Here is a 182,826-nt window from a genome sequence, read left to right as displayed (position 1 = left end):
AAATTCTATAGACCAGATCAGGTTTTTGTTAGTAGCGTCGGAGGGAGTAATAGTGGCTGTCAATTGACTGGTACTTCCTATTTCTAACGTCAGTGACTCCTCCTCTAGTGATACTCCGGTCACCGGTACATTATCAGCAATGACTGTGACTTCGATAGTGGCTGATTTATTGGTGTTAGTTTCCGTAGCTTCTACTGTTGCTTGTCCTACGCCTTCAGCTGTGAGCGTGACTCCACTTACTGATACTACGTCTTCATCGTCTGAAGAAAAAACAATTTCAGCCTGATCGGCATCTTCTCCTTCGACCACGATGTAGTCTTCCAGATTGACCGTGGTGCCTTCTACTACTTCTACCGAAGCGGCATCAAAAGAGAAACTTGTGATTTTGATTTGTGGTTCGTCTTCACTGCAACGTGGCAATAGCACACTTATCATCAGGGCGATGACAAGCAGAGTTTTTCGATTGTTCATGAGAAAAGGTGGATTGCTTCTTGAACAATTTAATGATTATTTGTGATTTAAAGAAGTCTGATTCTCTAAAATGACGCTAGCCGACTTCAAGCGTCTACTATTTGGGAAGGTGGTCCAGAAGGGTTGAGATTTTCTCCAAGAAATAAAAATTCTCATGTTTGATGTCTCTATCTACATGCTCATGAGCCCAGGTCACATGATAAGGAATATGAAAACCAGTGCCTCCCAGTTCCAATACAGGAAGGATATCAGACTTTAGTGAGTTCCCAACCATAATGAATTCTTCTGCTTTGATATCGAGTCTATTGAGCAATCTCTGATAGTCTCTTTCTTTTTTCTCAGACATGATTTCAATGTGATGAAAATATTTACCAAGTCCTGATTTTGTCAACTTTCTGTGTTGGTCGAGCAAGTCTCCCTTGGTGGCCAGCACCAATCGATACCTAGTGGATAGTGACTGCAAAACCTGTTCCACGTCGTCTATGAGTTCTACCGGCATTTCTAGTAGCTCCTTGCCATATGAGACGATTTTCTCTATGTCCTCCAGCTTGATTGTACGGTTAGAGATTTCCATCGCACTTTCTATCATCGATAGCGTAAAGGCTTTGATGCCGTATCCATAAAGCTCAAGGTTTTGCATTTCTATCCGAAAGAGCTCCTTAGCTAGTGCATGCTCCGGCATATAAGCTTCCAGCAGGGCATAAAACTTCTTTTCGGTATCACGAAAGTAAGACTCATTGTGCCACAAGGTATCGTCAGCGTCAAAGGCAATTATCTTTGGATTCATAATCGAAAATTAATGCTTTATTATAAACAAAAGAAGCCGAATGATTCGGCTTCTTTTTATTCTATTTTGTTGTAGGGATATGGAATTCTTAATTCCTTAATTTGATTGTTAGATTCAAATTAACATCCATTATAGCTAATCACTACGTTGATCACGTCGGTTACTCCCGAGCCATCATTGGCTGTGACGGTGACTTTTACAGTAGTATTGGTAGGGGTCGGCAAGCTCCCCTTGAGGCTAAGCTTACCAGTACTATCTACTGTTAGCACGTCTGTATTGTCCGAAGTCCATGTGACAGATTGGTCAGAAGCTCCTTCTGGAGTCACCGAAACACTCAACTGATAGGTAGAGCAATCGGGCATATCTATTGAGCTACCTGCATCTTGAAAATCATTGTCAAGAATGGCTAACCCTGTCACTTTTGTTCTTATTTCAAATTCCGATACAGCAGGATCATTGAGGTCTTCTACATAGGCGTACACCGCCAACATATCACACTCACCATTGTACTCCATATGTGCAGATAATAGTCCTTCGTTATCAATCGTGGCGTAGTCATCTATGGTAGGAGCTGCAGCAAGTATTCTACCAGCTGGATCTCCACATTGTCCATTATCTACTTTTACGACCTCCCAAGTCACAGTTTGATCTGTAGCATCAGATGGACTAATGGTATATTCCATCTGTTGTGTTCCTCCTTCAAAAATTTCAAAAGTACTCTTTGGACTTAGTACAATGCTGGTGACAGGAATGTAGGTGATGGTCACATCTACCGTGCTTTCTGCGCCATTGTCATTGGATGTAGCAGTGGCGGTAAACGAACAATCATCGCATCGTTGTTTGGCAGTCAACAGACCGTCTTCAGATATTTCCAAATAGTCATCTACAGTAGGGGATGCCACCGAAACACGTTCGGCAGACTCTTCAGTCATATCGACACTCCAGGTCACAATTTGGTCTGTGGCATTTTCTGGCTCAATGGTCGCTGTCAGTTGTACCGATTCATTGACTTCTACTTCTACCGGGTCCGGAGAAATGCTAATTGCTGTAACAATGACATTGCTGACCGTCAGATCCAGGCTGGCGGTGAAGGATCCATCGTTGGTTTCGGCGGTAATGACTACTTCTCCAGCAGATACCCCGGTGACAAGTCCGTCCTCGTCTACAGTGGCAATGTCTTCAGGAGAGGATTCATTACTTTTTCCTTCAGAAGGAAATGCTACAGACCAGGTGATACTTTCGTCGGTAGCGTCAGTGGGCGACACTGTTGCTGTTAGCTGCAACGTTTCTCCGATTTCTATGCCTGCTGTTTCTTGATCTAATGTAATACCGGTGACCATAATGCCAGATACGATGACGTCGGCGCTGGCCGAAAACTCCCCATCTTCAGAAGTCACATTTACGACTACTTCTCCTGGAGATACCGCAGTTACCAACCCTTCCTCACTGACTGTAGCAATGGCAGTAGGATCATCTTCAGACTTTTTGCCTTCTGAAGGAAACTCAACAGACCAGGTTAGGTTCTTATTCGTGGCATCCTCTGGGGTGATAGAAGCTGTGAGTTGTTGTGTGCCTCCGATTTCCAGATCGATGGATTCTGTATCCAAAGAAACCGCTGTTACGGCTATATTATCTGCGATGACAGTGACTTCTATGGTAGCTGTTTTGTTGGTATTGGTTTCGGTGGCTTCGACCGTAGCCTCACCTACGCCTACTGCTGAGAGTGTGGTCCCATCTACGGATACTACTTCGTCGTTGTCCGATGAAAAGACGATGTTAGCTTGATCGGCGTCTTCTCCTTCGACTACAATGTAGTCTTCGAGATTTACCGTTGTGCCTTCTACTACTTCTACTGAGGCAGCGTCGAAGGAGAAACTTGTAATTTTGATTTCAGGGTCATCTTCGTTGCACCCAACGAAGAAGGTGCTGATCATCAAAGCGATGATGGTAAGTGATTTAAATTTGTTCATGAGAAATAAGGTTTTATAATTATTGAACAATTTAAAGTTTAATTAGAAATATTTAGACATTAATCGATGGTATTTTCTTTCTATTCGATCATTCTGACATTTCTATCGACGATTGATTTTAGCTCGTTTTAAAGCAACAAGGTCGAGAGGTGTGGACTCTTGCTTCACCTATTCATACTTGCGGTTAAGTTTTGTGGTGTAAAAGAAGGATTTGGCTGCTGCTTGAATGCAGAAAATGTCCTTGCTAAATAATGAAGTTTGAATGATCTGAAAGTTCTATCTTCTACAAGAAAATAAATGCAATCTCGAATCGTGCTTTATGGTAATTTTGATTTATTTGCTCTTGAAGCGTATCTCTAAAGATGAAAAATACAATTACCAGAATTGAGACCCCCAATCTAATCCTCAGACTGTTTGTACCGGAGGAAGCACAACTCCTGAAAGAGAGACTGGACGACAATCTCGAAATCATGATGCCCTGGATACCCTGGGCTAAGGACGAGCCGGAACCAGTGGACAAAAAACGAGAAAGAATTAGAAGCTGGATAGGAGATTTTTTTTCCAACAAGGAATATGCATATGGGGTGTTTGAAAAAGAATCTGGCGACTTTGTCGGTAGTAGCAATCTATTTGGCCGACGAGGAAAAGGCACCACCGAGATCGGTTACTGGATGGACCACTTGCAGACAGGCAAGGGATATGCCACCGAAGTAACTTATGCGCTCACGAAGCTTTCATTTGAGCATATGGGCATAGAGAAAGTACTGCTGTATATCGATGAGCGAAATGCTGCCAGTCAGCGCATCCCAGCCAAATTGGGTTTTACTCATGAATACACCTATCGCGAACTAGCCAAAGACGAAAATGGTGATAGATTAAAATTTCAAGTTTGGGTGATGTTTGCAGAAGAGTTTAAAAAAGTAGATAAATTCGAGTCCGTCAATTTTAAAACAACTGGAATTTGGAACTAATAGAACAAGAAAATTTGATCTTCAAAGCTGGCGACACAGGTATTTTTCTAGGAAAAGTAAGTGAAAATGAAACACATCAGCACTATGCTTTGCAGTTGACAGTCTCTCTCTATGATACTTTCGAGATTCAGAGTGAGGGGGAGGTCTATAGATCTGAGGCAGCTATTGTTCAGCCTCAAGTACCACATCATTTGGACAGTCAGGGACATCCAGTACTTATATTCCTTTTTAATCCGGCCAGTGCTATTGGACATTTTATCGGTAAACATCTGACCAATCAACCAGTTGAAGATTTTCATGAAATCTGGATTGACTATCTGAAGATGTTTGCGAAAGACCTATTCAAAAATGAAATCAATGAAAAAACCTTCCTTAGTGCATGTATCAACTCAATGGCAGAGTTTAATGATCGTTGTCTGCTGGCAAAACACAAGGTAGACAAGCGTGTGCTTGCTTCTCTGCAATATCTGGACCGTCATAGGAGAGAAGTTATTTCGCTGAGCGAGATTTCAGAGGAGATGTGTTTGTCCGAAAGTAGATTTCAACACCTGTTCAAGGAGCATACAGGTATATCTTATAGAAGAATGCAACTATGGAAACGACTGATCAGCTCCTTTGATTTGTACACCTCGTCAAAAAACCTGACGGAACTGGCACATAAATCCGGTTTTGCCGATAGTGCCCATTATACCAAAACCTTCAAAGAATCATTTGGGTTGACACCATCAGAATTGTTTGGTGCCAGTCATCTGGTCGTAGAGTGATTCCTTACTTTATGTATTTTTTGGGCAGAGGATTTTCTTCAGTTTCTGCTGCCCAATACAGGTTAATGATCCACCATCTCTCGCCATCATACATCAGCTGAATGCTATTGATCCCCCTGGAGAAAGGTTCTCCATCGGGTGTCCATTTAGACTGAAAGGTGCTCCATACATGAGTGATAGACCCGAAGGACTCTGAGCGCCTGGAAACTTCATCTTCGAAAAATCCATGAGCCACAAGCCACTCGTCTCCCTGAAGGATAAATTCGTCAAGGGTGAGATAGCAAGGCACACGTTTGGTTTCGCTAGCAGGCCTCGTAGGTATCAGTTTAGCGCCTGGTGCCATGAGATACCGTAAGCGATCCCACGCTCTTGGCTCCCCTTTAGCCCCAGAGATGCATTCGTACATGGCTTGGATAATGGCATCTTCGCTGATGACATCTTCGGCATAGGATTCCTGGCCGTAAGTAAAACTCGACCATATCATGGTCATGACAAGGAATAAACAGTGCTTCATATTGCAAAGGTAAGGTTACCAGAGATAAAAAATCCAGTAGTTAGGAACAAAGGGCTCATTTAACTGCAAGGGGGTCAATCCGTGTTTGTATGGATTAGATCTACAAGAAAAACAATCGAGTGAAGAACGGTCCCTCCGAAGGCCAGAAAAATTCCTAACGTGGTAAAAATTCGTGCGATATCTCCTGCAGTGGCCTCGGTGTAAAACCCATATAAGAATAGTGGTGGAGACATGAGTAGCAGCACTGAACCTATGTATTGAATATATCTTTTCCACAGTATAGGAGAAAGCTGCAGTTGCACACCTATGGATAAGTTGAGTAGGCTGCTAAACAAAAAATAAATATGTCCCGCACGATAGATCATTCTTTGAGAGTCGTGTAGTTCTCCCACTTGTATGGTGGACATATGCCATCCGGTTTGAAGAAAGATCACGAAGGCTAATAAACCCATTACAGCATGAATCAGAGATATTTTTACAGGAGTTTTCATGGTATAAAGTGAAATTAATACACAGGTAAAATTATATTTTATTCAAATCTCAAAGCGCATTATCGTTATATTTACTGCATCAAATGAATCCAAAAAATGAATTTAAATTTAGAAGGCAAGTCAGCAATGGTGTGCGGTAGCACCCAAGGAATAGGCAGAGCGATCGCGGAAGAGTTGGCCAATATGGGCGCCAGTATTACTTTGGTAGCCAGAGATATTTCAAAATTGAGAGAAGTAAAAGGTGGGCTGTCTACCGATAAAAAACAAACACACCAATTTATCTCGGTTGATTTCTCGAATCCTATTGAGTTGAGAAGCAAAATCAATGAGTACTTAACTGAGAACCCTTCGCCTCAGATACTAGTGAATAATACCGGTGGGCCAGCTGGAGGAGCCATTATTGATGAACCCTATATCAAGTTTATGGATACCATGACCGCACACCTGGAATGCAATCATTTGTTGGCGCAAGCCTTGGTGCCGGGTATGAAAGCAGCCAAGTTTGGAAGGATCATCAATATAATTTCGACTTCTGTCTATGTCCCGATTCCTGGACTAGGCGTATCCAATACAGTCAGAGGAGCCGTGGCCAGCTGGGCAAAAACTCTCTCGTTGGAGCTGGGCTCATTTGGAATCACCGTCAACAATGTACTGCCGGGATTTACAGATACCGCCCGCCTGGAAGGCATAATCAAAGCCAAGGCACAAAAGACCGGAAAGAGCGAAGAGGAGGTCATCGCTGCCATGAAGAAAGAAACTCCGGCACAACGATTTGGTGAAGCAACAGAAACTGCGGCCGCAGCAGCTTTTTTGGCTTCTCCTGCAGCTGGATACATCAACGGTGTGAGCCTTCCGGTAGACGGCGGCAGAACAGGCTGTATCTGATACTAGTACTAACTTCTAAAATTGATTAATGCTTAAAATTGAAAATTATATCAATGGCGAACTCGTTGCCCCGATCGATCAACAGTACCTTGATAATATCAACCCAGCTACCGGACAGGTCTATTCACTCATTCCGGATAGTAATGCTGGTGATGTAGAAAAAGCGGTAAAGGCAGCAAAGGATGCATTTCCAGACTGGTCTACCTGTGGGATAGATACTCGTGCGAAACTCCTGAATAAAATAGCTGATCTCATCGATCAAAATCTGGAGGAATTGGCACTGGCGGAGTCCATTGACAATGGTAAGCCGCTGTCATTGGCTAAATCTGTAGACATACCCAGGGCTTCATCCAATTTTCGGTTTTATGCCAGTGGAATCCAGCATTTTGCCTCGGAGGCTCATTTTATGGAAGGCACGGCCATCAACTATACAAAAAGATCGGCTGTAGGAGTAGCGGGTTGCATTTCACCATGGAATCTGCCGTTATACCTTTTTAGTTGGAAAATTGCTCCGGCACTGGCTGCTGGCAATACCGTAGTGGCAAAGCCCACGGAAGTCACCCCGATGACGGCATATTTGCTATCAAAAATCTGTATTGAGGCGGGTTTGCCCAATGGCGTACTCAACATCGTCCATGGCCTGGGACACAAAGCAGGACAAGCAATTGTGGAGCACAAAGATGTTCCTTTGATTTCTTTTACCGGAGGTACCGAGACCGGGAAGAAACTAGCAGCCACGGCGGCTCCAATGTTTAAGAAGCTATCCCTTGAACTCGGTGGAAAAAATCCTAATATCATATTTGCGGATTGTGACTTTGATGATATGCTCAAAACAACCATCCGTTCGTCATTCGCAAATCAAGGTCAAATTTGCCTCTGTGGATCTCGGATTTTTATAGAGCGACCCATCTATGAAAAATTCAAAAAGGCATTTGTAGAAAAAGTTGAGAAAATGCATGTGGGAGATCCATTGGATGCAAATACAAAAATGGGAGCGGTAGTTTCAGAGCCACATATGAATAAAGTTCTTGGTTATATAAAACTGGCTCAAGAGGAGGGAGGCACGATACTCTGTGGAGGAAATCAAGTCAGTCTTCAGGGCGATTGTGCTGGTGGCTTCTTTATAGCTCCTACCGTCATCGAAGGGCTGGATTATCAGTGTAGAACCAATCAGGAAGAAATTTTTGGACCAGTAGTGACTCTTACTCCTTTTGATTCTGAAGAAGAGGTGTTGACGATGGCAAACGCTACGGCCTACGGTCTGGCGGCCACCATATGGACACAAGATTTGAAGCGAGCTCATCGAGTAGCACATCAGGTAAAAAGCGGGATTGTCTGGGTCAATTGCTGGTTGCTCAGGGACCTTAGAACTCCTTTTGGAGGGATGAAACAGTCAGGCGTCGGGCGTGAAGGAGGATTCGAAGCACTGAGGTTTTTTACCGAGCCACAAAATGTGTGTATTAAGCTTTGATTTAAAAGTGGCCGGAATTTTGATAAGATCGGCTAGTTTAGCATGAAAGCTAAGATTCGTATTTACTACAATAACCAATTATGAAAAATACTTTACTTGTCTCCTTGTCTCTGATTGTACTTGGTCTATGCATCAATGGCTGCAACTCGAGTAAAAAAATGCTTCAGAGGGGTAATTACTATCAAGCAGTAATGTCCTCTATTGAAAAGTTGCGAACAAGCCCAAATAATGATAAGGCCAGAAATACACTATCACAGGCCTATCCACTCGCCGTGGGTACCCTGATGGACAAAATCGATAGTGAAAAAGCATCCAGATCTGATTTTCAGTTCACGCAGATGGTCTACATTTTTCAGGATTTGAATGCCATGTATGAAAGCATACAGCGTGCGCCAGCTGCTAAAGAAGTGGTTCCTAATGCAAAAAAATATTATTCACAATTGGCAAATATTAAGCCCAAAGCGGCTCAGGAGCAATATTTGGCCGGTACAGCTCAGCTTAATTTGGGTACAAGGGAGAGCGCTAAACAGGCGTACTTTTCATTTCTGGAGGCGGACAAATTTGTGCCCGGATTCAAAGATGTGAACAAAAAGATCGAGAAAGCTTACAATCTCGCCATACTCAAAGTAGTGGCCCGTTTGAAACCTATAAAATCAAGGAGATATAACCTCAGTGCAAACATTTTTTACGACGAAGTACGAAAGGTGCTTCGTGAGATAGAAAAGGACGAATTCATTCGTTTTTTAACTCCAAAACAAGCCAAGAAAAGAAAGTTGAATAAGCCAGATCAATATCTTGTAATCAATTTTGAGGATTTTATCGTTGGAGAAACCCACACTCAGGAGCGCATCGAAAAGTTGGAAAAAGACAGCGTACTGCTTAGTACGATTACGCTTGATGATGGAAAGAAAAGAGACGTGCTTGGTACTGTAAAAGCCGAATTGAACGTGAAGAGGATGGAGGTAATTTCCAAAGGAATCATCAATCTGACTATAACACATGGAGGGTTTGATAAGCGTGTATTGATGAAACAAGATTTTGGTGGACAGTATGTTTGGTACAATGAATGGGGGCATTTCAATGGAGATGAAAGAGCATTGAATGATGAGCAATTGGCTATTTGCAATGCGCAGCGAATAGCTCCATTACCGCCGCAGCAAATGTTTATCGAATTTACCCGACCCATCCACGCAAAGTTGCGCAATAGACTCATTAGATTCTACAAGAGGTATTAGTTTTCGGACTCCTGGACAGCAAGGAAATGCTCAGGGATGTATTTTTGGATTAGAAAAGCCATCAAAAACGAGGCAATAGCCGCTAGCGTGGCATTACCGATAAATCCTATGTCCGTATAGATAAATCCGGCAAGACCTGAGCCCAAAGCCATTCCGAGCTGACCGATGGAAATCGTCATGCTCATCATTCTCCCACGCTGATTGTCTTGGATGATCTCCGAAGCCAATGCTTGAAACGGTACCATTCTGGCCACGATTAGGAGCATGATGATAAAAAATACCACATAATACATCTCGTAGTTCATGTTGAGGAAAAAGACACACATGGGCATGATGATAACCAGCAACAAGTTTGAGAAAATGATGATTTGCTTGCGACCTGTTTTGTCAGAAATGATGCCTGATATGGGTCCGGTAAATACAGTAGCTAGTCCACCGATGAGAAACAATATGGCAATATCATAACTGTTGGCCCGAAACGAATTTTCCAACCAGGTAGGGAAGTAGACGATAAAGGAGGATATACTCAAAAACATTAACAGGTAGCCCATCGCAATGGTTTTTACAGAAGGCACTTGCAATATTTCCCAGTATTTTTTTATCGAGTGTTTCAGATTAAGCGGGCAGTCAGAGCTATCCACATTGGGCTGGGGAACCTTCCATAGGATCAATAAAAAAGCGAAAACCATGACAAACCCGAAGAATTGAAATGGAGCAAAAAAGCCAATCTCTCCGGCTAGAATGGTACCAGCTGGGATACCGAGAATTTGCCCGGCAGCACTTCCGGTAGCCACGACTCCATTGGCCCAGCCACGCTTCTCCGGTGGGAAATAGTCCCCAATATATGCCACACAAGATCCTGTAAGGATACCTCCCGCAAGCCCGGCGAGAATTCTCAGGCCGAGTATACTCCAGTAGTCATAGGCTAGCTGATGCATGAGCAGGGAGATAGCCATGGCTCCGGCACCTATCAATAATATTTTTCTTCTTCCGACACGATCTGATATGGGACCAGTGATCAAGGCTACAATACCCAAGGTCACAGCATACGCAGTAATTAGAGTGCCTCTGAGAGCTTCGGAAATATTGAGTTGTTCGCCTATCTGTGATAGAATAGGTGACATAATAAAGAATTGACTACTGGCGGCAAACATCAATAGCCATAAAGAGAAGAGAATAATTCGAGCGTTGAGTTGACCTTTGTTCATACTTTGTGTTGTTGGCAGAGCAAACGAACGGATCGATTAGGAGTTGGATTTTTGTGACGAAGTGCAATTATTGAGGGTTAGACGGTTAGCTGTGCCCGATCGAACATTTCCCACTGGCTATTGGTACAAATCACCCTGTAATCGTTTATCTGGAATAGCCTCCATTCATAAAATAAAATCGGTTTATTGAAACAAAAAAGCCATTTTTGCGATAGAAACCTGATAATTATCTAAATACTCAATGAACAATCAAACCACTCCTAAAATCATCTCTCTTATTGGTGTGATATTAATTATGGCGGCTACCTATTTTGGTTTTGTTGCGCTCTCAAGCCAAAAGGAAGCTCCCAATCAACGACCCAAACCAGTTGCGAAAAATTATGTCATGGCAGAGGCGTTTCAGCCTACTACTGTGGAGACAGTCGTGGAAGCCTTTGGAAGAGTGGGGTCGGCCGAGCAGATCAATGTGATCGCAGAGGTAGGCGGAAAGCTCCTTCAGGGAAATGTAAAATTGAAGAAAGGGCAACGGTTTAGCAAAGGGCAACTGCTCTGCAAGATCAGTGATGCGGAAGAGAAACTTGATTTGCAGGCACGTAAAAGTAGTTTTTTGAATACGTTGGCATCAAATCTACCAGACATTCGAATTGATTTTCCAGCGAGTTTTAAAACCTGGCAAAACTATTTTGACAAGATTGAATTGGATGAAAATATTCCTACACTGCCCGAACCTACTTCCTCTAAGGAAAAGACTTTTCTCGCTGCAAAAAATATTCTGAGCGAGTACTACGCTATTAAAAGTGCAGAAGAAAATCTTAGGAAATTTTATATTTATGCCCCATTCAATGGGAGCATCGTCAGTATCAATTATCAGGTGGGATCAGTGGTGAATCCTGGAGCCGACATCGGCAATATCATCAGTACGGACGAGCTAGAATTGGAAGTGCCTGTTGAGCAGCGAGATATTGATTTTGTGCAAAACGGAAAGACAGTCACGATAGTAGATGAGTCCGGTCTTGAGCAAAATTGGATAGGTACGGTCACCAGGATTGCAGATTTTATCGATCCAAACTCTCAAAGTGTCAGCGTATTTGTCAAAATTCAAAAACGATCCAAATATGAGGCACTAGATGGCTTATTTCTTAAAGTTCGAATCCCGGGCAAGTCCGTCAAGGAGGCTGCCAAAGTGCCAAGGAGGATACTCAAAAACAAGAATGAAATATTTGTAGTTCAGGACAGTGTACTTGTTACCCGAAAGGTACGAGTCCACAAAGTATCTGAAAATGACGCGATAATCAGCGGTTTGAAAACCGGAGAAATGATGGTCACCGACCGACCGTCCAATGCCTCCGAGAATATGAAAGTAGAAATAGTAAAGCCTAAGTCTTAAACTATGAGAAAGCTTGTAGAATTTTTTGTAAAATTCCCAATTTGGGCAAATGCCATCATTCTGATCGGCGTATTTGGAGGATTGGGTACTTATTATTTCAATCTAAAAAAATCATTTTTCCCCGAAAGGGATGCCAGATATGTGAGCATAAATGTGACCTATCCGGGCGCCTCACCTGTCGAAATGGAGGAAGGGGTCACGATTAAAATCGAAGAATCCCTCAAGGGGCTCGAAGGTATAGAAGAGGTGACTTCGACCTCTTCGGAAAATTCCGCTTCTATTAGCATCCGCTCAAAAGATGGCTATGATCTGGATGAGCTCACCACAGAAGTGAAAAATGCTGTAGACCGGATCAATGCTTTTCCTGTCTCCGCTGAGAAACCCGTTGTGGCCAAACAGAAGTCTACCAGTATGGCTGCATTTATGGGGATCAGAGGCTCAGTTTCACTTTTGGAGCTAAAGAAGGCCGCCGAACAGGTAGAAGATGATTTTCTAAAATCCGGAAATATCTCTCAGGTGAGATTGTCCGGCTACTCAGATCTGGAAATTTCGATAGAAGTCAGAGAGCAGGATTTGAGGCGATACGGACTCACTTTTGCACAGGTGGCCAGCGCCATTAGATTGAATAATCGCGATATTTCAGGAGGGTCGATCAAGACTGTAGATGAAGAGATCAGGATTCGAGCCAATTCAAAAGAATTTGACCCAAGCGCACTAGACGAAATCATTGTCAGGGCCAATCCGGATGGCACTAAGCTGCAGCTGGGAAAAATTGCCGATGTCAAATTGCAATTCGCCGATGTGCCTAATAAGTACTTTTCTAATGGCAAACGTGCGATTAACATCGCTGTACAGAAATTGCCAGAAGAAGACATTGAGAAAATTTCAGAATTTCTTGACAACTATGTCAAAGAGTTTAATGCCAAACAAACCAATATTGAGCTCTCAATGGGGTTTGATTTCAACTCTATGCTGGAAGATCGACTCGAATTGCTGATCAGAAATTTCGGTACCGGACTAATACTCGTATTGCTGACCTTAGGTTTCTTCCTTTCGCTCCGATTGTCTTTTTGGGTGGCCATGGGTATTCCTATATCTTTTTGTGCGATGTTTATCATCGGGGATATAGCAGGAATTACGGTGAATATGCTGACCCTTACAGGAATGCTTTTGGTGGTAGGTATTCTGGTAGACGACGGTATAGTCATAGCAGAGAATATCTATACACATTTCGAAAGAGGGAAAAAACCACATGAGGCGGCCATCGATGGTACCATGGAAATGTTACCTTCTGTATTCACCTCCGTGATGACCACAATTGTGGCCTTTATGCCTTTGATTTTCTTGGACAACAACGGATTTACCAAGGAGATGGCCATTGTGGTGATTGCCTGTCTTGCCTTTTCGCTGATCGAAGCATTTTTTGTCCTGCCGGCTCACCTTTCTCACAAGTGGGTGCTGGAAGGCAGAAAGACAAAAGGCCTATATTATAAGTTTCGTCAGTCGATGGAAAAATTCATTGATCATGTTCGGTACGATATGTACTCGCCTTTCATCAATAGACTACTTAAGTATCGTTGGATTTCGTTCATGATGCCTTTCGTGTTTATTATTATGGTCATGGGCATGTTTGCAGGAGGTATTATCAAATTTACCCCGTTTAGCCGTCCACCGATCGATGATATCAACGTAGATCTTGTTTTAAAACCTGGTACACGCGAAACGGTGACAGAGGATTACCTGTGGAGCTTCGAAAAATCAATCTGGGCAGTGCATCAGCGAATGTTGGACGAGGGTAGGATCAAGGATACTATCATGACGGATGTAGATGTGCAATTGGGCTCTACTTCAGATAGAAAAAACACCGGCTCTCACACGGGCGCGGTACGCATAGATTTCCATAAGCTAGATGAAAACAACATCTCCGGCTATGAGGTGGCCTCAATGGTGCGGGAAGAAATAGGATTGGTCCCTGAGGCAGAGAAATTTAGTGTGGGTGCAGCCAACTATTGGGGTAAGCCGGTAGCCATTTCACTAAAAAGTAAAAACATAGCTGATCTGGACAAGGCAAAAGAGGAGGTAAAAGACGCCTTGCTCAAAATGACTGACCTGATAGATGTAGGAGACGATGCCGCTGCCGGACAGCGAGAGATGGAGCTCACCCTGAAGCCACTGGCTTATCATTTAGGCTTGACGCAAAGTGATATTACACAACAGATTCGTCAGGGATTTTTCGGTGAGGAGGTACAAAGATTGCAGGTCAATACCGATGAGATTCGAGTATGGGTGAGATATCCTAAAGAAGACCGACTAAGTATTACTCAATTGGAATCGATGAAAATCAAGCGAGATGGTGCAGAATATCCGCTGTCCGAACTCGCAGATTATACGATCGGTAGAGGGATCACCAGTATCAATCATTTCAATGGAAAACGAGCGGTTCAGGTTTTTGCTGAGCTGGCCGACTCTAAAACTACGCTACCACCTATTTTGGAAAAGGTATCTAAAGAGATCATGCCGCCTATTGTAAACAAGTATGCGGGATTGGAATACAGCTTTGAAGGGCAGTCCAGAGGCAGTCAGCGGCAGACAGATTCATTCTTTGCCATATTGGTGCCTGTGATTTTGCTCATGCTGCTGTTTATCACACTCAATTTCAGGTCCCTATATCAGACTTTTTTGATTCTTACACTACTACCGTTAGGATGGGCTTGCGCGATCTTTGGACATTTCTTCCATGATGCCGTGGTTTCGTTTGTAAGTATCTATGGTATGCTTGCGTTGTCGGGTGTAATTGTCAACGATGCCGTAGTGATGCTCGATCAATACAACAGAAATTTGAAAGAAGGAATGAGTGTGATGGATGCTATCAATAAGGCGGGTACGGCTCGATTCAGGGCTATTTTGCTCACCTCATTGACTACCGTCGCTGGACTATTTCCTTTGATCATGGAGACCAGTTGGCAAGCACAATTTATTATCCCAATGGCGATATCACTTGCCTACGGTGTACTGTTTGGAACCCTGTTCATTCTGTTTTTCTTCCCGGTCATGATCTTGTGTTTCAATGACATAAAAGTCTATATCACATGGTTGTTCCGTGGGTTCTTCCAGTCATTGAAATCGCTACTCTATGGAGGGCATTTGGAAATATTGAAACCAACCAAAGAAGAGGTGGAGCCGGCAATAATTGAAGGAAAAAAATTAGCAGAATTCTAGTATAGGTTTAAATAACGAGGGTTTGCATAGAAGCAATTGGATACGAATATTGGTCTATGCAATACCGGCCTTGATCAAAAGTTAAGGCTGGATCCATCAAAGATGAAAGTGAATAACTAAATGAACAATCAAACCAGGAAGGCGCTATTGGCATTAGTCATTATTAGCCTGTTTTTTGGAAATAGAAGTCAAGCTCAAGAAGCCTTGTCATTGTCTCAAGCTATAGAAATGGGTTTGAAAAACAATTTTTCCATTCAGATCGAAAGAAACAAGCAGCTGCAAGCTGCTAATCTCAACACCTGGGGGCAGGCAGGGATGTTTCCCAATATTACGCTCAACGCTGCGCCTTCACTGTCCTATCAGGATACCGAAACTGACAACCCGTTTAGATTTGGAGGCTCAAACACAAGCACTGATTTGACACCATCGCTGAATGCCAACTGGACCCTTTTTGATGGATTCAACGTGCAAATGTCAAAGCAGAAGCTAGAACTACTCCAGGGACAGTCGGATGGCAATGCTCAAATAATTGTAGAAAACTCAGTACAATCCATCATACTGGCCTATTACACGGTGCTGCTGGAAAAAGAGCGAACAGAAGTGTTTTCCAAGACCTTGAACCTATCGAGAGATAGATATGAGTATATGAAGCTAAAAGGAGAGCTAGGGAGCGCAGTGACTTTTGATATCTTGATTGACAAAAATGCTTACCTCACGGATTCGTCCAACTATCTGACTCAGGTGTTGAATCATAAAAATGCAATCCGTAATCTGAATCTGCTGCTGGCAAGACCGGTAGATAATAATTATCAATTTTCCGATAGTCTTGCTGTACAAGAAACAGAATTTAATCTTGACGAATTGGCTGCTGCCATGAAAGGGACCAACAGCAACCTGAAAAATCAATACATCAATCTTGAAATCCTACAGCGAGATATAGGTATCGCCAGATCAGCGTTGTATCCGAAGCTGGCGTTGAATGTCACAGGAAGTAATGGCTGGAACCATGTCGAATTAGGTACCCCGATTGGGGATGCTTCTAATCCGGTGTCAGGCATTAATACCACTACCTTGACACTATCCGCTAATCTGACGCTGTCATTTACACTGTTCAACGGAGGCAAGGTCAAGAATCAAATCGAAAATGCAAGAATTCAGGAGCAGATTGGACAGCTAGAAATCAAGGATCTTGAGCTGACACTCGACAACTCTCTGCTCAGCACCTTTGATCGCTACAACCTAAGACTCAGGCTCAACGCTATCGCTGCTGAGAATCTGGAGACAGCCAACTTGAATTTGGACCTTGGAGAAGAGCGCTATAAAAATGGCAGTATCAACTCCTTCAACTATCGGGATCTGCAAATCACTTATTTGCAGACCGCATTAAGCTATTACCAGTCGATCTACAATCTGATAGAATCCAAAACAGAACTGCTCAGGCTGACTGGTGGAATCTTGAGTGAACAAACGAAATAGACGCTGCGTAGAGTGACATCCTGGCGGATTCACACCCTTTCTTTCTGGAAGTCGGGAGGGGTGATTCCCAGCACTCTTAGGTAGACATAAGCCTGGCCTCTATGATGGATCTCATTGTCAATCATATATTGTATGACCTGATAGAGCGGCCCCTCGAATCGCTCAAAAGCCACCTCAGACTCCTGAAATCGTCTAGGTGGAATTTGCCGCCAGAGGATCTCAATGGCGCCCGTGGTGTCATCCCAGAGCTGAAGGAGGTCTTGTTTTGTCTTTACATATTCATCCTCAGATTTTTCTGTAGAGATCGGTTCCCATTCGCCGCTGATTAATCCGTTGAGCGTTGGGACCACCCAATCGACCATCTCTGTGGCGAGACGCGACATGGGCCGTAGCCTACCGATGGAGAAGGTGAGGAGTTCTAGCTCAGGAAAAGCTTCTATGGTTTTTCGGGTCAGTCGACGCTGGCCGAGCCAGGATTCCAGGAGTTGCTCAGAGCTGATGGCTATTTCTCCGATCTGCTCGTCATTAGATATAGTGTATAGTTCTTGCATAGGTTTTAAGTTTGATTGGATCAAATAAAACCTCAATCACTGACAGCCCTATGTCAGTGGAATTTGAAAAGTGTATTTTTTTGTGTTTAGTAGCGCTCGTAGATCAGGCGCATGACTTTCTCCATTTCTAATTTTATGGGGCGAGATCCTGTAGGGTAGTTGTTGTTCATAAAGCTGAAATAGAGATCTTTTCCAGACTGTGTACGGATGATTCCAGTCAGACTATGATTGTTGCTCAAAGTACCTGTTTTGGCAAACACATAATGCGATTCCCCCTCTCTTGGCTTGTACCAATCTTTGAGCGTGCCATCCTGACCGCCTATTGATAATACTTCTTTCATTTGCTCGATAGAGATTTCGGTAGAGATATGATTGAGTACCTTGATCATTCCCCTCGGTGTCATCAGGTTGTATCTGGATAATCCGCTACCATCCTTCCAGACTGGCGGAGCAGATGAGATTCGTAGATTATTTTCTTGGGTGAAGTTCAAGACCCCTGCTGCATTTAGCGGCATCTTCGTCTGACTTGCACATAGGTATAGGATGTGCTCTGCGGTCAGGTTATCACTTCTTTTGAGCATAAATGCAAACAACTCCATGGCAGGGCGGCTATAGAGCAAACTAGAGCTGTCGAAGGAGAAGTTTTCGACCCAGTTGATTTTACGCTTTAGTGTGTCCGTCAGCAGTGCAAGGGTGAGCTCATTAGAGGTCTTGTATGGAATACTGTTTTTATAAGGACTTCTTGCAGTATCCGGTGCAAAACTGAAGATATTGGTGTTTTTAAGTCGATTTGGTACCAGTTTTTCATCATCTATCTCCCTGATTTCTGCAAAGTCCGAAAAGAAAGTTGGCTCCACTCGGAAGGTATTATTGATAGAGTCATACACATACCAAATCGTATTGCCATACATGGGTAGAGCTGACCTTTCGGGTTGGAAATAATATTCATAGTCCTCCCAAGACCAGCCAGGTGCAAATTCGGCATCTTCAAAGACAGGCTTTACATAATGAAGGCTATAGCTGGTATCTTTTAAAAAATGCAACACCGGCTGATCCTTGAATTCTGGGTGAAGGAATGTGGGATCACCAGTCCCGGTAAAATACAAAGAATCGTTTCTGAGCTCATATTTGAGTGCAGGTACAGAGTCGTTCATCAGGGTGAGTCCAGCATAGAAGGTTAGCAGCTTTGTGTTTGATGCGGGCGTATAATACTTGTCACCATTCCATTCATAAAGTATGGAGCTGTCCTGCGGGTCGTACAATACAAATCCGGTATGATGACTACTAAACAGAGGAGAGCCTATCAGGCTTTTGTTGAGCAGATCACGATGATATTTTCCTTTGAGGGTAGCGCAAGAGGATAGGACGACTAGCGAACCAATCAGAAAGTAAACGACAAAATTGAGCCTCATAGGATGTACTTGCATTAAAAGCTGAAAATTAATGGCTCAGGAAATAATTTTACTATTAAAGTCTCTTTATTTTCGCTAGTACCACACTTTGATTCGATCGCTCTTGAAAAAGACTGTTATACTTTTGCTACTGGTAGCCACCACTCTTGGGATTTCATCCTATCGCTGGGGTTTCTATGCACATCGAAGAATCAATCGATTGGCTGTATTTACTATTCCGCCAGAGCTCATGGGTTTTTATAAAAAACACATCGTATACCTGACGGAAAATGCCATCAACCCAGATCAACGCAGATATGCAGTGGAGTTTGAAGCCCCAAGGCACTATATCGATTTGGATATCTATGGGGATAGTGCGTTGCATGTGGTGCCACACAATTGGTTTGATGCCGTAGAGAAGTATACAGAAGACACGCTCCAGGCCTACGGTATAGTCCCATGGCATATTACTTTGATGACTTACCAACTGACCAGCGCTTTTGAAGAGCGTAACCTGGACAAGATTCTTCGCTATTCTGCGGATATCGGACACTACATCGCAGATTCTAACGTACCGCTGCACACGACCGAAAATTACAATGGCCAGCTCACCGGACAATATGGAATTCATGGTTTTTGGGAGTCGCGCATACCAGAACTTTACTCTGATGATTACGATTATTTTGTTGGGAAGGCAGAATATGTGGAGGACATAGAAGAGCGTGCGTGGGCTGCTGTGACGGCGGCTCATCTCGCCATGGACTCGGTACTGACATTTGAGAAGCAGCTATCGACACGGTTTTCCGAAAGTAAGAAATACTCCTACGAGCAGAGAGGCAGTACGACTGTCAAAGTCTACTCTCAAAAGTACTCACATGCCTACAATCAGTTGCTAGATGGTATGGTAGAACGGAGGATGCGCGCCAGTATAAAAATGGTGGGCGACATCTGGTTTACCTGCTGGGTCAATGCGGGGCAGCCTGATGTAGAAGAGCTGATCGCGCTGGAAATAGAGGAAATCAGCAAAAAGAAACTTGCCGAAGAGAAGAAGAAGTGGGAGCAGAGAACGGTCAAAAGCAGGGAACATAACTAGTAAACTGCTGTTTGGTGGGCACAATTTGCCATGTGGCGTCTTATTCTTGAAATGCTACAATTTCAATTATACCTTAGAATCAAAAAGCGTCATGAAACATCTAACCCATTTATTGCTATTGGGCTTGCTGGCCAGTTGCATGCCAAAACCAAATCTGGAATCTGCCCGTGAGGAAATCATGGAGATTCACCTCAAACAGCGCAAGTTTCATGTAGAAGAAATGCCCGCTGACTTTGTAGGTCTGATGAGCGACGATTTTATTTCTGTAAACAGGGGGGTGATTTCAACTCCTTCCAGAGAGGATTCTCAGGAGCGATTTACGCGGTATTTTGATCTGGTAGAATTCGAAAAATGGGACGATCTCAGTGAGCCGGAGATCAGATTTTCTGACGACGGATCGATGGCCTATACTATCGTTCATAAAGAGGTAGTGGTCAAATATCAAAATGACTCGAGTCAATGGATTCGTGGCAGGACAGAGTTTTCCTGGTTGGCGGTATACAAAAAAACTGATCAGGGCTGGAAGGTAGATGCAGTGGCATCTACCAATCTACCAGATGAAGAGACTGTGATCTCCGACTGATTACTTACCCTTGGTCAAGGTGACGATATCAACCAATGCTTTGATTAGATTTCTTGACTCTTCTACATTGTTAGCATGAATAGAAAATTCATCCTCATAGTTTTGAATCTCACCATCTTTGTAATACTTGATGATTTTTTCTTTGAAGTTTGTTTCTAGCTTCACAGAAATAGATCGACTAGACACTTCGAAATCAATGTTTCGCTCATTTAAATCAGCGAAATTCATTTCATAGACCAATTCTGTGCTGCCTTTTTCGTCGATCTCTATTTTTGTAAATTTGAATTTATCGTATTTGCCAGCATTGACAAGCTCCAGGCTTTGGCTAAATGTATCTCCACCTTCTCTTACGTCTTTGACAGACTCGGTGAGCCATTTTACTTTTGCCTCCAGGCCATCATTTGGTACTAGCGGCATGTAGTTGGCACGACACAGCTCTATAGATTTTTTGATTGCATATTTTAGGCGCCTTGCATTTTCAGCGTCTTCGCAGTAGAGTTTGAATGATTCGTCGTATGGATCCAATTCGCCATTATCGAGAACCTTCATCAATTTTTGCTTTTTATTCGTGATCAACTCGATGAACATTTTCGAACCGCTGATGTCATAGTCAATGACCTTGTCGTTGATGTCTATCCAGTTGAAATTATGTTGCTTTTTCTCAGATTTGCTTTCAGAAATCTCGGTTATTACATATTCTGCGAGACAGTCGGCGTTGAACGACTGCTCATAAGTATCGCCACCATAGGTCAGTGCTAGTGTGCCACTGCTCACTGCGCTTAAAGCATCTTCAGCCGTGCTAAATTCGGGAAACGATAACTCTACTTGCTTTTCGGCCTCAGGAATAATAAGCGTCAAAACCGTCTGTAAATCTCTAGCTTCTTCTACATTGTTGGTTTTGATTACTATATCATTTATAAATGGCTTGGATACACCGTCTTGACTGTATTTGATCAGGTTGTGCTTTCTTTTGGTTTCAAACTCAAGGCCAAATTCTGATCCGCTAATATCGAATCTGACTGTATTAATATTGATATCAGCCAGATTGAAGGAGTACTCCAATTGCTTAGATGATTTACCTGTCTCTACTACAGTCAGTTTGACCTTTCCTGCATATTTTGCATCCTGTTGCAAAGATTGAGCATATGCTTCATCTGAATAGTTGGCGTCTTTTACGTTGGATTCCAACCAGGAGAGCATTTCCTCATAGTTGTTCAAGCTGAGCTTGTTGAGCATGAGCTCTTCAGCGATAGGAATAGCCTGCTCCAATATTTCTCTGATTTTTCTAGCGTTGTCAATGTTGGCCGCTACTATTTGCAATTCTTCGGTATAGGATTTGACCTCCTGATCCTGAAAAGTTTTGATCAGCTTTTGACTGTTCTTGATTTTGACATTGACTACAATCAGGTCGCGTTCGGTACTTTCCCTAACTGTATATGGATCTATGTCGGCAATGTTTAGCTCGTAAGCATAGGTGTTTGCACTGCCCTTGGTCGACGTTTTTGTATAACTGTATTGAATCACACTGTTATTCACAAAGAGCAATTCGGATTCATACTTATACTTGCTGGTCTCTACATCTCCTATCGCCACGTCTAACGCATCGAAGAGGTTGTTGAACTCTTGCTGTTGTGCATGCAGGTTTGAAAATATGAGACAAAAAATAAAGGATAGAGTGCTGATTATTGATTGTTTGGCTCGATACATAGTTGACAGGTTTATTCTACCACAATATAGAAACTAGCCATTTGTATGCAAAATTCGGATCGCAGTTTGCACTCAATTTCAAACTAAATACCTGAAAATGGGTATTCAATTTGGACGAGCAAATGTCAAACTTGTCCAAATTGGGCTTACCCAGCCGGTAATTTTTTCGGATTAAAAGGCCACGGCATAGAGGCTCTTGATTCTTTTCTTATCACCTTCTTTCAGTGCATTCACTACTTTTTCTATGACCTGATCAGTCCAGAGCATTTTGTAATGTCCGGTTTTTTCGAGCAACTGAATTTCTGATTTTGGCCATTGATTGTAAATGGCGATAGAGTTGGATTTGGGCAGTATTTTATCGTAAGAGTCATGTATGAGAAGCAGGTGATTGTACCTGATTTTATCGCTGAGCTGATCCACTCTCACACCTTCCAGTGGCTCATGGAGAATATTTTCAGCACGCTGGCATAGTTGCTGATGGGCCCTTTTGTTCAATCCTACATAATTAGAGAAGTCTTGAAATATTTGAGTGATCTTGTTTGGACTGGTCAAAAATATCAATTGGTCTACCTGATGACTGGTTTTAGACAAAGCGTAGGCTGTGACCGCCGACCCAAACGAATGAGAAACCACCGAGAATGGCTGCTTTGGATTCAGGTGATTGATGACTTCAAGAAATACCTCCTTACACATTTTGATATTGGCCTTTTTCAATTTGGAAAAACCGTGTGCTGGTAAGTTGAAAAGTATCACATGGTGTCCTTCCTCAGCTAATTTTAATCCAATGGCAGACATACTCGCTGCGTTGGATTCCCAGCCATGCACGAGTAGCACCATTGGCCCTGAAGGATTGCCCAATTCAAAACATTGGATATCCTCTAGATAATGTTTGATTTTGAATGATTTTGCCACTTTGTAAAAGGAAAGCTCCTTGGATCTGACCTTCTTGTTCAAAGGGCGTTGGAACAATTCGAATGCTTGGTTTCCTGCTAGCTTTGGGGCTATTGAGGATACCGTTCTGAAGTAAGTTTGGATTAGTTTTATCATAGTAGTAATTATACCAATCGGTATATTTTAGTTAAAATTTTTTTAAGCTCTCATTTCGGTTTCTATCATGCGATCCACGTGATTCATCAATTCTGAGAGATGGTTTTCATCGTTGAGCATGCTGGTTATAAATATTCCACCCTGTATTTGCGCATAGATTTGATTGGCGTATTTCAAGGAATCAATACTTGATTTGATAGTACCTTCTGTCTTAGCCTGATCTATTATATCTGCGATTTTTTGGATGAGTTTGTTCATCACTTCTACCACTCTCAGATATAGCGTATGATTGTGATTCAGTGAGTCGATACCTACGTTGATCATAGGGCATCCACCGTGTAATTTTTCATCGGCATAGTACTTTCTGAAAAATCTGGTGATTTCTTTCAATTTTGTGAGTCCATCAGCTTCCATGTTCATGCGATCTCGCAATTTGCTCATGGCGCGTCTGATATTATAGTTGAATGCCTGTAGTGCCAGATCCTCCTTGTCTTTGAAATTGCCGTAGATGGCTCCTTTGGTGAGGCCTGTAGCCTGAGTAATGGCCGATAGACTCGTGCCAGTATAGCCGTGCTTATTGAAATAGGGTCCTACCTTTTCAAGAATAAACTGGGTCGTTTTTTCAGCTTTGGTCAACATAGCAAGGCAATACTAAACAAAAATATTTAAAAAATATACCAAGTGGTATATTTTTTAAATATTAGCTATCAAATTGTTGCATATACTTTTCGAACATTTCAGCGAAAGCTGTACTGCGCTCTGACCACTCATTTTGATAATAAATAACCGCCAGTTCACGCAGAGTATAGAGCTCTTTTCGAATTTGCTGAGGATCGGCAGCTTCGTTGGCCAGTGCGTAATCGAGAAAATCGACGGACTGGGCAGCCAGGGTATCCGAAATATGATCTGCTGTTGATATTTCATTGAGCTGTAGCAGTAAGTCTGTGGTTTCCAAATGGGTCATATCATAAGGAGCCAGTCTTTCCGGGAAGACCTTTAGTGCAAACTGCAACGTTTCTCTAGCCTTGCCGCTTTGTCCGGTATCCAGCAGTACCTTGGCGAGCTCGTTGTATTGCTGGCGCTGTCCCATCAGCATTCCCTTATAATAGGGAGAATAATAGGGTGACTCGCTTTTATGATCTCGCCATGCCTCTTCTCTGACCAATCGGTCATACATTTTCGTCTCGTCGATCAGCACCGAATCATCCGCAGGATTGTTGACAGGTAGGAGCTGATAGGCGCTACCTTCCTGAATCACATGATTGCGCAATTCAAAATTGACACTATTGAGCGAGGTATAGTTAAAGTAAATGGGTCGTTTCCATTCGTTGGAATCAATCAGATCCAGAATCACCAAATCCTTTTTTTCCAATCCTCGCCCTTTAAGTTTGAATTCTAATTTTTCAGTCATCTTTGGGTGGTGGCGTTCGGGTACTTTTTCCTTTACCTCAGCGAGATTGGTTTTCACGTAGAAGCTATCCGATGGTGTAGTATTGAGACTAGACCATCCGGCGGAGGCTTGTAGTGCCTTACTTTCTTTTTTAATTAATCCGAGGTATTGACGCGCACTGATAGCTCCATTGATTTTTGGATTTTTAACCAGTGGTAAATAATCATTTAGTCCGCCTTGCTTATAGCTTTCTGGCGATAGTGCCAGGGGCAGAGGGGCAGATTGATTTATCTTTTGATAAAACTGATTGACATACCAGTCTGCATTTGCATAGCTCATGACTATGACTCGCACGTCTGTTCTGAATTCTTCTACTTCCTGCACATACCATAGCGGATAGGTGTCATTGTCTCCTCCGGTGAATAGAATAGCATCCTGATCGCAAGAGGCTAGCATCATCCTGGCTTGATCCACGCTTAGGTATCTATTGCTACGATCGTGATCATCATAATTCTGAAAAAGCAGGATACCTGGCACGGCGAACGAAAATATTCCAGTGGCAATTGTCGCACGATGAAATGTGATTTTCGGGATTGATTTCAATAGATTGAAAATACTCAACACTCCCAGACCTATCCAGATACAGAAGGCGTAGTAGGAGCCTACATAGATGTAGTCTCGCTCTCTAGGCTCTACAGGAGGGGCGTTGATATAGATGACAATGGCCACACCTGTCATGATAAAAAGCATCCCAGTGACATAAAGCAATTTTTTATCGCGTCTGAGTAGTAGCAGCAGGCCGGCCAAACCCAGGAGTAGGGGCAGCATGTAATAGTTATTTCTTGCTTTATCGTTGGCTAGCGAGGCAGGAAGCGGCTCCATATCACCTGACGGTCCCAGCCATGAAGCACCCTCTTGACCACCAGACTTTCCTACAAAGTTCCAAAGAAAGTACCTGAAATACATATGGCCCAGCTGCTGCGAAAACATAAAGCTCATATTATCTGCAAAATCAGGTCTCTCGTCATTTTTCAAACCTGCTAGTCTCCGATAGGCTGCGGCATGATGAGGCATGCTATTGCTATGCATTCGGGGGAGGAGCATCTGATCTTCGTCTCTGTATACGTACTCCATTCTATGATCTTTCACCACGTATTTGTCTTCTCCCACTTCATAGTAGGGTTTTCCCTTTCGCTGATCTACTACCGGAGCACCAAAGTATTTGCCATAGAGAAGAGGGCGTGTTCCATATTGCTCCATGTTTAGATAATAGATCAGACCCAGGATATTATCCGGATTGTTTTGATTGATGGGAGGGTTGTTGTTTGCCCGTACCAAAATCATAGTGTAGGAGGAATATCCAATCGCCACAAAACCCAGTGCCAAGACAAACGTATTTGCCGTGGCTAAAATTCTCTTTTGTGTATAATTCAGTGCATATATCCAGCCTCCCAGTAATACGATAAGCAGTATAGCTACCCCTGAGCCAAAAGGCAGATTAAAACTGTTGACAAATAATATCTCAAGGCTTTTGGCGAAGTCTGCACCTGTCACCAGTCCATACAAGATTCCCACAAGGATAAGTACGGATACGCCTAAAGCGAATAAGCCACCCAACCAGGTCGGCTTCTCGTATTTTTTGAAATAATAGACCAATCCGATCGCCGGAATAGCAAGCAGATTGAGCAGGTGTACACCGACCGAAAGCCCCATCAGGTAGGCAATCAGAATCAACCATTTGTTTTGATCAGATTGATGCTCTTGGCGTTCCCATTTGAGAATAGCCCAAAATACCAATGCGGTTACAAACATCGAAAAGGCGTACACTTCGGTTTCGGTGGCTGAGGTCCAAAACGAATCTGAAAATGCAAAGGAGAGGGCGCCTACTACTCCACTTATGATCAGAAGAATGGGAGCAGGTTTTGCTTCCATTTTTTCGGTCACTTTCGCCGCAAGCATTACAATACTCCAGTATAAAAACATCACAGCCAGCCCACTAGTCACAGCACTGAGTGCATTTACTGCCATAGCTACCCATTCACTTTGTCCAAAGGACAGCATACTCCACAGTCGTCCGATCAGTAAAAACAGAGGAGCACCAGGTGGATGGGGAATTTCCAACTTATGACTGGCTGCTATAAACTCTCCACTGTCCCAAAACGAGGCCGTAGATTCCATGGTGAATAGATAGAGTGCTGCACTGGTAATGAATAACAGCCAGCCGACAAGATTATTGGTTTTAGTGAAGTTCATAATAGATTGGATGAATGGAATTGGAAAGGACTAACTCATTTTTGCATGAGCATTTCGTGAATAGAGGCCAAATGATGATCATCGTGCTCGGCCACGAAATACGCCAGATCGACGAGCTTCATTGGCGTTCCTAGTCGCGGATGTTTGGCCTGATGATCCAGTTCGGCACCGGTACATGCTCGTAGTTCGGAGATCAATTTTTTGCGTTGCTCAGTGAAGTCTGCGATTAAGTCTTTGATTCGTCTAGAGTCGTGTTCGGCATCTTCTGTTTTTTTATTGGTGAGATCAGCAGCGACTAAATCAGCTTCGCCAGCACGAATTTGTTGGACTCGTCTCAGCCATAGAGGCTCAAGATCAGCCAGATGCCCAACCTGTTTTTTAATGGACCATTTATAGTTGGCCGTTGATTGTAGATAAGCACTTCCGCTGTTGTGAAGTTTGTGCTCTATGCGCAGGCCTGTGCCTTCTAGTCGTTCGACTATGTCTATGAGCAATGAGCTGTCGTCAATGGTTGCGAATTTTCTATCAAACCATTTGGTTCTTTTAATCATAAGTTTGCAGTTGTTATGCACTCATAATCGTAAGAACTCCAACTCTGGTTTCAATAATTCAAGTTTAATATGAACTTTTGGATTTTTGTCAATCAAAAAATGATTCGATCTACACTACCATTGATAAGTTTATAAGTATCAAAAATCGAGAAAAGAGTGAGGCCAGCGAATGGATATTTGCTCATCGCTTTGATCCGTAATCTTTAGTTAGACTTCTTTTCTTTTATCAAGTCTTCCAGCTTTGGGATGTTTGTCTTCTTTTCTTCTTTGTTAATCACCTGTTCTATAGGCGGCTTCTCAAAGTTGCTGGGATGCATAAATATGGCTGATCTTGTAGTATCAGGATTACTTCCCTTTACAATCATGAACCCTAATATCGACAGTCCAAGTATCGTTAGAACAACGGCAAATGTTTTCATATCTGTGGAATTTTACCTCCAAACAGCAATTTCTTTGCCAAGCCAAAAGCTGGTGACATGCTGTCAGCGTAGCACATTTCCTGATAAATCTCCAATACTTAGGTATTGAACGTTTCATCTAGGTAATTCCAATTCCCTGTCAATTCAAAGATTGGACTAGACCAGATAAGAATGATAGCGGCAACAAGAACTCCTATTGCCACTATCAATTGTTTGCTCCTCATCTTTAGAAAGTCAGGGAATAACCAATACTTACATTAACGATCCAAGGAGTATTTGCAAGTCCAACTTCCAAGGCATCATGGGTCTCCGTTTGTCCGGTGATCTGGCTGTCATAATCTAATGACCCATCGATTGTATCACTGACCTTTGGCCAGTATCTCAGACTAGGCGCAATCGTAATTCCTCTAAGTAGATTCTCCTTGTTTTTGAATGGTAGCCAGGTCACATATGCACCCAGACCTAATGTAAAAGTTCTGTAGGAAGCGATTTGATTCGTACTATTCTGAGTCTCTCCGTCATAGTAAAGCTCGAACTTGTGCCACTTTGGTTCGGCTCTTAGATTTAGCCATTCGTTGATTCTGTATCCCACACCAAATCCGGTGGTATACGGAAGGTGTACTGCCAGACCTTGATCTTTGGCTGCTCCAGAGAGCAGGTTGTTGTCAAGGTTTAGAGATACGCCATGCGAGTAGTCGAAAGCCAATCGTTTGAAGAAGATATTGCCTTCTATATTGAAGCCATCGACCATCAACTGATTGGTTCCAAAAAGTAGAGCTACACGATTTTCGAAAGTCTTGTCTGTTTGTGCAAATGAACTATTGCATAAGATAGACGCTGCGATAATTAGGAATGTTTTTTTCATGGTTTTAGTAATTGTTTTGATGCAAATCACATAAAACTCATATAAGCAAACGCTTCATCCGCTGATTTGAGACCTATTAATAAGAATATGAGACCTTTTAGGAGGCCATGGTACTTTGCTGGTATTCTCTGGGGGTGAGGCCAAGTTGCTGCTTGAAGACACGATTGAGTGAAGCCTTGGAGTTGAATCCACTTTCCATACCTAAAGCCAGGATGGTAAATCGTCTTTTCTCCGGGTCTGCCAGTAGCTCCTTAAAATAATCGAGTCTGTAAGAATTCACGAATTCATAAAAGGTCTTTTCTGCCTTTTGGTTGAGCACCTGAGAGATATTATGATTGGTCACTGCCAATTTTTCTGCGATATCTTGCACTTTTAATTCAGGATTGTGAAAGATATTTTCATTTTTGAAAAGCTGTTGGATTCTATCAAAGAGCTCATCGGCAGCTTGATCACTGAGTGAAGAGGTAGTATATTTTTCATTTTCAATCTCAGTGTTGGTTGTACCCACCTCGGCAAAGTTGGCCTGAGCATATTGCTTGATACCTTTGTAGATCAGCCCAAATAGCGATATTACCATCAGTACACTGATCAAAAGATATGGAATCTTGATGTCTGAAATCAGGCCAATATTAAGCAGCAGAAAAGTGATGAGTGAGGTGCTATAAATTATGATATATATCCATGCAAAATATTTGATCCAGTCAAGTTTTACATCTTCCACGTTTGAGTAGAAATCTTTGATTTTTCTTTGGTAATGTCTGAGGCGAAACAAAAACCAAATCATGGCGCCTATGATATAAAGATGTAGCCCTTTATAGAAAAAATGGTACATCCATGGCGGATCAAGGTAAGTTCGACGAATGTCCTCATTTGAGTAGTCGTTGAGAATAAATATATCCAGAACGGCAAATACTGCAAAGGCCACATGAAATAGTGTGAACCACAACCATGATTTTTTAATACGCGACCGACCAGTGATCAAAAGCATGGCATAAAAGAAGAAGGGCAGAAACATCAGGTAGCTCGTGAGGTTGTGGAAGGCAAAACTCCATCGGTTGAGCGCCAGGTTGACCCAGATATCTGAAACTAAATAGGCAGTAAAAGTGAAAATGATCAACATCAAGTAAATGTCAGCAATAGCCCTACGTTTGGTGATCCACAAGGCAATGGCAAACACCAGGAGTAAAGTGATGGCAGTGATGTTGGCAATGAGCATGACTTTATTAATCTATAGGGCTGGACTAAACTGATGGATATAGTCCAAGATACGAATTATTGCTAAATATTGGAGTTACCATGGGCAGTAGTCAGTAGCCTTATTTTATATGATAGGTAGAGCTGCACAGGATTCAGAAGTAATTAAAGAGGAACTACTTTTTGCTTTTTTTTCGCTCGATGTATTCATCCATTCTTGACAGCAGGCGCCACCACTCCTCTTTCCCGCGATAAATCCGAATCGCACCAGCACGCACCAGGATTTTTCTTAGCTCGTTCTCTTCAAAGCCGCCCAGATGCTTTTGTAAGATCTCAAAAGAGCGATCGATATGAGTCTTATGGCTGAGAAAATGCTTGGCCGTCTCTTCTGCCATAAAATCGGTCTTGTATGTCTCTTTCAATATCTGTAAATCTGCCTTTTGGGTTTCTTTGAGGGTATGTAGCTCCGCTTTGTGAGTCTCTTGTAGGACTTGAAAATCGTGACGTTGCTGCTGGCGTTGTGTGAGGTAAGTGATCAGTCCACCGAAGGCTGTGCCTATCAGTGCGGCTAAGGTGGGAATGAGTATTTCAGTCATGGCAGGTGAGTGGTATGGTTACACTTGTAGTGACATCAACTTTTTATAGTCCTCCATGCTTTTCAGAATAATTTCTTTCGCTGTGGCTGCATCCTGAAACTCCTCAACCTCAACGGTCTTATTTTCTAACTTCTTGTAGTCTTCGAAGAAGTTTTTCAGCTCCTTGATGAAGTGAGGTGGTAGTTCAGCGATATCGTTCATATAGTTGACACTCATATCGTTTTCTGCGACAGCGATGATTTTATCATCCGCTTCGCCGCCATCCAGCATGCGCATGACACCGATTACCTTGGCGGAAACGATGCACAACGGTACAATATCGATCTGAGAAAGCACAACGATATCCAAAGGATCCTTATCGTCACAGTAGGTCTGAGGTATAAAACCATAGTTGGCAGGATAGTACATGGCTGAGTATAGCACTCGATCCATCATAAGCAAGCCAGACTCTTTGTCCAACTCATATTTGGCACGTGTATTCTGAGGTATTTCAATGATGCCATTTACAATATCAGGATTGTGATCTCCGACGGCTACTTTGTGCCACGGGTTACTTGGATATATCTTCATGATTAGACTGTTCTTATTTAAATATAAAGGTAAGGGCTGATAGCTAAAACTTCGATTTTTGTAGAAAATAGTTGCTGGTAGGAGATTAGTCCTGACTCTTTGCAGATCGACGACTCTCAATAAAATCAAAGATCCAACGCTGAATATCGGCCTTCTGCGTGTCGTCAGCCCCGATAAACGCATGATTGGTGCCTTCTAGTATATGAATCTCGTTTTCTATACCCAGGCTATCTAGTCGTGACTTCAACGAAATAGACTGATCCAACGGCACCACCTGATCTGCATCACCATGAATCATAAGTACTGGTGGTATTTTATCGTTGAGGTAGGTTACAGGAGAATATTGATCGGCAAACGATTTTGTTTTTTCCTGATCCACTTCAGGATCGAAACCGAATACCCGGTGAGCCAAATTCAAATGCTGATTGATCGGTTTGGGGAGCTCTTTGATCATGGTCATGATACTATCTAAAGATTCGGATCGATATAGTCGGTATAAGTCACTTGGGCCGTAGATATCAATCATATAATCCATCGCCAGCTTAGGATGTGATAACCCAAAATCTGCAGGATTAGTGATTGTATTCATCATAGCAATATGCGCTCCGGCTGATTCTCCCATGATACCAAAGTTGTCCATGTCTAGGTTTAGACTATCAGCATGGCTGGAGATCCATTGAATGGCATCAAAACCATCAACTATACACGCCGGAAAGGGTGTTTTTTTGTCTCTAGCCAAAGTATATTCTATGCTAATGATCGTATAGCCATGATCTCTCAATTTATTGATCGCACCATTCACGCGATTGACATTCATAGATTCTTTTCTGCCAGCAATCCAGGCCCCGCCATGCACGAAAAGTACGAGCGGTGATTTGTCATAGAGGATATTAGTTGGGTGATAGATGTCCAGTGATAGGTTATTCTTATAGGTTACGTTATAAGAGATTTTGCCTTTGGTAATCGGCGCTTCGTTCGCATAGAAAAAGTAGGTCAATCCGACAGTAGTGCTGACTACCAAAATCACAAGTATTACAAATAAATATTTAATTGTTTTTCGAGTCATATCGATTTTATCAATTTGCTTAGAACAATCACCTTATACATTGAATCGGCAAATATATTATCTGGTTCAATAAACACCGTACTTAGAATGAGGGTTAAATTTCAGAAAGCTTGATAATATCCTTAGGTCGAAGAATATTTTTTTCAGCACCTTCAATAGTCGCATGGATCATGGCCAGACCAATCTGGGTTGTATTGACCACAGCGTTGGGAGCCAGCCATTTGATCAATTTGATCAACCACATAAAATAGTCATAGCCAAACTGATAGGCTTTGGTTTTAGACTTAATCCCACGGAGAGGAATAATAGCGCCTGGTCTAAACATGAAGGCTTTTTTGAAACCTACTGCTAGTAGATCATTTTCAGTTTTTCCCTTCACTCTAGCCCACATCGACCTGCCGCTTTCCGTCGAATCCGTTCCTTCTCCTGATACGTAGGTGCAAGTCATACCTGGATTTAGTTTGTAGAGAACCTTGGCAAGTGCCAAAGTATAACCATAGGTTAGCTCGTAGTATTTCTCATCAGATAGACCGCTAGCACTGACACCCATGCATAGATAGCATGCATCATAGCCGGTAAGATCAGCTTCAAGATTACTGTAGTCTGAGAAATCTTTGTGAATTAATTCAGATAGTTTCGGATGAGACATATCCAGTTCGGTTCGACCAATTGTCAATACTTTTTCTATACCCGGATGATCCAGACACTCCAAAAGCACACCTTTTCCGACCATTCCGGTGGCACCTGTAATGATTACTTTTAAACTCATCGCACGCAAACTCATTTAGTGATGCAATCCAAAGATACCTATGATTAACTATTATAAAAATAGGTGAAGTACCTTAGAGTAGGGCATGCTATGAGTTATTCGCTTTATGGCTATGAGAGAATGTTTGATTCAATTACTCTCAATAATAATACTCCCCAGGAAATTATGAAAAGGCTACTTATTATCAGCATATTATTGATTACAAGTAAGATCAATGCACAAACCTTCGAGGCTCACGGGCCAAAAACGTTTTCAGAAATTTTAGAGGCTACATACAATGAGCCCTGCCCATCTCAAAGAAGATGATACTGGATGATTTGCAGGAGCAAGCTATGATGAAATCGACGATTCGGGTGTCACCCTCGATGTGAATGGCAAGTTCGAAGAATTCATTAGCGTGTATCCAAATCCAACATCTAGCCTATTGACAGTTGAGTCAGCTGAAGATGATAATTTGGTTTTATACGACGTTTATGGGCGATTGGTCTTATCACAAAAAACGGTTGACGGAAAAGCTGAATTTTATCTAAACAACTTAGAAAAAGGCATGTACCTGATTAAAAGTGAATCTACCAGGTATTCTTTTGTTCAAAGAATAATTATTCAGTAATGGGTAGAATTATTAATTGGCCTATCGAATATTTTGTAAACGCAGCCTATTTAGTTCATCGTCCAATGGAATATCTCGTAGCGGTAGTGTTTTTAACCTGACGAACGAATCTATGGATTTACACATTTGCTGAAACTCCGTTGGGGTCAATGTACACTTTTCATCAGTATAATTCACGTTACTTTTAACAACGTCAGTTTGATCCAGAGCTAGATGTCTTTCAATATAGCTGACTCCTAAAATGGCCGCAAATATAGAAGGCTCTATCCCAGATTCATGGCCTGAATAACCAACTTTACAGGCGTAAGTTTGCTTGAGGTATTTTATTCGATTGATATTACTCTCATCATTGCTGTGGGGGTACTTGGAGACGCAATGAACCAATGTGAGTTTACTTGATATTTGATTTTCATCCATTAAATCATGAATCAACTGAATTTGCTCAAGTGTTAAACCACCAGTGGAAATTACATACTCCACTTGGTCCTCAAAGATTTTGATAACTGATGCTATAAAATCCAGACTGTGAGCTTCTCTGGAGGCTATTTTCACTTTTTTAGGTTTGAATTTAGCTATTGCGTTAGCAGAGGAGATATCTCGGACGCTGCAAAACCACCCCAAACCAAACTTCTTGCAAATCTCAATGAGAAGGTCAATTTGTTCATCTGATAATTCAAACAATTGTTTATTTGACTTAAACTCTGTATAACTCTCTTTTGCCCGCTTTTCGAATTTAATGTGAGTCGCTCCAGCTTCACTGGCTTTACCAATTAGTGTCTTCAAAATTTCATCATCACCGTGGTGGTTATAGCTTAACTCAGCAACTTTTAGTATCATACAAATAATTTTCACCTAGTCCTTTCAATAATGCCTCAGCCAGATTCCAGTCGTCTTTCACATTGATATCAATCGCATTAATTTTGTCCAATACAAATAGTTGGGGGTTTTGCCCAATATGATACTTATGATGCTTAGCTGTAATGGTGTTGATTAGATAAGCTCCAGCCAGGAGCTCATAAAAATAATCCAGATCTTCAGAATTTTTATGAGCTCTTCCAAATTGGAAGTTAAGTGGAGTGCCATCTGACTTTAGAAGGTGAGTTTGGATTTTTGAAACTGCCAGACAGCTATCATTTGACTCCAACTTATTTAAATAAACTTTAATCATTTCACTGTATATAATTGGCGTAATGAATGGAGTGGTAACAAAACTGAGAAGTATATGCTCATCAGTATAAGGTTTGATTAGATAATCAAACACATCACTCCATAATGAATTTGTCATACTCAGATCATCTGGGCGCGTCTGAAAAGATACACCCTCTGCTTTTGCTATATTGATGATATCTTGATCGTCGCTATCAACTATTATTTCATTAATTTGACGAACTTTCTTAAGTTGTTTTATTTTAATCTGAACCAAATTGGTGAAACAAAAATCCCGTTTATTTTTTTTGGGGACCCTAGTACTTTTTCCCTTGGCTGGGATGATTGCCACGATATTACTCATAAGGTACACTTTCAGATTTTTATTAATTATAAGGTGAATATATCCATTGCACTCTTCTTAGAAGGTATCAACCTCGAAAACATTTAGCGACTACTTATTCTGAATTTAACTTGGAAAAAGTTTTTTGATGGTCGTAATAAAAGATTAAGTAGAATTCAATATTATTATTTCTTTGATTAAACGGAAGTATCAGTAGGTCGGCAGACTTATGTTTTTCCATGTTCATTAATTAGCTCAATATAATGACCTCATGAGTTAATTGCTATTATCAAAGTTCTTATCAACGTTCTCAAGTTCAAAGCAAGGAATCTTTGATTGGTAAAAGCAGCCAGATAAAAAAATCACCTGATTCTACAACCAATTGGGCGCTGATAATCGGCGACAGCGATCTGGGTGGAGAGGAAGTTATTCAAAGCTACCTGCACGTAGTTCTTCCTTACTAATGTCTCAGACTGTGGGCTGTCATCGATGGCTCCTTGATAGATTTTTCTGTAGTTCTTGCCCGAAGGAATGAGAATGACAACCTCTGGGTTTTTTTCTGCTTTCATAGCATTTTTGATCAGCTGCTTTCGATCAGCAAAATATAAGATATTGTCAAGTGTCTGGGCTTCTGCTTTCATGTGAGCCAGAGTTTCCTTGTTGGCAGGATCGGCAGCGTTCGAGTTGATCAGCACAAATCGTACATTTTGATCTTCGTATTTCATGGACAATGCAGAGATGCGATCCTTATACAGTTTTGAGTATGGACAATGGATACTGGTGAACACTAATACTACAGCGGTGTGGGAGGAAAAAGATTCAATCGTAATTTCTTTCTCAGTGACTACATTGTACAAGGGTAAATCTTTACTGACCAAACCTTGAGCATAGCCATAAAAGTTGACAGCCAGGGCCATTGAAATGAGGGAGAGTCTACGGTTCATACTTGGTGTTTTGAGGCTGCTTGGATAAAGTTATAAACTTTATTGATTTTTCATCATGAAGCGCAAGAATCAAACGCTATAAACCAGAGAATATTCCAAAAAATACTCATTTTTAAGTATGTAATTCTCAGTATGCGTATCCAGGATGATCTGAGATTTGATCTCTTTGGAGGTGATTGATAGAACCGCTAGTTCTTTGGTAAAAATCAATTTTTTGCGTCCATGAATCTTATAAAGTGTCTCTTTGGCAGCCCAATGCAAGCAGAGCTTGCTCAAATCATCACCGCAGACAGCCAATTCCTGAGGGTTTAAGAATTTGTGTTTGATTTTTAATAGTTGCGGCCTTGCAGATTCAATATCTATCCCACAAGAACGACTCGGGTGAATTGCACAAGCTACCATTGGATAACTATGAGAGATGGAAATATGATAGGAGGAGTCGATAAGGTGTGGTTTGCCAAAATCATCTTTCCGGATTCCTTGATAAGGTATGTCGAGTTGCTCACACATGGTTTTGAGCAAAGCTCGCGAGGCTAAGAATTCTTTACGTTTTTTAGGATGAAGCGCATCCAACTCTGGGCTAGATTCCAATAGTGATTCGTCCTGTTCCTCTATTTCGGCAAGACCTATACTTGTACTATCGGGGTTGGATTTGATCCAGTGAATCTGCATGTCTTCAGTCTTCCTTATTTTCCTTTCGGCATTTTACGATATCCAGTGCTGCGAATATGGCTGTGCGCATAGAGCCTTCATCAGCCTGGTTTTTGCCAGCAATTGCGTAAGCAGTGCCATGATCTGGAGAAGTCCGTACGAATGGAAGTCCGGCAGTGAAATTAACTCCTGTAGAAAAAGTCAAACTCTTGAATGGAATCAATCCCTGATCATGGTACATAGCCAGTATCGCGTCAAACTTACTATGATCTCCTGCACCAAAAAATCCATCTGCAGGATACGGCCCCATTACAATTTGACCTTTGGATTTGAACTCGTCGATGGCCGGCCTGATGATTTCCTTTTCCTCGCTGCCTAAAAGCCCCTCTTCACCGGCATGAGGATTGAGGCCAAGTACAGCTATTTTCGGTTTGGTGATGCCAAAATCCTGTTTGAGAGATTTTGTCATCATCTTTAGTTTTTTGACAAGCGCCTCTTTGGTTATTGCAGCGGGTACATCTTTGAGAGGGATGTGGCCGGTAAGCACGCCTACTCTCATCGTGTCTGAAATCATAAACATCAAGCTTTCGCTTTGACCCGCCTTTTCTGCCAGGTATTCTGTATGTCCAGCAAATTTGAAAGTGTCGCTCTGGATATTCAGTTTGTTGATCGGAGCGGTCACAAGCGCACTGATATGCCCGCCTTTTAGATCATTGGTGGCAGCCTCCAGAGACTTGAGTGCGTATTTTCCGCCTATGGCATTGTCCTGGCCTGGGTTTATCTCTACCTGCTCTTCCCAGCAATTGACCACATTTACTTTTCTATGATAAGGCTTAGATATGTCATTCAGCGGCGAAAAATTAAAATTATCGAGATTCAATTGCTTTCGATAGAAAGAAAGAACTTTTGTAGATCCATAGATGATCGGTGTCATATGCTGGGTGATTCGACTATTTTCAAGTGCTTTAATTATCACCTCCGGCCCGATACCATTGATGTCACCCATGGTGATTCCGATGAGTGGTTTTTCTTTATGGCTTTTAGATTCTTTATCCATGTCAAATATCAAAATTTAATGAGCTGATTTCCTAACTTTGGAATTAGGATCACCTACATTTAAATATGTATTGTTTTTAAAATTGGTTGCAATTTACTCGGAATCCCTGAGATAAGGTAGATAAAAATTTGACAACCGTTTTTCTCAATCGATTAGAGAATCAAACACGATTCAGCACTATTTATAAATCAAATTATTGCATCTACAATGGCCGGAGTAAGACCGAAAAAGAAGTTAGGACAGCATTTTCTCAAAGATCAAAACATAGCTTCAAATATTGTCAAGGGACTTTTTGATGTGACCAATCCAGACCATGTGATTGAAGTTGGCCCAGGTACCGGCGTGTTATCCGATCTCATGGTAGACAATGCCGACATCAAAAAATTGGTGCTGATGGATTTGGATCAGGAGTCCATTGCATACCTCAACCATAGATATATTGGCAAAGAGGTAGAAATCTTGCACGCTGATTTTCTCAAAACTGATTTTAAAGCCATGTTTGGAGAAACCCCGGTTAGCATTATTGGCAATTTTCCATATAATATCTCCTCTCAGATTTTTTTTAAAGTATTGGAGCACAGAGATCAAGTGGATCATGTAGTTGGTATGATCCAAAAGGAGGTGGCTGAACGAATTGCCTCCAAGGAAGGCAATAAGACATACGGCATACTCAGTGTTTTGCTTCAAGCCTATTATGACATAGAGTACTTGTTTACTGTTCCGCCTCATGTATTCGATCCTCCACCCAAAGTAAACTCCGGTGTAATTCGCCTAAAAAGGAACAAGGTGACACATCTGGACTGCGACGAAACCTTGTTTAAACGAGTAGTAAAGGAAGGTTTTCAAAAGCGACGGAAAACCTTGCGCAACGCCTTAAAAGGCCTAAATTTGCCCGAATCGATGAATGATTTGGAGGTGTTGAATAAAAGGGCCGAACAGCTCTCCGTTCAAGATTTTATCGAATTGACTAAACTGATAGAAGGTCATGACTAATTACATGGAATTTGAACTATCAAAAGATTATCTCGATCGATTTACTGAAGCGGTCGAGACCTCTGATGTAGATTTTATCAAATCTACACTGGAAGGAGTCAATCCCGCTGATATTTCCGAATTGATTCGTGAGCTAGATGCAGAGCACACCAAATTTGTCATTGATCTCCTTAATGTAGAGATCGGTGCTGAAATCATAGTCAACCTAGAAGAAGACAGGCAATCCAGATTTCTGGAGAACTTCACATCAGAAGAACTGGCCGGATTCGTAGATCAAATGGATTCGGATGACGGTGTAGATGTCATCAATGAGCTGCCGATCGAAAAGAGAGAAGAAGTGATAGCCTCCGTGGAAAATGAGGAGAAGGCAGGCTATATACTCGATCTGCTGCGCTATGAAGAAGATGTGGCTGGCGGATTGATGGCCAAGGAAATGATCTGCGCCAATCTGAACTGGACCATTCAGCAGTGTATAGAAGAAATCCGTAAACAGGCAGAAAATGTAGAGAAAATCTACTCCGTATATGTAGTAGACAACGAAGGTAGACTGCTAGGTCGCGTCTCGCTAAAAAAAATCATTCTCTCAGAACCAGACGCACTGGTAGCAGATATCTACGAAGACGATATAGTTTCGGTAGGTACTCATGCGGATGAAGAAGAGGTGGCATTGACTATGCAAAAGTATGACCTGGAAGCCCTTCCTGTGGTCAATGTGAAAGGAAAGCTGGTAGGCAGGATTACCATCGATGATGCCATGGATGTAATCACCGAGCAAGCTGAAGAAGAACGCCAGATGATGGCCGGTATCTCTGGCGATGTCGAAGAGGATGATACCGTATGGGTCTTGTCCAAAGCACGACTGCCCTGGTTAGTGATCGGATTGGTGGGAGGATTGCTTGGCGCAAAATTTATTAGTCTCTTTGAAAGGGACATTGCTTTGATTCCAGCCATGGCCTTTTTTATTCCGCTGATTACAGCGACTGGAGGCAACGTGGGGATACAGTCGTCATCCATTGTAGTACAAGGATTGGCTAGCTACAACGCCTTCGAAGACTCTATGATGCAAAAAATGGTAAAGGTACTCTTTGTAGCCATCGTAAATGGACTGATTTTGGCGCTGATTGTCTTTGGTATTGTTATTTTCTCTACCTCCGATCAAGCGATGGCCGGCACAGTTTCTATTGCGCTATTTAGTGTTGTACTTCTGGCCTCATTTATGGGCACCATTACACCATTGATACTGGACAAAGTAGGGATCAATCCGGCAATGGCCTCCGGTCCATTTATCACTACAGCGAATGACCTATTGGGATTGACGGTGTATTTTTTAGTCGCTCATTTTCTCTACGGTTTTTAAGACATGTCCAACAAGCGAGTACTTATTATAGATGAAATGCACAAGAGCATTTCCCCATTGCTAACAAAGCTTGGCTTTGAGCCAGACTACTGTCCGAATATTTCGCGCGAAGAAATAATCAACCTGCCACAACAGTATGTTGGAATGGTGGTCAGAAGTAAAACAGCCATAGACAAAGTACTACTAAGTGGCCAGAAAGAGCTGAAGTTTATCGCTCGTGCTGGCGCGGGGATAGATCAATTGGATGTGGCGTATCTGGAGTCCAGAAATATAGAAATAATAAATGCCCCGGAAGGGAATCGTGACGCTCTGGGTGAGCATGTGCTCGGGATGTTGCTTAGCCTGGCCAACAATCTGCGACATGCTGACATGGAAGTGCGCAATAGGGTATGGGATCGTGAAGGCAATAGAGGGTTTGAGATCGGAGGTAAGACCGTAGGCTTGTTAGGTTATGGTAATATGGGTAGTGCTGTAGCAGAGAAACTTTCTGGCTTTGGTTGCCGAGTTATTGCATATGACAAGTACAAAAAGAAATACGGCGACCTATATGCTGAAGAGGCTTCGATGGAGGATATATTCGAACAAGCTGATATTTTTAGTATTCATGTGCCGTTGACAAATGAAACGAAAAACCTGGTGGATCTGAGCTATTTACAACAGTTCAAAAAGCCAATTGTACTGATCAATGCAGCACGAGGAGAGATTATCCCAATTGGAGATCTATTGCAGGCTATCGATCATGGGACGGTAAGGCTCGCCGCATTGGATGTACTGGAGAATGAGAAGTTGAGCTTTCTCACCGATGAGCAAGCAGTCAGTTTCAACAAGCTCATCAGAGAAGATAGAGTGCTGTTGACACCGCATGTTGGAGGATGGTCGTTTGAGTCATATCAAAAAATAAACGAAGTGCTGGTGGAGAAAATCAAACATTTGGATCTATAGACATGGGAAATAAAAGTGCATGGATTGGTAAACTTCTGATGGAATTTGCTTCAGTCGTATTTGCAGTATTGCTAGCATTGGGTTTGAATCATTGGCGTGAAGCTGAGGCAGAACAGCGGGTAGCAGAGAAGGCCCTCCTTAATGTGTTTTTGGAGATTCATGTCAATCAGTTAGATGTAGCTGATGAGATCACTACCTATCAGGAGCGTATGGCTGAAATTAAAGTTTTCAAAGACTCATTCGATAAGGGTGAAGCCATGCCTTATTCATTAGGTTTCAACATACCCCTGCTGAGTAATTCGGCCTGGAACGTGGCTAATAGCACTGGAGCCATCAAAGATTTTGACTTGAAGTTGCTGCTCGAGCTGTCCGATATATATGCCTTTCAGGAAATGTATCAGAGCAACGGGGTCGCCTACTTACAATCGATGAATAGTGTGGAGTTTAAAATGGATGAGCATGCCAAAGCCATTGTCAATTCCAATTATGGCCAACTCCGTACCTTTGAGAAATGGAGTAGGCAATTGTCAAAATTGTATCTGGATTTTATTCAGGAGCATGGTCCTAACTATCAAGAAATTTTGCCTGATAGTATCTTGGTGAGCAAGTGATATTTTCAATTTCCGATCATTGATTGCCCCGAAAGAATTTAGAGTAGAGGATGCTAATCATTAATTCAGCATATACTATAGCTTTTGTAAGTTGTCCCTGGTTAAGTCTGAAGGCTTATTTTCTCCTGTGTTGATCGTAGACGCAGGCTCAAACATCATTACCCATGCCTCTTCATCTGCACTGGGCTTGTGCAATACTCCTCGCGGTACCACGATCATTTCACCCTCGTTCAATGAAACCGTTTCATTCTCAAATTCGATTTTGATATTGCCCTGAATGACCTGAAAAAGTTCATCCTCATGGTCATGCTTGTGCATCTCAAATTCACCCTTAAACTTCGCTATTTTCACCAACTGACCATTCAACTCACCGATGATCCTTGGATTCCAATAATCATCAAAAAGTCTGAATTTTTCTTTTATATCAATGCTGTTCATATGCTGTGGTCTTTATGGGAATTAATCGAGTTATTCGTTTATTTGTTGCAAATAATATAAGCTATTGGAACACGCCAAGGGGATATTAAAAAAATATTGGGGATACGACACCTTCAGACCTTTGCAGGATGAGATCATACAGTCTGTCCTGGAAGATAAGGATACCCTGGCGCTTCTTCCTACCGGTGGAGGTAAATCTATATGCTTTCAAGTGCCTGGCTTGATGCTAGAGGGGATTTGTCTGGTGATATCTCCGCTCATTGCATTGATGACGGATCAAGTCCAGCAGTTGAAAAAACGAGGCATTTCGACTGCGGCGATTACTTCGGGTATGCCCAAGCGAGAAATTGATATCCTGCTAGACAATTGCGTGTTTGGCAAGGTTAAATTTCTTTATGTTTCACCAGAGCGCCTCCATTCAGACCTGTTTATTGAGCGCCTCAAGAAAATGAATGTGAGCTTACTTGCGATAGACGAAGCGCATTGCATTTCACAATGGGGCTACGATTTTCGTCCATCGTATATTGAGATCGCTAAGATATATCCCTGCCTGGAGAACGTAAAAAAAATTGCTCTTACTGCCACCGCTACGGCTGATGTCGCCACTGATATATGTGAAAAACTAGAATTTGAGGAGCCGGCTGTATTTCTAAAGAGTTTTGCTCGAGACAATCTGTCCTATTCGGCTTTCGAATTGGAAAACAAAGGCCCTAAGATGCTTGAGATTCTCAACAATGTAAAAGGCTCTGCCATCGTGTATGTCAAGAGCCGTGTAGAGACACAGAACATTGCAAAGTATCTTTATCAAAACGGCATCTCATCGGACTTTTATCATGCCGGATTGGACCCTGCAAGTCGCAACAAAAAGCAGGAGGAGTGGATCAAAAATATTCGTCGGGTGATGGTCGCTACCAATGCCTTCGGAATGGGTATCGACAAGCCTGATGTGCGGGTCGTCATTCATTTGGATTTACCGGATTCGTTGGAAGCTTATTATCAGGAGGCAGGAAGAGCTGGTCGAGATGAGAAAAAGGCCTTTGCCGTACTACTGTACAATTCTTCTGATATATTCCGCTTGGGCGATAATGAAAAACTGAGAAACCCTTCGCTCGAGTATGTACAACGAGTATATCAGGCCATAGCCAACTATTTCAAGCTAGCTACTGGCAGCAGCCAATGGCAAAGCTATGATTTTGACCTCAAGCAGTTTTGCTCCACCTATCAGCTTCATACTCGAGAAGCCCATTTTTGCATTCAAAAACTTGAGGAAATGGGGCTCATTTTGGTAAGCGAGAATCTAAACAAATCGAGTGTAGTAAAGCTACTTCTTGATAGTAATGAGATGTATAAGTTTACGATTTCCAATGCCGCTTATGACTTGATGATCAAATCTATGCTGCGCTTATATGGTGGCGGATTATATACTGATTTTGTCAATATTTCTGAATTTGAGATTGCAAAGCTTAGCAAGCTGGCAAAAAGTGAGGTGATCAAAAAACTCAAACTCCTGGAGCAACAAAGTGTGGTGGTGTACGATCCGATGAAAACATTGCCCCAGCTCACTTATCTCACCCCCAGACTAGAAGTATCTGCGTTGAAAAAGTACTACCGGGAAGTGGCTCCGAGACACGGAGTAATAAAAAAGAAGGTAGAAGCCATGCAGGCCTATGCCACCAATAAAGAAGGGTGTCGTACGCGAATCTTTCAAGAATACTTCAATGAAAAAGCGTATCTCAACTGTGGCGTTTGCGATGTTTGCATCAATGCCAAAAAACAAGAGAAGCTCCTGTCAGCGTTAGGTGAGGCTCAGGAAGAAATATATGATCTGGTAGCCTCAGGCAAAGTATATATCGATGAAATAAAGGATATTTCAGACGTCAAGAGTGATTTTGTATTCACAGAAGCGATCCGGATACTGGTAGATCAAGGCAAACTCGTCATGGAGGGTTATGATCAACTGAAGATCAGTTCATAATCCACTATTCCAACCATTTTTTTAATCGTGGTGTCCTCGTCATGTAGTTTCTGATTTATGATCCGACCTACATGAAACAAAACATATTGAGATGAAGAACATATTTATACTATTAATCAGCCTTCTAATTCTAGGTTCATGCGACCCAGAGGATTCAACGTCAAGAGAGAATACGAAAGAAATAATTGACGAATTGCTCATCAAGTCTTCGGAAGAGATCAACATTGACGGCCAAAAGTTATTTTTGCGCGCTGCTCTATGGCGGGATTTTATGCCAATAAGTCCACCTTCCGGTAAAGGTCTGATTGCTGTCAACTATTTGGTACACAGGGATTCCGCCAAAATACCATCCTACATCAAGCTATCCAAACAGTACGTAATCAATGGAGATTCTTTGTGGATGTCAGAGTACGCAGATGAAACCAGAGAGACACCAGATTACTTAATAGAGCGAGTCTCTAGAAATGGGCCGAAATGGGGACCAGATATTACTGTTACCGTCATTGCGGAGGTGAAAAGTCTTAAAGACGACAATACGTACTATCTAAGGTTAGATGAAGAGTCTATTTGGCGGACTGATTGATAGTTTTATTTATAGATTTATAACTCGATTTGAGATTAAATCTTTCTACCTAAAGAAAATGATATCAATAGGTAGACTCCGACCGTAGTTACTATATGAGCAATAATTGTCCAACTTACCCCTCTGAAAACCTCTCTGCTATAATTAGTTGGAATTTTACGCAGGCGTTTTTCAATAACAGATACTTTTCAGGTCTACTATTTTTATCGTTACTATCCTCTTGTATTGAACAGTTCAAATTTGAGAGTAGAAATGAGCGACCTGTGGTGATTATAGAAGGTCAAATATCCGATATTTCTTCTAATGAATTTGAAGATCTTTATGGTGAGGAGAGGTTTTTCTACACGAAAGTGAAATACGCAGGAGCTGTCAATAACTCCCTAGATGATTATATATCTGGAGCAGAAGTAGAGTTAATGAGTGATCAAAATGAGTTTTGGGACTATACAGAAGACCCTGACGACCCCGGAACGTATTATCTGTACTATCCAGACTTTGCCAGTCAGCCCAATGTACAATACAGAGTTAATGTACGATTGCCCAATGGGGAAGAATATCAATCCGCTTATGATCAAATGCCCGCAGACAACGTCAGAGGAGATTTAATTGCCGACGAAATCTCCAAGCCTAATTTTGAACCCCACACTGGAGATTTAACCATAAAAACGATTAGAGGATTGGATGTAAGTATTCAATTGCCAACAAGTTCTAATGAAGATTTTAATTATTACCGATGGGATTTTCATACAGTTTGGTATCTGGTTGCAGAACTTTCACCACGTAGCCATCCACATGGCCAGTGTTGGGTAGATGAGACTTATTATTTGGACGAAAATATTTTGCAACAATATAAGAATTCTCCCGTGAAAACTAAATTATTCTTTCTTCAGACCTCTGGAAATCAGTACACCAAATTTGGTTTCTCCGTGCGAATTCGCCAACAGGGTATTTCAAAAGAGCATCATCAGTTTTGGACAGACCTACATAATCAACAGGCACAATCAGAACTCTTTGCACCCCCGCCATACAATATCTATACTAACATCGAAGCGGTTGGTCAGGAGAGAGAGGTTTATGGTTTTTTTGGCGTGGTCAATGAAGAGTACTATACCTGGTTTTTTGACAAAAGCGCCTTGTCCTATTCACCCTATTACATAGAAGAGTGTTTTGTGATTTTCCCAACTGAACCCGCAGAATGGTGCTGGGAATGTGTAAAGAAAGATGGCATCAAAAAAGGCGATCGTATTACTCCTATCAAACCAGAATGGTGGGTCTACTGATCGCATTGGATCGCAAATAAATCGGTAAGAGTTCTGCTCGGTCCTGTGCTAGTATAGACTTATAGTCTTCAAGACGACACCGCTTGGTTTAAATGATGGATCAATGGTCTATTTGGTAGACGGGTTCATGATATTATTGATAGTTTTAGGCTGGAGACTTAAGCACGATCTTGCTACAAGATGGTTATCGTCATTAGCAAGTATCACAGAATAGTAACTATATGATCATCAGCTATCTAACTTACATTTTGCAGAGCCCCCGTGCCAGAAATCTCTGTGACATGGCTTACAGGACCATGAGCGATAGACTATTTCTAAGTTTACTCTTGTTTTCGCTGCTATCATCCTGTATTGAACAATTCGAATTTGAAAGTAGCGGTGAGCGTCCAGTCGTAATTATCGAAGGACACATATCTGATATTTCTACTAACGAATTTGACGAACTCTTTGGTGAGACTAGATACTTTTATACAAAGGTGAAGTATGCTGGTGTTGTCAAGAATAACATCGATGAAGTGATTTCTGGAGCTGAAGTAGAGTTGATTAGTGATCAAAATGAATTTTGGGATTATACAGAAGACCCCGAAGAACCTGGTACGTATTATTTGTACTATTCTGACTTTGCCAGTCAACCCAATGTAGAATATAAAATAAACGTCAGGTTGCCTAATGGAGAAGAGTATGAGTCAGCTTATGACCAGATGCCTACCGAAAATGCCAGAGGGGAGATCAGCGCCGATGAGATATCCAAGTTTAATTTTGAACCTCATAGTGGCGACTTTGTGATTAGAACTATCGACGGCTTGGATGTGAGTGTCCAGTTGCCTCCGACAGAAGACAATGATTTCAAGTACTACAGGTGGGATTTTCATACGGTCTGGTTGCTGGTAGCTGAACTTGCACCTCGAACTCATCCAGCTGGCCAATGCTGGCTTTATGATATCTACTATTTGGATGAAAATAAACTATTAAGACCAAAAGGCTCTCCGGCCAAAACGAAATTGTTTTTTATTCAAACTTCAGGAAATCAACAAACCAAATTTGGTTTTTCTGTGCGTATTCGCCAGCAGGGTATTTCAAAGGAGCATCATCAGTTTTGGGCAGACCTACACAATCAAGAAGAGCAATCAGAATTATTTGCTCCTCCGCCATACAATATCTATTCTAATATCCGTGCCGTAGGCCAGGAGAAAGAAGTCTATGGTTTTTTTGGAGTAGTCAATGAGGAGTACTACACCTGGTTTTTAGACAAGGAAGCCTTATCCTACGCCCCAAGCTATATAGAACAATGTCTTGTGCAGCCACCAGTTGCTCCAGCCGAGTGGTGCAGAAACTGTTTGAATAAAGATGGTATTAAAAAAGGCGAACGCAATACCAATATCAGACCAATATGGTGGGTCTATTGATTGTTATGATTAGCCTGTAAGCTCGTTAGAGACTTTGATATTATTGAGCTCCAGAATACCACTAGCGACCTTAAATTTCTTTTTCAAATATCAAATCAACTGCCTAATTCATCAAACAAGAAGCGGCTAGTTTTAGCTAAATGACTGCTTTGGGCTACCTTGTAGATAGCTGGGATTAACAAAAATCAATATATAGTGCATCCCACCTTGGCAGTCTCTCAAACTAACAGCACATGAAGGAGCAAGAAGATATAAAAAACAAATTTACCCGAACACAGAAAGCATTGACCCTAAAGCCATCATTGGGACACGGTTCTGGGATTTCTAAAACTAGAATTATTAATGGGCTTTCTTGTGAGTCGCGAGAAGGGGATTGGGTGTTTAAAACGGATATGCCTTCTCAAGTAGGCGGTACTGATTCTGCTTCTAGTCCAGGTGCACTTGGTAGGGCTGCCCTCGGTAGCTGTTTGGCCATAGGTTATATGTTTTGGGCCTCAAAATATGAGGTCGCTATAGATCAGTTGGAGGTTGAAATAGAAGCCGATTACGACGACGGAGGCCTTTTTGATACCTCTAATTCACCTCCTGGATATTTGGAAGTCAGGTATTTGGTACGAATCAAAAGCTCGGCTTCCATCGAAGACTTAGAGAGAGTATTAAACCAAGGAGATAAGCATAGTCCTTATTTGGATGTATTTTCAAGAGCACAGTCCTGCATTAGGCATGTGGAATATTTAAAATAAATAGAGTAGCAATGAAACCAGATTTGCAAAGAAGAGTCCAACGGTATGGATGGGACAAGGCAGCCGAATATTATGAGCATGCATGGAAAGTGCAGCTCAGACCCGCACATGATGTCATGATGGAGGCTGCAAAACCGGCTGAGGGAGAAATTGTGCTTGACATTGCAGCAGGTACTGGTTTGTTGACCTTCAGAATGGCTGATATGATTGGACCTTCTGGCAATATCCTTGCCACAGATATTTCAGACGAAATGGTAAAAGCAGGGTCACTATTGGCAAGTACGAAAAGCTTCTATCAAGTGAAGTTTGAACGAATGGATGCGGAAAATTTATCTTGTGAGGAGGCTACTTTTGACCTGGTTACCTGCGCACTAGGTCTTATGTATTTCCCAGAACCAGATATTGCCATGAAGGAAATGTATAGAGTATTGAAGCAAGACGGACGAGCCGTAGTGGGAGTATGGGGATCACGTAAAAAATGTGGCTGGGCAGAAATATTTCCTATTGTGGACAAGAGGGTGAGCACTGATGTCTGTCCCATGTTTTTTAACCTCGGCGAGCAGGAGGTATTAAAAATTCCATTTATTGAAGCTGGTTTTAAAGAAATCGCACTTTCAAAAATCGAAACTACCTTGACTTATTCCAGTGCCGAAGAAGCCTGTCAAGCCTCATTTTTGGGTGGGCCTGTAGCCATGGCATATGCAAGATTTGATGCAGAAGCAAAAGCAGAAGCTGAGCAAGACTATATGGCATCTATAGCAGAATATAAGACCAGTGGAGGGTACGAAATTCCTGGTGAATTTGTGATAGCAACTGGAGTGAAATAATCGCCTAATTAATTGAGTTTCGCAACTTACAGTTAAGACTACCAATTCAATACAGACTATATTAGCCTCATGTCGTTCAGGCCTTGCTTTTCCATTGTACGTCTCGTGCAAATTGGCTAGCTTGGTATTTCAACTCAGGTATGAATTCTGTCCCCAATCAATAACAGTTCTTAAATGACCAAACATATGAAAGCAAGGAAAATTCTTTTAGCAGCGCTTATTATTAATGTACCCCTTTTTGCTGGGACATCAAATAACCCAACCAACAGCAATTCAAAAACTGAAAATTCTCAAGAATCAAAAGAAGTTAAAATTGCGGAATTACCCCCGCAGAATAAGTTGCCAGTAAAGAAACTAGGCTTGAATTGGCTGTCAGGTGATCAACCAAAATTATTGACAGCCATGGCCAACTCAGAAACCACCAGAGAGAGCCTTGACGGAAGTAGCCGAAACCTAAAGACCATAGTGGGAGGGTGGCACGCCCAAGCCATTGGGCAATACAAAAATTTTATCTATGTAGGTTTTAGCGATGGCAAGCTAACCTCAGACAAGGTGCCTGCAGCGAACAAAAACCCGAAAGACTTTGCCGCAAAACTGTGGATTTACAATACAAAAACTAAGGAAGGTAAGCTGATAGAATTGGAGAAGGGCTATCCTCATCCTTGTTCTATACAGGTATCGGGCAAGTATTTGACAATAGCTATAGAGGCAGAATATGGTATCAGCCAGGCAGCACTAGGATCCAAAAGACAAGAGCGATCTATGGCACTGATTTTTGATCTAAACAAAGACCCCAATTGTGGCGTCGAAGTCAGCAGAGTTGTACAAGATGGGATGAATAGCGGTGGAGCCGGCCTTACTTACAGTCCTAAAATGAAATGCTGGTACATGTTGATGGATCAGGACAAGTCTACCAAAGGCAGAGTAGCCATATACAAAACCAAAAACAAAAATATTAATTCTTGGGAAAAAGAGCCAATTGCGCGATACAAACGTTTTGGAGCAGGGGCTGGTCTAAACTTGGTGACAGCATCTGACAATTCTATCTGGGGCTTATGGTATGACAGTTCACATGAAAACCTACCTACCTTTTCCAAATTTCAAATGGCTGGGGATCAAGTCAAACTATTCAAATTGATTCAGCCAGACGGCAAACCTGTGAAAAACCGCGAAGTTTTCACTCAGATAGTCAATATCGAATCACCTAAGCTAGAGCAAGTCGGGGAGTTGTTGGCAGATCGTCCGGGTATGAGGTTTGGAGCGGGGCTGCGATACGAAAATGGTAAACTCGAATTACTCACTTGCCAGCGAAATATGAATGAAAAATTCAATATCAACCGGACAAAAATTACACTTGGCAAGCGCACACAAGTGATGTTCGTGAACCTGTCCAGAAGTAGAGCTGAAATCAATTGCTCTTCCTTGACGAACAAATCTGAAAGCTACAATGAGAAAAAAATCCAGTCTCAATCTTGGAATAAAACACTTCAATCTCCTATAAAAGCTGATGTAAACTATCAGTCCGCCAGTAGTATTTCATCAGGGTTTGGGAGTTTGTCCAGCATAGGAAAATGGACGGATGCTATAGAGAAGCAGTCCAGCGCACCATTGGTTTTGTTCTACCTCGAAGGTACAAGCGATATCAAAGGAGGCATGATTGAGTTTAAGGCAAAGAAGGAGATAGATCAGAAAAAATAATTAGACGTTAGCATATGCATCAGATCGTGAAGAAGAGACTATTTCACGATCTGAGCGTATTTCTCAATACTTTATAGGTACCAATGAATTTAATCAAACACCTCACAATCGCACTAGCCATCCTTGTACTGCCCATTCTGGTCATGGCACAAGAGAATGATGATTTTTTTACAATCTATCTGGTGAGACATGCGGAAAAAGAACAATCCAAAGGAAATGATCCGGATTTGACTTTATGTGGTCAGCAACGAGCAGAATTGCTGGCTGATTTTTTTGAGGCCGTGAAAATTGATGCGTTGTATAGTTCAGACTATCTACGAACGAAAAATACTCTTCTCCCAACAGCTCAAGCCAAGCAGATGGATTATGTAATATATGACCCATCAAAACTGGAAATATTCGCCGCACAGTTGAAAGATAGAAAACAAGATGCGTTGGTTATAGGTCATAGCAATACCACGGGTGTATTGGCTGGGTTGCTAATCGGAGAAGAAATCGGCGCCTTTGATGAGCGTATTTACAACCGGATATATCAAGTAGTGGTGAGCAAAAAAACTGGCCGTTTACATATATTTCATACTTCATTTTCATGTGAGAATTGATGTTTCTCCAATGACCATCTTCTGATCAATTCCTTAAATCGGTTATATTAGATGATTGAAAAACCATGACCCTGATGATCAAATCCTTTATTTTCCTTTCAGTAGTTGCTCTACTTGCTTTTGTTCCCGCTTGCCAGACCAACGACAAGATATCGCAGACTCAAAATCCAGAAAAGGATTATTCTGACCTGGCAGCATTATTTAAAACCTGGCGTGCCTTCGAAATACCTCCTCAGCGTAACGGCGCCCCAGATTATACCGCTGAGACTTTTGAAAAAAGATGGCCGGAATTCAAGCAATTACAATCCAGATTGATTGCTATTGATACCACTGGATGGCCAGTACCTGAGCAAGTGGATTGGTGTATTGTTTGGGCTGAGATGAATGGATATGACTTCAATCACCGCATATTAAAACCCTGGGCTCGAGACCCAACTTTTTATTTCAGTGTATGGAATGCGCGCAGCGATGTACCCGCTCACGAGGGCCCAACCCATCATGGAATCACAGAAGTTTGGACTTACGATTTTCCTCTTTCGTCTGGCGATAAAGCCAAATTTATTGATGATCTCAAGGTCATTCCACCGCTCAACGAACAAGCCAAACTGAATTTGACAGGTAACGCTAAAGAGCTATGGGTGGCTGGTATAGGGATGATTCAATATCAAAGTATGATCATTGAAGGCCTTTTGGAATTGCCCGGAGTGAATGCTGATCAAGAGCTTGTCGGAGTAATACAAGAAGCATTAGATTCTACCAATGATTTTGTAAACTGGCTCGAAAGTCAGGCCGATTCGAAAACCGGGTCATCAGGAATAGGTAAAGACAATTACACCTGGTATTTGCAAAATGTGCATCTCGTGCCCATGAGCTGGGAGCAAGAAGTGATGCTGCTCAAGCGTGAACTAGCTCGTGCCTGGTCGGCACTCAAACTAGAGGAGCACAGAAATCGAAACTTGCCCGATCTGGTAGACGCAGATTCTCCTGAAGCCTACAACCAGATGGCTGATGCAGCTGCCAAAAGCCTTATTAGCTTCCTGAATGAGCAAGACATCGTCACAGTCAAGGACTATTTTGATCCTGCACTTAGAGAGCATTTAGGAGAATTTGTTCCGAAAGAGAAACGGAATTTTTTTGTGATCGGAGAACACTATGACCCACGGCCGCTATATTCTCACTTCTATCATTGGTTCGAACTAGCCAGAATGGATACTGAGCCTCACGAAAGTGAGATTAGAAGAGGTACTCTACTCTATAATATCTTTGATAGTAGAAACGAAGGTACAGCAACGGCGGTGGAGGAGATGTTTATGCAAGCTGGTCTGTACGACGACGCCCCAAGGGTAAAAGAGATCGTATATATTATGATTGCTCAGCGAGCGGCAAGAGGGCTGGGTTCGCTATATGCTCATGCCAATGACATGACTATGGAAGAGGCCGGCACCATACATTCGGAGTATACTCCGCGAGGCTGGATGAAAACAGAGAAGGAACTTCTGATATTCGAGCAGCATTTGTACTTGCGACAGCCTGGTTATGGGACCAGCTACATCACTGGCAAGTACCTACTCGAAGATGCCATGGCAGATTTCGCTAAGATGAAGGAAGATAAAGGAGAAACCTTCCGCCTGAAAGAATTTTTTGATCAACTCAACGCAATCGGTAATATCCCCATCGCTTTGGGCAACTGGCAGATGACTGGTGACGGAAGCGAAATTCGGAGTATAGGCCGATAATTATGGCAGCTCCTGTTATCCATAGAGCATCCGGAGCCGAGTATGATACGCTCCATAAATTGGGAAGACAGACTTTTTTGGAAGCTTTCGCCGACCAGAATACACCCGAGGATATCCACCACTATGTAGATCGAGCTTTTGCAAAAGACCAAATCAAAGAAGAGCTTACCAACCCTGAATCCGAATTCTATCTGGCTCGTTCAGAGAACCAAAACATTGGGTATTTAAAGGTGAATTATGGGCAGGCTCAAACCGAACATCATGATATGCTTGCAGTTGAGATAGAGAGCATCTATGTGCTGGAAGCATATTATGGCAAGAGGGTAGGGAAGCTACTTTTTAACCAAGCGTTTGAAGTTGCAACTACCAGAAAGGCCACATGCCTCTGGCTTGGCGTGTGGGAAAAAAATTTACGTGCCATTCAGTTTTATAACAAACTCGGATTCATGGCATTTGGGAAGCATAGCTTTCTACTTGGCAGCGATCTGCAAACTGACATCCTTATGAGGCTGGAAATGACCCCATTTTCATTCATACATTAAAAAAAATTATGGACACGAATAAAAGAACAAACAGGAGGGCTTTTTTGAAAGGCACAACTTTGCTTACCGCTGGATTGGCTGCTACTCCGCTCACAGGTTGGGCAAGTCAACATGAACTCCAACAAGAGGAAAAGGGCTGAGTATTGTAAACTCAGCACCATTTTCGTCTTATTTCTCTAAAGGACAATATTTGCACTTTAGGGAAAGGTTACCATCCAAAAATAGGCTTTACTATCGGTCCAGAATAATCTGAAAATCGAATCCCACCTACTAATAGATCTTTAGGATTGATGTTTGAAGTATTAATTTTTCCTTTATTGGGGTCGTAGAACCATGTACTATGAGAATTATTATTTTCCTCATTACAATCCACATAACCATATATTCCTCCGGCAGCACCACCTAATGTAGCTCCTAATAATGCTCCGCCTTCCCATCCAGACATACCACCCATTACTGATCCTGCACCAGGATTAACGAAAGTGCCGATAATAAATCCTGCAGCACCTCCTAGCATAGCACCAAAAAATGTGCTTTGAGCAATAAGATATGCACACGTATAAGCCCTTAACCTTCCCTCCGAATCCTCAAATACCATCTCTAGGTCAGGGTTGTTTAAAAAGAAATTAACCAATTCTTTTATCGAAAGTATGTATTTTAATGCGACTGTATTGGTGCCGAGATAAAATTGTGCGTTCGCTCCATTTAATTCATTATCTATCATTGCGATAATATCTTCTGGCGGTAATATGTATGCATCATGTGCGATTTTAACCATAAATTCTTGAGCTTCTGTAGCAATATCATGAGCGGTCAAATCGACGATTAGATTTTCTATTTCTTCGCCGGATGTTCTTGCAGCGATTTGGACTTTATATCGATCCAAACCAAAAGTATATGCCTCTTTGAAAGAATCATTGTCTGATCCTAATTGCTTAGCTACATCTGCACCTATGTGGTAATTTTTTTCAGCGTTTCCAAATATTACCTTCTCGGTTTTCATTTGAATAGCTAATTGATCAAAGGCATTTGCAACCGATGCGCTATATTCTTCAATTTTAATAGCTTGTTCTGGTGCAGATTTAGTTTTTTCTTCGCACCCAAACGGGATTAAAAAAAGGCATAGGATACCTGTCAAGGTTACATTGGTTTTCATAATAATATATTTAGTTGAAATTAAATGTCTTTGAGATAGTCGAATTTTCTAAGTCCATGCTTAGAATTCCTTTTGGCTTGAATTAATCTCACGTAGACGAAAAAAGGAGGATATAGTAGAATAAAAGCGGCTGACCAACCTGATCCCATGATAGCAGAATGAGATAAAGGCATGACTTCTAAAATCCAAGTCAAAACTGTAATCAGAAGTAATATTAAGATAAGGAATGCGAGTATAACTTTGGGCATAATTATTCTTTTGTACAACAACATTATTGCCTTATTATAGCTTGATATATTGATTGGAATGAGAGGTGCAGCTAAATATTCCTTTCTTAATTTTTCTCTTTCTTCTTTTGTCATGGTGGTTTGGCTGATTTTTCAAGAAAAGCAAAAATAGTTAAATTGAAACAAGGCAACCTAACAAACTCGGATTCATGGCATTTGGGAAGCATAGCTTTCTACTTGGCAGCGATCTGCAAACGGACATCCTTATGAGGCTGGAAATGACCCCATTTTCATCCATACTTTAAAAGAAAATTATGAACACGAATAAAAGAACAAACAGGAGGGCTTTTTTGAAAGGCACAACTTTGCTTACCGCCGGATTGGCTGCTACTCCGCTCACAGGTTGGGCAGGTCAACATGAGCTCCAACAAGAGGAAAGTATGTATCTGATCGGCCCCAGAAAGGGCTACTCACCGCACATCGGAACCTTACTCTCAACCATGACTATGATGAGATCATGGGTCATAGATACGGTCAAAGATTTGACCACTGAGCAATTGGATTATCAGATAGATGAAGAATCAAATTCTATTGGTGCCATGCTATATCATCTGGCTGCCACCGAGAAATATTACCAACTCAATACCTTCGATGATATCCCATGGGGCGAATGGAGCGACGAGGTAAATGCTGAGTGGGAAGTTCCAATGGGGTTAGGAAAGGAGGCCAGAGACAAAGTATTAGGCAATACTGTTGATTTTTATTTAACTAAGCTGGCAGAAGTAAGAAAGGTGACCGAAGCCGAATTTGCTAAAAGAGACGACGCGTGGATTATGAAATCAGAGCCTTTTTTCGGCAACCAACCGACTAACAACTACTGCAAATGGTTTCATGTCTGCGAACATGAGTCGAATCACAGAGGGCAAATGAAATTTGTGATTAAGCGACTGCCATCATAGTCTCAGGTCGAACGTTTTGTACTGAACATCAAAGATCATTGTTCTCCTCTAAATAATACTTCTGAAGCCGGTAGAAGGCCTTTTTATATTTGCCTTGTTCGGATATCAGACCCTTGCGATTGAAATCGTTTTGTATTTTGCGAAGATGCCTGCGGGCCGACCTGAAGTCCATCAGAATCCACGGAGAGACCCCCGATAGAAACTCAATGTTTCTCATCATCTCTATGTTGTTTTTGAAAACATCATCTTGATATTCTTCTGTCCATCGCTGACCGATATCTCCATGTAATCCCTGAAGGGCACCAGCCCCAACCTCGCTCATTATCATGGGTTTGTTGTAGAGGTTTTTCCATTTCACTCCAGCGCAAGCACCAGGTTTGGCGTAGTACCAACCACAGTAATTATTGATACCGATGACATCTATGGCCTCCCCTAATGGGTCGTCTATTATATTTTCTCCCTCATCACCAGAATGTACCTCCAATGCGGCCGTGATCAGACGACTGTCGTCTAAGGACTTAGCCTTGGCAGCCAGCTTGGAGAGAAAAGAGTTTCTGTCGTCACCCACCGGAGTTTCGTTGGCAATAGACCACAAAATCACAGCTGCCCGATTTTTGTCACGACTGATCATAGAAGTGAGCTGCTGCTCCGCGTTGGCATAGGTGTCAGGATTGCCAAACTGTACAGTCCAGTAGACGGGGATTTCAGACCAGACGAGTAGACCAAGCTTTTCGGCTTCTCTCACCATCAGCTCACTATGCGGATAGTGAGCCAATCGGACAAAATTGCAACCAAGCTCTTTTGCCCAGCCCAGCAAAGTCTGGCACTCTTGCTTTGTGGTAACTCTTCCCGTTTTGAATGGGGCTTCTTCATGAATGCTAATTCCTTTTAAGAATATCTTCTGTCCGTTGAGCAGGAGGTCGTTTCCTTTAGCAGTAATAGTTCTAAACCCAATCTGATCAACCACCTGCTCGGTTGACGTGCTCAGCTGTATTTTATATAATTTTGGACTCTTTGTAGACCATCGATCCGGATTAGCCGTCATACTAAATGTTGCGAAGCCATAATCGTCAGCTTTTACAACTACTTCGTTCTTTAGCTCTGGCACCGCAATTGTCACGGATTCTCCTGGTTTTGCATTGCGCAATTTCACCCAACCTTCAATCAAGTTGGGAGTGTTTTTCGAGAGCCCAACCGAGTAATCAAAAATATGAGTTAGTGGCACGTTTATGAGCCTTACCGATCTGGTAATTCCACCATAGTTCCACCAGTCAGTGTTTACGGTAGGTATCGCTTCTTTCATTCTTTTGTTGTCCACTTTCACCACGAGGTAATTATCCTTTTCCTTCAGTTTGCCAGTTACATCATACTGAAAAGGTGTATAACCTCCTACATGTGATCCCAGCAGTTCGCCATTGAGATAAACCTTAGCTTCATAGTTGATGGCACCGAAATATAAATAGGTAGCCTTCGTGTTTGTGGGTTTAAAACCAAAGGATTTTTTATACCATACCGTTCCTTCGTAGTAGTACAATTTTTCCATTTGAGTGTTCCAGTCACCTGGTACTTGTAGTTCCACATCAGTGTCGAAGTCATACTCGATCAGATCGTCTGGTTTTTGTGGTTTAGCGTTTTTAAAATAACCATCGCCACGAGGTTCATATCGATAATTGTAATAGCCGTTTTCCAATGGATCTACAATTATTTTCCATGACCCATCTAAAGAGATAGTTTCTCTGGCCGAGGTATTTTGAAGAATAGGGTAGACTTCTTGCTGAGCAAATAGCGGGTGAACAAGTAGTAGCAGGAGGGCTGTGGTCAGTAGATTTTTCATACCAAATAAAGGTAAATACTCTAATTCGAAGACCAATACTGCAATAAAAGGGGTCTTGCATCAAAATACGAGGGTAGATGTTTCAATGCGCTGCAATAGTGTTAGCAGACTTAAGGAAACCTAGGGTTCTATGGCTCAAGCTTTGTAAGCGCTCGAATATCCAAAATAAGATCTACTTCGTTCTTTCGATGGTGAACTGCACCAGTTGCTCTAGTGATTGGCGTGCTGGTGAATCGGGAAAAGTCTTGAGCATATTGATGGCGTCGCTATGGTATTGGTTCATAACCTCTGTAGCATAGTCCAATCCATGTTTTTGGTTTACAAAATCGATCACCTCATTTACCTTCTTGGTATTTTCACTGTGCTTCTTAATGATGCGTTTGATATTGCTTCTTTCAGAGCTGGTCGCTTGATTCAAGGCATGAATCAGCGGTAAGGTCATTTTCTTTTCTCGGATATCTATGCCCAGCGGTTTACCGATTTCCTGAGTGCCGTAGTCAAATAGGTCATCCTTGATTTGAAAGGCCATTCCTACCTTTTCTCCAAACTCGCCCATAGTTTGTACAGTGAGAGGATCGGCGCCGGTAGAAGCTGCACCTACGGCACAACAGGCCTTGATCAAGCTGGCCGTTTTTTGACGGATCACTTCGTAGTAAACCTCCTCTGTGATATCTAATCTTTTTGCTTTCTCCATTTGAAGCAATTCGCCTTCACTCATTTCACGAATGGCTTCGGATACCAGTTTCAAAAGGTCAAAATCTTCATTGTCAATAGAAAGTAACATACCGCGAGAAAGCAAAAAATCGCCCACGAGTACTGCGATTTTGTTTTTCCACAAGGCATTGACAGAGAAAAATCCTCTTCTATAGGTAGAGTCATCTACCACATCATCGTGCACTAGAGTGGCAGTGTGTAATAACTCGATCAGAGAGGCGCCCCGATAGGAGGCTTCAGAAACTTTTCCTGTGGTGGTCGCACTCAAGAAAACAAAAAGCGGACGCATTTGCTTGCCTTTTCGTTTGACGATATAAGCCATGATTTTGTCGAGTAGCATGACATTGCTTTTCATGGACTGCCTGAATTTTTTTTCAAATTCAGCCATTTCATGAGCTACAGGGGCTTGGATGTCTTTTATCTTGAGGGCCATTATTTGGGCGCAAATTAATACAACGCAGCATTAGACCGAAAATAAATGGAAGGTTCTTGTTATTTATTTCAATAATGAGCTCAGGATGTTGATATTTGATTTTAATCGAATGCATATCCATGGTTAAAAAGGAAATAGTACTTACTTCCAGGCAGCATCAAAGATCAATTGGTGTGGATTTTAGATTTATTGCGGACGGCAGGCCAAAGCCGGTTGTATTATTTGTACATGGCTTCAAAGGATTCAAAGACGCCATGCATTTCAATGCATTGGCTGACACCATAGCTACAGCCGGATCTGTATATGTGAAAATGAATTTGTCGCATAATGGAGTCACCCCTGAGCATCCTTTGGACTTCGTAGATCTTGAGGCATTTGCCAATAATAACTTTTCTATAGAAATGGATGATATCGATGTCGTGTTAGATTACATCCAGAATCAAGGCTTGGATATTCCCAGGCATGAGATAAATATTGATGAGATATACCTGATAGGTCACAGCAGGGGCGGCGCTGTGAGCATACTCAAGGCATGTGAAGACCCAAGAATAAAAAAATTGGTCACTTGGGCCGCGGTTCCAGATTTAGGGGCTTTTTGGACAAAGGACTTTTTGGCTTCCTGGAAGCAAAATCGGGTGGTATACATAAAGAATGCCCGTACACTTCAAGATATGCCACTCAATTATCAAATAGTAGAAGACTTTGAGGCCAACTCCGAAAGGTTCAATATTGGTAGCCAATTGACTAAGCTGAATATTCCTTTTATGGCTATCCATGGTTCCGAAGATGAAACCGTCGCCGTAGAATCTTTACTCATGTTCAAAAGTTTTTACCCGGAAGTCATTCGAAAAAAAATTGAAGGAGCTGGGCACACCTTTGGTGGCAAACATCCTTGGACTGAACCCTCATTGCCAGACCATTCTCAACAGCTAGCAGAGCAGACTATTGATTTTTTAATAGCCAAAGAATGAAACCAGTGTTGCTAAAATGCTTTCTCGGTAAGAGTGGGGATACAAAAAATATGCTGATACTTTATGACCAGCTACTGGTGGTTATATGTAAAGGCCAACGCATGGATTTTCCATTATCCTCAATCAAAGCTTTGGTAGTCAAAAGGAAAAAACTCATCATTCCACTGGTGGTAGGAGGGATTGGGACTTGCCTATCATGGCTCGCCCTACACCTTGGTTGGTATGATTACTACCTCAATCTTATGATTGTTTTTTTGTTTTTTGGCTGGATGTATTATGGGCTAATGGGGAGGGATGCACTAGAACTCATTGAAGGCAAAATCCAACACATTTTCTTGATTACGGCCAATCAATTTGTACTTAATACCTTTCTAAAATTCACAAAAGAGAGACAATTTCTTATGCAATCTGCAAGAGGCACTTTGTCATTTCATCTATCTACCAAGGCTTCCTGGGAAGCGCAGGAGCAGAGCACTCTCTATTCGCACCCTTCATTGGAGACTGAGGGATTTATCCACACCTCTTATTTTTCAGAGCTACAGCATACTTATAATCGATATTTTCAACCGTTTGATCAATTGATATTGATTGGGATTGACCTTAGCAAGGTGGAAGCTCCGGTAAAGGTCAAGGAAGTTACCTCCAGAAATGCACAGTTTCCACACCTCTATGGTAAGTTGAATAAGTCTGCCATTGTTTTTCTTCGTGCTGTCCAAGGACCTGAGGACTTACAGATGGATTCAAATATCTCGCTTATTTCACCACATTAGATTTCTCCTGATGTCGAAATGACGGAGCCAATCTTAAAGAGCTTGCATGCAATCGCCCAATGGGACCAATCAAAAAACATGTGTGGTCAAAACTAATCAATCGTTTTGTCGTAATATTACGATTATGGGATTGACGAAAACAGAAAAGTTCACAGTACAACAAAACGAAATGGCAGTTATGTCCAAGGCTTTGGGTCATCCGGCGCGCATAGCCATTTTAGAATACCTGCTTAAAGCAAACGGTTGTATTTGTGGCGACATAGTTGGAGAGTTGCAGCTCGCTCAAGCCACCGTGTCTCAACACCTCAAGGAGCTAAAGAATTTGGGAATTATCAAAGGGAATATAGAAGGCACAAGTACATGCTATTGTATTGATGATGAGAAATGGGAAGCAATCTCAGAGACTTTTGCTAATTTTTTTTCACGACGGGCGGAGTGTGCTGATGGCTGCTGTTAGCCTATTCTGTTTCGGGCATCTTACCTTCCAATAGCTTTAGCGAGGCATGTGCCTTGTTGTCAATTCCGGCTTTATAGGAATGTTTTTTATAGGACATCGCTTTTTCATAGTAGAATTCAGCTTTTTCATAGTCTTGCCGAAATTCGTAAATATATCCCGTATAGAGACAGGCAGAAGGTGCAAAGTACCAATTTTCCTTCCCTGCTTTTTTTATCGCATTTAGATAATTAAAAATGGCATCCTGGTCGTGCTCCATTTTGTCATACAAGCGTCCATATCGATAAAAGTATTCTGATTCCTCCTTTTTGTTGGCCAACGATCCCTGCTGGATTTCTTTTAGGGCTTGAATCGCCAGGTCGAAATAGCCTCCATCTGTTGCCAATCGGGCTTTCATCAGCAGCGGATTTGGATAACTGCTTTCGTCCATGATACTGTTGGCATTTCTATCAGCTGAGGCAAAGGTACGGCCAGAATCCTTGGCCTTGTTCCAATGGATTTCGGCCATTTTTGTATTGCCTTCCAGCCAGTAGCTGAGAAAAATTTTGAACCATGTGTCTTTTACATAATTCTTGCCTTTGTGCTGATTTAGAAACTTGGATAGATGATATCTCGCCAAAGCATATTGTTGTTTTTGCATATAAATGTCCCCGAGTTTATAGTAGACATTGATTATCTGATGATACTCTTCATTGGCGAATAGCAGTTTGCGAAGATTGGGCAGTGCTTGTTCGCTTTTGGCGTACTTTATCAGTGCAGTATTGTAGAGGTAGTTGACGATCAGGTTATCCTTATGTTTTATACGAAGATCATCTAGTAGCTCCAGCGTCTGTTTCTCCTTGTTGAGAATGTTGATTGCGATCAGTGATTTAATCAATCCTGTTTCCAGCCAATATGGATTGTCTGGCTGAATCTTGTTCAACTCGTCCCATCCAAGGATGGAATTGCCTTTAATCCCGAAGATTTTCAGTATCCAGTGGTAGCTTTCGGGTACTACGGCAAAGAGTACATGCAGCGAACCATATGATTTGTAATTGGAAGTGAAGTCAGGATGCTTTTCGATGTTTCGTTCGATATAATTATAAGCAGTCTTTAACGACATGCCTGCTTTCATATCTTCATCAAACATGATTTTGACGATCGCCCACTGAATTCGGATTTCAGCATTATAGAATCGTCTATGCGGATCGCTTTCATCCATCTCTCTCAAGCCATCAAGATTTTCATCTTCGCTGTCTTCGTATTTTTTGTAGAGGGCGGGGTCTTCAGTGATTAGTATTTCAATCACGTCTGCAAGACTTTTTACGAAATGGTAGTGACCTAGCTCTGCCTGGTTGGGGATCACTTGATTGAGTCGGGCTCTTCCGCTTTCAAGCTTGAGCTTGAGGACATCATGATAGGCCTGAAATATTTCAGGATGGTCTTCTATACTTTGGCTCTGTGAAATAGTAGGGCAAATCAAAAAAAGCGACAAAAAAAGGTGAGTCATGCCCACCTTTAAATTATTTATATGCTTTTGAAATGCCTTCAAGTGATGCTTATTTCGTTGCAGCTTTTCTTCTTGTTCTTGTTGGCTTCTTCTCTTCTTCTATAACCTCTTCAATATCTGCCAACACTCTACCGCAGTGCTCACACACTATCAGTTTCTTCTTTTCTCTTATTTCTGCTTGCTTTTGCGGAGGTACAATATTAAAACATCCACCACATGCATCTCTTTTCACTGGTACTACGGCCAGTCCATTTCTTACGTTGCCACGGATTCTATTGTATGAGAGTAGTAGACGCTCTTCTATACTCTTAGCGGCTTTTTCTCTTCCCTTTAGCAACTTATTTTCTTCTTCCTGACTTTCAGTAGTGATATTGTCAAGTTCTGATTTTTTGGTATCAAGATCTTTCTTTCTTTCCTCCAATATATTCTTAGTCTCAGCTATGCCTTCGTTTTTAGCCTCGATGTTGGCATAAGCCTCCTTAATTCTTTTTTCGAGAATCTGAATTTCCAACTGCTGCAGCTCTACTTCTTTTGTGATGGCGTCATACTCTCTGTTATTTCTAACATTCATCTGCTGCTCCTCATACTTTTGGATAAGCTTTTCAGAGTCTTTGATTGCAGTTTTATTGTTGGATATACCTAGTTCGAGTTCCTCGATCTGACTATTGTGATTGTTTACCCTAGTCTCGTATCCCACGATCTCATCTTCGAGATCCATCACTTCCTCAGGTAAAGCCCCTCTGACTTTTATAAGTTCATCTAATTGCGAATCGATTGACTGTAATTTTGTAAGAGCTTCGAGCTTTTGCGCTACCGTACTTTCCATGTATTTTAAAAGTATTTTATAGGATTTGTATCCACCTCGGATAAATTGAGTGCAATATTAGCGAATTTTTCTTTTAAAAAATTGCAAATCAATTCTTTTGTAAACACCTCACTTTCATAATGTCCAATATCTGCGATGATTATCTTTTGCTCAGCATCAAAAAACTCGTGATACTTAAAATCACCGGTGATGAACACATCTGCTCCAACCCCTCTGGCAGCTCCTAGTAAGAAACTTCCAGCACCACCGCAGACGGCTACCTTTTTAATCTTATCTGTATGAAAATTTGTGTGTCGGATGACCGAAAGGTTAAACTGTTTTTTGACCATCGTAAAAAAGTCTTGCGTAGACATGGGTTCGCTTAGTTGACCTACCATTCCTGCTCCAACCTCCTGATTTTCGTTCTCAAGTGCTGTGAGGTAGTACGCCACTTCTTCATAAGGGTGACTTTTTTTTAATGTCCCGACGATTTTAGACTTTCGGTGAGTTGGGAATATACCTTCAATCCGTACTTCTTCCACAGACTCTTTTACCCGAGCCTGTCCCAACGTAGGGTTGGCTTTATCATTTGGTCGGAAGGTGCCAGTCCCCATGATTTGAAAACTACATTGATCATAGTTGCCGATTTTACCCATGCCTGATTGGTATAGGCTGTCAAGCACAGCTTCTGCACGGTCAGTCGGCACAAATGTCACCAGCTTCGAGAGCACTTCAGATTTTGGTGCCAGAATACGACAATTGTCTAATCCAAGCTTGCTGCAAATCATACTATTGACCCCAGTCAAAACATGGTCCAGATTAGTATGGATACTAAATATCGCAATGTCATTTTTAATAGCCTTGATGACTGTCCGCTCTACGTAATTTTTTCCTGTAAACGACTTCAACCCCTTAAATACGATCGGATGATGAGCCACTATCAGATTGGCTTTGAGGTCTATGGCTTCTTGTACTACTTCTTCTGTGCAATCCAGAGTAACCAGCACGCCAGTCAAAGTCTCATTTGGGTCGCCGGTAATTAATCTGGCATTGTCATATGATTCTTGATAAGCGGACGGTGCCCATTCGTTCAATACACCTATTATTTCATTAATATTCATAGCACATTAAATATAAGGAATGTCAAGATTGTTCTGGCTAAATTAATATGGTTCTGTACAGAGAATTGGTACTACACCTAATTAATTTTACTGCAATGATTTCAGTATTCAAATACTTATTGTGGCCATTGGCCTGGTGCAACGGCTTGCGTATACTCCTTCGCAACCGTTTGTTTGACCTCCAGATTTGGAAATCCGTTGAGTTTGAGATCCCAGTCATTTTCGTTGGGTCTTTTTCTCCACAGCCGACTTTAGGTATCACCCGGTACATGAGCGAGCTACTAGGTGCCACTGTGCATATCAAGCAAAGGAGTCTTTCTGGATATCGCATGAAGACAGTCAAAGGGGAGGCCTTTTATTATGATCTAGTGGATCATGGTACAATATTTATTGCTAAACACAAGATATTAGGTCTGTCAGAGTGGATCCAACTTCACCCTGAGACGCCTGCAATTGTAATGGATCAGGAATTTTCCAGAATAGAGATCAGACCATCGATCAGTATATATATATCTGATTTTAATAACCCCTTTTATAAAGACAATCTCTGGCCGGTCGGCACCCGAAATGGGTTAATCAGAGAAGTATTGGACGCAGATGTCGTAATTATTTTTGGCACTCCGCCAAAATCAAACTTGGATGATATAGTAGCTGAGCATAGACTTTATCTAGCCCCACAGACTAAAGTTTATTTCATTTCTAATACAAGAGAGCAGCTTCAGGCAGATAATTTGGGAGATAAAATAGAATTTATAACGGATCGTGATAACTTTGCCCCCCTAATCAAGAACCTCTTGCTAAACGCAAATCCTGATAGTGAATAAAGTACTCGTATTCGTAATTCTGCTGTTTTCGACTCAAGCCTGGTCCCAGATACTGGATGATTCTACCAAGCTTGTGTATGGCCCGACTACGTCGAGATACATGTATGAAAGGGATTTGATGCACAGCGATACCTTATATCAAGCCATTGATACATCGCTTCATATGATGGAGTATTTTGAGTTTAAGAACAGAGCGCCGAGAATCTATCAGGACCTTGGTAACAACGGTACTGCCTTGAATCCAGTCTACTACCGCTCGCCAGAAATGATTGGAAGATACAGCGGGTTTGAGGCCTACACACCCTATGTAAAATCCGCTGATGACTTCAAATACTATGATACTAAGTCCCCATTTTTGGAGCTCAATATAGGATTTGGCGGCAAGGGAAGGAACTTAGTGGATTTTTCGGCCTCGCGTAATATCAATGCGCAATGGAATGTGGGATTCGATATACAGAAGATCGTCTCCAATAAGCTGATCGGTTCGTCTTCCCTTCGGGAGACACAAATATCAGGAACCACCGTAGATCTCTACACTTTTCATAGTTCGAAAAACGCCAAGTATCACCTTATGTTTCATGCGCTTAAATTTGAGCACAATGCAACGGAGACTGGCGGGATCGTGGTAGCAGATGACGCCGAAGAAAGAGATTTTTTCCAATATCAAGATGCAGATATCAACCTTAGAAATGCAGTGAGCTACGATGATAGGACCAGACTACACCTCTATCAGGAATATTCGGTAGCTGAGTTTTTTGAGATTTATGCGGTTGCAGAACGCAATATTATTGAAAACAAATATGAGGACTTCCCTTTGTCGTCCACACCAGACTATTATGATCAATTTCTAATCAGAACCGATTCTACTCTGGATGCGTCTTCGTTTAGTGAGTTGAAAGTGAAGGCCGGACTTAAAGGAAGAGTAGGAAAACGTGTTTTTTATAATGGCTATATCAAACGTAGAGATATAGATTTCAACTATCGATATCTGGATACCTTCGGACATACTGTGGAAAATTATTTGGGTGGAGATATCCAACTTTACGCTACCAGTACGAATGTCCTTAGTGGTAAAGCTGAAGTCATGGACGGAGGGCAATATTACTTCTCTGGTAGCTTTAAAAACAACTTTTTGAGAGCCTCATATACGACTACAAAGCATTTGCCCTCATTTATGTCAGAGCAGTATTTTGGCAACCACTATGAATGGTCCAATGACTTCAGCGATGTGTTGTCCAACACTATTACAGGTTCCGTTTTCTATGAGTTCCCACTGGTGAGACTCGAGCCCAAAGTGGAGATTTCTGCTATAGACAATTACGTTTATTTTGGAACGGATAGTCTTCCCGCTCAAAATTCGGCGGTGGTTTTAGTCAATAATTATTCCCTGGATGCAGATATTAAACTTGGCCAACATTTTATTCTTGAAAACAAGGTCATATTCAATAATATCGCAGGCGATGGAGGCGATGCCATGAGATCACCAGACTGGAACTATTTTGGGCGATGGTACTATCAAAATATTGTTTTTAATAACTATATGGAGATGCAGCTTGGTGTAGACGTGCGTTGGCAATCCGCCTATTTCGCAAATGCATATGATCCTATCACTCAGCAATTTTATATTCAGGACGACTTTGAAATTCCTTCCTACTGGACCAGTGATTTGTTCTTTATAATGAAAGCACAAAAATTGAGCCTTTGGATCAAGCTGAAATACCTCAATCAGAAGAAGGAGCAGGGCTATTTTGACACCCCTTATTATCCAGCCACACGACGTATGGTAGATGTCGGACTGAGATGGCATTTTTATGATTAACTGAGATGGACAACAACAAAACAACCTTGGGACTTAACCTGCCTACAGACCCACGATGGGTAAATATCGCAGAAAAATCTATCGACGAAATCTTGATAGATCATGCCTACTGCGAGCAAAAGGCAGCCTCCTCAGGTATCTCTTTGATCGTACAATATCCCGAACATGAAGAGCTGGTAGAAATGCTCACCGATTTAGTGGCCGAAGAGTGGGGACACTTTGAGCGCGTCCTTGCGATGATGAAAAAGAGGGGCATCAAGCTGGATAGGAAACGCAAGGATGCCTATGTAGTAGCGATCAACGAAATAATGAAAAGAGGAGGGAGCAGAGAAGAGCAGCTGGTCGAGAGGTTGCTACTCAATGCGCTCATTGAGGCACGCAGCTGTGAACGCTTCAAACTACTCCATGAGCACATTCAAGATGAGGAATTGAGTAAGTTTTATTACGAACTTATGGTCTCAGAAGCAGGTCATTACCACAGCTTTCTTGATATGGCCAAACGCTTTATGTCAGAAGAATTGGTAATGAAACGGTGGTCCGAATTTTTGACTGCCGAGGCAGAAATCCTCAAAACCCTGGAAGTCCGGCCAGATAGAATGCATTGATTAATAAATATGAAAAAACCGAAAACTTATGCTGAAACCCTTCGATTACAGTCCTGAGTTGACAAAAGTCAACTTTGATTTTTTCAAATTAACTAGTAACAACCAAAAATGAAATTTATTAAATTATCAATACTGCTAACTACTATCGCTTTTCTGCAAAGCGAGTATGCAATAGGCCAGAGTGACTATCGTGTAGGACATGTGATTACCAACACGGGCGATACACTACATGGTAGAATTCTTATCGACAATGGGTTGAATAAGCCTACTCCTCTCAGTGTTACATTTAAGGAATCATGGACTGCCGAAGCTCAAGTATTTGCCGCTTCAGATCTTTCCTTTTTTTATGTTGAAAACAGAAGATTTACTTCTGCATATGTTGAGATCGAAATTAGCTCAGACAAGTTGGAAAAGCTCAGTGAGACACCCAATTTTGAACTAAGAAAGAACAACTTGTTTCTTGAAGAAATCATCGTAGGCGAAAAAAGCCTTTTTAGATATATAGATAAAGATGGCAAGTCTCTGTTCTATTTTAAAGACGGAAATGAGGTGAAGTTATACTACTACAAAAAGTACGTCGATGGTAAAATGACGGTAAAGAATGTAATGTATAACAATGCTTTTGTTCAACAGTTGGTCGGATATCTGGGAATAGCTTCCAGCTCAACTGACCATGATTTGAAAACATTCATAAACAGTTACGAGCAATACTATCGGCAGAATAGTCTAACGCCTTCTTATACAAAATCCAGTACACCCAAAGTGGAACCGTCTACAACAGGTGGGGCGTTAGAGCTCCTGAGCTTGAATCCTAACTACCAGCTAGGATATATTATCCTACTCAGCGGAGACACAGTTCGTGGGGCCGTTGATTATCAGGATTGGGAAAGAAACCCTGAATTCATCAGATTTCAAGATTCCTGGCATTCAGACAAAGTAAAAGTATTTAGCCATCAGGAAATTGCCGGATTTGGAACCGCAGATGTGCACTATAGAAGTGCCATTGTTGACCGTGAAACAAGCTCACAAAGTTTAAGTTCACTTTCTAGAGACCCTAAATTCACTACGGTGAAAGATTCTGTATTTCTGGAAGTTTTAGTAGCTGGTCGCAAAGAATTACTTCATTTAAGAGACAGGTTAGGATTGAACCACTTTTATATCACAATGAATGATGAATACAAGTGGCTGAGGCATAAAATGTATTTATCACTTCCGAATACCGATAATGACAACTCTAGAGATTCGGATAAGGCATACATGAAGGTAAATGCTAAGTTTCGTGGCGAGCTGAGTTATTACCTGAATGATTGCGAAGGCATAAGTGATAAAATTGGAAAGTTAGAGTACAACGAAAATGACCTAACCGAACTCTTTGCTAAGTATTACGCTTGTGCCAATTTCAAAGATGATGGTTCCTCGAATGAGGGAGGCAATACGAGAAACAGTCAAATCTTCGTCAAAGAAGAGGAGAAAATCAAACCTGGAATGGGTCTTCTTGCTGGTTATATTGCGGTCACTCAGCAGTCAGGAAGTGGATTTCTGCTCGGTGGATATTACGAAGTGTTCTTTCCAAAGAACAGAGGAAAATTTTCATTAAACAATGAATTGACGTATTACGCTATAGATTATAAAGTTTCAAGAAGTGAAATTTCAAGTCCTCTAATTTATACGCATACACAAAGCCAATATGATTTGAGCTTCATTAAATTGTCCTCAAATTTGCGATATGCCCTTGCGAAAGGTGGAGAAATAGAACCGTTTCTTGGTCTGGGAGTCTCATTCGATTACAATCTGGTCGATAAGAGCATCCATGCCGAAGAAACAAGGTTCAATACAATATTCCGAAACTCTATTAGAGAAGTGTCTTCTGGAGGTGGATTTGTTTTCCGTTCAAATATCTCAGGAGGTTTTAGAATGGGTAGAGTGATATTTGATACTAAATATGACTTATTCGATAAGTTCGCCTACATCAGCTTGGCTGTCAGAGTCAACTAAGTAGTACTCGTTCCGTCCCAACATGAGTTGACGGTTTAAAAAAAATAATGAAAGCCTGTGGAGTATTCTTCACAGGCTTTTTCATTATTTTATCTCAAATACTTCAAATCCTGGACTAGAATTTCATTGATAAAAGATTCCAACTCGATGAGGAAATGCCTCCAGTGGTTGAATATCCTGATACCCCATCCAACGCATGGGTGCCTAGCTACATTTTCTTTCTGACTTGCAACAAGGCAAGGTTTAGAAGATCTAAATGAAGAAGATGAGTAAAGTATTAATTCCAGTCCTTCTTGTGGTTGGATTTGCGTGTATGCAGGAAGACCCCGAAATCGGATCCGATTTTTTTGATGAAGTCTCATTTGAAATTCTCACCTGGGATACCCTTACAGTCAATCTGTCGACAGTTCGCTACGACAGTGTCAGCACGAGCACTCCGGCGAGGCTGCTGGTCGGGCAAGCTGATCACCCTTCACTCAATGCAATCAAATGTGAGGCCTATTTTCAGGTTTTCACGGATTTGGAATACAGCGTAGAAGATTTGAATGACGCAGACTTTCAAGACGCATTCCTTACCCTGTATTATGATGGATATTATTTCGGAGACACCACTCAGCTGATGGTAATGGAGGCCTACGAGGTCTCCGAAGAGATGGAACTAGATGACGAGTCTTTGCTCTACAATTATTCCTCATACGAGGTAAAATCAGACGCGGATGGTAATCCCATCAGTATCGGATCGGTGAGTTTTGGCCCCAGACCCTACATGCAGGATTCAGTAGAGATTCCTTTGGATGATACCTTTGCAAGGTCGCTTTTTGATCTACTTCAGAATGATCAACTCACCTCAGCAGATCTATTGGATGAATTGCATGGGCTGAAATTAAAATCATCTGGTATTGGCGCCGTGGTAGGTTTTATGCCAGACTTGGTTTTCAAAATCAACTATTTGGATAGGTCAGAATCACCGGCAGTAGAGCGCACCTTACATCTTTCATCCACCACCGGTGCCATCCAGTTCAATCATGTTGAAATGGATGCACTGGACGACCTATTTCCCTCCACAGAGGAACATGGGGTTTCATCTTCTGAACTGAACAACATCGCCTACATACAATCTGGCCTCGGGCTCGCAATACGAGTGGACCTGCCCTATGTGAGACAGCTACTCTCGGCTGATGAAGTCCCGGTCATCGATGAAGTAAACCTAGAGCTTGTCTTCGAAAATCCGGTACCGGAGGAAGTGTATATGCTGAGTTCGGGATTGATCGTGATGAAGGTGGATAGCAAAAATAATATCCTGGGAGTTTATGACGAGAGCCCGGAGTTGGAGTTGGATATAGAATTCGATGAGGAAAAAAAGTTTGTTGTGGATATCACAGATTTTGTAGTCGAGCAATTATCCATCAATACAGAGGAAAACGAAGATGCCATTTTGATTCAGTTTGCCGATGAGTACGGCTCACATTCACTCAATTATCTGGCAGTATCCGATCAGGAGAAAAGCATTGAAAGCAGTAAAATCATTTTGAACGTGTTAAATATTAAATAGTAATGAAAGGATTAAGAAAATTTATTTGGCCCATGCTGTCACTACTCGTACTTTGCTCCTCATGCAGCGATGACGAAGAAGATGTGGTGGAAGATGGAAATTGGATCCGCCGATCTTCCTTTGAAGGGGTCGGACGGTCAGGCGCCGTGGCTTTCACCTCATCAGACAAAGCATTTGTAGGATTAGGGTTTGATGGAGACGACTATCTTACAGATTTTTGGTCCTACGATCCGGATCAGAACTATTGGGTAAGGGTCGCTGATTTTCCTGGCGTGGGTCGATCCGGCGCCGTGGCATTCGCTATAGATGGAGTAGGCTACGTGGGTACCGGCTATGATGGTGACGAAGAGCTACAGGACTTTTGGTCTTACAATACTGCCAGCGACACCTGGACGCAAGTCACTGACTTTGGAGGGTCAGCCAGATATCAAGCCGTAGCATTTGCTACCGACGGAGCTGGATATGTCGGCACAGGATATGATGGCAACTATCTGAAAGACTTTTGGGAGTATGATCCCGACAAGGAAGATTGGCAGCAAATTGTCAGTCTCAAAGGAGAGAAAAGGAAATATGCAACCTGCTTTGTAATCGACGGGAGCGCTTTTGTTGGTACAGGTACAAACAATGGATTGCATGAAACGGATTTCTGGGAATTTGATGCTGAGCTTACCGATTGGTACCAGCAGATAGACCTCAATGACGAGGATGAAGAATATGAGATACAAAGAGAAGGTGCCGTAGGATTTGAGCTCAATGGAAAAGGCTACGTCACCATAGGTGCCTATGGATCCAACATCAATACCACCTGGGAATATAACCCCTCCAGTGGCTATTGGAAAGAGAAAACCGCTTTCGAAGGTGCAGGTAGGACCGGTTCAGTTTCATTTACAATCAACAGCCGCTCATTTGTAGCCTTGGGGCAAAGTGGGTCCAGTCGATTTGATGATGTATGGGAGTTCGAACCAGACCATGTACTGGACGAAGACGACTGATGTATAAAATGGTAACTGTACGTATGGTAAGAAGAATCCAATATCCAGCCCTGCTCTCTCTGTGCCTCCTGTTCTCAATCCAGGGAATGGCACAAAACGGAGCAGGGTCTGTTTACTCTATCTTCGGATTGGGAGAGATGACCCGAACCAATTCTACTGCATCTCAGGGCATGGGATTTACATCCATAGGCTGGTCGAGTCCATATAGTGTCAATTTGGTGAACCCTGCAGCTAATAGCCAGACAGGAGCTTATTTCAACCATGTATTTGATGTAGGCTTTTATTATGCCAATACTACCTATGAGACTCAGTCGGCCACAGAAAATGGTAGTTATGGTGGGTTATCCAATCTAAGTTTTTGGTTTAAGTACAACGATAGATGGAATGGAACTATAGGCCTATCAAATTATAGTAATGTAGGTTACAACATTTATAAGAGTAATGTGAATTCCTTTCAGACTGGAGATTATGACATCGCCTATGAAGGGAGTGGAGGGCTCAATGAATTGTTTTTTTCTAATAGTTATTCGATATTCAAAAACTTCTCAGTAGGCCTGAAACTAGCACTTATCTTTGGCAATATATCTCGAACAGAAGATGTGACCAGCGAACAATCACTCAAAAGGTATCTTTCAGAAAACAGCACAGTGATTGCCAAGATGGATGCGGAGTACAGTCTTCACTATCGCCTTCAGCGTGAAAGCTATGCGCTAAATTTTGGACTCGTGTATAAGAACCCAACGAATATGAATGGAGGTACATCTACTTCCATTTCAGAGTGGGACTATAGTAATGGTGTCGACGTTGATGGTAATAGCCTTTATTTTGAAGAGGAATCAGAATCAGAATATACACTACCGCGTAGAATTGGATTTGGGATATCCCTGGACACTGAAAAGTTCCTGCTGGCAGGAGACATTGAATTCAATCAATGGAGTCAGGCCAAAATCCATGGGTATACAGATGATTTGAGAGACTCGTGGAGATATGCGATAGGGTTAGAACTTACGCCGGATCGATACGGGCAGCAAGCACTCGGTCGGATCAGCTATAGAGTCGGAGGGTATCTGCAAAATTCATATCTGGTGGTAGAGAATCAGTTGTCGAATACCTATGGGCTGACTTCTGGGCTAGGCGTGCCGCTAAAATCAGGTAGTGCCATGAATGTCTCCTATCATCGCAAGTACAACGGCACGACCTCCAACGACATGATTTTGGAAAGTACGCATGAAGTAACACTTAACTTTAGTATTCGCAGCCGCTGGTTTCAGAGGCGAAAATATGACTAGAATAGAGGAAGGTTCAACACATCTTTTGAACCTTCCTTTTAATGTTAATTGAGGTAAGAACAGCTTATCAAGCCTTAAGAATTTCTAATTTTGCCGGTGCGCTGTCATTATTAGCTTCCAAGTCGAGGACTCTATTGTAAAATTTGATCGCCTCTTCTTTTCGACCCGCCGCAGGGTTCTGTTCTCGACCCTGTTAAGATTTTCCTAAAAGATTGTTAATGAGTTGTTTAACCTGGATTATGCATTAAGAATAGTGATGAAAGCATAAAGCGCAAAGAAAGGGGCACTTATATTGAATCACCATAGCACCGCTATGGTGATTCAATAAATATATGTTAAGTGTCTATTTCAAAGTGCTTTATGATTGGAATAGATTATCTAATGCATATTTCAGGTTTAAAAAAAAGAGGAGCCTCTCAGCTCCTCTCCACTTACCCAAAACTAATTTTGCTAAAAATCTATTAATTGACTAATCTAAAATCAGTCATTAACGTTTTTTGGGAATTGCCACCTATCATCACTGCAAACTTCCCTGGCTCAGAGCCGTATGAGAGGTCCGCTCGATAGTAGGAGAGTGTCTCATTTGAGATCGTAAATTTGACCACTCTTTCTTCCCCGGGATTGAGCGTTATCTTCTCAAACCCTTTCAACTCTTTCACTGGTCTAGTGACACTACCTACATAGTCTCTGATATACATCTGTACAGTTTCCTGTCCAGCTACTGATCCCGTGTTTTTCACTCGAATACTTGCAGATAACTCACCGGTGTCATTCATTTCGGTGGATGAAATCGCTAAGTCTGAATATTCAAATGTGGTATAGCTCAGTCCATATCCAAAAGGATACAAAGGCGAATTCGGAGCGTCCGTATAATGTGACCAGAAGACCATACCCGCATCATTCGGGTTCGTGGTAGGGCGTCCACCATTTTTATGATTGTAGTAGATAGGACACTGCCCTACATTTCTAGGGAAACTCACAGGAAGCTTACCCGATGGGTTGTAATCGCCAAATAATACATCTGCGATGGCATTGCCGGCCTCAGAGCCTAAATGCCATACCTCAAGTATCGCAGGGATATTTTCATCCAGCTCAGAGATGGCAAGCGAACGACCATTCATCAGCGTGACTACAATATTTTTATTGACCTCCAACAATTTATACATCAATGCGAGCTGGTCGCCTTTCAATCCTATGTCTGTCTGACTGCGACCTTCGCCAGATTGAAAACAATCTTCACCCAAAGCCAGTACCACTACATCGGAGCGTTTGGCAAGAGCTATCGCTTGATCAAAATTCGAATAATCGCCTTCCACAAACGTGAGCTCCCTCACAAATTCTCTATTTCCTGAGGTAAGCGTATAGCCCTGTGAAAATTTCACAGCAGACTTATTGTCGACAGCGTTTTGGATGCCTTCTAACAATGATACCGCACCATCGGTGACAGCTTGGGCTCTCCAGCTACCAAGCGGGACATCCTTGCTGCTTGCCAGAGAGCCAATGACTGCTATTTTTTGCCCCTTCTTCTTCAAAGGGAGTAAGTTCTGGTCGTTTTTAAGCAACACAATTGACTTTCGCCCTGCTTCCCGGGCAATCGCTAGATTTTCTGACGAACCCAATTCCTTTTTCTCTCTTTCCGCATCACAATATTTGTATGGATCATCGAACAATCCCAAATCAAATTTGATAGTCAATACACGTCTGACCGCATCATCCAAAATCTCCAAATTCAATTGGCCGGTTGAGATCAGTGTCTCAAGCGAATTTTCATATACGCGAGCCTCCATGTCCATGTCGCTGCCAGCTACAATGGCTTTATAGCCAGCTTCCAGCGTATCAGCTGCATATCCATGGGTGATCATTTCTCCAATCGATCCCCAGTCCGATACCACGAAGCCTTGATAGTCCCAGTCTCCTTTGAGTAGTGTTCGTTGAAGTAGAGAACTACCATTGGCAGGTACACCACCGATCTCATTGAATGAGTTCATAAAAGAGGCTACACCGGCTTCGCTGGCTGTTTTAAATGGAGGCAGTACAACATTGTACAAGGTCTGCATACTGATATCTACCGTATTGTAATCTCTACCCGCTTCTGCAAATCCATAGGCAGCGAAGTGTTTAGCGCATGCAGCAATAGACGTTGGATTGGATAAATCATCGCCTTGAAATCCATCGACCCACGCTTTGGAGAAATAGGATGCCAGGTACGGATCTTCTCCGGGGCTTTCCATCATACGTCCCCATCGAGCATCTCTCACAATGTCAATCATCGGAGCGAAAGTCCAGTTGACCCCTGAAGCCGAAGCTTCACGCGCTGCTACCTGAGCTCCACTTCTAGCCACCTCTGCATCCCAGCTAGCCGCCTGACCGAGCGGAATGGGCAGCATTGTTTGATAGCCGTGAATCACATCATAGCCGATGAGTAACGGTATACCCAACCTGCTGTTTTCTACAGCGAGTTTTTGTGCCTCTCTCGTTCCATCAGCAGTGAGTACGTTGAGCATAGCTCCAACGCCACCGCTTTTAATCATATCATATTTTTTCTGATTTCCCGTATCTTCAGGCACGGGACCTGTAAACTCCCAGCCGCCGGCATAGAGGTTGAGCTGACCTACTTTTTCGGCCACCGTCATCAATGCCATCAGGCTATCGACCCTTTCACCAGTCCTATCAGTTTTTGTTTCTGTTGGACTGCTGTCAATGCAGCCAGACACAATCAACGCGCCTATCAGTACAGATAAAATTTGTTTCATACCGTTCATTTTCTTTATACCGAAGCAAATAAAGAAATAATGCGGATATCCAGGCAATGGCATATGTATCATATACCCTCGGGATATTTGTCAAACACTCATATTATCTTTGGATTCAATCCTTAAACCCACTTAAGTCTATGGAAGAAGTGCTTTTTTTTGAAACCGCCGTTGATTTTAATATTTGGCTTGAAACCAATCACGACAAATTCACCGAACAATGGATAGGCTACTATAAGGTCAGCAGTGGAAAACCATCCATGACTTGGCCCGAGTCGGTGGATCAGGCACTTTGCTATGGCTGGATTGATGGGCTTCGCCATACCATTGACTCAGAAAGTTATAAGATACGGTTTACACCTCGAAAACCTAAGAGCCACTGGAGCACGGTGAATTTAAAAAAAATGAAAGTGCTGCTCGCCGAGGGTCTTGTACGACCTGCAGGAATAGCGATCTATGAAATCAGAGACAAGAGATATTCTGAAAATGCTTCTTATGAGCAAAAAAATGTCAAATTGAAAAAGGATTATGAAGACCAAATCAGAGCGCAGGAAGCGGCTTGGGTATTTTTTAATTCACTGAGTCCGTCAAAGAAAAAGCCAACTATATGGTGGGTGATGAGCGCAAAGCAGGAAAGCACCAGACAAAGAAGGCTGAACACTTTGATCGAATGCGCTGACCGAGGTGAACTGATTCCCCCACTCAAGTGGACTAAAAAGAAATGATGAGGAAAACGATCAAAGAAGCATGTGTAGAAAGCCTGAGTCAAGCGATACGTGCACAAAGCATAGGGGCTGACCAAATAGAACTCTGTGACAGACTGGATCTGGACGGTACTACTCCATCTTATGATCTGGTGGAGAGCGTACTGGCAGCGCTGACAATTCCGGTAAAGGTGATGGTTCGGCCGAGAGGTGGAGACTATATTTACTCGACTGGCGAAATGGATCTAATAATGGACACCATTCATCAACTAAAAGAGCTAGGTGTGGAGGAGATAGTTTTCGGAGCACTCACCGAAGAGAAAACGCTAGATTTGAAATGTATTGAGCAAGTTTGCTTAGCAGCACTTCCCATGAAGGTCACAATACATAAAGCAATCGATGAGCTCGAAAATCCGGTAGTAGGGATTCGTTTATTGAAAAATATCCCTGGAGTAAGTGGCGTACTGACGTCTGGAGGAGCATCTACAGCGAAGGAGGGTGCAGCGATGATTAGGGACATGATGGGCGAGGTAGCTGGTCAACTTCAAGTGATCGCAGCAGGAAAAATCACCAATCTAAATTGTACAAAATTAGATGAATTACTTGGCGCGGATGCTTATCACGGCAAATTGATTGTCGGAGCCCTAAATTAAAAAAGGCCGCTCCTGATGGAATGGCCTTTAGATACTAAATCAAACAATTGTTTTTTTGCGCTCCATATGAACGTCATCGCGAATAATCAGATCACGATGACGTCATAGGCAATTTTGGGTTGCTTAATCAAAGAGCGTATTGATTTTTAGCGATCAAGTGATCGGCAACTTCTCTACGGAGCTGCTTGATGTTTACAGGATTCAACTTCGTGAATCTTTTCAGTCCCATCAACATTACTTTTTGCTCGTCTCCAGTGGTGAAGGATGCGATGGCATCTTTACCCGCTTTATTTATTTTTTCTACGGCCTCATAGAGATACACTTTGGCAGCATTGACTTGCATTTTAGTGGCTTCTTCTCCATTCATGCTGATCAATTTCTCTGCTCTCAATAGTGCTGATTCAGCCGCGTAGATTTCGATCATCATGTCCGCCGCGTTCATCATTATTTCTTGCTCTTCTTCCAGCTTAGGGCCAAATGTCTGTGCAGCCTTGCCAGCTACCATGAGTACCGCTTTCTTCAATTTCTTCAGTACATCCTTTTCTTCAGCGAAAGGTTTAGAAAAATCTGGCACCTCGAATGATGGCACGGATACCAATTCCTTGGCCACAGCCATGGCAGGTTCCATGATGTTCAATTCACCTTTCATGGCTCTCTTCATGATCATTCCCACCATCAACATTCTGTTGATCTCGTTTGTGCCCTCATAGATTCTCGTGATTCGTGCGTCGCGGTAGGCTCTAGCCATAGGTGCCTCTTCTGAAAATCCCATGCCGCCGTATACTTGTACACCTTGATCTACCACATAATCCAGAACTTCTGATCCGTGGATCTTGATGATGGCACATTCAATTGCAAACTGCTCAAAGCTTTTCAATTTGGCTTCAGCCGGCTCTGTACCTCTCCCGATCAGGTCACTGATTTTGTCATCTATATTCTGACCTGCTCTGTAAGCTGCTGACTCCGTAACCCAGGTTTGAATCGCCATTTCTGCTAATTTGTGCTTGATTGCACCAAAGCTGGAAATAGGTGTGTTGAATTGTTTTCTCTCGTTGGCGTAGTTCGTAGATTGTGAAATGACTTCTTTGCATCCACCAATCACACCGGCGCCCAACTTGATTCTTCCAATATTTAGAATGTTTACTGCTATTTTGAAACCGTTTTCACGATCAGAAAGCATATTTTCAACAGGCACCTTACAGTCGTTGAAGAAGATTTGACGTGTGGATGAACCTTTGATTCCAAGCTTCACCTCTTCATCGTTCATCGTGATTCCACCATAAGTTTTTTCTACCAAAAAGGCAGTCAGTTTTTTATCATCGTCGATTTTAGCAAAGACGATCAGCAAATCAGCAAATCCGCCATTGGAGATCCACATTTTTTGTCCGGTGATCAAATAGTGTTTGCCATCTTCGGTCAGTACAGCCTTAGTTTTTCCAGAATTGGCATCAGAGCCCGCATCTGGTTCTGTCAGGCAGTAACATGACTTCCATTCACCACTTGCTAATTTCGGTAAGTATGTTTTTTTCTGATCCTCATTGCCATAGTAAAGAATTGGCAAAGTACCGATGCCCGTGTGGGCACCGTAAGCAGTAGAAAACGAACCAGTAGCACCGATCTCATCAGCGATCAGCATAGAGGTGTTGAAGTTCATCCCCAATCCGCCATATTCTTCTGGAATAGATACACCTAAAAGACCCAGTTCGCCAGCTTTTTCCATCATAGATGGCATTAGACCTTCTTCCTGCTTCTCAATTTTTTCAATGTTAGGATTGATTTCTTTTTGAATGAAATCCTGAGTGGCCTCAGCCATCATTTTTTGCTCTTCCGAGAATTCTTCGCGAATGAAGATATCCTCAGGCTGTGATTCTTTGATTAGGAACTCTCCTCCTCGAATCGATCGTTTTTCTGCTGTGGTTTCCATATTCTTGGTCTCTTTGTCTTTACGTAAGTCACTATTATTTTGTTATGCATGCATAACAAATTCAAATATATTAAAAAATGTTATGCACGCATAATAAAATTCGAATATGTTTTTGATTTTAGCTCTCAAATACAGCTTTTTTATTCTTTAAACTCAGATTCCAACCAAAATGCTCATCAACAGTGTCTAATAGTAAGAAGATTTCGAACTATAAGCCTGCTACCATGATCTATATTAAAGGATTATCAATGCTGATTGCGGTTATTCTATTACTCACTAATTGTAATGATGAGCAATCGATCGATCAAGACTTGACTGGCAGCTGGCTATTCAAAGAATCCTCAGGTAGCTTGCTTGGATATGTAGATGCTGATCCGGAACATCCAGAGCATTTGATTTTTACCCAAGACGGAAAAGTGCAAAAACTTCGGGATGGGGTAGTGTATTTTGAATACTTCTATCAGCTTATACCTGCAGGTGCCGAACTAGAGGTACAGTACAGGTACGACGAGAAAGATGATTTCATGCCGTTTCACAAAGCGACCATATCTCTGGATCAATTGATATTGACACCTTATTTGGGAGAAAATACCCATTGTGCGGATTGCCCGACTGAGGTCTATTCAAGAGTGATTTCGACAGAGTGATCGGAGTAAAATGGTGTGGTTACCATCCTGAAATGCCTCCATTTGTAATCCTATTTTATCCTTTGCTATAATTTCGAGTGGATACTAATCATCAATTGTGTTTCTTGATTGAACATTAAGATGTTTTACCAAAGGACCTCGCCATGATTAAGAACTATCTCAAAATAGCATTTCGAAATTTATTAAAACACAAGACCTTCAGCCTTATCAATATAATAGGACTAGCTGGAGGACTAACTTGTTGTCTCTTGATCTTTGTATTTGTCAGCGACGAATTGAACTATGATCGTTTTCAATCCAAAAAGGACAGGATCTATCGATTGCAGTACTTCATCAGCAATTTTAATATTGCGAGTGTCCCTCCGGTCTTTGCAGAGAATCTCAACGATTTTTTTCCCGAGGTAGAAAAAGCGACCCGATTATTTACCAGAAATGTAAGCGTCCAAATCGATGATCCCTCTGGCGAATTAAAGAAATTTGAGGAAGAGAATATTTTCTTTACGGACTCGTCTACTTTCGATATTTTCGATTTTGAATTTCTCGAGGGCTCTTCTCAAACTCCGCTACATGAACCATTCACCGCCATCATCACTGAGGAGCTAGGTCAAAAGTATTTTGGTAATGTATCGCCAGTTGGACAGGTGATCAAGATGGAAGGTAAGCCTTTCCGGATTTCTGCTGTTGTAAAATCTTATCCCAACCATTCTCATTTCCACTTTAGTATGTTGGTCCCATATACCAATATGTTCGATCTGGAGCCAGAGCCCCTGGGTACGGCCTTGCGGCAAAACTTCAAACTCAACTGGATGGTATCTCACTCTTACACCTATGTACTGCTAAAACAAGGAGCAGATCCTGAATCAGTGAACAGCAGATTTCCAGATTTTGTGGCAAAGAAAATTCCAGAGAACATGCAGAAGGGGCAGTCTTTCAAAATCCAACCGCTTTTGGATATTCATTTGGACGATGAGGTGGCAGCACAAGTAGAACCGCCCGGGAGTCGGGTATTTTTGTTTGTATTCATGGCGATCGGGGCACTTACGTTGCTCATCGCCTGTATCAATTTTGTGAATCTATCTACTGCTCGATCCTTGCAGCGTACTAAAGAAATAGGTATGCGAAAAGTGATGGGGGCCTGGCGATCCAGTCTTATCGCTCAGTTTCTTGGAGAGTCGTTCGTCACCGCCGGTGTGGCCGCTCTGGTTGCCTTCGTCGCTTCGATATTGCTTTTGCCCCTGCTCAATGAGGTGACGGGCAAACAGCTCGAATATGCGGCATTATTTGATCCTTTGATTTTGATGGGCTATGCCGGATTGTTTATAGTGACAAGCTTGCTTGCCGGACTATATCCTGCATTTTTTGCAACGCGCATTTCTCCCATCTATAGCCTAAAGGGGCTCAGTGGTGAAAACGTACGAGGAGGGCTATCGTTTAGAAAAGGACTAATCGTTATTCAGTTTGCCATCTCCATATTGTTGATTTCCGGGACGCTGATTGTATATGATCAGTTGAGCTACTTACAGAACAAACCACTTGGACTTAATAAGGACTATATGGTGACGGTCCCTGTATTGAGTCAAAATTTCAATAATGTATTTGGAGCAGTCAATCAGGAGAAACGCAAAGCAATGGATGCTTTTGAGGTCGAACTGGAGCGATTGCCTGGCATCCAGGCCAGCACACTCTCTGCCGGAATCCCAGGCAGCGGAGCCGCACATCGTAATGTGATTCCAGAGGGATTTACCATAGAGGATCATCTGCTGGCACCAGTCCTATCTGTGGATTATGACTTTATCGAAACGTATGGCATTGAACTGCTTACGGGGAGAGATTTTTCAAAGGAGTATGAAACTGATCCTCAGGCTGCTTTTGTCATCAACAAAACTGCGGTAGAGACTTATAATTTCGGGTCTCCACAAGAGGCTCTTGGGAAAACAATCAATATGGAAGGCAAAATTGGAAAAGTAATTGGAGTGACCAAGGACTTTAATTTTATGTCTCTGTCTCAGGAAATGGGCCCCATGATATTGGATATTCGTGTGCCAGCATTTACTCATTTCTCTTTCAAAATCAACAATCAAAATATTTCTCAGACCTTAGCCTCATTGGAAGAGATTTGGAACAAGCATTTTCCAACGGAAACTTTTGATGCACAATTTTTGGATGAACTCATGGCACAGAATTATGGTGAGCAGGAGCAGCTGGGCAAGCTAATTTCAAACTTCTCCATTTTGGCCATATTGATTTCTTGTTTGGGCTCTTATGGAATGATCCTATTCCTGGCAAGCCAGAAAATGAAAGAGGTGGGTATTCGAAAGGTGCTCGGCGCATCGGTTTCTGGGCTGGTTTTACTGCTGTCTCAGCGATTTGTACTGCTCGCACTAGTTGCGATGGTGATGGCAATCCCAGCCGCACATTATTTAGCTACTTCATGGTTGGATGAGTTTGCCTACCGAGTAGAAATATCTTATTGGAACTTTGCCATCGCCAGCTTGGTCACTCTGGCGCTGGTGCTGATCACGATCAGCTTTCAGTCCATCAAGACGGCTACAGCCAATCCTGTAAAGTCATTACGCCAAGAGTAGTCATTACCTATGTTTTTAGAAAGCCCCTGTTTTGGTTTATACGTCAAAGCAGGGGCTTTTTATTGGTAGTTGGAAAGGACTTGATTAGTGTCAAACCGTTGTTCATCATCTATCTACCTGAAAACAGGTAGTTTAATATCAGGTTTTTAGGGGTTTTATGAAGGATTAATTCTAAGGAGATTTGAGTAAACCTAAACACTAGTCATGTCCAGATATCCATTTGAAGAGAAGGCATTCGATAAAATCCAATTCGATCTACCCGCCAATCTACTGGAGCTCAACAGTCGACTCAACACTAGCGCAAGAGATTTGGGGCAAAGTAACATTGACTATAAGATTACTTCGTTGCTCACGGTTTTTTGTGGTAATATCGAGTGGTATGTCAATCGCATTAGGAAGGAGAAATATTGGCTCAGAACTTATAATTTTACGACTATTGCCCTCATTGTATTATTACCGTTTCTTATTTTATATTTTACTCATTTCATTGAAGCTATTGGAGAAAAAATAGAATGGGAGTCCTTGACTAAGGCGAGTAAGCAGCGGGATTCTTTAGAATACTATTCCGCGCTCATCATTGCCATATTCACTTCACTACTTGGGCTGCACAAGGTATTTACCTCATGGTTGTCCAAGCGACAATTATTGAGCATTTTTCATGAAGCGTCTTCAGAGCTAAAGTCCAAATTTTACGCCTTTGAAGATGAGTGGAACAGCAAGGATTTGTATACTGATGCGGTCGGAAATACGGTGCTGCCAGATTTCGACGAAGCAGTCGAAAAAGCGATCACCGAAGGTCGGGCGATCGCAAATGCAGAAAGGCTAAAGTATTATGAAGCAATACAAAACCCTGGCATGGACTTGTCTAGCATCTTATCCAATTCTTTTACTCAGGCTTCGGCTTTGATGAAAAACTTCCAAAGCAAACGATTTGTGAGAATGTTGGAAGACACGGAGTCACATCAAAAAAACCTTGCTGAAATCAAGGCACTTGAGGCAAAACTTAATTTACTTAGAGAATGGATGACTATGGTAGATGCCGATTTGGTTCGCATACCTGGTGACCGGGTGCTCACTCAACGCAAAGACGATTTAAGAAAACAAATGGATGCAGTAGAGCTAGCATTGATCCAAAAAAAGGTGGTAAATAATTAAAAAAAAGACCAATTGACAAACCAATTATTAACTAAACACTAAAGACTATGGCAAAAGTTACGATCAGATTAGAGTCATCAGCTGATTTCAATATCGTAAGAATCGATGATGTAGAGGTGATGAGGGCTCCCGGTACAAGAGATGTAGAACTCGAACCAGGAAATCATGTACTCACTTGGCAGATTAAAGGTCAACAGGGAGATAAGTATACGCTGGAGATCACTGCTCCAGAATCTGCCGAATTTACTCGTAAGGCAACTTTGGACAGTTTCGCTATTGATTTTGGATTTCACTCATTTGAGCTATGAAAAAGACACTAATAATATTTAGCATGTGCCTCTTATCATCTTTTGGATATGCACAAGAAAAGTTACTTATCACACAGACTGGAGAGACACTTACTGTAGAAGACTTAGACGAAGTGGCTTTTGTTCCGTCAGGTGTCTCGCAAGTTTCTAACCCTGTATCGAAAATCAATTTGACCTCAACTATTGGTGAAACTTTGGCTGCTGCCAACATTGGGTTTCAATTTGGAAAGCTCGGACTCTGGTCTGGCAATGTTGAGATTGCTAGCCCAACGGCCTCTTCTGGAAATACCAACCCAATTGGATTAGATGGATTGGCGAGTGATGGTAAGATTACTCTTGGTCTTCAGTTCAAAAACTGGAAGGCTTTGACCACCAATGAAATCATTGGTGCGCTTACCGGGTATAAAGATAAAGATGGAAAACAGGTCACCTCATTTGTAGAAATAGCGAGTGATGATGATAAAAGAAAGATATTGAATAAACTCAAACAAGAAGGAAAGTTAAAAAGTCCTTGGTTCGTAGGAGGTACGTTTACTATCAATCAACAGGATTTTAAATACGCTACGGATAACACATTATCTACAATCATGTCGGAAGATGAGATCACAGTTAACTTCTCATTATACGGAGGTTTTTATGTTGGAAAGAACATAAACTCTCTAATGCGGGCTATTGTACTACGAAAAAACTCGTTTAATGCAAATCCCACAAACGATTATTTCACCCCATTTAATGGAGGCCCAACTTTGATTAAGCAAAGCCTATCTATAGGAGCGCCTAGTGAATCAGAGGAGACAGAAATAAGCGTCGAAAATGTAACTGCATGGGAGGGGGTAGGTATTAATCCAAGCGTAACCTACCTGGTGAACGCGGAGACCTGGTCTTTCAATCTACCCATTTATTTAATGACAGGTAAAAAAGGAGAGAAGGCTCTTGGCTTGAATGCAGGAGTTTATCTGAATTATCTCACGGATGCAGATGATCACTTTACCGCAGGACTATTTATTGGATCTAGCCTCTCAGATATTCTAAGACCTAAAAATTAACACCATGAAAAATCAAGACAAAAAAACAATCGCTAATCGCTTGAAAGGGATGCCTGAAAGTGATCTGGATGGCGTAATCGCCGAGACCTCCAAGCTGATCGAGAAAGGTTTTCTACCTCAAGATGTATTTCCAAAAGGCATCATCAATCCTGATACCGCAAAGATCAAATTTGTATTGGAGCCAGCTAAGCACAAAGAGCTGATCGACTATATCAATGAAAACCAGAACAATCCTTTTTACAGAGAATTTAGGGTGTTCCCGCTCGGTATCATCGTTCGAGATTTATACGAAACTCATATTACACTGGAAAGAGGAGGCTGGGCGTCAGGCGGGTAATATGAATTGCAATAGCCGAAAGATATTTCAGATCCATCCCACAGTGTACTGCAATTATACCTGCAGCCATTGTTACTCCTCCTCTTCGCCGGCGACTAAGGGTTCATTGGATGTAGGACTGGTACTTCAGGCTATGTCCGATGCGGTTGATCTCGGTTATACCACACTTTCGGTCTCTGGCGGTGAGCCTATGTTATACCCGGACTTGCAAGAGATACTTCTTGAAGCCAAGGCACTTGGAATGAGCACCTCTGTCATTACCAATGGTTCGTTTCCCGAATCCGCATATGCGAAGTTGGAAGGGCTGGTGGATGTCATCGGGGTGAGCCTGGACGGAAACAAAGACTTGCACAACCGCATCCGTCAAAACATAACCGCTTTTGACAAGGTGGATCGGTTTTTAGATTTCTCATCCAAATATTTTTCGGCGACTGGTATCGCCTATTCTTTGTCTGATCCATCTTGGGAAGATTTGCCTGAGATGCTTGATTATGCAGATTCGAAAAAGGTAACTCTATTTCAGGTTCAACCGATAGAAAGCTTCGGACGTGCGCGAGACAAGGGGTGCGTAGCATTGGCTTCAGCCAATTTGAAGCGAGCATTTATTTTCGTTAATACCGTTAGATGTGAATACCCATTTTCCATTCAAATGAATGTGTTCGACAAGGCATCAGCCATTCAAACACTGGTGCGCACGGATACCACTGAACCGGCCGCTGATTGTATCGACTTACTCGTCATGGATGAGAAGGGTCGAATCTTGCCCTACAACTATGGATTTGATGAGCGGTGGATGGTAGCCGACTTACGAAAAATCAGCTTGAAAGAAGGCTGGGAAAGATTTAGATTGGATAAACTGCCCGCATTTGGGAGCTGGTGCAAAGATTCAGTAGATTTTACGAGTGGAATGATTTTTACTCCGAGTGAACCTTTTTTCAACAGGAGTCAGAAAAAACTTTCACTCGTCGAAGATTGAAATGTCTAAAACAAAGAAGAAGACAAAGAAGATGAGATGGTTTAATCGTATTTGCGTGATCTTCAATAAATTATTAAGACGATCACCAAAAATCAATTGCATGCCGGACAACCAAAACAATATCGCTTTTTTGCCAGGGTACGACGTCTTATCTGTCCATGAGGACCTGGCAAGTTTTAATAATGATGAGTTTGAGAATTTTGATTTTGCTTCCAATCAAAGAATCGATTGGGGTTTGCAAAGACATCTGATTCCGGAGCTTTGGGGTATTACGAAAGGTGAAGGCATCAAAGTGGCAGTATTAGATACTGGTGTGGCACCGCATGAGGATTTAGGCAATGATATCGTACAGAAGGATTTTACAGGTGAAGAAGGAATCAAAGATGGCCATGGCACCTTGGTGGCTGGCATAATCGGAGCCCGAGACAACGAAATAGGAATTGTAGGAGTAGCTCCAAAATGTGAGCTTTATAGCGCCAAGGTGTTGAAAAACAATGGAGATGATAAGGTAGAGCCAATTATAAAAGGGTTGAAATGGGCTATAGATGAAGTGGGAGTTGATATCATATCTATGAGTTTGCACATAGCCGGATATAGCCAGGAAATGCATGATTTGATCAAGAGAGCTAACGATGAAGGTAAATTTGTTATTTGTGCGGCAGGCAATAAAGGGTCCGCACTTAATGCGTTGAACTACCCTGCCAAGTATGATGAGACCATTGCTGTAGGTTCGATTGCCAACAATTTTCAAATGGCTTATAGCTCTTCTGAGGGAGTAGAACTAGATGTGGTGGCACCTGGTATTGATATTTGTTCCACTGACCTGGATCAAAACTATTCATTAGTGCAGGGGACTTCTTTTGCTACTCCTTTTGTAAGTGGAGTGGTCGCACTGATGCTTGCCAAGCATAGAATGTATGAAAGCCATTCAGATGTCACCAATGCCCAACAATTGAAGGAACATTTGAGAAGAACTTCAATCGATGTTGGGCCATGCGGTTTTGATCGTAGATCTGGTTTTGGTTTGATCAATCCTAAGTCACTCGTCATGAGAACTATGTTAAGAGACTAACTTAAAAATAATAATCAATCAATAAACAAAATGACCATGGAAATACACAAAGCCTACGTACATGTGCATCGTGCAGCCGGGGGCAAACTTAAATTGAGCTTCTTGATTGGGTTAAATTCCAATGAAACCGTTTCTCTCTTGGCAGCGACAGGAGAATACCCAACGCAGCCACCTGGTGCCGGACAAAAACTGAGAACACGCTATTTTATACTTAAAATAGAGGAGAATGGAGGAGGATCCAATGACCACCCGGTACATCTGGAGTCAAGCTGGTTTAATCCAGAGGACACGGAGAAATTTTATGAAGTGGTAGTACAAAAACCGACCGGACCAGACCCGGATGGTGGAGGATCGGGTAGCTACAATAATCCACCTTGATATCACAATGCTGCTGAAAGGTATTCTTTTGTACATATTTTGTATCTTTTCAAAATATGTACAAATTTCTTCTGACCGTATTATTGGTACTGCCTTTTAGTGCATTTTGCTTATTTCAGCATGAGGTCAATGAGGCTGAACTGATCAACGACAAAAGTTCGCTAGACAGTGCAGAATTGAGTCGACGGTATGCTCTGCTTGACTCCTTACTGGAGGTGGGTGATGAGCAAGCAATTCTGACGGGTGTGCTTGAGGTCTCGTATTTTTTTCGAGACCATCAGGAGAATACTGCGAGGATTACATTTCTAATCCATCGGATAGACCGTCTGAAAAGTGAATTGTCAGAAACAAGCCTATCCTTGATTTATGATGAGTTGGGTGAGGCTCATAGAATAAAGGGAGATCATGCGCTGGCACTGGATTGGTTGCTAAAAAGTCTTAAGATGAGGGAGAAAAACCGTTCAGACTCGCTGCTGACTGCTTCCTACCGCAGAATCGGTGTGTTGTACGGCTTTCAGAAAAATGATTCTCTCTCTCGAGTGTATTTTCAAAAACAGTTTTCAAAAGCCAGGGAACTAGGACAACAGAAAGAAATCCACTCAGCACTGATTAATCTGGGCGTTGCGAGTACGAGCCTCGGGGAGAATGAAAAGGCATTGGAATACTTATATGAAGCGCTGAAATTGAATCTGGCCTATAAGTATGAAGAGTATAGCCTTGCCGACATATTCCACAACATAGGCTGGGCCTATGACAAAGCAGGTCAGTTGGATTCTTCTATATTCTTTTATAGAAAGTCTTTGGACATTAAGAATGAGATAAAGGCGAAAAATAGAGCGATTACGCATAACAATCTGGGATATGTATACTATCAACAGTCGGCATTGGATAGTGCACTTTCAGAACTGATACTTGCGGAGCAATTGGCAATGAAGAATGCAGAGCGAAAATTGCTCCATCAGGTATATGCTAACATTACGAATACTTATGAAAAGATGGAAAAGTATAAACCAGCTTTTACCTACTTCAATAAGTATGATACTTTAGGATTGAAACTATTCAACGAAGCTAAATCTAGACAAATCACAGAATTACAAACGAAATACGAAACAGAAAAAAAAGACAAAGAACTCCAGCTCAGGCAATCTAAAATTGATTTAACGACAGCAGAAAGAGATACACTTATGTATACATTATTGGTAGGACTTGTTTTGACACTGGTAATTATTGTTATTTATAACCAACGCCAGAGAATCAACCGACGACTCAGAAGAAAAGAACAACAATTGCACGAACAGGAAGTGAATAAACTGATGCAGAGCCAGGAACTCAAATCAATCAACGCCATGCTTGAGGGCGAAGAAAAAGAACGCAAGCGGATTGCTGAAGACTTACACGATCGGGTAGGGAGTATGCTATCTGCCATGAAGCTACAAGTAGATACTGCGGATCAGAAGATGACTAACCTATTGGATGAAACAGCCGATGAGGTAAGAAGAATATCACACAACCTTGAAACCCGAGTGCTCAATCGATTTGGCCTGATTGCAGCTTTGGATGACTTATCAGAAAAAATATCGAGTTCCAAACGGGTGAGCTTTGAGCTGCAACATTTGGACTTGGATGAGCGTCTGGACAGTAAAATAGAAATCAATGCCTATCGCATTGTTCAGGAGTTGATCAGTAATGCACTCAAGCATTCACAGGCGACAGAAATAACCGCTCAGGTGAATCGAGTGGACAGCCTGTTAATCATTATGGTGGAAGACAACGGGGTAGGTTTTGATAGCCAACTGGCAAAACAAACGGATGGAATGGGCTTAAAGAATGTCAAATCACGGGTAAACGAGCTGGATGGAAATTTTAATATAGACTCAGGTAGAAGACAAGGAACAATCGTAACTGTAGAATTACCATTATGACGCATCAAATACTAATAGTAGAGGATCACCAAGTGGTCAAAGAAGGTTTGAAATTGATACTCGAAGCAGAGGAGCCACTGGAAGTAGCTGGCGCTTTGCATGATGGCAATGAGGTCATGACGTTTCTCGAAGATCATCCGGTAGATCTGGTACTTTTGGACATCAATTTGCCAAACATAGATGGCATCACGTTGACTACTCAAATCAAAGATAGATTTCCAAAAATTAAGGTACTCATCCTGACATTTTATAAAAAGGCCGCATTTATACAAGAGGTAGCACAGTCAGGAGCGGAGGGCTATGTACTCAAAAACTCACCTAAAGAGGAGGTGATCTCTGCGATTTACAAAGTACTCGACGGGGGAAGTTATTTCTCGAAAGAGGTGACTAACGTCTTGCTGAGCAGTATGCGCAAGCAAGGAACAGAGCACGTCACCAAGTTGACCAAGCGAGAGATCGAGGTGATGATCTTACTCGCAACGGCCTATACGGTAAATGAGGTCGCCGAAAAGCTTTTCATCAGTGCCCATACGGCTGAGACTCACAGGAAAAACATAATGGCCAAGCTTCGTTTCAAAAATAAAGCAGAGCTGACGCTATATGCTAAAGAAAATGGCTATCTGGACCTTCCTGGTAGGGCATTCTAATTTCTGCGGATGATTAATTGCCTTCCGGTATTGTGCAGGAGTAGTGCCAGCTACTTTTTTGAAAGCCGAGTAAGCCACAGATGGAGATTGAAATCCCGATTCTTCCATGAGTACATACAGCTTATAGTTGGCGGCTTGAGGTGATTTTAATTTTTCCATTAAGGCCTCCACTCGATACCTGTTTACAAAATCGAAGAAATTTTGATCCATCGCTTGATTCAAGGTTTGCGATACCACCCTGCCAGAGAGTTTGGCTTGATCGGCTAAATCAGAGAGAGTTAGTTTAGGATTTAGATATAAACATTGTTCGACCATGACCTGTTCGATTTTTTTCTTGTGTCCCTGCAGATCCTCATTGGATAAGTTGGAAGAAGAATAGCTTGGTAGCTGAATGAAAATTTCTGGGTGTCTGAAGATTTTGAATCCAAGATAGCAAGTGATTATGGCAAACATCAAGGTGAGGTTTAGGCTGATAATGTCCTCAACTTCCTGTATGGAAACGGAATAAACATAAAACGCCATTCTAAGTGCAAGTGTGATAAGTAGGAGCATCAAGACTATTTTTACCCACCCGATTCCGTGCTTCTCAAGATTGGAAAAATTCTCTTTGGTACTGCGCTCATAAGAAGTCACCGCAGAGTATGAAACAGAAATATACACTAACCACTGAGTCACGAAGGTCAGGAACGCCACGTTGTTTACCAACTCAACACCATTGATTTCTGGAAACAGGTAATATAAAATCTGCAGAGTCAGATAAACACCAAAAGGGAGATAATGAATGGCAATTCTTGAATTTGAAAGGGTAGAGGTTCTGAGCTTAATAAACAAGTATATGGACGGCCCCATAGTCAGCAATACCGAGTTGGAGATATCCTGGAAAAAATTAAGCTTATCGATATAATGTGACAGTCGGATAAGAGTATTGAATGTGGTAATGGAAAATGCCAACAGAAGAATGACAAGAATTCTATTGGAAAGCTTGTAGATCGTATTCTGAAACCACAGAATGAGACTGATAAAAACACTCAAACCAAAGAAGATGGCATTGAGCAAAAGGGTCAGATCATGAATAACTACCATACTACAATATCCCTGTTTTTATTTTCTCCGAATACATGTATTCAAATATCTCCGATTGCAATTTGCTATACATTTTTTAGTTATGCCCGTTGATTTGGGACAACATCAAAAATTCTATATTATGAAAGGTAAAATTTTAATTGGTCTTGTGGTACAAATCTTCTTTGTATGGTCATGCAGCGAAGACAACGAGAGTCAGACCAGCGTAATTACTGGAGCAGGAAATGAAATCTCAATGGATGGGATTTGGGAATCTGAATGCCTTGATTTCACTGACTTCAGACTTCGGGAGGATTTCGATTTCGATGGAGATAATCTGGTAATTACCATAGATAGGTCTTCTGCGGAGACCTGTGATCAGATAGATGACACCGAAAAGGTAACCATCACCTTTCGGGTCGTGGGCACTATTGAGGTCCAACTCGACGGCGCCACAGTACTAGCTAACAAAATCTCGGGTACTCAAAAATCTGATGGCGATGGCTCTTCAAGCGAGTTCAAACAATCTTTCTACATAGACGAATCAGACGATACCTTGATATTGTATCACGGAGTGTTTGAAGATGACGGTGGCATGGTTTCCTCTGATGGCTATCCGTTGGAATTGCATCCATTTGCCATCAGCAAGCGATAGCTCATTTTTTCAGTTTGTCTGCAAATACGGTTCTAAATTTTTCAACCTTTGGGCGGATCACAAAATTGCAATATGGTTGTGATCCGTTTAAGTTGAAATATTCCTGATGATAGTTTTCAGCAGGGTAGAAGGTGACTGCTTCGGTGATTTCTGTTACAATTGGATCACTCCAGGGACCTGACTCGTCCAGCTTTTTTTTATAGTCCGTTGCTATTTCCTTTTGTTCATCACTATGATAGAAAACCGCCGATCGATACTGAGTACCCACGTCGTTGCCTTGTCTATTTAGTGTGGTGGGATCATGTGTCTTCCAGAATACTTCCAGTAGCTCCTCGAAAGTAATTTTACTTGGATTATAGCTGATCTGGAGCACCTCTGCATGACCTGTAGTACCTGTGCAAATTTCCTTATAGGTTGGATTTTCAACTTCTCCACCCATATAGCCGGATACTGCTTTTGACACACCCTTTAATTCTTGAAAAATGGCCTCTGTACACCAGAAGCAGCCGTTACCGAAAGTTGCGATTTCCATGTTCTAATCTTGTGTAATTCTTCCTGGAGCAAATATTAGAAATTTATTGAATAATAGAATACGTCTCTACGATTTGATAGTTGGAGAATTTGAAACTAAACAGGCCTAATCAGAAATAAGTTTGATGGCTAACGATAGCTGGCATGAAAATTTTTACCTATCCAACCACTCCTTGAATAGAGTCACTCGTTCGCGGGAGACGATCAAATCGTCAGCATTAAAGTGATTGAGTTCAAGCTTAAGTCTGCTATTGGAATACGTGATAATGTCCTTGATGCTATCTATATGGACAATATGCTTTCTATTGACTCTGAAGAATATTTTCGGATCGATTGAACTTTCCACTTGATCAAGGGTGAAGTCTATGATAAATTTTTTGCCGTCGTTGGCGAGTATATAAGTAGCCTTGTCTTGACTTAAAAACAGCTCAACATTTGTAGTCATCACCGATTTTAGGTGTTCACCAACCTTGATTACAAATCTTTCCTTGTAGGACACGTTCTGCTGTTGCAGCATATTGATCAGTGCCTTCGTATCCAGGCTTGATTCTTTCTGAGACTGATTCTTGAATTTATCTAATGCCTGTTGCAGATCCTCTTTCACCATGGGCTTGAGTAAATAATCCACACTATTTACTTTGAAAGCCTGAATCGCATATTGGTCATATGCAGTGGTGAATATAATAGGGCACTTTACATCCGCCTGATCAAATATTTCAAAACTGAGTCCATCAGCCAATTGAATATCAAAAAAGGCTAAATCTGGAGCAGCGTGATTTTCAAACCACTGTACTGTGGATTTGACAGAGTCAAGATGTTGGACTATTTGGATATTCGAATCCAGCTCGCCCAACAACTGAACTAAGCGATCTGCGGCGATGCCTTCGTCTTCTACTATGAGTACGTTCATGATTCGAAGGTAAGAATGGGAACAGATACGATAAAGGTAGAAGGGGACTCCGTGACTTCTACTTTTTTGGCAGACAACATATCATATCTGGCTATGATATTGTTGAGGCCAAGACCACTGGAGTCTTGTTTGGCTGTCTTGATAGGGTTGATATTGTTTTGTACGACAATGGTATCATCAATTCGCTCTATTTCAATCCTCAGATTATTTTGCATCGAAATCTCGTTGTGCTTGATACAGTTTTCAATGAGCATCTGTAGTGTCACCGGTGGAATGCTTTCCTCGGGACTAAAAGTATCCAACTCTCGGTAGATTACTTCCAGGTTGTCTCCAAAGCGAATCTTGTTGAGAAAGACAAACGATTTTAGAAACTCTACTTCTTCTTTGAGTGAGACTACCTCATCGTTTTGATGGTCCAGCACATATCTATACACCTCAGATAGTTTTTGAATAAACTGTACGGCCTTTCCCTGATCAGCATACACCAGAGAAGTCAGCGCATTCAGGCTGTTGAACAAAAAATGAGGGTTGACCTGACTTTTCAACGACTCGAATTTTGATCTTAAATTTTCGTTTTTCAGCCTTTCTATATCTATGGCGGCCTGTCGCCACTCCAGAAAAAAACCACGACCATGTCCCCAAAGGGAAATAATGACGGTAATGCCCATGGGTACGGCAATCAGACTCAATACGCCTCTATTCTCTAGTACGACTCCAAAGTCTATCCCCAGGACAAACTCTACATAGCAGAAGATCACCAGCAGCGAAGCCAGTGGTGAGTAGATCAGCATTCCAGCGGTTCCGATTACAGCTCTTTTGATAGGGTGCTCAAGCCAGGCCCATCGTCTGTCGATCAGATATATTATGATATTGTTGCCATTGGCAAGTAGCGTCCAAAACGAAAAAGAGACCATTAAGCTCTGAAAAAACTTTAGATACTCACCAGCCACCAATTCATCAAAGTCATAGATCAAAGAGATCAGCAACCCTCCTAAAAAAGGAATTGTGATCCAACTGTTTATTATCTCCTTGGGTCGATTTGAAATGCTACTGCAGTGTGTTGAGCTTGCCATGATTATTGTTGAATGTTGCAAAATAAAAGGATCGCTTGTCAATACAAACGATCCTCAATATTCTATTCTTCTGTTTCAGCTTTTGCAAGAGCAGCTTTGCACTGCTTCTGATACTGCTGAGCACTTGGCTGTCCCCAGCTAGGTGCAATACCCGTTTTAGATGATTCTGCGTCGAATAGAGCCGCAGATTTGTCTACCATCGCGCAGGCATCCTCTACACCAGTGCCAAAAAACTGAGCAGTGCCAAATAGCATTTGTGCCATGAATAGATTGGCTCTTGGGTTTTCTGGCTCCAGTTTCAGTGCCTTGCTAAAGTCCGCCATTATTTTTGGCGAGAGCGTCTGACCTCTGGTGCCCGGATCTACACCGATTTTTATCATATTGATGAATCCCTGTAGCGCAATGATTTCTGCATTGTTATCAGACTGCGCGGCCCCTTTGGCCAATGCGGTCAATGCCTGATCGAGTACCGCATCCTTAGCAGGCAGATCCGTGATTCTAAACGCTTTGAATACGTACGCCAAAGAGGCGTAGTAGTACGGTTCCCATTGGTCGACCTCGGCCTGACCTATGCGATCAAATTTATTGGCGATAGGGTCGAGGTCTGATGTAGATTCTGCCTGGAAGATACCCGGAATACTGCTTTCCATGGTTTGCAGATATTTTTTGTCCTGACCTTTTGCTATGCTTATGACAAATGCCAGTAGGATAAGAATGTTGATTGATTTCATGTTTTTTTGGTTATGATTATTTCACGTTGATTTCGATTTTCTTATTGCCTTTCAGGTCAAACTTGCTGTCTTCAAATTCGGCCGGTCCGAACATGCCCCTGGCGTCATTTGAAAACCCATAGGCCTCTGTCGGAATCCCGAAGGTACCAGTATCCATGTCTTCATTTCCATTCTCGTCATGGATTACAGCTACTCCGTAGGTGCCGTCGGCCAGGCCTGTGAACGTCACCGTCACAGCCTCCAGATTGTCGATGCTCACGACCTGGATATCTCCATTAGTTAGCCAGTTAGATTCTGAGTCAAACAAGGTGACTCGAAGAGTGCCTTCTGTGCTTTTCATATTTTTAATCACAACGGTTAGATCATTTTTCCCGTCAGCAGCTAGCATGGTCAATGTTGCGGCCACGATTCCCAAGCATGTTAAAATTGACTTTTTCATATCTCTTTATTTTGATTGATTATGGTTTTATAAATTTTCAAGATTGTTTTTGTTCTTGTCTTTAGTCAGCGTGATGAATATACCCACGAAGTAAAATCGCTTAGCAGGCTGCCCGACCGCCTGTGATCTATATAGACCATCAGCGTTGGGTTCGTCAGCATATTCATAGCTAAATACATTGTCTCTTCCCAGCAGATTGGATGCAGAGGCATACAGGATTATATTCGGTCTGTATAGGAAGGCAAAGTTGAAACTCAGGTCTGAGTAATGTTTTGTTTTACTTCCATTAAATTCTTCTTCGTTGGGATTGTTGTATGGACGGCCATTGTTGTAGCTAAATGAGGCGCCAACCTGCGTGCGGATATCTGAAATAAAATGCTTGTATACCACTGAGAAGTTGTGCCCCGCGGCAAACGATGGATTCGCCTGATAGGGATAGTCCCGAAAGTCCCTTTCCGTATCGATATAAGAATACGAAATCCAGTAGTCTACATTCTTGAAAGTCTTGCTGTCTCTCCAGAATAGATCTATCCCTCTGGCGTAGCCGTGGCCACTGTTATTGAAGAGAGTAGGATTGTAGGGATCATTGCCATCGAATTTGACCAAGCCATCATAGTTTTTGTAGTAGACCTCCGAGCGAAAAGTTCTGCCGTTGCTGATCCGCTGATAGCTCATCATATAGTGATCCGCCTGCTCAAAACTCATTTGCTGTGAGCGGAGCAAGAGATCACGTGTAGGCAACTGATGAAACTTTCCGTAAGCCCATGATAGTTGAGAATTGATTCCAGTCTTTAGCGCCATAGACAGACGAGGAGAGAGGGCGCTTTCGCTAAATATCGAATAGTGCGAGAGTCTCAGTCCAGCTCTGATCGTCAAGCTATTGGTGAGATAGTAGTCCGCCTCTGCAAAGCCTGCAGAAAGGTGGTTTGTATAGTCAGGTCTGAATTCTTCTGTGTCCTCAACCGCGGTGATTTCTTCATGTTTGGTACTGATCATCTCACCGCCGACCTTTACCGATACATTGTTGATATCCGAAGTAAAATATCCCTTGGTATGCGTGCTATTTTGTGTATCCTTCACATGAGCCTCATTAAAAATGATGTCACTAAAAGTGCGACCATAAGACGTGCCCAAATAGGCAGTACTATTTTTACCAATCGCTTTTTTGTAGCTAGCGTTGAGATAGAAATTATTATTTCCCAGATCCAAGTGGTCATCATCAGGCTGATTTACGCTAGGCTGGTTTACTACAAAGGCGCTATGGTCATAGTTGGCATATACCTTGAGCATATCGTTTTTGCTGAATTTCTGACGAAGCATAAAAGTGCCGCTTTGTGAAGTATAACCATCTTCCCAGTCATAAGTCTGCTCTATCAAGTTCATATACGGGTCAAGATTGGTGTATTGAAGTTGCCCATAGACAGAGCCATTCTCCCATTTTTGAGTATGAGACACATCCGTACCCACCGTCATCAATGAAATATCTGTTCTGGTCTCGTCAGCGATATCATTTGAGTTCAGCGACAATACAGACGACAACGCCTGCCCATATTCGGCCGAATATCCTCCAGTGCTGAAAAAAGTACCCTTAAATAGGAAAGGTGAGAATCGACTTCTGGAAGGTACGTTGTTTGGCGACGGTGTATAAAAGCTATGTACCAGCACACCATCAATAAAAGCCTGGGTCTCGAATTCAGTACCTCCACGGACAAAAAGACGACCAGTCTCCCCATTAGAAGTGGTGCCAGGTAGTTTGCTAAGTGCACCCGGTATATCTGCCAACGCTCCTGCAGTCATGGCAATATCCAACGGTTTGAGTACCACAGATTTTTTCTCGTCACTCGCCTCAAAGCTGCCAGCAGTGATTGTCACACCTGACAGCCTACTCACCTCTTCTTTGAGAGAGATGGTGAGCGTAAGAGAAGTGGACAGATTGACTTCAGTTTCATGCTTTTTGTATCCCACAAAACTGGCTACTAATACTTGTGAACCTTTTTCAGAAGTATCAAAAGAAAAATATCCGTTGATATCCGTTGTAGCTCCATCATAGGTGTCTTTTATAAAAACATTCACCCCTGGGAGCCCCTCCCCAGTGTGGTCCGTCACCCGGCCTTTGAGCGTAGTCGCCTCAGTCATTAGGCTGGCAGTGAGTAGTAGTGCGGTTAAAATTGACTTGATCATCTGAGTTTTTATTTTTTTGATAAATCAAAGCTCATAATTGATGACCTGATTAGGAATAATAAATCGGTAAGCCGGGGGATTAGGTAGATGAACTGTCGAATACAGGAGATGACTCGGTCAGGTCATTTGATTTGGTATCGGTAAAACCGGAATCAGGATAGGTATAGACATGCTCACTTCTGTCTTGCGTCTCATCTAAGCCAGAATTTATTTTCATTGAGGCATTTCCTCTCTTCGTTGTCCCAATAGGAGAGATATTTGACCTATCCTCTTTTTTGTCTTCCGTGACAGCTTCTGTTTCTATATCCAAAGATTTTGTCCGATTACTACCACTCATACGTCCCATTTGTTGACTTTCATGACTGATCTAGTGGATTTGACCATCGTAGTTTTACTTCAATAGATTTTTGGACCTTTTATTATATCATCATGAAAACTGAAAGATTAATTATCAAAATAATATACTATGTTAGATACATCCTTCTATTTACGGCATTGCTAATGATCCCATTCTTGGGCAAGTCGGAAGCTTCTTCTGAATTTATCAATTGGTTCAAAAGAAACCAGGTAAGACCTTCGCCTTCTAAAGTTTTCTACTTGTTGCATTTCCGCAGACTAAATAATAGAAAAATATCACGTAGGAAATATCCTAACACTTTTAGGTTGATCTCACACTACTGTCTTAGCTGTCTGACTTTTTCCAATTTGAAATATTATAAAACAATAGCCTAAAGAGATATACTCCAATCTACCTGCAACTTTAAGAGTACCACTTGCTGCCTGACTAGTCTATAAGGCCTAAGATTTTATCATACTATAAACGATAATGAAATGATTTTTGACAACCACTTTTTTCGAAGATCAAATACGAAAAAAACTAATTATCAAATTACAAAGGCTCCACTTGCATCACAGATTATTAAACTCAAGACCTCAGTTTATCTATTGTGTTGTCTTGGATTGTTTTTGTTAATTACTATATCCGAATCGGTGATGGGTCAGGCTCCTGGCAATGTCTCTAGTGGTCTACAAGTCTGGTTTAAGGCGGATAGTGGAGTAACTGGTACGAGTGAGGTCACAGCTTGGGCAGACCAAAGTGGAAACGGCTACCACGCCGTCCTGGATAGTCAGGGGCCAGAATTGCTATCGGGAGGTTTAAATGGGAATCCAGTACTGGATTTTGACCATCTCAACGAGGAGGCGATGAAGGTCATAGGCGGTATTACAGGTACGTCAATTTCAGATTATTGGATATATGTCGTCTCAGCAGCCAATACAACAACAGGTCAAACGCCAATAATTAATGAGGAGAGTACTAGTACACGGGGTTTGGAAATTTTTCTTCCATATGCATCTCTGATACAGATGTTTAATGGAGGTGGTTCACATACTTTAGTGTCGGTGGTAGAGGAAGAGGAATATTTCCTATGGACTACTGGGTCGAGCAACAGCACGAGTACTCCTTCAGGAACCAATTGGGCCACTTATCAAAATGGTAAAATACTGGGAACCCAGAATCAGGCTTTTGCTTCAGCAGGGATAAACGCAGATCTTTTTATTGGAAGAAGATTTTTAGTGGATAACCCTAATCATGCTGATGTATCCATCGCTGAGATGATCATCTACACAACGCCCCCTACGCAATCTGAGCAAGACAAAATACACAGCTATCTGGCCATCAAATACGGAATCACTATAGATGATTTTGATGGTGGTACAGCTGGAGATTATCATTCATCAAACGGTACTACTTTTTGGGATGCTTCAGTCAATACTACTTTTCACAATGATGTCGCAGTAATCGGACGAGATGACGATTCTGGATTGGATCAGAGAGCGTCACAGAGTGCAAATTCAACGAGTACATTATCAATGACCACTGGCGGACCCTTAGCTTCTGATCAAAGTTTCTTGGCCTGGGGCCACAACAACAGCTCAGGAACTTCTACCTCAGTACCTATTGGCTACGATACTCGCCTCAGCAAGGTATGGAAAACTGTGGTTTCAGGCACTGCTGAGGTGGTATCAGTCACGGTGGATTTAAATGGTACTGGACTTTCAACTACAGATGATGAAACACTCTATGGTTTACTTCTAGATGACGACGGAGATTTTTCCAATGGAGGTACCTCTATACATACCTTAGGTGGTTCCAGATCAGGCACGGAAGTAACCTTTACGGACGTTACTTTTACCAACAATCAATATTTTACTTTTGCGACCAGATCTTCTGTTCCAGGTGGAGTGAGTGCTGGTCTGGAGTTGTGGGTTAAGGCAGATGAAGGAGTTACAGGTACCACTTCAGTGAGCCATTGGGCTGACCAGAGCGGCAATAGTAATCATGCGAGTACAGCCGATTCTGATCCCGAATTGACAGAGGATCAAATCAATTTCAACAAAGCCATAGTATTTGATGGAGATGATGCCTTGAGTGGAGACTGGACTTTCAACGCCTCAACCCTCAGTGTAATCATGGTGGGAGAGATAAACGCCTCGGCAGGAAGTTGGGGTAGGCTTTTTTCGGCAAGTAAATCTGGCGTGAATGATATAAATGTTTCTTCCTTTGTAATTGAGAGAAACTCGTCTAACGATTATATATCCAATTATAGTGGAGATCCAGTGGTCGACCCGGCTATTACAATTGATGGGTCACCTCATATCTATACTGTACAAACTGACATAGGATCTTCTCTTTGGCAGGCTGCCAGTGATGGTAGGAGTTTTACGTCAGTAAGCAGGTCGGGCGCATTTGACATTGAGGGATTTTCGATTGGAAAAAGGGCCTATACAACCGGCAGTTTTTTCGAAGGAGAAATTGGAGAAATAGTCGTTTTCAAGTCTGAATTGTCGATCACAGACCGAACTAAAATCGAGAGCTACCTGGCGATCAAATATGGCCTTACCCTTGACGCTTCAGGAGGAGGAACACAAGGGGATTATGTGGCCTCTGATGGTACCGACATTTGGGATGCCTCAGTCAATGCTACTTATCACAATGATCTAGCGGTGATCGGCCGTGATGACCTATCAAGTCTAAGCCAACAAAAAACAAGAAGTATCAATTCTGCCAGCAGTCTCACAATAGATAAGGGAGAGGCGTTTGGATCAGATTTGAATTTTATAGCCACTGGTCACAACAATAGTACAGGCATTAGTAGATCAGTTCCATCCGGCATTGGTCAAAGAATGAATAAGCTTTGGAAGGCTGCTGTACTAGGCTCTCCAGGGACGGTTTCTATCACTATTGATATTGCAGGAACGGGTCTTCCAGAAAATTTAGGTTCGTCGCTATATGTTTTATTGGTAGATTCAGACGCAGACTTGTCCAATGCCACCGTACATACCACCGGCGTGTCTCGATCGGGCACTGAGGTTACATTCACCGGAGTGAGCTTATCAAATGATAATGTATTCACCGTGGCGACCAAGCCCATCCCAGGAGGAGTAGATAATTTGGAATTTTGGTTTAAGGCCGATGCCGGGGTGACCGGTACCACATCAGTCAGCAGCTGGGCAGACCAAAGCGGAAATGGAAATGATGCGAACGTGGCTACATCTGATCCTGAGCTTGCTATACATCCATTGAATTACAACTACAATATTGTATTCGATGGAGACGATGCTTTGAGTGGCACATGGAATTATGCAAATTCTACACTTACAGTAATTGTGGTAGGAGAAATGCTTAGCACCACTGCTGATTGGGGAAGATTGTTTTCAGCAACTAAGCCTGGGGGCAATGATGCCGATCTATCATCCTTTGTGATTGAGAGAGATTTGAATAATGATAATATAGCCAACTTCAGTGGAAATCCTGTAAAGGATCCTGAAAATACAATTGATGGATCGCCGCATATCTATACGGTACAAACCAACGCTGGATCTTCACTATGGCAGGCTGCAAGTGATGGGCGGAATTTTACTACGGCCTCCAGATCTGGTGCATTTGATATAGAAGGTTTTTCTATTGGAAAACGAGCGTTTGCATCAAATTTTCTTAAAGGCTCGATATACGAAATTATTGGATACAGTCAAGAATTATCAGGTGACCAACGGAAAAAAATTGAATCTTATCTTTCAATTAAATATGGAATTGCCCTGGACGCAGGGGATGGAAGTCAAGGAGATATTCAACTGTCGAATGGAAGTCTGATTTGGGACGCCTCAGCTAACTCTTCTTATAACAACGATGTGGTATCGATTGGCTATGATATGATGACTGGGTTGTCACAAAAGCAATCGACGGCAGCTAATGACAGTCTCAAAATCTTTGTAGGCACACTTGCTGCGACAAATCAGGCTAATGCTGGTGTGATTACCAATGATTTATCGGGAATCGCACTGGGTCATGATGGAGAGATATTGCAAGGGGATAGAGAGGTGGAAGCACCAGCAGGTATTCATAAGCGATTTGGAAGAGTTTGGAAAATTCAGAACGAGAACTTTAGTGATGAATATAGTCTTGAGTTTGAATGGGATGTGATAGGTGCTTTTGACATCAATCATATGAGATTGTTAGTGGATGATGACGGTGATTTTACCGACGCTGCAATATATGGTGCTCCTGACGTCATTTTTTCTAATGGTTCCATCATAGTATCGGGTATTGGGCCAGATGAAATCCCAATGGATGAGTCTTCCTATATCACATTGGCCTCTGTTGACAATGATACGCCATTACCAATAACCTATAGAAGTTTCAAAGCTGGTGCTACAGCTGACTATACCGTAGAGTTGAATTGGCAAACCGCCACTGAAATTAATAATGATTTTTTTACCATTGAACGATCAGAGGATGCACTAGACTGGTCAGCAATGCAAAACATTGACGGTGCGGGCAGTACTACTCAGGTCATCTCATACCAGGCTGAAGACTTGGAGCCAATCCAGGGAATTTCATACTACAGGATAAAACAGACCGACTTTGATGGGCAATATTCTCATTCTGAAATTAAGAAAGTAATAATTGAACACGAGCATGAAAAGCAGGTTAATATTCATCCAAATCCTGCTGAAGATTTAATTACGATTGACGGTGACATACAAGACATGAATTCGCTTAGGCTAATTGGCCTGATAGGTCAGGATTTGACCAGACACTGTCATGCGACTAAGATACATGATCAACGAATCGAAATAGATATTTCTGACTTGCCTGAAGGCATATATATGTTGAAAACAGAGTACAAGACATTCAGAATCATAAAATTCTAGCTAGTCGAGCCTGCTAAGGAATTGCGCTTTCCTGACTGAATTGATTATCAACTAGAGAATAATTTATTATGAGACTTTATACTTGTTGTATTGACTGTAGAAGAGATATATCTTTCTATGAAAACGCTAAGGATCGCTATGCCCTGGCAATAATACGTGGTCAAAGCTTTGAACTGATTTGTGAAAATTGTGATAAACTAAGTTACTACCATGTAAACCAGATTAGAATGGACCAAAACAAAGCCATTACGCTAGGTATTTTATCCTTATTAATTGGTTGTGCAATGGGGCTTATTTATTACTTCTGGCCACAATTGACCCGGGCTCCAATTGTTTTGGTGATTTGGGGATTGATTGGAATGCTGGGTGTACTTTTTCTAATTTATCAAGAGATCACAACAAAGCACAAAAGCCAGGTTGTTTATTTCAATCGTAGAATTTATAGATAGAGCTCAGGATACATATTTTGCTATTTTCTTGTCCGTTACGCGACGTTTTGTAAATTTAATCATTGGTTCCGGGATTGAGCCCGGGTACTGGATCGATTAGCACGAAGCCAGCACTGCCAGTGGGAGAATAGGATAATGGATGATAAAAAAACCACTCGCCTATGGAATTCTAAATTTCATATAGGGTATGTGTTCGTATTGTTTGCGTTGGTAGTAGTTTTTTTCTTCCGATTCAAAATTGCACATAACGAGATGGACGTCATCCCTTTCGCCAGAGCCGCTTTCAATCAAGGTTGGCTAGAGAATGATTGGTACCTGAGCCTCAAAATCCCCTATAGATTTCTTTTTAACTATCCGGTTGGACTGCTTGCCGAATCTGTTGGCTTTACTTGTGCTATTTTCATCGGAAGAGTCATTTCCTATTTGTTTCTATCGTTTGCACTCTTGACGCTTATACGCACGCTCAGTGAAACGACTCCCGCTCTACTTTACATTGTCGCAATTGTGCTTTTTTTTAAGTTCTTCCCTTATGGTATGGGAGCAGGAGAGTGGATGGTTGGTGGCTTGGAAACCAAAGTATTTGCCTATGGCTTTGCCATATTATCACTGGCCTGTTTCCTCCGAAAACGCCACAAAGAAGGATTGCTTTTTGCTGGGCTTTCCCTTTCTTTTCATATGCTCATTGGGCTGTACCACCTCATCTGTTTGATCCCAATCATCATTTATTATCAGGATGTTCAGCGAGAATACGTTCCAACCCTATTTAAATCACTGCCCCTATTCTTGATAGCTGGAGCTGCTGGGATCTATGGAGTTTTCCATCAGATGTTTTTAGTAGAGCAAGATATAGGCAATCAGGGCTGGTACACCTATGTCAATCTTAGCGTGCCTCATCATGTACTTCCTCCGTCATTTTCGAATCGAATCTGGATCTTATTTCCGCTCTTTTTTATTATCCAGCTAAGCCTGCTGAATTGGGGCAGCAAACTTGCTAAACTCGTCTCGGCCTATGCGATAACCTCTGGTGTTGTTTTTATAATTGGCCTTGTCATTTTCGTTTTTTTTGGTCAGCATCCGATGCTCAGATTTTACTTCTTTCGATATGCGGATATCATGCTGCCAATGCTTACTTTGTTGAATTTGGTCACATTTGGATATGAGAAATTGTCTTCATTCTCAATGAAGAATCAACTCAAAATGAACGTAATATTGATAGCCACCATCCTGGCCTTGACAGTGCCACGAATACGGTTTATTCTTACTGAAACCACAATTGATCTACAAACAATAAAATCGAGAACCTCTAAAGATTTGGAAATGGAGAATTGGGTACAACGCCACACACCTACTGACAAAGTCTTCGTGGTGTCTCCCGATGATATATTTTTCTACATCAATGCCCAAAGGCCTATGTTCGCATCCTTGCGACACTCTCCGCAAAATGCTGATGACCTAGTAGATTGGCATCAAAGGATGAAAGCACTGAATGCAGGGAAAGATTTTGACAATAAGCATGTGATAGCAAACAACTACAAGCGACTGACAGAGAATGACATAAAATCACTGGCGAGCCTAGATCCAAACATTGGATTTCTCCTAATGCCAAGCACTAATTTGCTGGACTTTTCTATTGTGCATAGGACGGACCAATCCATATTGTATGCCATAGATCATCTGACACAACTATAGGATAATTCGCTGAATTTAGCCGATAGAATATAAATTTCTAAAGCATTTGCCTCACCAATTTGCCAAGAATAAGTTAGCTTAACTTTATTATGATGGAAATAATCAATACAACACTCTGGTTTTCTTTTCTTGGTACGGTACTGATCATCGGGGTCACACCCGGACCTAGCGTATTGCTGGCATCGGCCAATAGTATGAGCTACGGAGCCAAAAGAACTGTAGGGACGATATTGGGTGACCTTTCTGCAAATGCAATCCAAATTGCTCTTTCAGCACTTGGACTGGCTTCGATTGTAGTGACGTCTGGGGAAATTTTTGGCTTGATCAAATGGGCAGGAGTGGCCTACTTGATATACATGGGAGTCACTAAAATAATGATGAAACCCAAGGTCGGGATGTTTAACAAAACTATATCCGATAAGAGTTTTCTAAAACTCTACAGCGAGGGTTTTCTAATGTCCGCTTCCAATCCAAAGGCGATTGTTTTTTTTGCCGCACTTTTTCCCTTGTTCATTGATCAAAATTATTCATTTCTGCCCCAGGTAGTCATTCTCGGATTGTCGTACCTCATGATAGACGGAATTTGTCTACTGATATATGTCAAATTTGCCTCCAGGCTCAAGGTATATTTGGAAGACAAGGAGAAAATACATTTTCAGAATAGAATAATTGGGGCCTTATTAATCTTAAGTGGGCTCATGTTGTCCACAGTTCGGCGAACTACAAATTAATTACCCAAAGTAGCTACTCTTCCTCAAAGTGTGATTTCTTCAAACAATGTTGCACCTAAAAGCAAAACCTACCCCTTGATTGGATGATAGCAGCATCCGCAAGAAGTAGGTTTATCATTTTGAGTTATTGACCTATAGAATTTTTGTTAGACGTAGTACCAACTACTCGTCTTTCAGTACATCTACAGGGTTTAGCCTGGCGGCGTTGATCACCCTGTAACTCACCGTGAGGAAAGTAAAAAGCATAACAACTAAACCGGCTATAAGAAAAACTACTACTGAAATATTTTCTTTGTATGTAAACAGACTCGACCATTCGCTCGCAAAGTAATAGGCAAACGGAGTAGCGACTACAAATGCAATGAGTACCTGTTTACCATATGATTTAAATAATAGAGCGACCAGTTGCAGGCCTGAAGAACCTAATACTTTTCTGACACCAATCTCTTTTTTTCGTCTATCGATCATGTAGGACGTAATCCCAAATAATCCGAATCCAGCGATAGTCAGCATGATGATAGCACCTATACCAAAGAGTTCACCTATGCGCTGGTCATTCACGTAGAAGTTGTTGAGCTGACTGTCGAGAAAGTGCCACTCTATAGCTGTTTCACTGTCAAATTTGTCGTGTACCGCGGTGAGGCCAGTGAGAGTCTCGTTGAAATTCGAGGTCGACAGTCTAAAAGAAAAGTAGTCAATGGCGGTCACCTGATTCGCCCAATAGCCCAAGGCCAGTGGAGCGATATCGCTATGGAGTGATTGAAAGTGGAAGTCTTTCACAACGCCAATAACTTGTACGGGTCCAGAATTTCTAGATGATAAGTATATAGTTTGACCCAATGGATTCTCAAGATTTAACGCTTTTACAGCAGCCTCATTTAGAATTACTTTGGTGGAGTCGCTGATTTTATTCCCACTAAAATTGGAGCCATCCAATAGTTCGAACTGATAGGTTTCTATCATGTCTCTATCCCAGCACATATAGTAGCTTTCCAGTGAATCGGTAGATGCCTGATGAGACTTGAAATTTACTCTTCTGATATTTTTCCATTCACCAGGGACACGGGAGGAAGCAGCCACGCTGGCCACGCCAGGCACCTGGCTAAATTCTGTTTTCATCGCTTTGAAATTTCTCCTCACATTACCGGAGTTGATATCCACGACCAGCAGATTTTCTTCGTTGAACCCAAGAGCTTTGTTTTCTATGTATTGCATCTGTTGGTAGATGACCAGCGATCCCACCAGCATGACCATACTGATGGCAAATTGTATAATGACCAAGCTACTACGCACGCTCATCGAATTAGACTTCACTTCTCCCTTTAGACTTGCTACCGGTTTCAAATTGGACAGAACCAATGCAGGATAAAGCCCGGAAAGTGTACCCAAAAGCAACGTGATAGAGAAGATAATCAGTGATATATGGAAGATATTCTCACTATCCAGGGCAAATTGCTTTCCAGCAACAACATTGAAGTAAGGCAGCAATATTTCAATCAGGAATACAGATAGACCAAAAGAGAAGACAGCTAGTACGATTGATTCTATTAGAAACTGCGTCATCAGCTGAGTTTTGCTGGCGCCACTTACTTTTCTAAGTCCTATTTCTTTGGCTCGTTGAGTAGATTTTGCGGTCGAAAGATTGATATAGTTGATGCATACCACAATCATGATGAATAAGGCAATCCCGATAAAAAGATTGATATAGAAAATATTGCCGTTGGCTTCACTAATACCATATTGGATATCCGCCGATTTGAGGTATATATCATCCAAATTCTGCAGATCAAATTTTCTAACCTCAGGCGTATTTTCTTTATCGTATTTACTGATCAGTGCAGGAAACTGTGCTTTGATCTCCTTTACATTGGAACTCTTGTCAAGCAGTATGTAAGAATAGGCACCATATCTTTCCCATGATTTTAAGTATTCAGGCCATCCGCCTTCGTCCAGAATAGAGTTGTAAGAGAACATCACGTCAAACTGGAGGTGGGAATTTTGAGGAAGATCTTTTAATACTGCTGTTACCTTGCAGTCATTCATTTCTATCCATTTCATCGTTTGACCGATAGGGTTTTGATTTCCAAAAAACCGCTTGGCTGCAGTCTCGCTCAATACTATGGAGTTGACCTCTCTCATGGCGTCTGACTTGCTGCCAGCTACAAATTCGAAATCAAAGAAATCGAAAAAGTTGGCTTCACCGAAAATGTAGTTTCGTTCTTGTATTTTTTCTCCTTCCCAGTTGATATCCATGTGTCCGCCGGGCTGAAATACCCTTGTATTGGCCGCAACCCCAGGTATGTCGTTGGTCATGGCTATGGCAACGCCTGGAGAAGTTTGACCATACTGATCAACTTTATCTGGATTACTATGATCAGATTCGATGATTCTGTATATCTGCTCGTGTTGGCTATGGAATTGATCATAGGTCAATTCATCCCCTACATAAAAAAGAATAAGAGACGCACAGGTAATTCCAATCGAGAGGCCAAGAATGTTGATCAAAGCATAGGTCTTATTTTTGATCAAGGTTCTAAATGCAATTTTGAAGTAGTTTTTAAGCATAGTTGTGGTTTTTTACCTTGGTTTTCAAATAACGTGCCGATTGTCTTAACTATCAGATAATCAGATTGATACATGGATTTTATACTCTCCCGTTTTGTTCGTTTTCGTTCATATGGTGTTCGAAACCCTCTGATTCTCTCAATCCTGTAATTGATCGTGCCTATTGTGCTGTCTGTCGGGAGTTGGCTTTTTTTACTTTTCGTTTAGGGTATCTTCAATTAAAATATAATGCTATGTCAAAACTCAAATTAGGTGGTATACTGCTTTTGCTATTGTGGTGTGGTGCCTGTAGTCCCTACACTGCAGAACAGACTGCAGAGCTGACTCGTGGCAAGGAAGTATATATTGCTCATTGTCTGAGCTGTCACGGTGCTAATGGTAAAGGTCTGGGCGGAATCTACCCTGGCCTTATTCGAGAATCGATCACCCCAGACTATTCTGCCAGAGCACGATACCTTATCGAAAATGGCTCACCAGCTACGGGAGGCATGCTTCCCGTTCCGATTACTCAGAAAGAAATCACAGAAGTGATCAACTATATCCAGAATGCCTGGGGCAATGAGGCAGAATTTCTATCCAATCCATCTTCAACTCAAATCTCCAAAAATTAAATGGCTAATTATCTACTTACAATCAACGGACAGCAGACGAGTGTCGAAGCGGATGCAGACACTCCGCTACTTTGGGTGATCAGAGACACCCTGAAATTATACGGTACAAAATACGGATGCGGTATTGCTCAGTGTGGCGCTTGCACAGTCCATATCGATGGGACTCCGGTGCGCTCTTGTGTGGTTCCTATTTCCCGAATGGAAGGTAAAAAGATCATTACAATAGAGGGCTTGTCAAAAACAGGTGACCATCCAGTACAGGAAGCCTGGAAGTCTATAGACGTGCCACAGTGTGGATATTGTCAGAGTGGACAGATCATGTCTGCGGTGGCCTTGCTCGATCGTATTCCAGTCCCTTCAGAAGAGGACATACAGCGCGCTATGAAAGGAAATATTTGCCGATGTGGCACCTATCCAAGAATCGTCAAAGCTATACAGCAGGCAGCTAAACCTCAGGACTCATGAAAGCAACAAGAAGAAATTTTTTGAAAGTTACCTCCCTGGCTGGAGGTGGATTGATGCTTGCAGGGGCCATTCCCGGAATGGGCAAAATATTGACTCAGGATGAAGAGTCAGTCTTGTCATCCTTCAATCATTTTATAAGTATCGATTTGGAAGGAAACGTAGTGTTCCAACTGACCGCCCATGAAATGGGGCAGGGATCTGGCACTGGTCTGCCAATGATCATGGCAGAGGAGTTGGGAGCCGATTGGTCAACGGTGACCATTGAAAGAGCCGATTATGACAAAAAATATGAAGGGCTGATTCGAGAAACTACAGGTGGTAGCGGCACCATTTCTTTTTATTGGGATAGCCTGCGCAATATGGGAGCGACCGTCAGGGAGCTTCTAAAAGCTGCTGCTGCCAATCGATGGCAAGTATCTACCGAGGGACTAAGTGTGTCCAATGGATTTGTAATCGATTCAGGATCGGATAGAAAATTATCCTTTGGTGAGCTGGCAGCTGAGGCCGCAACATTAGAAGTGCCTAAAGAGGTCGAATTAAAGTCGCCTGCCGATTTCAATCTGATTGGCAAGCCGGTAAAAAACCTTATCACCGATAAGGTCGCCATGGGTCAGGGCAACTATGGGATCAATATGGATTTACCCGACATGCTATATGCCTCTATTGAAAAATGTCCGGTATACAAGGGCAAGTTGATCAAGTTTGATGCAGCAGAGACTTTGAAGGTCAATGGGGTGATCGATGTGATCAGCGTTCCTACACTGGAGTCAACCGAGGATGAAATTCATGTTCAGGAAGGCGTAGCGGTGATCGCTACTTCGACATGGGCTGCTTTTAAAGGACGCAAATCTCTGAAGTGTGATTGGGATCTGGGTGATAATGAAAACAACGACAATGAAAGGCTCAATGCAGCAGTAGAAACTGCAGGTAAGAAGTGGGAAAAGCCGGTCTACTCTGTAGGCAAATATGACGAACTCAAAGATCTCGAAGACTATCGGGAGATAAAAGCTACCTATATCAATCCTCATCAAGCGCATGCCCTCATGGAACCCATGAATGCTACTGCGCATTACAACGGCCAAACATGCGAAATATGGGTAGGTACTCAGAATGCGACTAAGGTGGTTGTAAATGTGGCCAAGGCAGTAGATATTCCAGCGGATAAGATAAAAGTACATGTTCAGAATTCGGGCGGATCTTTCGGGCGTAGATACTATCCTGATACTTCGATAGAAGCGGCCTATCTATCTAAGCAACTCAAGAAACCGATCAAGCTGACCTGGACCAGAGAGGATGGAATCAGACATGACTATTTTCATCCCTACCAAGTGTCCCATTTTAGTGGATTGATCAAGGAAGATGAAGTCATTGGTATGCAGTTGAAAATGGTGAAAACCGCAAGTTATGCCTCAGGAGATAATCTATGGGAACAGCCGTATGACTTGGGCCATCTCGATACTTTTATCAATCCTATTGATAATTTAGTACATCAAGGGGCATGGCGAAGTGTACAGGTTCACTCCAGCTCACTGGGCAAAGAGTGCTTTATTGACGAGCTCGCTATAGAACTGAAAAAGGATCCGCTGGAATTGCGCAACGTGCTATACTCAAAGCCGATCGAATACGTGGCCTTTGATCGGCCCACACCACCAGGGGAACAGGATTTTGGTGAATTGGTGATGGATTTCAGAACTGATCTTAGGAGAAGGAATCGCAGCGTGATGGAGTATATCAGTGCGAATAAGCTTTGGGATAGAGCGAAGTCTGCGGGCAAAGGTCGGGGCTTCGCCATCGATGATTTCTTTGGAAGGACCGTCTGTGCTCATATCGTAGAGGTGGAAAAAGACAATTCGGATTGGGGCATAAAGATTACCAAGATTACCAGCGTACTTGATTGTGGCATTGTAGTCAATCCACATTTTGGGCGAGGCCAGGTAGAAGGGAGCATCATATATGCACTCTCTGCTTTGAAATATGGATCTATCGATCTAAAAAATGGAAAGGTCCAACAGAGCAATTTTCATAACAATAAGCTGCTTCGAATAGATGAGGTGCCGGAGATAGAAGTTCATTTTGTGCCGAGTGAAGAAACTCCTCGAGGGCTAGGTGAGCCAGCTACGCCGCCATTGGCTCCGGCAGTGCTCAATGCCATATTTGACGCCACGGGTAAGAGAATTCGCAAAGTACCGGTATACAAAGAAGATCTCTTAGCATAGCATTGGCAAGGCAGCCAAAAACTAATATTGACTAGGCCCTCGGGCTCGTATTCTTTTGCTAACCCTTAATTTTTTGCTTCTCTTTGTTCTTTATTGGCACCGATAAGGTAAATGTCGTACCCTTTCTTTGACTGCTCTCCATGTGGATATCGGCACCAAGTAGTTTGCAGTTTTCTTTGACAATGAATAGCCCAAGACCAGAAGAATGTTCGCTAGCTGTAGGTTTGGCTGATAGCTTTTGAAACCGTCTGAATAGCTTTTTTTGATCTTCAGCGTTGATTCCAGGTCCCTGATCTCTAACCCGATAGTGCAGCTGCTCATTCTCTTGAAATACACTAATCTCTACGGTGGATTTTAGTGGTGAAAATTTAATAGCATTAGAGACCAAATTGTTCAGCGCTCTACAAAGCAATTTCATATCTGATTCGATTGTGATCAATTCTTTCGCCGCAAGCAAAACAAGGTTGATTTCCTTAGCTTGTGCTTGATTGATAAACTGACTGATGATAATCTCAGCGATCTCTACTCCATTAAGTTGAATAGGTTTAAACTTTGTAAGTCCCTGCTCTAGTTGATTGATTTCCTGTAAGTCTGTTACAAGATTGAAAGCTACATTTAACGAATTTTTCATCATATCTGAGATTACGTGATCATCGGTCATAGACTCAGATAGATCCAGCAGACCGCTAAGGTTATTGAGTGGAGATTTTAAATCATGAATCAAAATAGAACTTAGTTTTTCGCGCTCATCCAATAGTTCCTGCAACTGCTTGTTTTTTTCGTCTAATTGTTCCTCATATTCCAATCGAGAAATGTGCTGTCCTACCCATTGGCCTAGGTAAAGTACAAAATCACGATCAAACTGATTAAACGGAACTTTTCTCGGTATGCTTGATGAGAAATTGAGCGTGCCATAGCGTTTTCCTGATACCAGTATAGGCACCCCAATGTAGGCTTCTAACTGTGTGGCAGTATAACATGGGTGACCGACAAACTCGGAGGTTCCGATATGATCCAGATCCACAATATTGTTGCTTGCATAGGTCAGACTACAATAGGTCTCTTGGAGTGCAAATTCCTGCCCCTTGACCAGACTTGTATTGGCTTCAGTATAAATGTCTTTTATCTCATAAGCATCGCCTTCGATTTGGCTAATGATACCTATTTCCATATCAACCAACTTTAGGGCTAGTTTCAATACCTTTTCAAAGTGAAAGGAATGATCTCCAGACAGCTCAGTAAAAAGCTTGAAAACCTGATTCATTCTTTTCTTCGCACGTTGCTCAGAACTTAAGGGTTCGGTCATAATTTTTCAATTACTCATTTTGATACACAATCTGAGATATTGAGATGGATGGGTATGTGAATCTAGGTGTTAGACAAAAGAGTGACGATCCTTTTCGATGAGTGAACCGTTTTGCTCGTTTACTGCTTTATATTTGCTAAAAATACTTAAACAACTGAAAATGAAACTTGGAATAGTTATATACTCAGATCACGCAGAAACGGTGTGGAATGGTTTTAGATTAGCGAATTTTGCCTTGAAAAAGAGAGATGAAGTGAAGGTTTTCCTCTTGGCCAATGGGGTGGAAGCTGAGTCGCTTTCTAATGACAAATTCAATGTAAAAGAGCAGATGGAGCAGTTTGTGGCTGATCATGGTGAAATATTGGCTTGTGGTACTTGCCTGAAGATAAGGAATTCGGAAGGCACAGAATTATGCCCGCTGTCTACCATGGCTGATCTCTATGATTTGATAGACCAATCAGATAAAGTACTAAGCTTATAAGAATCGTATTATAACAAAGTCACGGAATCGCCAATTTTGATTTCTCCGTCTTCTTTTACCCTGGCGGTAATCCCACCATGTCCACGCATTGCACTGTATCCGCCTGGACCCAGATTTTCTTCCATTCGATTGCAGGGTGCACAGATGCCTGAAGTTTCGAAAACGGCCTCACCAATTTTGAATTTTTGTGATTTTAATGAAAGCAGGTTAATACCAGATACCACGATGTTTCTTCTAGTGAGTGCCGGATCGATAGACTCTCTTCCTAATATAGCAGATACAGCATCGAGATGTTCTTTTTGTATCAAGGTGACCTGCCGTTTGCCTGAGATACTGCCTTTAAAATGATCGCCTTTCAATCCTGTCTTAAGCTCTGCCACGACCGCTGGTACGGCCATGGGAAATGCTTTGCGTTCCTCTCGGATACCGATCCACTCCACCTTTCCTACCTGTGGAATACTCCTTAGCAATTGTTTCATTACAGGTTCATCGTATGACATATCCAGCTTGTTTTTGACAAATATAATTGAATAAAAAAACGACCACCCTATGGGTGGTCGCTCGAATATAACCATTAATCAAAAATCTTAAATCATTCGTCTCTGAGGCATTCCGCAGGGTTGATATGAGCTGCTTTTAGTGCCTGAGAGCCTACGGTAATCCAGGCGATGAGTAGAGATACAAAGCCAGCTCCTATAAAAAACCAGGCCTCAAGGCCGATTCTAAAGGCAAACTGATCAAGCCAGTCATCGACGAAATAGTAGCTAATAGGTAAGGCAAGAACTATTGCCAATCCGACAAGTTTTGTAAAATCAGATGAGAGCAGATATACAATATTCAACACACTAGATCCTAGCACCTTTCGGATGCCAATTTCCTTCTGCCTTCTTTCGGCCGTAAAACTGGCTAGTCCAAACAGACCAAGACAGGAAATAATGATGGCCATACCTGCAAAATATCTCGATAGGGTAGATACCCGCTGTTCTGCCTTGTAGAGTGATTCGTACCTCTTATCCATAAATTCATATTCCAAAGTAAAGCCAGGATTAAAGTTCGTATAGAATTCTTCAAGAGCCGCTAGGGTGTTTTTCTCAGCGCCAGCCTGTATTCTAGCCATGATGTACCACGTATTCTCTGGCGAAAGGATAAAAAACAATGGTTTGACCTCGTTGTGCAGGGATTGAAAATGAAAGTCCTTTACCACCCCTACAATTTCCAATTTATTCTCTCCCCACAGGGTAATAGATTGCCCAATCGGATCTTCGAGTCCCATCACCTTGATGGCGGCCTCGTTGAAAATGATTTTTGAGCTGTCGGTGCTAAAGTCTCTGGAGAATGGGCGACCCTCTTTGAATTTTATATCCAGAGTCTTAAACACGTCGTAGTTGCATCTCACATTTTCGAATAGAATGTTAGCTTCAGGATCTTTCCCTTCCCATTCCAACCCGGAGGTGTTATTGTTGCTGTACAACAGGATATGTCCGGTACTGGTAGCAGATACTATTCCTGGTATGGATTTCATTTGATCCAGAAAGGTGTCTACGTTTTTTTCCACCTTACCCTCTTGAGAGAAGTAGATCATGTTGTCGTTGTCATAACCGAGGCTTTTGGTTTGCACGTATTCGATTTGCTTGTAAATCACCATCACAGACACGATCAATATTATGGAGAGGGTAAACTGGAATACTACCAGGCCTTTTCGCGCCCAGAGCTCAGCGATCGAGCCTCTGATTTCACCTTTCAATACTTTCACTATAGTGAAACCTGACAAATAAATGGCTGGATAACTTCCTGAAAGTATACCAGTAAGTAGCGTGAGGCCAAAAAATGAGAGCACCACCATGAGATCAAAAGAAGACGAAATTTGCTTGTCTGTGATGTCGTTGAACTGCGGTAGAAATAGAAACACGACGGTCACCGAGACCGCAAATGAAATCATGGTCAGTAGCAGAGATTCTGTCATGTACTGCGCTATGATGGTGGACTTAGGCGCACCCACAGCTTTTTTGATGCCAACCTCTTTTGCTCGACGTGAAGCCCTGGCCGTCGATAGATTCATAAAGTTGATACAGGCGATCATCAGGATAAAAACCGCGATAATGGAGAACAAACGAACATATTCAATCCTTCCGCCAGCTTCTACTCCGTTTTCATATCGACCGTATAAGTATCTGTCCGAATACTTCTTGAGAAACAGCGTCACATTTGAGTCCTCATTTTTGATTTTCACAAAACCTGCGATTTTTTCTACGACTTCATCCGCGGAGACCCCGTCTTGTAGCACAACATAGGTTTTCGGACCATTGTTGCCCCAATTGCTAATCCAGCTATTCTCGTCTACAAATTTTTGAAACGGAATGACGAAATCGAAGATAAAACTTGAATTGTTCGGAGGTTTTTTAAATACACCAGAGATCAAGTACGATTCATTTTGATTCAGCTTCAAAGACTTTCCAACGACCTCGTCAGCTGATCCAAATATTCGAGCCGCCAACTCATCAGATATCACAATAGTTTGCTTATCCATCAGCACTTGGTCGGCTTGACCAGCGATGAGCTCATAGGAGAATATTTTGAAAAAATCGACTCCCACATGATATCCATCGGCCTTCAAATTTTTGTCCTTATGAGTCAGGGTAAACTTATTGATCCAGGTCGTCGTCGCCGAGTATTTAATATCGGGAAATTCTTCTTTGAGCGCATTAGCCAGCGGACCCGGAGTGGAGTTGGTCGTCATGATGTCAGCAGCGTACTGCTGGTGCTCCATGACCTGATAGAGATTGGTATCGTTGGCATGAAATTTATCCATGCTCATCTCATCTACTACCCACAAATAAATGAACATGGTACAAGCCAGTCCGGTAGATAGTCCAAAAAGATTGATGAAGAATGAGCTCTTGAAACGCTTGAAATTGCGAATCGAAAGTATGAGGTTGTGTTTAAACATGAGTTGAGTTTTTGGTTATATCTAATCTATTGATATAATCTAAACCCAAATAGTTGCAATCCCACCAAAAAAAATTACATCATTTCGAAATCGGCGGGCTTGTCAATCATGTTGAGAGAAAGGTATTGCGCTTCGGCCTTGCTTACTTTCTTCATTCCAAAGATTCCTCCGGAGGCTTCAGCTACAACCTTAGCCAGGTCCAATAAAAACTGATGGACTTGCTTAGCTATTTCTGGTTCTACCTTTGGCAGAATTCCGTTGAGCTGTCTTAAATACGAAGTGATGGTATGCTGACGTGTATCCAGATCAGGGGATAGATCTTCTATGTAGTTTTTGAAAATGTCTTCAAATTTGTTGGCGACTTCTTCGAAATATTCTCCCAGCTTGTCGTATCGATGCTTGGCTGTGGTGGCGTAATGGATGGCCTCAGCAATTTCGTCCTTATCGATGTCGTCGTCTGCACCAGCAATAAGTACGGCTACCATGCCTGGAGCATTCAATACTATTTCCATTTCATCGTCACGAAGCGTTCTGAATACGTTAATCATAGCAGTTATTATTTTTTTCAAAAATCTTAAAATGATAAAAAAGTGCAATTTTTATCACATAAGAACTAAGGCATCAATTTAGGTTGAATGCATGAGTATCATTAAGTATTATTTAATGAATCACGCAGTAGAGTAAAATTAGTAATATTTAGGAATGAATTGGATTCAGAAGAGATTTTCGATAAAAGTTCAATTATACTTAAAACTTCATCTTGAAATAATCATATTTAGAATAAGTAATTAAAGAAATTTTTTATATTTTTTTGATGTCGTTCTATATATTTCCTTCCTATCAGAGATATACTTTTCTGTTTTGAATCACGAGTTGCTTTTCCTTTTCCATTTTTTTTATCGAGCGAATCACAGTTTCCACCCTTAGACCCGTCATGTCGGCTATCTGTTGTCGGGTGAGGTCTACGGGATGCAAATCATTCGTATTCGGATGAATTTCATTTTTTAAGTAAGTCAGCAAAGTGAGAATTCGGTGTTCTGGATGGTTGCTGGATATTTCTGATGCCATCGTGGCCTTATAATGCAGTCTTTTGGCCAGGCTTTTCCCTACCTCCAAGCTGATTTTTGGGTTGGCTAATAATATGTTGAGAAACTTGTCTTTATTGAGTTTGTAGACACGACAATCAGTAGAGGCAATTGCACTTGCGGGATAGGTCAAGTCGGTAAGTAACGGCGGCTCGCCAAAGCTCTGACCTGCAGCGAATAAGCCCTGAACAAATTCTTGTCCTTGCGCACTAAAATTGCTCATTTTGACCTGTCCTTCGACTATTTGAAAATAGTATCGGGCCTGACCTCCTTGTCTAAAGATCCATTCGCCTTTTCTGAAGGAAACTTCAACAGCGCCAGCCTCCAAAAGTATGGGTGATGCTATCATTTTATATGGATATGATTGAGATCATAAAAAGGGTCGTTGTGCTCGGTTACTTTTGATCAAAAATACAACAAACCATGAAAATCAGAGAAGAAGAAACTATTGCCAATATCGTGAAAAAGGATTTTAGAACCGCTCAAATCTTTAATTCTCACGGCCTTGATTTTTGTTGTGGGGGCAAAAAAGAGTTGGCCGAGGCTTGCGAGGAGCAAGGAGTAGATACCCAACTCGTGATGTCTCAATTGATGCTGGCGATGACTGATAAAAATGATGAAATCACCTACGAAACGATGTCCAATACTGAGCTCATCGCACACATCGTGGAAGTGCATCACAAGTATATCGAAGAGAGTGTACCCTATCTATCACAACTGCTAAGGAAAATTGCGGAGGTTCATGGTGAGCGACACCAGGAATTAGAAACAGTCAGAGATATTTTTGATGAAGCCACAGATGCGCTTTATGACCACATGAAAAAAGAAGAGTTGATACTCTTTCCTGCTATAGTGGATATGGAGAAAGCTAAAAGTCAAGACAAACCGCTACCGCAATTGGCGTTTGGAAGCATCAGTAATCCGATACAAGCCATGGAAGGTGAACATGACTTTGAAGGCGAGTCATTCAAAAGTATCGCTCGGCTTACTGACAATTTTACTCCTCCAGACGATGCGTGTAGCACTTATCAAGTGGCGTTTGCCAAATTGAAAGAGTTTGTCGATGATCTACATCGCCATATCCACCTTGAAAACAATATTCTTTTTGAAAATGCCGTGGCGATCGAGTTGGAAATAAAAAGCAGCTAAATGCGATGAGTAGGTTATCTTCGCACGCAAATGGTGACCCTCTTTTCGTATGAACTTTCTTATTTGGCGCTGACCAGCTTCATGCTATGTGGTATCCTTATTGGCATGGCCAAGACTGGAGTGCATGGGATGGGAATGATTGCTGTGCCACTTCTGGCTGCCACTTTTGGAGGCAAAGAATCAAGTGGGTTGATGCTACCGATGCTCATCATGGCTGATGTTTTCGGTGTTGCCTACTATCATAGACATACCGAGTGGAAGCACCTGATCAAACTTTTCCCCTGGGCGATACTTGGTGTTTTGTTGGGTACTTGGATTGGAAATCATATCGACGATCAGCTTTTCAGATCAATCATGGGTATCATTATCTTCCTGAGCCTCGGAATCATGATCTGGCTAGAAAAAGTCAACAAAGACAAAATTCCAGATTATTGGTGGTTTGCGATGATATTAGGAATTACTGCAGGTTTTACCACCATGGTTGGCAATCTGGCTGGCAGCGCAATGGCCTTGTACCTGCTATCGATGCGTCTGCCCAAAAATGAATTTATTGGGACAGCGGCTTGGTTTTTTATGCTGGTTAATTGGTTCAAAGTACCATTTCATATTTGGAGTTGGCAAACCATCTCTGCCAACTCGGTCCTGTTGGACTTGACCGTACTGCCTATGATCGCTATAGGTGCATACCTTGGAATAAAGGTAATCAAGAAAATATCTGATCAGGGATTCAGATGGTTTATCATGATTATGACAGCCGTAGCCGCCGTTTTTATGGTGTTTTAACCATTGGTATAAAATTGCTATGGGTAGGTTATCTTCTTCATAACTTCGCCATCAAAACCATTAACCATTTATATGAGAAAGATACTAATAGGCATGCTAATGCTGTCTTCTATGGCCACACAGGCTCAAAAGTCTGAAAAAGCTATAAAATATGCGAACACGATTACTACTGAAGACCTATTTGATTATTTGGGGATTCTCGCCTCCGATGCGTTGGAAGGAAGAGAAACAGGCGAAAGAGGCCAGCGTATGGCAGCTGCATTGATCAGTCACCATTTCCAAAGTCTGGGACTCACTGCACCCGTGAAAAATGGAGATCAAATGAGTTACTATCAAAATGTGCCATTGATTTCAACGAAAGTGAAAAGTGCTCACCTCAGGATAGGCAAGAGCAAGTATGACAACTTCAATAAAGTAGTATTTGTAGGCGATGGAGTCACAAATGGAGAAGTCTCAACTGATGTCGTTTTTGTTGGGGACGGAAGTGCCGAGATGTATGAAGGATTAGATGTTGTCGGCAAGGCAGTTTTGATGATTACCCCAAATAGCTACCGTACTGCAGTGAAAGCTTCGAGGCTAGCCGCAGAGAAAGGAGCCAATCTTGTGTTGGTCGTCAGGACATCTACAGATGAGCAGCTAGAGACCTTGGTGAATACGTACCGAGGATATTTGGAAGCAGGCAGAATGACTGTAGATACGGGTAGCAAAGAAAGCGACTTTGTAGGAATGTACTATACCTCTCCAAGTTTGCTCAAGGAACTCACAGGTAAGACCCATGAGAAGTTGAAGGAGGCAATAGACGCAGGTGATCTCAAAGCGATCAGAAAAGTGAAGGTTTCAAAAATAGGATACAGCTCAGAAAAGGAAGTTAAAAAACTCAGCTCAGAAAATGTGCTGGGATACCTGGAAGGCTCCGATTTGAAAAATGAATTGGTGGTGATTACTTCTCACTATGATCATTTGGGTCGGAAAGGAGACAAGATATACAACGGCGCTGATGATGATGGCTCAGGTACGGCTGGTGTGATGGATATGGCGCAGGCCTTTTCTGTCGCCAAAGCGGAAGGCAACGGTCCACGCAGAAGCATGCTTTTCATAGCTTTTACAGGTGAGGAGAAGGGACTCTTAGGATCAGAATATTACGCAGATAATCCTGTATTCCCACTAGAAAATACGGTCACCAACCTCAACATGGACATGATCGGAAGATATGACGAAGAAAACCACAAGGGTAAAGACTATGTATGTCTGGTGGGCTCGGACAAACTTTCTGATGAGCTTCATCAGATCAGTGAGCAGGCGAACGCTACCTACACAAATCTTGAATTGAACTACGTGTATAATGATGAAAATCACCCTGAGCAGATCTACTATAGATCAGATCACTGGAATTTTGCCAAAAATGGTATTCCAGTAATCTTTTATACCACAGGATCTCATGACGACTATCATCAGGAATCAGATACCATAGAGAAGATAGAAAAAGAGGTTTACCTGAAGAGAACCAGACTGGTATTCTATACCGCATGGGAGTTGGTCAATCGCGACAAAAGACCAAGTCTGAAGTAGAATTCTCGAGAAGAATATTCATAGAACGAGGCTGTCTATAATGATGATTTTATCAAAAAACATTGTTGGAGGCAGCCTCATTTTGTCTAGTCCCTCGCTGACCAATACTACTAATCTTCGTATATTGTCCATCAAATTTATAGCCTAAACTTATAGCTTATGAAATATGTATTGACCCTTTTGATACTGGTGTGTTTTCAATTTAGTAGTGCACAAGTAGGCGATGTTTTTCCTCTGATGGAAGGAGAGAGTCTGCTTTATGATACGGTAAACATACCTGCCGATCTCAACGGAAAATACAGTCTGATCGCACTAGCATTTTCGAAAAAATCAGAAGAAGATCTGGGTTCATGGTTCAACCCTATGTACAACCAGTTTCTAACAGAACCTGACCCAAATGCCTTTTTCAAGTTTGAATACGATATGCACCTCTATATCGTGCCCATGTTCACCGGAGCCAAAAGAGCGGCATATAAAAGCACTATGAAAAAGGTTCAAAAAACTGTGTCACCGGAGATACAGCCTTATGTGTTGTTCTACAAAGGCACTTTGAAACATTATAAGCAATCTTTGAATTTCGATGGCAACGACGTGCCCTATTTCTATGTTCTGGATCCAGAAGGAAAAATTGTATACAATACCTCTGGTAAATACACCAGAAACAAAATGCAGGAAATAATAGATGCGTTAGACCCTTCGATGAAGAAATAGTTTCATTGCGCCATCGTCATAGATTATCCGCAAGAGGTTCTTTTTTTATACCTGTTCTGAAGATCATATCCGGTGTAATTGATCGGTATTCTTTTTCATCAGATTTTCGAATTTTCACATCCACAGTATTCCAGTCAGAGGCCCAGCCACGATAGACATTGTTGAGGTAGATTACCTTTAGCTTGTGCAGTCCTTTGGCAAGCGCTTTTGCCCCATCGTTTTGAGAAAACCGTTTCACGCCGCCATCATTATTGATGACCAGAACATCGTCAATCCATACCTGATCTTGATTGCTGGAGAAATAATATACTCCATCTTCGGGCACCTCAAGATGTCCCTCGATGACTACTGCTCTGAATCGAGATTCGTCGATGACAAATCCCCAGTGCAAGGTGGTATTGGCTTGAGCCAATGAATCTAGCGTACTTGAACTCCATTCTTCTATTTCTTTGAGATCAGCCGTACTCAAAAAATTGCCATACGAGGATTTTGTAGACAACCCAGGCTCAGGTTCGATGTTCGTCACAGCAGGTGCCAGCACTTGCTTCTCCACACGGATAATTCTAGTGCGACTCATTTTCCCATGCGGCAATACCGATGCAATCTTTAATGTTGTACTTTCCTTCAGCACAAGTGGAGATATGTAAATTGACGAGCTATTGGAAGGCTGAGAGCCGTCAAGTGTAAATACCATTTTGCCGACAGGTCGTGGAGTAGAAAATTCTAAAACTGCGCTGTCCAAGAAGACAACATGCGAAGCGGGGCCTTCCGGGAGTGGGATGTAGTATTTGATATCGTGTGCATCCATTCTGACCATCTGATGGTCGAGGCGACGTTCAAAATCAGCATAGTCCTTGTTGGCAGCAGATGTCCAGGTCAACTCGGCCAATGCCAGAGCTCTGGGGTACATTCGATACTCAGAAAGTTCCTCTTGATAGATATATTCCGACCACAGAGCGGTCTGCGCACCGAGTACATGATGAGCTTTGGTAGGGTCTATCCCTTCCGGAATGGGTTCGTAACTGTAGACTTTGGATAAAGGTAGCAGACCTCCGATGGTCACTGGATCTATTTTATAATCACCTTCATATTTATCTAAGTAGAGCCATGCACCGGGCACCATTATTACGTCATTGCCTGCATTGGCAGCTGCGATGCCCCCTTCTTCACCACGCCATGACATGACGTTGGCAGTATCAGAAATACCACCTTCTAGAATTTCATCCCATCCAATCATTTTTTTGCCATGTTTTTGAAGAACCTTTTCCATGCGCGCCATAAAGTATCCCTGAAGTGCATGTTCGTCCTCCAGGCCTTCCTGCGAAATCCTTGCCTGGCAATGTGGACAGGATTCCCATCTTTCTTTTGGCGACTCATCACCACCAAGATGGTAATACTCATAGGGGAAAAGCGGAATGATTTCCTCTATTACATCTTCTAAAAAAGCAAAGACGTCCTCCTTGCCTGCACAGAAAACATCTGTCTCTACCCCCCAGATGATCCTTGGAGTAAAACTACCACCTCGGCATGACAATTCTGGATAGGCAGACAGGGCAGCCAGTGAGTGACCTGGCATCTCGATTTCCGGAATGACATCTATGTATCTATCGGCGGCATATTGTACCACTTCCTTGATTTGCTCCTGGGTATAAAACCCACCATGAGTGGACCCGTCAGCCTCTATACGAGTACCGCCGATCGTAGTCAGTTCAGGATATTTTTTGATCTCAATCCTCCATCCCTGATCCTCCGTCAAATGCCAATGAAACTTGTTGATCTTAAAGACGGACAGCATATCAAGATGCTTTTTTACCTCATCTATAGATATAAAATGGCGGCAGACATCCAGATGGAAACCACGCCATGAAAATCTGGGTTCATCCTGAATAGTAACTGCCGGTACTACCCATTTTACATGATCAATGATTGATGAAGATTCGATTTCTGCAGGCAGCAGTTGCATTAGCGTATTTAGTCCATAGTACAAGCCTTTTGGATGGGTTGATGATATATTCACAGACGCTGGATCAGATTGAAGAGTATACCCTTCTTGATTTACGCTAAGTGCTGAGTCCAGAGAAAGGGAAATAAAATTATTGGCTGGTTCAGTATATGCAACACTAAGGTTGTACCCTGTGGCTCGATTTATTTTTGAAAGGTAGAAGGCAGCAATAGAAGAAATTTCTTCCTGCTTGTTGATCACCAAGGTGGTGCTGCTATTTAGGATAAATTCGCCTTCATTCACCTGAAGTTGCTGAGGCTTTGGTGTGACGTTGATGCCTTCATTGTAAGAGGCTGGGATTTGCGACTCCTGACATGAGAAGAGCATCATCCCTAGCCATCCCATTATTAATATGTATTTGGTATTCATCCTTTGGTCATTTATTGATCATATAAGACTAGTTAGATTGCGGAATACATTGAATTTATTTAGCTGAATGGGGGCGAATAGGAGCTAAGAAGGAGCTGTAAATGATGGTGATATAAATAAACTAGACGAGGTAGGCTTCGCTTTAGCATAATTTCAATAATCTTGTAATCATTAAATTAAGGACATCGAAAAATGGTGAAAACAGCTGTTATAGGTTGTGGAAACATTGGCAAACGCCATATTGCAGTTTTTGACAACAATACAAATACCGAACTGGCAGGGGTATACGACTCATCCTCTCAGGCAGCCCAGGCGCAGGTAGATACTTATCAGAATAGATTCGAGCGGTTTGACTCCATGGAGAGTGTTTTGAAAAACTCTTCCCTCGATTTAATTAGTATTTGCACTCCCCATCACTTGCACAAAGAACAAACAATAGCTGCCCTGGAAGCTGGCAAGCATGTGCTAGTAGAAAAACCTATGGCGCTCAAGACAAGTGATGCGAAGAAGATGATCGAGGTAGCTAAGGCTGAAAACAGGCGATTGTATGTGATGAAGCAAAACCGCTTCAATGTACCCATCGAACTGACCAGGGATGCTTTGAATTCGGGCAAACTGGGGAAAATATATATGGTCGAGTGCAATGTCTATTGGAACAGGAACCCTGAGTACTATTCTAACTCGGACTGGAGAGGCCATCGTCAAAGTGAAGGAGGAGCACTCTTTACTCAAGCAAGTCACTTTATAGATTTACTCGTATGGTGGTTTGGTGATATGACTGAGGCCAGAGCTCTTGTGGATACTAAGATGCAAAACATAGAAATCGAAGACTGTGGCAACGCTGCCATAGCTTTTGAGAGTGGTGTGCAAGGAAATTTGACTTGGACTACCTGTGTATACAACAAAAATTATGAAGGCAGTATCACCATCATTGGTGAGAAAGGTACTGTCAAAATCGGTGGACCGTATCTGAATCAAATCGATTATTGGGATGTTCAATCCTATCCATTGCCTACGAATATCAATTTTGCTGATTTGCCTAATAACTACGGCAAGTATCAGGGCACCAGCTCCAATCATCACAAAGTGGTGGCAGAAATCGTGAAAGATCTCAACGGTGAAAAATGCGATATCGTGGAAGGCACAGAAGGAATTCGCTCCATTGATGCAATTGAAAAAATCTATAATTCGGCAGGTTATAAATATTAATTATGGAGCCTAAAAAACACTCTGTAGGAATTCATGATGTGAACTTTGGCGCTAATGTGACCCTCGTAGAACCGGTCAATTTGTACGGATGCACCATAGGTGAAGGCTCATTTATCGGACCTTTTGTAGAAATTCAAAATGGCGCAACTATTGGAGCACGCACAAAAATACAATCACACAGCTTTGTTTGTGATTTGGTGACCATTGGCAATGACTGCTTTATTGGTCACGGGGTAATGTTTGTCAATGATAAGTTTTCAACCGGTGGACCGGCCAGAGGAGATGTTTCTCTTTGGCAACCAACAGCTGTAGGAAATCATGTTTCCATTGGGTCTAATGCTACTATTCTACCGGTTACTATTTGTGATGAGGTGGTCATCGGAGCAGGGGCTGTGGTGACCAGGGATATCGCCGAATCAGGAACATATGCCGGCAATCCAGCCAAAAAAATCAAGTAGATAATGAAAATACCTTTCGTCGATTTAAAAGCACAATATCAATCCATCAAAGTGGAGATAGATGCTGCTATCGAAAATATTCTGACCAACACCTCATTCATAGGAGGACCTGTGGTCAAGGAATTTGAATCCAATTTCGCCAATTATATGCACGCAGCGCATTGTATTGGCTGTGGCAATGGAACTGACGCCATAGAAATAGCGCTTGAAGCGCTGGATCTTGCACCTGATAGTGAGGTAATTGTGCCAGCCATGTCTTGGATATCTACTGCGGAGTGTGTGACCACCGCTGGAGCAATTCCAGTGTTTGCAGATATATTGCCGGGTAAGCACACTATCGATCCTGTGGATATAGAACGAAAAATCACGAACAAGACCAGGGCATTGATACCAGTACATTTTTATGGCCGCTCTGCAGAAATGGATGAAATTATGGCCATAGCCAAAAAACATAACTTGAAAGTGCTGGAAGATGCCGCACAGGCTCATGGTACGGAGTACAAGGGCCAGCGTGTGGGTACGTTCGGCGATATCTCGACATTCAGCTTCTATCCAGGTAAAAATTTAGGTGCGTATGGTGATGCGGGTGCCATTACTACCAACGATGATATGCTTGCTGAGCGCTGCAGAGTAATATCTAATCATGGTCAGGTGAAAAAACATCATCACATTCGAGAAGGAAGAAATAGTAGACTGGATACGCTGCAGGCAGCGATTTTGGATGTGAAACTGAAGCATATCGAGTCATGGACCGAGTCAAGAATAGAGCATGCTAAATATTACAACGAACAACTAGCCGATCTACCAATTGAACTCCCGCAGTTTGACGCAGACCATCGGCTGGTATTTCATGTGTATGCGATCCTGGTGGAGGACAGAGAAGGAGTGAAAAAGAAATTGGAAGAGCGAGGAATTAGTACTCAAATTCATTACCCTAAATCTCTACCCGAGTTGATTCCGTATCAAGATCGATTTGATGCTGATGACTATCCAGTGGCCAAAAAGCTGGGAGCATGCGGTTTGTCACTTCCTATGTACGCAGAGCTAACTCGTGAGCAGCAGGACTATGTCATTGAGATGCTGAAAGAGGTACTGGTTTAGGCAATTGTATCGTGCCGAATGGCTCCACCAATCCATCCAGTTCATCAGACCAAACATTTGTAGGTTGCCTTGTCAAAAGGTATCTTAGAGAAATAAATGGAAAGCAAATCCTATATTGGATTGACAGAATCTTAGGCATAACCGACTAATAAAAAACAATGGAAGATAATAGTATAATTGATGCTGCTGGTGGCAGTGGCGAACTAAAAATATCAAGCAGAGATATTTCCTTTTTGAATGAAACCAGAAAGTGGGCCGGATTTCTCGCCATTCTTGGATTTGTAATGACTGGATTGATCGTCTTGGCTGCCTTATTTGCAGGAAGCCTGATTTCGTATCTGGGTCAAGTTCAAGGTCAAGCGCAAGCGGGCAATCTACCTGATGGATTTGGAGGAGTCTTATCCTTTGTGTATGTGGCAGGGGCGCTATTATATTTTTTCCCGACTCTGTATTTGTATCGATTTTCACGCCAATTGAAAATTGCTCTGGAGAACAAAGACTCTGAGGCACTTACCACCGCATTTAGCAATCAGAAGTCCATGTTCAAATTCATCGGAATTTTTACTGCGATCACTCTTGGTATTTACGCGTTGGCCTTCATATTTGGGTTATTGGCCGGAATGCTAGCCTAGTCGCTTTCGCTAAAAACGACCTTGACAACCGCGGAAGTAGTTGTGGGGAATAATAGAAAGGCGTGCAGCAACCATAGCAGCCTTTAATAGGTCAAGCTGATGGACATACATAACCAATTTGCAGCACAGATTAATGCGTGACCGTTACAAGTACACCTTAGTATTCAGCTTTATATTTCAAGTATAGCCTGGGAACTTCGGTGAATTTTTCATAACTGATTCGCTTTTGACCCACACTGCCACGATTCCGAAATAAAAAATAGCAGTGCAGGGTTGGGTAGAATATCCATAAGCGAAGCGAAAGTGAAGGATTGGTCCAGTGTCTTCAAATACCAGACTAAACCAGTTCTTTTACAGGTACAAATTCGATATTCAGATTACAATCAATCTTTGCATCTAGCTCATCCTTGTTGATCTGATCCGTTAAGGATTTTAGATTTTCGATTTCCTCAGTCAATTGCATTATACGCTTGTCTAAATGAGTACCTTCTTCTCCAAATCTTATGGTGTTGCTGAATTTTTTTGCACCCAAAAATCTAATTTTGTCATTGAGCAAAGAAAGGATCACCTCTTTGGCGTCATCAATAGAATACGTGCTGTCGATTACTTTTATACTGTGTGTTTTCATGATTTTTTTTAAGGCAAAACTGCACATAAAAATCATAAATAATCATTTATATTTGTTATCATAACAATTAGTATAATTTATGAACTATACATTGCATCAACTTAAAGTCTTTCTGAAAGTTGCTGAAAAAATGAGCATTACAAAGGCTTCAGAAGAATTACATCTAACTCAGCCGGCTGTATCAATACAGCTCAAAAACTTTCAAGATCAGTTTGAAATACCACTAATAGAAGTCATAGGTAAGCAGGTTTACGTCACGGATTTTGGGAAAGAGATCGTAGATTCTAGTAAGAAGATTATTGAAGAAGTCGCCGAGATCAAAAACAAAACGCTGGCTTTTAAGGGGTTTCTGACTGGGCAGCTTAAGCTATCAATCGTATCTACAGGCAAGTATGTAATGCCATTTTTCCTCACGGATTTTGTGCACAAGCATAGAGGCGTGTCATTGGCCATGGATGTAACCAATAAGGCTACAGTGATTAAGGATTTGGAAACTAATAAAATCGACTTTGCACTTGTGTCCGTTCTTCCAGAAAATCTTCAAGTCAAGAGGATTGAGTTGATGGAGAATAAGCTATACATGGTAAGGAAGTATAATGAGGCTACCAAAAGCAAATTGATGCATACTAAGACCATGGAAAAAACCCCATTTATTTTCCGAGAGAAGGGGTCCGCCACTCATCAGGCCATGGAACTCTTTATTAAGAGTCACAAAATACCCATCAACAAAACCATTCAGCTGACATCAAACGAAGCTGTAAAACAAGCATTACTGGCTGATTTGGGGTACTCCATCATGCCCTTAATTGGTCTCAAAAATGAATTAAATAATAATCAGCTAGAAATAGTATCTGTAAAGGGGCTACCTATCAAAACTCATTGGAACCTGGTATGGCTAAAGGAGAAGCGGCTGTCGCCAATAGCGGAAGCCTATCTTGCTTTTCTTCAAGAGAACAAATCAGCAATTATTGAGAATCATTTTGATTGGTACAACAGGACGGAGTGAGGGGGGAATGAATCGCTGAGATATTTTTTGACTACTTACCGCTAGCCAGTGGTTCAGTTCTTTGTCTGATTGGGTTGATTAGAGAATGAATGCCATTTTTGCAATATTTAAATCAGCAAAGGTTTCCAAGCTCTAACTATCCAAAAAGAAGTTATGCTCAGAGATTTCCTTCTTAAGTACTTCAATATCTACGATTCCAATTTTTTTCGCTTCAGCACGTAGGAGGTTTTCCTTTTTGAGCGCAGATATTACGCGAATGACCTGCTCATCAGTCGTACCGGCAAAATCAGCTATTTCCTTTCTCGATAGTTTGATATTTAGGTATTTTTCTGTCTGACCAAACTTTCTGTAGATATACAAAATGGCATCTATGACCTTCTCTCTGACAGTCATTTGGGCAAATTTTTTGACTTTAGTCTCACTGCGGTTCAGCTCATCGGCATAAAACATCATGAAGTCGTAGGTGAGATTTGGGGCGTGCTTTAGCATTTCCTTCATCAGTTCGTTGGGGAAGTTGCACAAAATGGTGTCCTCCAAAGCTACGGCGTTGATTTGATACGATTCCCCCGATCCAAATCCGCGATGACCAATGATCTCTCCATCTTTGGCCAGGCGCACAATTTGCTCTCTTCCCTGATAGCCGGTCTTAGCGATTTTTATTTTTCCTTTATTCACAAAGTAAAGGCCGTGTACAGGGGCACCTTCCAGGATAAACTGCTGTCCTTTTTTGCATTGAATGGTGTGTTTTCGCTGCAGATATACTTCTACCTGGGTGTCATGACTGTTCCTTTTGATGATACAGTCTTCATTTATACAACTTGTGCAAATAGTGCTACTCATAATATAATTACGTATTACTACGTAAAATTATACGTAAAATACGTAAGATCAAACCGAAAGTTCATGTATTTAAGTACTTAGCACGGAAAGGTCTGGTAATGACTTGAGGGTACTTTTATGTAATTCTTATTTACCGTCCACTTTTATGATATTTACGGGACAGCTAGCGGCGGCACGTTTGTTTTCTTCCAGTTCAAATTCATGGATATCTACATGATAGATGCCCTTTGTGGGTTTTCCACCTACAAGTGTACATCGTCCATCTTTTTTGGATATTCTCCAGCGGTCCGGAGCTATTTCAACGCAAGCGTTGCAGCCTATACAGCGATCACGATATTGAGTGACCTTGTGCATTTATGCTGGGACTACTTTGTACAACTTATCAGATGGTCGGATCATTTCATCGATTTTGATTGAAAAGCTATCTCCTTTTTTGACCTTCTCCACCGATTGGTCAGCCACTCTCATCTCTTCGATTGTTGCTTTTACGATTCCGGTGGTAGGTCCGGTTATCATGACTTCATCACCTTTTTCCAGTGCATGAGTTTCCATGATAAATTCTCCAACTCCCAGTTTGTTGAAGTATTTGACTCCTTTGCCAAGAAATATTTTTTTTGTGGTAGCTTTTGAGCCATGGACCTCACTCCATTCGCCCATTTTTCTTCCCAGATAGTAGCCATCCCAAAAACCACGATTGTATACACGCTCGAGATCGATCTTCCAAGCGTCAAATTTTTCTGGACCGTAGGTGCCATCATTTATAGCATCGCCAGCATCTCTGTAGCATTTTGTGGTCGTGTAAACGTAGTCTGCTGCACGGCCACGGCCTTCTATTTTAAAAACTGATACACCAGCTTCTACGACCTTGTCCATGAAGTCGATGGTACACAGATCTGCTGCACTCATGATGTACTCGTTATCGATCTTTAGCTCATTACCGCGATCGTCTTTTACGGTATATTCTCTACGGCAATTTTGCACACAGGCACCTCTATTGGCAGATGCAAAATCTGAATGCAGACTAAGGTAGCACTTGCCTGATACTGCCATACATAGTGCTCCATGAGCAAATACCTCGATTCGTACGAGTTCACCGGCTGGTCCGGTTATTTGTCTTTTTTTGATTTCACGGGTGATATCAGCGACCTGCATCAGACTTAACTCCCTGGCCATCACCATCACATCGGCATACATGGCATAGAATTCTACAGTTTCTATATTGCTGATATTGGCCTGAGTGGAAATGTGGACGGGAAAGCCAATTTTCTTAGCATAGTTCATTACAGAATGATCTGCCGCGATGATGGCTGAAATACCACTTTCTTTGGCGGCATCTACAATAGAACGCATCAGGTTCATATCATGATCATACATCACCGTATTGAGTGTGATGTAAGATTTCATATTGTTTTCACTGCATATCTCCGCTATTTTTTTTAGATCTTCCAGTGTGAAATTATTTGAAGACCTTGCTCTCATATTGAGCTGCTCTACACCAAAGTAGATAGAGTTGGCGCCGCCCTTTATGGCTGCATGCAGGCTTTCGTAAGAACCTGCTGGGGCCATTATTTCAATATCATGTTTTATAGCTTCCATTCCTATTTCTCTTATTTTCCTTCGTATACAGCACCGGATGTCGGCGTCTCGTTCAGTTCCAATTTACTCAATAACGGCAGTTTGGGTTGTATTTGTTCCCATATCCATACCACTATTCGTTCGGCTGTAGGATTTTCCAAGCCATCAATGTTGTTTAGCAGCTGATGATCTATTCGTTCTATGACGGGTTTTACCACATCTTTAAGCTCCTTAAAATCCATGACCCACTGAAGTTCAGTATCCAAATCTCCTTCCAGAAATACGGTGAGGTTGTAGGTATGACCGTGCATGTTTTTGCACTTGTGCCCCTCCGGTACGTTCGGAAGAAAATGGGCCGAGTCGAATGCGAATTTTTTATAGATAACCATACTTATCAGCTGTTTAATCCGCGAAGTTAGGCGATTTTCTATTCATTGCTGAAAAGAGATGCATAAAAACATTTGGAACCGTGATCCAAGGTGCTATGGCTCCAAGACCCCGAAGGGGCATAATGATGTATTCATACCTTTTTCTGACCTTTATACCTTAGAAGTTTCAGAATCTTATCTGTCATCTCAGGATGAGTTTTTTTCTTGTTAGCTATGAGTGATAGGCTTCGATGTGTGACCTCTTTTAGTTCACAGACTTTTAAGGTTCCAGCTTTTGCAAATGGCTCAACGGTGCTATCAAATGCTACGGACAACCCTGAACCAAGTGTCTGTTGAAATAGCACTTCATACTCATTGGGTACTATATAATTCGGTACAATAGCTGGTCTTTTCTTATCAAAAACATTTAACCAGAAGATTTTAATGAAATTCGAATTGTTGTCATGCGCATACCACTTATGTTCTGCGAGCCAATGCTGAGCAGCCTCCTTATTTTTTTGATACAATTTTTTCAGTGGATTGAAATCTACATCAGGTGTGCCTACCAGGACAATTTTTTGATGAGTGAGGTGATGACTAAAGGTATCGAAGGTATTGAGCTCTCCTGGCACAATTGCATAGAGCAAATTACCCTCTTCGACTTCACGAATGAGTGCTTGTGTTTTGTCAAATTTAATATGCACGTATTCTCCCAATTGAAGAACCTTAGCACACAACGAGGTTTTATAGGTATGAGGAGAAATACCAATGGTGAGGATGTTTTTGAGATCTGAATCATTTTTTATGATGTTGTGCTCTACACCCTCCAGGGCTTCTATCGATCCCGAAACCATTGTGTTGAGCATACGACCGACATCTGTTTCCACCACTCCCTTGGATTTACGATCAAATAACTTTTTGCCCATTCTGGACTCAAGTGCTGATATCTGCTGACTGACGGTGGGTTGACTGACCATGAGCATTTCTGCTGCTTTACTCAGCGATTTAGTTTTGTATACGGCTCTGAAGGTTCTTAGCCACTCTAGATTTATCATGCTATAAAAATATTAATATCACTAATACAATTTTACAATAAAAATTTATAGCTATAACATTTTTATCTCCGTTTCCTGCCTTACAACTTTAAATTAAGAACCTTAAAAAAACTAAAGATGTCAGATGTAAAAATTAACCCCGAAGGAAAAGTGGCCCTTGTGAGTGGAGGAAACAGAGGAATTGGAAAAGCCATTGTAATTGAATTGTTGGAAAGAGGAGCAAGCAAGGTTTATGCTGGAGCCAGAAATCCAGATACGCTAAGTGTATTAAAAGACAAATATGGTGATCGATTGATCCCGTTAAAGTTGGATGTGACGGATAGTCAATCTATAGCTGAGGTGGTAAAAGTAGCTGGTGACGTAGAGATTTTGATAAACAATGCCGGAGTATTGAAATTTGACAGCCTGATTGCTGAGGATGCTGCGGAGAATTTTGCCTATCACCTATCTGTGAATGTAAATGGGCTTATTGGTTTGACCAATGCTTTTATAGCGCAGCTCAAGGCTAAACCCAATACTGCTATTGTCAACGTGTCTTCATTGGCCGGTTTGGCTAATATGCCATCGATCGGCACTTATTCTGTGACCAAGGCAGCAGTACATAGCATTACACAAGGATATCGTGCAGAATTAGTCAATGACGATGTACTAGTGACTGGTGTATATCCTGGGCCAATTGATACAGATATGGCCAAAGATTTACAGATGGATAAGGATTCTCCCGAGAATGTGGCCAAAGCAATCGTAGATGGCTTGGAGTCAGGGTCTGAGGATGTGTTTCCCGACGCGATGTCTAGTCAGGTAGGAGTTGCTTATGCTACCAATCCTAAGGCTATTGAAAAAGAATTTGCCACGTATGTAGGCTAAGATTGTAAGTGGAGTTGGTTTGAATCCCGACGGCTAAGCCGCCGGGATTTTTTTATTCTGCAGCTCTTTTGGCTATCACCACTTCTTCTTTAAACCAGCAATCAACAATCATTGACTGCCCCAGTTCATAGTTATTGAAGTGTATTTCTTCCATGGTTGGAAATTGTGCGGCGGCCAGGGCCATGTTCTTCGCATCATTGGCCATTCTAAACTTGTCATATGCGGCTATAAAAACGGCACGTCTGGCGACTATATCCTTCTCACCTATACACTCTGTAAAGCTAGACATGTACAGATTGCCGATTAGCTTATACGCTTCTTTACTGTTGCATTTTGCGATAGCTTTTTTGGCATATTTGTGTGCTTCCTGTTTTTTCTGATCCAATGTCATCGTCTTCGCCAGCTCAAGGTAAGCATTGCCTTCTTCGGTCTGGTTTTCAGCTTGCTGTAAAGCAATACCTAGAAATTTTTGAGCATCTGTGAGGCGATTATCTATGATTGATTTTTTGGCTGCATACATAGCCAGCTTATACTCTGGCTGATTGTCCAATACAATTCCTAGCGCCTCTTCGGCTTTGCCATTTACATCACAGCTCATCTTAAACACCATATTGAGATATCGTTTGGCATTGTCCAGTTCGGAGACGTCCTGTCCATAAATCTCATCTATTTTGTTGCAGTTGAGATCTACTGATTCTAAAAGCATCTGCTCTATTTTCTCCATGTATCCTTTTTCATCCCCATCAGCATTGATCTTCTTAGAAATGTTGTCATAATTGGAAAGAATCTGATCTTCTTCGATAGGACGTTCGTATCTTTTGGCTCTTCTGGCCAGGTCAAAATAGGCCAACATATTCGAGTGAGATACCTCGCTTAGATTTTCATCAAATCTTATCTGAAATAGTTTTGAAAGGCTGTCGTATCTAGCAGGTTGATTGATCCAATAACGGTAGATGGATGACAAAAATTGATTCTGCACCTGTGCAGAGTTGCCGTAGATAGATATTCGCTGTTGATAGAGGGACAGCGCCTTTTGCTGATAGCCCATGATTTGATCTTTGTCTTCTATGGACTTTATCAAATTCTCGTAGACTTTAACTCCCTTGATGTAGTATTTCTCATCTTCCTCAGGACTATTTTCTAAAACGAACTCCAGATTGGTTTGGGCTTTTTCCCAATCCTTCAAGTAGTAATAATCTTGAAACATCAACTTGCAATCTTCAAGTGAGGGTTGATGATCTTGCGTCCAACCGGTAGAAGAAGCCAATAGTATTACTGAGAGGGTTGCAATATATTTAATCATGCGAGGTTTTTTTTGTTTATGGCTCAAAAGCAATAATTGTGCTAAAACTATAAAGTTGCGATTACGCCATTGTTAAGGCAATGATATATAATAGATGTGCGCTTTTGTTACAACCAACTCATCTCATCTGTTCAATCGTGTACAAGTCTGAAACCAACAAAGAATGCATTTTTTGCTGGCTCCCCAGAGGATCGATCCGCTGATCTGGTGTGCCTGATTCGGCCTGTATATTGTCCACCTCTTTCCACTTTTCTGGTGCCAGATGCTGGACCTTTGGGGTCTAGATTATCATTGCTAATGTCGTCTTTGTACCAGTCCATGCACATTTCAGAAACGTTTCCATGCATGTCGTGTAGACCCCAGGCATTGGGTATTTTCGTACCTACTGGGTGAGTCGATCTACCAGAATTGCCAAAGTGCCACGTCATTTGATCACGTACCCCTGCATGTGCAGTAGAGGTGCCAGCACGACAAGCATATTCCCATTCGGCTTCATATGGTAGTCTGAAACTGGCTCCGTTAGTGTTAATTTTAGAAATGAATTTCAGAGCCTCATTCCAGCTGACTTGCTCTACCGGATGATTCGCTGCTATTATTTTACTTGGGTTATTACCCATCACAGCTTCCCACTGTTGCTGTGTCACTTCAGTTTTGGCAATCCAAAACCCCTTGCTCAACGTGACATTATGCTGCTGCTCATTTAAGGCGTTTCTCTCCGGCTCAGAGGTAGGGCTGCCCATTAGGTATTCGCCAGGATTAACCCATATCATGTCGATGGTGAGATCATCGCCCAAGTCAAATTTTCGAACTTCGCCAAGCGACTGTGCATTACCAATGGAGACAGTGATTACTTTACCTCCAACCAGGAAAAGAATAAATAGTATCGTTTTCATTTTTTAGGACAAGGATCGTAACCAAAATTTTATATTTTAAAATCTAAGTGATAAGAGGTGAAAAATGTGACTAGTGTCCCAATGTGACGGTTTTTGCCAACTCCAATACTTCGATTATGTTTTCTATATCTAAATCACTAACTGGATTTATGGTCATGGTCTTCATTCTGGCTCTGTTGCCTTTCTCAAGGCTGGGGTGATCTATTTTATTCCCTTCCACGACCAAAATGTACGGGTGGTCCGACTTTTTATCTGTCCAGAGATAGCAAAAAGGCTTTTTTTCATATAGGAAGCACGGCATACCATATTTCTTAGCCTCACGGATGGAAGGATCAAATTTCAAAATAATGTCACGTAGGGCATAAAGGCAACCTTTTGCAGGCTCGGATTTTTCGAGGTAGAAGGCAGATAGGTTAGGGTCCATTTAGGTAAGTTGATGTTGGAAATGCAATTTGAATGTGGTACCCATATTCGCTTCACTGTCCACCTCGATTCTTCCACCTAGAGCTTCCATTTGTCTTTTGGTCATAAAAAGGCCAAGTCCTTGTCCATCAGAGGTATCGTGAAGCCTGGTGCCCAGTTGAAACATCTTCTCGCCATATTTACTCAGATCGATTCCCAAACCACCATCTTTGATAAATACCGTGGTGAAGGAAGCCTCACGACGTGCCGTAATATTTAAGATTTTTGATTGTTCAGTGATGCCATACTTTAGCGCATTGGTTATCACATTATGAAAGATACTGTCCAGATAGGCAGGAAAGGCTTTGATTGTGAATGATTCATTTATATCGATGGTCAAATTCACCTGCTTTTGTTTAATGATTTGATTGGTAAGTTTGAGCACACGCTGAAGGGCTTCTGACAAGCTGCAATCGACTTTTTCGAGCACGTCTTCATTCTCAAAATTGATCAATTCATTGATATTGGTAATAGAATTGTCAAGTTTTTGGGTGGTGGTTTTTAGCATATTGAGATATTCAGTACTGCTCTCTTTTACTTCAATCATTTGGGAAAGACCGATCATATTTGCCACAGAAGCACGCATGTTGTGCGAAGTGATATACGAAAATTCTTTCAGCCTTTTATTTTGATCTTTTGTTGTATAGAGTAGCTTTTCAAGCTCTTTCTGCTTTTCAGTTCGGAGTTGAATATTCACGAGCATGTCTGAAAAAAGCCTCAGAATGGAGATTTCCTTAGTCGAATAGTTCTTTATTTTTTTGACTGAATCAAACCCTACAAATCCACGGCAATTTTTCTCATGCATCAGAGGTACAGCCAGCAAGCTTTTTATATTCTGATTCAAAAGCATAGTCTTGGATGGTCCTTCTGCCATATTTTCCGTGTCCGAAATATATAGTGCATCGCCTCTGAAATAGGGCTCTAGTAGATCATTGAAATCTATCATCGACAGGTTTTGTGAGCTGTCTATTACGGAAATTATTCCATCAGCACACCATTCGAAGGTATTGCTGATGGTATGATGGACGTAGTCAAATTCAAAAAGATATGAGCGGTCAGCCTTGACAAAAATTCCGATTTCTTGTAACGAGTCATGTATGACCTGATTCACTTCAGATAGGGGAGTATTGATATACTTAGAAGAAATTTTCATGAGTATGTTTTGCAATTCCGCTTGGGTATTCAATTCATTTTCTGCCTCTTTTTCTTTGGTGACATCGCGGACTGTGGCTTGCAAGAATTTACGCTGACTAAAGTTGACTCTGGTCAATAGCACTGTGGCGGGGAAACTTTCACCTGTTCTGCGCATATGTGTCCATTCGAAGAAATGAGCTCCCTTGTCCATTGCGATTTGGATCATTTCCTTGGCTTTTTTAGATGAAAGCTGTCCATCCGGTTGGTACTCAGGGGAGACATCCCATGGACCTATACTTAGCCACTCGGCCATATCCTTGACTTTAAACATGTCTAAGATCTTGTGATTGCCGGTGGTAAATTTCCAAATGGGAGGCTCCAAAGTCATAATTGCATCTGTAGAGGTATAAAATAGCCTCCTGTACATTTCATTTGCTTCTAGCCTTTCTTCTTCATGCTTTTGTCTTTCTGTGATGTCTGATACCAGTGCGGAGAATCCAATAATCTCCTCGCCGTCTTTCATAGGGGCATACAGAATATTGAAATATCGAAAATCCTTGTCAAATTCGAATGGACGAATGATCGTAAAACTTTCGCCTGCGAGTGCTCGGTCAAAATGCTCTTTGGCCAATGACCGGGAATGGCCTTCTTGAAAAAAGTCCAACAAACATTCTCCGGGTTGGGCAGCCTTACCATACATACGTTTGAGTAGTTCGTCGCCACTTTTATTGGCAGTCAGAATCCTATAATCCTTGTCTAGAGAAAAGGCGACGAGTGTATCATAGCTATTTAGTATTAGCTCATGGTAGTTCATTGATTCCGGTTGCAAAGTAGAAAATGAGTTTAGATTAGGTCTATATAAATATATACCATGTAGGGATCAGCTACAAATAGAGTTAGCCCACTTCTATCGAATACTATTACATTTTCTCATCCGGCTGATTAATAAGATTCATCCTGTAGTTTTGCTTAGCTTGCGCGAATTGATGAATATTGACAATGAATAAAAATTTCTGGCTCTTTGTAATTCCTGCTTTGATCTGGGGTTCTACCTGGTTTACTATCAAATTTCAGCTGGGCAATGTAGACCCATTGGTGTCGGTTGTTTACCGTTATTTACTGGCGGGTACTATCATGATCGGATTCTGTTTGTTGCTAAACAAAAAGATGAAATTTTCATTGAAAGATCATGGTTTCATGGCGCTACAAGGATTTCTACTTTTTGGGGTGAATTATTGGCTGGTTTATGAAGCGGAAGTCTATTTAGCCAGCGGACTGATTGCTGTCGCCTATTCTACACTTGTATTCTTGAATTCGGGCTTTGGAGCTATCTTTCTCAAGCGAGCCATCAATAAGCAAGTATTGCTCGCAGCACTTTTTGGTCTCTCAGGTACGATATTGATCTTCGGCAATGAATTTTTAGGGTTGAGTTTCAACCAGGAAACTATCGTAGGTACCGTGATTACCGCCCTCTCTGTGGTGATCGCTTCATTAGGCAATATCACTTCTGCGCGCAATTCGGCTAACGCTATTCCGGTTATTCAAGCGAATGCCTACGGAATGTTGTACGGAGGGATCTGGATGTTTTTGCTGGCTTTGATTCTGGACAGACCTTTTAGCTTTGATACTTCGCCGGCCTACGTTATCTCTTTGGCGTATCTCACTGTTTTTGGGTCAATCATAGCCTTTGGTACCTATTTGACATTGATCAGCAGAGTGGGTGCAGACAAAGCTGCATATGCTTTGGTTGTCATTCCGGTGATCGCCATAGTGATATCCACTATTTTCGAAAACTATCAAATCACAGTCTATGCCGGATTAGGAGTGTTACTGATCCTGATAGGCAATGTGCTCGCCATCAGAAAGAGAAAAGATGTTTCTCTGGCGAAGGAGTAAACTCCACATATTTCTCGTTTATTGCTATTGCTCAATTGATCTCTATAGCATCGCAGGTGCCTACAAATGGTACACCAGTAAACCAAAATGCGTAGGTGATCAAGCCTACATATACCTCTTCACCAAAGGTGGGAGCCTCTCCGGGCAACTCACCTGTGCCATTATAGAGCGTCCAGTTGTCAGCATCTGATGTGAGATTTGGGCGCTGCCAGTATACTGTGATCGTTTGATCCTCGTTGCCCACGATTCTGATATCTGCACGGCCGTCAGGAACTGTGTTTGCTCCGATATCATTTACGCTGGAGCTGCCTTCGTTAGTGTTTTTGCCTTCTATAGTAAAACTTGTGGACCCTCGGTGGCCTACTACTACGTGACTTGAGCTTGGTGTAGACAAATCCTCGACATGTACCTGTACCCCACAGAAATTAAATGGATCGTTGGCTGACGTAGGAGCTGTTTGAGAGTCCTCTTGTGTGCCGATTCCAATATTGCGAGCTATAAACTCAAAAGGGAAATTTAATTTTTTGGCGTCGAGCCGTCCCTGATCCTCATGGAAATGTAAGGTCACATTATCATCATTGTTGATAAGATTGGCGTGATATCGACCGTCTTTTTGGGTGACATCGGGAAGTGCTGAGGCATTGTTGGTGATATAATCTAGTAGCTCTCCATCTCCAGCGAAGTCATCAGAAAATTCACCTGTGACTTCATTGCCAGAATCATTGTCGGAATCATCGCTGCCACATGCATATAGAGATAGAATAAGGCTTAGGGCTAAAAGTTTGGTCATTTTTTTCATATCAAATTAACGGAGTATAGGATAAAATCTTATGCTTGTTGATAAATTTTAGCGTTCAATATTAATACTAACTGGTAAAATATTTGTTTCTCAATTGTCTTAAACCACCGTTGATTTCAGCTGAAATATTTAGGAAATAAACAGCAGTGGAGTAGACCAGCGCGATCACAGCAGATCGAATGATTAGATCCAAAAATGTATTGTCTAGCTGAGGTATTACAAATCCAAGAAATGCTGACCCAAGCCCGATAATTACAAGTAGAACATGTTTGATGGTAAAGGGAAATAGGTCAAGTTTTATCTTAATAAAAATCAATTTTGTCAATCCAAAAATAAATATTGCTAAAAGTGAAGCAAAGGCCGCTCCCGAAATCCCGTAGGTAGGGATTAGAACCAAATTGAGACCAACCATAAGTACTGCAAGAATAGCGATTGTCACTACATTGAATTTGTAGTATTTGGACATGGATATAATAGGGCTGCTGTTGCCAAAAGACATATCTACGACTTTGGATAGCCCGATGAAGTAGACGACATAGCGGCCTTGCATGAATTGGTCACCCTTTGCCATCAGCGCAAATAAATTGTCCAGATTGCAAATCAGGCCGATAAAAAACAGCCCTCCCACGACCATTTGATTAATGGAAGTTTGCTTATATATTTTTTCGACGGCAGCCAAGTCTTGATTTTCAAGCGAATCTGATACCAGCGGTGTCGTGATCTGTACAATTACCCGGCGGGAGAGCTCGATCATCACAGCAAAGTAAAACACGGTAGAATAAATGCCATTGGCGCTTAGCCCAAGCGTCGATGAAATCATGATTTGATCGATATTTAAGACAATATTATTGCTGCCGGCACCGATCAGTACAAATAGCGCATAGGTGCCAATTCTCTTTAGCAAAGGGCGATCAATCAGATTTAGTCTTGTACTAAATTTTAGTTCCTTTTGACTGTAGATGTAGATCAGCAGGGCGCAAAACATGGCACCGTAGATTAGGATCAACCCATAGGCCAATTGATGAAATGAAATCACCTGAAGGTAAAAGAGGGTTACCCCAGTGGTCATCATCAGTCTGAGAAACACTTCTTTGATGATGTTCTGTGCTATTATTTTTAGAAAGAGACGTCCAAACACTTCAAAAAGACTGTGCAGCGATAGTATGAGAATTAGCACCACTACCACTAGAAAGTAGTCAGCAAATAGAGCTGAATTGGTGCTGAAGTAGTCTGTAATCGGCAGTCTAAATAGATAAAGAAGGCCAGTGGTAATAATAAACCCTCCAAAGACAGTGATCACGCAAAAAGTAAGCAGTTGAGCGAGTCCACCAGGTTTTTTTTTAAGCTCGGGTGCAAATTTCATCAGCGCCGGACCGATACCCATCTGTGCGAACGACATGATCAAAAAAGCTGTGGACGGAATCACCCTTAATAGGCCAATCTGCTCGGTGGACATAAAGGCAGGGAAAAGTATGATCGTATTCACAAACCCTATCGCGGCACCCAGATAGGTGAAAAAGGCAGAAATACTACTTTGTTTGATTACTACTCCCAAGAGTTGATTTGAGCTTTGATTTGTCGCAATGATAACTTATAAACAGTAATTTGGTATTTAATTCTAATTCAATTTGTAAGTTTATATCTCAATTCTAAAATAGGTAATAGTGATAAACGCTGAAATTAAAACCAAGCTCAAACTGGCATCCAAACTCATGGAACTCCATGGAGACAATCCGTTCAAAATACGAAGTTATCAAACTGCGGCAGATACGATAAGTAGCTTGGATAGCGAGTTGAGTACCCTTACCACTGAGGAAATCCCTCAAATCGAAGGGATAGGCAAGGGTATGGCAGCGAATATCTTTCAGCTTTTGGAAAGAGGATCGTTTGACGGCATGGACCAATTGATGGAGGATACTCCCGAAGGAGTGGTGGAGATGTTTAAGATTTCAGGATTTGGCCCTAAAAAAATTGCTGTACTATGGAAAGATGGCGGTGCCGAATCTCTTGATGATCTGTTGCAGTTGTGTCGAGCGGGAGCTGTAGCCAAACTCAAAGGGTTTGCCGAGAAATCTCAGGAATCACTGACCAAGGCCGTAGAATTTGCATTAGCCTCGAGGGGACACGAAAGATATGCGAATGTAGAAACCACAATGAAGACCATTTTGGAGATTTTCGATAAGCAACCGTCATTTGATCTGTTTTCCGAAACTGGTGACTTACGAAGAAGATTAGAGGTGATCAACCTTATGGAGTTTTTAGTCGCAACAGATGACTTTGAGGCTACCAGGAAGACGATCAATGGAATAGAAGGATTCGAAGAGTCAGAAAAAAAATCAGGCCCTTTTGCCTGGCACGGCATTTATTCCTCATGTCCTGTCCCTGTAAAAATTCGATTTTGCGAACGTAACAAATATTATAATACATTGTTGGAGACTACTGCCCACCCAAAACATTTGTACTACCCTCTGGACGGAGACCGAAGCTTAAGTGCCATACTAAAAACAGAGCAATTCGAATCTGAGGAGTCTGCATATAAAGCAGTCGGGCTGGCAATGATGGAACCGGAACTACGGGAAGGCGATTTTGAAATGGAGCAGGCAAAGAACAATAAGCTGCCCCGGTTGATTGAAATGAAAGATATGAAAGGAGTGCTACACAATCACTCCACCTATAGTGACGGACGTCATACGCTGCGCCAGATGGCTGAGCACTGTAGGGATCTCGGGTATGAGTACCTCGGTATCTCCGATCACAGTCAGACAGCCGTATATGCCAACGGTCTGCAGGATTTTAGAGTAAAAGAACAGCAGAAGGAAATCAAACTGCTCAATGAGGAATTGGCTCCATTTAAGATATTCTCGGGAATAGAATCTGATATTTTGGCGGATGGGTCTCTGGATTACAGCGATGAGATATTGGCCAGCTTCGATTTTATAGTCTCATCCATTCATTCTGGCTTGTCCATGGATATCACAAAAGCTACTAATCGCCTACTGACGGCTGTACACAATCCATATACAACGATATTGGGACATATGACAGGACGGCTGATTTTAGAACGTGAAGGATACCCGGTCGACCACAAGGCGGTGATAGATGCCTGTGCCGAAAGGGGAGTAGTGATAGAAATTAATGCGAGTCCCTATCGACTCGATATCGACTGGCGATGGGTACATTATGCTCTGGAGAAAGGAGTGGTACTCAGCATTAATCCGGATGCACACAAAATGGAAGGCTACAATGATATGTACTATGGATGTCTTGCAGGTCGCAAAGGTGGCCTTACCAAGGAGATGTGCCTCAACGCGATGAGTCTGAACGATATCACAAAATATTTCGAAGGGCGAAAAAAGTAGCATTCATTCTAAAAGTGACCAAAAAATACAACTCAGAGGAAAATACCATAACCGAATGATCCGATGAAAACACTCTATTTAGTACGGCATGCTAAGTCTAGCTGGAAGAATCCTGCTTTGGGAGATAGAGATCGGCCGCTTAACGCCAGAGGAAAACGCGATGCACCAGTAATGGCGGAATACGTAAAACAGAAAATTGAAAAACCGGATATATTCGTTAGCAGTCCGTCTCGAAGGACTCAGGATACAGCAGTACTTTTTATGAATGCGTTTGGTAGATCTATGGAGCAATTGATTTTGGAAGAGTCATTTTATCATGGATATGAAAACGATATGGAATCTGTAATAAGCCATCTTGACCCAACCCACCACTCAGCTATGCTATTCGTGCACAACCCAGGTATCACGGACTATGTAAACCAGCTTACCGGCGAACAGATCTTCAATATTCCTACTTGTGGGATAGCGGCTGTTCAATTAGAAACAAAAAATTGGGCTGAAATAAACCAATGTCAGGCAAAATTGCTTTTTTATTATTATCCGAAAGGCCTAGATTTACAATAGTAACCGAGAGAGATCTCAACCCATTCCCAAAACTAAAACAGACATCTGATTGACTTCAATCTAAGAAAGTGAATCCTGTTGTCTTCCGGAAGAATTATCCTTTTATCAAAAAAAAACGGATACTTCTGATTGTTACAGAATTAAGGTTTAAAACAAAAAAAATAACACTTATGGCTTACGAACCATCATCGGAAAGGTATCAAACTATGAAGTACCGTAGATGCGGAAAATCCGGTCTACTCTTACCTGCCATTTCTCTTGGACTGTGGCACAATTTCGGTCACGTAGATCTTTATGAAAACGGTAGGCGCATGGTACGCTACGCATTTGATCAAGGAATTACACACTTTGATTTGGCTAATAATTATGGTCCTCCTCCAGGCTCTGCCGAAGAGAACTTTGGAAAAATAATGAATCAGGATCTACGGCCGTACCGAGATGAATTGATTATTTCTACTAAAGCAGGTTATCACATGTGGGAAGGCCCATATGGCGAGTGGGGGAGTCGAAAGTACATTTTATCGAGCTTGGATCAGTCACTGAAACGAATGGATCTGGACTATGTGGATATTTTCTATCATCACAGACCAGACCCAAATACACCAATCGAAGAATCGGCGTTGGCACTGGATCATGCGGTAAAGCAAGGCAAAGCCCTATATGTAGGGATTTCTAACTATCAACCTAAGCAAACTGAGGAAATAACTAAAATCTTCAAAGAGCTGCGAACTCCATTTATTATCCATCAACCAAGATACTCTATGTTTGATCGATGGGTAGAAGACGGATTGCTGGATACGCTGGAAAATAACGGTATCGGCAGTATCGTATTTTCACCGCTAGCTCAGGGTTTGCTTACAGATAAATATCTAAAAGGCATACCGGAGGGCTCTAGAGCAGCTAAATCTTCTGGTTTTCTTCAGTCAGATCAGGTAACTGAGGAAAAAATCAACAAAGTGCTAGCACTCCGAAAAATAGCCGAATCCAGAGAGCAGAGCGTTTCGCAGCTGGCCATTGCATGGCTGCTGAGGTCCGATGTGGTAACATCTGTGCTTATAGGTGCCAGCAGCGTAGACCAGCTCCAGCAGAATCTGAATAGCATTGATAATATTGAGTTTACCGATCAAGAATTGTCAGGGATCGAAGAGATATTGAAGAGCTAAAAAAAAAGACTGTCGGAGTAGCTCAATTGGTAGCTGTTCCGACAGTCTTTTTATTGTTGGAGTCGTTTTAGGATTTTGGCTGAGAAGGCTCACCTTCCGGACCCTCCGCAGTATTATCCTTCTTTATCTTTTTGGCGGTGCTTTTGGCCTTCTTAGATTCTATGATGGCCTGTACTTCTTCTGGCGACTTACCTTTTAGATATTCGGGGAGCTCCATGCCGGCCATGTTAAACATTTCCTGAAGCGGTGGTACGGATTTATATAGCCCGGAAATAAAGTTGGCGGTAGAGTTCTTGTCCGACCCGTTATTACCACCATCCCAAACAGTGATTTTATCTATTTTGATATTTTTGATAGCCTCAGCTTGAGTTTTCACCAATTCTGGCAGCTTGTCTGCTACTAGTAATAGTACGGCATCCTTAGAGTTGTCACCTGCAGCACTTACTATTTGTTTTAGACCTTCGGCCTGCTTAGTCAATACTTCATACAGTCCTTGTGCTTCGGCCTGTTTTTTGAATAGTATGGCATCAGCTTCACCCTTAGCTTTTCTTCTGATCATTTCGGCTTCGGCTTCAGCAGCGATTTCTACTTTCTCCTTATCGATTTGAGCAGGAATTACAATATCCGCAGTCTGGGCGGCTTTGTCTCTGGTGGCTCTGGCTTTCTCAGCCGACTGCTCAGCTGCATAGGCTTCTTCTAGTGCTTTGGCATGTTGTACTTTTTCAGCCGCAGTAGATATTTTCAGTGCTTCAGCTTCCTTTTCTACTCTAAGTGCATCAGACTGGGCTACTTTTATTTTTGCCGTGTTTTCTCCTTCTACCGCACGCGCATTGGCATCAGATACCTGCACGCGTTGATCCTGATGAGCATTGGCTTCACCAATAGCCCCATCTCTGTCTTTTTCAGCCACTGATTTCTTAGCATCGTTGATCGCTTTTGCAGCAGCCTCCTTGCCCAGTGCTTCTATATAGCCTGACTCATCCTTGATATCAGTTACGTTTACGTTGATCAGCTTAAGACCAATTTTCTTGAGTTCCTGACCAACATTGGAAGCGACATTTTCAAGAAATTTATCTCTGTTGCTGTTGATTTCTTCGATATCCATGGTAGCTACCACCAATCTCAATTGTCCAAAGATGATATCTTTAGCCAAATCATGGATGTTATCTTGTGATAGGCCCAAAAGCCTTTCTGCGGCGTTGTTCATTATACCCAATTCTGTAGATATACCGACTGTAAACCTAGAAGGTACATCCACACGGATGTTTTGTCTACTTAGGGCATTGGTCAGCATGACCTCAATCGAAATTGGCGTAAGATCGAGAAACTCATAATCTTGAAATACCGGCCATACAAATGCAGCACCACCATGAATACACTTGGCTGAGCCGTCTCCGACCTTTCCATATACGACCAATATTCTGTCTGAAGGACAACGTTTGTACCTTCTGAAAAAAGTAACAAGCACCACAAATACAAATAGTGCTGCGAGTGCTAAGGCTGGTAATGCGAAAATGCTCATTATGATTGGCTTTTAGTAACGATTAATATATTGTTAGTAGCGATTTCTTTGACAGTGATGACTGCGCCAGGACGAAGCGTATCTTCATCATCCGTGATGGCCTCCAGAGTGCGCAAGGTACCTTGCACTTGTATCTGGACCTGCCCGATGTTGTCTCTCGATCCTCGGATCTCCATGTAGACTTCACCCACAGCACCTATGGCATTTTTCATCTTAATGGTACCGCTGGTATTTGCCTTTCCGAGTAAGTAAAATATACCACCCATGACCGCCATCATGATAATACCAGACACCATCGATATGATAATGGAGAGATTGTTTGATAGCCCCGAATCAAGACAGGCAATGCCTGTCCATGAGAAAATAGTAAAGAAGGCTACCAGGTTTTTCAAAGTAAAAAACTGAAAACCAATGCCGTGATCTGATTCTACATCTACATCCGCACTTGCGTCGTCAGGTATATCACCAAAAAAGAACGTAACTATGATTTGAAGCAGGAAAAATATGGTGAATGGAATAGCGATTCCCCAGTATATTCTAAGTAGCGTGTCCAGAGATTCCCACCATTCGGTAAAGTTAAATACCATGTCTTTTAGCTAATTTTGCAACTGAAATTAGGTGAATTAGTTGAGAGATAAAAATCTACTCTTGCGAAGCAGAGAAAAACAGTAGTACGCACTTATTCTTCTATTCGCATTTCGTCAGAAAGCTCATTATCTGGTTTGATAATATTATTAAACCCGTTGCTCAGTAGCAATTCCTCGCATCTTTGTATGGCATCAGCAATGCCTTTAGCAGGAGTATTATTTTTTAGACCTTGAATAACCAGTCCGAGTACCTCATCCCAGTCCTCTTGCTGAATTTTTGCATTGATTCCAGAGTCACCTAGAATCTGTACTTGATGCTCTAACTCACTGATATAAATAAGGATTCCGATTCTATCGTTGGTGTCAAAAACTTGTTCTTGCAGAAAAATGTCTCTCGCCTTTGTCAATACTCTTTGGAATACCGTTTCGTCAGGAGTAAAACTTACACGTAGACTTGTGATAAAATACGGAATAGCAAAACCGACGATAAGCGTAGCTATACCGAGCAGGCAAATGGTCAGAATACTAATGGACTCAGGTAGGAGCCACAGATAGGATAAAGAAGCTATTACACCTAAAAAAATAGCTACAAACAAACTTGCCATTTTCCAACATGCTTGAAAGTAACCATCGCTATCTCGGGCAAAATACACCACTAATTCACCGGATGTTTTTTGTTCCAAATGCTGTACAGCTTCTTTGACCGTTTGCTTATCAGCATCAGAAAATTGAATTTTATTTCTCATTGTATATTTTGTTAGCCCGCATTTCAGTAGCAATAGGCTACTCTAAAATTAGTATCAATTTTTGTATTACCATCCGCCTGAAGCGCCACCTCCACCGAAGCCGCCTCCACCACCAGAGAATCCTCCGAAACCGCCACCACCACTGGAAAATCCTCCTCCTGATCCACCGTAGTAGCCACCACCAATATATCCGCCGCCGCCTCGGCCAGAAGAATTGTTGAATAGCACGACAAGTGCAAATATCATTGAGAAGATACCCATCACGATGTTTGCGAAGAGCAAACCAATCAGAACGGCTACAACTAAGGCCAGTACAAATTTTATAACCTTGTTTTTTATTATTGACTTAAGAACGCTAAGAGCAATCAGCCCAAAAATGATCAATCCTACGGAAAGCTTTTTCCCCGAGCTTTTTAAGCGATTATTGGTTTGGGTCACCTCAGGCAAATCTTCTCCCTCAATCAGTCCGATCAGAGCATCTACACCTTTGTTGATTCCTGTGGCAAACTGGCTATGTCTAAATTCAGGTGTGATTAGGTTTTCTATGATCCTTTTGGCATAGATATCAGGAATAGCGCCTTCTAGCCCGTAGCCCACCTCGATCCTCATCTTTCGGTCATTCATCGCCACCAGAAGCAGCACACCGTCATCTATCCCACTACGGCCAACTTTAGCTTTTTCAGCCAGTCTGATACCATACTGTTCAATAGCCTCAGGTTTGGTAGTGGGCAGAATTACAACTACGATTTGACTTCCCTTTTGCTGCTCAAAACGAGCCAATTTGTCTTCCAAATATTCGAGATCTGCCTTAGAAATACTGTTCGTTAGGTCTGTGACACGCTGTTCTAGATCGGGTATTGAAGCATGATCCTGAGCAAAAGAAAAATTACTCAGTAAAATGAAACCAATTAGCACAAAAAGAGTTTTACTATTCTTAATTTTCATTAAGGCTAAAATAGTAGATTTGTTGTTTAACCAAGATAATCATGAATAAAAAGACATTAATAATTCTAGGCGTACTGGTGATTTTGATATTTATATCAGTAGGAAGGTACAATTCTATGGTCGGCGCGGATGAGACTGTAATAGCTCAATGGGCCAATGTAGAGACTCAGTACCAACGCAGAGCGGATCTGATTCCAAATTTGGTCAGTACTGTCAAAGGTTATGCCGCGCACGAAAAGGAAACATTGGAAGGCGTAGTTCAAGCCAGAGCTAAGGCTACTAGTGTATCTATAGACCCGAGCAATCTAAATGCACAGTCGATGCAGCAGTATCAGGCAGCTCAGAATGGGTTGTCTTCGGCACTGTCCAGACTTCTGGTCACCGTAGAAAAGTATCCTGATCTGAAAGCCAATCAAAATTTCCTTGAGTTGCAAGCGCAATTGGAGGGAACTGAAAACAGAATCGCTGTCGAAAGAAGAAGATTCAATGAGGTGGTAAGAGCCTACAATACCTACATTAGAAGTTTTCCAAACAACATGCTTGCCGGCGCTTTTGGTTTTGAAAAGAAAGAAGCTTTTGCCTCGCAAGAGGGTACGGAAAATGCACCAAAAGTAGAATTCTAGAATTTAGAATTCTTATTGAAATTTAAGAATAGAATTGCTTTAGAAAGACGAACTCGGAGAGTTCGTCTGCTGTTAGATAGATATGGCAACATTCACTGATATAATAAACGCTGATCAACCTGTGCTTGTCGACTTCTATGCCGACTGGTGCGGGCCCTGTCAGCAGATGGCTCCCGTACTCAGTGAGCTCAAAGGAGAACTCGACGGTAAAGCTCAGGTAATAAAAGTAGACGTCGATAAAAACCAGAAAGCATCACAGGTTTATCAAATTAGAAGTATACCGACCATGATCCTATTCAAAAAGGGTAAGATTCTCTGGCGGCACTCAGGTACCTCCACCAAGGAGCAGCTCAAATCTGTCATTCAGTCACACTTATGAAACGCCTCGTATACATTACGATACTGATATGTAGCGTTCAAGCGTCGTTGATAGCGCAAAAATCTCCTGCTCAAAAGCAGCAGCAGCGTTACTATCGGATGGTAGACGACTTACTCAGTCATACAGTAGATGAAATCAGTGTGAATGATAGCATTGCATCAGATGTCATATTTCTGGATTCTCGATCAGAGAAGGAATACAAAATAAGTCATATCGAGAATGCTCGGTATGTGGGATACGACGACTTTGATTTATCTTCAATAGAAGATATAGATAAGACCACCGAGCTCATTGTATATTGTTCTGTTGGCTATCGAAGTGAAAAAGTGGCTCAAAAATTAAAAAAAGCAGGCTATAGCAATGTCAAAAATTTGATTGGTGGAGTGTTTGACTGGACCAACCAAGACAAGACGGTCGTGGATAGTCTCGGCAATCCTACTGAGGCAGTACATGGATATAACCCCTCATGGGGCAAATGGCTAACTAAAGCGAAGGCAGTATACTAGGTGTATAAGGTAATATGGCGATATCAGGTAAAACCAGAGTGTGTACGAGACTTTTTGAAGATATACGACTCTAGCGGAGAGTGGGCACAGCTATTTTCCAAATCAACCGACTATATCAAAACAGAGCTTTTTTACGAAACCAATGCCATCCAATTTTTTCTGACCATTGATTATTGGAAATCAAAAAAAGCCTTCGAGGAATTCTACAAAACCAACAAAAAGGAAGTAGCCTTGATCGACGCAATGGGTGATAAACTTACAGTACTAGAAGAAAAATTAGGAGAATTTATTACCAAATAAAGATGTATGCCTGGAGTGTTGAGCGATACCGATAAAATCAATAGTTTTGAGTAACGTATGATTCTGGCCTCGTAGTTCAATGGATAGAATAGAAGTTTCCTAAACTTTAGATGCAAGTTCGATTCTTGCCGAGGCTACAATAACAACATCTAACAAATACAAACAAAAGCTAAAACCTTGATAATGAGCAAATTGTTTAGGTTTTTGAAATTTGTGCAATTGTTTATTGTTGCTTGCTTTTGTCATTTGTTTGCGTATTTGTTTTCACATTTTTTTGTCATAGGTTTGAATAAACCATGAAAAAAATGGGATTTTCAGTTACACCATTAATCAACCGGAACAATCGCAAAACAAAGTCAGGATTACACCAGATCCAGGTAAGGGTTACAATCAATCGAAAATCCAAGTATTACAGTTTAGATCAAAGAATCAACCCTAAATTTTGGAGTGGTAAACCGGATAAGTGGATTAAAGAATCTCATCAAAATAGTTTTGAAATAAATAAGCTTATCCAGGTTCAGGTAGCTGCGATTAATTCGCATATATACCGTCTTAAAGCTTTTGGACACTCTATTCATCTTTCTTCTCCTCGAAGACCTTCAACTACAATACGGATCTTTTCTTCATCTGAGAACTTTCTGCGAGTCTTTCTTTTGACTCCTCGAATGAATGATTCTGTGGATTTTTTAGTACTCATAATTCTAAAATTTAAGTTACAAGTACTCTCTTAATTTAATACCTTAACTGTCCACTTTTTGCTGACGGCCTACAGTTCACAGATTTTCATTATATTAGTAGTTCAGCATCTTGGGGTTAACCTTTAGAACCTTCGCCTATGAGATATTTTCAGTCCTTTTTGATCTTGATTGTTGGCATTAACCTAATGTAATGTGAATCCACTGACAAGAAGATCATTGCTTTTTAACAAGGCAAGCTGAACCTCAACAACTTTATCGCCTGCATCATCTTATCAAGCAATTGTTGATCTCTCAGCTCTGAGAGTAGTCAAAAACGATTAGGTGCTATTCTTGATACGCTGGTTGTTGAATACTATAAATCTGGAAGAGCAGACCTCGTCTTTTTTTATGAATGTTTTTCACTTCTTCGCTCCCAAAATAGTATCACCAGGATTTTAGTTAAAAAGTACAACGAGCTTAGTGAAGGGAATTTTATTGACAGAAACCTATTGCTGTCTTTTGTTGGGGAAATGCAACTCAATAGCCTGTCCACATTTTATAAAAGGATTCGATAGTATTAATAAACCACTTAAAACCAACCAAAAATGAGAAGAAGTACGAACATAAAATTTACTGGCTTGATTATTCTCCTTGTTGTCACTTCGGGAGCAGCAGCACAAAATCTCCTTCAAAAAGACACATCAAATTACAGATATTACAGAGAGCAGAGGGGTTTAGAAGATATATTGCACAGTGATGAAAATGGGCTTGTCCGACCTGATCTTTACAGAAGATCAGTAGAAGAATTTAAGCAAATTCGATCAGGCCAGTCGGCTTATCTGGGTGCCACAGTTCAGTGGAACCAAATAGGCCCAGCTCCTGCTACGGTTAATACTTACCTTGCCAAAAATGGACAATTGCCAGGGCCTAATGCAGGCGCCGTGATTGATATTGTGATTGATCCAAGTGGAAGTCAGGATATGATAGCTTATGCCATTGCCAATTCTGGTGGAGTTTGGAAAACTACCGATGGTGGCAACCTCTGGCTACCTAAAACAGACACTTTGGCAACCTTGTCATTCGGAGCCCTGGCTCTTGATCCGTCCAATCCACAAATTGTATATGCTGGAACAGGCAATCCATTCAACAATGGATATTACAGTGCGATCGGCATTTATGTGTCAAATGATGCAGGGGAAAGTTGGACAAAAACCCTGGGTGATAGTGTGTTGAATGGCATTCAAATAAACAAAATGATAGTTCCGGTAACCGGCACCATTTTGGTGGCCAGCAAGAAAGGATTGTTCCGGTCGACAGATTCAGGAACTTCTTATGCCAGGGTAATGATCAATGAAGATACCACCGGTTACATCACTGATCTCGACATGCTAGAAGGTGGAACCACAATCTGGGCATCGGTATATGGTCAAGGTATTTACATGTCGATAGACAGTGGAGCTTCGTTTGGCACAAATCTTTGGGGACCGGGGAATGGTGATGTTCCAAAAATCCCTTACGAATTTGTTTCCTTGGGAGTCTCTTCCGATGGGAACACCATGTATGCAAATGCGGAGCTGGATACTCCACAAAATGTTGGTGTTTGGAAATCAATTGACGGAGGAGATTGGTGGGAGGATATCAGTGAGAATGCAGTTAAGACAGTACCTGGATTACCCAAATGGAGACAAGTTAGTGAATGTCAATGTGGCTATGATCAAACCCTTGGCGTTGACCCGGCAGATGCTAATCGTGTTTATATGGGATTTCAGGATATGTGGCTTTCAGAGGATGGCGGTAACGCCTGGAAAGACGTTTCGTGGAGTTATGAAGCCGGAGTGGACCCTTTTACGGTTGAGCTAATGCATGTAGATCACCATGCATTGAGATTTAGCCCATCTTCTCATAGAACTGCCGGCCAGACAACACGTGTTTGGGTGGGCAATGATGGCGGAATATGGTCAAGTCAAAATGCCGGCGTCAATTGGAAAAATCACAACGTCGACACAACAGCAAATCCAGATGCAAGCTTCGCCACCAACCTCTTTAGAGGTATCGATACAGGAAGAGGAGCGAACAATAACAACTATACCTATGGTGGGATGCAAGACACAGGTACAGCAGCTGGTAGTGTACTTTACACGAATGGAAACCCACAGCCATGGAACGAGTGGCTCGGAGGAGATGGTTACCAGACAGCAGTTGATTGGACAGATCCCAAAAATGCCTATGGTATGTGGTTGATTAGGGGGAGATGGTCAATTGGATATACGAATGACGGAGGTGGGACATACAGTTGGTCTGTAGTTTCATGCTGGCCATCTGGCGATCCCAATAGCTTCTCAGAACTTGAGACGGGACCAACCAACCAATATGTGTACCTCGCCGGGGCATGTAACACTATGCCAACTCTTTTTTTTAGCACAGATTCTGCCAAAAACTTTGCCCCTTACTATCAATTTAGCAGTCTGACTGGCAGCGTTCGCTCAATAGGTGTTACTCCTGCCAATTCGGATACGGTATATGTTAGTCTTTCAACGGGGTCCATGATAAAATTGACTAATTCCAATGGACGAGTAGATACTACAGACATAAGTATTTCAAACGGAATGAAGAATCAGGTACCCCAGCTGGCTATAAATCAAAAGAAAGCTGATATGCTTGTTGCTGTGTTTCCGGGTTATTCTCAGCAAAAACTTCCTGCACCTTCCAAACATGTGTACTTGTCAATAGATGCAGGTGAAACCTTTAAGGATATCAGCGGAACCATCGGGACCGCTTGCATACCTGATATCCCTATATATGCTGCAGTATTTGACCCCAACACAACGCCCAATTCAATCCTTGTAGCTTCAGACTTGGGTGTTTTTCGAACGTACGACTTTGGTCTCACGTGGCATGTGGCCGGAACAGATTTACCCTTTGTACACACCACCGATTTAGAAATAGATGCAACAGTAAATCCTTCGCTAATTAAAGCTGGAACGTACGGGAGAAGTACCTGGAACTCCACTTTACCTGTTAACGATGAAGTATTTGGACAAATTTTACCCAATGTTCCAAGTGTCAAAAGCATGTTCTGGCAAAATACTTCGAATGAAGTGCTTGACATCAGCTGGGTCGCCCAAAATGGTTCGCAGACTCCATATGGTAATATTCCTGCAGATGGTAGCCTGACCCATTCAGCTCCTATGTATTATACTGGGGTAACCGTTGTTCGAGATTCATTAAACAACGTTGTTTTAGCTTATGTGGTCAATGGCAATGCAAATCAGAATGTGCTAATCTCCCAGGAAGCAGTTAATGCAGCCAAGACCTCTGCCCTTAAGGGTTTCCCTGGGCTTCGATCGTCTCCTAACCAGACTAATTATACTTCCAACTTTACAGCAAAAAATAACTCAAGTCAAGCTTTAAATATCAATACGGTTTCGACGGAAGGAATATCACAATTTTTGGTACAATTAGGTCCTGGCGATTCGACGACTGTTACGGATGTTTATTTTGGAGGTGCGTACACTTTTAGTACAGTGCAAGAAAAAGTGGTGGGTATTTATATAGCTACAGATGCACCCAACCAAGAAATGAGCACTACTGATCAATTTATTGAATACTGGAAATAGAAAGCGTGGATCATTCCCCCTTTGAGTCGATTCGCCGATTCAAGGTGAGGAGTGGGTTACTTCAAAGGGTCATCTATAGACGTAGTTTTTTGGTTTAAAGAAGCTCACTAACTTCCTATAGTGCGCGTTTGAGTGCAACGGAATCGTGTGCGAGTACTAACTTCAGTATTGTCATATTTGGTTAATTTTAGTGAAGGATAAAGTCTCACGAAACGAATATTTTAGAATATGCTGTAGAATTATATGAAGAAGTTTATTTTTCCACAGCCCAAGAATATGAACATGAAGATCGAGATGGTGAGACGAGGTATTTAAGTCATGAAGGTGCGGCCCTTGCAAATAGTTGTATTAAGAAGGGGGTAATGAAACGCGAATGGCTATTTAATCCATTTGTGTAAGAAGATGACCCCATTTACAAACAAATTGAGGACTAGCCTCAAAAAAATGAGTAATTCTTACCGGTTTGTTTTCCTGCTTGTTTGCGTACATTCTGTAAATCCTTAATTATTAAACCTTTACGGATTCTTGCCGAGGCCACTATAGTTATCAACTTTGAACGGATGTAGGTACCTGCTGATACCGAGACCTTACTATTTAGCCTATCTTTTGGGATAAAGTTTTTGAAAAGTGAACTAATTCCTTTTTCCATTTAGATTAATTCAAATTGAACTTCTTATTATTTCTTGAGAAACGAAAGAGGCAAAGGGTTGAATGTCTTGATTGACGCTAGCTTTCTCTAGAGCACTCATGTATTCATTTCTTTTTTCAACAGGAATGATAGTCCAGGGATAACCTCCTGAAGCTAGCATAGTATTCATTAAAAATCTCCCAATTCTACCATTTCCGTCCATATATGGATGAATGAAGGTGAATATAAAATGCCCCAAAATAGCTCGGACCGAGGGTTCGGTTTCATTTGTTAATAACTCGAACAATAATGGCATACAGTCACGAACTGCGTCTCTATTTAAGGGTACATGTTTAGAGTTTTTAATATAGACGGCATCATTTCTATAGCCAGCTAGATCGGATGGTTTTATTATACCCACAGCAACACTCGGTTGAAAAAGGGCTCTATACCAATCTCCATGATCAATATCGACGATTTGACCTGGATTCTGATCGTCAAGTATTTTTTTAATACTACCTTTTACCTCTTGAAAGGCATGCCAGTAGCCCCTTGCTGCCAATGCATTTTTTTGTTCCTGGTCTCGAGATTTTTTATCCGGATTCCAATTTCCAGCTCTAACACTTTCAATGAGCTCTGTCGTGACTTGATATCCCTCAATTGATAAGGAATGATAAGCATCTGCAGTATAAATTTCGTCAACGGATTTTAAGTAATCTTTGCTATTTATGGGTTTTCCAGGTGCCTTGGGAAAGATTTGGATGATAGGTTCTCTCATCTGCTGCCATAACAACCTTATGCGTTGAATGTAGGGTGACGATTCTCTGATATTTATTGAGTTTGGCAGTTTGTGTTCAAACGGGTCTGTTTCTCTGATATTATAGTCAGCAGATTTCATTGTTTTCACTATATCGTTTGCTATACGGTCATACCCTATATTTCTAAAAGCTCCAGCTAATCGTCCGGCAATAGTGGTATGGCCTCCATCGAGAAGCAACGTTAAAATATCAGAGGAATCTTTAATTAGACTTAATGCGGTTCTACTATCTATTGGATGTTGTCTAAAGAAACTCTCAGAACATGCAATTAACCCTGAAGAGACGGTATAAAGTTTTAATCTATCAACCTCTGTAAGTGAATTTTGGTTTGGTAATGCAAGCTTTGTGTCAAAAATTGAGGTTGCATATAGAAGTGAGGTTTGGTTGTTTTGACCCTTTGGAGATTTGATGAGAAGTTGGCTTGGAACGGTCCAATTACCACTGTGTAGCAGGAGCGATTGATCAGGGTAGAGACACCAATCATCTCCAAATCTGTCATTAAGATAATCGGAACAAAAGTTCCAAAATGAAGTGTACCAACTTGTACTGTCTCCCGGTACTTCGTCAGGCCTTGAGGAAATATACCATCCTTTTATGACTTCTTTGATAAAGCCGTGTTTTAGAAGTCTTTCTCTATGGGTTCTGGTAAGGTATCGAGCCTTGATTGTATTCGACTTACTGTTTTGAATCTGTTTCAGAACTTCGAGAGATTGTGCTAATTTTTCGGATGGTGACGCCATTGTGTAGGATATAGTATATTGAGCTGTGTCAAATATAGTATATTATGCGGTATAATAATTAGTATATTATGTTGTATTTGAATTAGTTTTTCATGATGTTTATATCTTAATCACTACATATCATAACAAATGATTTACGATTAGTTTACATATTTTGGGATAACTATCACCTTTCTGATAGCTACAGATTCTTGCCGAGGCCACTTTGCTTTTTTCAAATAGGGTGGAAGTCCATCAATTGAATAATAGCAGGATCCTAATAAGCTGATGTTAATTTCTATTACTTTTCGGATTCCATAGTAAATTGCACTCTCAATCGATTTTTTGTTCTTACAATCATTCGTATTCCTAATAAAAGTACAGCACTAAATGCCTAAAATATTTCCACTTAAGGGACAAATACAAAATTATGCCTGGGGCGGCCAGCAGTTTATTCCTGATCTTCTGGGTTTGACCAGTGAGGATGGTCCATATGCTGAATACTGGTTGGGTGCGCATGCCAATTCACCATCAAGAGTGATACATAACAGTGAAGAGGTAAATCTGGACCAATTTATTAATGAAAATATAGAAAAGACCCTGGGGGAGAGAGTTGCCAGCGAGTTTGGCAGATTACCTTTTCTATTTAAAGTTCTGGATGTCAAAGATATGTTATCCATACAGGTGCACCCTTCAAAGAAAGAAGCTGAAAAAGGGTTTGCCAGAGAGAATGATGAAGGAATTGCATTGGATGCTGCCAATAGGAACTATAAAGACGATAACCACAAGCCGGAAATAATGGTGGCTTTGAGTGAGTTTTGGCTTTTGCATGGTTTCCTTCCTCGGGAGCAAATGACGGAAATACTGACGACGACCCCCGAATTAAATTTCCTCATTGATATCTTTCAACAAGAAGGGTATTTTGGGTTGTATAAAAGTGTAATGTTACAATCGGACGAGGAGCGATCGAAACGGTTGCAACCTTTACTCTCTCGAATTCTTCCCTTGTATCATGCAGGTAAATTGGATAAATCATCTCCAGATTATTGGGCAGCTAAAGCAGCCATCACATTTGAAAACGAGGTGCCGGATAGAGGAATTTATTCTATCTATTTTTCAAATATTGTACGCCTTGAAACTGGACAGGCCATCTTTCAGGATGCTGGTGTTCCTCATGCCTATCTCGAAGGGCAAAACATGGAACTGATGGCCAATTCAGACAATGTGCTCAGAGGTGGGCTTACACCAAAGCACGTGGATGTGGATGAATTACTCAAACACGTAATATTTAAGGAGACTTATCCGGAGATTATGAGTGGAGAAGTTCAGCCAGATCGTTTGGAAAAAATCTATAAAAGCCCGGCACCAGACTTTGAACTGAGCAAGATCGACCTGAATTCTCAGGATGTATATCAGGCGAATTCGTCTACCGTAGCCATAATTATGGTACTGAGTGGTGAAGTGTTGTTAAAAGAAGGAATAGAAAAAATCGGATTGACCAGAGGAGAGGCTGCATTCATTGTCGCAAACTCTGATTATAAAATAGAATGCATAGATCCAACCACTATTTTCAAAGCTGCAGTTCCTTAGTTTTGCTGTACTTGCTGTGACTGGTAAGATCGCATCACTTTGCCTAGTGTGAATCCTTGATAGAGTACCGAGCAGACCACCACCACATAGGTCATGGTCACTATGATCTCTTGACCAGGAAACCCAGACAGCGATAGTGATACTGCCACAGGCAGACCACCACGCAGAGCACCCCAGGAAAGTACAGATATGGTGCCTTTGTCAAATTCATGATGGCTGGACATCAACTTTATAGGAAGAAATACGCTAATCCACCTTCCAAAAAGAACAATGTTAAGTGCAAAAAATCCTGCAGCGAAGTAATCAAGTCTAAGCGGGATTACTAACATTTCAAAACCAATCAATACGAATAGCATCGCAGCAAGTGACTCTTCCATCAGTTTCCAAAACTTAAATACATAATATCCTACCGCGCTCTCTTCCTCAGAAGAAGCGTCAAAGTTGCGAATGACAAGCCCTGAAGTCACCGCTACGAGCATAGAGGAGACTGATAAGTAATGAGCTGCAAACGAGCCTACCATCACAAGCGCCATGGTAATTAATACCTCAACCTGAGCTTCATCATTATCAATAAACTTCAAAGCCTGATAGCCTATCCAACCAAATAGAAGACCCAAAATAAGTCCGCCGCCCAAGTCTTTTGTCACTACCCATGCTGATCCTCCAAAAGACAATCCACCAGCAATGGCGCCCTCTCTGGATAAGTTGACTAGAACTAACGCTAGAACGATCGCTATACCACCGTTCAATAAGGCCTCTCCAGCGATCTTATTTTCGAGCTCGCTAGACAGTCGATGTCTTTGGATCATTTTGGTAATAGCCACAGGATCTGTGGATGAAATGAGCGCTCCAAAGACTAAACAACCGATAAAGTCAAGCTCAATATTCAGAAAATCGAGCGTAAAGTAAATCAGTGTACCAATTACACCGGTGGAAATCATGACACCAAAAAATGCAAGGACAAGCACGGGAATCAACTGATTACCCAACTTAGAGAAATCAATGTTCAAGGCACCAGCGAACAACATGACACTTAGAACAAATCGAACCAATATCTCTTCCATATCAAAAGCTTTTACGTGCTCAGCCAGATGATATTCAGGATAAATTAACCCAAATACCAATACCAGTAATGAGAGCAGTAATGCCAAAATACTTAGACCGATAGAAGAAGGCAACTTGAGGTAAAAGGTATTCAGAAAGATGAATAATCCTGAGAAGAATATTAATACGGCAATGATGTCGAATATTTGCATGCTTCAATCTTTGGTTGAAATTAGTTATATAATGCCTTATTTCAAGACCCAAAAGTAATTTTTTAATCTTAATGTCTGTATAAACTTTTTTATAATAGGTATAAAAAATGCTTATTTGATTTGTATTGATGTGCCTGGATAAACCAATTGATTGTGGATAAAATGAAACTAAAATTGATGGACTTTTATATCTTTCCGAATAAATAGACCAATTTTCAATGCCATGACGCAAGCATCAGACACGATTCTGGAGGCTAAATTCAGCCCTAATATTAAGCTTTATACGCTATTATATGTGTCTTTTTTTATGACTCTCTCAGTAGTTGGGATTGGCATACTTCCCTTTTGGTTTTTAGGCCTGGGGCAATACATTAGCCGGCGCTACTTCGAAGGCCTGTCTTGTCGATTGACCCCTCATCATCTTCAATTCAGTAAGGGAGTACTTTTCAAGGTCGAAAAAACCATTCCCCTCGAAAATATCCAGGATTTGACCTTTATTGAGAACCCACTATTGAATATGCTTCAACTGAAAATTCTTAAAATAGAAACCGCTGGCCAAAGCAACCCGATGAAAAACGATATGCAATTGGTGGGAATCATAGATGCAAATGATTTTAAAGAAGCTGTGCTCATTCAGAGAGAACAGCTGAGCAAAAACAAAAACTCAAATCCGACCGGAGAGGAATCCAATACCGAAACCGTAAGCCTACTCCGTGAAATCAAAGACCTTCTGATCGATATCAAAAATAAACCATAACATAAAGTCAAGGTTGGATTGACGTTCTTGAAAGAAATTATACAAATTTATTGCGTAACCGAATGATTACATTTATAATTGTAACCAAACGGTTACATTAATTATGAGAAGGGATGTTTTTCAAGCAATAGCTGACCCAGTGAGGAGAGATATTATCGAGCTACTGGCAGAAGATACTATGAGTGTCAATGCAGTGGCAGATAAGTTCGATGTGAGTCGTCCGGCCATTTCAAAGCATCTTAAAATTTTAGATGAGTGTGGTATCATCACTATCAGTCAGCATGGAAGGGAGCGCCTTTGCCAGATAAAACCTGCGAATCTTATTCCGGCATTTATGTGGATAGACCAATACCGCCGACTCTGGGAGGATAGATTGGATTCGTTCGAAAATTATTTAGATAAACTACAAACAAAAAATAAAAAAGATGAGTAACACCAATGACTTAAACAAAAGAACATTGACCCTCGAAAGGGTATTTAATGCACCTATCAAGCTAGTATGGGAGGCATGGACTCAGCCCGACCACATTGCTAAATGGTGGGGTCCAAAAGGTATGGAGGTCAGTATTGTCGAACATTCCTTCAAGGTAGGCGGAGCTTGGAAGTTTGCCATGGTCATGCCGGACGGCAAGGAATTTATCACAGAAGGAATATATTCTGAAATAGTACCTGAAAAGAAAATTATTTCATCGGCAGACTTTAAGCCTATGACCGAAGGAGTCGAAATACAAGCTCATTTTGAAGGCTTGGGAGACAAAACAAAATTTGTTTTCAAAGTGGTACACGAGACAGAAGAATATTGCAAACAGCAGGAAGAGATGGGATTCTATAACGGATGGGGTTCAGTATTTGAAAACCTTAATGAATTTCTAAACGCCAAGGTGGCTGAGTCCTGACCACCAATACCCAATCCATCAGGCAAGAGACTGGTTACAGACACTAAGGTGAAAAGTTTGAGATGGTTAGCAGCGAACAATACACAGAAATCAAATAAGCGTGTATTGTTCGCTTTTTTTATTCTGCATCTCAAAGACCATCAGGAACACTGGCTTTCTTTCAACTTTTTGCAAATAATTCGCTAAATTATTCAGTTGAGAATTAAATGAAGCTATGGAATATGATTAGGAGATGTCTGCTTGCTCTACCGTTTATTTTAGTCACACCCTTTTTGTTTGGACAAATTCCAGAGCTGGATAGCTTGGAAAAAACCCTGCAAAACTACCCGGCACAAGATACGATTCGTGTCAATCTGCTAAATGAGATTGCCCTCAAGGTCAATCGATACGATCTGGAGAAAACCTACAGGTATAGTCGACAGGCTAGTGTTCTTGCGGATAGCCTCGGATATAGCAAAGGCAAGGCGGATGGCCTTAGACTCTTAGGGGAGTACTACATGCGAAAAGCAATCCCGGTGGTGGATACGGCCAAATTTCATCTGTCAGAAGCTTTAGAATTATTTGAATCCATAGATGACAAACAGGGTATGGGGCTTACTTTTCGAAGTTTGGGCACTTGTTATTTTTATCTCAACGATTTCTATCAATCTCTACAGTATTCACATCAGTCTCTGAGGATTTTTGAAGAACTGGACGAAAAAGAAGAAATAGCCAATATTCTCACTAATATCGGGTCGCTGCATTCCATTATTTATAATTCTGCGGAAGCGTTGGACTATTATTCCAGGGCTCTCACCATATTCGAAGAGCTTGGGATCAAGTTTAAGCTCGCAGTCTGTCTTTTCAATATCGCAGATTTGCATATCAAAATGGGCAACTATCAAGATGCACAGACAAATCTGGAGGGAAGTATGGTGATTCTTGAGGAACTCAATTTAAAGACGATGATTCCCGGTGCATTGAATAATCTTGGCAATATTAAGAAGCTTCAAAAGGACTATGCAGCGGCACTAGGCCATTACAACAACTCTCTCAAACAAAGTGAAATACTTGGTCTTTCCGGCAATATTTGTGACAATATGATCGGGCTGGCAGAAGTGCATTATGAGCTCAAGAACTATGAACCGGCAAAGGAATTTGCAATGAAGGGATTGGCCATAGCCAATGAATCGGGCATTTTGGAAAGACAAAAACTGGCCAATGCGATACTTCCTAAAATTTATGAAGCACAGGGAGATTACCAAAAAGCTTATCAATATCACAAACGATTCAAATTGCTGAGCGATAGCTTGCTAGATGAAGAGAGCATAAAAAAGCTGGCAGGAGTTGAATACCAGTATAAGTTCGATCAGGAAACCCAGGCGCTAAAACTGGCTCAGCATAGAAAGAATGTCAAGCAAGCTCAGCAGTTTAGAAAACAGGAGGCAGTGAGGAAAACTCTGATTTTTGGTTTCATCATGGTGATATTATTAGTGGCCGTGGTGATGTATAGTTTGATCCAAAAGCGGAAAGCCAACCGTATCCTGACTGAGCAAAAAGAGGCAATCGATGCACAGGCTGAAGAACTTAAACTGAATAATCAGAAACTCACTGCATTAAACAAATCAAAAGATGATATATTCTCCATAATAGCTCACGATCTTAGAAGCCCTGTTGGAAATATTAAGGCCTTTATTGAGCTCATTTTATCCAATCAGAAAAATTACAATCAGAAAGAGATAATGAGTATTTTGACCCGGTTGGGTGAGCAAAGTGCATCCGTATTTAATATCTTAGAGAATCTCTTTGCCTGGGCCAATAGCCAGCGGCAGAATATAGTACTCAACAAAGCTTCCCAGCCCATTAGCGCCGCTATTGTACCCACTATCACCCTTCTTAATGATAGCGCTAAGTCCAAGAAAATCACGATTATCAATAAGACAGATTCATCCATCAGCGCCAGCTATGATTTGACGCTGATATCTACTGTGGTCAGAAATCTGCTCGCAAACGCCATCAAATTCACCAATGAAAACGGTAAAATCATAATCGATGTGGTGGCTGAGGAAGGCCAGATAATAACCTCGATTGAAGACGACGGAGTAGGTATAGACCCTGATAAAGCACAATCGCTTTTTGATGCGGATACCTTTGAAACCAGCTTAGGAACCAATTCTGAAAGGGGCTCAGGCCTAGGACTAAAACTTTGCTATGAGTTTGTGACAAAACACAACGGACGCATTTGGGTGGAAAGCAAAGAAGGAGAGGGCAGTACATTTATTTTCACACTCCCCATAGACTAGTCAGCCAATATCCATTTCACTAAGAGCCTCAAAGGGCTAATGATCCGTGCAGCTATAAGAATTTACCTGCTATTTCCTCTCATTTTACAAAACTGAGAAAGACTCACAGGTCTAATCCCCATTTCAAAATTTTGCGCCAAGTATACTTACAGCAAAAACTTTGATTATGAATATGCTTAGACCATTATATCTATTATTAATCATTTGTGCGACCGGTAGCTGTAGCAGTGAAAATACCGAACCTGTACCGGACGATGTTGTCGTTTTTGATGCTTGTGACAACCCTACCACAGAAGGTGTCAATGATAAGCGCTGCCTTTATACAGTGTCCACCCTGACCGAAAGCTTCAACGGGAGTGGAGGATTGACCGTCGATGAAAATGACTTTATATATGTCGCCGACTTTGGTAGTGTGATCAACAACGCCGACGGAGAAATCGTATCCAAAATTGATCCGGAAACAGGAGAAGTAACCGAATTCGCTATAGGGTTAAAGGGTCCATCCGGTAATGCGTTTGCAAAAAATGGAAACCTGATTCAAGCCAACATTCAAGGTAACTTTGTAAGCGAAATAACGCCGGAAGGAGTAGTGTCCACCATTTCTGATGAAGGTTTGATCAGCCCTGTAGGCGTAGTTTTAGACGAAGATCAAAATATATATGTGTGTAACTGCGGAGGCAATTCCATACAAAAAATCAATCAGAATGGAGCTTCCACTGTGTTTGTATCTGATCCTGCTCTCAACTGCCCCAATGGAGCGACCATCGACACCGATGGCAATATTTATGTTGCCAATTTCAATAACTCCAGTATCATCAAAATTGCTCCTGATGCCAGCCTTGAGGTCTTTGCCACCTTGCCAGGAAACAATAATTCACATCTGGTATTTGGCAACGGCGTGATTTATGCACTCAGCCGTGGCAACGATAGATTATACGAGGTCACCCTTGACGGTGAAATATCAGTAATTGCTGGCAATGACGAAATAGGGAACGTGGACGGAAGTGGAGAAGAAGCCACCTTCTTTATACCCAATGGAATAGGAATCAGCAACGATGGGAGCAAAATATATGTAGTATCTAGATTAGTGGGCGTTGGTACTCCGCTGAATCCGGTCGTAGTACGAGTGATTGAAAAAAAATAGTGAATGGATGCTGTACCAGGCCAGCACCTCTTCTATATTTTTCTGAAGAGGTCCGGTCAGGTTGGAATTACCACTTTTTAGGACTGAATGAATGATTTGGGTGTAGTTCCTTCCATTCTTCTGAATACGCGATAGAAAGTGGCCAGACTCCCGAAACCGGCGTCGTACGCAATCGATTCAATCGTATACTGTCGACTCTGAGAGCTGTTCAGTCTTACCTTGGCCTCTTCCACTCTGTGCTGATTCATCAAGTCCCTGAAACTTAACCCGGAATGTGCCTTAATCATCTTGTTCAACTGGTTTTTTGAATAGCCCAGCTCTTTGGCCAAGGACTGAATATCATATTCCGGGTCTCTGTATGGCTTGTTGTCTGAAATAAATCCAAGCAGTTCTTCATAGGCCGCTGTCACCTTATTCGTAGCTCTATGGGCGTGCTTTGCCAAATTTGTATTTCGTAGAAAGTAAAGTTCTTTTGGAGAACGAATGCTTTTCAAGAAGAAAGCCAGTAATAAGCCAGAAACCCAAAATTCATATAAGTATTCCGACCAGGGAATTAGATGCATCCCTGCATTCAAAGAAAAGACCGAAAATAGACTCATTATGATAATAAAGCCTTGCCCGAAAATTAATTGTTTCATCCATACGTGCATCGGCCTGTTGCCATGTGCTGCTCTTGATTGATTCAACAATACCCAAGAGCTGATCATATAGAAAACAGACTGCACACTAAAAATGATCATATTGATATTATGAATCGGATGAGTGTATCCTCCATCCATCAAGTTGAGATAATGAAGCTTGTAATAACCTGGCTGAATGTAAAACTCCATGGTACTCAAAACCATCCATAGGATAGGAATAGCGTGCCAAGAGTCTCTCCAAGTCACGTGCTGGTTGGTACAATGCAGTCTGATGTAAAAAAACAGGATAGGACCAAAAAAGTACCAAACAGAATCCAAAGCAAAAATCATATGAGGAAAAGTCTCGTAGCCCACCGTTTCTTTGAGCAACTCCTCTGTCAGAGAAATTGCACATAGCAGAGAAGTCACCGCCAGCAACGCTCTAGCCTGTTTGGACCCTTTGGTCTGCGTAGGAAAAATGATAAACAGTAGATAGCCTTGAATAGTAGAGTAAGCGACAATGCTTATCCATGCAATCGAGAGGACATCTGAGGACATAGGAGTATGTTTGATTGATTATGATAGACTAGTAACAATTGACTTGGTTGATTAACGTATCTTCTAGTCTATAAAAATTTTAATACTCACAATTCTCATTTCTTCTTTTTCTTCTTAAAGATATCCCAAAAGCGCTTTTTCTTCTTTTCAGGAACAGCCGTAGAATCCTCATCTTCCGAGTATTCCAGGCCGCTGTTACGGTTTTTCTTAGTTTTCTTTTTAAATACTTTTACCAAAAAATTATCCTCTCGATGCAGCTCACAGTCAGCCAGATCATTGTCGAAGTCAAAATCAGTTCTTAGCTTTTTGGCTAGCTCCTGATCCACTTTTACCTTCTGATAAAATTTAGCCCAAATCGGCAAAGCCATATTTGCCCCCTGACCATCTTTGATTGAGCTGAAATGCAACCCCGGATTATCAGCGCCCACCCAGACCACACCCAGCCATTCTGGGGTATAGCCTACAAACCAGCCGTCAGCATGATTCTGAGTAGTCCCAGTCTTGGCGGCTATGGGGTCATTGACGCCATACCAGCTTCGCAGTCTACGTGCAGTACCCTTATCAGCCACCGATCGCATCATATTGGTGATCTGATGGGAGACTTTGGCAGTCAAAACTCTCTTTGACTCATCAAACTTGTTTATGTATATTTCCTTGCCCTCAGCATCTTCAATTCTGGTGATCACCACCTGCTGATGTTGCCAGCCCTCATTTGCGAATGGTGTGTAAATTCTGCTGATCTCCTCGACTGACATATTAGCAACCCCTAGTGCAAGCGAAGGCACCTTCGGCAATCCTTCACCAGCCCCCAACTGCTCCGCAAATGCAATCACATCCTCGATACCAGACTCCATCAGGAGTTTTACACTTACCGTATTGGTAGAATGTGTTAAGCCACCGATCAGAGACGAGCTCCCATCATAATTTCCATTACTATTCTGAGGTGTCCAGTCGTCGTATTGGGTATACCTCACCTGCTGATTCGAAACAAAATCGCAAGGCTCATATCCATCATTTAGAGCCTTGGCGTAGACAATAGGCTTAAAAACCGAACCCACCTGTCGTTCGGATACGATATGGTCATACTGTGAAGATTGGTAATCACGCCCTCCCACCCAAGCCAGCACATGTCCATTATGAGGATTAGTCACTAGAAAACCAGATTGCAGAGTAGCATCTATCTCCTCCGAAAGCTTGCCTTGCTGCCTTAGATCCGTATTAAACGTTCGTTGCAATTGATCCAAGTGAGCCACTACTGCTTGCTGGGCATACTGCTGCATACGAGAATCTATAGTGGTGTAGATTTGAACGCCATCCGTCTCCAATGCAATTTCTTTGTCAGCTGCTGTATTGTACTCCGCCAGAATAGCTTCCACCTGCTTTCGCAAATGCTGTGTCAAATGCAGTGCCGATGAGGCCTCAGAAGAATTTCTGCTATAATTCAAGGTGAGTGGTAGCGCCTGGAGACGCTGAGTTTCCTCACTGCTCAAATATTCCTGCTTTTGCATTTGAGACAGGACTACATTTCTACGTGATTCGGATTTTTCCGGATGCAATCGTGGGTTGTAGGCAGTTGGTGATTTGAGCATCCCAATCAGCACAGCAGCCTCTTCTGTTTTGATATCGGCTGGAGATACAGAAAAGAATCGTTCGCAGGCTGTTTTTATACCATAGGTGTCCTCGCCTAATGAGACTGTATTCAGATAGAGTTCAAGGATCTCTTCCTTGCTGTACACTTGATTTAGCTTGTTGGCTATGATTATTTCTCTTGCTTTGACAGCAGGCATCGTGAGCCAGCCATGATTCTGACGGCCAAATACATTTTTAGCCAATTGCTGACTAATCGTACTTCCACCACCAGCATTTTGACCTAGTAGGATGGACTTTACTATCACTCGAATCAAACTTTGATGATCCACGCCCTGGTGCTCAAAGAAGCGAGAGTCTTCTGTAGCGACGAGCGCCTGAATGATGATCGGTGAAATGTCCTCAATAGCTACTTCAGATCGATTTTCAAGAAAGTATCTTCCGATCACCTTACCATCATGGGTGTATACTTCGGAAGCTTGGGCATTGATCAGATTTCTTAACTCCTCGTGATCCGGAACAGGACCGAAGACCCCTACATATACGGCTCCAAAAAAGCCGATAAACAATATCAGAATGAATATGGCCAGCCTCAAAGCCCATTGAATCAACCGAACAGTTAGACTGGGTTTGTCTGCTTTCGTACTTTTTTTACTCTTTCGTTTCTTGGTAGTCATAGCTAGCTAGTGGAACGCAATATTCTCTAAATATTTTGTGAAATAGTAGCTTCTACTCGATATCTTATTTGGCTTTGCCAAAACAAGGAAACCTGAGATATTGAAAGGCTAAAAGTCTATATTTATTATAAAAAGTGCGTGATATTCAGACGATGATTAAGCCTCGGCCAGTTGCTTATGCTTTCCTTTGCTCTTGCGAATCCTTACCGAGACCACCTTGTACTCTGGACACATCGCCTCCGAACAATGTTCGTCAGAGGTAATGATATTCAGCATCACCTCAGGAAAATGAAAAGTGGAGCTTAGTATTCCAGGTTTCATCTCATCCGTGATTTCCGCTTTGATATCCACTTTGCCTCTCGCACTTTCAACACATACAAAGTCCCCGTTGGCGATGCCCTCTTTTTTAGCGTCGTCTGGATGAATCATCAATACATCCTCAGTCAGGATTTCAACATTGCCAGTTCGACGAGTCATCGCTCCGCAGTTGTAGTGCTCCAGCTCGCGGTTAGTGGTGATGATATATGGAAAATCTTTCTCGTTGCGCTCTACCTCTCTGGATTTTTGATAGTCGTAGTATTGAAATTTGCCTTTTCCGCGTTTAAATTCTTCGATGTGAAGCATCTGAGTATCTGTTCCATCTTCCAGGACAGGCCACTGCTTTCCATTGTCGCCAAGCTCCTCCCATTTCACACCTTTGAAAAACGGAACAATTTGAGAAATCTCTTCCAACATCCCTTTGGCAGTATAGTCCGGCTGATCATAGCCCATACGGTTCATTACATCCACTATGATCTGACCGTCAGGTTTGCACCCTTCCAGCGGTTCGACTACTTTATTCACTCTCTGTATTCTTCTTTCACCATTGGTAAAGGTTCCTTCCTTCTCCAGAAATGAAGCTCCCGGCAAAATAACGGTAGCACGCATGGCAGTTTCTGTCATAAAAAGCTCCTGCACTACGAGTAGTTCCAGGCTTTCCATGGCCTCTATCACTTTGTTTGTATTCGGATCAGTTTGCACCACATCCTCTCCAATAATCCAAAGTGCTTTCAAATCTCCTGCAATAGCAGCATCAAACATTTCTGGAATCTTAAAACCTATATGACTAGGTACATCCGATCGATAAAAAGCGTTGTATCTGCTATTCATTTCAGGATCTGTCACGTCTAAGTATCCTGCACCTTGATGTGGTTGGGCACCCATATCTGCAGCACCTTGCACATTGTTCTGACCCCGCAGAGGATTCACTCCGGCTCCCTTTTTACCGATATTACCAGAGATCATGGCGAGATCAGCTATCAGCTGAACAGTAAAAGTGCCCTGCAAATGCTCTGTGACTCCAAGTCCATGAAATTCCATGGCAGCAGGTGAGGCGGCATACGCTAAAGCAGCTTCCTTCACCAAATTCTTATCCACGCCAGTGACCTCAGCCATTTCATCCATGTCCAGCTTGAGAATCTCAGCTTTCATTTCTTCATAACCCTCGGTGCGGGAGCTAATGAATTCCTGATCCTCAGCACCCTCAGATATGATATAATACAACATCATATTGAGTAAGGCCACGTTAGTGCCAGGCTTCAACTGAAGGTGATAAGTAGCATATTTTGCCAATTCGATTCTCCTTGGGTCAATGACGATACTTGGCACTCCCTTCATCATTCTTTGTTTGATCTTCGCGCCAGTTACCGGATGAGCATCCGTTGGGTTGGCACCAATCACCAGAATAAATTTGGCGTAGTCCAGGTCTTCAATAGAGTTGGTGGCCGCTCCCGTCCCAAAAGATCGCTGCATACCTAGTGCGGTAGGGCTGTGGCATACACGAGCACAGCAGTCGATATTGTTGGTGCCGACTACTGCCCGAATAAATTTTTGCATGAGATAGTTTTCCTCATTAGGCGTACGTGCAGAGGAGATTCCAGCGATTGCATCAGGGCCATTGCTGGCCTTGATTCTTTTGAATTCGTTCACAATATGATCGTATGCCTCATCCCAGCTGACCTTTTCAAAGGTGCCATTTCTCTTGATCATCGGACTGGTCAGTCGCTCGGGATGGTTATAAAACTTGAAGGCATATCTGCCTTTCAAGCAAGTATGTCCACCATTTGCGGCAGCATCATATGGCGCCTGTATGCTCAATATCTCACCGCTGGCCGTAGAGACTTCCAGATTGCAGCCCACACCACAATAGGTGCAGATAGTCCTGGTCTTTTCTGTAGCTTCAATAGCCTTGGACTGGAATACGTCTGAGATCGCAGAAGTGGGACAAGCCTGTGAGCAGGCGCCACAGCTGACACAATCTGATTCCATAAAGGACTGATCCTGACCCTTGACAATCACAGAATCAAACCCTCTGCCAGCCATACTCAGTACCATTTGCCCCTGCACCTCGTCGCAGGCACGTACACATCGATAGCAATTAATACATTTTGATAAGTCTGAAGTCATATAGGGATGACTCAGATCTTTCTCTCTGTTCAGATGATTTTCACCTTCCGGGTATCTCACCTCTCTGATTCCCACCTGTGCAGCCACAGTCTGTAGTTCACAATTGCCGTTGACTTCACAAGTCAAACAATCCAGGGGATGATCGGTAAGTACCAGCTCAATGATATTTTTTCTTAGTGATTTAATAGAGGGTGAATCTGGGTAAATGTATTGCCCCTCCATCACCGGAGTATGGCAGGAAGCCATAGTTTTTGATGCTCCATTTTCTTCCAGAGCCACGTCCACACTACATACACGACAGGACCCAAATGGATCCAGATTCGGCGCATCGCACAAGGTAGGTACGGCCTGGTCTCCCTTATGCCGTTTGATAAAAGAAAGTACCGTTTCACCTTCTTTGATCTCTAGTTTCTGGTTGTTAATGTATGCGTATTTCATCTGTCTATAAAGTCAATATTAGTTGAAGTACTGCTTCAGTTCATTTTCAAAGTACTGCAGGGCATTTCTGACCGGCAGCGGTATTCCTCCACCGTGGGCACATAGTGAGCCTTGCTCCAGCGTAGTCAGTAGGTCATCAAAGAGTGCCTGATCTATTTTATAATCAGACTCCAAGGCTTTGGTTGCAAGCTCCTGTCCCCGTTTAGTTCCCAGACGGCAAGGAAAACATTTGCCACAGCTTTCATATGAAGCAAAATCGAACAAGTGTTCTATAAATTTTAGCATGGGAAAATCTTCTGGGACACAGACAATAGAGGCATGACCAAGCAGAAAACCTTGAGAAGCGAAAGACTCAAAATCTATAGTCAAGTCATCGATTTTCGATATTGGCACCAAGCCACCCAGAGGACCACCGACCTGCATCGCCTTCACTGGCCTTTTAAAGCCTCCACCCAACTTATTTACCACTTCTGAGAGCGGTGTTCCCATATCCACTTCATAAATACCGGGACGATTAAACAGGCTATCAAGGCTGATAAGTTTAGTGCCCGAGGATTTTTCGGTACCAATAGCCTTCCATGCTGCACCTCCGTGCTCCATTACAAAATGCATAGCGGCAAGAGTCTCAACATTATTAACTACTGTGGGCTTATTAAACAGGCCTTTTTGTGCGGGGTAGGGCGGACGTACACGTACTTCAGGTCGCTGACCCTCTATGGAGTTGATGAGGGCAGTCTCTTCGCCACAGATGTAAGAACCCTGAGCTCGTATGATTTTAAAGTCAAAATTAAATCCATTGCCGTCAATATCGTTACCGATTAGACCCTTGGTACGCAAATCATCAATGGCAGACTGCATGATTGTAGCTGAAGCTGGGTACTCAGCTCTGATGTACACTATGCCATGGCTAGCACCCGTTACAAATCCTGAAATAAGCATCCCGAAGAGCACTGCATGAGGCTGTTGCTCCATTAGGTACCGATCGGAATAAGCCCCCGGATCACCTTCATCTGCATTGCAGATGATAAATTTCACTTCTCCTTCCGCCTTTCGGCAAAATTCTAGCTTGCTTCCTATAGGAAATCCAGCACCACCACGACCTCTTACGAAAGAAGTCTTAATTTCTTCTAACACCTGGCCGGCATCTTTTTTTAAAGCAGATCTAAATGGTGAATAAAATTCATCTATAGATGTGAATGGTGCCGTCAATATCTGATGGCCAGCAGCTCGCACGGTATATTTATCATCACCATTTTTTTCCTCGTTGATGATGGCAGATACTGCCTCGCCGGAGCCTGAATAATTCCTGCCATTTAAATGAAACGCGCTATTCTCATGACATCGACCCAAACAAGTCATATGACCTATTTCTTCAGGTCTAAAATGCGTTTTTAGTTCGTCAATCAAGGAGTCCTGAGTACCTGCACAGAGGCACGCTGTTCCGTTGCAGACGTAGACTTTTTTGTCTTTATTTTCTGGTTTGAGAAAATCGTAAAAAGTGGCCGTACCATAGGTATTCGCCTTGCCGACCAAAAATTCATCAGCCAGCTGATCCAATGCCTCAGCACTTGGCGTACCCGTAGGTTCAGCGAGTTTTCCCAGCCGGTCAAACAGATTGTCCGCTAGTCCTTTTCTTCCCGATAATTCACTTAGATTTTCTGACATGCCATTCGTATACTCTCGACGTTGCAGCTTGTCTTGAGGGTTTTGGGTTAATAGATGTTTGCTGCGATAATAAAGTTAAGGAAATAATTGCAATGCAAGGGTGCCCATAGACAATGAAGTATCAGCTCATGATTATTGATGACGTTTGCTTATCTTTCTTTCAAAAATGTTTAATTATTGATTGCCTGGCTAATAGATTTTTTAGTTTCACCTATCAACCAAAAAAATAGATTACAAAATGATGCTACCTAGCCCTGAAAATATTCTCTTATTCATCACTGCTGCGACCATACTGATTATCGTACCCGGCCCTGCCGTGCTTTATATTATGATGAAAAGTATGGAACAAGGGGCTAAGGCTGGCATTGCTTCCGTCTTGGGAGTAGGTATAGGAGCCATGGTGCATGTATTGGCTGCCGCTATCGGCGTATCTGCATTATTGGTAGCGTCTGCTACAGCATTTGCCGTGCTTAAATATGTAGGAGCACTCTACCTTATATATTTAGGAGTCAAAAAAATCATAGATAAGGCACCTGCCATAAAAGAGGAAAAAGTAAATAGACAAGCGCTGACCAGTATTTTCTACGAAGGCATTATTGTAAATACACTCAGCCCTAAGTCAGCCATATTCTTCTTTGCTTTCTTACCACAATTCATCAATCCTGAACGGGGAGGAACTACTTCTCAGATTTTGTTTCTGGGACTGCTATTTTTGATCATCGCACTGATCAGCGATATGTGCTATGTAATGCTTTCTGGCAAACTGGTAAAAAAATTCAGATCAAGTACCGTCTATCCTGATATTCAGAAATATGTCAGTGGCGGTATTCATATTGCGCTTGGACTGCTTACTCTGACTGTAAGCAAACCAGGAGCCATATCTGGTACCAAATAGAATCACAGAATACTTGGAAAAATGGCAGCTACATTGGCCCATATTGTTTTCTTTCTCATTCTAACCTTGCTGACGCAAATTGGTGGTCTTGTTTACGTGGTATCACTTGTGATTGTAAAAAGAGTGAACTTCAAAAATCAGTATCTAAAATTTGGAGTTTTTCCAGCTCTCTATTTGATATCCTGCTTTCTGATTGTCCCATTACTTGCAGTGCTGTTGGGTAGAGAACGAGTAATCAACACTAAACATATTAATCCTGCCAACTACATGACTGTTCTGCTCAATAGAAATTATGTGATACCAGAGCTCAATCAGGTCCTGGTACAGGCAGAGCAATCCCTGGCCGGGACGGGCATCGAGATACACTATTTGGACGCCTCTTTCCCTTTTATTGATGGGTATCCTCTTCTACCGCATTTAAGTCATAGAGATGGAAAAAAGCTGGACATTAGTCTGATGTATACCGATAATGAAGGGGAGCTGACCAATGAAAAACCATCAATGAGTGGCTATGGAGTCTTCGAAGAGCCTAAATCAGATGAAATCAATCAAACCCGCGATTGTAAAGCACGGGGACATCTCCAATACGACTTCCCAAAGTATTTGACCCTGGGTCATATACATCCTGAGCTTCAATATTCCAATTATCATACCCGGCTATTGATACAAGCCTTGCTCAAAAAACAAACCGTTTCTAAAATCTTCATTGAGCCGCATTTAAAGAATAGACTTAAAATTAAAGATGCCAGAATTGCATTTCACGGATGTGGTGCGGTGAGACACGATGATCATATTCATATCCAGGTAAGATAGGAGAGTAGTATCCATTAGTCCCAAAGTTCACATCTCATCACATATTGATGAACCCAAAGTGTATATTGGAGTAGACTAGTACTATGAAAAATCTATTGATAATATCTATTATACTCCTGTCGTACTACCGGGGAATGGCACAATCTGAGCTGATCACAATCAAGTCTGAATCAGGAAAGGCCGTACGATTTGTTTTGCATCTCCCAAAGGGTTATGATAAAAGCAATACATATCCTGTCGTAGTTGGGCCTTCTGAAGTAGAAAACTTAGAAGGATCATACTACTGGAAGGACTTCAAGTCAAACAATTCTTGGATTCTAATCGATGCCGAGATCTATAAAGGCACCAGTCAGGTAATTGCACTAAAAGCCATAAGAAAGTATCTGAATACTAACTATAGCATAGAAGGGGGCAAGTTTCACGCGGTTTGTTTTAGTGCCAATAGCTCTCCGGTTTTTAAACTTGTAATGTCGACTCCCGAGCTCTTTCATAGTGTCACAGGCATGCCAGCCAGCGCATCTGGAAGTGATACTGATTATCTCAAACTCAAAGACGTAAAGGTGCAATTGCTGGTAGGATCTGATGATGGCTATTGGCTGAGAAGCAGCCAGTCACTTCATAAAAAACTGACAACTTTAGGAGTAAATTCTGAATTGGAAATATTTCCGGATGTTGGGCACTTCTTGCTTCTGGTAAGAGGACAACCCTTAATGGATCGTCTGGATAAATTGAGATCAAGACTGTAAACTCATGAAAACACTTATTTTATTCTTTATACTCTTACCATTAAATTCACTAGCACAAGAATTTGAAATCTTATATACCAGCCAGGTTAATAATAATGACAACATTTATCTGATTAATCATCTTGGAAGGATAAAGCAAATAACCACCCATCCAAGAAAAGACAGTAGCCCAATGATATCTCCGAATGGCAAGCAAATGGTTTTTACTTCGGAGCGTGTCGGCTGGTGGAAGATATGGATACTGGATCTAGAAAATAATGACTATCGACAACTCACCAATTCAGGTAGTGCTGAGTACAGCCCATCCTGGTCGCTCGATGGTAGTCGGATTGTCTTCGTGTCAGGTCGAAACGGAGGGGCCGAAATTTATACAATGAACCCCGATGGACAGGACATCAAGCAACTCACTAGCAATAAGAAAAATACCATGCCCAGCTGGGGCTCTGATAATAGAATCTATTATTCGAGCCAGGTTTCCGGTGTATATCAAATCTGGCACATGAATCCAGATGGCAGTGATCAACAGCAGCTGACATCGGATAAAGGAGATAAGCTAATGGCTCAGTTGGCTCCGGATCAAAAATCAATACTATACTATGGTAATCGTGACGGCAATATGGAGATTTATACTATGGAGGTGAGTAGTGAAAATGTCAATCGATTGACTGATGATGGCCTGATGGATATCCGTCCAAGATGGTCCCCAGATGGAAAGAGAATTGTTTTCGAACGGGGTAATAAGCGCAGCAATCAGCAGATTTATATCATGGATGCAGATGGCTCGAATCAGCTACAGCTTACCAAGACCGGCTACAATTACTCTCCTTCCTTTATGCGATAATCAAGGCTTTAGTTAAAAATGGTATAAATATTTTATAAAGTAAGGAATCCTAACTATTATTGCATTGACAATATTGTCAATCACTATAATTCACAAGCGATGAACAAATCAATTTTTTATCACGCGGGCTGCCCGGTATGCGTAAGTGCCGAGCATGATCTTTTAAATCTTATCGATCCGGAATCAGTTGAAATTATCCACTTAGGTGAAAACAAGGAAAAGCTGGGAGATGCTCAAGCTGCAGGACTAAAGTCTGTTCCAGCTCTAGTGACTCCTTCTGGCAACGTGCTGCATATCAATTTTGGAGCTGCACTATCTGATCTCCAAGGGTGATATTTTTTTATTACTAAAAGTTAGGAATCCTTATTAAAATTTGTCTAAGTAATTAGGAATACTAACTTTGCCCAGCAGGTGTCCATCTGCTGGGCATTTTTATGAAGAAGAGCGCTTTCAATATCGAATCACAGCAAAAAAGCCTCACCAGCAAGGTGGTGGTAGGATTGGAGCGTATATCCGAGGTGTTCAAAAGTTTGTTGTGGGAGCAGGCGAAGGCGACAGGATTGAGCCCTATTCAGATTCAAATTCTTGTTTTTTTGACCTATCACAAATCTAATTTGTGCAAGGTCAGTTACTTGGCGCATGAGTTTAATGTCACCAAACCTACTATTAGCGACGCGGTCAGAGTCTTACTCCTAAAAGGTCTGGTAGAAAAAAAAGATGCCGGTGGAGACAGTCGAAGCTATATATTGGGCCTCACTAAGGTGGGAAACCAACTGATAGCTGACATCGAACAATTTGCTGCACCTGTGGATCAAGAAGTGGCTAAGTTGGACAACAATCAACTGACGACTGTTTATCAAACTTTAACAGAACTAATTTATCAACTCAACCAATCAGGTGTATTGAGTGTCCAGCGGACATGCTATCTCTGTAGTTTTTATGAGAAAAAATCAGCCGGCCATTACTGTCATTTTTTGGAACAAAAGCTGTCAGATACTGAGATTCGCATTGATTGCCCAGAGTACGAATCAAAATCTAACTAATATTCCCTTTTTCAATCATGGAGTCTTTTATAGAGCAGAACTTCGATAACATTGACTATACCCAAAATGGGTTTCCGGAAGCCGAATTCGACAACTGCACCTTTAGAAACTGTCTGATGGCAGATGTTAATCTATCACATCGATCCTTTTTGGAATGCGAGTTTCAGGATTGCGATTTGACTGGAGTTAAGCTTGGAGATACAGCATTCAAAAACGTAAAATTCGTTGGATGCAAATTGATGGGCGTCGATTTCTCTTCTTGTAATCCATTTCTATTAGAGCTGACCTTTGAGCAGTGTTTGATGAATTTGGTTTCCTTTTATAGACTGCAACTGAAAGAGACCACCTTCAAGAGTTGTACTTTGGAAGAAGCAGACTTTGCCGAGGGGGACTTGACCGGATCGGAGTTTTTGCAATGTAATCTGGCCATGGCGCAATTCGATCAAACCAATTTGGAAAAAACAGATTTCAGAACGGCATATAACTATTCTCTTAATCCTAACAGCAATCGTCTGAAGAAAGCTAAATTTTCAAACGAGGGAGTCACAGGCCTTCTATCAGCCTTCGACATCATCATAGAATAGTTCTTTGGGCCGGCTCATGTTCATCTAATGTCATCATGTTGAGCTTATCGAATCGGTCGTTCGTCGACCGGGACTCGCACGTTTAATTTATCCGAGCTACATTCAAACATGATTCCGAAAAGAAATATGCTTCTCGCACTGGCCAGTCGTAAAGATCAACTACCACTTTGGGTTAGCCTTCTGTGCTGTATTTTAACATTTTGTTCGGTGATTCAAGCTTGCGCACAGTTGCCACCTAGAACAGAGAGTCAGATTCCAATTTATTATCAGGGTCATTTGCTGATTTCTGCTGAGGTATCAGGCATCCAGGGTAAGTTCATATTGGATACAGGTGCCGACAACCTCTATCTGGATAGCGTTTTCTATACAAGTCAAACCTGGTCCTTTCAAAATGTGGTAAAAGCTCTGCTCCCTGGCGCTGGCACAAAACCAAAGGAAATTGATTATATACTTGATACCGTACTATTGGATTTTGGTGCTCGGTCGGAGTCTACTTCCGGTATCCCGGTACTGGATCTCAAATCTATTGTTGGAGAAGCCGCTGATGGCATTATCGGGTATGGATTTTTTAAAAATTCGATATTAGAAATCCAATATCAGGACCAATACATGGTGATACATGAAAAGTTAGATGACATGAATCTAACCGACTTTGAAAAAATTAATGTAGAAATAATAAATAACAGGATAATGATCCCCGTCACGATTCAAGCTACCTCGGAGCTTGCGGTCAAGGGATTGTGTCTGTTAGATCTAGGGACCAGTCGTAGTATGATCCTCACCAGCAGTTGTGTCGAAAATTACGATTTAGATGAGAAGATCGAAAATAAAGCATACTACTATTCTAGTCATGCCGGAGTTGGAGGGAAATCATCCGGAGCTGTATTTCGTGCTCAATCTATGCTCGTCGGTGGTTTCCAATTGGAAGGAGTTACTATCGATTATTCCCTTGACTCTAAGGGCGCGTTGGCTTCCAGGGATTATATAGGGTTACTTGGTAATGATATATTGGATCGATTTATTGTCCTCATAGATTATAGCGGAAAGGCCATTTACCTTAAAGCTCAGGACAACTTGAAAGATTCTTTTATTGCATCCAGGACGGGTTATTCTATTTCTGACAAAAGTAAATCCTTAGGCTTTTGGAAGGTGACTACTCTGTTTGACGATGCTCAGGCTCAAAATGCAGGACTTAGCATTGGTGATTCTATTACTCATTTTAATGGTAGACCTGTTGCAGAGTTGAGTCACCAAGATAGATTACAGCATTATAAAACACAGGAATCCGTAGAGTTGACGGTTTTACAAGCAGGAAAACCAAAGGTGATTCGAATAGAATTGGTACAGGTGGTTGATTAGGAGACGTTATTGGATCATAAAAGCATAGGAAACAATATTGGCACCCATTTTTAAAGCCTCCTGTCTTTTGCTTTCAGGGTCATTGTAAATGGATTGATCTTCCCATCCATTGCCAAGATCAGACTCATAAGAGTAGAAACAGACCAACCGCCCCTCGTAGATGAGCCCAAAACCTTGTGGAGGTTTGCCATCATGCTCATGAATTTTAGGTAATCCGTTTTTAAATTTAAATTTCTGATCGTAAATAGGATGATCGAAAGGAAGTTCGACAAACTCGAGTTCCGGGAACACCTTTTTCATTTCCAATCTTATAAATTGATCCATGCCATAGTTGTCATCGATATGTAAGAACCCTCCAGCAATCATATATTTCCGAAGATTATCTGCCTGGCGTGAGTTAAATACGACGTTGCCATGACCGGTAAGATAAATGTATGGGTACAAGAATATATCCGGGCTACCTACTTCTACTACGTCTTCTATTTTATCCAGATTTGTTTTAATGTGGCGATTGCAAAAAGAAGCCAGATTTGGCAAGGCTGTTTTATTGGCATACCAATCACCACCGCCGTCATACTTGAGCTTGGCTAGTTTGATTTTGTCTTGTGCATTGAGTTGAAGACACGAGAGTAGTACCAGGAAGAGTAAAATATACTTTGTCATAACTAAAGGATAAACGTAATATATTTGTTCGAGATATGATTGTATTACGACTAAAGTTTTTACTCAATCACACACCCTATGCTGCCCTGTTATAAATCAATAAAACTCGTGTTGGACAAAATACTGGCTTTTGGGCTGCTTGTAGTTCTTTTCCCGGTACTTCTGATCCTTGCATTGATGGTTTATTATGATCAGGGAACAGTATTCTTTTTGCAGCGGAGACCAGGTCTGCTAGAAGAACCTTTCTACCTTTTGAAATTCAAGACAATGAAGGATGGCATCGAGGAGGATCATATGAGAGTGACTCCGCTTGGTAAATGGCTACGCAAATATGCAATGGATGAGTTGCCTCAATTATGGAATGTATTGAAAGGAGAAATGAGCTTGATTGGCCCCAGGCCTTATCTGATGGAGTACTTACCGCTCTATTCTCTGGAGCATAAAAGTAGACATTGGGTATTACCCGGTATGACGGGATGGACCCAAGTGCAAGGAGGCGATGATCTTTCGTGGACGGAGAAACTTGATCTGGATTCATATTATGCGCTTCATATGTCCTTTTTTTTAGACTTGAAAATCTTCTATAAAACTGTCTGGCTTCTGGCTTCCGGCAAGCGAAAAGATCAATCGATAGCTTCATTCAAAGGTTATGTAAAAAAACAGACTGACTTTTGATGGAAGAAAGAATATACCTCTCTTCTCCACATCAGACCGGTGAGGAGTCTGAAGCTCTACAGCGAGTCTTGAAGTCGAATTGGCTGGCACCGGTTGGGCCAGACTTAAATGAGTTCGAGCAAAAAATCAGTGAAGCCACTGGATTCAAATATGCAGTTGCGACGTCTTCGGGTACAGCTGCAATTCATTTGGGTTTGCAAATTTTGGGTGTGACACCTAGGGATCACGTCATGGCAAGCACCATGACCTTTATAGGCGCGGTGAACCCTATCCTTTATCAGAATGCAAAACCAATATTTATTGATTCAGAATCAGATTCGTGGAATATTGACGTCGAATTGGTGAAAAAGTATCTCCTAACCGAATCTCTGAAGGTAAAAGCAATTCTTCCTACCTATCTCTACGGCATGCCTGCTGGAGCCATTGAACTGGAAGCGTTGGGAAAGACAAAAGGAATTGCTGTACTGCATGATCTAGCCGAGTGTTTTGCTGGTAAAGTAAAAGGAGAACAGATGGGTCAGTTCCTTACACGAGGCATCCTATCCTTCAACGGAAACAAATTGATCACTACGTCCGGAGGTGGTGCTTTTGTCACCAATATCAAAGAAGAGGCCGATATGGCATTGTATTTAGCAACGCAGGCCAAATCGGAAAGCGTTGCATATCACCATGAGCAAATAGGGTACAATTATCGCATGAGCAACGTACTGGCTGCCTTGGGAATCGCTCAGATCAAAGGTTTGGAGCATAAAGTCGAAAGTAAAAAAGCCATATTCGAATGTTACAAGCGAGAACTAAGCCCGCTTGGTCTCAAGTTTCAACATCAACCGGAAGGAGTAGAGTCAGATCGGTGGCTGACTGCTGTGCTACTTGATCAGGGAATGCAAATTTCGATCGACGAAGTGGTACAGAAAATGAATCATCAAAATATTGAAGTCCGCCCGATTTGGAAACCCATGCATCTTCAACCAGTTTTCCATGACGAATCCATATGTGGTGGCCAGGTTTCTGAGTCCCTGTTCGCTCGTGGGTTATGCTTGCCCTCAGGGTGCGGACTAATGGCCGAACAGCAGATGAGGGTTATTGAAACCTTAAAATCTACGATTTTCAATCATTAATTTTCCGGGAATCGATGATCCCATATAAAGTCACTTACGTTGATGATTTTAACCCCACTATTGAATTTGGGATGTTCTACATTCAAGATGTAGTTATGCTCCTGTGTGATAATGGCCGAAGGTATTTTCATCATTAGCGTTTCTCTGGAATCAAACCAGGCGCTACCTATTTCCTGCGTAAAAGAATAGGAGTGGATACCTTGCCAATGAGCTGGAAGGTTTTCAGCAGAGATTTCGAAAAGACTGTCAGCGGCATCAATTTGGATATGTAGGATACTGAAATTTCCCGCCGGCCGTATGCCTCCGGTATGAGCTAGAAGTTCTAGTGCACAAAGAGAAATACTACTCGAAGTGTAAATCACATGCTGGGCTTGTCT

The 182,826-nt window shown here is 41.9% G+C and carries 168 protein-coding genes and 1 tRNA gene (1 of these 169 running past the window's edge); 94 read left to right on the top strand and 75 right to left on the bottom strand.

Going from position 1 to position 182,826, the window contains the following annotated elements:
- The 3 genes from ABJF11_RS19880 to ABJF11_RS19870 all read right to left on the bottom strand — a co-directional run.
- Nucleotides 1-471: Ig-like domain-containing protein (locus ABJF11_RS19880; protein WP_348121988.1), on the bottom strand; the 471-nt coding region annotated here is incomplete at its 3' end.
- Nucleotides 472-568: 97 nt separating this feature from the next.
- Nucleotides 569-1,258 carry an HAD family hydrolase gene (locus ABJF11_RS19875; protein WP_348121987.1) on the bottom strand — a complete coding sequence of 230 codons (690 nt, stop codon included), beginning with the start codon at nucleotides 1,256-1,258 and terminating at the stop codon, nucleotides 569-571.
- A 119-nt stretch (nucleotides 1,259-1,377) separates the two neighbouring features.
- On the bottom strand, nucleotides 1,378-3,228 hold the full coding sequence (locus tag ABJF11_RS19870) for an Ig-like domain-containing protein (RefSeq protein ID WP_348121986.1): 1,851 nt from the start codon (nucleotides 3,226-3,228) through the stop codon (nucleotides 1,378-1,380).
- Nucleotides 3,229-3,590: 362 nt separating this feature from the next.
- Here ABJF11_RS19870 and ABJF11_RS19865 point away from each other — a divergent pair, with 362 nt between their 5' ends.
- Both ABJF11_RS19865 and ABJF11_RS19860 read left to right on the top strand, forming a co-directional pair.
- Nucleotides 3,591-4,199: a GNAT family N-acetyltransferase gene (locus ABJF11_RS19865; protein WP_348121985.1), complete on the top strand. Its 609-nt coding sequence runs from the start codon at nucleotides 3,591-3,593 to the stop codon at nucleotides 4,197-4,199.
- Nucleotides 4,190-4,963 carry a helix-turn-helix transcriptional regulator gene (locus ABJF11_RS19860; RefSeq protein ID WP_348121984.1) on the top strand — a complete coding sequence of 258 codons (774 nt, stop codon included), beginning with the start codon at nucleotides 4,190-4,192 and terminating at the stop codon, nucleotides 4,961-4,963. The genes ABJF11_RS19865 and ABJF11_RS19860 overlap by 10 nt, the downstream gene beginning before the upstream one ends.
- A gap of 4 nt (nucleotides 4,964-4,967) precedes the next feature.
- Here ABJF11_RS19860 and ABJF11_RS19855 read toward each other — a convergent pair whose 3' ends face one another.
- Together ABJF11_RS19855 and ABJF11_RS19850 are read right to left on the bottom strand one after the other, a co-directional pair.
- The gene (locus ABJF11_RS19855; protein WP_348121983.1) at nucleotides 4,968-5,477 is read right to left on the bottom strand and encodes a hypothetical protein; all 510 of its coding nucleotides are present in this window, start codon (nucleotides 5,475-5,477) and stop codon (nucleotides 4,968-4,970) included.
- A gap of 74 nt (nucleotides 5,478-5,551) precedes the next feature.
- The gene (locus ABJF11_RS19850; protein ID WP_348121982.1) at nucleotides 5,552-5,968 is read right to left on the bottom strand and encodes a hypothetical protein; all 417 of its coding nucleotides are present in this window, start codon (nucleotides 5,966-5,968) and stop codon (nucleotides 5,552-5,554) included.
- 96 nt (nucleotides 5,969-6,064) lie between these two features.
- Here ABJF11_RS19850 and ABJF11_RS19845 point away from each other — a divergent pair, with 96 nt between their 5' ends.
- The 3 genes from ABJF11_RS19845 to ABJF11_RS19835 all read left to right on the top strand — a co-directional run bounded on the left by ABJF11_RS19845 (nucleotide 6,065) and on the right by ABJF11_RS19835 (nucleotide 9,559).
- Nucleotides 6,065-6,853, top strand: coding sequence for an SDR family oxidoreductase (locus ABJF11_RS19845; protein ID WP_348121980.1), 789 nt, complete (start codon nucleotides 6,065-6,067; stop codon nucleotides 6,851-6,853).
- A gap of 28 nt (nucleotides 6,854-6,881) precedes the next feature.
- Entirely contained in the window at nucleotides 6,882-8,324 is a 1,443-nt protein-coding gene (locus ABJF11_RS19840) for an aldehyde dehydrogenase (RefSeq protein ID WP_348121978.1), read from the top strand.
- A gap of 80 nt (nucleotides 8,325-8,404) precedes the next feature.
- Nucleotides 8,405-9,559 (top strand): hypothetical protein, encoded by a 1,155-nt coding sequence (locus tag ABJF11_RS19835; protein ID WP_348121977.1) that lies wholly within the window; start codon nucleotides 8,405-8,407, stop codon nucleotides 9,557-9,559.
- Here the strand turns inward: ABJF11_RS19835 and ABJF11_RS19830 are convergent.
- On the bottom strand, nucleotides 9,556-10,767 hold the full coding sequence (locus tag ABJF11_RS19830) for an MFS transporter (RefSeq protein WP_348121976.1): 1,212 nt from the start codon (nucleotides 10,765-10,767) through the stop codon (nucleotides 9,556-9,558). The genes ABJF11_RS19835 and ABJF11_RS19830 overlap by 4 nt on opposite strands.
- Nucleotides 10,768-11,008: 241 nt before the next feature.
- Between ABJF11_RS19830 and ABJF11_RS19825 the strand changes: the two genes are divergently transcribed.
- The 3 genes from ABJF11_RS19825 to ABJF11_RS19815 all read left to right on the top strand — a co-directional run bounded on the left by ABJF11_RS19825 (nucleotide 11,009) and on the right by ABJF11_RS19815 (nucleotide 16,849).
- Complete coding sequence (locus tag ABJF11_RS19825; RefSeq protein ID WP_348121975.1) at nucleotides 11,009-12,154, top strand: efflux RND transporter periplasmic adaptor subunit; 1,146 nt, start codon at nucleotides 11,009-11,011, stop codon at nucleotides 12,152-12,154.
- Nucleotides 12,155-12,157: 3 nt separating this feature from the next.
- Complete coding sequence (locus tag ABJF11_RS19820; protein ID WP_348121974.1) at nucleotides 12,158-15,373, top strand: efflux RND transporter permease subunit; 3,216 nt, start codon at nucleotides 12,158-12,160, stop codon at nucleotides 15,371-15,373.
- A 120-nt stretch (nucleotides 15,374-15,493) separates the two neighbouring features.
- Complete coding sequence (locus tag ABJF11_RS19815; protein ID WP_348121973.1) at nucleotides 15,494-16,849, top strand: TolC family protein; 1,356 nt, start codon at nucleotides 15,494-15,496, stop codon at nucleotides 16,847-16,849.
- Between the two features lie 29 nt (nucleotides 16,850-16,878).
- Here the strand turns inward: ABJF11_RS19815 and ABJF11_RS19810 are convergent, their stop codons facing one another.
- Together ABJF11_RS19810 and ABJF11_RS19805 are read right to left on the bottom strand one after the other, a co-directional pair.
- Nucleotides 16,879-17,400 (bottom strand): DinB family protein, encoded by a 522-nt coding sequence (locus ABJF11_RS19810; RefSeq protein ID WP_348121972.1) that lies wholly within the window; start codon nucleotides 17,398-17,400, stop codon nucleotides 16,879-16,881.
- Nucleotides 17,401-17,486: 86 nt separating this feature from the next.
- Nucleotides 17,487-18,827 (bottom strand): D-alanyl-D-alanine carboxypeptidase, encoded by a 1,341-nt coding sequence (locus tag ABJF11_RS19805; RefSeq protein WP_348121971.1) that lies wholly within the window; start codon nucleotides 18,825-18,827, stop codon nucleotides 17,487-17,489.
- An 88-nt stretch (nucleotides 18,828-18,915) separates the two neighbouring features.
- Here ABJF11_RS19805 and ABJF11_RS19800 point away from each other — a divergent pair, with 88 nt between their 5' ends.
- Nucleotides 18,916-19,884, top strand: a complete 969-nt coding sequence (locus ABJF11_RS19800) for a zinc dependent phospholipase C family protein (protein ID WP_348121970.1) — start codon at nucleotides 18,916-18,918, stop codon at nucleotides 19,882-19,884.
- A 91-nt stretch (nucleotides 19,885-19,975) separates the two neighbouring features.
- Entirely contained in the window at nucleotides 19,976-20,467 is a 492-nt protein-coding gene (locus ABJF11_RS19795; protein WP_348121969.1) for a hypothetical protein, read from the top strand.
- Here ABJF11_RS19795 and ABJF11_RS19790 read toward each other — a convergent pair whose 3' ends face one another.
- The 17 genes from ABJF11_RS19790 to pdxA all read right to left on the bottom strand — a co-directional run bounded on the left by ABJF11_RS19790 (nucleotide 20,468) and on the right by pdxA (nucleotide 37,645).
- Nucleotides 20,468-22,174: a hypothetical protein gene (locus tag ABJF11_RS19790; protein ID WP_348121968.1), complete on the bottom strand. Its 1,707-nt coding sequence runs from the start codon at nucleotides 22,172-22,174 to the stop codon at nucleotides 20,468-20,470.
- 171 nt (nucleotides 22,175-22,345) lie between these two features.
- Nucleotides 22,346-23,221: an alpha/beta hydrolase gene (locus ABJF11_RS19785; RefSeq protein ID WP_348121967.1), complete on the bottom strand. Its 876-nt coding sequence runs from the start codon at nucleotides 23,219-23,221 to the stop codon at nucleotides 22,346-22,348.
- A 42-nt stretch (nucleotides 23,222-23,263) separates the two neighbouring features.
- On the bottom strand, nucleotides 23,264-23,860 hold the full coding sequence (locus tag ABJF11_RS19780) for a TetR/AcrR family transcriptional regulator (RefSeq protein WP_348121966.1): 597 nt from the start codon (nucleotides 23,858-23,860) through the stop codon (nucleotides 23,264-23,266).
- A 61-nt stretch (nucleotides 23,861-23,921) separates the two neighbouring features.
- Nucleotides 23,922-26,864 (bottom strand): DUF2723 domain-containing protein, encoded by a 2,943-nt coding sequence (locus tag ABJF11_RS19775; RefSeq protein WP_348121964.1) that lies wholly within the window; start codon nucleotides 26,862-26,864, stop codon nucleotides 23,922-23,924.
- A gap of 35 nt (nucleotides 26,865-26,899) precedes the next feature.
- On the bottom strand, nucleotides 26,900-27,415 hold the full coding sequence (locus tag ABJF11_RS19770; protein ID WP_348121963.1) for a DinB family protein: 516 nt from the start codon (nucleotides 27,413-27,415) through the stop codon (nucleotides 26,900-26,902).
- 203 nt (nucleotides 27,416-27,618) lie between these two features.
- Nucleotides 27,619-27,834 carry a hypothetical protein gene (locus tag ABJF11_RS19765; RefSeq protein WP_348121962.1) on the bottom strand — a complete coding sequence of 72 codons (216 nt, stop codon included), beginning with the start codon at nucleotides 27,832-27,834 and terminating at the stop codon, nucleotides 27,619-27,621.
- Between the two features lie 226 nt (nucleotides 27,835-28,060).
- On the bottom strand, nucleotides 28,061-28,699 hold the full coding sequence (locus ABJF11_RS19760; RefSeq protein ID WP_348121960.1) for a hypothetical protein: 639 nt from the start codon (nucleotides 28,697-28,699) through the stop codon (nucleotides 28,061-28,063).
- Between the two features lie 97 nt (nucleotides 28,700-28,796).
- Nucleotides 28,797-29,915, bottom strand: coding sequence for a helix-turn-helix domain-containing protein (locus ABJF11_RS19755; protein WP_348121959.1), 1,119 nt, complete (start codon nucleotides 29,913-29,915; stop codon nucleotides 28,797-28,799).
- A 154-nt stretch (nucleotides 29,916-30,069) separates the two neighbouring features.
- Nucleotides 30,070-30,489, bottom strand: a complete 420-nt coding sequence (locus ABJF11_RS19750; protein ID WP_348121958.1) for a hypothetical protein — start codon at nucleotides 30,487-30,489, stop codon at nucleotides 30,070-30,072.
- A gap of 18 nt (nucleotides 30,490-30,507) precedes the next feature.
- A complete protein-coding gene (locus tag ABJF11_RS19745; RefSeq protein ID WP_348121957.1) occupies nucleotides 30,508-31,059 on the bottom strand; it encodes an inorganic diphosphatase in 552 nt (183 codons plus the stop codon).
- 85 nt (nucleotides 31,060-31,144) lie between these two features.
- Entirely contained in the window at nucleotides 31,145-32,125 is a 981-nt protein-coding gene (locus tag ABJF11_RS19740; protein ID WP_348121955.1) for an alpha/beta hydrolase, read from the bottom strand.
- Nucleotides 32,126-32,219: 94 nt separating this feature from the next.
- On the bottom strand, nucleotides 32,220-32,894 hold the full coding sequence (locus ABJF11_RS19735) for an NAD-dependent epimerase/dehydratase family protein (protein WP_348121954.1): 675 nt from the start codon (nucleotides 32,892-32,894) through the stop codon (nucleotides 32,220-32,222).
- Nucleotides 32,895-33,525: 631 nt separating this feature from the next.
- A complete protein-coding gene (locus ABJF11_RS19730) occupies nucleotides 33,526-34,341 on the bottom strand; it encodes an N-acetylneuraminate synthase family protein (RefSeq protein WP_348121953.1) in 816 nt (271 codons plus the stop codon).
- Nucleotides 34,322-35,014, bottom strand: coding sequence for a hypothetical protein (locus ABJF11_RS19725; protein WP_348121952.1), 693 nt, complete (start codon nucleotides 35,012-35,014; stop codon nucleotides 34,322-34,324). Before ABJF11_RS19725 ends, ABJF11_RS19730 begins: the two co-directional genes overlap by 20 nt.
- A 341-nt stretch (nucleotides 35,015-35,355) precedes the next feature.
- Nucleotides 35,356-35,937, bottom strand: coding sequence for a thioredoxin-like domain-containing protein (locus ABJF11_RS19720; RefSeq protein ID WP_348121951.1), 582 nt, complete (start codon nucleotides 35,935-35,937; stop codon nucleotides 35,356-35,358).
- Nucleotides 35,938-36,006: 69 nt separating this feature from the next.
- Complete coding sequence (locus ABJF11_RS19715; protein ID WP_348121950.1) at nucleotides 36,007-36,609, bottom strand: 4'-phosphopantetheinyl transferase superfamily protein; 603 nt, start codon at nucleotides 36,607-36,609, stop codon at nucleotides 36,007-36,009.
- 4 nt (nucleotides 36,610-36,613) lie between these two features.
- Nucleotides 36,614-37,645 (bottom strand): 4-hydroxythreonine-4-phosphate dehydrogenase PdxA, encoded by a 1,032-nt coding sequence (pdxA, locus tag ABJF11_RS19710; protein WP_348121949.1) that lies wholly within the window; start codon nucleotides 37,643-37,645, stop codon nucleotides 36,614-36,616.
- Nucleotides 37,646-37,852: 207 nt separating this feature from the next.
- Here pdxA and rsmA point away from each other — a divergent pair, with 207 nt between their 5' ends.
- Genes rsmA through ABJF11_RS19690 form a run of 4 tightly spaced genes read left to right on the top strand, consistent with a single transcriptional unit; the run spans nucleotide 37,853 to nucleotide 41,548 of the window.
- Complete coding sequence (rsmA, locus tag ABJF11_RS19705; RefSeq protein WP_348121947.1) at nucleotides 37,853-38,638, top strand: 16S rRNA (adenine(1518)-N(6)/adenine(1519)-N(6))-dimethyltransferase RsmA; 786 nt, start codon at nucleotides 37,853-37,855, stop codon at nucleotides 38,636-38,638.
- Entirely contained in the window at nucleotides 38,631-39,995 is a 1,365-nt protein-coding gene (gene mgtE / locus ABJF11_RS19700) for a magnesium transporter (protein WP_348121946.1), read from the top strand. The genes rsmA and mgtE overlap by 8 nt, the downstream gene beginning before the upstream one ends.
- Before the next feature lie 3 nt (nucleotides 39,996-39,998).
- Complete coding sequence (locus ABJF11_RS19695; protein ID WP_348121945.1) at nucleotides 39,999-40,937, top strand: NAD(P)-dependent oxidoreductase; 939 nt, start codon at nucleotides 39,999-40,001, stop codon at nucleotides 40,935-40,937.
- A gap of 2 nt (nucleotides 40,938-40,939) precedes the next feature.
- Nucleotides 40,940-41,548, top strand: a complete 609-nt coding sequence (locus tag ABJF11_RS19690) for a hypothetical protein (RefSeq protein WP_348121944.1) — start codon at nucleotides 40,940-40,942, stop codon at nucleotides 41,546-41,548.
- A 75-nt stretch (nucleotides 41,549-41,623) separates the two neighbouring features.
- Here the strand turns inward: ABJF11_RS19690 and ABJF11_RS19685 are convergent, their stop codons facing one another.
- Complete coding sequence (locus ABJF11_RS19685) at nucleotides 41,624-41,986, bottom strand: cupin domain-containing protein (protein ID WP_348121943.1); 363 nt, start codon at nucleotides 41,984-41,986, stop codon at nucleotides 41,624-41,626.
- Nucleotides 41,987-42,050: 64 nt separating this feature from the next.
- Between ABJF11_RS19685 and ABJF11_RS19680 the strand changes: the two genes are divergently transcribed.
- From ABJF11_RS19680 to ABJF11_RS19630, 11 genes are all read left to right on the top strand, one after another.
- Entirely contained in the window at nucleotides 42,051-43,961 is a 1,911-nt protein-coding gene (locus ABJF11_RS19680; protein WP_348121942.1) for a RecQ family ATP-dependent DNA helicase, read from the top strand.
- Nucleotides 43,962-44,052: 91 nt separating this feature from the next.
- On the top strand, nucleotides 44,053-44,544 hold the full coding sequence (locus ABJF11_RS19675) for a hypothetical protein (protein WP_348121941.1): 492 nt from the start codon (nucleotides 44,053-44,055) through the stop codon (nucleotides 44,542-44,544).
- Nucleotides 44,545-44,807: 263 nt separating this feature from the next.
- A complete protein-coding gene (locus ABJF11_RS19670; protein ID WP_348121940.1) occupies nucleotides 44,808-45,824 on the top strand; it encodes a DUF4249 domain-containing protein in 1,017 nt (338 codons plus the stop codon).
- Nucleotides 45,825-46,105: 281 nt separating this feature from the next.
- Nucleotides 46,106-47,230, top strand: a complete 1,125-nt coding sequence (locus ABJF11_RS19665; RefSeq protein WP_348121939.1) for a DUF4249 domain-containing protein — start codon at nucleotides 46,106-46,108, stop codon at nucleotides 47,228-47,230.
- A 233-nt stretch (nucleotides 47,231-47,463) separates the two neighbouring features.
- Entirely contained in the window at nucleotides 47,464-47,973 is a 510-nt protein-coding gene (locus tag ABJF11_RS19660; RefSeq protein WP_348121938.1) for an OsmC family protein, read from the top strand.
- 11 nt (nucleotides 47,974-47,984) lie between these two features.
- Nucleotides 47,985-48,800, top strand: coding sequence for a class I SAM-dependent methyltransferase (locus tag ABJF11_RS19655; RefSeq protein ID WP_348121937.1), 816 nt, complete (start codon nucleotides 47,985-47,987; stop codon nucleotides 48,798-48,800).
- Nucleotides 48,801-48,986: 186 nt separating this feature from the next.
- Nucleotides 48,987-50,498: a hypothetical protein gene (locus ABJF11_RS19650; protein WP_348121936.1), complete on the top strand. Its 1,512-nt coding sequence runs from the start codon at nucleotides 48,987-48,989 to the stop codon at nucleotides 50,496-50,498.
- Nucleotides 50,499-50,581: 83 nt separating this feature from the next.
- Nucleotides 50,582-51,100, top strand: a complete 519-nt coding sequence (locus ABJF11_RS19645; RefSeq protein ID WP_348121935.1) for a phosphoglycerate mutase family protein — start codon at nucleotides 50,582-50,584, stop codon at nucleotides 51,098-51,100.
- 74 nt (nucleotides 51,101-51,174) lie between these two features.
- Nucleotides 51,175-52,836 carry a hypothetical protein gene (locus ABJF11_RS19640; RefSeq protein ID WP_348121934.1) on the top strand — a complete coding sequence of 554 codons (1,662 nt, stop codon included), beginning with the start codon at nucleotides 51,175-51,177 and terminating at the stop codon, nucleotides 52,834-52,836.
- A 2-nt stretch (nucleotides 52,837-52,838) separates the two neighbouring features.
- On the top strand, nucleotides 52,839-53,378 hold the full coding sequence (locus ABJF11_RS19635) for a GNAT family N-acetyltransferase (protein ID WP_348121933.1): 540 nt from the start codon (nucleotides 52,839-52,841) through the stop codon (nucleotides 53,376-53,378).
- An 8-nt stretch (nucleotides 53,379-53,386) separates the two neighbouring features.
- Nucleotides 53,387-53,518, top strand: a complete 132-nt coding sequence (locus tag ABJF11_RS19630; RefSeq protein ID WP_348121932.1) for a twin-arginine translocation signal domain-containing protein — start codon at nucleotides 53,387-53,389, stop codon at nucleotides 53,516-53,518.
- Between the two features lie 68 nt (nucleotides 53,519-53,586).
- Here ABJF11_RS19630 and ABJF11_RS19625 read toward each other — a convergent pair whose 3' ends face one another.
- A complete protein-coding gene (locus ABJF11_RS19625) occupies nucleotides 53,587-54,534 on the bottom strand; it encodes a hypothetical protein (RefSeq protein WP_348121931.1) in 948 nt (315 codons plus the stop codon).
- Nucleotides 54,535-54,554: 20 nt separating this feature from the next.
- On the bottom strand, nucleotides 54,555-54,896 hold the full coding sequence (locus ABJF11_RS19620) for a hypothetical protein (RefSeq protein WP_348121930.1): 342 nt from the start codon (nucleotides 54,894-54,896) through the stop codon (nucleotides 54,555-54,557).
- 179 nt (nucleotides 54,897-55,075) lie between these two features.
- Between ABJF11_RS19620 and ABJF11_RS19615 the strand changes: the two genes are divergently transcribed.
- A complete protein-coding gene (locus ABJF11_RS19615; protein WP_348121929.1) occupies nucleotides 55,076-55,720 on the top strand; it encodes a DinB family protein in 645 nt (214 codons plus the stop codon).
- 28 nt (nucleotides 55,721-55,748) lie between these two features.
- Here ABJF11_RS19615 and ABJF11_RS19610 read toward each other — a convergent pair whose 3' ends face one another.
- Complete coding sequence (locus ABJF11_RS19610) at nucleotides 55,749-57,554, bottom strand: glycoside hydrolase family 2 TIM barrel-domain containing protein (protein ID WP_348121928.1); 1,806 nt, start codon at nucleotides 57,552-57,554, stop codon at nucleotides 55,749-55,751.
- 172 nt (nucleotides 57,555-57,726) lie between these two features.
- Nucleotides 57,727-58,701 carry a polyprenyl synthetase family protein gene (locus ABJF11_RS19605; RefSeq protein WP_348121927.1) on the bottom strand — a complete coding sequence of 325 codons (975 nt, stop codon included), beginning with the start codon at nucleotides 58,699-58,701 and terminating at the stop codon, nucleotides 57,727-57,729.
- 119 nt (nucleotides 58,702-58,820) lie between these two features.
- Here ABJF11_RS19605 and ABJF11_RS19600 point away from each other — a divergent pair, with 119 nt between their 5' ends.
- The 3 genes from ABJF11_RS19600 to ABJF11_RS19590 all read left to right on the top strand — a co-directional run bounded on the left by ABJF11_RS19600 (nucleotide 58,821) and on the right by ABJF11_RS19590 (nucleotide 60,899).
- A complete protein-coding gene (locus tag ABJF11_RS19600) occupies nucleotides 58,821-59,672 on the top strand; it encodes a dienelactone hydrolase (RefSeq protein ID WP_348121926.1) in 852 nt (283 codons plus the stop codon).
- Entirely contained in the window at nucleotides 59,669-60,442 is a 774-nt protein-coding gene (locus ABJF11_RS19595) for a DUF952 domain-containing protein (RefSeq protein WP_348121925.1), read from the top strand. The genes ABJF11_RS19600 and ABJF11_RS19595 overlap by 4 nt, the downstream gene beginning before the upstream one ends.
- 124 nt (nucleotides 60,443-60,566) lie before the next feature.
- Nucleotides 60,567-60,899, top strand: coding sequence for a metalloregulator ArsR/SmtB family transcription factor (locus tag ABJF11_RS19590; protein WP_348121924.1), 333 nt, complete (start codon nucleotides 60,567-60,569; stop codon nucleotides 60,897-60,899).
- Between the two features lies 1 nt (nucleotide 60,900).
- On the opposite strand, the gene ABJF11_RS19585 is transcribed toward ABJF11_RS19590, so the two are convergent.
- From ABJF11_RS19585 to ABJF11_RS19575, 3 genes are read right to left on the bottom strand one after another with little or no spacing between them, the layout of a single operon-like run.
- Entirely contained in the window at nucleotides 60,901-62,385 is a 1,485-nt protein-coding gene (locus tag ABJF11_RS19585; RefSeq protein WP_348121922.1) for a hypothetical protein, read from the bottom strand.
- 49 nt (nucleotides 62,386-62,434) lie between these two features.
- Nucleotides 62,435-63,211 carry a C4-type zinc ribbon domain-containing protein gene (locus ABJF11_RS19580; RefSeq protein WP_348121921.1) on the bottom strand — a complete coding sequence of 259 codons (777 nt, stop codon included), beginning with the start codon at nucleotides 63,209-63,211 and terminating at the stop codon, nucleotides 62,435-62,437.
- A gap of 5 nt (nucleotides 63,212-63,216) precedes the next feature.
- On the bottom strand, nucleotides 63,217-64,311 hold the full coding sequence (locus ABJF11_RS19575; RefSeq protein WP_348121919.1) for a Nif3-like dinuclear metal center hexameric protein: 1,095 nt from the start codon (nucleotides 64,309-64,311) through the stop codon (nucleotides 63,217-63,219).
- Nucleotides 64,312-64,406: 95 nt separating this feature from the next.
- Between ABJF11_RS19575 and ABJF11_RS19570 the strand changes: the two genes are divergently transcribed.
- The 7 genes from ABJF11_RS19570 (at nucleotide 64,407) to ABJF11_RS19540 (ending at nucleotide 73,387) form a co-directional block, all read left to right on the top strand.
- The gene (locus tag ABJF11_RS19570; RefSeq protein WP_348121918.1) at nucleotides 64,407-65,135 is read left to right on the top strand and encodes a hypothetical protein; all 729 of its coding nucleotides are present in this window, start codon (nucleotides 64,407-64,409) and stop codon (nucleotides 65,133-65,135) included.
- Entirely contained in the window at nucleotides 65,128-66,954 is a 1,827-nt protein-coding gene (locus ABJF11_RS19565; protein WP_348121916.1) for a putative porin, read from the top strand. The genes ABJF11_RS19570 and ABJF11_RS19565 overlap by 8 nt, the downstream gene beginning before the upstream one ends.
- Before the next feature lie 5 nt (nucleotides 66,955-66,959).
- Nucleotides 66,960-67,559, top strand: coding sequence for a tRNA-(ms[2]io[6]A)-hydroxylase (locus tag ABJF11_RS19560; RefSeq protein ID WP_348121915.1), 600 nt, complete (start codon nucleotides 66,960-66,962; stop codon nucleotides 67,557-67,559).
- Between the two features lie 108 nt (nucleotides 67,560-67,667).
- Nucleotides 67,668-69,554 (top strand): hypothetical protein, encoded by a 1,887-nt coding sequence (locus ABJF11_RS19555; protein ID WP_348121914.1) that lies wholly within the window; start codon nucleotides 67,668-67,670, stop codon nucleotides 69,552-69,554.
- 265 nt (nucleotides 69,555-69,819) lie between these two features.
- Entirely contained in the window at nucleotides 69,820-71,106 is a 1,287-nt protein-coding gene (locus ABJF11_RS19550; RefSeq protein WP_348121913.1) for a DUF4270 family protein, read from the top strand.
- Nucleotides 71,107-71,108: 2 nt separating this feature from the next.
- Entirely contained in the window at nucleotides 71,109-72,098 is a 990-nt protein-coding gene (locus ABJF11_RS19545; RefSeq protein WP_348121911.1) for a kelch repeat-containing protein, read from the top strand.
- A gap of 23 nt (nucleotides 72,099-72,121) precedes the next feature.
- Nucleotides 72,122-73,387 carry a hypothetical protein gene (locus ABJF11_RS19540; RefSeq protein WP_348121909.1) on the top strand — a complete coding sequence of 422 codons (1,266 nt, stop codon included), beginning with the start codon at nucleotides 72,122-72,124 and terminating at the stop codon, nucleotides 73,385-73,387.
- 461 nt (nucleotides 73,388-73,848) lie between these two features.
- Here ABJF11_RS19540 and bglX read toward each other — a convergent pair whose 3' ends face one another.
- The gene (bglX, locus tag ABJF11_RS19535; protein ID WP_348121908.1) at nucleotides 73,849-76,140 is read right to left on the bottom strand and encodes a beta-glucosidase BglX; all 2,292 of its coding nucleotides are present in this window, start codon (nucleotides 76,138-76,140) and stop codon (nucleotides 73,849-73,851) included.
- Nucleotides 76,141-76,280: 140 nt separating this feature from the next.
- Between bglX and ABJF11_RS19530 the strand changes: the two genes are divergently transcribed.
- Both ABJF11_RS19530 and ABJF11_RS19525 read left to right on the top strand, forming a co-directional pair.
- A complete protein-coding gene (locus ABJF11_RS19530) occupies nucleotides 76,281-76,865 on the top strand; it encodes a YdeI/OmpD-associated family protein (RefSeq protein WP_348121906.1) in 585 nt (194 codons plus the stop codon).
- Nucleotides 76,862-77,497 (top strand): copper homeostasis protein CutC, encoded by a 636-nt coding sequence (locus tag ABJF11_RS19525; RefSeq protein WP_348121904.1) that lies wholly within the window; start codon nucleotides 76,862-76,864, stop codon nucleotides 77,495-77,497. The genes ABJF11_RS19530 and ABJF11_RS19525 overlap by 4 nt, the downstream gene beginning before the upstream one ends.
- A gap of 127 nt (nucleotides 77,498-77,624) precedes the next feature.
- Here ABJF11_RS19525 and ABJF11_RS19520 read toward each other — a convergent pair whose 3' ends face one another.
- Complete coding sequence (locus tag ABJF11_RS19520) at nucleotides 77,625-79,421, bottom strand: acyl-CoA dehydrogenase family protein (RefSeq protein WP_348121903.1); 1,797 nt, start codon at nucleotides 79,419-79,421, stop codon at nucleotides 77,625-77,627.
- Nucleotides 79,422-79,645: 224 nt separating this feature from the next.
- Here ABJF11_RS19520 and ABJF11_RS19515 point away from each other — a divergent pair, with 224 nt between their 5' ends.
- From ABJF11_RS19515 to ABJF11_RS19465, 11 genes are all read left to right on the top strand, one after another.
- The gene (locus ABJF11_RS19515) at nucleotides 79,646-80,068 is read left to right on the top strand and encodes a hypothetical protein (protein WP_348121901.1); all 423 of its coding nucleotides are present in this window, start codon (nucleotides 79,646-79,648) and stop codon (nucleotides 80,066-80,068) included.
- Between the two features lie 143 nt (nucleotides 80,069-80,211).
- Entirely contained in the window at nucleotides 80,212-82,653 is a 2,442-nt protein-coding gene (locus ABJF11_RS19510; RefSeq protein WP_348121899.1) for an ABC transporter permease, read from the top strand.
- A 204-nt stretch (nucleotides 82,654-82,857) separates the two neighbouring features.
- Nucleotides 82,858-83,808 carry a hypothetical protein gene (locus tag ABJF11_RS19505; protein ID WP_348121897.1) on the top strand — a complete coding sequence of 317 codons (951 nt, stop codon included), beginning with the start codon at nucleotides 82,858-82,860 and terminating at the stop codon, nucleotides 83,806-83,808.
- Nucleotides 83,809-83,855: 47 nt separating this feature from the next.
- Complete coding sequence (locus tag ABJF11_RS19500) at nucleotides 83,856-84,116, top strand: hypothetical protein (protein ID WP_348121896.1); 261 nt, start codon at nucleotides 83,856-83,858, stop codon at nucleotides 84,114-84,116.
- Nucleotides 84,113-85,162, top strand: a complete 1,050-nt coding sequence (locus tag ABJF11_RS19495) for a hypothetical protein (RefSeq protein WP_348121895.1) — start codon at nucleotides 84,113-84,115, stop codon at nucleotides 85,160-85,162. Before ABJF11_RS19500 ends, ABJF11_RS19495 begins: the two co-directional genes overlap by 4 nt.
- 4 nt (nucleotides 85,163-85,166) lie before the next feature.
- Complete coding sequence (locus ABJF11_RS19490) at nucleotides 85,167-85,499, top strand: hypothetical protein (protein WP_348121894.1); 333 nt, start codon at nucleotides 85,167-85,169, stop codon at nucleotides 85,497-85,499.
- Nucleotides 85,500-85,542: 43 nt separating this feature from the next.
- Nucleotides 85,543-86,475, top strand: coding sequence for a radical SAM protein (locus ABJF11_RS19485; RefSeq protein ID WP_348121892.1), 933 nt, complete (start codon nucleotides 85,543-85,545; stop codon nucleotides 86,473-86,475).
- A gap of 100 nt (nucleotides 86,476-86,575) precedes the next feature.
- Entirely contained in the window at nucleotides 86,576-87,547 is a 972-nt protein-coding gene (locus ABJF11_RS19480) for a S8 family peptidase (RefSeq protein WP_348121890.1), read from the top strand.
- A gap of 36 nt (nucleotides 87,548-87,583) precedes the next feature.
- A complete protein-coding gene (locus ABJF11_RS19475; RefSeq protein WP_348121888.1) occupies nucleotides 87,584-87,925 on the top strand; it encodes a hypothetical protein in 342 nt (113 codons plus the stop codon).
- 56 nt (nucleotides 87,926-87,981) lie between these two features.
- Nucleotides 87,982-89,847 (top strand): sensor histidine kinase, encoded by a 1,866-nt coding sequence (locus ABJF11_RS19470; protein ID WP_348121887.1) that lies wholly within the window; start codon nucleotides 87,982-87,984, stop codon nucleotides 89,845-89,847.
- Nucleotides 89,844-90,494 (top strand): response regulator transcription factor, encoded by a 651-nt coding sequence (locus ABJF11_RS19465; RefSeq protein WP_348121885.1) that lies wholly within the window; start codon nucleotides 89,844-89,846, stop codon nucleotides 90,492-90,494. Before ABJF11_RS19470 ends, ABJF11_RS19465 begins: the two co-directional genes overlap by 4 nt.
- Here ABJF11_RS19465 and ABJF11_RS19460 read toward each other — a convergent pair.
- Entirely contained in the window at nucleotides 90,444-91,577 is a 1,134-nt protein-coding gene (locus ABJF11_RS19460; protein ID WP_348121884.1) for a helix-turn-helix domain-containing protein, read from the bottom strand. The genes ABJF11_RS19465 and ABJF11_RS19460 overlap by 51 nt on opposite strands.
- A 121-nt stretch (nucleotides 91,578-91,698) precedes the next feature.
- On the opposite strand from ABJF11_RS19460, the gene ABJF11_RS19455 reads away from it, so the two are divergent.
- Nucleotides 91,699-92,211, top strand: coding sequence for a hypothetical protein (locus ABJF11_RS19455; RefSeq protein WP_348121883.1), 513 nt, complete (start codon nucleotides 91,699-91,701; stop codon nucleotides 92,209-92,211).
- Nucleotide 92,212: 1 nt separating this feature from the next.
- Here ABJF11_RS19455 and msrA read toward each other — a convergent pair whose 3' ends face one another.
- From msrA to ABJF11_RS19420, 7 genes are all read right to left on the bottom strand, one after another.
- Nucleotides 92,213-92,743: a peptide-methionine (S)-S-oxide reductase MsrA gene (gene msrA / locus ABJF11_RS19450; RefSeq protein ID WP_348121882.1), complete on the bottom strand. Its 531-nt coding sequence runs from the start codon at nucleotides 92,741-92,743 to the stop codon at nucleotides 92,213-92,215.
- Between the two features lie 153 nt (nucleotides 92,744-92,896).
- Nucleotides 92,897-93,652 carry a LytTR family DNA-binding domain-containing protein gene (locus ABJF11_RS19445; RefSeq protein ID WP_348121881.1) on the bottom strand — a complete coding sequence of 252 codons (756 nt, stop codon included), beginning with the start codon at nucleotides 93,650-93,652 and terminating at the stop codon, nucleotides 92,897-92,899.
- Nucleotides 93,649-94,725 carry a histidine kinase gene (locus tag ABJF11_RS19440; RefSeq protein ID WP_348121880.1) on the bottom strand — a complete coding sequence of 359 codons (1,077 nt, stop codon included), beginning with the start codon at nucleotides 94,723-94,725 and terminating at the stop codon, nucleotides 93,649-93,651. Before ABJF11_RS19440 ends, ABJF11_RS19445 begins: the two co-directional genes overlap by 4 nt.
- Nucleotides 94,726-94,787: 62 nt before the next feature.
- Complete coding sequence (locus ABJF11_RS19435; protein ID WP_348121878.1) at nucleotides 94,788-95,456, bottom strand: hypothetical protein; 669 nt, start codon at nucleotides 95,454-95,456, stop codon at nucleotides 94,788-94,790.
- Nucleotides 95,457-95,472: 16 nt separating this feature from the next.
- Nucleotides 95,473-95,895 (bottom strand): DUF2141 domain-containing protein, encoded by a 423-nt coding sequence (locus ABJF11_RS19430; RefSeq protein WP_348121876.1) that lies wholly within the window; start codon nucleotides 95,893-95,895, stop codon nucleotides 95,473-95,475.
- Nucleotides 95,896-95,922: 27 nt separating this feature from the next.
- Nucleotides 95,923-98,076, bottom strand: coding sequence for a TonB-dependent receptor (locus ABJF11_RS19425; RefSeq protein WP_348121874.1), 2,154 nt, complete (start codon nucleotides 98,074-98,076; stop codon nucleotides 95,923-95,925).
- Between the two features lie 79 nt (nucleotides 98,077-98,155).
- Entirely contained in the window at nucleotides 98,156-98,413 is a 258-nt protein-coding gene (locus tag ABJF11_RS19420) for a hypothetical protein (RefSeq protein WP_348121873.1), read from the bottom strand.
- A gap of 656 nt (nucleotides 98,414-99,069) precedes the next feature.
- On the opposite strand from ABJF11_RS19420, the gene ABJF11_RS19415 reads away from it, so the two are divergent.
- From ABJF11_RS19415 to ABJF11_RS19400, 4 genes are all read left to right on the top strand, one after another.
- The gene (locus ABJF11_RS19415; RefSeq protein WP_348121872.1) at nucleotides 99,070-103,290 is read left to right on the top strand and encodes a T9SS type A sorting domain-containing protein; all 4,221 of its coding nucleotides are present in this window, start codon (nucleotides 99,070-99,072) and stop codon (nucleotides 103,288-103,290) included.
- Nucleotides 103,291-103,358: 68 nt separating this feature from the next.
- The gene (locus ABJF11_RS19410; RefSeq protein ID WP_348121871.1) at nucleotides 103,359-103,739 is read left to right on the top strand and encodes a hypothetical protein; all 381 of its coding nucleotides are present in this window, start codon (nucleotides 103,359-103,361) and stop codon (nucleotides 103,737-103,739) included.
- 135 nt (nucleotides 103,740-103,874) lie between these two features.
- A complete protein-coding gene (locus ABJF11_RS19405; RefSeq protein ID WP_348121870.1) occupies nucleotides 103,875-105,428 on the top strand; it encodes a DUF6798 domain-containing protein in 1,554 nt (517 codons plus the stop codon).
- An 89-nt stretch (nucleotides 105,429-105,517) separates the two neighbouring features.
- Nucleotides 105,518-106,159, top strand: a complete 642-nt coding sequence (locus ABJF11_RS19400) for a LysE family translocator (protein WP_348121868.1) — start codon at nucleotides 105,518-105,520, stop codon at nucleotides 106,157-106,159.
- Nucleotides 106,160-106,321: 162 nt separating this feature from the next.
- Here ABJF11_RS19400 and ABJF11_RS19395 read toward each other — a convergent pair whose 3' ends face one another.
- Complete coding sequence (locus ABJF11_RS19395) at nucleotides 106,322-108,724, bottom strand: ABC transporter permease (RefSeq protein WP_348121866.1); 2,403 nt, start codon at nucleotides 108,722-108,724, stop codon at nucleotides 106,322-106,324.
- Between the two features lie 233 nt (nucleotides 108,725-108,957).
- Between ABJF11_RS19395 and ABJF11_RS19390 the strand changes: the two genes are divergently transcribed.
- The 3 genes from ABJF11_RS19390 to ABJF11_RS19380 are packed head-to-tail and all read left to right on the top strand — an operon-like array spanning nucleotide 108,958 to nucleotide 112,016.
- Complete coding sequence (locus ABJF11_RS19390; protein WP_348121865.1) at nucleotides 108,958-109,335, top strand: cytochrome c; 378 nt, start codon at nucleotides 108,958-108,960, stop codon at nucleotides 109,333-109,335.
- Nucleotides 109,336-109,800, top strand: a complete 465-nt coding sequence (locus ABJF11_RS19385) for a (2Fe-2S)-binding protein (RefSeq protein ID WP_348121864.1) — start codon at nucleotides 109,336-109,338, stop codon at nucleotides 109,798-109,800.
- Nucleotides 109,797-112,016 carry a molybdopterin cofactor-binding domain-containing protein gene (locus ABJF11_RS19380; RefSeq protein WP_348121863.1) on the top strand — a complete coding sequence of 740 codons (2,220 nt, stop codon included), beginning with the start codon at nucleotides 109,797-109,799 and terminating at the stop codon, nucleotides 112,014-112,016. Before ABJF11_RS19385 ends, ABJF11_RS19380 begins: the two co-directional genes overlap by 4 nt.
- Nucleotides 112,017-112,074: 58 nt before the next feature.
- Here ABJF11_RS19380 and ABJF11_RS19375 read toward each other — a convergent pair whose 3' ends face one another.
- Nucleotides 112,075-113,322, bottom strand: coding sequence for a GAF domain-containing sensor histidine kinase (locus ABJF11_RS19375; RefSeq protein WP_348121861.1), 1,248 nt, complete (start codon nucleotides 113,320-113,322; stop codon nucleotides 112,075-112,077).
- Between the two features lie 160 nt (nucleotides 113,323-113,482).
- On the opposite strand from ABJF11_RS19375, the gene ABJF11_RS19370 reads away from it, so the two are divergent.
- On the top strand, nucleotides 113,483-113,803 hold the full coding sequence (locus ABJF11_RS19370; protein WP_348121859.1) for a DsrE family protein: 321 nt from the start codon (nucleotides 113,483-113,485) through the stop codon (nucleotides 113,801-113,803).
- A gap of 8 nt (nucleotides 113,804-113,811) precedes the next feature.
- On the opposite strand, the gene ABJF11_RS19365 is transcribed toward ABJF11_RS19370, so the two are convergent.
- The 4 genes from ABJF11_RS19365 to ABJF11_RS19350 all read right to left on the bottom strand — a co-directional run bounded on the left by ABJF11_RS19365 (nucleotide 113,812) and on the right by ABJF11_RS19350 (nucleotide 118,184).
- Complete coding sequence (locus ABJF11_RS19365; protein ID WP_348121858.1) at nucleotides 113,812-114,303, bottom strand: MOSC domain-containing protein; 492 nt, start codon at nucleotides 114,301-114,303, stop codon at nucleotides 113,812-113,814.
- A 92-nt stretch (nucleotides 114,304-114,395) separates the two neighbouring features.
- On the bottom strand, nucleotides 114,396-116,750 hold the full coding sequence (locus ABJF11_RS19360; RefSeq protein ID WP_348121857.1) for an ABC transporter permease: 2,355 nt from the start codon (nucleotides 116,748-116,750) through the stop codon (nucleotides 114,396-114,398).
- Between the two features lie 74 nt (nucleotides 116,751-116,824).
- A complete protein-coding gene (locus tag ABJF11_RS19355; protein WP_348121855.1) occupies nucleotides 116,825-117,298 on the bottom strand; it encodes a hypothetical protein in 474 nt (157 codons plus the stop codon).
- Between the two features lie 292 nt (nucleotides 117,299-117,590).
- Complete coding sequence (locus ABJF11_RS19350; RefSeq protein ID WP_348121854.1) at nucleotides 117,591-118,184, bottom strand: Crp/Fnr family transcriptional regulator; 594 nt, start codon at nucleotides 118,182-118,184, stop codon at nucleotides 117,591-117,593.
- Between the two features lie 74 nt (nucleotides 118,185-118,258).
- Here ABJF11_RS19350 and ric point away from each other — a divergent pair, with 74 nt between their 5' ends.
- From ric to ABJF11_RS19330, 4 genes are all read left to right on the top strand, one after another.
- Nucleotides 118,259-118,984 (top strand): iron-sulfur cluster repair di-iron protein, encoded by a 726-nt coding sequence (gene ric, locus ABJF11_RS19345; RefSeq protein ID WP_348121853.1) that lies wholly within the window; start codon nucleotides 118,259-118,261, stop codon nucleotides 118,982-118,984.
- A 30-nt stretch (nucleotides 118,985-119,014) separates the two neighbouring features.
- Entirely contained in the window at nucleotides 119,015-119,767 is a 753-nt protein-coding gene (locus ABJF11_RS19340; protein ID WP_348121852.1) for a sulfite exporter TauE/SafE family protein, read from the top strand.
- A gap of 72 nt (nucleotides 119,768-119,839) precedes the next feature.
- Nucleotides 119,840-121,336 (top strand): M28 family peptidase, encoded by a 1,497-nt coding sequence (locus ABJF11_RS19335; protein WP_348121851.1) that lies wholly within the window; start codon nucleotides 119,840-119,842, stop codon nucleotides 121,334-121,336.
- A 159-nt stretch (nucleotides 121,337-121,495) separates the two neighbouring features.
- The gene (locus tag ABJF11_RS19330) at nucleotides 121,496-122,047 is read left to right on the top strand and encodes a hypothetical protein (protein WP_348121850.1); all 552 of its coding nucleotides are present in this window, start codon (nucleotides 121,496-121,498) and stop codon (nucleotides 122,045-122,047) included.
- A gap of 16 nt (nucleotides 122,048-122,063) precedes the next feature.
- Here ABJF11_RS19330 and ABJF11_RS19325 read toward each other — a convergent pair whose 3' ends face one another.
- Nucleotides 122,064-124,418 (bottom strand): family 20 glycosylhydrolase, encoded by a 2,355-nt coding sequence (locus ABJF11_RS19325; protein ID WP_348121849.1) that lies wholly within the window; start codon nucleotides 124,416-124,418, stop codon nucleotides 122,064-122,066.
- 192 nt (nucleotides 124,419-124,610) lie between these two features.
- Here ABJF11_RS19325 and ABJF11_RS19320 point away from each other — a divergent pair, with 192 nt between their 5' ends.
- The 4 genes from ABJF11_RS19320 (at nucleotide 124,611) to ABJF11_RS19305 (ending at nucleotide 127,818) form a co-directional block, all read left to right on the top strand.
- Nucleotides 124,611-125,627 (top strand): Gfo/Idh/MocA family oxidoreductase, encoded by a 1,017-nt coding sequence (locus ABJF11_RS19320; RefSeq protein WP_348121847.1) that lies wholly within the window; start codon nucleotides 124,611-124,613, stop codon nucleotides 125,625-125,627.
- A 2-nt stretch (nucleotides 125,628-125,629) separates the two neighbouring features.
- On the top strand, nucleotides 125,630-126,085 hold the full coding sequence (locus ABJF11_RS19315) for an acyltransferase (RefSeq protein WP_348121846.1): 456 nt from the start codon (nucleotides 125,630-125,632) through the stop codon (nucleotides 126,083-126,085).
- 3 nt (nucleotides 126,086-126,088) lie between these two features.
- A complete protein-coding gene (locus ABJF11_RS19310; RefSeq protein WP_348121845.1) occupies nucleotides 126,089-127,186 on the top strand; it encodes a DegT/DnrJ/EryC1/StrS family aminotransferase in 1,098 nt (365 codons plus the stop codon).
- 158 nt (nucleotides 127,187-127,344) lie between these two features.
- Nucleotides 127,345-127,818: a DUF5362 family protein gene (locus ABJF11_RS19305; RefSeq protein WP_348121844.1), complete on the top strand. Its 474-nt coding sequence runs from the start codon at nucleotides 127,345-127,347 to the stop codon at nucleotides 127,816-127,818.
- Nucleotides 127,819-128,155: 337 nt separating this feature from the next.
- On the opposite strand, the gene ABJF11_RS19300 is transcribed toward ABJF11_RS19305, so the two are convergent.
- Nucleotides 128,156-128,446: a hypothetical protein gene (locus tag ABJF11_RS19300; protein ID WP_348121842.1), complete on the bottom strand. Its 291-nt coding sequence runs from the start codon at nucleotides 128,444-128,446 to the stop codon at nucleotides 128,156-128,158.
- Nucleotides 128,447-128,525: 79 nt separating this feature from the next.
- On the opposite strand from ABJF11_RS19300, the gene ABJF11_RS19295 reads away from it, so the two are divergent.
- The gene (locus ABJF11_RS19295; RefSeq protein ID WP_348121841.1) at nucleotides 128,526-129,452 is read left to right on the top strand and encodes a LysR family transcriptional regulator; all 927 of its coding nucleotides are present in this window, start codon (nucleotides 128,526-128,528) and stop codon (nucleotides 129,450-129,452) included.
- A gap of 132 nt (nucleotides 129,453-129,584) precedes the next feature.
- Here the strand turns inward: ABJF11_RS19295 and ABJF11_RS19290 are convergent, their stop codons facing one another.
- The 5 genes from ABJF11_RS19290 to ABJF11_RS19270 form a co-directional block, all read right to left on the bottom strand.
- Nucleotides 129,585-130,292, bottom strand: coding sequence for a Crp/Fnr family transcriptional regulator (locus ABJF11_RS19290; RefSeq protein WP_348121840.1), 708 nt, complete (start codon nucleotides 130,290-130,292; stop codon nucleotides 129,585-129,587).
- Nucleotides 130,293-130,418: 126 nt separating this feature from the next.
- Nucleotides 130,419-130,646: a ferredoxin gene (locus ABJF11_RS19285; protein WP_348121838.1), complete on the bottom strand. Its 228-nt coding sequence runs from the start codon at nucleotides 130,644-130,646 to the stop codon at nucleotides 130,419-130,421.
- Entirely contained in the window at nucleotides 130,647-131,888 is a 1,242-nt protein-coding gene (locus ABJF11_RS19280) for a peptidase U32 family protein (protein ID WP_348121837.1), read from the bottom strand.
- Between the two features lie 11 nt (nucleotides 131,889-131,899).
- Nucleotides 131,900-132,256: a 6-carboxytetrahydropterin synthase QueD gene (gene queD, locus ABJF11_RS19275; protein WP_348121836.1), complete on the bottom strand. Its 357-nt coding sequence runs from the start codon at nucleotides 132,254-132,256 to the stop codon at nucleotides 131,900-131,902.
- Between the two features lie 131 nt (nucleotides 132,257-132,387).
- Nucleotides 132,388-133,290 (bottom strand): LysR family transcriptional regulator, encoded by a 903-nt coding sequence (locus tag ABJF11_RS19270; protein WP_348121834.1) that lies wholly within the window; start codon nucleotides 133,288-133,290, stop codon nucleotides 132,388-132,390.
- Nucleotides 133,291-133,407: 117 nt separating this feature from the next.
- Between ABJF11_RS19270 and ABJF11_RS19265 the strand changes: the two genes are divergently transcribed.
- On the top strand, nucleotides 133,408-134,157 hold the full coding sequence (locus ABJF11_RS19265) for an SDR family oxidoreductase (protein WP_348121833.1): 750 nt from the start codon (nucleotides 133,408-133,410) through the stop codon (nucleotides 134,155-134,157).
- Nucleotides 134,158-134,209: 52 nt separating this feature from the next.
- Here the strand turns inward: ABJF11_RS19265 and ABJF11_RS19260 are convergent, their stop codons facing one another.
- The 4 genes from ABJF11_RS19260 to ABJF11_RS19245 form a co-directional block, all read right to left on the bottom strand.
- Nucleotides 134,210-135,460: a hypothetical protein gene (locus ABJF11_RS19260; protein ID WP_348121832.1), complete on the bottom strand. Its 1,251-nt coding sequence runs from the start codon at nucleotides 135,458-135,460 to the stop codon at nucleotides 134,210-134,212.
- A gap of 131 nt (nucleotides 135,461-135,591) precedes the next feature.
- Complete coding sequence (locus ABJF11_RS19255) at nucleotides 135,592-136,353, bottom strand: formylglycine-generating enzyme family protein (RefSeq protein ID WP_348121831.1); 762 nt, start codon at nucleotides 136,351-136,353, stop codon at nucleotides 135,592-135,594.
- Nucleotides 136,354-136,423: 70 nt separating this feature from the next.
- Entirely contained in the window at nucleotides 136,424-136,777 is a 354-nt protein-coding gene (locus ABJF11_RS19250; protein WP_348121830.1) for a DUF1801 domain-containing protein, read from the bottom strand.
- Nucleotides 136,778-138,763 (bottom strand): ATP-binding protein, encoded by a 1,986-nt coding sequence (locus tag ABJF11_RS19245; RefSeq protein WP_348121829.1) that lies wholly within the window; start codon nucleotides 138,761-138,763, stop codon nucleotides 136,778-136,780. It lies immediately after the preceding gene.
- A 185-nt stretch (nucleotides 138,764-138,948) separates the two neighbouring features.
- Here ABJF11_RS19245 and ABJF11_RS19240 point away from each other — a divergent pair, with 185 nt between their 5' ends.
- Nucleotides 138,949-139,845: an EamA family transporter gene (locus ABJF11_RS19240; RefSeq protein ID WP_348121828.1), complete on the top strand. Its 897-nt coding sequence runs from the start codon at nucleotides 138,949-138,951 to the stop codon at nucleotides 139,843-139,845.
- Nucleotides 139,846-139,876: 31 nt separating this feature from the next.
- Here the strand turns inward: ABJF11_RS19240 and ABJF11_RS19235 are convergent, their stop codons facing one another.
- Together ABJF11_RS19235 and ABJF11_RS19230 are read right to left on the bottom strand one after the other, a co-directional pair.
- Entirely contained in the window at nucleotides 139,877-140,635 is a 759-nt protein-coding gene (locus tag ABJF11_RS19235) for a hypothetical protein (protein ID WP_348121827.1), read from the bottom strand.
- Nucleotides 140,636-140,711: 76 nt separating this feature from the next.
- Nucleotides 140,712-142,199 (bottom strand): polysaccharide biosynthesis C-terminal domain-containing protein, encoded by a 1,488-nt coding sequence (locus tag ABJF11_RS19230; RefSeq protein WP_348121826.1) that lies wholly within the window; start codon nucleotides 142,197-142,199, stop codon nucleotides 140,712-140,714.
- Nucleotides 142,200-142,308: 109 nt separating this feature from the next.
- Between ABJF11_RS19230 and ABJF11_RS19225 the strand changes: the two genes are divergently transcribed.
- The 3 genes from ABJF11_RS19225 (at nucleotide 142,309) to mgrA (ending at nucleotide 145,730) form a co-directional block, all read left to right on the top strand.
- Complete coding sequence (locus ABJF11_RS19225; protein ID WP_348121824.1) at nucleotides 142,309-144,003, top strand: PHP domain-containing protein; 1,695 nt, start codon at nucleotides 142,309-142,311, stop codon at nucleotides 144,001-144,003.
- 63 nt (nucleotides 144,004-144,066) lie between these two features.
- Nucleotides 144,067-144,567 carry a histidine phosphatase family protein gene (locus tag ABJF11_RS19220; protein ID WP_348121823.1) on the top strand — a complete coding sequence of 167 codons (501 nt, stop codon included), beginning with the start codon at nucleotides 144,067-144,069 and terminating at the stop codon, nucleotides 144,565-144,567.
- Nucleotides 144,568-144,737: 170 nt separating this feature from the next.
- Nucleotides 144,738-145,730, top strand: a complete 993-nt coding sequence (gene mgrA / locus ABJF11_RS19215) for an L-glyceraldehyde 3-phosphate reductase (RefSeq protein WP_348121822.1) — start codon at nucleotides 144,738-144,740, stop codon at nucleotides 145,728-145,730.
- Between the two features lie 67 nt (nucleotides 145,731-145,797).
- Here mgrA and ABJF11_RS19210 read toward each other — a convergent pair whose 3' ends face one another.
- From ABJF11_RS19210 to ABJF11_RS19195, 4 genes are all read right to left on the bottom strand, one after another.
- Nucleotides 145,798-147,252: an SPFH domain-containing protein gene (locus ABJF11_RS19210; protein WP_348121821.1), complete on the bottom strand. Its 1,455-nt coding sequence runs from the start codon at nucleotides 147,250-147,252 to the stop codon at nucleotides 145,798-145,800.
- Nucleotides 147,252-147,839 carry a hypothetical protein gene (locus tag ABJF11_RS19205; RefSeq protein WP_348121820.1) on the bottom strand — a complete coding sequence of 196 codons (588 nt, stop codon included), beginning with the start codon at nucleotides 147,837-147,839 and terminating at the stop codon, nucleotides 147,252-147,254. The genes ABJF11_RS19210 and ABJF11_RS19205 overlap by 1 nt, the downstream gene beginning before the upstream one ends.
- A gap of 92 nt (nucleotides 147,840-147,931) precedes the next feature.
- Nucleotides 147,932-148,585, bottom strand: a complete 654-nt coding sequence (locus ABJF11_RS19200; RefSeq protein ID WP_348121818.1) for a hypothetical protein — start codon at nucleotides 148,583-148,585, stop codon at nucleotides 147,932-147,934.
- Nucleotides 148,586-148,651: 66 nt separating this feature from the next.
- Entirely contained in the window at nucleotides 148,652-149,530 is an 879-nt protein-coding gene (locus ABJF11_RS19195) for a TPM domain-containing protein (protein WP_348121817.1), read from the bottom strand.
- A 41-nt stretch (nucleotides 149,531-149,571) separates the two neighbouring features.
- Here ABJF11_RS19195 and ABJF11_RS19190 point away from each other — a divergent pair, with 41 nt between their 5' ends.
- The 5 genes from ABJF11_RS19190 to ABJF11_RS19170 all read left to right on the top strand — a co-directional run bounded on the left by ABJF11_RS19190 (nucleotide 149,572) and on the right by ABJF11_RS19170 (nucleotide 151,475).
- On the top strand, nucleotides 149,572-150,153 hold the full coding sequence (locus ABJF11_RS19190) for a LemA family protein (RefSeq protein ID WP_348121816.1): 582 nt from the start codon (nucleotides 149,572-149,574) through the stop codon (nucleotides 150,151-150,153).
- A gap of 82 nt (nucleotides 150,154-150,235) precedes the next feature.
- Nucleotides 150,236-150,532: a thioredoxin gene (gene trxA / locus ABJF11_RS19185; protein ID WP_348121815.1), complete on the top strand. Its 297-nt coding sequence runs from the start codon at nucleotides 150,236-150,238 to the stop codon at nucleotides 150,530-150,532.
- Nucleotides 150,529-151,038, top strand: a complete 510-nt coding sequence (locus ABJF11_RS19180) for a rhodanese-like domain-containing protein (protein WP_348121813.1) — start codon at nucleotides 150,529-150,531, stop codon at nucleotides 151,036-151,038. Before trxA ends, ABJF11_RS19180 begins: the two co-directional genes overlap by 4 nt.
- Nucleotides 151,039-151,338 carry a hypothetical protein gene (locus ABJF11_RS19175; protein WP_348121812.1) on the top strand — a complete coding sequence of 100 codons (300 nt, stop codon included), beginning with the start codon at nucleotides 151,039-151,041 and terminating at the stop codon, nucleotides 151,336-151,338.
- Nucleotides 151,339-151,403: 65 nt separating this feature from the next.
- Nucleotides 151,404-151,475 (top strand) — tRNA-Arg (locus tag ABJF11_RS19170).
- A gap of 437 nt (nucleotides 151,476-151,912) precedes the next feature.
- Here the strand turns inward: ABJF11_RS19170 and ABJF11_RS19165 are convergent.
- Nucleotides 151,913-152,035, bottom strand: coding sequence for a hypothetical protein (locus tag ABJF11_RS19165; RefSeq protein WP_348121997.1), 123 nt, complete (start codon nucleotides 152,033-152,035; stop codon nucleotides 151,913-151,915).
- Between the two features lie 585 nt (nucleotides 152,036-152,620).
- On the opposite strand from ABJF11_RS19165, the gene ABJF11_RS19160 reads away from it, so the two are divergent.
- The gene (locus ABJF11_RS19160) at nucleotides 152,621-155,632 is read left to right on the top strand and encodes a hypothetical protein (protein ID WP_348121811.1); all 3,012 of its coding nucleotides are present in this window, start codon (nucleotides 152,621-152,623) and stop codon (nucleotides 155,630-155,632) included.
- A gap of 659 nt (nucleotides 155,633-156,291) precedes the next feature.
- Here the strand turns inward: ABJF11_RS19160 and ABJF11_RS19155 are convergent.
- Nucleotides 156,292-157,818 carry a Fic family protein gene (locus tag ABJF11_RS19155; RefSeq protein ID WP_348121809.1) on the bottom strand — a complete coding sequence of 509 codons (1,527 nt, stop codon included), beginning with the start codon at nucleotides 157,816-157,818 and terminating at the stop codon, nucleotides 156,292-156,294.
- A gap of 369 nt (nucleotides 157,819-158,187) precedes the next feature.
- Here ABJF11_RS19155 and manA point away from each other — a divergent pair, with 369 nt between their 5' ends.
- The gene (manA, locus tag ABJF11_RS19150) at nucleotides 158,188-159,387 is read left to right on the top strand and encodes a mannose-6-phosphate isomerase, class I (protein ID WP_348121808.1); all 1,200 of its coding nucleotides are present in this window, start codon (nucleotides 158,188-158,190) and stop codon (nucleotides 159,385-159,387) included.
- Here manA and ABJF11_RS19145 read toward each other — a convergent pair.
- Nucleotides 159,384-160,643, bottom strand: a complete 1,260-nt coding sequence (locus tag ABJF11_RS19145) for a cation:proton antiporter (protein ID WP_348121807.1) — start codon at nucleotides 160,641-160,643, stop codon at nucleotides 159,384-159,386. The genes manA and ABJF11_RS19145 overlap by 4 nt on opposite strands.
- 223 nt (nucleotides 160,644-160,866) lie before the next feature.
- Between ABJF11_RS19145 and ABJF11_RS19140 the strand changes: the two genes are divergently transcribed.
- From ABJF11_RS19140 to ABJF11_RS19120, 5 genes are all read left to right on the top strand, one after another.
- On the top strand, nucleotides 160,867-161,400 hold the full coding sequence (locus ABJF11_RS19140) for a PH domain-containing protein (protein ID WP_348121806.1): 534 nt from the start codon (nucleotides 160,867-160,869) through the stop codon (nucleotides 161,398-161,400).
- Nucleotides 161,401-161,503: 103 nt separating this feature from the next.
- Nucleotides 161,504-161,833: a metalloregulator ArsR/SmtB family transcription factor gene (locus ABJF11_RS19135; protein ID WP_348121805.1), complete on the top strand. Its 330-nt coding sequence runs from the start codon at nucleotides 161,504-161,506 to the stop codon at nucleotides 161,831-161,833.
- Entirely contained in the window at nucleotides 161,826-162,296 is a 471-nt protein-coding gene (locus ABJF11_RS19130) for an SRPBCC domain-containing protein (protein WP_348121804.1), read from the top strand. The genes ABJF11_RS19135 and ABJF11_RS19130 overlap by 8 nt, the downstream gene beginning before the upstream one ends.
- A 206-nt stretch (nucleotides 162,297-162,502) precedes the next feature.
- Complete coding sequence (locus tag ABJF11_RS19125; protein ID WP_348121803.1) at nucleotides 162,503-164,578, top strand: tetratricopeptide repeat-containing sensor histidine kinase; 2,076 nt, start codon at nucleotides 162,503-162,505, stop codon at nucleotides 164,576-164,578.
- A gap of 166 nt (nucleotides 164,579-164,744) precedes the next feature.
- Nucleotides 164,745-165,722: a hypothetical protein gene (locus ABJF11_RS19120; protein WP_348121802.1), complete on the top strand. Its 978-nt coding sequence runs from the start codon at nucleotides 164,745-164,747 to the stop codon at nucleotides 165,720-165,722.
- Between the two features lie 77 nt (nucleotides 165,723-165,799).
- Here the strand turns inward: ABJF11_RS19120 and ABJF11_RS19115 are convergent, their stop codons facing one another.
- The 4 genes from ABJF11_RS19115 to ABJF11_RS19100 form a co-directional block, all read right to left on the bottom strand.
- A complete protein-coding gene (locus tag ABJF11_RS19115; RefSeq protein WP_348121801.1) occupies nucleotides 165,800-166,900 on the bottom strand; it encodes a helix-turn-helix domain-containing protein in 1,101 nt (366 codons plus the stop codon).
- Between the two features lie 95 nt (nucleotides 166,901-166,995).
- Entirely contained in the window at nucleotides 166,996-169,164 is a 2,169-nt protein-coding gene (locus ABJF11_RS19110; protein ID WP_348121800.1) for a transglycosylase domain-containing protein, read from the bottom strand.
- A 156-nt stretch (nucleotides 169,165-169,320) separates the two neighbouring features.
- Nucleotides 169,321-172,047, bottom strand: coding sequence for a formate dehydrogenase subunit alpha (fdhF, locus tag ABJF11_RS19105; RefSeq protein WP_348121799.1), 2,727 nt, complete (start codon nucleotides 172,045-172,047; stop codon nucleotides 169,321-169,323).
- Between the two features lie 18 nt (nucleotides 172,048-172,065).
- A complete protein-coding gene (locus ABJF11_RS19100) occupies nucleotides 172,066-173,712 on the bottom strand; it encodes an NADH-ubiquinone oxidoreductase-F iron-sulfur binding region domain-containing protein (RefSeq protein ID WP_348121798.1) in 1,647 nt (548 codons plus the stop codon).
- 238 nt (nucleotides 173,713-173,950) lie between these two features.
- Between ABJF11_RS19100 and ABJF11_RS19095 the strand changes: the two genes are divergently transcribed.
- The 8 genes from ABJF11_RS19095 (at nucleotide 173,951) to ABJF11_RS19060 (ending at nucleotide 179,993) form a co-directional block, all read left to right on the top strand.
- Nucleotides 173,951-174,607 (top strand): LysE family translocator, encoded by a 657-nt coding sequence (locus ABJF11_RS19095; RefSeq protein WP_348121796.1) that lies wholly within the window; start codon nucleotides 173,951-173,953, stop codon nucleotides 174,605-174,607.
- 21 nt (nucleotides 174,608-174,628) lie between these two features.
- Complete coding sequence (locus tag ABJF11_RS19090; RefSeq protein ID WP_348121795.1) at nucleotides 174,629-175,420, top strand: hypothetical protein; 792 nt, start codon at nucleotides 174,629-174,631, stop codon at nucleotides 175,418-175,420.
- Between the two features lie 83 nt (nucleotides 175,421-175,503).
- Nucleotides 175,504-176,166 carry a hypothetical protein gene (locus ABJF11_RS19085; protein WP_348121794.1) on the top strand — a complete coding sequence of 221 codons (663 nt, stop codon included), beginning with the start codon at nucleotides 175,504-175,506 and terminating at the stop codon, nucleotides 176,164-176,166.
- Nucleotides 176,167-176,170: 4 nt separating this feature from the next.
- On the top strand, nucleotides 176,171-177,007 hold the full coding sequence (locus tag ABJF11_RS19080; protein ID WP_348121792.1) for a DUF5050 domain-containing protein: 837 nt from the start codon (nucleotides 176,171-176,173) through the stop codon (nucleotides 177,005-177,007).
- A gap of 99 nt (nucleotides 177,008-177,106) precedes the next feature.
- Entirely contained in the window at nucleotides 177,107-177,340 is a 234-nt protein-coding gene (locus tag ABJF11_RS19075; protein ID WP_348121791.1) for a thioredoxin family protein, read from the top strand.
- Nucleotides 177,341-177,441: 101 nt separating this feature from the next.
- Nucleotides 177,442-178,050: a MarR family winged helix-turn-helix transcriptional regulator gene (locus ABJF11_RS19070; RefSeq protein WP_348121790.1), complete on the top strand. Its 609-nt coding sequence runs from the start codon at nucleotides 177,442-177,444 to the stop codon at nucleotides 178,048-178,050.
- 17 nt (nucleotides 178,051-178,067) lie between these two features.
- Nucleotides 178,068-178,634: a pentapeptide repeat-containing protein gene (locus ABJF11_RS19065; protein ID WP_348121789.1), complete on the top strand. Its 567-nt coding sequence runs from the start codon at nucleotides 178,068-178,070 to the stop codon at nucleotides 178,632-178,634.
- Between the two features lie 108 nt (nucleotides 178,635-178,742).
- Nucleotides 178,743-179,993 carry a hypothetical protein gene (locus ABJF11_RS19060; protein WP_348121787.1) on the top strand — a complete coding sequence of 417 codons (1,251 nt, stop codon included), beginning with the start codon at nucleotides 178,743-178,745 and terminating at the stop codon, nucleotides 179,991-179,993.
- A 6-nt stretch (nucleotides 179,994-179,999) separates the two neighbouring features.
- Here ABJF11_RS19060 and ABJF11_RS19055 read toward each other — a convergent pair whose 3' ends face one another.
- Nucleotides 180,000-180,656 (bottom strand): DUF4159 domain-containing protein, encoded by a 657-nt coding sequence (locus ABJF11_RS19055; RefSeq protein WP_348121786.1) that lies wholly within the window; start codon nucleotides 180,654-180,656, stop codon nucleotides 180,000-180,002.
- Nucleotides 180,657-180,734: 78 nt separating this feature from the next.
- On the opposite strand from ABJF11_RS19055, the gene ABJF11_RS19050 reads away from it, so the two are divergent.
- The gene (locus ABJF11_RS19050) at nucleotides 180,735-181,331 is read left to right on the top strand and encodes a sugar transferase (RefSeq protein ID WP_348121785.1); all 597 of its coding nucleotides are present in this window, start codon (nucleotides 180,735-180,737) and stop codon (nucleotides 181,329-181,331) included.
- Nucleotides 181,331-182,449, top strand: a complete 1,119-nt coding sequence (locus ABJF11_RS19045; RefSeq protein WP_348121783.1) for a DegT/DnrJ/EryC1/StrS family aminotransferase — start codon at nucleotides 181,331-181,333, stop codon at nucleotides 182,447-182,449. The genes ABJF11_RS19050 and ABJF11_RS19045 overlap by 1 nt, the downstream gene beginning before the upstream one ends.
- On the opposite strand, the gene ABJF11_RS19040 is transcribed toward ABJF11_RS19045, so the two are convergent.
- Nucleotides 182,446-182,826, bottom strand: the 3' portion of a protein-coding gene (locus ABJF11_RS19040) for an RES family NAD+ phosphorylase (protein ID WP_348121782.1). 75 nt of this gene lie beyond the right edge of the window; only the last 381 of its 456 coding nucleotides appear in the window; its start codon lies off the right edge, out of view; its stop codon occupies nucleotides 182,446-182,448. The genes ABJF11_RS19045 and ABJF11_RS19040 overlap by 4 nt on opposite strands.

This window comes from Reichenbachiella sp. (assembly GCF_039941815.1).
Classification (GTDB): domain Bacteria; phylum Bacteroidota; class Bacteroidia; order Cytophagales; family Cyclobacteriaceae; genus Reichenbachiella.
Note: the sequence above shows the minus strand (reverse complement) of the source record. Positions and strands in the feature narration are given on the sequence as shown.

What these genes read in the sequence shown, in the direction of transcription:
- ABJF11_RS19875 (WP_348121987.1), bottom strand. Translation starts at nt 1,258, where the DNA reads ATGAATCCAAAGATAATTGCCTTTGACGCTGACGATACCTTGTGGCAC.
- ABJF11_RS19870 (WP_348121986.1), bottom strand. Translation starts at nt 3,228, where the DNA reads ATGAACAAATTTAAATCACTTACCATCATCGCTTTGATGATCAGCACC.
- ABJF11_RS19865 (WP_348121985.1), top strand. Translation starts at nt 3,591, where the DNA reads ATGAAAAATACAATTACCAGAATTGAGACCCCCAATCTAATCCTCAGA.
- ABJF11_RS19855 (WP_348121983.1), bottom strand. Translation starts at nt 5,477, where the DNA reads ATGAAGCACTGTTTATTCCTTGTCATGACCATGATATGGTCGAGTTTT.
- ABJF11_RS19850 (WP_348121982.1), bottom strand. Translation starts at nt 5,968, where the DNA reads ATGAAAACTCCTGTAAAAATATCTCTGATTCATGCTGTAATGGGTTTA.
- ABJF11_RS19845 (WP_348121980.1), top strand. Translation starts at nt 6,065, where the DNA reads ATGAATTTAAATTTAGAAGGCAAGTCAGCAATGGTGTGCGGTAGCACC.
- ABJF11_RS19840 (WP_348121978.1), top strand. Translation starts at nt 6,882, where the DNA reads ATGCTTAAAATTGAAAATTATATCAATGGCGAACTCGTTGCCCCGATC.
- ABJF11_RS19835 (WP_348121977.1), top strand. Translation starts at nt 8,405, where the DNA reads ATGAAAAATACTTTACTTGTCTCCTTGTCTCTGATTGTACTTGGTCTA.
- ABJF11_RS19830 (WP_348121976.1), bottom strand. Translation starts at nt 10,767, where the DNA reads ATGAACAAAGGTCAACTCAACGCTCGAATTATTCTCTTCTCTTTATGG.
- ABJF11_RS19825 (WP_348121975.1), top strand. Translation starts at nt 11,009, where the DNA reads ATGAACAATCAAACCACTCCTAAAATCATCTCTCTTATTGGTGTGATA.
- ABJF11_RS19820 (WP_348121974.1), top strand. Translation starts at nt 12,158, where the DNA reads ATGAGAAAGCTTGTAGAATTTTTTGTAAAATTCCCAATTTGGGCAAAT.
- ABJF11_RS19815 (WP_348121973.1), top strand. Translation starts at nt 15,494, where the DNA reads ATGAACAATCAAACCAGGAAGGCGCTATTGGCATTAGTCATTATTAGC.
- ABJF11_RS19810 (WP_348121972.1), bottom strand. Translation starts at nt 17,400, where the DNA reads ATGCAAGAACTATACACTATATCTAATGACGAGCAGATCGGAGAAATA.
- ABJF11_RS19805 (WP_348121971.1), bottom strand. Translation starts at nt 18,827, where the DNA reads ATGCAAGTACATCCTATGAGGCTCAATTTTGTCGTTTACTTTCTGATT.
- ABJF11_RS19795 (WP_348121969.1), top strand. Translation starts at nt 19,976, where the DNA reads ATGAAACATCTAACCCATTTATTGCTATTGGGCTTGCTGGCCAGTTGC.
- ABJF11_RS19790 (WP_348121968.1), bottom strand. Translation starts at nt 22,174, where the DNA reads ATGTATCGAGCCAAACAATCAATAATCAGCACTCTATCCTTTATTTTT.
- ABJF11_RS19785 (WP_348121967.1), bottom strand. Translation starts at nt 23,221, where the DNA reads ATGATAAAACTAATCCAAACTTACTTCAGAACGGTATCCTCAATAGCC.
- ABJF11_RS19780 (WP_348121966.1), bottom strand. Translation starts at nt 23,860, where the DNA reads ATGTTGACCAAAGCTGAAAAAACGACCCAGTTTATTCTTGAAAAGGTA.
- ABJF11_RS19775 (WP_348121964.1), bottom strand. Translation starts at nt 26,864, where the DNA reads ATGAACTTCACTAAAACCAATAATCTTGTCGGCTGGCTGTTATTCATT.
- ABJF11_RS19770 (WP_348121963.1), bottom strand. Translation starts at nt 27,415, where the DNA reads ATGATTAAAAGAACCAAATGGTTTGATAGAAAATTCGCAACCATTGAC.
- ABJF11_RS19765 (WP_348121962.1), bottom strand. Translation starts at nt 27,834, where the DNA reads ATGAAAACATTTGCCGTTGTTCTAACGATACTTGGACTGTCGATATTA.
- ABJF11_RS19760 (WP_348121960.1), bottom strand. Translation starts at nt 28,699, where the DNA reads ATGAAAAAAACATTCCTAATTATCGCAGCGTCTATCTTATGCAATAGT.
- ABJF11_RS19755 (WP_348121959.1), bottom strand. Translation starts at nt 29,915, where the DNA reads ATGCTCATTGCCAACATCACTGCCATCACTTTACTCCTGGTGTTTGCC.
- ABJF11_RS19750 (WP_348121958.1), bottom strand. Translation starts at nt 30,489, where the DNA reads ATGACTGAAATACTCATTCCCACCTTAGCCGCACTGATAGGCACAGCC.
- ABJF11_RS19745 (WP_348121957.1), bottom strand. Translation starts at nt 31,059, where the DNA reads ATGAAGATATATCCAAGTAACCCGTGGCACAAAGTAGCCGTCGGAGAT.
- ABJF11_RS19740 (WP_348121955.1), bottom strand. Translation starts at nt 32,125, where the DNA reads ATGACTCGAAAAACAATTAAATATTTATTTGTAATACTTGTGATTTTG.
- ABJF11_RS19735 (WP_348121954.1), bottom strand. Translation starts at nt 32,894, where the DNA reads ATGAGTTTAAAAGTAATCATTACAGGTGCCACCGGAATGGTCGGAAAA.
- ABJF11_RS19730 (WP_348121953.1), bottom strand. Translation starts at nt 34,341, where the DNA reads ATGATACTAAAAGTTGCTGAGTTAAGCTATAACCACCACGGTGATGAT.
- ABJF11_RS19725 (WP_348121952.1), bottom strand. Translation starts at nt 35,014, where the DNA reads ATGAGTAATATCGTGGCAATCATCCCAGCCAAGGGAAAAAGTACTAGG.
- ABJF11_RS19720 (WP_348121951.1), bottom strand. Translation starts at nt 35,937, where the DNA reads ATGAACCGTAGACTCTCCCTCATTTCAATGGCCCTGGCTGTCAACTTT.
- ABJF11_RS19715 (WP_348121950.1), bottom strand. Translation starts at nt 36,609, where the DNA reads ATGCAGATTCACTGGATCAAATCCAACCCCGATAGTACAAGTATAGGT.
- pdxA (WP_348121949.1), bottom strand. Translation starts at nt 37,645, where the DNA reads ATGGATAAAGAATCTAAAAGCCATAAAGAAAAACCACTCATCGGAATC.
- rsmA (WP_348121947.1), top strand. Translation starts at nt 37,853, where the DNA reads ATGGCCGGAGTAAGACCGAAAAAGAAGTTAGGACAGCATTTTCTCAAA.
- mgtE (WP_348121946.1), top strand. Translation starts at nt 38,631, where the DNA reads ATGACTAATTACATGGAATTTGAACTATCAAAAGATTATCTCGATCGA.
- ABJF11_RS19695 (WP_348121945.1), top strand. Translation starts at nt 39,999, where the DNA reads ATGTCCAACAAGCGAGTACTTATTATAGATGAAATGCACAAGAGCATT.
- ABJF11_RS19690 (WP_348121944.1), top strand. Translation starts at nt 40,940, where the DNA reads ATGGGAAATAAAAGTGCATGGATTGGTAAACTTCTGATGGAATTTGCT.
- ABJF11_RS19685 (WP_348121943.1), bottom strand. Translation starts at nt 41,986, where the DNA reads ATGAACAGCATTGATATAAAAGAAAAATTCAGACTTTTTGATGATTAT.
- ABJF11_RS19675 (WP_348121941.1), top strand. Translation starts at nt 44,053, where the DNA reads ATGAAGAACATATTTATACTATTAATCAGCCTTCTAATTCTAGGTTCA.
- ABJF11_RS19665 (WP_348121939.1), top strand. Translation starts at nt 46,106, where the DNA reads ATGGCTTACAGGACCATGAGCGATAGACTATTTCTAAGTTTACTCTTG.
- ABJF11_RS19660 (WP_348121938.1), top strand. Translation starts at nt 47,464, where the DNA reads ATGAAGGAGCAAGAAGATATAAAAAACAAATTTACCCGAACACAGAAA.
- ABJF11_RS19655 (WP_348121937.1), top strand. Translation starts at nt 47,985, where the DNA reads ATGAAACCAGATTTGCAAAGAAGAGTCCAACGGTATGGATGGGACAAG.
- ABJF11_RS19650 (WP_348121936.1), top strand. Translation starts at nt 48,987, where the DNA reads ATGAAAGCAAGGAAAATTCTTTTAGCAGCGCTTATTATTAATGTACCC.
- ABJF11_RS19645 (WP_348121935.1), top strand. Translation starts at nt 50,582, where the DNA reads ATGAATTTAATCAAACACCTCACAATCGCACTAGCCATCCTTGTACTG.
- ABJF11_RS19640 (WP_348121934.1), top strand. Translation starts at nt 51,175, where the DNA reads ATGATCAAATCCTTTATTTTCCTTTCAGTAGTTGCTCTACTTGCTTTT.
- ABJF11_RS19635 (WP_348121933.1), top strand. Translation starts at nt 52,839, where the DNA reads ATGGCAGCTCCTGTTATCCATAGAGCATCCGGAGCCGAGTATGATACG.
- ABJF11_RS19630 (WP_348121932.1), top strand. Translation starts at nt 53,387, where the DNA reads ATGGACACGAATAAAAGAACAAACAGGAGGGCTTTTTTGAAAGGCACA.
- ABJF11_RS19625 (WP_348121931.1), bottom strand. Translation starts at nt 54,534, where the DNA reads ATGAAAACCAATGTAACCTTGACAGGTATCCTATGCCTTTTTTTAATC.
- ABJF11_RS19620 (WP_348121930.1), bottom strand. Translation starts at nt 54,896, where the DNA reads ATGACAAAAGAAGAAAGAGAAAAATTAAGAAAGGAATATTTAGCTGCA.
- ABJF11_RS19615 (WP_348121929.1), top strand. Translation starts at nt 55,076, where the DNA reads ATGAACACGAATAAAAGAACAAACAGGAGGGCTTTTTTGAAAGGCACA.
- ABJF11_RS19610 (WP_348121928.1), bottom strand. Translation starts at nt 57,554, where the DNA reads ATGAAAAATCTACTGACCACAGCCCTCCTGCTACTACTTGTTCACCCG.
- ABJF11_RS19605 (WP_348121927.1), bottom strand. Translation starts at nt 58,701, where the DNA reads ATGGCCCTCAAGATAAAAGACATCCAAGCCCCTGTAGCTCATGAAATG.
- ABJF11_RS19600 (WP_348121926.1), top strand. Translation starts at nt 58,821, where the DNA reads ATGGTTAAAAAGGAAATAGTACTTACTTCCAGGCAGCATCAAAGATCA.
- ABJF11_RS19595 (WP_348121925.1), top strand. Translation starts at nt 59,669, where the DNA reads ATGAAACCAGTGTTGCTAAAATGCTTTCTCGGTAAGAGTGGGGATACA.
- ABJF11_RS19590 (WP_348121924.1), top strand. Translation starts at nt 60,567, where the DNA reads ATGGGATTGACGAAAACAGAAAAGTTCACAGTACAACAAAACGAAATG.
- ABJF11_RS19585 (WP_348121922.1), bottom strand. Translation starts at nt 62,385, where the DNA reads ATGACTCACCTTTTTTTGTCGCTTTTTTTGATTTGCCCTACTATTTCA.
- ABJF11_RS19580 (WP_348121921.1), bottom strand. Translation starts at nt 63,211, where the DNA reads ATGGAAAGTACGGTAGCGCAAAAGCTCGAAGCTCTTACAAAATTACAG.
- ABJF11_RS19575 (WP_348121919.1), bottom strand. Translation starts at nt 64,311, where the DNA reads ATGAATATTAATGAAATAATAGGTGTATTGAACGAATGGGCACCGTCC.
- ABJF11_RS19570 (WP_348121918.1), top strand. Translation starts at nt 64,407, where the DNA reads ATGATTTCAGTATTCAAATACTTATTGTGGCCATTGGCCTGGTGCAAC.
- ABJF11_RS19560 (WP_348121915.1), top strand. Translation starts at nt 66,960, where the DNA reads ATGGACAACAACAAAACAACCTTGGGACTTAACCTGCCTACAGACCCA.
- ABJF11_RS19555 (WP_348121914.1), top strand. Translation starts at nt 67,668, where the DNA reads ATGAAATTTATTAAATTATCAATACTGCTAACTACTATCGCTTTTCTG.
- ABJF11_RS19550 (WP_348121913.1), top strand. Translation starts at nt 69,820, where the DNA reads ATGAGTAAAGTATTAATTCCAGTCCTTCTTGTGGTTGGATTTGCGTGT.
- ABJF11_RS19545 (WP_348121911.1), top strand. Translation starts at nt 71,109, where the DNA reads ATGAAAGGATTAAGAAAATTTATTTGGCCCATGCTGTCACTACTCGTA.
- ABJF11_RS19540 (WP_348121909.1), top strand. Translation starts at nt 72,122, where the DNA reads ATGGTAAGAAGAATCCAATATCCAGCCCTGCTCTCTCTGTGCCTCCTG.
- bglX (WP_348121908.1), bottom strand. Translation starts at nt 76,140, where the DNA reads ATGAAACAAATTTTATCTGTACTGATAGGCGCGTTGATTGTGTCTGGC.
- ABJF11_RS19530 (WP_348121906.1), top strand. Translation starts at nt 76,281, where the DNA reads ATGGAAGAAGTGCTTTTTTTTGAAACCGCCGTTGATTTTAATATTTGG.
- ABJF11_RS19525 (WP_348121904.1), top strand. Translation starts at nt 76,862, where the DNA reads ATGATGAGGAAAACGATCAAAGAAGCATGTGTAGAAAGCCTGAGTCAA.
- ABJF11_RS19520 (WP_348121903.1), bottom strand. Translation starts at nt 79,421, where the DNA reads ATGGAAACCACAGCAGAAAAACGATCGATTCGAGGAGGAGAGTTCCTA.
- ABJF11_RS19515 (WP_348121901.1), top strand. Translation starts at nt 79,646, where the DNA reads ATGATCTATATTAAAGGATTATCAATGCTGATTGCGGTTATTCTATTA.
- ABJF11_RS19510 (WP_348121899.1), top strand. Translation starts at nt 80,212, where the DNA reads ATGATTAAGAACTATCTCAAAATAGCATTTCGAAATTTATTAAAACAC.
- ABJF11_RS19505 (WP_348121897.1), top strand. Translation starts at nt 82,858, where the DNA reads ATGTCCAGATATCCATTTGAAGAGAAGGCATTCGATAAAATCCAATTC.
- ABJF11_RS19500 (WP_348121896.1), top strand. Translation starts at nt 83,856, where the DNA reads ATGGCAAAAGTTACGATCAGATTAGAGTCATCAGCTGATTTCAATATC.
- ABJF11_RS19495 (WP_348121895.1), top strand. Translation starts at nt 84,113, where the DNA reads ATGAAAAAGACACTAATAATATTTAGCATGTGCCTCTTATCATCTTTT.
- ABJF11_RS19490 (WP_348121894.1), top strand. Translation starts at nt 85,167, where the DNA reads ATGAAAAATCAAGACAAAAAAACAATCGCTAATCGCTTGAAAGGGATG.
- ABJF11_RS19480 (WP_348121890.1), top strand. Translation starts at nt 86,576, where the DNA reads ATGCCGGACAACCAAAACAATATCGCTTTTTTGCCAGGGTACGACGTC.
- ABJF11_RS19475 (WP_348121888.1), top strand. Translation starts at nt 87,584, where the DNA reads ATGGAAATACACAAAGCCTACGTACATGTGCATCGTGCAGCCGGGGGC.
- ABJF11_RS19470 (WP_348121887.1), top strand. Translation starts at nt 87,982, where the DNA reads ATGTACAAATTTCTTCTGACCGTATTATTGGTACTGCCTTTTAGTGCA.
- ABJF11_RS19465 (WP_348121885.1), top strand. Translation starts at nt 89,844, where the DNA reads ATGACGCATCAAATACTAATAGTAGAGGATCACCAAGTGGTCAAAGAA.
- ABJF11_RS19460 (WP_348121884.1), bottom strand. Translation starts at nt 91,577, where the DNA reads ATGGTAGTTATTCATGATCTGACCCTTTTGCTCAATGCCATCTTCTTT.
- ABJF11_RS19455 (WP_348121883.1), top strand. Translation starts at nt 91,699, where the DNA reads ATGAAAGGTAAAATTTTAATTGGTCTTGTGGTACAAATCTTCTTTGTA.
- msrA (WP_348121882.1), bottom strand. Translation starts at nt 92,743, where the DNA reads ATGGAAATCGCAACTTTCGGTAACGGCTGCTTCTGGTGTACAGAGGCC.
- ABJF11_RS19445 (WP_348121881.1), bottom strand. Translation starts at nt 93,652, where the DNA reads ATGAACGTACTCATAGTAGAAGACGAAGGCATCGCCGCAGATCGCTTA.
- ABJF11_RS19440 (WP_348121880.1), bottom strand. Translation starts at nt 94,725, where the DNA reads ATGGCAAGCTCAACACACTGCAGTAGCATTTCAAATCGACCCAAGGAG.
- ABJF11_RS19435 (WP_348121878.1), bottom strand. Translation starts at nt 95,456, where the DNA reads ATGAAATCAATCAACATTCTTATCCTACTGGCATTTGTCATAAGCATA.
- ABJF11_RS19430 (WP_348121876.1), bottom strand. Translation starts at nt 95,895, where the DNA reads ATGAAAAAGTCAATTTTAACATGCTTGGGAATCGTGGCCGCAACATTG.
- ABJF11_RS19425 (WP_348121874.1), bottom strand. Translation starts at nt 98,076, where the DNA reads ATGATCAAGTCAATTTTAACCGCACTACTACTCACTGCCAGCCTAATG.
- ABJF11_RS19420 (WP_348121873.1), bottom strand. Translation starts at nt 98,413, where the DNA reads ATGAGTGGTAGTAATCGGACAAAATCTTTGGATATAGAAACAGAAGCT.
- ABJF11_RS19415 (WP_348121872.1), top strand. Translation starts at nt 99,070, where the DNA reads ATGGGTCAGGCTCCTGGCAATGTCTCTAGTGGTCTACAAGTCTGGTTT.
- ABJF11_RS19410 (WP_348121871.1), top strand. Translation starts at nt 103,359, where the DNA reads ATGAGACTTTATACTTGTTGTATTGACTGTAGAAGAGATATATCTTTC.
- ABJF11_RS19405 (WP_348121870.1), top strand. Translation starts at nt 103,875, where the DNA reads ATGGATGATAAAAAAACCACTCGCCTATGGAATTCTAAATTTCATATA.
- ABJF11_RS19400 (WP_348121868.1), top strand. Translation starts at nt 105,518, where the DNA reads ATGATGGAAATAATCAATACAACACTCTGGTTTTCTTTTCTTGGTACG.
- ABJF11_RS19395 (WP_348121866.1), bottom strand. Translation starts at nt 108,724, where the DNA reads ATGCTTAAAAACTACTTCAAAATTGCATTTAGAACCTTGATCAAAAAT.
- ABJF11_RS19390 (WP_348121865.1), top strand. Translation starts at nt 108,958, where the DNA reads ATGTCAAAACTCAAATTAGGTGGTATACTGCTTTTGCTATTGTGGTGT.
- ABJF11_RS19385 (WP_348121864.1), top strand. Translation starts at nt 109,336, where the DNA reads ATGGCTAATTATCTACTTACAATCAACGGACAGCAGACGAGTGTCGAA.
- ABJF11_RS19380 (WP_348121863.1), top strand. Translation starts at nt 109,797, where the DNA reads ATGAAAGCAACAAGAAGAAATTTTTTGAAAGTTACCTCCCTGGCTGGA.
- ABJF11_RS19375 (WP_348121861.1), bottom strand. Translation starts at nt 113,322, where the DNA reads ATGACCGAACCCTTAAGTTCTGAGCAACGTGCGAAGAAAAGAATGAAT.
- ABJF11_RS19370 (WP_348121859.1), top strand. Translation starts at nt 113,483, where the DNA reads ATGAAACTTGGAATAGTTATATACTCAGATCACGCAGAAACGGTGTGG.
- ABJF11_RS19365 (WP_348121858.1), bottom strand. Translation starts at nt 114,303, where the DNA reads ATGTCATACGATGAACCTGTAATGAAACAATTGCTAAGGAGTATTCCA.
- ABJF11_RS19360 (WP_348121857.1), bottom strand. Translation starts at nt 116,750, where the DNA reads ATGTTTAAACACAACCTCATACTTTCGATTCGCAATTTCAAGCGTTTC.
- ABJF11_RS19355 (WP_348121855.1), bottom strand. Translation starts at nt 117,298, where the DNA reads ATGATTAACGTATTCAGAACGCTTCGTGACGATGAAATGGAAATAGTA.
- ABJF11_RS19350 (WP_348121854.1), bottom strand. Translation starts at nt 118,184, where the DNA reads ATGATAGCATCACCCATACTTTTGGAGGCTGGCGCTGTTGAAGTTTCC.
- ric (WP_348121853.1), top strand. Translation starts at nt 118,259, where the DNA reads ATGAAAATCAGAGAAGAAGAAACTATTGCCAATATCGTGAAAAAGGAT.
- ABJF11_RS19340 (WP_348121852.1), top strand. Translation starts at nt 119,015, where the DNA reads ATGGTGACCCTCTTTTCGTATGAACTTTCTTATTTGGCGCTGACCAGC.
- ABJF11_RS19335 (WP_348121851.1), top strand. Translation starts at nt 119,840, where the DNA reads ATGAGAAAGATACTAATAGGCATGCTAATGCTGTCTTCTATGGCCACA.
- ABJF11_RS19330 (WP_348121850.1), top strand. Translation starts at nt 121,496, where the DNA reads ATGAAATATGTATTGACCCTTTTGATACTGGTGTGTTTTCAATTTAGT.
- ABJF11_RS19325 (WP_348121849.1), bottom strand. Translation starts at nt 124,418, where the DNA reads ATGAATACCAAATACATATTAATAATGGGATGGCTAGGGATGATGCTC.
- ABJF11_RS19320 (WP_348121847.1), top strand. Translation starts at nt 124,611, where the DNA reads ATGGTGAAAACAGCTGTTATAGGTTGTGGAAACATTGGCAAACGCCAT.
- ABJF11_RS19315 (WP_348121846.1), top strand. Translation starts at nt 125,630, where the DNA reads ATGGAGCCTAAAAAACACTCTGTAGGAATTCATGATGTGAACTTTGGC.
- ABJF11_RS19310 (WP_348121845.1), top strand. Translation starts at nt 126,089, where the DNA reads ATGAAAATACCTTTCGTCGATTTAAAAGCACAATATCAATCCATCAAA.
- ABJF11_RS19305 (WP_348121844.1), top strand. Translation starts at nt 127,345, where the DNA reads ATGGAAGATAATAGTATAATTGATGCTGCTGGTGGCAGTGGCGAACTA.
- ABJF11_RS19300 (WP_348121842.1), bottom strand. Translation starts at nt 128,446, where the DNA reads ATGAAAACACACAGTATAAAAGTAATCGACAGCACGTATTCTATTGAT.
- ABJF11_RS19295 (WP_348121841.1), top strand. Translation starts at nt 128,526, where the DNA reads ATGAACTATACATTGCATCAACTTAAAGTCTTTCTGAAAGTTGCTGAA.
- ABJF11_RS19290 (WP_348121840.1), bottom strand. Translation starts at nt 130,292, where the DNA reads ATGAGTAGCACTATTTGCACAAGTTGTATAAATGAAGACTGTATCATC.
- ABJF11_RS19285 (WP_348121838.1), bottom strand. Translation starts at nt 130,646, where the DNA reads ATGCACAAGGTCACTCAATATCGTGATCGCTGTATAGGCTGCAACGCT.
- ABJF11_RS19280 (WP_348121837.1), bottom strand. Translation starts at nt 131,888, where the DNA reads ATGGAAGCTATAAAACATGATATTGAAATAATGGCCCCAGCAGGTTCT.
- queD (WP_348121836.1), bottom strand. Translation starts at nt 132,256, where the DNA reads ATGGTTATCTATAAAAAATTCGCATTCGACTCGGCCCATTTTCTTCCG.
- ABJF11_RS19270 (WP_348121834.1), bottom strand. Translation starts at nt 133,290, where the DNA reads ATGATAAATCTAGAGTGGCTAAGAACCTTCAGAGCCGTATACAAAACT.
- ABJF11_RS19265 (WP_348121833.1), top strand. Translation starts at nt 133,408, where the DNA reads ATGTCAGATGTAAAAATTAACCCCGAAGGAAAAGTGGCCCTTGTGAGT.
- ABJF11_RS19260 (WP_348121832.1), bottom strand. Translation starts at nt 135,460, where the DNA reads ATGATTAAATATATTGCAACCCTCTCAGTAATACTATTGGCTTCTTCT.
- ABJF11_RS19255 (WP_348121831.1), bottom strand. Translation starts at nt 136,353, where the DNA reads ATGAAAACGATACTATTTATTCTTTTCCTGGTTGGAGGTAAAGTAATC.
- ABJF11_RS19250 (WP_348121830.1), bottom strand. Translation starts at nt 136,777, where the DNA reads ATGGACCCTAACCTATCTGCCTTCTACCTCGAAAAATCCGAGCCTGCA.
- ABJF11_RS19245 (WP_348121829.1), bottom strand. Translation starts at nt 138,763, where the DNA reads ATGAACTACCATGAGCTAATACTAAATAGCTATGATACACTCGTCGCC.
- ABJF11_RS19240 (WP_348121828.1), top strand. Translation starts at nt 138,949, where the DNA reads ATGAATAAAAATTTCTGGCTCTTTGTAATTCCTGCTTTGATCTGGGGT.
- ABJF11_RS19235 (WP_348121827.1), bottom strand. Translation starts at nt 140,635, where the DNA reads ATGACCAAACTTTTAGCCCTAAGCCTTATTCTATCTCTATATGCATGT.
- ABJF11_RS19220 (WP_348121823.1), top strand. Translation starts at nt 144,067, where the DNA reads ATGAAAACACTCTATTTAGTACGGCATGCTAAGTCTAGCTGGAAGAAT.
- mgrA (WP_348121822.1), top strand. Translation starts at nt 144,738, where the DNA reads ATGGCTTACGAACCATCATCGGAAAGGTATCAAACTATGAAGTACCGT.
- ABJF11_RS19210 (WP_348121821.1), bottom strand. Translation starts at nt 147,252, where the DNA reads ATGAGCATTTTCGCATTACCAGCCTTAGCACTCGCAGCACTATTTGTA.
- ABJF11_RS19205 (WP_348121820.1), bottom strand. Translation starts at nt 147,839, where the DNA reads ATGGTATTTAACTTTACCGAATGGTGGGAATCTCTGGACACGCTACTT.
- ABJF11_RS19200 (WP_348121818.1), bottom strand. Translation starts at nt 148,585, where the DNA reads ATGAGAAATAAAATTCAATTTTCTGATGCTGATAAGCAAACGGTCAAA.
- ABJF11_RS19195 (WP_348121817.1), bottom strand. Translation starts at nt 149,530, where the DNA reads ATGAAAATTAAGAATAGTAAAACTCTTTTTGTGCTAATTGGTTTCATT.
- ABJF11_RS19190 (WP_348121816.1), top strand. Translation starts at nt 149,572, where the DNA reads ATGAATAAAAAGACATTAATAATTCTAGGCGTACTGGTGATTTTGATA.
- trxA (WP_348121815.1), top strand. Translation starts at nt 150,236, where the DNA reads ATGGCAACATTCACTGATATAATAAACGCTGATCAACCTGTGCTTGTC.
- ABJF11_RS19180 (WP_348121813.1), top strand. Translation starts at nt 150,529, where the DNA reads ATGAAACGCCTCGTATACATTACGATACTGATATGTAGCGTTCAAGCG.
- ABJF11_RS19165 (WP_348121997.1), bottom strand. Translation starts at nt 152,035, where the DNA reads ATGAGTACTAAAAAATCCACAGAATCATTCATTCGAGGAGTCAAAAGA.
- ABJF11_RS19160 (WP_348121811.1), top strand. Translation starts at nt 152,621, where the DNA reads ATGAGAAGAAGTACGAACATAAAATTTACTGGCTTGATTATTCTCCTT.
- ABJF11_RS19155 (WP_348121809.1), bottom strand. Translation starts at nt 157,818, where the DNA reads ATGGCGTCACCATCCGAAAAATTAGCACAATCTCTCGAAGTTCTGAAA.
- manA (WP_348121808.1), top strand. Translation starts at nt 158,188, where the DNA reads ATGCCTAAAATATTTCCACTTAAGGGACAAATACAAAATTATGCCTGG.
- ABJF11_RS19145 (WP_348121807.1), bottom strand. Translation starts at nt 160,643, where the DNA reads ATGCAAATATTCGACATCATTGCCGTATTAATATTCTTCTCAGGATTA.
- ABJF11_RS19140 (WP_348121806.1), top strand. Translation starts at nt 160,867, where the DNA reads ATGACGCAAGCATCAGACACGATTCTGGAGGCTAAATTCAGCCCTAAT.
- ABJF11_RS19135 (WP_348121805.1), top strand. Translation starts at nt 161,504, where the DNA reads ATGAGAAGGGATGTTTTTCAAGCAATAGCTGACCCAGTGAGGAGAGAT.
- ABJF11_RS19130 (WP_348121804.1), top strand. Translation starts at nt 161,826, where the DNA reads ATGAGTAACACCAATGACTTAAACAAAAGAACATTGACCCTCGAAAGG.
- ABJF11_RS19125 (WP_348121803.1), top strand. Translation starts at nt 162,503, where the DNA reads ATGAAGCTATGGAATATGATTAGGAGATGTCTGCTTGCTCTACCGTTT.
- ABJF11_RS19120 (WP_348121802.1), top strand. Translation starts at nt 164,745, where the DNA reads ATGAATATGCTTAGACCATTATATCTATTATTAATCATTTGTGCGACC.
- ABJF11_RS19115 (WP_348121801.1), bottom strand. Translation starts at nt 166,900, where the DNA reads ATGTCCTCAGATGTCCTCTCGATTGCATGGATAAGCATTGTCGCTTAC.
- ABJF11_RS19110 (WP_348121800.1), bottom strand. Translation starts at nt 169,164, where the DNA reads ATGACTACCAAGAAACGAAAGAGTAAAAAAAGTACGAAAGCAGACAAA.
- fdhF (WP_348121799.1), bottom strand. Translation starts at nt 172,047, where the DNA reads ATGAAATACGCATACATTAACAACCAGAAACTAGAGATCAAAGAAGGT.
- ABJF11_RS19100 (WP_348121798.1), bottom strand. Translation starts at nt 173,712, where the DNA reads ATGTCAGAAAATCTAAGTGAATTATCGGGAAGAAAAGGACTAGCGGAC.
- ABJF11_RS19095 (WP_348121796.1), top strand. Translation starts at nt 173,951, where the DNA reads ATGATGCTACCTAGCCCTGAAAATATTCTCTTATTCATCACTGCTGCG.
- ABJF11_RS19090 (WP_348121795.1), top strand. Translation starts at nt 174,629, where the DNA reads ATGGCAGCTACATTGGCCCATATTGTTTTCTTTCTCATTCTAACCTTG.
- ABJF11_RS19085 (WP_348121794.1), top strand. Translation starts at nt 175,504, where the DNA reads ATGAAAAATCTATTGATAATATCTATTATACTCCTGTCGTACTACCGG.
- ABJF11_RS19080 (WP_348121792.1), top strand. Translation starts at nt 176,171, where the DNA reads ATGAAAACACTTATTTTATTCTTTATACTCTTACCATTAAATTCACTA.
- ABJF11_RS19075 (WP_348121791.1), top strand. Translation starts at nt 177,107, where the DNA reads ATGAACAAATCAATTTTTTATCACGCGGGCTGCCCGGTATGCGTAAGT.
- ABJF11_RS19070 (WP_348121790.1), top strand. Translation starts at nt 177,442, where the DNA reads ATGAAGAAGAGCGCTTTCAATATCGAATCACAGCAAAAAAGCCTCACC.
- ABJF11_RS19065 (WP_348121789.1), top strand. Translation starts at nt 178,068, where the DNA reads ATGGAGTCTTTTATAGAGCAGAACTTCGATAACATTGACTATACCCAA.
- ABJF11_RS19060 (WP_348121787.1), top strand. Translation starts at nt 178,743, where the DNA reads ATGATTCCGAAAAGAAATATGCTTCTCGCACTGGCCAGTCGTAAAGAT.
- ABJF11_RS19055 (WP_348121786.1), bottom strand. Translation starts at nt 180,656, where the DNA reads ATGACAAAGTATATTTTACTCTTCCTGGTACTACTCTCGTGTCTTCAA.
- ABJF11_RS19050 (WP_348121785.1), top strand. Translation starts at nt 180,735, where the DNA reads ATGCTGCCCTGTTATAAATCAATAAAACTCGTGTTGGACAAAATACTG.
- ABJF11_RS19045 (WP_348121783.1), top strand. Translation starts at nt 181,331, where the DNA reads ATGGAAGAAAGAATATACCTCTCTTCTCCACATCAGACCGGTGAGGAG.